This window comes from Rhizobium sp. NFR07, from assembly GCF_900111905.1.
Lineage (GTDB): Bacteria > Pseudomonadota > Alphaproteobacteria > Rhizobiales > Rhizobiaceae > Neorhizobium.
Genome location: NZ_FOKM01000015.1, coordinates 1 through 168,703 on the forward strand (window position 1 = coordinate 1; position 168,703 = coordinate 168,703).

The following is a 168,703-nucleotide window of genomic DNA, read 5'->3' on the forward strand; positions in this document are numbered from 1 at the left end:
GTTGACCCACTTACCTGGCTGCGCCACGTGCTCACCGAGTTGCCTCAACGCCACGAAGCCGACGACATCGACGACCTGCTTCCGTTCAGCTTCTCCAAAACCTCAGCCAATTGATAGACCCGGATATCGCTTCGCAAACGAGGCCGCTCCGGTGCTGCCGCCTACGTCAATGTGCATGGAAAATCGCGCTTACGTTCGTGCAGGCATTCGAGAGCGTTGTTCCTCTGCTCACGCGTGCGCAGGGTTACCGTGGTCACGTTCTGGCTCGGGGGATCGAAACACCGAAGGTCTTCAACCTGATCGTGCTATGGCGCTCGCTTGCGGACCACACTCCAGCTTTCGAAGCGAGCGAGGACCATGAGGAGTTCATGAGAGGCATACAGGCATATCTCTCGGAGGAACCGACGGTCTATCATCTCGAAGGCGGCGACCTAGCCGCAAACGATTAAGACAAAGGCGAGGTCGCTGCCTGACACGAGCGACCTCTGCCATTTCAAAGTACAGAGCGGGTGCCAGATAACCTATGCGTCTCTGGCTTGATATCGCTCTGCGCGAATATCGCTGCCGGGATCCGCCCTACCTTCGAGTTTTCACGTATCAGTAGGGTGAATAGCATTGCTGGCGAGGCCCATTGAATGGTTGGAAGGTATTGTCGAAGCTGCGGTAAGAGCGGTATCGCGCGAAACACCAGCTGACGTGCCGATCTCCCTGTAAGTCACGCTGAGGCAACGCGTAACGGGGTTGCTGGGACTGAGCGATAGCGCCACCAATTATGGCGCCAGCTGCAAGACCTCCGAGAACCGCTGCGGCATTGGAACTGTTGTGACGCCGGTGATGATGCCAAGGGCGATGTTGATGGCGCCAAGGGCGATGATAGCTTGGCCGTTGATGCCCATGATGGCCATTCCAATTGTGCCTGTTGGGTCGCCACCTGCGGTCGCCATTCCATTGAACGTTCTCGACAGTGTAGCGAGTGTCCGGGTTCGAGGGGACAAAAACCGGGGCCGCCTGACCGGGGATTGCAGCGGAGAACGCAGTCATCACTGCGATCAAAAATGTCGCTATCTTCTTCATCTTCTAATCCTTTAGTGAGGAGGAATATTAGTTCGAAACGGAGGCATACTCGGGAGAGGATGCGGTCGTCCGATATGCGAACTCCGCGCGTCAATCGGCAAAGAACCCGGGGTCGAGCTTTCCGAGTATGGAATAAGCAGTTGCGATGCGAGCGGAGTTTGGCCAGAACCGATTCGCAAGGATTACAATTCCGGTCCCGCGCTCAGGCTGAAAGAGAACATAAGCTCCGAACCCGCCCGTCGAGCCTGTTTTTGATACGGTGGCAACCATCTCCGCCGGCACATGCAAGCTGGGAGGATCAATCTGATTGGCCTTCAAGACGAAATCGGGATCGACCCCCTGAAGTAGGTCACCGCGTCGAGCTGGAGCGCGATAGAGTTCCCAACCCAAGCCCTGATACATTCGACGGGCTTGGTAGACCGGCGAGCGAGCCGCGATCAGAGCGGCTTTTAACGAGCCGTCGAATCGGTTGGGATTGGCCGACGCTTCAACAAAATCTAGGAGGTCGGCTGCGGTTGTCTTGATGCCGTAAGCCTCATCGTCGAATAAGCCAGGATTGACCCGTACCGGTGCATTGGAGCTTGTGTAGCCTTGCGCATACGAGCTAACGCGATCTTTAGGGACCGAAAGGAAGGTATGCGCCAGGTTCAGCGGCTTGATCACCTTTTCATCAAGGAGCGAAGCAAAGGGAGCGTCGACGCTCTTCGCCGCAAGATAGCCAGACAGTCCGATGGACGTATTCGAATAAAGGCGACTGGTGCCGATTTTGGTGGTGGGAATGAAGCTCTTATAGAAGCTTATAAAATTTTGCTCGTTGACTTCGGCAGGGAACTGGAGTGGCAGCCCTCCCGCCACGTAAGTGTGAAGTTCGAGGAGTGAAGCGGCTCCGATTGGGCTTTGCGATAGTTCCGGGAGGAGCTCTTTGACTTGGGTTGAGAGAGAAACCGAACCCTCAGCTTGAAGGCGTGCGAGCAATGTGCCGGTGAAGGGTTTGGACAAAGAGCCGATCTCGAACAGTGTCGCACCGTCCACGGGGGATGCCGTTTCTCGAGACGAGACCCCGTAATGGGAAACATGGTGCTGGCCAGCGAGCAGGATGCCGACTGACAAGCCAGGGATCTGATATTCAGCCATCAGCGGCTTGACGATTGTATCGACGGTCGAGCGGATATCATCCTCTGATGCCGCCGGCACGACCGGCAGCACGATCCCGAACAGGACAGCCACTGTACTTAGAAAAATGCGCATTCAGACTCCGTTTGCGAGAGTGTAGGGAGCGCTCCAGACAGATACTCAAAAACTCGACAAAGCGCCTTTCCTGCAGTCATGAACTCTCAAAATTACGGGAACGTTACACCCGCCGAACGGCTTGAGTTGGCGAGCGGATGGCAACTGCGCATTGCCGACTGCAATTGCTACGCGGAAGTCGAAGCGACCTACAGCCGGTCCGAGGATGTTGCGCAGTTCCAGTGTTCCTAACCACGCCCGGCAATCTTCAATGCGTTTCGCCAGCGGATGGCAAATATGCTCCCATGGTCCGGTGAGGATTTGAGCTCGATAACCCCGCCATGCTTTTCAATAATCTCGTTGACCATACTCAAGCCGAGACCCGCTCCAGATCCATGAGGATTAACGCGGTAAAATGGCTCGAAGATCCGTGAATGAAGGTCTACGGGGATGCCAATGCCTTGATCGGAGATAAGGACGGAACCATCGGTCTCCACCTTGACCACGATGTCGCCGCGCCTTCCTCCATATTGAATGGCATTGCGCACCAGATTTGAAAAAGCGCGGTCCAAGGCTTCGTCATCACCTTCCATGGACACTTTGGAAACGTCGGTTTCGAAAGAAATTTCGTAGCCTTCGGAAATCGCGAACGGCGCAAGGTCGGCAACGACCTTTGAAAGGAGGTGCGTCAGTTCGATTTTCTTCGAAATCGGCGGGTTCTGTCGATATCGCTCTATATCCAGAAGCTGGTTTGTGATGGCGGTAAGCCGTTTGATGCTCTTCTGAATGTGAAGCTTCTCCTCGCTTTGCGGCAAGGTGTCTGCACGGACCTGAACTATGGCGAGGGGCGTACGCAGTTCGTGAGCTGCGTTAACGAAAAAGCGTTCTGTTTTTTCGAAACCGGCGTCGAGCCGACTGAGGGCGAGATTGATCTCCCTGACGACCCGCAACAGCTCTTTGGACAGTCCGGCCTCGTTTACTACACCGCCCCGGGCTTCAAAATCGACTTTGTTCAAACGGTCAGTGAGCTTCCCGAGGGAGCGAAGCGACCATTTTGTCACCCACGGGACACCGACGAGGGTGACTAAAAGAAGTATGAGGGCAGGCACGCCGATCGTTATCTGACCTACGACAAAGACGAGTTGGTAAAGGGACATCGAAACGCCACCGGCCATAATAGTCGCTTCACCTGCTTCTGTCTGAATTTTATCAATGGTGGCCTGTCGATCGGGGACATCGACGTAACCGCGCAGTTCGACGCTGCGAAAATTGTCAAAAAAGGCAAAGTTTTCACCGATGTCCTTCGGGATCACCCCATGGGTGAGTGTTGTGCCATCAGCAAGACGAACCGCAAACCATGAAGTAGGCCGCTCAGCCATCACAGTTCGGAGTGCCTGCGTAGGGCGGACCGCCACGACGCCATTTTGGTCAATTGTGACGGATCTTGCTATCTCCTGCGGGTACCACGTGGATGGGACCGCGCCACGGGGAGCACTCAGCGTCGCGATGTATAGAACGAGCCCGAACGAGGCGACGATGGTGAGGAGCTGGAATGTAATGAAGCCGAGTGTAAAGCGCCAGCGGAGCGAATAATGGGACATGCTATTTTTGCTCATGGAGGAAATATCCGACGCCGCGAATGTTACGGATGACGATATCCGCACCAGCATCTGCCAGTTTGCGCCGCAGGCGCGACATGTTGGCTTCCAGAGAATTTGACTGAATCTCGTCGTCGAAGGAGTACACGCTTTCCTCCAGGGAAGACCGCAGGACCGTTCGTCCGAGATTCTTGAGAAGTGACTCGATGATCAAAAGCTCTCGTCTAGCGAGCTCTTGCCGGATGCCGTTGACATACAGGTCTCGTGTCACTCGATCATAGCGGATATTGCCGATCGTGATGATGTCTGCCTTGGCTTCAGGCGTTCGGCGTGCCACTGCGTTAAGTCGGGCGATCAGTTCATCGACCTCGAACGGTTTTGGCAGATAGTCGTCCGCGCCTCCGTTAAGGCCGGCGATCCTGTCTTTCGTGGATCCCATGGCGGAGATGATTATCGAGCGCGGTGGATTGTCTGTTTGCCGGATCTCAGCGAGCAAAGTGCTGCCGTCGCCGTCCGGAAGCTGGCGGTCGATGAGAACAACATCGTATCGTTCGATGGCGATCGCTTCTCGCGCCATGGCGATATCCGCCACCGCCGCCAGGACGAAGTCGTGCCTCGACAGCGCCGTCCGAAGCGCATCGGCCATTTCGGGATCGTCTTCGACCAGCAAGATTTTCATGACGCTAAATGAAGTACCTTACGAGATAGATGATTTCAAAGGCTTCGTAGACCGCGCCGAAGAAAAGGAGCGGGACGACAATCGCGTGAAGCGTGAGAATGTGCACAGCTGCCGCCCCGTATCTTTGTCCGACAGACCGCTTTTCTCCCGCCACAGGTAAAAAGATGGTTCGACCGGTCAAATAGGCGCCGAAGGCCGCGACAATATAGGCCTGGATCTCTATCAGGACCGGATGGAGTGTGGGATCATCGCAGCCGCATGAGGACCAATCGGAGCCAGCGTGACACCATAAGCCGCCGCAAACACCATCGCGAACACGACGCCGAAAAATGGTACAACGAATGATGGGATCGTAATGAGCGTCACTGCAATCCCGAGATTGACCGCCAAGGCTGCTGATGCTGCATAGACGACGTTTCCGCTGAGATAGACCTGCATGGCAAGGTCGGTGCGCACTATCCCCGATATCGCATCCAAAACGGCTGGCTGGATTTCCGGGTTCAGCAACGTCACCGTCATCGTCGTTGCAAACAGGCCAAAAAAAGCTGCATTCACAACAATAAACTCAGTTCTGTGGCGTTGGATGAGGCGTACTTCCATCCGCAAGAGAGTTAACATGAGCAGTTGGTTCCCGATTCTTGGGGGATGCGGTTGCCGTAGAGGGGGCGCATCATTGGTGAGAGGCTCGAGGGTGAACGTCCCCAGACCGGCATTCATCAGCCGGCAGCCATTCCCGTAGATCGGTTTCGATCAGCTCAGCCTCCCACCGAACTCGAAACTAGTCCCGCCGTCTCTCTCTTTTCATGCGCTCATGCTGCCGACGGGCATCTTCTGCCATGATCTGGCTTAGCCTGGCTGCCTCGAGGGTCCGCAATTGCGCGTCGTCACGACGCTGCTGCTGCTGTAACATGCACCCGGTATGAGATGATGATCCGTATTGTGCGCCCATTCCAGAGCAGGTGTCGAGGTCGGCGTAGCGTTCCTGTTCCGGTGTCTGGCAGCCGGTCAGGATAAGGAGGCCTGCGAACACTGTCCCGACAGACAAGCGTCGCATGAAAACATGATCCAGGGAGGCTTTGCTCATTTGATGTACCTTCTTTCTCGGTAAATTCATTCGATTGCGAGAGCGAAGCGCGTTCCCGCCGGACGCTTATGGGATTTCACAGTTACGCAGAAATTACGTGATTGCCGGATCAAGCTCGCCCTCACCGTTGACTCCGACGTCACGTCATAGTTTAGGCAGTGTGTCGATATTGTCTTAGTGTGGGCGGCTCGTTAGGCATCGCGGTCCGCCGACGATGCGAGGTTCGACATGACTGCTCCTGATCTCATCCCGATTGAAACGCTGTTCAGCACGCCGGAATTTTCGCGGGCTCAGATTTCTCCCGATGGCCGGCTCGTGGCTTATCTTGCGCCCTGGCGGGGAAGGTTGAACATCTGGGTGCAGCCAACCGGACAGGGCGCGGCGCGGCGACTGACGGGCGATGACACGCGCAATATCGACGGCTTTAGTTGGACGCGCGATGCTCGCTACATTCTCTTCGTGCAGGACAGCAGGGGCGACGAGAACTGGCACCTTCATCGCGTAGAGGTGGACGGGGCAGAAACGGTTTGCGGGAAGGCGCTAACTGTCGACTTGACGCCCTTTGCCGGCGTGCGGGTGATGGGTCTGGACTTTTCCGCCGCGCTTCCGGGCAAGGCTTTCGTGCAGATGAACCTCAGAAGTCCGGGCCTGATTGATTTGTACGAGGTCGATATCGAAAATGGTGAAACGAGGATCGCTGCAGAAAGTCCCGATCGCTTCGTCCGCTGGATCGTTACACCGAACGGTCCGATGCATGCTTTTATCATCGACGACGCTGGTGACCACGAACTGGCTCGCTACGAAAACGGAACTTTCACCACTTTGGCCAAGCTGAAGGGGCGCGACCAGCCGATCGGGCCGATGCCGCTGATGGTTGCGGCGGATGGAAAGAGCATCTTCGTCGGCTGCAATACGGGCAGCGACCACACCTATCTTGCTGCCATCGACCTTGCGACGGGCAGACAAAGAGTGATCGACAGCCTACCCGATTGCAGCCTCGATACGCCGCGGCCAGAGGCCGATACGCGCTTCCCCTCCAGCCTGATCACCAATCCTGTGACGGGTGAGTTGCTAGGACTACGCTACCTTGGCATACAACAGAAGATTCGGTCGCTGAGCCCGCATTTTGCCGCCGTGCTCGATAGCTTGCAGCGGCTATCAGACGGGGAAATAGGTCACATTTCCTGCGATGCCGGTGGCGAAAAATGGGTGGTCGAATTCTGGGATGACCGCCATCCCGGCACGACGTGGCTTTACGATCATGTGAGCGGCGATGCACGGGTGCTAGGTGAGCGATTTGCCGAAATCTCGGCTGAGCGGCTGGCGAGCGTGCACCCGGTCGATGTGACGTCGCGTGACGGATTGACGTTGCCTTGCCATGTCACGCTGCCCGTTGGGTACGATGCCGAGGATGAGCCCCGCGCTTTGCCGACCGTGCTTCTGGTGCATGGCGGGCCGTGGTATCGCGACGCCTGCGTCTATGATGCGGAAGTGCAGTTCCTCGCCAACCGTGGCTATGCCGTGCTGCAGGTGAATTTTCGCGGCTCGACCGGCTACGGCAAGGCTTTTATGCAGGCCGCGATCGGAGAGTTCTCTGGGCGTATGCATGACGACCTGATCGACGGGCTCGACTGGCTAATCGGGCAGGGTATTGCCGACCCGGCGCGGGTGGCGATCTATGGTTGCTCCTATGGCGGTTATGCCGCACTGGTGGGCGCCAGCTTCACGCCGGAGCGCTTCGCTGCCGCCATCGACTATTCCGGCATGTCCGATCTCCGCGTGCTTGTGGATGGCGCCGTCCCGTTCGTTCGGCCCGCCCTGATCAATACCTACCTTGCTTACATGGGCGATCCGGACATCGAGATGCAGAACCGGGACATGCTTGCGCGCTCGCCGGTCAGCCGGCTTGATTGCATCTCTAAACCTCTTTTGGTGATCCATGGCGCTAATGACGTACGTGTCGCACAGGCACAGGCGGATGTGGTGGTGGAAACAGTGCGCGCCAGTGGTGTGGAGGTTGACTATCTCCTCAACGAGCGCGAAGGGCACTGGTTCATCAACGAGGATAGCAATATCGAGCTTTATCAGAGGATCGAGCGCTTTCTGGCACGGCATTTAAGGGGCGAGCACTGAGGAGGGCTCATGCGCAGCAAGGAGATTGCAGCACTGGCGGGCGTGAGCATCCGCACGCTGCGGCACTACCACCAGATCGGACTTTTGCCGGAGCCGCCGAGGCAAGACAATGGGTATCGCGTTTACGGCCTGCCGCAACTGATCAGACTGCTGCGTATCGGTCAATTGACGGAGCTCGGTGTTTCCCTCTCGCAAATCCCAGCGCTTCTCGACAATCATGCCTGGATGACCGGGGACAGTTTAGATGCTCTTCATGACGGGCTGACGCGGCAGATCGAACTTCTCGAGCGTCGACGCCGGACAGTGGCTGCCCTGCGCGACGGCAAAGGACCGCCCGACATGGCACCGGAATTCGCAACATCGCTGATGGCGCTGGAGGCGGGACGAGAGCCTACAGCCGTACGAGCGGGTCGAGAGCAATCTGTACTCCTGTCAAACCTTCTGGATAAAGAGCAGCGCGCAGAACTGGCTCGGCTCTACGACCAACTGGCAGATGGCGAGCACGGTGCTACCGCAAGCGAGCTGGGGAATCGTTTCGATGCATTGGGGCCTGGTAGTGGCGACGCCGAGATTTCAGCACTTGCCGATGATTACATCGCACATCTCGGGTCATGGATGAGAGACTTCGACAATGCTTTAAGCGGTAGCGGGAGAGACCAAGCAGCAGGGCTGCTCTGGCTTCATGCCCTCGAGAATACGAACAATCAGCAGAAACGATTACTGACCGAAATCAGAAGCCGACTGGTATCCAGCCGGTGATCGCCACTTTGCGCCATCCACGATTGTAGGGGGCAGGCGAACCAAAATTTGGCGGTCTGCCGTTCCCAAACATCATCACGCCACATTCAAACTCTTGGTTATGGCTGGAGCCAGCTATAACTGCGAGCAATATCATGGATATCAACGTCGCTTTGAAAGCTTTCATACGCACCGTCGAGAAAGGTTCGATTACGGCGGCGGCACGGGACCTCGGGGTAACGCAGCCGGCTGTAACGAAGCATATTTCGAACCTCGAACGGCACGTTCAAGCCAGGCTTCTGGAGCGATCGTCGAAAATCGTTCGCCCGACGGCGCATGGGCTAGAATTATACGAGGCCAGCCGCATGCCGATCGCATCGATCGACGCTGCACTGGAGGGCGTTCGCATCAACACAGGTGAGATTGAAGGAAATCTGAGAATTCACGCTCCATCTTGCATTGGTGTTGGCCATCTCGAACGGATTGTCGGCGAATTTCAGGATGAGCATTGCGGGATTTCCGTCGAACTTGCTCTCGACGAGCGCACAATCGACTTGGTCTATGATAACTTCGATTTGTCGCTTCACTACGGGAAAATCGAGGATCAGGAGGTCATCGCACGCCGCATTGGATGGGTGGAGCGATTTCTCGTCGCGTCCCCTCGTTACGTTAAACAGGTGGGGGAGATCGAAGACACACAACGGCTTTCGGAGCTTGATGTAATCGGTACCCCGAAGATGCTCGCTCAGCGCAGCACCATTTCCTTGTTGGGACCAGGCGGGCGCGCTGAGGATGTTGTAGTGAGGCCGATACTCACAACGAATAATGCACACGTGATGATTGCGGCACTCTTGCGTGGTCGGGGCGTCGGACTGGTGCAAAAGAACCTCGTATCGGATTTGTTGGCCAGCGGCGAACTTGTAAGGGTGCTGCCCGAATATTGGCTCCGACCTACCGAAGCTTTCCTTGCTTATCCGTCCACGAAGTTCATGCGACCGGTCGTTCGGGCATTTACGGACTTCGTCATGCCGCGGCTCAGAAAGATTGACGGGATCTCCTCGGAGCAGCGCTAGCCATTAGAGCATAGCCAACGGTTATGAGGGCTATCACTCATGCAGATATGGAATATTCGGTCGAAGGGAGAATACTGTGCGATTCAAGCAATGTTTGCAGGCGCAACCCCAAGGTCACTTTCCAGAATGCAGAACACAAGCAGTCTCATATCTCGCCGTAACTTCGTACTCGGCTCCCTGGCGGCGCCGGCCATACTCGGTGGATGTACGACAGTGCAAGAAAGATCGGCTTTGAACACCCCCCAGCCAGTTGCCGATCCAATGCCTTCACCGATCGACCCGGAACTCGCTTCCCGTTATGAGGCGTTTGAAGATGGCGGACATTTCGTTCCCGCAGTTCCTATTGAACGAATGAACCCAGAATATCTCAGGCAGCGTGTTCCCAATCCTACCGGCGAGGCGCCGGGGACTGTTGTCGTCGACACGCCAAAGCGATTTCTCTATCTGGTGGAAAACGACGGAAGTGCGTTACGATACGGGGTTGGTATCGGGCGAGACGGATTTTCCTGGGAGGGCAAGGGATATATCCACTGGCGCCAGCATTGGCCGCGATGGAAGCCGCCGAGCGAGATGATCGCGCGGCAACCCGAACTGGAAAAGTACTCTGTTGCCAACGGAGGAATGGATCCCGGTCTACTCAACCCCCTCGGCGCTCGCGCTCTTTACATTTTCCAGAACAGGCAGGATACGCTTTATCGACTCCACGGCAATCCCGAGTGGCAATCCATCGGCAAGGCCGTGTCATCGGGCTGCGTGCGCCTCCTGAACCACGATATCGTGGACCTCTATGAGCGCGTTCCCTTCCACGCGCCGATCGTCGTGCATCAGGGGCCGATGACCGTGTGATATCGAGCCTCTCTTTCGGCAGCCGGTGCTACTTTGCCGCGCTATGGATGCCGCAAAAGCATTTTCAGCGGAGCGCAGTCACTTCTGCGTCGGATAATGCGCTAAAAACAAACGATGCGGTCAAGCTGTGGATACCCCTTGTCCGCGAGCGCTAATCAAGCGTAAAGCTTGGACCGAGCCGGGGATTCCATACCGAATGCCCGGCATTGTTTCCACCTGCTCCCAAACATTCTCGTATTTCATAGACAATTTGCATCTTCGGTGCAGCGCTTGCACCGACGGCGCGCTAACGCCCGGCCGACGTTCGATCGCCGATTGTTGGGCTCTATGCCTACGCCTCGCCGCAGCCCTGTTGACAGATCGCCCGGCGACGGACGACACATCCTTCTCGACGCAACGCCTCCAGCCGCACAGGAGCCGCCGATGGCCGACCTCTTCGCCCGCAGCATTCTCCCCGGCATCGCCGCCGGGCAGGTCATCGCCGCGGGCGAGGCGCTGAGCTTCTGGGGCGGCGTCGATCCCGCGACCGGCAAGGTCATCGACGTGCACCACCCGCTGCACGGCGTCACGATCACCGGCGGCGTGCTTATGATGCCGTCGAGCCGCGGCTCCTGCACCGGCTCCGGCGTGCTGCTCGACCTCGCGCTGACGGGCCGCGCACCCGCCGCCCTCATCTTCAGCGAGGCCGAGGACGTGTTGACGCTCGGCGCGCTGATCGCTGCAGAAATGTTCGAGACGTCGCTGCCCGTGCTGCGCGTCTCGCGCGACGCCTTCGCCGCACTCTGTCGTGAAAAAACTGCCCGGATCAGCGAGACGGCCATCGAGACGGACGCGTTGACGATCCCGGTCACGCCGCCCGCGACCGCCGCGCTCGACCTCACCGACGACGACCGCGCCATGCTCGACGGCCGCGACGGCATCGCCGTGCAGCTCGCCATGCGCATCACGACGGCCATGGCCGCGCAGCAGGGCGCGCTAAAGCTCGTCGACGTCGTGCAGGGCCACATCGACGGCTGCATCTATGCCAGCTCCGCCAACCTGACCTTCGCCGAAAAGATGGCCGGGATGGGCGCCATGGTGCGCATTCCCACCACGATGAACGCCATCTCCGTCGATCGCGCAAACTGGCGGGCCCAGGGCGTGCCGGCGGATTTCGGCGATCCCGCCGCCCGCCTCGCCGACGCCTATGTGCGCATGGGCTGCCGTGCGACCTTTACCTGTTCCCCCTATCTCCTCGACAGCGCGCCGAAGATGGGCGAGGCCATCGCCTGGGCCGAATCCAACGCTGTGATCTTCGCCAATAGCGTGCTGGGCGCCCGCACGGCGAAGCATCCCGATTTCCTGGACCTCTGCATTGCGCTGACTGGCCGCGCCCCGCTCTCCGGGGTGTATCTCGACGAGCACCGCAAGGCGGCCCGCATCATCGACGTCGACGTGCCGGAAAATGTCGACGATGCCTTCTGGCCCCTCATCGGCTATCTTGCCGGCCGCGCCGCACCCGACCGCATTCCGCTCCTGCGCGGCCTCGCCGCCGCGCAACCGACGCAGGACGACCTGAAGGCGCTGTGCGCCGCCTTCGGCACCACCTCCGCCGCCCCGATGCTGCACATCGAGGGCATCACGCCCGAAGCGAAAGACGCAGCCGCCGCCAATGCCGATCACACAGCCATCACCCCCGCCGACATGATCGACACCTGGAGGATGTTCAACGACGGTCCGGCTGAGGTCGAACTCGTCGCCATCGGCAGCCCGCACGCCTCGCTTTCAGAATGCGGCGCCCTGGCGGATGCGCTGGGAGGCCGCAAGCGGCACAAGGACGTCGCCGTCTTCGTCACCGCCGGCCGAGACGTCATGGCGGAAGCCGGCGACACTCTTATCCGGCTAAGGGAAAGTGGCATCCAGGTCATCCCGGATCTGTGCTGGTGCTCGATTTCCGAACCGGTCTTCCCGCCGAAGACCCGCACCCTCATCACCAATTCCGGGAAATACGCCCATTACGGCCCCGGCCTGTCCGGCCGCACCGTCCGCTTCGGCAGCCTCGCCGACTGCATCGAAGCAGCCCTCACCGGCCGTGTCCCTCCACGCCTGCCGGCCTGGCTGGCTTGACGGATAACAAGAACAGGGCGACCATTTTCTATGAAGCGCACCGTGCGGGAAGGCCGGCGTTTCGGTGGGACGAGATGGCGGACGGAACGGCAATCCGCAGTCGCCGTATCTACCCCGCAAGCTCCGACAGAGCCACCTCGTTTCAGCGCAAGCTCAAACGGGCGGATCAAGCTGACAATCAGCTCGTCCAAAGAACCTCCAGCTGGCAGCCTTGAATCAAAATCGGTTTCCGCTGCCAGTCTTTATCCACGAGCGCTAGTAGTACTGGCGGGCAAGATCGGCGCAGATGTTCTCCGAGGGAAGCCATACATGGGGGAACGCGGCCATGATACCATTTCTCAGCCACTGCTGCGCCGGATGTCCGTCGTTGCGACGATGCCAGGACAACACGAACGGGATCGGGTTCAGGGGCAGAGGGAAGTCGAACATTGCGAGGCGTTCGGCAAAACCTGAATGGGCCACGACGCTTTCTATCACGGTCGCAACCATATCCGACGATGCTATCAATGCCGGCGCCGCATGCATATGGGGAATGGTCAGAGCGGATCGCCTCTTAAAATTCTTCGAAGCCAGTGCGGCATCGGCAACATCCAGGCCCTCATTGTCGGGCGCGACCAGGATATGTGTCAGAGACAGGAATGTCTCGGCATCGAACCGGCGGTCCAGTATCGGGTGATCCTTCCGCAAGATACAGACGAACCGCTCCTGGAAAAGACGTGCGGTCAGGATCCTGCTTGTAGGTGTTGGTGGAATTCCGACCGTCAGATCGACGCCGCCGCTGTCGAGCATGGCAATTGCGTCATCGCGACTGCCGTAGTCTCTGACCTTGATATCAATGCCTGGGGCTTTTTCGTCAAGCAGTGACAGGAGGCGCGGCAATATGACTGAACCTGCATGCGCCGAAACGGCAATGGAAAAAGACATGGTTGATTTGCCGGGATCAAAACCTTGCGTGAATTGCAAGGTCCGCTGAATATCCCGCAGAGCAAGCGAAATAGGTTCGGCGAGTTCTACGGCTCGCGGTGTGGGTTGAAGGCCGCTCGGTCCGCGAACGAATAATTCGTCACGCAGTAGAAACCGCAACCTCGACAAAGCCGCGCTCATAGCCGGCTGGGTCCGGCCAATACGGCTTCCGGCTCGTGTCACATTGCGCTCGGAATTGAGGGCATCAAAGGCAACAAGAAGATTGAGATCGATACCGTGTAAATTCATGGAATGGATCATTATGCCCATCCTTCATCAATCTCAAGCATCTTTTCCGTGTCACCGCGAGTGTCCATTTCCGTCGTTCAGCAACCAGCCCGGATATTCGACTGGCAGACGACTGACCGCATCGAGCTTCGCCATGTCGCTATCGTCCAGCTCAATCGATGCGGACCGAATGTTTTCCTGCAATTGCTCGACGCGCTTTGCACCGACGATGACCGTCGAGACAATGCTTTGCTTCAGCAACCAGGCGATCGCGATCTGCGCCGGGCTAGCGCCGTGTTTCTCCGCGACGGCTTTAAGGATCGCGATCAGGGGCTCTCCCCGGATGCGATCGATGGGTGGAAAATCCAATTGCGTCTGTCGGCCGCCTGCTGCGTTACCACCGGCGGAGTACTTTCCGGTGAGATAGCCGCCGGCAAGTGGACTCCACACCATGAGGCCAACACGTTCCGATGAGAGCAGCGGGCCAATCTCGCGTTCCAGATCGCGCCCGACAAGCGTATAATATGCCTGCAGTGACGTTACGGGCGCGAGGGCTCTGGCGCGTGTTATCCCGATCGCCTTCATGATCTGCCATGCGGCCCAGTTCGACAGGCCGATGTAGCGGACGTCCCCGGCTCGGACGAGTGTGTCGAGCGCTTCCAGCGTCTCCTCGATCGGTGTAGCGGAATCGAATGCGTGGATCTGATATAGGTCGATGTGGTCCAGACCAAGCCGGCCGAGGCTTGCCTTGCATTCGGAGATAATGTGTCCCCGCGAAGCGCCGCGATGGTTTGGTCCGTCACCCATGGCAGACGCGACTTTCGTGGCAATCACGACATCCCTGCGCGACACACCAAGGTTCTTCAGCGAGCGCCCCAGTATTTCTTCACTGCGTCCGTGCGCATATACATTTGCGGTATCGAAGAGGTTGATGCCAGCGTCGAGAGCGGCCTTGACCAGTACATCGGCATCCTCCTGACCCAGTCTTCCCACCTTGCCCCATAATCCGTCCGTTCCGCCGAACGTCATGGCGCCGAAGCACAATTCCGACACGAACAACCCGCTCTCACCGAGCTTGCGCATTTGCATGATGTGGTCCTTTTTCTGATGTTCGCCGATGTGGGGCGCGGTCTCGTTGAGGGCATTTCCGTACGGCTTGCGCTTACGGACGGCTCGACACTCGTTGCGAATGCCGGGCCGTCTGGGACATCTCAACCAATGAGCTGCCGCTCACCCGTTCTTGCCGCAAGCTCGACGGCCGCAATCAGACGGCTATTATGGCGGGCATGGTCGAACCCGGGAGTGGTGTATGTACCGTTCGTCAGATCGCGCCCCAGGGACGCATACACCTCTCCGACATTGATAGCGGCGCCCGCCCAGAAATCGGCCGCGGTCGGGCCGACGCCAGTCGCTACAGGCGTATCGGGCGCAATGAACTCGAGGTTCGAAGAGAGTTTGATGTCTCCGACCTGTACACCTGCCAGATGATTGCCGGTCAGCTTCAGCCAGCCTTTGGAACCACGGATCTCGAAATTAAAACTCGCTTCATCTGCAGGTACGCCAGCCAGAATCTGAACGGACACAGGCGCACCGCTTGCCGTCTTAGCGATCAGATCGAGATGATCCGGAATCTCTCGCTTTGAAGTCTCGCCTTTATCGACGATCTCGATCTCCGGCCAGAGCAACTCCGTGCGCGCATCGACCTCCACAATGTTGCCGAGCACAGCCTCGATGACGTCGAGCACGTGCCCCGCCGTGATCGTCATGAAGCTGGCGCCAGAAGCGGCCTTGTTGAAATAGTCGTACATACTCGGAGATTGCGGACCGTAGCCGAACGTGGTTGCGCCGACACGGGCCGACATCAAGCGACCGAGCTTTCCTGACGCGACCAGTTCCGCCGCACGTCGGACGGCAGGATTATGCCGGCCTTGCAGGCCGATCGCGGTATGCAAAGACCCGACTGCTACGGCCATCTCGTTTGTTTCCGCCAGCGTTGCGCCCAGAGGCGCTTCGCAATAGACGGCCTTACCCGCGTGCAAGGCGGCCATCACGAGATCCTTGTGCGCCGGCACCTTCACGGCGACCGTGATGACGTCAATGGTTTTGTCGCTAATCATCGCGTAGGGATCGGCAAACCAGAGTTCTGCGCCGAATGCTTCGGCCGCCGCCTTGGCGCTTTCCTCGCGTCGGGTCGCCACCGCCGCTAGCGTTAGGTGAGGTTGTGACGCTAGGGCGGGCACGTGCGATGCGCCCGCCCAGCTTGCGTGAGTGTCTGCTCCGATAATACCCACACGAAATTTTTTATCCGCCATCTGCGATGCTCCAAATCACGTTGCTGGACGCGAACCCGCGCCTTGGGTCAGAGGTATCCGACCCTCGGCACTGCGGTGAAATCGATAAATGGTATGCGTAAGCATCCACACCATGGATATCGCCTACCGCGCGGGCAGCCATACCGCTGACAAAAGCAAGACCGCTCCGACTGCCGCTGTTGCGCTCAAGAGCAATCGGTCAGGCGACGACACAGACGGAGGATGCCAGCGTGTTCCTGTTGGCCGCTTGATGCCGGCAGGCGGATCGACCGTGTCTGCACCTGCGCTCGGCGCTGCTTTCTGCCGGTGAATTTCCGCCAGCTTATGGCGCACACGAATTGTAAGGAGCACAGCCAGATAGAGTGCCGTTATGAGAGACAACACCGCTGCCAAGCGCAAGGCGTTCTGATGGGCAAGGACCCAATCTTTGGAATTAGTCACGGTGGTGTCGATATATGTCCCGAACAAAGCATGGCCGGAGAGAGCGCCTATTGAATTGACTGCTCCAAACAGGACGATGAAACTCAAGAGTTCTCGGGTCCCTTTCTGCAGCGCGCTGGTGATGCCGAACACCAGTGCCGGCCCGAGAAAGAACATGGCTGAGAATGAAATCGCCGCCTGGGACAGATAAAGTCGCGGCAGATGATCAAGGCCCGTAGCAGAGCTGTCGACAAATGCCGCGGCAGCGATTGCGGTGACGGCCAGCATCATAGGCATCACCAATTTTTCGACATTCACCGTGACTGCGCTCACGATCACGCCAGAAATCGAACTGGCAAGGATGACAAGAGAAAGAGCTCTGAGGTCTTCGCCGCTGCCTCCCAGCGCCTTCAGGAACCCGGTTGCAACATTTTGTTCCGCAAGGACTATCCGCGCCATGAAAATTGCGAGAGCAAACCGGGCTATATCACCGCTCCCAAGCCAGCGCAGGTTAAGGAGAGGTACGGTTCGACCGTCCTCCAGCATCAGCGCCGTGACGAGCATCGGAAGTGCGAGTGACAGAAACACGAGGATCCATCGGGTCTCGAACCATCCTTCCAGCCGCCCAAGCCCCAACACTGCTGCAATCAGGGCGAGGCTCCCGCCCACAAGCAGGAAGGTGAGGAAATCCAGAGGCTCGAACACTCGCTGTTGCTCGGCGGGTGGCAGTCGGAATGCCCCGACGGCGGCGAAAGATAAAACGGCAAGACCCGCTTCGACCAGAAATATCGACTGCCAATGCGAGCCCGCAGACAGCCATGGCGAGATGACGCTTGCGAGCGGCAACGCGCATTGCGAGATACCAAGTCCAAGTATCGCCCCCCTGACGCGCCAACGGCCCGGAAGGACCTGCGTCACGTAGAAAAGGCACAACGGGGTCAACGCCGCCGCGACAAAGCCGCTTGCAGCCCTGACGGCGAGTGTGAGCCAGTGATCTGCGGTCAACAGATAGGTGAGCGAGAGGAGAGCATAGAGGCCAAGGGCAATCAGCGTGAATACACGCAGGCCATATTGCTGGCGGAACTTGATCAGCAGCAGATTGGCGGAAATATTGGTCATGACATAGGCCGTTGGCAGCCATGCCGCCTGAACGGCGCTCAACTCCAAGCCCGTTCGCAGCTCCGCGATGTTGACTATAACCAGCGCGTTGCCCAGCCCGCCCGTTAGACCCACAAGAATTGCGACGAAGGTATAGGCAATCCGCAGCGACAGGGCATGTTCCGGTGTCGCTGGCGACCCCGCGACCATTGGTCTTTCATGCTCGGGAAAGTCCCATGCCTCCTCACGGAAAAAGCTGCCAACTCGTCGCGTCAGTTTCATCATCGTGCTCTCTTGTTGGATTGACGGCATCAATCCGCCGCAGTCTAACCCAACTCCGGTCGCCTGGGGCGTTGCTGGTTTGGCAACATAAGGTTCGAACTATCGCGACTTGTTGCGAGCCGTCATTCGCTCAAAATCAGTGACATCATTCGAGGCGCCCTTCATTCGTAATAGAGCGGATGGGCGTAATCCTTAACTTCAGGAGGCAAAGATGCTTCACAGGTCCATCAACAGGATTACGACGACACCGCCTCTCGGGCCCGGTTTCGCAGGCGAGCGGCACAAGGCGGCCCTCGTCGTCGCGCCGGGAGATTTTTCCGCAACCGATCCGTTCTTCTTGATGGCGGATGACCATGTGACGGGAGAGGGGCAGTTCGGCGAGGCCCACCCTCATGCCGGCCTGGAAACTGTCACGTTCATGCTTCACGGCACCATGGGGGATGCCGGCGGATGCTTGGCCGAAGGCGACGTGGAATGGATGACTGCCGGAAGCGGCATCGTCCATTCGGAAGATGCACGGGTCTCTGCGGGTATGCGTCTGTTTCAGCTATGGCTAGTTCTTCCCGACCGGAAGCGCAATATGGCGCCGAGGGTGCAGATCCTGAGACGTGACGAAATGCCGGTCCATCGCGGCGACGGCTTCGAAGCGACCGTTTACAGTGGTCGTTCCGCAGGGATCATCGCATCGACGAAGAATGCCGTGCCTGTAACCTTGGTCGAAATTCGGCTTGAGGCAGGCGCCGCGTTTGAGCAGGTTCTGCCGTCATCATATAATGGCTTCTTCGTGGTCATCGCAGGCGAAATCGAGGCAGGCACCGGGGCAACGGCTCTAACTACGGATAAGGTCGGTTGGACCAATCCGCTGGCAACTGACGGTGAAAGCGCCATGAGGCTGAAGGCGGGTGAGAATGGCGCGCGCGTGCTTGTGTATGCAGGCCAACCGCAAAAAATCCATGTCGTGGCACAAGGCCCATTTATCGCAGGCTCCAAAGAGGAGCTTGCCGGCTACTATGCCGCATACCGCCAAGGCAAATTTCCGAATGCCGGCACGATGCGACCTGTCTGATCTGACTGTCCAGCTGCCATGAAACCACAAAGGGTTTCGTTATCAGCAACCCGGCGTTCCGCCATTGCTGTCTTTAGCCGTTCGACAGCACGGATATGTTTGCGAACAGCAGGCCCGCAAACGGGTTGAGAAACAAGCCGCTTCACCACCGCTCGTCCAAAACTCAAGCGGATCGGATCAAGCCTTCCGAACATGGATCGCCGCCGGTCCGTGAGCGGGATCACTCGTCCCAGTATCCGAAATCAGCCCAGGAGGAACAGATGATCCAATCAGCGACCGCAGCCGTACTGGAAGAAAAAAATGGGCCCTTCATTCTTCGTGAAGTAAAACTTGAGGCCCCGCGCCCCGACGAAGTGCTCATTCGCATGGTTGCTACGGGCATTTGCGCAACCGATGCGCATGTCAGGCAACAGCTCATGCCGACGCCGCTCCCCGCTATCCTCGGCCATGAGGGCGCCGGCATCGTCGAACGTGTCGGATCGACCGTATCGCATCTCAAGCCTGGCGATCATGTCGTTCTTTCCTATCACTCCTGTGGCCACTGCAAACCCTGCATGTCTTCCCATGCAGCCTATTGCGATCATGTCTGGGAAACAAATTTCGCCGGCACCAGGCTCGATGGAACGATCGGCGTGGCAGCGCCCGACGGAAACAGGCTCCATGCGCATTTCTTTGGTCAGTCCTCATTCTCCACCTATGCGCTCGCTCATCAGCGCAATGCCGTCAAGGTCCCGGACGATGTTCCGCTCGAACTGCTCGGGCCGCTCGGTTGCGGGTTTCAGACCGGAGCCGGCTCGGTCTTGAAGGCGCTCAAAGTGCCGGTCGGTGCTTCGATCGCGATCTTCGGAGTAGGGGCGGTGGGACTGGCTGCAATCATGGCTGCCAAGGTCGCCGATGCGGCAATCATCATCGCCATCGATGTCAATACCGAACGGCTGAAGCTCGCTAACGAACTCGGCGCGACACATTGCGTCAACCCGCTTGAGCAAACCGATGTAGCTGCGGCGATCAGGGATATCACCTCTCGCGGCGTCGAATACGTTCTCGACACGAGCGGGCGGAAGGAGAACCTCGATGCCGGCATCGGCGCTCTTGCTCCGATGGGGCAGTTCGGTTTCGTCGCCTTCAATGACCATTCGGGCGCGGTCGTCGATGCCTCCCGGCTCACGGTAGGGCAAAGCCTCATCGGGATTATCCAGGGCGATGCAATTTCCGGGCTGATGATTCCGGAACTGATCGGTCTTTATCGAAGCGGCCGTTTCCCGTTCGATAGGCTGCTCGCCTTCTACGACTTCGCCGATATCAATGAGGCATTTGAAGATGTCGCGGCAGGGCGCGCGATCAAGGCCGTCCTGCGCTTTCCCCCTCAAGCCGCTTAATAACCCACTTTCTTTCGATATCGCAAACATCATGGAGGATTGATCACATGTGCGACCGACACCAGAAGCTGATCAGAGCGACCGACGAGCCCAACTTTTTCGGGATCGACCATTACGGCTTTCCGGAGGCCGGGGAACACCCCGCTGATCCGCCGGGATATTATCCCGAGTATTTCTCTTCTGAACGCTTCCAGCGGCTCGGCTACCATGTCGAAGAGCTTCGCGGCGGTTTCTACTGGGTCACCAGCGGCGGCTACGACGCGGCCTTCGTCGTGACCAGCGACGGTGTCGTCGCCATCGACGCACCGCCAACGATCGGCGAAAACATGCTGGCCGCGATCGAGGACGTCACGGACAAACCGGTAACGCATCTGATCTACAGCCACTGGCACACCGATCACATCGGCGCCGCCTCTGTTTTCGGCCCGAATGTCGAGATCATCGCGCACGACATCACCAAGGAGTTGCTGGAGCGGTTCCCCGACCCGAACCGACCGGTGCCAACCGTGACATTCGACAAGGATCATCTGCTTGTCGTCGGCGGGGTGACGCTCGAACTGTCCTACAAAGGCGAGAACCACTGCCCCGGCAACATCTTCATTTATGCGCCGGCGCAAAAGGTACTGACCGTCATCGACATCGTCAGCCCCGGCAGCGCCACCTTCATGCATTGCGACGCATCGCAGAATATTACCGGCTGGTACGAAGCCCAGAAGCAACTGATGGAATACGAGTTCGATTTCCTCGTGGCCGGCCATCACATGAAATACGGGACGCCGGAAACGGTCGCAGCTTCAATCGAGTATTTCCAGGACGTCCTCGACGGAGCACAGGCAGCCGTGGATCGATTCAGCCGGTCGGATGCGCTCGTCAGCATCCTGGAGGGCGCCGGCTGGGACCAGGTGTTTTCCGGGACCGAGAACTGGATCAATTCGATGGCCAATTTTGCCACGAAATATGTCCTGGAAAGGAAGAGCAGCAATGGCCAGCTCTGGTCGGAGCGGCTTGCGGGCGTGACGACCCAGACGAAATATCACGCCTATACCGTGCTGGAGTCGATCCGCCTGGAAAGGCCGCGGCCGAACTACCGCCTGCGCGGCGAAAATCCGCCGCCGTTCCTAACCTGAACCGGGATCGTCCTCCGGCACACCTCGAAATCGAGTGGGCACGGCATTACCCCGTTGTGTCCGGAGGCCGCCCATGAGCGCGGGACGGATCTCGCGCGCCCTTGCAACATCAGAAAGGCAAGTCAATGACGACGTTTTCCGCAAACAACTGGATCGACGGCATCTTTGTCTCGTCTTCCAAACGCGGCCGCTCCATCGATCCGGCGACATATGAGACGATCGGAGATTATCCGGACGATGGCGGAGCGGCTACGCACTCTGCCATCGAAGCCGCGAAACGCGCGTTCCGCGAAACCGCCTGGCGCGACGATGCCGAGCTTCGTGCAAGGGTGCTCGATCAGATGGCATCGGCAATCGAGCGAAATCGCGAACGCCTGATCGAAATCCTCTCGCTTGAGAACGGCAAACTGCTCGGCGAGGCGGCGCTGGAGATCGACGGTGGTCCGAGCAAGCTTCGATACTGGGCTGCCATGGCGCGTACGGAGGCAGGGCGGGCGACATTGCCCAAGCCCGGCAGTCTCTCCGTGATACTGCGCCAGCCGATGGGAGTGGCGGGGATCATCGTCCCTTGGAATTCTCCCGTCATATTGTCGGTTCGTTCATTCGCTCCAGCGCTCGCCGCCGGCTGCACGGTCGTCGTCAAAATGCCTGGTCAAACGGCGCAGGTCGCCAGTGTTCTAACCGAGGTCCTTGCGGAAGCGGCAGACCTGCCGGAAGGCGTCGTGAACATGTTCGTTGAGAGCGGTTCGGACGGCGCTGCGCTTCTGGTTGAAAGTCCCGACGTGCCGACGATCAGCTTCACTGGAAGCACACAGACCGGGCGAACCATCGGAGCCATCGGTGCGAAGAGAATGAAGCGGTTCGGGCTGGAACTCGGCGGCAAGGCTCCGATGATCGTATTCGATGACGCTGATATCGCAGCCATACTGCCTGTTCTTGAAAAGGCTCTCACCATCTTTGCTGGTCAGTTCTGCATGACCGGCTCGCGGCTGCTCGTGCAGAGTTCAATCTATGAACGGGTCCGCCACGGCCTCGCCGAAAGGCTGCGTGCTGTCAAAGTCGGACCGGCATCCGACCCGGCGAGCGATATGGGGCCACTCATCGACAAGGAGAACGTGGCCCGTGTCGACAACGTGGTGAAAAATGCGCTGTCGCAGGGTGCAACTGTGGTCGTTCGAGGAGGTCCAGTGACAGAAGGCCCGTTGGCGAAAGGTGCTTTTTTCCGTCCTTCGATGCTGGAGGTATCCGACAACAGCCTGCCAGTCGTGCAGCAGGAAACATTCGGTCCTGTGATAACCATACAGCGGTTCTCAGATGAGCGGGAAGCCGTCGTGCTGGCAAACGATAACGATTATGGCCTGTCCGCCTCGATCTGGACGCGGGACGTGGATCGCTCGTTGCGGGTCGCACAGGCGCTTGAAGCGGGAAGCGTGTTCGTCAACGACTGGGCCAAGGTGTATAACGGGACGGAGGAGGGTGGCTTCAAGCAATCCGGTCTCGGGAGGCTGAACGGCGTTGCCGCAATCGAGGACTTTATCGAGTACAAGCACATCGCTCTTAAGCCGGGTTTGTTGCGATAAAAGGAGCCAGTTGGTCAGAAGGTGTGCTTCCTTTAAGGCAGCGCATCGATTGCTGGAGCTTCAATTGAAATTCGCATTCGGTCTTCCGGCGTAATCTCCACTTAATGTTACCAATCCAGTTTGGCTGACCGATGCAGACATCTGACAAAATTGGTCGGCATCTCCTCTGATTGTATACAGCAACTTCCGAGAGGATAATGATTTGCAAGACAAGGTCGACGCTTTGATGCAGGCGGAAAGAACGATGATGGATGCGATACATGCAGCCATCATCCAGGCGGCAAAGGAATCGGAGGCTGCATTTCAGCCACTTGGACCACCAACCACCGCCCAAGCCTACTTCGTGGATGCCGCCATGCGTCAGCTGTTTTTGCACCTGTGTGGTGCGAATGCGGACACGGCCAAGGGTGGTGATCCAGACCACGCCTGGGAAATACTCTATTTGGGGCGCGGCACGGCGCGCTATTGGGAAAAAGAACGCGGAATTCGGTCGAGACGCCGAAAGGCAGAGAGCCATGCGGAGCTCGAAATAGAGAGACGCGAGAAATCTGCCCTTGCGCAAAGCGCTCGGGAGTTCGCAACCGACACTGTTATCCGCGCACTGGTCGAACATGCCAGCATTTCCGACCCCGATCTGCGCGATCGTATAGCGGCCTCCGTCAAGCCGCGTGTCAGCGTCACCGATCCACTTTCGCAAGTCGGGCAGGAATTCCGCGATTTGGCTAAGGTTTCGCTCGCCCGCCTTATCGGAAAAGTCACTTGAAAACCTTCTGCAATAGGTTGCAGTTGCCCCCGCTCTCCAATGACCGCATCTGGCCTTGCGGTTTCCATCGCAGGTCGTGTCGTTGAAAGAACGGCGAGAGGATCGCCGCCGGTCGCCTTCCGGGCAAATGACCGTAAAGGCGGACCATCGTGGCCACTATCAGCAGCGAAACGCTCGGATCCATGGCAGCGCCAACCGCTTTCTAAGGCTCAGGCTCGTCGCTCGAGAGGGTGCCTCGTCTTTAGCATCCCGTCGTCATATCGACCTTGAAGGACCGCGAACGCATCAGATTTCACGTTCGAACTTCTCATACAAGAAGTTCACCAGCGCGCGCACGCGAGCAATACCCGCGCGGGCGGGCGGCATCAGTATGTGCAGATCTGCTCCCGCGTGATTATAGCCAGGAACCACCTCCTCGAGGTCGCCGCTGGCGAGCGACTCTTGCACCATGAAGACGGGCAGAACCACGATACCAAGTCCGCCGCGCGCGGCGGCAAGCATCATTTGACCATTGTCTGTGCGAAACTGTGAGTTCACGCGGACTTGTTCCCACCCATCCGGGCCATGAAAACGCCAGCCGAGCGTATCAAAGGAGTAGAGGATCGCGTTATGCGCCGCCAGTTCAGCAGGCTTTGAGGGGCGCCCTCTTGCTTTCAGGTAGGAAGGACTAGCGACGACAGCCCAGCGGACCTTTGCAAGCTTGCGCGTAATTAGCACGGAATCAGTGATACTTCCGATCCTTACCGCCAAGTCATACGCCTCGGCTACAAGATCCGGCTGACGATCTTCAAAGCGTACATCAAAGTGAATCCGCGGATGGAGCAGGGCGAACTCTGCCAGCAGTGGAGCGAGACAGAACTCTCCGAAAGCTACGGGAACGGAAACTCTGACCTGACCGGATGCTTCGGTCGTTGACCTCACGACCATTTCCTGCGCGGACTCTAACTCGGCCAGCCCAGAAGCTGCTCGCACATGATACTCGCGGCCAACATCTGTGAGAGCTGTTCCCTTCTGGGAACGTGTGAGGAGTGTTGCCCCTAGAAAATTTTCTAGACGACTGATGCGGCGACTGACGATCGATTTGGCAATCCCCAAACGGCTGGCCGCACCCGCGATACTACCTGTTTCGACCACCCGAATGAAAGAGATTAGGTCCAAGATCTCAACGGACTCGGGTTCCGCCATCAACAACACACCGCCCCAGTAATTGCAGCCACTGCAACACGAGGCATGAAATATTGTCAAGTTCCCAATTCGCTCCGCGGTCGTACCAATGAACTTCAGCAACACGAAAGGGCCGAGCCGAATTAAAGGACCGAGCGAGTTACAGTATTGGTGAAGATCACTCTCAACCGCCGCGATAGGAGACGAGGTTGAGCCGGCATTATGGGCGACTTTGGGAGGGGAGGGTGCCACCCGCCTCGGAACTCTGCCGCATTAGCCACCCGAACTTTATCCACGCGATAAGGTCGTGCCGAGGTCGTTCGTAATTCCGCAACGACGGGTTTCGCCTTGACGGGCTATTGCGTCGGCGATCCAGGCCTCATGCTTGTTTCCACAGAAAACCAGGAGATTAAATTGGAGCTGCCAAACGAAAAATCCGCCAGCAGCAGTATGGTGGCGCAACTTCTTGCAAAACGTCGGACGCAGTATTCACTTGGCAAAAACATCGTGCTTCCCGACGAGGAGATCGATGCACTTATTCGCGAGGCGGTTCGCCTATCACCCTCGGCGTTCAACTCGCAGAGTTCACGGGTTGTGATCCTGCATCGCGACGAAAATCAAAAACTTTGGGATATTGTGAAGTCGGAGTTAAGTCATATCGTCGAAGGCGAAGCTAAGAAGCATTCCTTTAGAAAGATCGACAGCTTCGCAGCTGGAGCAGGCGCTGTTCTTTTCTTCGAGGATCGGAATGTGATCAGGATCTTACAAGATCAGTGGCCGCTATACGCTGATCATTTCCCAGATTGGTCAGAGCAAGCATCTGGGATGGCTCAATTTTCGGTCTGGATCGCGCTCGCGTGCATCGGAATTGGGGCTAGTCTTCAGCACTATAACCCGCTGGTTGACGCAAAGATCAAAAGGCATTGGAACATACCTGAGACCTGGAGATTACGCGCGCAGATGCCGTTCGGCTCCAACGAGGCGCCTTTTCCCGCAAAGACAGTCATCTCCGATAGTGACCGTTTTCGAAGCTTCTTTCGCTAGAGCTACGGAAGAAAGACGGATGCCTCTAGTGTATCCATTGGGTTAGGTGAATTGAAACGTAGATCCAAGGTTCAAATCCCTTCAAAAATAATGATTTTTCACAATGACCAGCGTACCCGCCGTTCATCTTCATTCTCTGAGATGCATCAGCGCTACTTTGGCCGAATTGACTTTTACGTTCGAGCTTGGACGTTGCATAGCGCAGTTCCATAAAAACAATTATGCAATCTTAGATTGATATATGATATAGATGCACTCCTAGGAGGAGATCCGTATGATCTGTCCCACCTGACCTTTACGGAGTAAAATATGCAACATTGGCTCGACAAGCTGACAGATCTCGCAGCACTTCGCGGCGATGAAACCATCCTGAAGGACGCCCTGAGCCACCTTGCCGAGCAGGCGGGCTTTGGCGGTTACGCGTATTTATACATTCGACCAGGTCACACCGTCGCCGCATCCAATTATCACCCCGAATGGCGGGCTCTTTATTTCAAACGGAAGTTCGAGGCGGTCGACCCCATCGTTAACCGCGCCAAGTCGCTAAAGCAGGCGTTCTCATGGAGCGGCGAATTGGAGCGAAAGCGTCTTTCAAAGAAAGAGCGCGACTTCTTCGATCGCGCTGCCGATTTTGGCATTCGCTCTGGAATTACCATTCCGATCAGGGCGGCGAATGGCTCCACCTCCATGTTCACGCTCGCTTCAGGCATGACGGAAATCCAACTTGAGCGCGAGATCAATCCGGTGGCAGCAGCGGCGGCGGTGGGCCAACTTCATACCCGAATGTCGTTGTTGCCACTGACGCCGACGGAGCAACACCCGGGATGGCTTGACCCCAAAGAGGCTGCCTATCTGAACTGGATCGCCGTCGGCAAGACCATGGACGAAGCCGCCGACCTGGAGGGGGTCAAGTACAATTCCGTGAAAAGCAAAATCGAAGAAACCCGCAAGCGGCTTCAAGTCCATACCATGCCGCATCTTGTGGCGCTGGCTATCCGCGCCGGCCTGATTTAGCCGCCAGGATCAGTTAGTCGACACCTTCGGAATATAACCGAGAAGCTCAACCAGCGTGTTCAACGCGCTCATCTGCGCGTGCATCTCAATCATGGCTTCAATGTATTCCAGGTGCTGTGCGCCACCCGCAGCCTTACCGATCTTATAGTCCTGCGGGAGAGCCTGAAACAGTTGATCCGCCTTCTCCAAGAGCTGCCTGTGAAGCCGGATGGCATTCACTGCTAAAAGCTCCATATCCGGGGCCGGCAGTCCGCGCGTCAGCCCGATCACCGGGCGTAGTTCGCTTGACGCGGACGCGCTAAAATCATTCGAAGTCATCGGCGATCCAACCCTGGAAATTTGTCCGCGGTGCGCCCCCGCAAACGTTAATCCCTGAACCCAAGCCGGGGGTTGGAAACTGTGTGCACAGTCCTGCGACCTTTAGCACCGAGGCACCTGGACATACGTCACAGGCCCCCGGCCAAATGGTCAGAGGATTCCGATGTTGTTTCGGCCAACATCAACCTTTGCACAGAGGTTTCCACACCCCGGGGCAGCGCGTACTGCCCTGCCCCGTCTTATAAAAGCTTAAGACTGTTTCCGCTAGGGCATTGGAAAGACAATCGGTCTGCAGATCTGCAGATCGCTTGTCTCATGGTCTCGCACCTATCCCCGAGAGATCAATCCTGATGCCCGCCTTGTTGGGATCGGACATTACAGTGTCGGTTGCCGCGGCCGGCGGCCCACTAACTTCATCGGGATCGGAGTTATCTTCAGGTTTTTCGGGATCGGTCGTGGCAGTGTGAGTATTTTTCTCCTGCCCCGGATCCTCGGCATGGAAAACACCGACCCCTTCGAAATACCCCGTCTGCCAGGCGATGACCGCATCGTCCATGACCTGTGGCAGGACTTCCTTCGCCATCGGATTCCCATACCATTTCGCTACGATCCGGTAGACCTTGGCAAATAGCGCTGTCCCCATGCGGATATTCTCACATGGCTCGACCATCTCCGGCTTCAACTGCCCGGCCTCGAAGATGCCGACGCCCGCCGGATATTGGGTGATACCCACGCGAACGGCGTTACGGCCGAGATTGTCGCGGATCAGAACCAGAGCCTCTTCCGGCGTCGTCGGCTTCGGCACGAGCACCACCCGGTTACCGGAGCGCACGGTGACCGCCAGCGGATCCTGCGATCCGGCTTGCGCGATGAACTGCTCGACGATCGCAGGCTTCAGGGAAGGATCGGCGCATTGCTGGATAAGGGCGGCATCGAACATCCTGAATACTCCCTATGTGTTGAAGGCCATGACGACGGGTAGATTGAAGAGCCGAGCCCAGGCTGTGACGCCGGCTTTCTGGATGCCAATGATCGAGGTGTTTTCCGTCCACCAGCCATTGCCGACCGCAACAATCAGTTCGGGCGAGTACAGCATCGATTGCAGCACGGGCCAGAGAATAAGCTGCTCGTAGCAGATCAGCGGCGCGACCTTGAAACCGTCAGCCTCGACCACCGGATTGCCGAAGAAGTCGGCCCGCGCGCCGCCGCCCTTCCCGGTCCATCGCAACCAGGGCTGCCACATCGAACCCGGGACCGGCATGCGCTCGCGATAGAGGACCTTTGCCGCATCGGCTGAGATCGCTACCATCACGTTGTCATAGCCCCTCGCGTCGATGACAGCAGCACCTGCGACGACGATGAGGTCCGAGCCACGGAGAGCTTCCTGCCAGACCCGCGCTGTAGCCGGCGTCCAGAACCCGAGCGCACTTTCAGGCAGCACCGCGACACGAACATCGTTGCCTGACTCCGCGGCTTTGCGCACCCTTGTGATCAGGTCACGGTGATACTGAAGCGAGCCATTGCGCCCGAGTTCTGCCCCCTGTTTCAGATCGACGGAGATCCAGCCGGGTGTTAGTTTCAGGGGCGTCCAGTTCGTGGCGGACCAGACGTAAAGTCCTCCAAGGACTGCGACCGCGATTTGCCATCTTCGACCGGTCATGACGACCAACAGGATCGCGGTCGCGCCAACTCCCCACCATCTCCAGCTGGGAAACAAGACGCCAGCGGCTGTCAGGGGATGTGCCCAACCGGTAATGCCGAAAGGCGGCAGTGCCATCAGCATCATGACCGCGAGATAGCGTAGCCCTCTCGCCGCGTCCGTTCCTTCCTTCCCGGGAGTGTTTCCGCAACGAGGTTTCGTCCAGAACACTGCATGCACGATGACGAAGGATGCGGAAGCCATCACCCAAAGTGCCAGACCGGGCCAGAGATTGGCGGCATAGAAGTTCGCCACGCCCTGCGGCAACCCTCGGGAGGCCGCCAGGAAATACCCGGCCGCCACAAGCGCAGCATAGTAGCGTGACGGTGCCATTGCCCAGAGCAACGGAAAGATCATGGCGGCTGGAAGGAGAAGCACCTCGCCGGTCCAGGCGATCCACCCACAGGCAATGGACGCGATGATCAGGAGGATGAATTTCCGGCTATTCAGCGGATGATTTTCACCGCGATCATAGCTCAAAGGTGAAAACCGGCCGCGCCAGGCCGAGAAGACCGGAATCCGGAACCGGGCCAAAATATCGACTATCATACGAGCTCGCAAAAGGTGAGTGAATGAACAGATGATGCGGCGGTACGACACCGCCGGGATCTGGCAGGAGCACTCTGCCCTCGCCGTCCCTCCCCCACACCAACGATGAGGGAACCGGACGACCATCGATGAGCACATGATCGGTGATGTCGACATGCTGTCCGGGAAGTGCCGCGACGGTCTTGATCAGCGGCGCGAACCCGCCGGCGCAAAGCCCGCGGCGCAGATAGCCGCGCCGCCACGCCTCTGCGAATACAGCCGCCGGCGGTGGGCACAGAAACACCAGATCGCCGATGGCGACCGGACGTTGAAGCTTCTCGATACGCCAGAGGCCGAGCGGCTCGCTTGGGGTCAGGTTCAGCCGATAGCCACCTGAGAACGCTGTCGCCGCCAGCGCGGACGTGACGACGGCGACCCTCGCCAGAAACAGAAGAACCCGCCTCCGCCTCATTGCTTCAGCACCGGCGCCTGATGCTGGGATAGACGCTGTTCCTCGGCTTGTCTCAGCGACTGGACGGTGCGCTCGTGAGCCGCAAGTTGCTGAGCCGTGCGCATCAACGGCCAAGCGTGTTTCAGTTGCTCCTTCTGCTCCGGCTTCATACCCTCGGAAAGCTTTTCGTACAGCGTTCCCGAAGGCTCTTGCGCCGCGTTGCTCAGCAGCGTCCGTTCCCCGAACCGCTCGGTCACCGCCCGGTTGAAGCCGTCGATTTCAAGCTTGGTCTCGCGATTGCTCAGCGCATAGGCCATCGCGGCTGGCAGGTCGTTGCGATCGATCGCATCACGCACCCGCTCCAGCACCACGCGCGCCGACGGCGACAGCGCCGGAATGTCGATCGAGACCCGCTGGCGCAGCGCCTGCTCGTCTGCCTGGTGCCTCAATGCGGCGGTCTCGCGCATCCGAAGGTATTGCTCAAGATCCCGCTTCAAGGCCGGAACATTCAGCTCTGCGACGCGGCGCGCCTCTCGCTCCGCCTTGCTGGCAAGAATACCGGACTTGCCCTTGAGCGGGCCGATCGATGCGGCGTTCGTCTCCAGCGTTTCGAGCGTTTGACGGGCAGCGTCCTTGTCGGCGATCACGACATCGAAATTTATAGCCCGGAAGGCTGTTTCGGGATCGGCGAAGACGTAACGAAAACGCGCCGAGACTTCCTCCCATTGCCGTTTCAGGCTGGGATCCTCGCCAAGCTTGTCACCGACCGTATCGGCAACAGAGCCGGAAAATGCCTTGATGCCCGCGACCATGGGTGCCGCCTCCCTCATCGTGTGAGTGTTCGAGGATTGAGTGAAGCCAAGGCGCGCGGCGAAACCGCTAAGGCGCCGGCCGAGATCGGTCAGTTTGACCTTCTGGCGCAATGTCCAGTCGAGCCGGTCGCGTACCAGCGTGCGAGCGACCTGGACGATGTGCAGGCCACGGTTTTCGGCAAAGCGTAGCGCCTCGCGATAGAGCTGACCGCGCTCGTAATCGAGTGTCGTCTCCTTGGCTTGTCTTCGGGATAGAACCTTGGCCAGGCCACCATTGAAGGAGAAGGACCTCGTCCCGTAGTAGAGCTGCAGATCCTCGCGATGGCGGGTCATCGCCACATAGGTCAGGTGACGATCCAGAGATAGCGAGGCAAGTACCTTCACGCGATCAACCGTCGCGCCCTGGCTCTTATGGATCGTCGTGGCATAGCCATGATCGAGATTGTTGTAGAACCGCTGTTCAACGATCACCTGGCGCCGATGATCCCCCTCGCCGACCACGGCCACGATGCGGTTCGGTTGGGCCTCAACGACCTGGCCGATCATGCCATTCTTGACGCCGAGCGATCCCTCATTCTTCAGGAAGACGATCTGGTCGGCGGCATCGAAACGGCGCTCGCCATCGGCCGTCTTGAAGATCTTGCCCTCACCGACAACGCCGCGCTCGACGAGTTTCTCGCGAGCCATGACATTGAGCATCCGGACGTCGCGGCGCAGATGGGCGAGGATCAGCGTCGTCTTTGACTGGTCGTAATCCTGGTTCCAGTCGGCGATCAGCCTCTCGACGGCTTCGGCCTTCAGACGCTCGCCCGTAATCTTGACATTGGCACCATAGGCGCTCAACGCCTTTTCGACATTGCCGCGCGCGAGATCGAGCGAAGCCTTGCGCATCCAATCCTTGCGCTGGCGATAGATGGTTTCGAGTTCGGCATAACCGACGCGATCGACAATGGCGCGAAAGGCAGCGCCCGCCTCAATCGGCTGGAGCTGTTCGGGATCGCCGACCAGCACGATCTTCGCGCCGGCCCGAACCACCGTATCGACGAACCCAGCCATCTGTTTCGAGGCGACCATGCCGGCCTCGTCCATAACGAAGATCGTCTTGTCGTCCAGGACGTCACGGCCGCGGCTCCAGCGCAGCTCCCATGACGCAAGCGTCCGGCTCTGGATCCCCGCTTCCTTCTCCAATCCTTCGGCCGCCTTGCCCGCGAGTGCGCCGCCAACGACACGATATCCAGCGAGTTCCCAGGCTTCACGGGCTGCCTTCATCATCGTTGTCTTGCCGGCGCCCGCGCGCCCGACGACGGCTGCGATGCGGGCAGGCGCTGCAATGCGCTCGATCGCTGCTTTCTGCTCGTCGGACAGCCGCTCGTGCCGCCGGAACGTGGCACCCAGTACATCCTCGGGAACGGCATGCGTCTCCTTTGCCGACAGCCACATGGCTTGCCGTGCCATCGTCGCTTCCAGCCGGATCATCGCTCGCGTCGAATAACGCGCCGGCTGCTTATTGCCCGTCGCAAAATCGATGGAGTCACGCTGCAGCCGCAGCACGTCCGGGTTCAGGATGATCCTGATCATCAGCTGCTTGAACACAGCGGGATCGTCGATGTAGCGATGCACGACCTTGGCGATGTCTCGCTCGTCGAAGACGCTCTTTTCCCGCGTGATAAAGTCGAGCACGATGGCGGGATTCTTGAAGATGCGGCGGGCATTTTCCCAGCGTCGCTGCTCGTTCAACTCAATCCGCTCTAACTCCGGGCGGACACCTTGTTGCTCCGCCTTGCGCTCAATCGCCTTGGCTCCCACGCCGAGATGGATGGTGGGTTCGAGATCGATCCCCTGCTTCTCGTAGGAACGACCATCTACCCTCAGATCGATGCTGCCGAGCGCCAGATGATGGTTCAGCCGTTCGAACCAGCCGTCTCGCAGCACATTGAAGTCATCGGTCGAACCGGCCCAGAGTTCGTAGAGTATTTTGCCGGACTTCGTACGGACCGGCTGGCCGTCGTCGCCAATGATTGCGACCTTCTTCGAGCCGAAGCCGTCGTCCGTCAGCGGCCGCAGCGTGGTCATCAGATGGATATGCGGATTGCCGGGATTGTCGTGATAGACCCAGTCAGCCACCATGCCCTTGGCCAGGATGTGTTTCTCGACAAAATCCCGGACCAGGGCGATGTTCTGCTCCGCCGACAGTTCCAGCGGGAGTGCGATCGTCAGGTCGCGGGCAAGCTGCGCATCCGCACGCTTCTCGAAAGCTTCGACCTTGTTCCAGAAGGCTTCCGACGCTCCGGAGACAGAACGATCAGCGGTCAGGGACCGAACCCATCTCGGGGCGCCGGCGGGAAGGACAAGCTCCTCGTGCAGCAGGCCGTGCTTGCGAGTGTAATCAATGGTGCGGGCCTCGCGCACATATTCCATCTTCGCGCAGTGCCGGTAGGCGGCAGACAGCACGACACTGCGGCCGGAGCCCCGGCTGACGATGCTGGCTGAGAAATGGGCAACAGCCACGGCGAAGGAAACTCCTGGTTCGAGCGTTGTTCGTCGGGAGCGGCCGGGAGGCTACTGGCTCAGCCGGGCATGAAAAGCAACACGTCGCGCCGCGACGTATAATTGCGCCCTTGGAGCCATTCCTTCGGAACGGCCGGGATCATTCACCAAAGCATCGCCATTGGCGATCTGCAGATCTGCAGATGTCTTTTTCCGCGCATCCGGAAGAATCTGGGCGTCGCAAGTGCAACGCCCAGACTTCTAAGGAGCGACCGGAATGAAGAAGCCATCATCGAAGATCAGAGAAGAAATCGCCAGGCTGCAGGACCAGTTGAAGCAGGCCGAGACACGTGAGGCCGAGCGCATCGGACGCATCGCCCTGAAGGCCGGCCTCGGGGAGATCGAGATCGACGAAGCCGAGCTCCAGGCGGCCTTCGAGGAGGTCGCCAAACGGTTTCGCGGAGGCAAAGGTGCTGCGACCGGAAGAAAGAATGCCGGCGAGAGCAGGAGCGGCAGTGACCCGTCCGCGACGCAGCCGGCTGGCGCGGATGCGGGCGGGTCTGGTGAGGCTTGAGCGGATGACGAAATCGACGACGACAGAGGCGCGCAAAAAGGACACGCGCGAAAAGATTGAACTCGGCGGCCTGATCGTCAAGGCAGGACTGCGGTACGAGAAGCGCTCTTTGCTGCTCGGCCTGCTGATCGACGCAAGCAAGCGGATCAGGGGCGACGAGACGGAAAAGGCCCGACTGGCAGCAATCGGCGCGGAGGCCTTTGGTGATGACGGCAAATAGGCTGCTTCTGGCAATTCTGCCCGCGGCAATCATGCTCGTGGCGATGGTCCTCGTGTCAGGATTTGAACATCGGCTGTCGGCACTCGGCACAGCGGCGCAGGCGAAGCTAATGCTGGGCCGCGTCGGGCTCGCCCTGCCCTATATCGTTGCCGCCGCGATCGGCGTCGTCGCGCTGTTCGCGGCCAATGGTTCGGCCAATATCAAAGCTGCCGGTCTTAGCGTGCTGGCTGGGGGCGCTTTGGTCGTCATCACCGCGATTTCACGCGAAACGATCCGCCTCGCCGGTATCGCCAGCGAGGTGCCAGCTGGACAATCGGTTCTCGCCTATGCCGATCCTGCGACCGTGGTCGGCGCGGGCCTCGCCTTCCTGGGTGGCGTCTTCGCGCTTCGCGTCGCCATCAAGGGCAATGCGGCCTTTGCAAGCGGCGGCCCTCGCCGGATTGGCGGCAAACGCGCCGTGCATGGCGAAGCCGACTGGATGAGGATCCAGGAGGCGGCAAAGCTGTTTCCCGAGCCCGGCGGCATCGTTATCGGTGAGCGCTATCGCGTCGATCGCGACAGCGTTGCCGCCATGCCGTTCCGGGCCGATGCCAAACAAAGCTGGGGTGCTGGCGGCAAGTCGCCACTCCTTTGCTTCGACGGTTCCTTCGGCTCGTCGCATGGCATCGTCTTCGCCGGCTCCGGCGGTTTCAAGACGACCTCGGTAACAATCCCGACCGCACTCAAATGGGGTAGCGGTCTCGTTGTGCTGGATCCGTCGAGCGAAGTTGCTCCCATGGTCAGTGAACACAGGCGCCAGGCTGGCCGCAAGGTGATCGTGCTCGATCCGACGGCAGGCGGTGTCGGGTTCAACGCGTTGGACTGGATCGGTCGTCACGGCAATACCAAGGAAGAGGACATCGTCGCCGTCGCCACATGGATCATGACCGACAATGCACGCACGGCGTCCGCCCGCGACGACTTCTTCAGGGCCTCGGCGATGCAGCTCCTTACAGCGCTGATCGCCGACGTCTGCCTGTCCGGCCACACCGACGAAAAAGACCAGACTTTGCGCCGTGTCCGCGCCAACCTTTCCGAACCCGAGCCGCAACTTCGGGCACGTCTGACGAAAATCTACGAGGGGTCGGAGTCCACCTTCGTGAAGGAAAATGTCGCCGTCTTCGTCAACATGACGCCGGAGACGTTTTCCGGTGTCTATGCCAATGCGGTGAAGGAAACCCACTGGCTGTCCTACCCTAACTATGCCGCTCTCGTCTCCGGCGACAGTTTCTCGACGGACGATCTCGCAAACGGCGAGACTGACATTTTCATCGCGCTCGATCTGAAAGTGCTAGAAGCCCATCCGGGCCTCGCGCGCGTCGTCATCGGTTCACTGCTGAACGCGATCTATAATCGCAACGGCGACGTGAAAGGTCGCACCCTTTTCCTGCTCGACGAGGTGGCGCGTCTCGGCTATCTGCGGATCCTTGAGACCGCCCGCGACGCGGGCCGTAAATACGGCATCACGCTGACGATGATCTTCCAGTCGCTCGGACAAATGCGCGAGGCTTATGGCGGGCGTGATGCGACGAGCAAATGGTTCGAATCCGCATCCTGGATTTCTTTTGCGGCGATCAACGACCCCGATACCGCCGACTACATCTCCAAGCGCTGCGGCGACACGACAGTCGAGGTCGACCAGACCAATCGCTCGTCCGGGATGAAGGGATCGTCGAGATCGCGGTCGAAGCAGCTCATCCGTCGACCGTTGATCCTTCCGCATGAGGTTCTGCGCATGCGCGCCGACGAACAGATCGTCTTCACCTCGGGCAACGCGCCGCTTCGATGCGGGCGCGCCATCTGGTTCCGCCGCGAGGACATGAGGGCCTGTGTCGGCGAGAACAGGTTTCACAGGAACTTCTCCGGCACCAGCAGACCGTGATGAGGTCAATCGAGGACGGACGATGAGATATTGGGAAGCATGCGAAGCTCAGGTGACGGCGGCTGAAGCAATCGAAGAATGTCGGAAGCACGGCGTCGGTGCGGTGGTCCGCGACCGCGACGGTGCGCTGGTTGACACAGAAAGTGGAGAGGTCATTGGTCTCCCCGACGACTACGGAAATTTCTTTGGTGGCGATATCCTCTGCTTCCTCGGATATTGATCGATGTCAGCTCCACAGACGGCGTCTGGTCTGGTGTTTGCGGGAAGATCGTCACCCGAATGGGGCGGAGACCTAGGGCTCCGTTCGCCTCGGCGAATAGAGCTGTACGCCGCAGGTGGACCGCCCATCTTTCAGCGGAACTTCACGAAAATGAATCGGTCAGACCCAATCGATTCATATCTCTCGTTGGACGAGCTTTGGCGGCCGAGCGATTATGTCGACATGCTCATTCAGCCCTATCAGCTCTATGTCGAACGCACGGACGAAGCCCGCAACACGGCTCGCTTCTATGCCATGACGATCGAGCCGAATCTGTTCGGCGAGGTATGCCTGACACGCCGCTGGGGCCGGATCGGAGCGCATGGCCAGATGAAGGTCCAGCATTTTGTCCGAGAGCGAGACGCCGTCGCTGCCTTCCTCGATCTTCTCCGACAGAAGCGAAGCCGCGGATATCGTGTCACCCCCTCCGCAGCCCGTCACTGACGGCCGGCGATCTCTTGCGGTCTCTGGCTCAAGTCCACACATCGACGATCATGAACAGGAGCATTTGACGTTTGGCATATTCGCATGATCTCCGGCTTTCCTTCCGGAAAAAGAGAAGGCAACGCAATCTCGCGATCCTCGCGATGATCTCTGGCCTCACAAGCGCCGCTGCCATGGCGATCAGTGCCTCAACGGTCACACTGGCCGCATCGAATGTGGCTTCTATAAAGTTTGGAAAATGCACCGGCGGCCATCGAACCGCCTGCGTTATCGATGGCGATACGCTGTGGATCGGCGGCACGAAAATCCGGATCGCCGACATCGACGCACCCGAAATCAGCGAGCCTAAATGCGCCTCAGAACTTGCTCTGGGCAATCGCGCGACCGAACGGCTGATCGAACTCGTCAACCAGGGTCCGTTCCAATTGCAGGCGTGGCCGGGTCGTGACAATGATCGCTACGGTCGCGCCCTCCGGGTTCTTGTTCGCCATGGCCATAGCCTCGGCGATATTCTTGTCTCCGAAGGATTGGCGCGCACCTGGACAGGTCGTCGTGAACCATGGTGCTAGGGCGGCTCGGCCGGTGAAGGCCGAGCCAGCGGCGCTCATTGGCGCCGTTCCCATTCGGTTTCGATGTTGAGCTCAACGTCCGCGAAGAAGGGAATCTTGATCGCGATCTTCAGACCGAGCTTGCCCTTGCGGAAGAGGTGACTGACGACCTTGCCAAGGGTGCGAAGACGGCGGCCGGTGGCGCTGAGGAATTTCGCGAGCTGGTGCATCATGGATCTCCTGTTGATTGCAGTTCATTGCGGGGATGAAGAGCGGACAGGGAAGGAGGGCTGCACCCGCAGGGCCGAAGCGGAGCGGAGGACCTGATGACGACTGAATTTTGATGCGCGAGGAGCGATAGGCGGGGAAAATTCTGGCGTCATCAGGTTGCAGCCAGACGCCCGGGACGCACCATCCCTGATGTCAATGAAATCGGATCGACAGGAGATCTTCAGGTAACTCGCGACGCACACGACGCGACTTGAGGCCTCCCCCTCAGAATGGTGGCTCCGCATCGACGTGGCCGTCCATCTCGGCAATCGCCAGCGTCAGTTCCGCCTGCGCGAGATCCAACTCGGCTGCGATCTGGCGGCGCTCCCAAGGATCGACAGCGTTCCGCAGTTCGGCACGAAGTTCTTCAATTTGGCGTTCGAGTTCGTAGGTCATCGTCTGATCTCCTATGTGAAAGACGATCAGCGGCGCCGGATAGGGAATGACGATGTCAGGGATCGCTGAAGCGACCGGCAGCGCCGGGGAGTGGGGGAGCCGATTTCGTGTTGGCGGCTCTGCTGCCAGTTCGAAATTGATGATGTGGACGGCCCTCCGAACCCGTCGCGCAAGATGCTAAGATCATTCTGCGCAACTCAGAGAAGGAACCGTGTCATGACTTTCGAGAAGATCACTGTCGTCGGCCTGGATCTGGCCAAGAACGTGTTTCAAGTTCATGCTATCGATGAAGTCGGCAATGTTATTGTCCGGCGGCAGCTTCGCCGAAACCAGCTCCTGCACTTCTTCGAGCAGTTGCCACGCTGTCTTGTCGGCATGGAAGCTTGTTCGACTTCACATTACTGGGCGAGGGAACTCGGTGCCCTGGGCTTCGATGTGAAGCTTATGCCTCCCGTATATGTAAAGCCGTATGTGAAGCGTGGGAAAAACGATGCAGCAGATGCCGAAGCGATTTGCGAGGCAGTCACCCGTCCCACCATGCGCTTCGTACCGGTGAAAACTTGCGAGCGTCAGGCTCTTCTTATGCAGCACAAGACTCGAGATCTTTTCGTGCGGCAGAGAACAGCTATAATCAACGCACTCCGAGGCCACTTGGCCGAATTCGGTATCATCACACCTCAAGGAAAGTTCGGGCTGAAAGGTGCCCTCGAAGCCTTACACGTCGTGAAAGACCATCTTCCTGAACCGTCGTGGCAACCCTTCAAGCACATTCAGATGCAGCTAGAAGAGCTGAGCAATAAAATCGCCGAGCTCGATCGCACCATAATGCAGTGGTGCCGGGGCCAGGCTGCCGCTCGAAGGCTGATGACCATCCCAGGCATCGGCTTTCTCACCGCGGCAGCAATCGCGGCTTCGGTTGGGAATGCCGACGAATTCAAATCAGCGCGACAGTTCGCGGCTTGGCTTGGCTTGACGCCGCGACAAAATAGTAGTGGTGGAAAGGAGAGGCTTGGGCGGATCAGCAAGCAGGGCGATCGGACAATCCGACGCTTGCTGGTAGTCGGCGCCACTGCTGTCATACGACGGGCGCGCATTGATGCCCCCTCATTCCCATGGATCGCGAAGCTCTTGCAGCGCAAACCGGCACGCATGGTGTCGATAGCGATCGCAAACAAGACCGCGCGCGTCGCATGGGCTCTTCTGAGAAGAGAGGAGACCTACCGGCACGCAACCGGTTGAAGGAATCCGGCTCGGCAATAGTCGACCGGAGGAATGAAGGACTGAGTAATGATGGCGAACCGGTTGGACCGGGGATGGAGCAAAGCCTAGGTGCCCCCAGAGCCTTGAGCCCGACAAATTGATTGGCTCTCCATCCGCGGACTTCATCAGGGCCAGTGGCTACATGCCACGATAGAAGGCCGGACACATGACTGAACCTGACCGATCCTAACGATACAAAAGTCTTGCATTCCACGGGCCGTGCACACATGGGGGCACCGCTCATCCTTGACGAAGGCAGTCCCGTCGGCATCATCACCGGATACTGAGCAGGTTTTCCTCCTCTCCGTAGCTACCCAAAAAAGCCGGACCTGGCTCGATGCCGGGTCCGGCTTCCATTAAGCGTTGACGAAGGCTCCGCTAACGGCGGCCAGCAACGCCTAGCGCATGCAAAAACAGGCTTTCCGCATTGACTTTAAGTAACGGCGAATCAAAAGCTTGGTCGCCTGACAGAGGAGAACACTGATGGCCGACGAAACCACGATTGAGACCACTGCGACCACCGAAGCGCCGGCCGCAGCTCCCACTGAAAAGAAAACCCGCACGCCTAGAACACCGAAAGCTGCTGCCAAAGCCAGCTCCGTCGATGCAGTCGCTGCACCTGTCGAAACTCCAGCCAAGAAGACGCGGGCGAAGCGTGGCTCCAAGACCGCTCCGGTGAAGGTCGCAAAATCGGCTCCAGCACCCAAGGCCGCCGCCGCTCGCGCACCTCGCGTTGACGCTGCTGCGTCCGCTCCCGCCGCCACCTCCGGTGACGCCATTGACGATATCGCCGACCTCATCAAGCTTGAGGAAGAGAACAAGCAGCTTCGCAAGGAGCTCTCCGAGAAGCTGCGTGCCGAAAACGCGGATCTGCGCAAGCGCCTTGGCAAGGCCTGAGTCTCGGCTTCTGAGCGGCGCCGCGCATTTACATGCGACGGCGCCGTCGATCTTTCGCCTGATTGAGCCGAGACCAATGCGGTCCTGGTGACAATGAATGACCGCGGCTATTTCCCTGCCGCCATGCTTTGAAGGTAATGTGATGAGAACACCATGGAGATTTGTGGCTGACCTGGTGTCGCGTAAACCGAAGCCAGAGAGCGCTGCAGTCGCAGCGAAAACCATTGCGCTCGAGTACAAGCCGGTTCCTGAACAGGAACTCCCGGATACCGAACGAGTGGCAGTCGATCGCTCCGCTGCAGCTGCCGCCGATGTGCAAACCGAGGTGAGCCTGCACGATCAAGATACTTGGTCGACTGACATTGAAGCAGCGGCGCCCGTTGCAGCGGAGGCTCCTGCGGCCTCGCTTGATGAGGAAGAGCCTGCTGCTCTCCTTACCCCGCAACAGCCTGAGGAGAAGTCGCCTGCTCCCGCACTGACTGAAGTTGCCGAAACACTGGTGAAGCGAGCGCCGGCACGTCGAAAGAAAATTAATCCGATCGTGGAGCCTGTGGTCTCCCCCGCCCAAATCGCCGAGGTTGCTCCTGCCGTCGCCGCCGGCCCAAAATCATTCATAGATGAGATGGCCGACCTCGACGCTGAGGTTGACGCGTTGCGGCGTCAGCTTGCAAAGAAGCTCATCGAGCAGAACGCGCAATTGCGCAAGATGCTCGCAAGGTTTGACGGGCGCTGATTGCGCGCGGCCATTCCGATAAGGAAAAAGGCTCCGCCGGTGGCGGAGCCTCATGTTGCCCATCAGTCCCGGTTCGGCCGGGACCAGATGAGCTGGAGGCCGTCCTCGCCTTCGACCTCGGCGAGCGTTGCGTAGATCGGGGCGGGGAAACTCGGATCGTCGAGCTTGACCGAGAGGTAGTCGCGGCCTTGCTCGGAGGTCTTCTGCCAGGCGGCGCCCAGTTCTACGCTGCCGGCATAGACGCGGAACTGCGGGCCCTTGTCGGAGGGATTCTCGACCCGGGCGATGCGGGCCTTGACGTTGAGGGCGAGAGTGCGAATGGAGCCGGTGAAGCCGTTTTCGGTGGAGGTGAAGGTGCCGATGGTTGCCATTGTCGTATTCCTTTCTGGTATTCGGGCCGCGCCCATCGCGGTCTCGATGGCTGTCGCAAAGACTGGGGACGATCGGACCGCACCTGATAAGGCCGGAACGAAGTGGAGGGCGGCAACTGCCACTTTTGTTAGTCGGAGAGGAATGACGGCGCAGCCGGCAGGGGTAAGAAAAGTGGTTGTGGCCGTTGCGGTAAGACGATCGAGGCGCAGCCGGTCTCCGGTCAGACATGCCTCATCGAGCCCGCATATGGGTTGCCGGAAACTCTGACGGGAAGGGATATGGCAATGGCCCTCCGGTGCGCTTGCCTTGGCTACGACGGCATCCCGCGCCACGCACGCCGGGACCGCTCTCATCGTCTGCTTCATCAGGGGACAAGCGTTCCAGCTAACATTGGCCTGCTTGCTGACTGCGCTCGGTGCGATATCGTTGCCCTCGCGAATCGCAGCCAGGAGGATCAATGCGTCAGCAGACCAAGCCGTCCATCGTCGAACGCAAACCGTCCCGCAAACCCAAGGCCGACACTGCAAAACCGTCGATCTGGGGCAGGCTGGATGCTGACATTGCGCAAGGTCTTAGCGATCAGCGTGATATAGACCACGCGGCCGCCACCGGTGGCGACGACCGTGCTTGAGCGTCAGGCCGCAGCCTTCGTATCCGTTTCCGGCTGCAGCGAATGCAGAAAGCTCACAGCGCGTTGCGCATGGGCCGCCGCCTGAAAGATCGCCCGCTTGTCGTTGGCCAGCACCGATAGTTATCCGCAGGAGCCCATAATGCGGAGGAACGGCGTCAGATCGGCCGGCGTCCGGGGTTTCTGAGCCGCATTCCTCCGCATTACCTCAGAGCGTGTCGAGCCAAGCGAGAACACTCTTATCGCGTTTCCATGACGGCGGGCTGCTAGCTACTTCGTGAGTGCCGAGCTGCTCTAATGCCTTGCGCTTCGTTTCTAGGTTAGCTCTGGCGTAATGGTTTGTCGTATCGAGGCTTACATGACCGAGCCAGCTACGGATTACCGTAACGTCCACGCCTGCAGATATGAGATGGACGGCGGTTGCGTGCCGGAAGGCGTGGGGGGTCACATGCTTTCCACGCAAGGTTGGTGTCGTTTCGGTCGCCGCCTTTACATAGGCAGCAAGTTTGAACCGAACCCCGGACGCGCTGAGCGGCTGGCCATAGCGATTGACGAATAACCGTTGGTCTAGCGCTCGCGGTTGCCGTTCTAGAAGCTTTCTCAACAGGATAACAGTCTCCGGCCAGAGCGGGCAGATACGTTCTTTTCTACCTTTACCAGTCAGACGCACGCAGCTTGGGCTTTCGAAGCGGATGGCATTGGGGCACAGATCAAGCGCTTCCTGTATTCTCGCACCGCTGTTGTAGAGGAACGAGAGCAAGGCGTGATCGCGCATACCTTCCAGAGTCGAACGATCAGGCTGAGCGAGGATCGCTGAGACTTCCGCTGTGTCCAGATAGGATGGTTCTGATACCGGTCCGCGCTTCCCTGGAATGTTGAGGATTTCGACGCATTGGGCAATCAATGCGGGGTCTTTGGTCGCAACGAAGTTGAAGAAGCTGCGTATCGCAGCAAGCCGGCAGTTGCGCGTGCCTATCGTGCCGCCGCGTTCATGTTCCGCGTGACCGAGGAACGCGATGACCTCCCCAGCCGTAAGATCGGCCAAAGTGATCATTGCCACTTTCTTTTCGGCGCGTTGTGCGGCGAACCGAAGGAAGAGGCGCCAGGCGTCGCGATATGATCGCACTGTGTTGATGGACGCATTGCGCTGCTCGACCAACCATTCGTAGAAGAACGCGTGCAGCAACGATGGGAACTGATTGTTATTGCTCATGCCCCCACCTCCAGTCTCGACTGGAGGCACGGCGCGCCTAGAACGCGGAACCTCTCATTGGCTTGATGCAGAAGGTCCTGCGTGACGGTTATGTAGACCAGGGTTGAGTTGATGTCCCGATGCCCAAGATAGGTCGCGAGGAACGGCAGTCGCTCCTGTGGGTTGATGCCCGCTTTGTACCATTCGAGAATCCGGTTCACGACCATCGAATGCCGCAGGTCGTGCAGGCGAGGTCCTGTTCGCCCTTTCGGCGGCTTCAGCGCGGCACGGCGTATGACGTCAACAAGAAGCCCCGCAACAGCCTCTTTCGAATAACGGTCACCACGCTGTTCGTGCCAGAACAATCCAGAGCGCGGATCGAGAGATCCACCGGCGCGGTGTCGAGCTTCGATATAAAATCGGAGTTCGGCCATCACACTATCAGGAAGTGGCAGAATCCTGGTCTTGTAGAACTTGGTTTGGCGGATCGTGATCGTGCCAACCAGGAAGTCGACGTCACCAATGTCGAGACAAGCCAGTTCGCTTCGCCGTAGCCCCGCGCAATAGCCAAGTAGGAGCATGGTATAGACGCTCAGTGGTCGAAGCGGTGACCGTGGCGAAGGATATGAGCGAGCGATATCGAGCATATGCCGGACGTCGCCCGGGGTGTAAATGTGCGGCTTGCGCCATTGCTTCACTACTTCCTTGGCTGGCCATGGGTCGGGGCGGCGTGGCGGGATTGATGGATCCCTGTGGCGAAGGATTTTTGCTAGCACCCGTTTGAGCTTTTCGCACTCGTTCGGATGATCGCGCGTTGTTTTCGCTCTGGCCCAATGATTGAGCATCACCTCGAGTGGCTGTTCCTGAAGCGCCGGGTTTAACTGCAAAAAGCGGTCAAACCGCGAGAGCCAGACCGCTTGTGTAATGTATTTGTAACCTCGGTTGCGCATCAGCGTGATGTGTCCGGACATCATTTCGCCCAGCACGCTTGCGAATGGCTGGGGCTGGTATAGTTCGGTAAGGGCGTTGTCCGGATCGCGGGAGTCCAGCGCCCGCCACACCGGCATGCATTGTTTGATATGACATGCTCCACGCAGCACGGTCACCGGATTACGTTCGATCGCTCCAGTTTCCACAAGGTGATCGAGGAACCGGTCGATAATTCGGGTACGGTGCAGCCGTGTCGTCGATGCCCTGCCAGGGGCTACACGCAACCAAGCCACCAGCATATCCTTGTCGAGCGTGGTATGTCGCTCGGCGATATCCTGGAAAGTGTTGAGTGCCTGCCTGTAATAAATCGGGCTATTCTGAGTGCGCAGGTTCAGGCCAGCAATGTACCGCGCGATCAGCTTGCGCTCAGGGTCGGGCCAGATCGTCATGACCGCACCTCCCGTCCGGGAACGTCGAGCGCGATGGCCCGGAGATCCTCGGTGGCAAGCTTGAGATAGGGGGCTGTGGATTCGGCAGAACGATGCCCGAGCAGGTCGCCGATAACTTTTTGAGGTACAGCGGCGCGCAGCATTTCCACGGCTCTTGCATGGCGGAAGATATGGGAACCGTTTTTGCCGGATGGCCTCACCCCGGCGGATGTAAGTCGTCGTCGCACTATGTTGGCAAGCACGCCGAGCTTGCGATAGGGTGCACGCGTGCGGACGAAGATTTCTCGGGCATCGGTCACAGGCCGCCCCGCCTGAAGATAGGCGAGTACCGCTTCGCCGACAGGCGCCATCAATGGCAGATATGAGGTGGCCCGGGTCTTGGTGTGCCTGATGCGGATCGATTCTGCCCGCCAGTCGATATCCTTGATCCTAAGGTTACAGATCTCACCGGACCTAAGGCCATAGGTCGCAAGCAATTGCAGGATCGCGTGGTCCCGCAAACCCGCGGGCGTCGTGTCCTGCTCCGAGCTTTGCAGAACCGCGGCTACCTGATCTGGTGTAAGGATCGACGGCACGCCTTCATAGGCATAAAGTAAAGGAGCGATGACGTGGGGCGAGAGGTCTATGGCTACGCGCCGAGTTCGATGGAGATAGCGCAATATCGAGCGAAGACGCTCCGCTACATCCTTTACAGACCTGCGCGTCTGGTGGGGACGGCGCATATCCATGGAAGCATCAATGTCGCTCACGATCAGCGACATCAGACCATCGTGACCATGCCTATTGAGCCGCCAAACTAGGAAGTTCCGGCCCTCCCACATCAACGCGTCGATGCTGGCCGGGGCAAGACCTCGCTCCTCGCGCAGCCAGGTCTCGTATTCGTCGCAGATGGCAAGGCGTAGCGCGTCGACCGCGCACGTCGCTATCGGCGCGGGTGGCCATTGACCCTGTGCGAGCCGCAGCAACGCATGGATTCCGGAGCGAGGGATCGAGTGCCAGTAAGGCCTTGGAGGTCGACCATGGCGTTCTTGGAACAGCGCGATTGCATGGCGCAGATATTCCGTCACTTCCGCTTCGCTTACATTCATGACCGGAATGCTTCGCTGTAGAAGGTGGTCAAGGAAACCACACGCATAGGCACAATAATTCCCGACAACCGTCGGGCTGTAATGCTGGCGGGATAGAACGGTTCTGAGCTCTGTGATCAGGTCGTCATTGCTATTCGACATCGATGGCTCCTCTGCTGCTCAAAATGACTGCAGAAGTTTGCCATCGGAGTGCCGAGACTTCACTTCTCGATTTGATCTGGTCCTTTGTCCTCGGCTTCATCGATGACCGCAGCTAGCCCCCTACGGACATTGAGGTGTTGGAGAGCTAGCGGAAGAGCGCACTGGTATTGTCGCCCGAACTGACCGAAGCTATCGTAAACGGAATTTGGTGACGGAACGGATCGTTCGATGATCATGCATACATTCGGGCTAAAGAACTTTGTGGCCCTTCAATTCTTGATGCATCTCATCATTGGTTCGATGATGCTTGTGGATTACTATTTCGGCCAACACACCACGATCACACCGTACGTACCGTACGTACTGTACGGGCTATTCCTCATGAGCAGCATCCATTCCGGGACGCATCTTCATAAAAACCGCGCCACCTACGCGAACATGATCGACGAAAAATTCTTCAGCCTTAAAGGCAGCATCTATGAGAAGTTTGCTTACACTTTCGTCATCATGTCGACGGTATGGGTTCCAGTTCATTTTCTGTTTTGGCCGACAGAGCGTTTCGATGTTTTCATGGGTTTTGTTGCGTTCTGCGTGTCTTACGCCATGATCATCGACCTGATGGCGATCCGATGGCTGCGATGACCGCTTGTGGCGCTTCTGACAATGATGCTTGTCAGCCCTGAGCGGTTATCCCGCAAACTATTGAAGATCGCGGCATCAGCTTCACCTTCCGTCAACCAGCTGCAGATACGGTAGCTATGGTGGTGGAGGAAATGGCGTGAGAGATTGGTGTCAGAGGTGGGCAGCCGTTCTGGGCATTTCTCTTATGGGGCCCGTACTTCTGGTTCTCTTCGTCGGTTGTCTCATTCAAGGGGAACTGCCTAGCCCAAGAGGAAAGATCATCTATGCGAATGTTGCGCCGTTCCTCTTCTACCCGCTCGTTCTCTTACTGATTTGCGGTTCAGCAGGTTTGACATACCTGAGTATCATGTTCGTTATCGGATACAGTCGGGGTCGATCCAAGCGATAGGACGGTAGCTCGCTGTTGGTGCATAGCCTTCGCGACTCTAGCATTCGGACCGGCACGCTCCGAAATAATGCTGAGGAATGCGGTCAGAAACCCTAGGCACAAGCCCATCTATCGCGTTCCTTCACATTATACAGCCCTGCGGATAACTGAAGTTATGACGAGGTGTGCATAAGGAAAGCCACGACTGCAGATAGGAAGCGTGATCCGCTCGTGGTTCGAGCTCCGGCGCGATGCCAAGGTCGGCGCAGAGGAAGCAACTGCCGAGTTCGGCAATAAGTTCTTCCCGGGCCCGCTCGGTCCGGTCCTTGGCATAATGCGACAGGTCGCGTCCCACGCGATGCTCCGCCGCCGTCCAGTGGGTCGCCTCATGGCTGAGGACAGCCGCGTATCCGGCGGCATCGCGAAACGCGTCGAAAGGCGGCATCTGGATATAGTCCATGACCGGGGAATAGTAGGCTTGGTTGCCGCCGTGCCGAATGACCGCGCCGGTATTGCGGAAGAAGCGATCAGCGCTTTCGATCCCCTCGATCGGATCAAGGACCTCGGCGGGCGGCGCATAATAGCTGTCGGGCAGGCCGTCGATTTGCTCGACGTTGAACACCGAATAGGCCTTCAGAAACGGGATCTCCCGATCGACCTCGTTACCGTTCCCATCCGCTTCGGACTTGGTGAAGCGGCTGGCGAAGACGACGGTTGAACCGGTCTCGCCCTTGCGCACGGCCCCGCCCAGTTCGAGGGACTGCTTGAACGTCATCCACATTGACGAGGTGAAACCACGCGATATCTGTTCCGACCATAGGAGAAGCACGTTCATGCCCGAATAAGGCAGGCCGTTGTGGCGCAGCGGCCGCGAGATGCGGCCATTCGTGTTGGCTACGCTCCACGGTTTCATCCAGGGACGGACGCCCTTTTGTAGATCCTCGACGATCCGATCAGTGATCCGCGCGTAGATATTAGCACGGTCCAATTCTGATTTCTTTGTCATGACTTCTCTTTCTCCATTTCAAGGACCGCGCCCATCGCGGTCCGTCACGGAGGTCCGAAGTCAGGGGTCTATGGCGTGACCAGGCACCGAAGGCCGCAACAGCGTGGAGGACGGCGAAGCCGTTGCATGGGCACCCGGCTCCTGCAGGACCGCCGAACGGGACGGGCCGCGATCGGGCGTCGCCAGTTTTCCTTTTCGACATAAGAAGAGCCGGCGCTGCAGACGCCGGCCCTCGGTCAGAAAGAGAAGGCGGGGTGCGACCCGCCGAATGTGTCATCCGAATGCAGCCATCTGAACTTCGGCCGCCTTGCGGTCGAGCGATGCGCCCGGGTTTTCGACCGGCCGGTCGAAGGGCTTCCAGCTCTCACCGACGACCTGTTCGTAGGCTGCCACCGCGCCCTCGGCTGCCATCCGGAGCGCATGGGACTGGATGCCCATGTCGGCCGCGAATTCCCGCTTGCGCTGGGCGGCGCTGTCATAGCCGACCGGGCCATCGAGATCCTCGTCGCGGGCATCGTTCGATGCCTTGGCGGTTGCGTCGCGTGCTTCGGTAACGGCGCGGGAGTAGAACTGACCGGCGCCGTGGGCCGAGCCGACGAAGGCCCCGACGATGCGCTGCAGATGGATCTGCATGGCTCTCTCGCCCAAACCTTCGGAGAGGCTGTCGGCGGTCTCGACGATCAGCCGCTCATGCAGGCTGCGGATGCCATCGCTGTCGACGACCGTGGTGCCGAAGCTTTCAGCGATCTTGAGCGCCTGGGCGGCATCGGGGCACGAGAGGCGGACCATTTCGAGGGTCGCGCCTTTGCGGAGCTGCGAGACCCGTGCGTTGGAGCGGTTAGGAGTTGCGGGCTTGGCCATAAACTGTTCCTTCCTTGGCTGCCGAAGCGGTTCCGGCCTGTGCCGGTCTGCCCTTCGATGCGGGCACTTAAGAACCGGCAATGGACGGGCGGCTTCAAAGGTCCGAGCCGGCTGAACAAGCAGGGCAGGTTTGCGGGCCAGCAGGTTTCGACCTGCTTGGGACCGCGAGCCTGCTCTCGCGCAGAGAGGTTCGATCGGCCGCTCCGCGGCGCGACAGCGGCCTTGAAACGACCGGCCGCCGGTTTAGACCGCAGCGAAGAAGAAGGGCAGTCAGGCACGGGCACGAGTTCTGCCTCGAGGGGCAAGGAACAGTTTATGGCCAAGCTCGCCATCCCGCCGACATCGAAGTCAGGCAAGTCCGCATCGGCGCCTTCGTTTTGGCCCCGCCCCTTATGTCGCCCGACGATGCACAGGCACATCGTCCCGACGTTGGAGTGCACCGATGATCTGCTCTTGCACCGCCAGCCTGCATGCAATCATGTCGAGCTCGACCCAGCGCTCGAAGGTGAGACGGTCAATGAGTTCCCGATAGTAAGTACGAGTGCCGGATCTTCGACTCGTCCGGCTCTGGACGTTCACTGTCGTCGCCTGCCTTCCCGCGCGCGCCATAATCTGCCGGGTCAGACATTCCAGATGCCGCTGGGTTTCTCGCGGGGCGCGGATCGTTTTAGCCCGCTGTTTCGGAGCGCGGATGTCGATCATGTCACGTCCCCGGGCGTCGGCAGTCGATGAAGAAGGATGGCAATCATTTTCAGCATTGTGCGCGAGATTGACGACGAAGCCGTCCGCACTGGTGTTGAACGCCACCCCCGAACATCGGGGGTGGGTGCTGCCATGTTCGACTGGCAGGCGGCGGTCATGCTGCCGCTCGCTGATCGAAGTCATCGTCCTGCTCTCCGTCGTCAGACAAATCCGAATCCTGTAGATCGTCCTGATCCGCCGCCTCATCAATCTGCCCTTCCGGATCCTCAGCGGGGCCGTCACCATGATCGCCTTCGTCATCATGCGGGGCCGTGCCGATGGTATCGGTGGGAGAGCTTGCCCGGAGCCAGTCGAGCAACTCGTCAGCAGGTGGGGTGAAGCGGGCCGATGCATGGACGAAGCGCTCGTTCTGGAAATGCTCGACCAGCGCTGCGCGGGTCTCGCGAACCTTCTGACGCGGCTGGACAGACGCTTCAGTGCAAGTCGCCTCCAACGCCTGGCGAGAAAGGCACAGGAGGAACTCCACCGAACCCATGTTCGGCAGGTATTCGTCGGCGCCGATCGCCTCACCGGCGATGCGCGAAACCATGCCGCTGTTCGACATGCCGCGGCGGCACGAGAGAACATCCATCAGCACCGAGCGAACGGCGACCCGAAGCGTGTCCTGATCAAAGGCGAGCTCGCCATGCTCGTCGAATAGGGTAACGGCATGGCGCGAAAAGCGCTTGCCGCCGTAGAACGTCCCTCCTGCACCGGAATCGACACGGACGTTCTGCCCAGCAAAAGCTAGCACCATCAGCGCCATCAGCATGTCGTCTTCGATCGGCGCGCGATCTAGAGCCTCGTGCAGGGCGTCGGTGCGAAAATCGCCGATCATGTCATGGCCCTTCTGGGTCACGTCAGGCCGAGCCTTCTGCGTCGTGAATGCACCGGCATCATCGCTTCCTTCCGCAGTTCCCTCAGCGCTGCTTCCCTTCAGCTTGGCCGTTTCGGGCAGCCGGTAATGCACCGTCTGCACCTTGCCATCGCGGTCAAGGTAAAGCGCGGTGTGATCGGACTTGGACGGCTTGCCATAGACTTGCGCCGCCTTCTTCGGCAGTTCCGGCTGACCCCAGCTGTTGACCTCGACGATGGCGCCGCGCTTCGGCAAGTTGCTCGTCATCCATTCATGCTGGGCGCCGAGGAAGCCCTCGACATTCGTCGTGTAGCGACCGTCCTGGTCGGCCGGTGCGAAGCGGTCCTCGACCCACTCGATACCATAGGCCTGGGCGAGATCGTCGCCAAAGCTCGCGTCCCTGGCATACATGCGCTTCTTGGTGAGAGCGTTGGCGATCTGCCACCACGGAGCAGTATCGCCTTTCTTCGGCTTATGCGCCTTCCAGACTTCCTTCTGGTCCACCTGGCCAGCGGCGGCGATGATCCGCAACTGCTGCTCAGACGGCATGTCACCGAGCGCCATCTGTTCGAGCATCGCCGGCAGGACGTTGGCGAGCAGCCGCAGCTTGCGGATCTGACGGACCGGAAGAGCGAGGGCTACGGCAATGGCTTCCTCGGTCCAACCCAGAGCAACGAGACGTTCGATGCCACGCCATTGATCCACGGGGTTGAGCGCCTCGCGGACGCTGTTTTCGACCATCGAGCGCATGGCGCCGTTGTCGTTGGCAGCATCGACGACGAGGATTTCGATTTCTTCCAGTCCGGCGGCGATGGCCAATCGAACCCGGCGATGCCCGGCGTCGATGATATAGCCGTTTCCACCATCCGTTTCCGGGGCGACCACCGGCGGCTGGACGATGCCGACGGCCTTGATTGTCGCCAGCATCAGTGCATCCGCCTGCGGCGACGACTTCGTCTGGCGCATCCGGTCAGGGTTTTCCTTCAGCGCGCGCGGGTCAACCTTCATGATCTGCATGGGATTTATCCTTTCGGGAGGTTCCGGACCGGCGCCTTGCCGGCCCTTCTTGTCTTCATCTTTTCCTGAAGACACCTCCCGGACCGCGGGGCGGCCGGGCTGCCGCAACTGCGGCCGAGCATCCCTGCTGGGAAGGGCAAGCGGGGCTTCCAGCCCTGCGTAGGACAATCAGCCGGGATGGCGCAGGCGGCGGTTGAGCGCTAGCGCCGGCAGGAGGACCGATCTGCGACCCGTTCTTGCCTTCTGCTTTCCTCTTTCTCAAATCCTCATTTCTCAGTTCGGGCCAACCGCTCGACGACCGGAGAATGCTGGCGGCGGTTACTCCGAGGATGGGACTAGGTTCGCCGTCCAAGAAGGGACAAACCATCGGCGAGCATGCGCTTCAAGCTCAGTTTCCTGCTCTCCGGTCTGGCAGAGGCAATTTCGGGCATAGCAATGGCAGCGGGTGATGGATCGGCGGCCTCGGATTGCACGACGGGGAGAGGCTCTTCGGCTAATGCGGCAACAACGACGTGCGTAATCGTCGTTTCATCCGATTTGACCGAAACGGCGACCTGTCCACCGGAACGGAGGCGGTCGACACCAATTTGAGCGGCCTCGTGCTCATCTTGAGCTTCGACCAGCGATGTCTGCGTTACCAGAAAAAATGGCATGTGTTCCCACAGAATGTTTTACCGCAGATCTCATTCGCAAAGGTGGCGCGGTCAAGGTGCAGCACCGTATTTGCAGTCGGATCGGAGACAAAAAAGGCGCTCGACCCGTGAGGGGAGCGCCTTCTTCTGTATCCCGGGACACTGTCAAACGCCGCGGCGATTGCAGCGAGCAGGACATCGTCTCATCGGGAAGTGATGGTCAGATATTATCGGCGAAGAGCAATTTCAAGTCGAGATCAGGGATCGGGGCTGATTGATTGAGCCAGACGCGCGTTCAGCGTTCAAAAGCCGATCGGCAAAGTAGCGCGATGGCGTGGTCCCAAGTGCCTTCCTAAACATGATGATGAAGGCCGTCGTGGATTCATACCCTAGGTCACCTGCTACCTGCTGGACTGTTGCGCCACCCGCCAGTTCCCGCAGCGCGATGACGAGATGAAGCTGACGCCGCCAACGGCCGAAGCTCAATCCCGTCTCCTGGACCATAAGCCTCTTTAACGTTCGCTCACTGAGGGCGACATGCTCCGCCCATTGATCAAGGGTTCGGCGGTCGCTCGGGTTTGCCAAGAGCGCCGCAGCTATCGAGGCGATCTTTGGATGAGCGGATATAGGCAGCTCCAACCTTTCGCGCGGCATCAGCGCGAGCTCATCGAGCATGACCCGCATGAGGCGCTCGACATGAGCGTCGCGAGCATCCCGTTCTGGTAGGTCCGCCAACCTATGGATCATCTCCCGAAGCATCGGCGATACCGAAAGCGTACAGCATTCGTATGGAAGCGTGGCCGCGCCGGGCTCGACGAACAGGTATGTCAGACGGGCATTGGACGTGACCTGATTGCTGTGAGAAACACCGCCAGGGACCCAGAGCCCACAGTCGGGTGGCACGATCCAGACCCCGCTTTCCGCGGTGCATGTCACCGCACCATGGAGCGCCAGGATCAGCTGACCCTGCGGGTGCTGGTGCTGCACCCCCTCGGCTTCATAATCGGCGAAGTCCACTCTGAACGCCATCGCCGGCCCATGCGAGGAGCTGAGATCTATCGCGGTGCTGCAGGACGGCTTCATCAAAGGTTGGCCTGATTTCGAGATCATATGGCATTATCTCGACTTTCGCCCATCAAGCAATCCTTTAAAAATCGGCTCAGCAAACTATAGGAGAAGAGCCATGCGTGTTGCCGTGGTTGGCGCGACCGGCAGGATCGGTGCCAGACTGACCGAGAACCTCTTGGCCAAAGGCCATTCCGTCAAAGCTCTGTCGAGAGGAGGACCTGCCCTCGATGGCCTTGTGGCAAAAGGCGCAGAACCGTTCCTTGGCAGCTTCGACACCGGGGACGGTGACCTCGGCAGGTTCTTCGAAGACGCCGACGCTGCGTTCTTGATGGTCAAAACCCTTTGGGCGGCGGAAGATTTTCACGGGCACTACCCCGCGGTAGCGCTTCGGTTTTTCGACTCGCTTCGGGATTCCCCAGTAAAGTTTGCCGTGAGCCTGACCGCAATGGGATCCGAGCTCAGCGGCGACACCGGCCATTTCCAGGGCTTCCATATCCTGGATCAGATCCTCAACCGGTTACACGACATCAAGCTGGTGCATCTGCAGGGTGGGTGGTTCATGGAGGACCTGTCCAGATGGGCGGACGCGATCGCGCAGCACGACAGGATCGGCTTTACGCTCGCCCCCGACGTCAAAGCGCCCTGGGTTTCTATTGAGGACCTCGCGGATTTCGCCGCGAAGGAATTCGACACGCCGACTCGGCAGCACCGGTTGGTGAAGCAATTGGGCATCGATTGCACGATGCACGAGATCGCCGCGATCATCGGCCGAGCACTCGGCAGAGAAGTGGACTATCGCTTCGTCGATCCGATCAATCGTGAGATCGAAACGACATTCCGGGAGAGGTTTGGGACGCTTGATCGGTGGGTCTATGACAAGAACACCGCGGCGGCTCTGAACGATGGGCGGGTCAAGTTCCGCGATGATCGGCAGGCACTGCCCACGACAATGGAAGACTTTGTGAAACGTACCCTCGTCCCGCTGATCGAGAAGGCACGGACGGAAGGCGTCAAACCGGAGACCTTCCTGACGTGGAGCTCACAAAGATAATGCTGGGTTAGATCTCGACGAAGAACAAAAAAAGGGCCGCCGGCAAAAGCCGCGGCCCATGAAATGTGGAGATCTGTAACCTCCAGAGGGGAACAGCTGCTGCGACGGAACTGGGAGGTGACCGTCATGTGCATCAGCTGGAGGCGTTATGCCCGAATTTTGACCAACTGGAAAACATTTATTGTGCAACGCAGCTATGCAGCTGCCGCGACGGTCTCGTTGTCCAGGTCTGCCGCCAGGTGAGCTTCGATTGCCCGCAGCGTCAGCCTCTTTACCTTCAGGTCGTCTGCGAAGGCGAAAGCGCCCCCGTCTCGGAAACGATAGGAAACCAGACGGCGCTCGACCTCCCCCAGTCGCCGGCCGTCTCGACGCCCATTACCCGCAGTCCATGGATTGTGTCTGCTGGAAGACGCAGACAGTGGATCGGCAGGCCAGTCACCGCTTTCGCAACGCCGCCGACCGGAACAACTGTCGTTTCAGCCGACGTCACGCGGGTGATCGCATGCGCGGCTCCCCATGTATCGGCGACGGCGGCACGTGCGGTCAGGCCCCGTGCTCTCAGCCCGTTGACCAAACCAGAGATCAGCAGATCTTCGCCGCCCTGCAAATGATCGGCGCCTTCCGTGTCCATGACGATCCCGTCCATGCCATCGACGGCTACGACCGGGCTGTACTGGCGGAGCGCCCATAGCGCGAGGCGCTCAAGGGCAGCGGCGTCGGCGCTGGGATCGGCATCGATCATCGTCAGATTGGGGACGATGGCCTGGGCTTTGCTCGCCGGCATGCCGATCTTGAGGCCCAGTTTACGCGCGGCGGTATCGGCCGCCGAGATCCAGCGTTTCGACCCCGATTTCGAAATGACGACAAGCGGCTGGTCAACTGGCACGGTTCCCTCTCCATGCCGACGTATCCGATCTGTTGGCAGAGTGGGGAAGTAAACACAAACGACCCTCGGCATCACAGGCTCCTAGTTCGAACTCAGCACACTCGCCTGCTTTCACGCGCATCAATTCCGCCAGCCATCGGGCCCGGCCGACCCCTGCCACTGGCAGTTCCTCCGACGGAAGCACGCTGACCCTCCAGCGTGTTGTCGAGGCCGTCGGATTGCCGAAGTCCGACGCTTCCGTCTGCCGCCGCCATCGCCGGACGACGAGGCCCATTGTTCCTGTCTTTTCGGCAGCCAGCTGCAGCCGCCGGGATGCCACCATCGGCAATCGAACCAGCTCTCCGACCACGGCTGCCAAACCACCGAAAGAGAGCCCTTCTTCCATGGACGCCAGGACATCCTCCTCCTTGTCACCTTCGCAGAAGATCACTCGGTCGGGATGCAGGCCGGCCTGGGCAATAGCGGGGAAGAAGAGGTCAGGCCTCGTCAGGCACCAGAGCACTTTGCCTTTCGAGCGCGCGGCAATGCCGGCGGCGAACAACGCTGCCGCCGCGCCGTCGACCGTGCCAGAGCCGCCACCGGCAATTTCATGCACGGCACCATAGGCCAGTCCGCCGCCCGGTAGCCGTTCGTCCATTTGGCGAACGCCGAAGGGAAGCACGACGGCTTTTCTTGACGCACTCCCCTCCAGGTGCGCGATCCGGTCTCTAAGTTCCTCGATCATCCGAGGATTGTAGGCGCGCGACATCGTTCACGGACCTCCTCGGTTCGCGTTGCATGGACCTCATGTCCCCGAAAATTGTTGACGTTCCTCTTTTGTTCCGTGTTCTTGAAGGAGTCAAGCCGGTCTTAATGAGCTTATTTAGGCTCCGCTAAACCGCTGAAGGCGAAATGATGAAACGAATCATCAGCCTAGGCTGTGGGAGCCAAGTGACTCCACCGCCTCATTTTATTCGCGTTTTGCACAAGGACCTGAAAGATGCGGCGGCGTGATAGCGGCCGAAACGAAAAAGCCTGCCGCGGGAGGAGGTGCGGCAGGCTTTCCGAAAATATCCGAACAGCAACTGGGAGGAGGAGTGTTGCTGTTCCCGCAAACGCCCTTGGGAGGAGGAGAGGACGTCTGCCAATCGAACCGACGCGGGAGGAGGTGCATCGCTTCGATAGACACATCATACGGGTTCTCCCCGCCTATTAAATAGACTTTACTGCAGCGCAGTTATGCCGAGAGCGCACACCAATTCCGGCTGGGCAAGGTCGATCATTCAGAAGGGATGGCGCTCCTGTCCAACTCCCCTTGCTCAGCTCCATGGAACAAAACGATTATCTCTTGCCTTTTGCTTGTTGAGGTCGCGTGCTGTGTCAACCGGACGTGACAGGGATGACGAACGCGATGATTTTTCCGGTTTCTCATCGCGGCCAACGAAACGGCAGCCGAGCGTCTTACCTGTCCGGCCCGCGCCTCGTCCCCGTCTTCATCCGAGACGGGAGGCGGATTTTTACCGGGGACTGCCATGGCCAGCGACAAGCTCTCGACCTACAAGCAGAAGCGCGATTTTCAAAAGACGCAAGAGCCGAGCGGCGCAGCGAAGCTGAAGGCCTCGAATCGCAGGCGCTTCGTCATCCAGAAGCACGACGCAACCCGGCTACATTATGATCTCCGGCTTGAGCTCGATGGGGTGTTCAAATCCTGGGCAGTGACCAAGGGACCGTCGCTCGATCCGCACGACAAGCGTCTGGCGGTCGAGGTTGAGGACCATCCGCTTGACTACGGCGACTTTGAAGGCACGATTCCGAAAGGCCAATATGGCGGCGGCACGGTGATGCTCTGGGATCGCGGCTATTGGGAGCCGGAAGGCAGCAAGAGCCCCGAGCAGGCTCTGGCTAAGGGCGACTTCAAATTCACCCTCGAAGGCGAGCGACTGCATGGCAGCTTCGTTCTGGTGCGGATGCGTAATGACCGTGACGGCGGCAAACGCACCAACTGGCTGCTGATCAAACACCACGATGATTTCTCCGTCGAGGAAAACGGCGCGGCAGTCCTGGAAGAGAACGCAACCTCTGTTGCCTCCGGCCGGACGATGGAAGCGATCGCTGCCGGCAAGGGCAAGAAGCCAAAACCGTTCATGATCGAAAGTGGCGACGTGCAGGCGGATGCCGTGTGGGACAGCAACCACGGCCTTGCAGCGGAAGAGCGCAAAGCCGAAACCAAAGCCAAGAAGAAAGCGCCGGCCAAAGCTGCCAAAGCAGCGAATGCCGCAATGCCGGACTTCATCGCGCCGCAGCTCTGCGAGACGCGCGAGCGTCCGCCTGCCGCCGATGGCTGGATCCACGAGATCAAGTTCGACGGATACCGCATCCAGATGCGCATCGAAAACGGCGAGGTCACGCTCAAAACCCGCAAGGGCCTCGACTGGACGGCAAAGTACCCGGCAATCGCCGAATCCGGCGCCGCGCTTCCGGACGCTATCATCGACGGCGAGATTTGCGCGCTCGATGAAAACGGCGCGCCGGACTTCGCAGCACTTCAGGCGGCACTGTCAGAAGGCAAGACCGATACACTGGTGTATTTCGCGTTCGACCTCTTGTTCGAGGGCAATGAGGATCTCCGACAACTGCCGCTGACCGAGCGGAAGGATCGGCTGCAGAAACTGCTCGATGACGCTGGCGAGGATCCCCGCTTGCGCTTCGTCGAGCATTTCGACACCGGCGGCGACGCCGTTTTGAAGTCGGCCTGCAAGCTGTCGCTCGAAGGCATCGTCTCCAAACAGGCGGATGCTCCCTATCAATCCGGCCGCACCGAGACCTGGGCCAAATCCAAATGCCGGGCCGGCCATGAAGTCGTCATCGGCGCCTACGCCACGACCAACGGCAAGTTCCGCTCGCTGCTGGTCGGCGTCAACCGCGGCAGCCATTTCGTCTATGTCGGCCGTGTCGGCACGGGCTACGGCGCTGGCAAGGTCGATGTCCTGCTGCCCAAGCTGCGCGCGCTGGAAACAGCCAAGTCACCGTTCACCGGTATCGGGGCGCCGAAGAAGGATCCCAACGTCGTCTGGGTGAAGCCGGATCTGGTGGCGGAGATCGAGTTCGCCGGCTGGACTGCCGACGGGCTCGTCCGCCAGGCGGCCTTCAAGGGACTGCGGGAAGACAAACCAGCAGGGGAAGTCGTCGCCGAGAAGCCGGTCGAACCAGCTGAGGTGAAAACGCCCGATCCGGAGACAGAGGCCATACCCAAACGGCCCGCGAAGCCGCCGCGCAAAGGCGGCAAGGAAGATGTCATGGGTGTGTTGATCTCCAACCCGGACAAGCCGCTTTGGCCGGACGCCAACGATGGCGAACCGGTCACGAAGGTGGAACTGGCTCGTTACTACGAGGCCGTCGGCCCTTGGCTGATCGATCATATCAGGGGCCGGCCGTGCTCGATCATCCGGACGCCTGACGGAATCGGCGGCGAACAGTTCTTCCAGCGCCATGCGATGCCGGGGACATCCAATCTTCTGGAACTGGTGCAGGTCTTCGGCGACAAGAAGCCTTATCTGCAGATCGATCGCATCGAGGGCTTGGCCGCCATCGCCCAGATCGGTGGTGTCGAGCTTCATCCCTGGAATTGCGAGCCGAAACTCCCTGAAGTGCCGGGCCGCCTCGTTTTCGACCTCGATCCGGGTCCGGACGTCCCCTTCTCCACCGTCGTCGAAGCCGCCCGCGAGATGCGCGATCGGCTGGAGGAGCTTGGCCTCGTCAGTTTCTGCAAGACGACGGGCGGCAAAGGGCTGCACGTCGTCACGCCGCTCGCCGCGGCCAAGGGTAAGAAACTGGCCTGGCCGGAGGCCAAGGGCTTTGCGCATGATGTTTGCTTGCAAATGGCTCGTGAAAACCCAGAACTCTATCTGATCAAAATGGCCAAGAACCAGCGCAATGGCCGCATCTTCCTCGACTATCTGCGCAACGATCGCATGGCGACCGCTGTTGCGCCTTTATCTCCGCGTGCCCGTCCCGGCGCCACCGTATCAATGCCGCTGACATGGGCCCAGGTGAAGACGGATCTCGATCCGAAGCGGTTTACGATCCGCACCGTGCCGGCTCTTATTGAGAAGACGAGCGCCTGGCAGGATTATTACGACGGACAGCGCTCGCTGGAGCAGGCAATCAAGCGGCTCGCCAAGTCGATGAAGCAGGCCGCCTGAACGCGCCAGCGATCAAAAACCGTAGCGCCGATCAAGTTCTTCCAGCGCAGCCTGCACCTCATCGATCGAGACTGGAGCTGTTCCCGGTAGCTGACGAAGGGCGGGCTTGGAATCGACGGCGTAAAAGTCCGACGCCCACGCTGCGAGGATCGCGCGCCTGTCATCGACGGAAAGGGTCGGCGCTCTCACCACGTCGATCGGTCGCCGAAGCTGCATGCCCTGAAGCAAGACCGTTGGTCCCATCGCCATCGCATTATTGGTGGCCTGCTGAAGCAAATCGTGCATCATCGGACTACCTCACTGCACATGAGGATCCTTGTCTCGCCACAAGCGCGAGGCGGCGATCACATTGGTTTCCGGCGCCAGCAGATCGTGTTTCTCGGCAAAGGCAGCAAACAGGCCGCGCGCTGTCTCGGCTTCAATTTCACCACGCAGCGCGGCGCTGCATGCCTTGAGCGCGATCGAATGCGCGGTGTCCCGGTTTGAGGCCGGCCACTCGGAAAGATGCCGGTAGGCGTCCATTACGCTACGAACCTCTGCCGGAAAGCCGAGGCCGACTAGAATGGAAACAGGCTGTCTGAACATATCGGGTTTCATCGTTCTCTCCTTCCCACCCGGAATGTTGATGGGCGCCGTCGCGACGGCGCCCTTGTTGAGGGACAGTGTCGATTAAGCCGCCTTCTGCGCTTCGATCTGTGCCGGAGCTGCAGATGCCAAAGCTGGGGCGCTTTCGATGGTAATTTTTCGCGGCTTCAGTGCCTCGGGGATCTCACGCACCAGATCGATCGACAGGAGACCATTTTGCAGATCGGCGCCGTTCACCCGCACATGGTCGGCAAGTTCGAAGCGGTGTTCGAACGGCCTCCCGGCAATGCCGCGATGCAGGTAGCCATCTGAGGAAGCTTCCTGCTTCTTGCCGGTGACTGTCAGAAGGTTGGACTGGAAGGTGATGTCGAGATCGTCCAGGGCGAAGCCTGCCACAGCAATCGAGATCCGGTAGCTGTCATCACCGGTCTTGACGATGTCATAGGGCGGCCAGTCGCTGATCGAGCGAGCGCGCTGGGCGTTTTCTAGAAGATTGAAAACCCGGTCGAATCCGACGCTCGAACGGTAGAGCGGTGCATAGTCGTAAGATGTTGCCATAGCCATATCCTCCTTGAAGCAACATGGGTACGGAAGCGCCGAAAGACGGCGCCTCCAGCAAGGCCAACCCTTTCATCAGCGGCTGGCAGCAATCGATTTGGTTTCTGAGATTTTCGGATTCAAGACTACGGTCAGAAAAAAATTTTGACCTTTTTTGGGGCTGCGGAAGGCACTCAATCGAGCGCGTAAACAGCAGCATTATCCTGGACTTCGCGAAGCCCTTTGTAGGAGGCGTGACGGAGGTTTCCGTCGTCCGTCCAGCCGCGAAACTCGATCTCGGCGATCAGCGTCGGCTGCGCAAAAACATAGTTCTTGCCCTTGAGTGGAACGACCGGCGTTCGAGTTTTCAGCATGTCGAGCGTCTTCTTCAGATAGGTCGCATCCTTTTCCTTGAAGCCCGTGCCGACGGCGCCGACATAGATCCAATCATGGCCGCGCCGGGCAGCCAGCAACAGACTACCGATCCCGCCTCGCGCGGCGGCTGACTGTTCGTAGCCGACGATCATGAAGCTTTCACTCTGAATACATTTGATCTTCAGCCAGTCGCCTGTTCGCCCGGATCGATATGGGCTGTCCCGATGCTTGGCGATAATGCCTTCCAATCCAAGCGAACGAGCGTTTTCTAGGAGCTCGGCGCCGTCACCCTGCACCTCCTCGGAAAGCTGTATCGCGCCAACGGCTCCGTCGAGAAGATCTGTCAGGAGATGCCGGCGGACCGAGAGTTCGGTCTTCGTCAGATCATGTCCGTCGAAATACAGGAGATCGAAAGCAAAGAGAACGGACTCGGTAGAGGTTCGTTTACCGCCGCGTCCGCCGAGCGATCGCTGAAGGGCGCCGAAGTCGGAGCGGCCTTGCGCATTGAGCACGACGGCTTCTCCATCGAGAATCGCGGTTCCAACCCCCAGCTCTTTGGCAGCTGCCGCAATCGCGGGAAAGCGATGTGTCCAGTCATGGCCGCCCCGCGTGATGATCCGCACGCCCTTCGGCTCGATGTGGATCGCCAGACGGTACCCGTCCCACTTTATCTCGTAGGCCCAATCCGGTCCGACCGGCGGCGCCGCCTTCAGCAAGGCCAGACATGGCTCGATCCGATCGGGCATCGGATCGAAGGGAAGATTCGGCTGTGCGGGGTCACGCTTGCGTCGCGGCTGGGATTTCGCGGTGAAGCTATCGTCCCGCAGGAGCGGTTTCGCGGGTCTTTTCATTTGCCGATCCGGGTTTCAGCGGCGACCGACTTCTTCAAGGCATCCATGATGTTGATGACGTTACTCGGGGCGGGCGCCGAGGCCGGTGCTTTCGCCTTGGCCTTTGAAGGCTTCTTCAGCGCCTTCTTCTTGGCCGCGATGATGTCGAGCAGCCGATCCTGGACCGGATCAATGACCATCTTCGGATTCCAGTGCTGGGTCTGCTTTTTGATCAGTTGCTGCACCAGGGGCATCATGTCACTATCCGCCCTCTCATCGCCGATCCCGGCGAAGTAGGTATCCTCGTCACGGACTTCATCCCCGTAGCGCAATGTCCAGAGCACGATACCCTTGCCACGCGGTTCCAGCATGACGGCGCGCTCGCGGCGGGTAATGACCAGTCGCGAGATGCCGACCATGTCCTGGGATTCCATTGCATCGCGAATCACCGAAAAGGCCTCTTGGCCAACCGGATCGTTCGGAGACAAATAATAGGGGGTGTCCAGCCAGATCCATTCGATGCTGTCGCGGGGTGTAAACGTCGAGATATCGATCGTCTTGGTACTGTCGAGCGCGACGTTTTCAAGCTCCTCGTCTTCCAGCATGACATAGTCGTTCTCGCCACGCTGGTAGCCTTTGACCTCGTCTTCGTCTTTCACCTCCTTGCCGGTGACGGAATCCACATAGTGGCTGACGACGCGGTTCTGGGTCTCGCGGTTGAGGGTATGGAAGCGAACCTTCTCGTTTTCGGAGGTCGCCGGCATCATCTGCACCGGTCAGGTCACCAGCGACAGCTTGAGATAGCCTTTCCAGTAGGGACGAAGAGCCATGGTATCCTCCAATCAACCGGCGCGGCGGGTTGGCGCAGTGACTTGTTTCGCCTTGGCCGCGGCGGCAGGCTTTGCTGCCTTTTGTCGGGCAGCACCCTTGTGGGCGTTGGCGGCAGTGGGCTTCGATCCCGCTTTGCCGCCGATACCGGCGCTCTCGCGCAGGGCCTGGAGCAGATCGCTCTGTTTGGAAACCGCCGGCGCCTTCTTCTTTGGAAGCGACCGACCCTCGATCTTGGCCTTCACTAATTCCGCGACGGCGGCCTCATAGCGGTCATCGACGGTGCTGGCATCGAAGCTTCCCTTCTTGGTGCCAATGATATGCTGGGCAAGCTCCAGCATTTCGCCTTCGATCTTGAGGTCGGGCAGTTCCTCGAAGGCCTCCTGAGAGGAGCGAACTTCATAATCGAAGTTGAGCGTCGTGGCGATCAGACCTTTGCCGTGCGGCCTGATCAACACTGTGCGCATGCGGCGGAAAAGGACCGTGCGCGCGATCGCCGCGACCTTGGCCTTCTTCATGCCGTCGCGCAAAAGCACGAAGGCATCGGTGCCCATCTTGTCCGGCGCCAGGTAATACGGCTTGTCGAAATAGACGTCGTCGATTTCGTTGCAGGGGATAAAGGCGTCGATCTTGAGGGTCTTGTCGCTATCAGGAACGGCGGCCGCCACCTCGTCCGGCTCGAGGATGATATACTGGCCGTTTTCGATCTCGTAGCCTTTAACCTGGTCGTCTCGCTCGACGGGATCGCCGGTCTCGCTATCGACGAACTCGCGCTTGACGCGGTTTCCGGTTTTGCGATTGAGCGTATTGAACGCAATGCGTTCCGACGAAGAAGCCGCGGTGTAGAGGGCCACCGGACAGGCAACCTCTCCGAATTTGATGAAGCCTTTCCAATTCGCTCTTGGGGCGACCATGACGCAAAACTCCTGACACAACCAATGCGATTCAAGCGAATCGACATGTAATTGTTCCGAGTCGAAACGAATCATTTTTCAATGACTTAGGCCGATTGGGGCGCTCGTTTTGCGAGTCTGCGCTAGGCTGTTGATTCCGGTGCATCTTTTCGCGATCACGCGCGTTTCCCTGTACAGCACCCTGGAGGAGTCCTGCCATGAGCAAACGCGAACTGATCGATACCGGAACCGACAAGCGCTATGTCCGCCGTGACAAGGAAGGCAAGTTCAAGGAGAGCGTCGACGTCTCGCGATCGCTGTCCGCCGATGCCCGTCGCGACGCGAAGCATGATGCGAAGCCCGGCCAGGGCGACAGGGGCGATCGCAAACACTGACGGCAACGCCGGTGAAGCTCGCCACCTATAACGTCAACGGCATCAACGGTCGCCTCGACGTCCTGCTGCGGTGGCTGGCCGAAGCGCAGCCTGATGTCGTCTGTCTGCAGGAACTCAAGGCGCCGGATGAAAAGTTTCCGCGCCGCGAGATCGAGCGGGCAGGCTATGGCGCCATCTGGCATGGTCAAAAATCCTGGAATGGTGTGGCGATCCTAGCCCGGGACCAGGAGCCGCACGAGACGCGCCGCGGCTTACCGGGCGATCCCGACGATAGCCATAGCCGCTATATCGAGGCGGCCATCGATGGTATGATCGTCGGCTGCCTCTATCTTCCAAATGGCAATCCGGCACCTGGGCCGAAGTTCGACTACAAACTCCGCTGGTTCGGGCGGCTGCATTCCTACGCGGCGGAACTGTTTGAGCTCGATGTGCCGGTCGCCCTTGTCGGAGACTTCAACGTCATGCCGACCGACCTCGACGTCTACAAGCCGGAGCGCTGGCGAGACGATGCCCTGTTTCGGCCGGAAGTACGGGCCGCCTATGCCGAGCTCATTGCCATGGGCTGGACGGACGCCGTCAGGCTGCTGCATCCGGAAGAGCGGATCTATACGTTCTGGAAGTATTTCCGCAACGCCTTCGCCCGCGATGCCGGGCTGCGCATCGACCATTTTCTTCTCAGTCCGTTACTCCGGGAGCGACTGCAGACCTGTGGTGTCGACAAATATGTGCGTGCCTGGGAGCACACCAGCGACCATGCCCCGGTCTGGATTGAACTGGATGATGATTAGTCCGTTATCGCCAAACCCATCGATGACAGAGGAGCAGACAGACAATGGCAGAGGGACAAGACGTTGATGCTGCGGAGTTCGCAGACCAACTTTCGGCGATGACCGACGAAGAACTGTTTGCGCTGATGCAAAAGCTTGAAGACGAAAGCGAAAATATCCCCTCCGAAGACCGTGATAGCAGCGAGGTCTTTGTCAGGATCGCCATGGTTGAGACCGCGATCGAAGAGCGATTTCCCGGACAGCTATTGGCGCCATATAAGGACTGGCAGCAGCGGCGGATAGATATCTGAGGAGCGAAGATCGTGACAAATGGACCCGACAAAGCCGAACGACTGTCAAGCGTCTGGATGATCTTGTCGCCGAAATTATCGACCGGTTTGCGAATGAGGGCCATGGAACGGTCACAGTGATCGAAACGCTTCAAGACGTCATTGCAAAACATCGCTTGGCTTACGACCGTGACCCCGATCCGGCTGAAGACGTTGAGGAACCTGCGAACGATTGGCCCGCCGCGGCGACCCCATCAACAGAGGTGAAAAAGTAACGCTTATGCTGCCCTCCCCCGAGCACCCCGGTCCAGCCGAGACGGCGAAGACCCTCACCCGGAGCCAACGGGACGCGTTACGAGCGATCGCGTTTTTCCGGCGCCAGCGCAAGGCGGGGAAAGGGTGGCTGGTTGGCGACAGGCGGCTGTCCGAAAAGCTGGTCGAGCGCCTTGAAATGATGGAGCTGGTGGAAGAGAGCTTCATCGGCGGTCAGCCGACACTTCAGTTGACCATCGTCGGGCGCGCCATCGAGGCAAAACTGCAATAGTCGTGGCACGAGTCCTGTAGTTTTTTCAACAGTATCGGCTACAAGCAGACACTCAACGAAATCGGGATCGTAACCCACGTTTAGAAGGTTATAGATGTGTCCTACCAATGCAGTAAGTGCGACGCAGAGTTGGAAGAGGGTTTTTTGCTTGAAAAGGGGGACGGACCCCTTGTCATCAGAGACATGGATTGCAGGCAAGCCCGTGAAAGGCATCTTTTCTGGTTTGAGCCTCAAGGGCAAAGTAGTTTATGACGTGGTGACTTTTCGTTGCACCGCATGCGGTTACCTCCACTCTTATGCATTGAGCAAGCAATAGGCGGACAAGGGCATTCCCGGAATTGCGTAACATTCGATGATTCTGCGGTCCGGTCGTCATTCTGCAGATTTCCCATTGGACAATAGCGACAACACACGGTGGGCCGCGGCATCCTCCTACCATGCTAACTCCATGACCGTTCGCAACACTTCGCGGTCGGCCAGCTTTCGCAGCGCGCCTGAATGACCGAGCGCGCCAGCCCACTCGGCGATCAGTTCATACTTACCAACCGCAAGGCCACTTCGGGGTACGCTCATCTGTATTCACCTTCATTCTGTTCGATGAGCTCGTTTTAGAGGGCTTGCGCATACCGTCTGTTAGACCGTGAGAGGTCGCTTTACAAATCCGATGAAAGTCGCCTGTGCCTACCCGGCCTGGGACTGAAATCCGTCCTCCCGCCAAGGTACGAAGCTTCGTCGAAGCGCTATTGGACGAATTCGGGAAGGCTTATGCCGGCTAGACAAGGCAGGAGTTCTGGCAACAGGTGAGTTCCGCAGATAGCGAGCGACAAAACAACTCTTTACCGGGGCAGAGGGTCGATATGGTTCGAAACCTAAATCTGGCTGGAATTGTTTGCGAACACTCCGACTTCCGGCGAGTGAACAGCAACGGGATCGAAGATAGACGATGGCCGACTTCTTTGAAGGTTTCACTGAACAGTATGTAACCACATCGCATGGCGAGATTCGTGTGCGGCATGGCGGGTCTGGCTTCCCAATCCTCCTTCTTCACGGGCACCCGAGAACGCATACGACCTGGTTCAGGGTGGCTCCCCAACTTGCGCGTCATTTCTCCGTTGTTTGTGCAGACATGCCCGGATTCGGGCGGAGCTATCAGCCGAAAACACTCGCGGATAGTTCGGGAAAAGCGAAGGCCGCGGCATTACATGAGTGTATGGCAATTCTCGGTCACTGCAGATTCGGGATCGCGGGCCACGATCGTGGATCGTATCGCGCATTTCGGCTGGCAATGGACTTTCCTGAAAGTGTGTCAGGCCTTGTCGTCATGGACGGCATTCCGATTTACGAGGTCTTGAGCCGCGCAGAGTGGCGCTTTGCAAAGAGCTGGTGGCATTGGTTCTTTTTTGCGCAAAGTGAAAAGGCTGAAGCTGCAATCCGCAGCAATCCCGAACTTTGGTATCCCGCGGAAGCAGCCATTGGGTCAGGAAATAATCGGGATTACCTCACCGCCACCCGAGACCCTGAGGTGGTGCGTGGCATGCTTGCTGATTATCGCGCAGGACTTGAGTTTGATTACGACGATGACAAACGCGACAAGGAGGCTGAGCGACACCTCCAATGCCCCCTGGGAGTTCTCTGGTCACGGCAGGACGATATGGAAAGGCTGTACGGAGACCCAGCAGACCCCTGGTCGGACTGGAGCGACCGGATCGTGCTGCGGCATGGTATCGAAAGTGGACATCACATGGCAGAAGAGTCCCCTGATGAGGTTGCTAACCAGATTGAGGCATTCTTCGCACAAATACGATGAGCGTTCGCTGAGAAAAAGACCCGACCAACTCGGGCGGTGGCTTGGCCGCATCAGCAGGCCTATCCCCTCCGATGGCATGCACGGCAGGCTTCTGGTAGTGTAGGACATCCCAGTATCGTGAGGGGCAGCCATGTCTTTGCTTGCGTTGCATCATGTATCGATCATCACCGCCGACCTTGGTAAATCATTGCCGTTTTATCGCGACGCGTTCGGCCTCACCGAGATCGCGCGGCCGAGTTTTTCCGTTAGCGGTGCCTGGCTGGCGTGTGGCGACCTACAAGTGCATCTTGTCGAATATCCGGAAGGCACGTTCCGACAGAACCCTGCTGTCGATCGTAACGACTGGCATTTCGCTTTCCGCACGGAGAATTTCGACGACGCCGTCGATCGACTGATGCGACTTGGTTTCCGCGAAGACCTGCCTCACGGCGATCCACATTGTCTGCTGATCTTTCGTACCGGCCTTGCCGGCTTTCCGCAGCTCTACCTCCGTGACCCCGACTTGAATGTCGTCGAGATCAACGGAGCGCCGTAGTTATGAAGGATGCACCAATTCTAGTCTTGGACGAGGCAACCTTGGCGCTCGACAGCGAATCCGAAGCCGCCATCCAGGAGCGGCTTAATGTCGTGATGCAGGGAAAGACGGTGATCGCAATCGCCCATCGTCTGTCGACCATATCGAAAATGGACCGGATCGTGGTCCTCGACCACGGCCGCATTATAGAGGAAGGCAGCCCGGAGGAGTTGATCAAGGGCGACGGACTGTTCGCAAGCCTTTGGCAGCGTCAGACGGGTGGCTTTATTCCAGAAGACATTGCTTGACCGATACCTCCGATTAGAAGGGAGCACCCATGACTGAAATTCCGATCCGATGCTCCGCGGTATCAGTCGTCGTTCTACGGATCGTGCCCGCCGGATGCGAGGTTTTGCTTCTGCGCCGGAATAATACGCTGGTTGGCGAATGGTGCCAGATCGCCGGCGCGATCGAGAAGGGCGAAAAAGCATGGGAAGCGGCGCTACGCGAAGTCAACGAGGAGACAAATCTCACCTGCAAGCGTCTGTATTCCGCAGACATTTGTGAGCGGTTCTACGAGGCCGATCGTGATGCAATCAGCATCTTGCCGGTCTTTGTCGGCTTCGTGGATGCTGTTGCGACCGTCGTTATTAATCACGAGCACAGCGAGTTTCGATGGGTGTCTTTCGAGACCGCCTTGGGAATGGTGCCATTTGCTGGGCAACGTCATGTACTGAGGCATGTGGAGGCGGAATTTGTAAGGCGTGAGCCGGTTCGGCATCTGCTAATCCAAGCAGCTTCTCCAACGGCCTGAACGGCAAGGAGACGTTGCAATGCCTCGATACGTGGCTTTACCCGCAAAGCTTAATGCCACGCTGACGAGTTCAGATGCGTTACCATGGCATGGGATTGATCATCCTCGGGACACTTGACGTGCAACTCAGATGGCATTTTCCCGTGCGAAGACATCGGAATAGGGGTCAGAACAAGACTAGTGCGAAATCGTAAGTTTAGCCGAGGAAGTGATGTTCGAGATCGATTTTCGTTCCCAAACAGGATCCTAAAAGCATTTCACCCTAACACTTCATATTCAGTACAGGCGACAAACTACGGGAAATATAGACGAATGTGATTGGCGTACGATTTCGCACTAATCTTGTTCTGCCCCGGGTAAGCGTGCAACTTTGCGCAAGGCCTCAAGTGCGGTCCATTCCCACTCACTCAATAGACTTCCGACCAGGGACGAAGGTCGGTCTCCTGTGTCCAGGCGGAGCGCTTCTGCTGGTGCACAAGGAAGGCGGTGTCGGCGATATCGTCTGGCAGGAGTAGGCCGTCCTCCCCCCGCTCCCCGCGCAAATTCGGCATTGACCGCAGCAGCCGGTCGCCATTGATCCCGCCATCGATGATCAGGTGCGCCACATGGATGCCTTTCGGGCCGACCTCGCGTGCCAGGCTCTGGGAGAGCGCTCGCTCCCCTGCCTTAGCGGCGGCGAACGCGGCGAACAGTGCTTTGCCACGCAACGAGCCGGTTGCGCCCGTGAACAAGATGGTTCCTTGGCCACGGGGGACCATCCGTCGCGCAGCTTCGCGCCCGGTCAAGAAGGCGCCGAGTGTATGTTCACGCCAAAGTTGCTCAAGATTTGCAACCTCAAGCTCAAGGAACGAATCACGCCGGTTCGTTCCGGCGTTGTGCACAGCCACTTCCAAGGGCGCCCAATCCTCGGCGGCAGATGCGAATTTAATCGCATCTGCCTCGATACTGGCATCGCCGATGATCGAACGAGCCTGTCCACCGCGGCTGCGAATGTCTTCCGCTGCCGTTTCGACCTTGTCAGGAGATCGGCCGGCGAGAAGGACACGATATCCAGCCATGGCAAAGCGTCTCCCATAGGCGGCTCCGAGCCCAGCAACCGCTCCGACACCGACCACTAATGCACTTCTCTGCAGGTCAATCACCTAAGCCTCCATCGATAGAGTTACATGGCTGGAAGGTTGCCAGCCGGCTTAGGCTGTGTCGATAGCGAGGATGTCGATCGCGACAGCGACGCGGCCCAGAATCGGTCGATTGTCCGGCCCAGCGGTGTAGACGCGCCGCTTTGTCGGAAAGACGAGGCCATCGAACGCCTGGTAATCACTTGCGTAGTTGGCGCTGGTCGTCCCCCCCATGATCTCGACACTGTAATCCTGACGACGCAGCAGCCCACTGTTGTCAAAATAGAAAGTTTGCTCGGTGGAATGGCTGGGTACGTTCGCTGGGAACGTCACCTTTAACCGGCGCCAGGTCTCGCCATCCTCGTCCCAAGGCTCGACTTCTTCCGTCTTGAAACCCGGGAGTTCAAAGAGAAAAGGCGTCGTCAAATAGGTCCACATCGCATAGCCAGTGAAGTAGATCAGATGCTGCTGATCCCATGGCGTCGGTATCGTATGCCCCCCGAAGAACGACCTGGGCGACAGGCGCTCTTCGACCACCTCTCCGCTGTCAACGACGATCACAGTGCGGTTCGGCTCCCATACGCATCGTTGACCAGCCTTTAAGAAGGGGCTGAATTCCGTATGCGGTCGACGCGTCGACGCGGAGGCATGAATGTCGGCGTAGACGTCCGGCCACCCCTTCACGTGCCAGATAGCACCACCCACCTGGATATGGGCGTTCAACTCGCTGATCTGCTCCCAACGCTCCCAGCCGCCGTGCGCCGCGATTGCCTGGTCCAATAAATCACTCATTCAATGTCTCCCAACCTAGCCGGCAAGGCCTGCCGAACGGTTTAACTTTGCAACCTATCGACTCATAAACCGTTTTGGTTTAACTTTGCAACTGATATTCAAGCCTTCGGAGATTTTAAGTGAGAGGCAAGCGGACAGACCTGAGAAATGCGAATTGCGGAATTGCGCGGTCGCTGGGCGTAATCGGCGACTGGTGGTCGCTTCTGATCGTGCGCGACGCCTTTCACGGCCTCGAACGGTTCGGCGAGTTTCAGAAGAACCTGGGCCTGGCGAAGAATATCCTGTCGACTCGTCTCAAGAAGCTCACGGAAGACGGTATATTCACGATCGAGCCGGACCCCGCCTCGACCCTCAGCCACCGCTATGTCTTGACGCCAAAAGGCGAACGGCTGGCGACGATTGTTGTAGCTCTGTGGCAGTGGGGGGAGGAAAACTGCTTCGAAGCCGGCGAGTTGAAGTTCGACATGGTGGACAGAGAAAATGGCCACACTCTGGCCCGCTTACAGCTTACCGCACAGGACGGGCGCACTCTTGGGCCGCGTGACTTCCAGGTGAGGAGCATCCATGACTGAGTCGATCTGCCAGCGCGTCGTTCTGGCCGCGCGGCCGCAAGGTCGACCGAAGCTCAGCGATCTTCGCCTCGAGAAGGTGGAGCTTCGTGCGATCCAGGAAGGGGAGATCGGGCGGGGCGGAGCTCCGCGCTAGCCGCAGCGTCAAGTCGAGTGGAGGATGCTCTCAGTCCTGAGCACTCCAATGCGCCGCCTTATCGGTTGAGGCTCGCTGGGGTCAGAACAAGATTAGTGCGAAATCGTACGTTTCGCCGAGAAAGTGATGATCGAGATCGATATTCGTTCCCAAAACTGCGTCCTAAATAGCGTTTCACCCTAAAACTTCATATTTCAGCACAGGCGGCAAAACTACGTAAAATATGCACGAATTCGGTTAGCGTACTATTTCGCACTAATCTTGTTCTGACCCCTATGAGGACGCGTCTGTTAGAGGACGGGTCGTCGTCGGCCGAAGCCAACCGGATCGTCGCGGATGTGGACAACCGCATGGGCGATTGTATCCTGCGGCTCTACCGCTCGGCGCTGAATGTCGGGCGAGAATGGCAGCCAGGCCTCGCCAACATTACCGCACCGACACTGGTGCTTCACGGCTTAAAGGATCGGCCGGTTCCGCCGGAATTGGCGGACGTATTGGCAGGCGACATCCGGGCGCGCGAGGTGGTTCTGCTCGACGCGGGGCACTGGTATCCGCTCCAGCGACCCGATGAGATGGCGATAGCGTTGAACACCTTCTGGATCAAGTAATCGATTAGCCGCCATGGAAGGTATGAGAGTGGATCTCCCGCTCCGATCCTATGTTATCGGCAATCACGGCGCCAACGACAGTGGTATTCCAAGAGTGTCCGGGAACGTCCTAAGGCGTATTGGAAACATCGCAGACGGTCGTATCGGCAAAGAAGTGGAGCCGCTCGACAGCGGCTTCCACCGATAGCTGTTCAGCCTGGGTACATCACCCCCTTCACCTCCAGGAAGTCGTGGAAGGCGAACTCACCCTGCTTGCGACCATTGCCGCTTTTCTTGTATCCGCCCCATGGGTTACGTAGGTCGTAATTGCCTTCGTTGAGATAGATCATGCCTGCCCGGACGCGGTCGGCGATACGCCTTAGCCGATCAAGGTCCGCACCCCAGACGAAGGCTGACAAGCCATAATCGCAGCAATCCACGCCGAGATAAACCACAACTGGACCCTGGCCCGTCTGGCCGGCGTCGCAGGAATGTCGCGGTCGGCCTTCGCCCGCCGGTTCCAGGAAACGATCGGGATCGCTCCCATGGCCTACATTCTTCGATGGCGTATGGCTGTCGCAAAGTCGGCGCTGATCAACGAGCGGCTGACGCTCGACGAAGTGGCGGAGCGGACAGGCTATGGGTCCGCCGGCGCGCTCAGCCACGCATTCTTGCGTGCTGTTGGATGCACGCCAAGTGCGTTCAGGCGGCAAAGGGAGGAGACATTACGGCACCATGATGACCCGACCTAGCGGCTTCGCCCTCTCCGCAAAATCATGGGCGTCCCTGGCTTGGGAGAGAGGAAACGCTTTTTCGATCTTTACCTCGATCTCCCGGTTCTTTAGCGCTAACAACAACTCGTCGACCGTCGAGCGTATCTGCGGCCTTTCGAAAAGCGCGCCCATAAAAACGCCGAGCAAAGTCTGATTTGACTGCATGGCTGGCCATAGATCCACCGAAAGGTTGCCGCCGCCAGCGTTCCCGACAAACACCAGACGGCTCTCGGGCGCCATCATAGCAAGCGAAGCGGATATGGTCGCACCAACAGGGTCGACCACCAGATCGACGCCCCTCCCTTTCGTGATCTCCCGCACAGCCTCGATATGGTCTTGGGAGGACCGATCGATAACGTGATCGGCGCCAAGCAACGATATTTTTTCAAATCGCCCTGCCCCGCTTGAAACGGCGATCACGGTTGCTCCGGCTCGAGCGGCGAGTTGCACTGCTGCAAGGCCAACTCCGCCGGCTGCTCCCTGTACAAGGACAGTCTCGCCGCGACGCAGGCCGCCTCTGGCAAAAAGGCAATGATGGGCTGTGCCAAACGATATTGGCAACGCTGCCGCTGCCGTTGCATCAACGCTTGATGGAAGACGCCACGTCCGGGTCGCGGGTACAGCCCAGAGTTCGGCGTGAGACCCATGCATGTCGAAGGCAGTCACTCTGTCTCCAACTTTGCGGTCCATCACATCTGCACCGACCTCCAAGATTCGTCCCGAGGCTGCATATCCTACGATCCACGATCCGTGGGCGGGTGGCGTGGATCGGCGATTGATGAGGTCACCGCCCTCGATCGAAATCGCGTCCACAGCGATAAGCACATCGCCCGGACCTACCGTCGGATCGGGAACATCTCTATAGACGAGCACATCAGGAGGTCCTGGGTGATCGTAAACGGCCGCCTTCATCTCTCTTCTCCTGCCTCATCGCTCGAACACCGTACTGCTGCCATCCCGGACATCCATCATCAGGCCGAATGGCCTGCTGGCTTCAGCAGTGACTGAGGTGCACGCCAGGCAAATCCGCTTCTGCACTGACCCTTGAGAGGGTAGACGCCCCGGCACATGTTGATAAGCTACCGAATTTCGAATGGGCTTATAGAGGACGTCAATGAATGGACAGGCTGATCCTTCGCGATCTGGCGGTATTGGAGGCCGTTGCGCGCCGGCGCAGCTTCACCGAAGCGGCCTCCGAACTTGGTGTCAAGCAATCCACTCTCAGCTATACGATTGGCCAGCTCGAGAAAAAGCTTGGCGTTCCTCTTCTGGCAAGAACGACCCGGAGCGTGGCAGCGACCGAGTCGGGGCGGCGTCTTTTGGAAATCCTTGGTCCCGCCATGCGCGACCTCAGAGAGGAACTGCAGAGAATGCAGGGCGCGAGGGAGACCGTGGCAGGCATCGTCCGGTTGACAATGATCCCGGCCGCATTCGAAAGTGTTGTCCGGCCGGCGCTACCAGGTTTTTGTGAGCGCTACCCCGGTGTTAAAGTTGAAATTTCAACAAATGAAGGCTTGGACGATGTTGTGGCGGAAGGCTTCGATGGCGGCATCCGCTTTGGAACGCTCATCGATAAAGACATGGCCGCGCTCCCATTGACCAAGTCGACTCCAGTGGTGATCGCAGGGTCTGCATCCTATTTTGAGAAATACCCGATCCCCCTTGCACCAGAAGATCTGGTTGATCATCGGATCGTGTCATACCGCTACAAGAGCTCAGCGCGGCTGCTCGATTGGCCAATGCAGATGGGCCGCCGGAAGTTCGAGTACAAAATCAATGCAACGTTGATTTTCGATGACGGAGCGGCAATTCGATCAGCCGTCGTTGACGGCTTGGGCCTAGGGTTCCTGCTCCGATCTCAAGTTGTTGGCGATCTCGAGGCAGGCAGACTGGTGGAGGTTCTGACGGATTGGACGACCGACCTGCCGGGCTTCAGTCTGTACTACCCGAGCAGACGGAGAACCTCCCCGGCTTTCCGTGCGCTAATCGAGCATTTCAAGGAGGCCAGTAAAGCGAAGAACTCTGCAGTTATGCCTTGAAGGTGACAAGAGGTCCTCGATCGAAAATAAGACAAGAGTCGTCCCAGCCGCGTCACCGATATTGAGCGCACCATTGCCTTGCGGAGGCACCGACGGACACATCGATCTCGTAGTAACACCCGCTTCCCTGCAGGCATGGCCGAAGACGTGTGGTACGCCGTGCACGATGCAAACAGTCAGCTTCGGCTTCCTGCGGGCCCCGATGCTGTAGCACTCGCTGAAGCGTGCTGACGGCCGACCAATCCCGCGTCTCCGAACAGCACGGGACTTTTGTTCCCGTGCAAGTCACGATGGTGAGCCGCATCTCGCCTTCGTCAGCATCCTCCCAGCAATGCTTCGGATACCCGCCTTACGACGAGGACGAGCCGGCGAGCTGCGCGACGGGTAGCGCGACCGATAATGTGAGGCCTGCCGGGTCCCAGGTTCTTGTAATGGTCGCACCGAGGCCACTGAGCGCGGCCTTCTCCAGCCGACTTCCGAAGCCGATGTGCGTAGGGGCGATCTCGACAGCAGGACCGCCGCGCTCGATCCACTGCATGACCAGCATTTCGCCCTCTCGCCGCAGGTGGATCGTCAGCCGGCCCTCCAGCGATGACAGCGCTCCGTACTTGGCAGCGTTGGTCGCAAATTCATGAAGCACCAGCGCCAGCGAGGTTAGCGCCGAACCACGAACCTGGATGTCCTCACCCGTGATGGCTAGCGCATCGGCGTGCCCGGTTTCATAGGGCGACAAGATCGCCCGCAGCAACTCAACCAGGCCGGCTGAGGCTTCGCCGCCGTCGAGATCGTCTTGCATCGTTAACGCGTGCGCACGCGCAAGTGCCCCGACGCGGTCGCGAAGCGTGCTGGCCAATTGCTCTACGGATCCTGCAGACCGCGCGCTCAGCGATATCAGCCCGCCCGTTAGCGTGAAGAGATTCTTGATCCGGTGGTTCATTTCCCGCATCAGAAGGGCTTGTCGTTCCTGCGCTTCGACGCGCTCGCTGATGTCGCGTGCGATCTTGGAGGCGCCCACGATGTTGCCGTGCTCGTCACGGATGGGAGACACCGTTAGCGAGACATGGACCAGCGTACCGTCCTTGCGTCTCCGAAGCGTTTCAAGATGCTCGGTGCGACGGCCTTCGCGAACGCCGCCGATGATCATGTCCTCTTCGTGCAGCCGATCTTCCGGAATGAGCAGCGTGATGTGGCGGCCAATGGCCTCCTCGGCGGCGTAGCCGAACAGGCGTTCGGCACTTGCATTCCAGCTCGTAATCGTCCCATCGAGGGACTTGCTGAGGATGGCATCGTCCGAATGCTCGACGATTGCAGCAAGCTTGGCGCTCGTCTCGTGGGCGATGCGCCGCGCCTCGGACTCCCGACGTGCTTCGCGCAAGAGCGCTGCGTTGTCGATGGCAATCGCCGCGTGCGCAGCGATCGTCTTGACGATCTCCTCAGCATCTTCGCCAAAGCGCCCAGGCTCATCATGAGCGATAAAAAGGCCGCCATGGACGGCGCCCGTACGTGAGATCACCGGTACGGCGAGATAGCTGACAACCGGCAAATGCCCTGCGGGCATTCCAAAATGGGGCTCGCTCCGGCCGTATCGGGGGTCCTTCCGGATATCATCCGAACGCACCACGCCAGTGCCGTCGAACGTCGGAGCGAAAACTGCCGTCTTTCGCGGCATCTCAAAGTTGGCGAACGCCGATCGCGGAACGCCGGACAAGGTGTAGAGGCTATAGATCTCGCCCTTGTCGTCGACCTGATTGTAAAAGAATGCACCGAATTTGCCGCCCGACCACTGGGTCGCGGCGTCAGTTACGATCGCAACCAGCTCGCCAAGATCGAAATCGCCTGCCACCGCCCGCGCGATCCGGCTGAACATGCGAAGACGCTCGATTTCGGTGACTCGCAAGTCGCCCCTATCCGGAGAAGGAACACCGGGCTCAGCATCATCCCGTTCATCAAATGCATCTTCACTGCCGTTCACGCACGCCCACCGAGGTTAAGTCCTTCGCACCTCGCAAGGAGTCAGACACAAAAAGGAAACGTTGTTTCGAGAACAATAGCACGCCATCGATGTTACGGCCACACCCGGCATCCGCCAGACCTGAATACGTTCGCAGTTCAAAGTTCGGCTATTCGTTGGGACACTTCCCACGGTCGGTTACCGGCGACAAGACCGAGGGCCTGTGTCGGGACGCGTGCCGGTTGCGGATGTCCGGATGTTTCACCAAGGCGGTCGGGACCATAATGGCCGCCTGACGGCGGCCTCCCTGACGTTGCACCGAACAGCCGCGGCAACGAGCCTTGTGCGACAGGCTGAAACGGCGCGGGCTCAAGCCACGCTCCCAGAACCCTCTTCGGAAGGAACCGTGTCACCCTGACGGAGTTTTGCTTTTCGACGGAGGCGGAAAATGGATCATGATGAGTACAACTGGATAAGTCGCCGGGCGCATGAGATCTGGCAGAGCGAGGCATGCCCGAACGGGCGGGATCAAGAGCACTGGTCACAGGCGGTCGCCGACTGGCAAGCGAGAGGCGATACCGATCCGCCGCACCTCGGGCTCGACGCGACGGCACCTCCCATCCGCAGGGTACTCGTTGTAGACGATGAGCCACTCATCAGGTTTGCAACGGTGGACGCGCTGGAGGCGGCAGGTTTTGAGGTCGTCGAAGCAGGCAACGCCGACGAGGCTTTTATTCTGTTCGAAGGCACGCAGATTGACGCCGTCTTCACCGATGTGAACATGCCGGGTTCAACTGACGGCCTCGGGCTAATGAACCGTATTCGCTCGCGTTCGCCAGGCACGCGTGTGATCGTAACTTCCGGTCATGTCCGTCTGGGGGCATTCGACCTTGCGAGCGGCGTCTCGTTTATCCCGAAGCCCTACAATCACGACGAGATCATCGACATGCTGAAGGTATCGTTCGATCCGTCCCCCGGTCCGGCTTAGGGGTCGTACCGATGAGGTTTTTCTTTCACCTCCGCGACGTAGACACCTACGAAGAGGACCTTGAGGGGATCGAACTGCCTTCGCTTGCGCAGGCTATCGTCGAAGCGCGACGGTCCGCCCGTGAAATGGTCGCTGAACTTGTCTTGAACGACGACGTCGTGGATGGCCGGGCCTTCGAGATCGCGGGAGGCGACGGGTCTACCCTTGCGACTGTTGCGTTCAAGGACGTTGTTCGCATGGAATGATATCGGCTTCGGACGACCGGAAAAGGAATACGAGCGGATCGTCGCAAGAAATACCTCCGAGCAGCTTCGCGCGACAGGATAATCCGCGCCGTAAACTCTGACAGAATAAGGTGCACCGTCGGAGCGACACCGACGGAATCGCCTCAATTCATTTCCCTCTGAGTATGGCTTTCGCTTGCTGGGGCGGCTGATGCAGCACGATCGGTTCCGCCGGATAGACCTTTAGGAACCGGCAGTGCGCCTGGCCCCAGGCCGCGGCGGCCGGGGACAGCCAGCCCGTCATTTCCACCATGCTTTCGTAGCGTTTCGGCAGGTTCCACATGATGACAGGCTCGTGATGGGCAATGCGATTGCGCAGGCTGCGGATTTGCGCCAGCGGTCCGGAGAAATCCTTTCTTCGCAGCCCCTTTCCGTCCGGCTTACGGCCGATCTTGTGCAGCGTCGTCTGCCACAATGTTTCATAGTCCTTGCCGAACATCGCGGTCCAGAAGCTGAAGGTCAGGGCCGCGACGATCCGGCCGGGGGTCGGTTCTTTTTTGTCTGCCTCAATGTCCTGGATGGCCTTGGCGAGTTGTTCGGGCTGCCATTCGCCGAGCAGCAACCCCGGTTCATGAAACCAGCTTTCATTAACCGCTTCGGTCATGACTACATGGATTCGGTTGCGCAGTGCCACTTCAAGCATCTGCAGCGGCGTATAGAGGCTTTCCGAAATCAGCGTGTTGAGCGTATATAGCTCAATAGCGCGGCTACGGTCGCCGTTCGCCCAATCGAGGTAACGGCCAAACCGCTCTAGGGAAAGCGCCATTTCCAGCGCTTCATAGGAAACTGGCCTCCCTACTTCCCCTTGCATTTTTTCCCCACCCCTTCTATATAGATAATCGTACACCCCGGTACCGTCTCTGCCCTAGGCATGCGGCCGGGGTAATTTTTTGCCCTAATCACTTGACGTGCTTCGGAACTTGCAAAGCCGCCTTGGCTTCCTTCCGCTGCTTCTTTTCAGCCGCGAATTCCGGCTCAAGCGCCTGAATCTTTGTCACCAGGCCGTCGAGGTGGTAGATATTGCTGTTCCAGTCTCCGGCAGCCGTCTTGCGCATTTCGCGCTTGATATAGCCGGCCTTCTCCAGGGCGCGCATATTATTCTGGATGGTTTTCTCCGTGACATCCATGCGTTTCGCCAGTTCCTTTTTGGCAGGAAACGGCTTGCGCGTCGGCTCGTGCCAGTAATCCAGGAGCTGGATGATAATGTTCATCTGCATCGCGTTGATGCCGAGGCGCCGCTGCGCCTGGATCAAGATGGAGGGGATGCCCGCATAGCCGTGACTATAAACAGCCTTGCCCCAGATGCGCTCCGTAGAGGACGGCTTCTTGGCTGCGGGCTTTGGAAAATTGATGACTTCTGCGTCGGAAGGGGTTGCGCTCATGGTTTAAATCTCCTTCGGTTGCAAAGAAGATACGCAGGCGCATACCAGCTTTCAATGAGGCGGGCTGTCGGGGGTATGGAAAACGCAGGGGCCACCCCTATCTGCGTTAATTGTGCTGTCTCCACCACTAAAGCTATATGGTTCGCGCTGCTTTACTGGTCGGATTTCGCCCCTACCTTGGGAAGCCCCGTTCCTGACGGGTGGGATTCCTAATTTCCATACCTAAGCGACATTTTTTCTACCACAAAGCGGTCGTAACATGCCGAAACACCAATCGGAACGGAAAATACGCCCTGTTCCAATCCTAATTCGACCGATTCGAAGCGATGCACTCGCGCCGCTTCACGCTGCAGTGGTTCTCATCTTCTGAAGACGCTCGTGTTCCTCGATGAGATAGGTGATGTAGCTCCGGATCAGATTGCAATACAGCCGCGCCTCATTCTGCTGGATGGCGACCCCGGCCTTGAGATCCATACCGTGACGTACGCCGCCGCCGGTTGGCGAGGACAGATAGCCGTGCAATTTCGTCATCCAGTCAAGGATCTGCTCTTGAGCCGTTCCGCGATTGCCGGATCTCATTTCGCCAATGATCTTGTTGAAATATTTCCCCTGAACCGTTCCATCACTCGTACCGGTGCCCCGGAACACGGTCGCGACCGACTCAAGAAGCCAGAGGATTTCAGAAACCGCCTGGCGGCTTTTCCCTTCTCCGAGGAGCCGGTTCGACTCCTCGAGCGATGCTTCAATCAGCTCCCGCGCCTGCGCGTCGAGGGAAGGTGCGGCGTCGGGCACGGAAATCGGTGGGGCCAGCGGGTTTGTGGCGACCAGATGGGGCGGTTCGATCCGATAGCCCGCGCCGTGTTCCGCAAGTACGCGATTGATCATCGCCACGTCGGGCACGCCCAGGCCGTCATCAGCGCACTCCATGCAGACCGTATAAAACGCCTCGATGAACAGTGGCGCGTTCTCTTCCGCCCGGCGCATTGCGCTATCCATATCGGACCACGCCCAGCTAAGGCTGCTGCTGTTCCCCGAACCGCCGAACGCTTCCTTAAAGCGTTCGACGATCCCCCAGGTATTTCCCTGAAAGCCGATTTTTTCGATGAAATCATAGAATGCGCGCGACAGGGTCGCCGGCGCCGGTCCAGGGCTGGAAAACCGCCATGCAGGGTCAAATTTAAGCATCAAACGCTCCTAGTCTTCCGCCAGCCAGCGAGCATAAGCCCGCACGTCGATCATCGGTACGGTTCCGATCTCCTGCAGCTGGGCGATCAGCTCCAACAGAAAGCCGGTGACGGACTTGCCGTTGAGCGTCACCGCGGTAACGCCGTCGGCGTTGCGGCCGAACCAGCCGTGCGCCGCCACGCAGCCGATATCGAGCAGACTTTCATCCGGTGCGCTGTCGAGCAGGTCCGTCATGGTTTTGCCCATCGGCGGGCTCCACTCGCTTTCGAACGTCAGGATGCCACCGAGAATCCAGTGCGGCTTCTTCGGTTCCGACTTCCCGCCGAGCCACGTCACCGCCAGGCTGGTGCGGTCGAGCTTACGGACGCTCGCCGCCTTGTCGCGGGCATATCCCACATAAGTCGCGTTCAGCGCCTGCTTGGCCTCAAATACGGCATAGACGCTTTCGGCCGGAATGATTTTGATGCCGTGCATCTCGAAAATCAGCGGCGTGTATTGCCGGTCGTAAATGACGACGTCGATCTGCTGACTGAACGTGCCGTGATTGTCCACGATATGGGCGGTGTCTACCTGATACCGCTTCGGCAAATAGGTATTCAGCAAATCGACCCAAACGGCTTCGCTGGCGTCGCCTTTCGTGCCCGAATGGGCGAACGACTTGCGCGCCCGGTTCAGGTCCTCCTGCACCTTGTCGTGCAGCCCGGCCAGTAATTCCTGCAGCGACCACCCACTCATGTGACAAACTGCTCCCAACTACCATTAAGCGCCTGCCCCGCGGCAGCGCTGATCCTCTGTTTTTCCGCAGCCGTCAGAGCGTCCGAAATCACGTTGTTGGTGTTGGCCGGATCGACAAACCGCGCATTCGCAAATGTGTCGCGCAGATAGGTGAGGCACGCGACGATCCGATCGCTCAAGGTCGGGTAATTCGTATTGCTCAGCGCCACGATGACGGCCAGCTCAATGTAGAATGACGGAAAATCCAGCCCTTTCTGGTCTCGCCACAGCTTGATGAGGCGCGACTCCTGCTGCCGGGCGCCCGCCCAGACAGTCGTGATATGCGTCTGGACGTTGGTTTTGGTCCAGGTGCTGGCCTTGCGCCGATAAAGGCTGTGATCATTCGACAAGGCGTTCTGCCGCTTGGCCGGGACCAGGTCCACGTCGTAGCCGCCGACCCTGATGTTTATGGAAACGTTCTGTCGTTTTCGGCGCGTATCCCGCCCCTGCGAGCTTGGCGAACAGCTTGTCGTATATCTCCTGGAGCGTATCAGGCGTGTTCTCCGACAGCGAGATGAACAGGTCGATATCCGTGCCGCTGTGGTTGGCTGTTCCCTTGGAAAATGATCCACTCGGGCTAATCGAAATCAGGTTGCCTTTCGCCCACTCGCCAACCAGCGGCGCCAGAATCCCCTGAACACCCCGCACCGGCGAATATGGCCCGGTATCGACGGCCTCGCGGGCCAATATTCCCTGCAAATAGGCGTCGCTCATGCGTGTGGGTCAGTTCCTTGAAGAATGGGCGAGTGTAACGTCACATTTTACACACTATCTCGCAAGAAGCCTTTTCGTGGCCGATTTCAGATCAGGACAGGCAGTGAGAAACGTGGACCGTTCCACGCCCGTCGTCCAAAATTAGGCGGTATGAGCTGTATTACTGCGTTTGGGACATCGCAGAACTTGACGCACGGCCGAAATGGACGACGCGAAGTCATTGGACAGATCCATTGCAAATTTCGGGACATTTCCGAAGACCATAGCTTTCAAAGGTCTTGATGGCGAAAAGACGAGCCCTCGTTTGCCAGCCCCAAAAGCCGCCTGCGATCGATGAATGCGCCGAATACACCGCCCAGCGTTGCCGGATAAATTCTTACGCCGCCGATATTACGGATGGTATGCAGGCCCACGATTCAGGTCCGTCCGTGGCGCCAGGGCGGGAGCTTCCCACGCTCGCCCGTCCAGATCGGCGTTGGTGCGTGTCAGCTAAAACTTTGCTAGAATAAGTCGCATGAGTCACGATGAATATTTGGACGTTTTTATAGGCGACCCAATCGCGCACCGCTCAGAAGTAAAGCTTCTCAGAGCTTTGAGTAAATTCTCCAACGAACACAAACAGCCACTTCTGGTGTTCGCCAATTTCGAGCTTTCAGGCCGGCAGTTCGACTTCGTTGTCGTCACAGCTGCCCGCGTTGTCGTTACCGAGGTCAAATCAAGTGCCTTTCCTGTGCGTGGAAATATGGAGGGCATGTGGGAGTACGCGACGGCCGATGGCGGCTGGGCAACCGTCACCAATGGCTACAAGCAGGCTCTCCAGCGGAAGAACATCCTTCGTGATGCCATGGGGCGCTTGCCGGAAAGATTTCATCCAGAAGCACATGTCGTTTTCAGCGACGACATTCCTGAGAGGTCCGATCTCACGCCTGGAAACTTCAAGGTGCATGTTGGCGGTTTGGCGGACTTTCTTGCAGCTCTTTCTCGGGAGGAGGGCAATCCCTGGTCTCTTGAGGAGTGGAGGCAATGGGCTGAACGTCAGCGCCTCAGGCGAGTGCCTTTGATCGAGGCATTGGACAATGCGCCGGCCGAACTCATGGGGCGGTATAGAGAAGCTCTCGTCAGGGACTATCAGCCGCAGGCCGATGGCTGGATCGCCGCCAGCGATCAGCAACGTGATGCCATTGCGTCTGCATTGGTTGGGGGAAGTGCGGGAGCATTCGTCACAGGCCCTTCAGGATGCGGCAAGACCCTGATGGCGAAGGCGGCCGCGGTACATCTCTCGCGGGATGGTGCGGTGGTCCTGTTTGTGCAGGCAAAAGACATTTCGGAATCGCTTGCCGATGCCCTAAAAACCGAAATTGCACTCGTGGCGGATATCCCCCTGACCTCGTTGCTGAAAGCTGTCCGGCAGACGTCTGCGCGCGCGTGCATCTTCCTTGACGGCATAAACGAGCTACCCGGCGCCATCTTCGAAAAAACGCTTCGCGGATTGAAAATCCTCGCCAGAAGATACGGAGCGCAACTGGTCGTTACCAGCCAGGGCAAAAGGCCGGCTATTCTCGAAGGGCTGGCACTGATCGCGGTGGGTGAACCGGATGACGACCTGAAGAATAAGATCGCGACGTCCGTAGTAGCATCCTCTCTGTCTGCTGAGGCGCTGAAGGTTCTCGCAGGGGTGCGAAGCGGCCTTGAGGCGAGAATGGTAGCCGAACTTCAAGGAGAGCTTGGCGCTGACGCGACAAGAAGCAGTCTTGTTGATCAGATCATCCGCAAACGCTTGGGAGAGAAAGCGAGAACCTGCTATGCCGGTCTGAGATCCTTTGCCCTTCAGCTCTTTGGGCAGTTCTCTTATTCGATGACCGAGACGGTTTTCGACGATATTATGATCGCGAATGGTCTTGGCGATGAACAGTGCGAGACAATGCTCTCATCCGGCCTGCTTGAACGCCGCGCCGGCCGCATTTCTTTCTTTCACGAGATGTTCCTGTTTGGCTGCGCCGCGCAGGTCTACGCGCAGCTTGCTCGTTCGGGAACAGGTGGAGTGTCGCAAACACTGAATACCGCCTTTGCCGAAGCCCTGGCATCGGATGTTTTGGCGGCAGTCGACGACGAGACAACAGCCTGTGAAATCCTGGGCTCCCTGACGAACGCTGATATTTTAGCAAAGTGCGCTATGGGCGAATCCGGCCCGATAGCCAGGTCGGCATCCCGAAGAATTCTAGCGCAAGCGGCATCCCAGATACTTTTTGACATCGAAAACCTGCGTTTGGCGCTTCGCGTGAGCGAGGACAAGGTCAGTGTCGAGTGGGAGCAACTGCCGGACTACAGCAAAGAAGAGATCGCACGGTTCTGCGGTTTGGGCGTTGCTGCGAAATACGGCGTTATGGTCGAGGAGTATCTGAAGCTATGCCGCGCTATGGATGCTCGGCTTCTCTCTGAGCGCAGACGGTTGGACGAAGATGCCCGACGGTACAATGTCGGGCTTCGAAGCGCGAGCTTCGGACTTGCGTATCTCGGCCTATATTCCGGTTGGAAATCGAGTTTTCGGCTGATGGTTGGAGCTGCACAATCGTTTTGGGAGGACGTTGGACAAAGCGACATTATGCGCTCCAAACATTTGATCGATTTGACATCAGGCGAACTGCATTTCGTCGTTGAACATAGGCACTCCTTATATGCCGGACATGAATCGTCGTTCTGCGAGGAACTCGCTGAGGTGATTACGGCAAGGTTCCGGCGCGAGCCATATCATGTGCAGCTTGTCATTCTGCACGCGGCAGGGTTTGTGCGCCGCGCCTCGGACGCGGCGCTTGCCACACTGACCGAAGCGCTCCAGCAACTCGAGCCGAATGATTTTCACTTATTTATAAGCACCAGCATCATTGAGGCGCTGAAGCTTTTGGGCGCTCTTGACGAGGAGGCGGAGGAGGCGCGGGAAGGGATAAGAGACCAGCTTTGCGCCGCGCTGAACGGCGAAGACGATGAAGATACTTTCGAGCAGGCGTTGTCGATCTACGTTGCCCAGTTCGACCACCCCTTCGACGGCATATATTGCGAGGAGGTCAACGGCCTTTCGGATATTGAGAAGAAGCGGTTGGTAACCCGTGCTTTTCGGGCTGATAGCGTTCGTCACTCCCTGTCGCTCAAATGGCTGGCGACCGCGGTGGCAGATGAAGATGACCCTTCGGATGCGCCACTGTTCGTTCGCTATGCGCGCTATCCGGAAATAAACCCGCACTGGCAGGACGAAATCGCGGTTTTTGTTCTAGCGACGAGGTTTCTAGCGAGACACGGAGTCGAATTGCCTGAAACGCCCACGGATGACGATCGCCAGCGATGTTTCGTACACCTCCGTGACATCGTAAGGTATGCTGAAATTCGTTCGGAGACTGCCTTATCTGCTGCAGCTGCTGCCTGGGAAGCGTTGCTACTTAAACCTGCTCCGATCGTTATTAGTTGTCTGCATGACGTCATCCTGGAGGGGCTTGAGCAGCGCTCGCCGATGTCTGAGTCAAAAAGCTATGGATCGGTAGAAATTTCCCGACTCTTTCATGGGGAATTACTGAAAATTGCGCGGCAGTTCCTGCTTCTGGGCACGCCCGCATTAGACAGTCACGGTCACAAAAATGAGCGCGCCACAGCATGGGCAGTCAGCCTCGTCGGGGAGTTTGGCGACAGGAGCGATTTGGGAATGCTGCGAATTCTCCTCAATCAACCAGACTTCGCGCGATCGGCGACTGCTGCCATTCGCCAGATCGAAATGCGCTGCTAGGTTTGACCCATGCTATACACGACACGGCCCACATCGTGCATCAACACCAAGGGCGTTTCCTACCGCAGGCTAAGGCGCCACTGGCTGCGCGGACACTCGCCCGGGTTTGAACCCCTATAAGCAGTTCAGGCCTACAAGATCCCCCACGCCCGAAACCTCCCCCTGCCCGTCATCTCCCGAAGGCCGAGTTCCAAAACGATCCGCCGCGCCGCCTGCGGCGTCACATCGAGCGTCTTCGCCACCATCCCGGCCGACACCAAAGGTTTTGCCATCACCAGCTCGACCAGCTCCGGCAATTTTGAAGACGTCCGGCGCCCCTCCAGTTTTCGGTCCATCATCGTTTTCGCCAGTGTTAGCCGGTCGTGTTCTTTCATGCCGATCTCGGCGGCCGCCAAAAATCCGTGGGCGATAGCCAGCAACCGGGTCTCCCGGTCACGATGCCGGCGCCGATCGACGGGAATAGTTTTCAGGCCGAGATTGATGGCGGTCAGATGTGCGCCTGACGTGATGCCGGCGTGGCGCAGGATCGAGGCGCAAAACAGCCGGCCGAGCCAGGGCGCGTGCTGCAGCACCGATAGCTCGTTCCAGGCATCGAGGGCGACGATCGCCTGCAGCACCGCCGGCAGGTGTTCGGCCCGACGCAAGACGCCGCGCCATTCGTCCAGTCTGGAATCCTCGTCCCAATCGAGATCATAGACGAGAGGGTCTCGTTCCCGAGTATCTGCCGCAGTCCGTCCGGGCTTCCTGGCTTGTTCGATCGCCGCATCTGAGCGCGCTAGCAGAGCATCGATGGCGGCGTAATCAACGCCTGGCAGATCTTTGCCGTCGCCACCATCGTTCCCCTCCCCTTCCGGATCGATGGCCGCCGCAAGTCGGACGACGCCCGCTGGCTCCGCCGCCTCGGCGCCGACCGTATGGATGTCCGACGGCTGTCGCAAAGTTCGGATATCCTCTGCGGACAACGCCCAATCCGGCGACTGCCCAGATATGCGCCGACGGGTGCGGAGCACGTCACGAGCGATGGTGAGTTCATGGGTGGGTGTGCGGATATCGCGGGTCGCGTCATGGAGGACGAGGTCCTCGAGATGGACCAGTTCGCCATCGATCCACAGCGAGGCACAGGCGTCGGCGAAATTCTGGCGCTCAAGGAAGCCGGCGCCGACCGGCGAACGGGCGCTGCGCTCGTCCAGACGCGCAAGTTCGACACCGGCCCGAAATGCCGGCTCCAACAAGGCTGTCATGCTGATTTTCGCGACATCGTAACCCATTGAAATCATGGTATATGATTTGTTAAAGGAACTCTATCTAAATATTGAAGTTCCTCACATGGTATGATTGTGGGTTGGGCATCTAACCATCGATAACAATCCCTTATCGGAAGTGAAGGGCGCCGTCTCTCAATGGGTGCATTCTCGTCCGCCCCGGTCCTCGCTGTTATTGCCCTGGCCCCGACTATCTATTCGCTGCAGTGGTACTCGCGCTGTTTGAATTCCGCGGGGTGGTCTGGAATACGGTCTCGACGCGGCAAAAAATAATCCCTGACGAACTAAGGGGGCGGGTCAACAGCCTCTATCGGCTGCTGGCCTGGGGATTGCCAATGGGCTACTACTGCCGGGGCTCATCGTGAGGAGTGCCGAGCTGCTTGTAAGCAGAACAGATGCTTTGACTGCCTTTGCAATGCTGCAAAAGCGCGGCTAGCACATCGAGCAAATCCCGGTTGCGCGACAATTGAAGTAGATTGTGCGAAGTTGTTTCCTCTTCGTTGTCCTTCCGGAACGGACAAAGCCAACATTCTGATCTTGCAGGACAGGCTAAACTTGGATGATGCTGTGGACTGTGACAATGATTATGGGAAACTTCCAGATGCTCGGACACAGAATAAACAGCATTGAAGGCGTATGGAGTGACGACAACTTTCCGATGAGCCAAGCGGTGGTTGAGCCCGATGGAAGGCGCGTGCATCTTACGGGTCAAGTGGCTTGGACAAAAGACTGCGAAATCGTCGGGCAAGGCAATGCGGAAAAACAGACGTGCGCTGCAATCAATAATATAGAGAAAGTCCTCGCAGGACTGGGTGGGACAATCGCAGACGTTGTTTCGACTACGATGTATTACGTGCGAGACAATGACCTTGATGCCATACAAGAAGTAAGGCGAGCGCGCTTTGCGACCGATGCTGGACCTGCTGTGACAGGAGTCAGAGTTTCTTCGCTTGTCGATCCGGGATTGCTGGTCGAACTAACCGTTATCGCTGTTATCCCATACGACAGGTTCCAAGTACCTCTGTCTTGATGACAGCAATTGCTTGACGCGGGTCCTCCGAGCGTCCCAATGCAACGTTGCGCTGAGCTCGGGCCCGTCTCCAAGCTCTCGCAAGAAATCCATTCTGCAGCGCTTCATTGTCGAAAGTTTCACGACATGAACCGGGGCGGCGTGCATAACGGCAATCCAATAATCAGGGAACATTTCTAGTAAGGTAATGCCGCGTCTCATCCAGATTGTCGCGCTATAGCGGCGGGCGTTACCCCATGCTGCTGACATTGAGATGACCACTCTGTAACTACTCACCTTGAACCGCGCGGTCGTCACAGTGTCAGCCTAGCTATAGACTACCGAAGGAGTAGGCAGTGGGATCAGCACATGGGCCGTCTGGATTGCTTGCCGGTCTACCACAAGAGAAACAATTCGAAGTACAGGTCGCCGTGATCGAAGTCATAGACCAACTCGTTGAGAATGGTTGGACGCGCATGCAAGCCGCTACAGCGGTTGCGGATGCGGCAGATGACTACATCATGCAGATCGCGATGAAGCCGCATGCCGAGTCCGGCCGAAGCTAGGGGCAATCACGTTTTGGCCCCAGCTCCGCCGGAGCCTGGCGATTGCTTGCAAACAGGGTCCGGGCTTCAAACTTCCGCTAGATAGCGTTTACGGCAGGCCCCATATTCGGCAGCATGACAGAAGAGGAATTCGCACGCCACTTCACCAAAGCCATTATTATGACGGCGTTCAAAACTAGGAGGCTTCCGTTCGGCCGCGACCCGGGAAGATACGCCGCCGACGTAGTTCGGGCATACTGGCGCGAATATCAGAATTACGGTGGGACGCCGGAGCAATACGCTCGCGAGGACGCGAGCCATTGGACGTAGCATCCCGACGCACAAGACACTATCCAGAGCATGAGCGACATCAATGCGCGGCCGATCGCACCCCTCGAAGGTAGCGCTTCGGGATCTTCGAAGGCAGCAGCAACACTGCGATCGACAAGACAAGTTGGTCGGATCCGGAGACGACAGAATAAGCCAAATCCACATGCCGCACATTCTCCGACAATGACCGTGCCTGTGACAAGGAGCCTGAGACGGTGACGTCGCCCCATTTCCTTCCCTCTCACCGCTATCACTGAAAGGGCACAGTCACGAGATTTTCGTCGCCGCCCTCTTTTCCTGCCATCGCAAAAAGCTACCTCTAACGGGCCCGATGATCATGTGCGGACTATAAGGAGCCCGAATTGAACGAAGCCCCAGACACCCTGACCGAGCCTGACAGCGCGGCTGGACTCGATTTTTTGTCTGGTGGCGGGGAAATGGGTGCGTTGTTGCGCGCGCACGACTGGGCGGCAACCGCGCTCGGTCCACCGCAAGATTGGCCGCAGAGCCTGAAGACGGCGGTTCGCATCATGTTGCTCTCCCGCCAACCGATCTGGATCGGGTGGGGCGAGGAGCTGACCTACTTCTATAATGACTCTTACAAGTCGATCATCGGCGGCAAGCATCCTTGGGCCCTCGGAAAACCGACGGCAGAGGTCTGGCGCGAGATTTGGGACGATATCGGACCGATGCTCGCGACGGCAATGGGTGGCCATGAGGGGACTTACGTCGAAGAGCAGTTACTGATCATGGAGCGCAACGGCTACCCGGAGGAGACCTACTACACATTTTCCTACACACCGATCCCTGACGACGACGGCACACCAGGTGGCATTATTTGCGCCAACACCGACGATACCCAGCGCGTCGTCAGCGAACGGCAGCTTGCCCTTCTCCGGGAGCTGGCGACGACCGCGTCCGATGCCCGCAGCTGGCGCATTGCCTGCGAGCGCGGAGCGGCGGCACTTTCCGTCAACGCCTATGATGTGCCCTTCGCCCTCCTCTACATGACCGATGCGGATACACATGTCGCCGAACTGGTCGCGTCCTGCGGCATCGAAATTGAGGCTTCGGGCTTTCCGGCAGCCATCCGTATTGGCGGAGCCTCGATCATTCCGATTGCGGAGGCACTTTATAGCCAGCGACCGGTGCTTGTCGAAGACCTCCCCACAATATCAAAACACCAACTTCCGACCGGAGGATGGCGAATCCCGCCGCAATCTGCAGCGGTGGTTCCCATTATGCCGACCGGCGAAACGGGCCGATCGGGCGCATTGGTCGTCGGCCTGAACCCCTACCGGCTGTTCGACGACGACTATCGCAGCTTCCTGCAACTCGTCGCGGGACAGATCGCCGGGTCGATCGCCAATGCGCAGGCCTATGAAGAAGAGCGCCGGCGCGCCGAGGCTTTGGCTGAACTCGACAGGGCGAAGACGACGTTCTTCTCCAATGTCAGCCACGAGTTTCGCACGCCGCTCACCTTGATGCTCGGACCCCTTGAAGAGGAACTGGCGGACGTGCGCGCTCGCGAGCCGGAGGCTCAGACGCGACTGGAAGTCGTGCATCGCAACGGGATGCGGCTGCTGAAACTCGTCAACTCGCTTCTGGACTTTGCCCGGATCGAGGCGGGACGTGCACAGGCAAGCTTCGAGCCCCTTGATCTGAGCGCCGTCACAGGGGATCTTGCGAGCAACTTCCGGTCGCTGACCGAAAAGGCCGGCCTAAGACTCGTGGTCGATTGCGCTCCCTCGCAGGATCGCGTCTTCGTCGACCGCGACATGTGGGAGAAGATCGTCCTCAACCTGCTCTCCAATGCGTTCAAGTTCACGTTCGATGGCGAGATCCGCGTCGGATTGATCTATGACGCCGACGAGGCTGTGTTGTCCGTCGAGGACACGGGAACCGGTATCCCTGCCGGGGAGTTGCCGCGTCTCTTCGAGCGCTTCCACCGCGTCGACGGCGCCAAGGGACGCAGCTTCGAGGGCAGCGGGATTGGCCTCGCACTCGTGCAGGAACTAGTCAAGCTGCACGGCGGAGCCATCGAAGTCGAAAGTGAAGAGGGTCGAGGAACCAAGTTCACGGTCAGGATGCCAAAGGGCGCCGAGCATCTTCCCCAGGATCGGATTCCGGCGGGCCGCGCATTAGCATCGACGGCGGTCCAGGCAGGTGCATTCTTTGACGAGGCCATGCGCTGGCTTCCCGACGATCCGCAAGAGCAATCGGTGGCGGTGGCGCTAGAGTCTGCGCCGTTCTTGGGGCCGAGTGCCGGTGGTCGGCTCCGTATCGTTCTTGCTGATGACAATGCGGACATGCGGGAATACGTCAGCCGCTTGCTGAGCCCTGAATATGACGTGGAAACCGTGAGCGACGGACTTGCGGCACTGGAGGCGATCCGGAGCCGTCGGCCAGATCTCGTCCTCTCGGATGTCATGATGCCGCGGCTCGACGGTTTTGGGCTGATCCAGGCGATCCGACAGGATCCCGGACTGGCCGAGCTGCCGGTCATTATTCTTTCGGCACGCGCCGGTGAAGAAGCAAGCGTGGAAGGTCTAAATGCGGGCGCTGAGGATTATTTAGTCAAGCCGTTTTCGGCGCGTGAGTTGACGGCGCGGGTGGCAGCGACCCTTGCAATGGCGCGAGTCAGGCGTGAGATGGGCGAGCGTCTGCGCGAAGAGGCCCGCTCGCTCGAAACGTTGAACCGGGTTGGCAGCGTCATTGCCGGTGAGCTTGATCTTGATCGGGCCGTCCAGGCGGTTACCGACGCTGCGACCGAACTAACCGGGGCTGAGTTCGGATCGTTTTTCTACAACGTCTTCGACGAGAAGGGCGAAAGCTACATGCTTTACACGCTGTCGGGCGTGCCGCGCGAAGCGTTTTCCTCTTTTCCCATGCCGCGAAACACTGCCGTGTTTGGCCCGACCTTCGCCGGCGAGGGCATCGTGCGGGTCGACGATATCACGAAGGATCCCCGTTACGGCAAGAGCGCGCCCCACCACGGCATGCCCAAGGGGCACTTGCCGGTGTGCAGCTATCTGGCGGCTCCGGTGATCTCACGGACCGGCGAAGTGCTTGGCGGCCTGTTCTTCGGGCACTCACAGCCCGGTATTTTCACGGACCGCGCCGAAAGGCTTTTGTCAGGCATCGCTGCCCAAGCGGCGATTGCCATCGACAATGCCCGCCTCTATCGGGCCGCCCAACGGGAAATTGCCGAGCGCACCAAAACCGAAGAAGCGCTGCGACGAAGCGAGGCACGGCTTTCGCATCTGAACGAAAACCTCGAAGCGACCGTCGCCGAGCGCACGCAGGAACGTGACCGGACGTGGAACCTCAGTCATGATTTACTGGGTGTCGCCGACCGAAACGGCGTATGGCTCAGCATCAACCCGGCCTGGACGACGACCCTCGGCTGGCCGCAGGAGGAAATCGTCGGAAAGACGTCTGAATGGCTCGAGCACCCGGACGACCAAGAAAAGACGCGGCTCGAAATCGAGCATCTCGCCGGAGGCGGCGTGACGCCTTACTTCGAAAACCGTTTCCGCTGTAAAGACGGGACCTATAGATGGCTGTCCTGGACAGCGGTCCCCGAGGGCAACTTGCTCTATTGTGTCGCGCGGGATGTTACGGTCGCCAAACAACAGGCCGAAACGTTGCGGAACGCCGAAGAGCAACTTCGCCAATCACAGAAGCTTGAGGCGGTAGGAAATCTGACCGGCGGTGTCGCTCACGACTTCAACAACCTGCTGCAGGTGATCGGCGGAAACCTTCAGCTGCTCTCAAAGGATTTGCTTGGCCACGAGAAAGCACAGCGGCGCCTGGAAAATGCCCTCGCAGGCGTGAGCCGAGGGTCGAAACTCGCCTCTCAACTTCTCGCCTTTGGACGCCGGCAGCCGTTGGAGCCGAAGGTCGTCAACCTTGGACGCCTGATCCGTGGCCTTGATGACATGTTGCGCCGGGCGCTTGGCGAAGCCATCGAAATCGAGACGATCGTCTCTGGCGGTCTCTGGAACACGCTGATCGATCCGGGCCAAGCCGAAAATGCTCTGCTCAACCTCGCCATTAACGCCCGGGATGCAATGGAAGGGCACGGCAAACTGACCATCGAAGCCGGTAATGCCTCGCTGGACGACGCTTACGCCGCGCGCCACTCCGACGTCACGCCAGGCCAGTATGTCATGTTGGCGGTTACGGACACCGGGTCAGGGATGAGCCCTGAGGTCATGGAACAAGCTTTCGAGCCCTTCTTCACGACCAAACCGACGGGCAAGGGTACGGGCCTTGGTTTGAGCATGGTCTGGGGGCTTGTCAAGCAATCGGGCGGTCACATCAAGATCTACAGCGAGCCCGGTGAAGGGACGACCATCCGCATCTACCTTCCCCGCTCGAAGCAGGTGGAGGATCTGGCGGTGGAGATTGATAACGGGCCGGTGGTCGGCGGGACAGAGACAATCCTGGTCGTCGAGGACGACGAGGCCGTTCGCACGACGGTGATCGAAATGCTGACGGACCTCGGATACCGCGTTCTGCGCGCAGTCGACGCACAGACCGGGCTGGCGGTCATCGAAAGCGGCGTCCCGATCGATCTTCTCTTCACCGACGTGGTGATGCCCGGGCCGCTGCGCAGCCCCGAACTCGCGCGAAAAGCGCGAGAGCGGCTGCCGCAAATCGCGATCCTGTTTACCTCTGGCTACACCGAAAACGCGATCGTCCACGGCGGGCGTTTGGATGAAGACATTGAGCTGTTGAGCAAACCGTATACCCGTGAGGCCATGGCCAGCAAGATCCGACATGTCCTCGGTAAGCGTCAGCCAGATCCGTCGCGCCGTGTCGAGGAGGATGCGACGCCTTCCAGGCAGGACGGTCCGGCGACCGGGCAGGAGACGGGTCCGTTGCGCATACTGGTGGTCGAGGATGAGCCGCTGATCCTGATGAGCACCACGGATATGTTGGAGACGATGGGACATATAGTCCTTGAAGCAGCCAGCGCGGAAGAAGCACTGTCGATCTTGGAACGAGAGGCCGTCGATGTGCTTCTAACCGACCAAGGGCTTCCCGGCATGTCCGGAGCGGAGCTGGCCGTGGAATGCCGAAGACGGCGGCCGAAACTGGGCGTTATTTTCGCGTCAGGCGCGGCCGGCGTTCCGAGCGTGGAGGGCGGAGACCTGACCGCCGATGCAATCGTGTTGCCAAAGCCCTACGATGACGGTGCCTTGGCAACCGCAATCGAGCAAGTCCAATCGGGGCCTCGGACGTAGCACCAACCGAGCCCAAGTGGGATTAAAGCGCTTCATCCATGCGTGACCACCGGAAATAGATGTCTCGGCTGATTTCACCAATTTGTCGAGCATCATGTGGAGGCGATAACATGAAGACAGCGACGACCCCGGTATTGGAAATCGCCTACCGAGAGTTCGGCCATCCGGGGGTGGCCTGTGGTTTTGAGCCATGGGTTTCCTTACGATCCTCACGCTTACGACGAGGTGGCGCCTCGCCTTGTGGAGGCTGGAGCGCGTGCCATCGTCCCCTATTTTGCGCGGGTTCGGCCCGACCCGGTTCCTTGCGGATTCGACCATGCGTAGCGGACAACAGGCGGCGCTCGGAAAGGACATCATCGATCTGCTGGACGCTCTTGGTATAGAAGAGGCGGTGCTCGCCGGATACGACTGGGGCGGTCTGGCCTCGTGTGTCGCTTCGGCATTGTGGCCCGGTCGAGTGTCCGGTTTGGTTTCCTATGCCGGCTACGACATCATCGACGTCGACCGTCTTCGCCATGCCTATCAGCCAAGCCTCGAACACGCTGTGTGGTATCAGCACTTGTTTCAGCACGAGCGTGGTCGGGAATGTCTGTCTCTCCACCGGCGCGAGTTGTGCAAGATGCTCTGGCGACAGTGGTCACCAACCTGGACTTTCGATGACGAGACGTGGAATACACGGAGCGTGGAGAGCTGACGCCAGCCGAGCTGGTCACCCATCGTTTCTCGCTGGAGGATAGCCCGAAGGGATATGACATGTTCAAGCACAAGGAGGATGGCTGTCTCAGGTCGGTGTTTATCTCATGAGACGGCAAATCGATCTCCCGGCAGGTGCGCGTCGACTGCGCCGAGCAGGCCGCGAGGGTCGTGAACGACCTCGGTGGAGGGTCACACAGCTCCAGCGGTGTGGCATGATCTGGTCCATGTCGTCGCGCCATTGAATTCGATGTAGCACTTGAGGCGCCAGACGACGTCCCATAGCCAACGGAGGGGCCGCGCGCCGGCGCAACGCCGAGGGTCACTGCTCCTCGCCGGGGTACTGAGCATGCTTCAGCAGGCCGGCAAGATGAGCTGTGTTGCGCGCCAGCATCGAGATCATCGTCTCGACCTCCTCCGGTGTCTCGTCAAGATCAACAAAATTGGTCGATCCCATCGCTTCACCGACCCAATAGGCCACAGCATTGGCGGGGATGGTGAAACCGACATCGTTCAGCGCCTGATACACCTCGGCTGACACATGGTGAGCGCCGTCCTCGTTACCGACGACGCCGACGGCGGCGACCTTCCCATACGACACCATACGCCCCTGATCGTCCGTCTCCTCCAGGAACGCGTCCATGCGCTCCAAAGCACGCTTGCAGACACTCGACGGCTGGCCGAGCCAGATCGGCGTGCCGACCAAGAGGATATCGGCCTCGAGTACCTTCTCCCTGATCGTTGGCCAAGCATCCCCCTCCCCTTCATCAGACGTCACGCCCGGTTTTATGTCATGATCGGCAAGGCGGACGACCTCAGTTTCTACATTGTGCTTCTCGAACTCTTCGGCGATCAGCTCAAGCAGTTTTCCTGTTGACGACGCCTCGGAGGAAGAAGAGGATTTCAGGGTACTGTTGAAGGCGATGGCTTTGAGTGGCACGAGGGCTTCCTTTCGTGGATTGAGCAGGCTTTGGTCTCGCCGGCGCCAAGCACGAGTCGAAACCGCGGGCATTGAGACCGCTCGGGGATAAGACCAAAATCTTCCGTATGTTCCTCAGACGGCGATGACCGATAGGAATTCTTCCGTTTTCGTCAGCTCGAGCTGCACCGAGAAGCGGTCGCCGAGCAGGTCGACAGCAGCGTCATGCGTTTCATCAGCGCCGCTGCAGACGGCGTCGCTGAGGACAACCACATGGAAACCGAGGTCAATCGCCCCGAGTACGGTCGCCAGTACGCAGACGTCCGTCTCGCCGCCCGTAACGACGACCGTCTCCACACCCTCATGCCGTAGAAGCGTGGCAAGCCTGCCATCCACCCAGGGTGCGTAGGTCATCTTGTCGAAGATCCGGGCCGGAGGCACAAGAGCCTGCAACGATGGTGTCAGCTGAAGCAGTTCCCAAGGGAGATGCTCGCCGGTCATCATCCACCATTTTCGATAATAGTCTTTCCAGCTACCAACGCCGTCGTCGGCGCTTTCAGGCGGAATGAAACGGGTGAAGATGGTGCGCTCGGCGTGGCGTCGCGATAGCTCTTCAAGCTGGGGGAGGACGCGGGCCATCCACGGCACATACCAGGGCGTATCTTCCGCAAACATCCGCTGAGCATCGACACAGATGTGCCGCCAGTTCCCGATATCTTTCATTGTTCACCTCCGTCGAGGTCAACGAACCCTGGTGCAACCAAGAAGTTCCTAGTCGGGGACGTTCTCCTTCAACTCCTTCAGCCACACCCTGGCATTACCATCCGAAGGCGCGCGCCAGTCACCGCGGGGAGAGAGCGATCCACCAGAGGTGACCTTCGGACCGTTGGGCGATGCCGATCGCTTGAACTGACTGATAGTGAAGAAGCGATAGAGGAACACTTCCAGCCAATGCTTGATCGCCGGCAGATCGTATTGGCGCTTCTTCGCTTCCGGAAAGTGGCTCGGCCATGAGCCAGCGTCGCGCGAGTGCCAGGCGGCGTGCGCGAGGTAGGCCACCTTTGACGGCTTTAGGCCGAAACGGGTGATGTAGTAGAGGAAGAAGTCGTGCAGATCGTAGGGACCGATCTTGTCTTCGGTGCTCTGAATCTGCCCCTGTTCGTTGGCGGGAACGAGTTCGGGGGATATCACCGTGTCGAGAATGCTAGCGAGCGTCACGCCGGTTTCGACATCGAAGATTTCCGACTTGATGACCCAACGGACGAGATGCTGGATCAGCGTTTTCGAAACCGAGGCGTTGACGTTGTAATGGCTCATCTGGTCGCCAACGCCATAGGTCGACCAGCCAAGAGCGATCTCCGACAGATCGCCTGTTCCCAGAACCAGCGCTCCGCGTTGGTTGGCGGCCCGGAACAGAAAATCGGTGCGAAGCCCGGCCTGGACGTTCTCGAAGGTGACGTCGTAGACGGGCTGGCCTTCGCCATAGGGATGTTTGAGATCCTTGAGGAGCTGGAGAGCGAGTGGCTTGATGTCGATCTCTTCCGCGCTTACGCCCAAGCTCCGCATGAGAGCCCAGGCATTCGACTTCGTTCCCTCGCCCGTTGCGAACCCCGGCATGGTGAAGCCGAGTATGTCGGCGCGCGGCCAGCCTAACTGATCGAATGCCCGCGCCGCGACAAGGAGAGCGTGAGTCGAGTCCAAGCCACCCGAAACACCAATGCACAAACGCTTGATGCCGGTCGTCTTCAACCGCTTCATCAGGCCCTGGACCTGGATATTGAACGTCTCGTAGCAATCCTGGTCGAGCCGCCTCGGATCGGCGGGGACAAAAGGGTAGCGGGCAACCGGGCGCGTGAGGTCGATGGATCCGGCCGGCGGCTCGAAGTCAAACGCTACCCGACGAAAGCTCTTGTTCGCCAGATTTAGCGTCGCCGCATCGTTGAACGTTCCTGTTCGCATTCGTTCCAGGCGAAGTCGCTCAAGATCGATGTCCGCGATGCACATCTGCGAGCCAGTCGGAAAGCGCTCGGTCTCGGAAAGCAGCTCGCTGAGCTCGTAGATGCAAGCTTGTCCGTCCCAGGCGAGATCGGTGGTCGATTCACCGGGACCGGCCGCCGAGTAAAGGTAGGCCGACCAAGTGCGCGCCGACTGCGCCGAGCACAGCAGCTTGCGGACATCGGCCTTGCCGACGGTTATGTTGCTTGCGGACAGGTTGGCGAGAATAAGCGCGCCCGCCAATGACCCAAAGTCGCTCGGCGGCGCCGGCGCCCACAGATCCTCGCAAATCTCCACATGGAAGATGAAGTCCGGGATGTCGCGCGCTGCAAACTGCAGGTCGATACCGAACGGCGCGACCCGACCAGATACGGAAATTTCGGCATCCCGAACGGTCCGCCCGGATGCGAACCAACGCTTCTCGTAGAATTCACGATAGTTCGGCAGATGCGTTTTCGGGATCACACCGAGGATTTGACCGGCATGGATGACAACGGCGCAGTTGAACAGGCGGCCCTCATGACGAAGCGGAGCGCCAATGAGCAAGACAGGATTGAGGTCCTTGCTAGCCGCAACGATCGTGGCGACAGATTTTTCGACAGCGTCAAGGAGAACGTCCTGGCCGAGAAAGTCATCGATCGCATAACCGGAGACACAGAGTTCCGGAAAGACCATGAGCCCCACGTGTTGGTCGTGTCCCTTGCGGGCAAGCTCCAGGATCGCTCCCGCATTGAATTCGGGATCGGCGACTTCGCATTCCGGCGTACAGGCGGCGCAACGGACAAAGCCATGGCTGTAGGGGGAATGGAACTCCATGGAATTTCCTCTCGCGGTCATCTCTACTGGGCGCCGATCCAACACAAATGGCAGGAGCGAAACACCTGGATCTGCCACCAGTTCCGCGGAACCGGCCCTCACGAACGAAGTTAGCTGGTTCAACGAAACCGGGGCCACTCCATGACTCACCTCATCGAGATCCTTCTGCCTGTCACCGAAACCTTCGGACAAGCCGTGCTTGGGGACATCAGGTCGGAGCTCACGCATCGTTTCGGCGGGGTCACGCTGCATGTGAATGCGCCTGCCGAAGGACTATGGAAGGACGGTCGAGAGGTCGAAACAGACAGCATCGTGGTCGTCGAGGTTATGACGGACGAGATAGACCGCGGATGGTGGGCGAACTACCGCAAGGCGCTTGAGCAACGATTTTCCCAGGAGGAAATCGTCATCCGAGCCTCGCAGGTCGAACGCTTATAAACGTGACCGTGTCACGAGTTTTCCTGGATCGAAAAGATGGCGTGCAGCAGCGCGAGGTGACTCAGCCCCTGCGGCAGGTTGCCGAGCCCGCCGCCCGTTTCGGGGTCAATCTGCTCATTGAGGATACCAAAGTTGTTTCCGAGGACATCCAGCAGAGTGCGCAACATGTCTTCCGCCCGGTCGACCTCGCCCAGAAAAGCGTAGGCTTCAACGAGCCAGCAGGAGCAGGCGACGAAGGCGCCCTCTTCGCTCGCCGCTCCGGTGTAGCGATAGACCAGCGGGCCTGTGGCCAATTCTTTCTCGATCGCCGATCGCGTCCTTCGGAGCCGACCCTCGTGCTCGAACCCGAAACGGGTGGTGAGGAGAAGGGCGGCGTCGAGCTTCTCGGTCCCGGCAAAGAAGGTGTAGGCCTGTTTCTCCTCGGACCAGCAGTTCTCGTCAATCCAGACCCGGATGCGCTCGCTCTCTTCCCGCCATCGGCTGGAATCACCTTCGATATGGCCTTCTTCGGCGAGATTTGCTGCTTGCGAAAGGGCAAGCCAGCAGCCGATCTTCGAAAAGGTATAGTGCTGCAGATCCTCAAGCTCCCAGATGCTGGAATCTTTTTCCTGCCAACGCACCACGCATTGATCGGCGAGCCTCGTCAGCAGTCGAGCGGTCACTGGGTCGAGAACATGCCCGCTGCGGGCAAACAAGACGGCAGTTTCCAGGATGTCACCATAGCAGCTCAGCTGAACCTGCGATCGCGCGCGGTTGCCAACGCGGGCAGGCGAGGAACCCCTGTAGCCGGGCACTTCGATAATTTCCTCTTCGGGAACCTCGTCGCCTCGCAGGGTGTAGACAACCTTAGGTTCAGGGCCATCTCCGCTGATCGTTTGGACCAGCCAACCAAACGCACCGATAGGCTCGGACAGGGCACCCGCTCTCAGTAAGGCCTTGATCGTATAGGCTGCGTCGCGGACCCAGGCAAAGCGATAGTCGTAGTTTTTGTCGCCGCCGATCCGCTCCGGCAAGCCGGACGTGGCGGCTGCGGCGATCGCGCCGGTTTTGGAAAACAGGAGAAACTTCAATGACAGAGCGCAGCGAATGAGATCGTCGGCGAATGGCCCGTCGTAGGTCAGCTGTTCTGCCCAGCGCCGCCACTCGCCATCGCTGAGGTCGATGCGCTCGTCGATGGAGGTCAGATCCGGAAGGGCAAGCGGCGCCTGATCGGCAACGAGCAGCGCGATACAGGTCGAAGCGCCATCCGCGGCGGTCCATCGAGCAATCGTGCGCTCGTCCTCATCGACCTCAATGACGACATCATCAGAGTGGCAGAACGTGGTAGCCACCCCGCCGATGTAGCGAACCGTCGCGTTTGGATGGTCGACCTTGCGCAGCGCGCCTTGAGCGCAGATAGGCGCCACGACAATTTCGAACTCCACTGATCCCGACAGGCTTTCGATCCGACGGGCAAGTTCACACCAGGGCAATCGGCCACCAGCGCCACTGTTCAATTACTCGGTCACCCGAGCACGCCCGCTATCCGTCACGAAGACGGTTTCGAGCACGTTGCTGTTTTGCCGGTATCGGCGCTCGATCCTAAATGGTTCGACCGGCGTGACCGAAAAACGACCACCTTCTGCATCATGCAGACGATTGAACAGCGGCGGCGAGTCTAGATCGGGCGCACACCACCAGTCGATGGAACCGTCGGCTCCGATGAGGGCGACCGAACGGCCGTTCCCGATGGCAGCATAATGCTCCAGCGGGAGAAAGCCGTCGGTCCGTTCCGGTTTCAGCGAATGCAGCATCAGGGAAGCGTGTTGCCGCCGGTAACCCCGAAGACTTCGCCTGTGATGTAACTTGATTCCTGGGAGGCAAGAAAGACGTAGATCGGGGCGCATTCGGCGGGCTGCCCCGGCCGCTGCATCGGGACCTCGCTGCCGAATTTCTGCACGACGTCCTGGGTCTGTCCTCCCGACGTCTGCAGCGGCGTCCAGAACGGCCCCGGTGCGACGACGTTGACACGGATACCTTTCGGCAGAACTTGCTTCGACAAGGCCTTGCTGAAGGCAACGATTGCCGACTTCGTCGGAGCATAGTCAAGCAGTGTTGCAGAGGGCTGGTAGGCCTGGATCGACGCCGTGTTGATGATCGCAGACCCTTCCGGCAGCAGCGGGAGGGCCGCCTTGCTGATCCAGAACAGCGCGTAGACATTGGTCTTGAAAGTCTCGTCGAACTGTTCGGTCGTCAGCTCCGCAATGCTTTCAATCGACTTTTGACGTCCAGCGACATTGACCAGAAGGTCGATCCCACCGAGTTCCGCCGCAGCTTTCGAAACCAGTTCCTGGCAGAACGCCTCGCTTTTCAGATCGCCAGGAATGGCGACCGCTTTGCGACCTTCCGCCTCGATCAGCTTGATGACTTCATCGGCATCCGACTGTTCTTCGGGAAGATAGTTGATGGCAATATCCGCTCCTTCGCGGGCAAATGCGATTGCCGCCGCTCGTCCAATGCCTGAATCGCCGCCCGTGACCAGCGCCTTGCGCTCGGTCAGCCTGCCCGTGCCTTTGTAGCTCGTCTCGCCGTGATCAGGGACGGGCTGCATCTTGCTTGTAAGGCCCGGAACGGGTTGGGGCTGCTTGGGGAACTCCGGCTGAGGGTATTGGGTCAGCGGATTCTGCATTTCGAACTGGTTCGAAGTCATTGTCGCTCCTTTGAGATTCGCGACAATCGAAACTTATGGAGGCGTCTGTTGTTCCAAAACGCCCAACCGTAACCCATTCGCACGGCACGAATGGCAGACCTCATTCGATAGAAAAAGGTTCTTCGTCTATGTCAATTGCGCTGCCCTCCGACACAGCGATCTCATCCTGGATCACATGTCGGCTGAGCAGGCCGGCGTCCTCGAGGGCTTCGAGGTTCGGCAGGCACGCAACGTCTCCGTGCCGAAGACGAAAAAAGCGGTGTCGCCACATACGTGTGCGGCGCGCCGGACGTCTGGCTGCGCGGGAACCGATGAAAACCTGCACCCCGCAAATTACCGATGACTTCCCGGCTGACCTCCTTCCCAAAGATCTTTGGTAGTTCGCCGCGGGTTACAGGCCGGCAATATCCCACTGCCATCTGCACCATTGCCTCGAACTCTGACAGCGCCGCCGCCCGCACCCTATGGGCGCCGACGAGACGCAGATCGTCTCGGGAAAGGCCCGGCCCGGTGCTGCCAGCCTCCGGCAACCGACACCAACTCATAGGGGCGCGATCTCGTCAAAATGTCGCGTGCTTGAGGTGGCACTTGGCCTGTTATTTCGGTAATGAGGGATTTCAGGACCATCTTCACCCTCAAGGCAAAAGCTGGCTCTTCTTCCAGTCTTGATAGGGGGCAAGACGCTAGCCGGGAAAGCGACGCTCGATCTCGTCCTGGATCAGCGCGATGCGCGCAAGCACCTCGTCTTGTGTGGCTCCGTTGGTTTGCCCGCTCTGTTTCTCCAAGCCATCCATCGCCGCGAAAACCTCATCGATGGTCATTGGCCCTAGACGTTACGCCAAATCGCCAACCGGTTCTTGCGTGAGATCGGCTTCGCTCATCGTGACACTCCCTTTTGTCGCTTTCGAACATGCTGTCTCAAACGAAGTTCCAAAAGGCGGGAACTTGTCTGGAGGACGATGGTTCGTGCTGCGGTCGACAAGGAGGACCTTCAATGAAGACTTTGATCTACGTTTCACTCATTCTTGCAGCCGCGACCTCGGCGGTGTTTGCGCAGTCAACAGCCGAGAAGACCGGCGCTAACTCGCTTATGGGCGTTTCGCCGAAGACCGAAGACTTCGTGACGGAGGCCGCCAGCAGCGACATGTTCGAAATCGAGTCCAGCAAGCTTGCGCTGGAACGGTCGGACGCACAGACGAAGACGTTCGCGCAGCAAATGCTGACCGATCACCAAAAGACATCGGACGAGCTCAAGGACCTCATTTCCGCGGGCAAGGTCAAGGCGACCGTCCCAACTGCGATGTCATCGTCGCACCAGAGCATGCTCGACGACCTGAAGAAGCTCAACGGTGACGATTTCACCAAACAGTACCATTCCGATCAGGAAGATGTGCACGAAAATGCTGTCGACCTCTTCAAGCGTTATGGCGATGAAGGCGAAAATGCCGAGCTCAAGGCTTGGGCCGCCACGACCCGGCCGGCGCTCGAGCACCATCTGAAGATGGCGACTGATCTGAACAAGTAAAAGGCGTTTGGGACGCGCCACCGGTCAATTTGGCACCGGAGGCTCACCTGCCTCCGTGACGCCGACCGGTGAGGTGCCAATGATAACATACCCGCCACTCAACGTTCTCAAGCCGGTTGGAGATCGCATCTGGAGTGTCGATAGCGGACCACTTCATGCCGGTGGTGTCATTCCCCTGCCAGTGCGCATGACGGTCATGCAGTTAGCTGACGGCGATCTTCTCTTGCACTCGCCGACATGTTGCGACGCGCGCCTCCGCAATGAACTTGTAAAACTCGGGTCAGTTCGGCATCTCGTCGCTCCTAACAGCGCTCACTGGAGTTTTATCAAAGACTGGAAGGCTCATTTTCCTGATGCCCTGGCATGGTCGGCGCCTGGCTTGCGGAAGCGACGACAGGTGAAACGTGCGGCAATTGCATGGCACGATGATCTCGGCGCCTCATCCCAGGCTCTGTGGGCGCCGGAGATCGAGCAGATCGAAGTGCCTGGCATCGGCGGGTTTCGAGAGATCTGCTTTTTTCACCGACCGAGCGGTAGTCTGATCCTGACCGACCTCGTCCAGAACCTGGATCGAGAGCACACGTCGGCCCCGATGCGGGTCTTCTCTGGACTTGTCGGCGCTCAGGAGAAGGCTCCGGTTTATCTGAGGCTGGTCGTTAAGCTGAAAGGGAAAGATGCCAGGGATGCGGCCGGCCGCCTGGTGTCGCTTCAGCCCGAGCGGGTGATTTTCAGTCACGGCGCCTGGTTCGAAGACGATGCCGCCGCACGGTTGCGAAAATCCCTCAATTGGTTGATCTAGCTGGCAGCCAGTTTCACCGTAGCGCCTGCCCATCGAGCGGCCAAGTCTTCGACTGCTTGGAAGGCGACAGGCTGCGGCAGTGCTTCACCGGTTTCCACCAGCCGCTCCATCGCAGTTCCGGTCTCGTCACCTGCTAGGCAAATGAATATGGCCCGGCTTTGCGGAGTGACTCCTGGTATGCGGGCCGTGCGTGCATGCGATCGAGCCACCTCAGGATGGCTGGGCGAGAGGCACCCAGTCCGGCACGCGCTCTCGCCGCTTCCAGCGGGAAACTCATCATGATGTCGGCGCCGGTTAGCGCCTCGCCTGCGAAATACGGTCTCGACGCAAGCTCGGCTTCCACGTAGTCGAGATGGACATCCAACATCGGCCGTATGCGGCGCACTGCCAGACGCCCCAGCAGAGGCACTTTCGACGCCACCAAGATGGCGAACAGCACTGGCATAACAGAGCCCTCCGCATAGTGAAGGAACTGTCGGTAGCGGAGCCGTTCATCGAACGTGACCGGGCCGAGGCGGCCGCCGGATCGTTCGACCAAGTACTCGCAGATCGCGCCGGTCTCGACCAGCACGATGTTCCGCCCTTCGTGGTCGTCTTCAAGGATCGGAGACTTGCCGAGCGGATGAACCTGTTTGAGCTGTGATGGCGCCGTCATGTCAGCACGACGCTCATAGAACCTGATCTGATACTCAAGGCCAAGTTCTTCCAGCATCCAAAGGATGCGCTGGGAACGGCTGTTATTGAGATGGTGAACTGTCAGCATGCCGTTCCCGCGCCCCGCCTTACATTTCGACCTTGGCGGTATCGCCCATGTCAGGCCTGCCATGTCCAAGAGCGGCTGCAGCCATCTTGATGTAGCTGATGACGGTGCCTGGGCTGTCCCAATATTCTGCGAAGGCGGGCGTCACCTTGAGAATGCGTATCGACGGATCGTCAGGGTTGTCCCACCACGCCTTTGCGGGCGTCGCCCACAGCTCGCGAATTTTCTCGCGATCATTCTGCACCTCTGCCGTTCCCGAGACCGACACGTACTTCTGGCCTTTCGAATCTGCGAAAGCGAGGCAGACATGCGGTTGCTTTGCCACCTCGTCGTCCTTGTGGCTCGCGACATCGGTCAGAAAATAGAATGCATCCTCGTTCCGCTCGGCGTAGGCCGACATCGGCCGGGCGCGTAGGTCGCTGCCATTCACGGTGGTCAGCATGCAAAATCCGATTTTCTCGGCAAGGTCCCATACTTTCGTGGTGTCGTCTGCGGCATCAGCCATGATTATCTCCTTTTTATTGGCGCTGAGAAACGTCTGAGAAACTGGCTCGTTCCTGCCTTACGCGCCGTAAATGCTGGTATAGCCATGGCTCGCGCTTCTCATGTCTCGATGAACAAAAAGGATCGATCCGCGGTCTCGAGCAATGTGTCGGCGACCGTTCCGTAAGAGACGATCGACCCAGCACGTCTACTCACGCCAAGTACGATCAGGTTAAAGCGCCCCCTTCTCGCATGCCTGAGGATGGCAAGTTCTAGAGACGATCCCTGCGAGACGACTTTTTCGATCAACCTCCGCGGTGGATCCCGCACGCAAAACTTTTGTGCGCTGCAACACTCGTTGATCATCAACCGCGAAAGGACGCGACCATGTCAGACCTGAAGCTTGGTGAACCGATCCCGATGGGCATTCCGGGTATTGAACCCGTCAGCACAGAAGTACAAGACGCCGCCAGAGCGGTCGTCCGGCCGTTCGAGCGGACAATTTACAGCGCGGCAGGCGCCTATCCAGATACAGCATTGCTCGACCAGTTACTGCTCCCCCCAATGAAGCTCGGCCCATCGATGGTACTTGCTTCCACGGCGATGCTCGTCAGCCCGGCGCTGATGGTCAAGCGGCTGCAGACGGCCAACGTCACTCCATAAAGGACGCTTCTTCGTCCGTCCCGCCGTCATCGCCCTCCGAGGCGGCGATTTCGTTGTGAACCACCTGTCGGCTCAGCAGGCCCGCATCCTCGAGCGCTTCGATGTTCGGCAGGTCGCGCAACGTCTCCATGCCAAAGGCCGAAAGAAAATGCTGCGTCGTCACATAGGTATATGGCGCCCCGGGTGTTGGGCTGCGCGGCCCGGAGCCGATGAAACCCGCGCCGCGCAGATCGCCGATGGTGTCGCGGCTGACTTCCTTGCCAAAAATCTTCGACAGCTCGCCGCGGGTGATGGGCTGGAAATAGCCCACCGCCATCAGCACCATCGCCTCAAACTCGGAGAGGGCTGGTGCCCCTCCCCGGGTTGGCGCCGAAGAAGCCCGGATCGTTTCGGCGAAACGGGGCCGGGTCCGGTGCTGCCAGCCGCCGGCAACCGACACCAATTCATAGGGTCGATCCCGAAGCTCCTCGATGAGATCGTCGAGCAGCAGATCAATGCTGCAATCTTTTCCCACCACCCGCGCCAAAAACTCTCGGCTGACCGGCTCGCCCGAGGCAAAGATGACAGCCTCGACCCGCATCATCCATTCCCGCCAGCGCATCTCCGCCGGCAGATCCTCCAGCTCCCGATCAAACAGACGGTCGTCTGCGGCGTACGCTTTCCTGCGGGATGGTTTCGCAGCAGGAGATCCGGCCATCGTCACAATCCGAAGATTCGAAAGGAGGCGCGGCCGGAGAGCTCGCGCGCAGCATCGAGACTTTCCAGACGCTCGAACAGCCGGTTGGCCGCCCAGCGCGACAGGGTGCTGCCTGGCGCCGAAGCTGCGACCGCATCCTCGTTTAGCAGCTTGCGGATCACCGGCTCGGCGCCCTTGGTTCGCAGTTTCGGCGCCACCGCCAGCAACCGCGCCGCCCGATGGTCGATTTCACCGCCAGATCGTAACGCGGCGTCGACGCCGTCCACCAATGCCAGGCAGATCGCTTTCGGATAGGCTGGCTCACCCGGCCGGACGCGACCGCGACCACCGATGGTGCGGAAGGCGGGTCCAAACCGGTCGGGGAGCAGCAGTGGCACGGGTTTCGGCCAGTTCAGCTTTTGCGCCAGCACGACTTCAGCGAGGCCAAGTGCCAGCACCTCGGCGTCCGGGCGAACGGCAGAGATCGCCGTTACCAGGTCCGCCACCGCGAAGGGTGCTGCTCGCCCGGACTGATTTGCAGAATCGACCATCTCAGGGATTGAGGCAAGCCGTTCGTCCCAGCTCATCCCCAGCAGTGCGGCAAGCTCCTTAACGAACGGTGTGGTGACCGTCCCAGCTTGGCGCGCAAGCATTCGTGTGGCCAGAAACAGCTTGCCGGCCGGACCGGGATCGTCGCCTGCAGACGTCAACAAAACCGCGTCGCGGATGCCGGCTTCTTCCTCGCCTGGCCCGAGCATTCGGGCAGCGACAGCTGCTGATTTGAGGGCAAGGCGATCGCGCCAGCAGCCGAGCCATAGTGGGTTGGCTCGGATGAGATCGTCGAGTGATTTCAGGGCGATACCGGCGACGAAGGCTGCATCGGATTCGGTGAAGTCGGGTGCTCGTGGCTGGGTCCACCTTGGCAAGTGAGATGACCAGACCGACGCGTTCGGAGTGTTGGGCGCAAGCGAATCCATGCGGCAGAGCATAAACCGCCTGTGCAGTTTGTACCAGCAATATTGCGCTTAACCGCACGGCCTGTCGGCGATATAAAACGTCCGATAACGTTGACTTATCGGACGTTCTTCTCATTATAGAGACATGGCCCAGATCATCGAGCAGAACAGCGAAAATCACGTCGAGGAGACCTCAGCGCCGTCCCTCAGCACGGCGCCCGGGTATGATGTTTCCGCGCCGGGGGTGTCGGGCGAAAGCCCCCTCCCCTCCCTCGCCGGCGACGATCATCCAGCAGCCCATCTTGTCAGCCTCGCCGATCGGGCTCGGACCTACGTTGAAGCCGCCAGTTCCGCCAACACCCGCAAAGCCTATGCTTCCGACTGGAAGCACTTTTCCGCCTGGTGCCGCCGGTCCGGCCTTACCCCTCTTCCCCCGCATCCACAGACTGTCGGGCTCTACATCACGGCTTGCGCGTCGGGTGCGGCCGAGCGGGGGATGAAGGCGAATTCAGTTTCAACTATCGAAAGACGTCTCTCGTCGCTGTCGTGGAACTATGCCCAGCGCGGATTGGCCCTCGATCGCAAGGATCGCCACATCGCCACGGTCCTGTCCGGCATTCGCAAAACGCATGCCCGGCCGCCGGTGCAGAAAGAGGCGGTGCTGGCCGAAGATATCATCGCCATGATCGAAACGCTCGATCGCGGCACGCTCCGGGGCCTGCGGGATCGGGCCATGCTGCTCGTGGGCTATGCCGGCGGCCTGCGGCGCTCCGAGATTGTCGGTCTTGATGTCAAAGCCGACCAGACGGAGGACGGCCGCGGCTGGATCGAGATCCTCGACAAAGGCATGCTTGTCACTCTGCGCGGCAAAACCGGATGGCGGGAAGTCGAGGTCGGCCGCGGTTCCTCCGACGCCACCTGCCCGGTCGCGGCCGTCGAGACCTGGATCAAGTTCGCCAGACTGGCGCATGGCCCCCTCTTTCGCCGTGTCACAGGACAGGGCAAAGCGGTCGGATCCGATCGGCTAAACGATAAGGAAGTGGCGCGGCTGGTAAAACGGGCGGCGATGACTGCTGGCGTTCGGGGCGATCTCAGTGAGGTCGAGCGGGCTTTCAAGTTTTCCGGCCACTCGTTGCGTGCTGGCCTTGCCTCATCGGCGGAGGTCGATGAGCGTTACGTACAGAAGCAACTGGGGCATGTATCAGCCGAGATGACCCGCCGGTATCAGCGCCGGCGTGATCGCTTCCGGATCAACTTGACAAAGGCTGCAGGGTTATAGGGTCCACCAGGAAACGCCGCAAAAATTGGGAGTTTTGCGACAAGATTTTTCTCTTGAGCCGGACCCTGCGTCATACCGTAAGGAAGATTCCCGAAGGAGTTTTCAATGCACGGATGCGGTCAAGAGGTATTGCTGACAGCCCATGAATGCGCCAGCCGGATCGGCTTGAGCATACGGGCACTTCGGCTCTACGAAAAACATGGTCTGATCTCGCCTCGCCGCACCTCCAAACAGTGGCGGCTCTACGGAAGTGGCGAGGTTGCTCGGCTGAATGAGATAATGGCCCTAAAATCCATTGGGCTTAGCCTTCGAGATATTTCAAAGCTTTTGCGCGGTCAGTCTACCGATCTTGTCCAGATTCTTGCCCTACAGCGTGATGCGCTAGCGGACACTAGAAACCGGGCTGAGCGAGGGCTGACTGTGATTGAAGCTTTGCAAACAAAAATCCGTTCTGGAACGCCTGCGTCGGTTGACGACCTTATGACTCTCGCAAAGGAAACAAACATGACTGAGCCGTTAAAGAATACTGTGGCCTGGCGTCGCTACGAACAGATGCGCCCGCGAACTGAAGTTGTCATCGATGCCGCCTTGTACGATGAATATGCCGGAGCCTACGAAACTACTGACGGGATACTCTCTATCGTGTCCCATCGCGATGGGCGGATTTTCTCCCGGATTGTTGGACAGTCGGATATCGAGATTTTCCCGGAGAGCGAGACCGAATTCTTTATGAAGGCCCTGCCCGTGCAAATTACATTTGAGCGCGGTGAGGATCACCAGGTGCGACGCCTGAGCCACCATCAAAACGGTTTCGAGGATCACGCATTTAGAGTTGACTTGGATCAGGTGCGGAATATCGAAGACGCTGTACAGCAACGCATTCGAGACCAAAAGCCAGTGCCCGAAGGCGAGATCGTCCTACGTAATGTGATTGAGGAGCATGCTCGGGGGGAGCCTGACCTTGATAAAATGTCGCCCGCTTTAGCTGTGCTCGCGGAGGAGCAAAAGGGCTTCATTCAGACTGAATTGGAAAAGGCAGGCAAGCTGAAGCACCTTTCATTCAAAGGTGTTTCGCAAGTCGGCCTAGACATTTACGACGCTGATTTTGAGCATGCAAAGATCGAATGGGGTTTTGCCCTCACTCATAGAGGTCGAATAAGCCATCTCTATCTTCGACAAACGCCCTAGTTTAAGCTTTGTCGCTCAAGTCCTGATTTTGCAGCGCTGCAAAAGTCCGGCTGACATATCGAGCAAAATCCGGGAAATTTGCGAAAACGCGGTTTGGCGAACTTGATGGGCGAGCAGCTAGAAACAAGGAGGGCTTCATGTTTCTAATTCTCCCTCCTGCTCCCAAGCTTGCCACGCTGGTACACGCCTATTGGTTTATTGAAGACCTGCCGGGAGAGTATGCAGGGCACCTGACCCGGACAAGCCCTATCCCCCTGGCGGTGCTATCCGTCAACATGGGACGTCCGAATGCAGCAGAGGACGGAGGTCTGGTCCCGAGCGTGTCCTTTCTCGGTTTGCAGTCACGAAGCCGCGCCTGGCGTTCGTGGTCAGAGACCTATTTCGTTATGGTGATGCTTACAATTCCTGGGCTTGTCCGACTGTTTCCTCATACCGGATCGGGTACTGCCGACATGCTGCTTGATCTTGCTGCTCTCACCGGCGACGCTCCCGCACAAACTTTGAAAAATGGCGTCGGGCTGGAACAGGAACCGAGACGGATCGCAGCCTTGCTGGATCATTGGCTGATTTCCAGGATGAGCAACACGCGCCCTATTTCGGAGGGCAAGCAGATCGCTATAGCGCATTCAATCCTGAAAGGTGGTGGAACCGTCGAAACAGCCGCAGAGACTGCCCAGGTCAGTCGCCGGCAACTCCATCGTCTTTTTCTCCGACACCTTGGCAAGGGGCCAAAGTCACTCGCAGATTTGGAACGTTTGCATTCCAGCCTGAAGAGCGTTCAGTCCGACAGCGGAGAGCCCGTGCTTGGGTTCAGCGACCAAGCACATCAGATAAGAAGCTGGCAACGGCGGCTGGGCGTAACGCCGGGAGCATACGCCCGTGAGGCTCGGACGCCGCTGGCCGATCAACTCGGCGCACAGGGTGGCTCGTCGGGGATCGCCTATTATTTGTGAGGCCGCTTGTCCCATTCATTCAATACTAGCAGCGCCTTTCGAAGAATATCAGATTTTTTCGAAGGGAGACCAAAATAGCCATGCGCCTTCATCTGCTTCACCTGGGCATGATGCAGCCCGGCGATGTGCCTGTTCCTGGTTACCTTGTCCAGACAACGGACGGCATTAACATCCTGATTGATACAGGCTGGCCACGGTCTTTCGTCGAAAACCCTCGTAACCCGCCGGGACTTTCAATCGAAATGAGGCCGGAGGATACGGTGGTTGCTCGCCTCGCGGCCATTGGACTCAAACCTTCAGATATTGATTATCTCGTATGCACTCACCTTGATGACGACCATTCCGGCAACCACGATCTGTTCACCAGCGCCGAATTCGTCATCCAGCGGCAGCACTATGAAATGGCTAAAGGTGGCTATCCCCGGTTTTCGGCCACTCGGGCGGTGTGGGATCATCCGTCGCTTCGGTATCGTCTTATCGAAGGCGACATCGAGCTTGTACCGGGCGTGGAATTGCTGGAAACCAGCGGTCATGTCCCCGGCCATCAGTCTGTACTAGTTTATCTTCCAAAGACGGGAGGCATACTGCTTGCTGCCGACGCCGTTATGCACCAGTCGATGGCGGACGCGACAACGCGTCAAATGTTCATAACCGATATGGATGATGAACCGGCTGTTAGAAGAAGCACGCAGAAGGTTTCAGACATCGCAGAACGCGAAGGCGTGGCATTTGTCGTCTACGGGCATGATGCCCAGCAATGGAGATCTTTACGTCATTCCCCGGCGTTCTACGAATGATCGACCTGCCGATCTCCTGCGAGGCCTCCATGCCGGCCATGCTGACGCAAAAATCCTAAAGCCTGTTACGTCACAGGTTTTAGTCGCGTAATACGTCGCAGGTTTTGGGATTTTTGCGACAGGCGTAAAGCGCGACCGTGCTCAAAAGGCTGAGAACAGTTCGTGCCGTTCTCGCCATTTCGTTCGCAGCAGATCACTTTCGCCCTTGAACACGCTGTCGATGAGCTGGCAGGCGGTCATTCGATCGACGCGGAAGTGCCGAAAGTCATCCCGCATCTCGCACCACGCGGCCAGAAGAACATTGTCCACATAATAGACAAGAGCAATTGGACGAACGGTTCGCTCCGTGCTCCGCGCTTCGGCATCCTGATAGTGTAGATGAAGCTTGCGTTCTTCCCTTATGGCCTGACGAATGACGCGATACTCCACCATAGCGGGAGGAACCTCATTCCAGTGTGATACATGCAAAGGCGATCCCTCGATGCGGCTGTCCGCTGCGTCTGGAAGAACGTCAGCGATCTTTCGGCTGACACGAGATGCGGCCGCCAGTAGGTCAGCATCGCCAGTGCGCCCGAGCAGGGACAGACCGACCACGATGGCCTCAATCTCATCGGCTGTGAACATGAGCGGTGGAAGATCGAAGCCCGCCTGCATCACATAGCCCACGCCAGCCTCACCCTCTATCGGAACCCGCATGGCCTGTAGCGTGATAACATCGCGATAGATGGTCCTCTTGCTGACCTCCAGAGCGTCGGCAATTGCGCGCGCGGTGACCGGTGCAGTCGCACGCCTTAGAATCTGGATGATATCGAACAGTCGGCTTGAGCGGCCCATAATCGCATTTCCTGCAAGCGATCGAACTCTATCAACTTGTTGCTGACATCCGTTGTCAGCAGGGAGGCGAGTATGCTGGCAAGCATCCATATCACAAGGGGGTTACCGATGGCTGATCAGGAGTTTGAAACAACGTCCGTGCGGATGGAGCGCATGTGCCTGCTAATCATACAGGCTCCGACCGAGGACGTGGACCGCATCATGAGTGAGGTGGTCAAGGTCGTGCCATTGGCAATGGGGAGCTATGACAGCAACGCTTATCAGTCGGGGCCAGGTGTCGAACGCTATCGGCCGCTCGAAGGGGCGGCCGCTGGACCGGAAACCGAGGTCCGAAAGCGGCCTGGCACCGTCGAGGTATCGTTTGAGCTTCCTGATGACCGGCAGCTTATCGAACAGGTGGTCGAGACGATATTTCAGGCACACAGCTATCAGGAGCCGGTCATCAGGATTCAGACAATCCTCACCAGCCGCTCCAAAGGACTTGACGACAGCGCGAACCCTAACCGCTGGTGGAATACGACAGGCGACTGGAAAAAGAAGGACGACCGACTGGCAACGGGTGCCGTGCAGGAATGAGCGCGGCCGAATATCGCCTCGGTCTGGTGCTTGTGACGGCATCAGCGGTCGCCTGGAGCACGGCGGGTTTCTTCACGCGGCTCGTTCCACTGGATAGCTGGACGCTGCTCGCTTGGCGCGGCATTTTTGGCGCGCTCGGCATCGCCGTAGTGATCCTGATCATGGGTCGCCGTGGGGCATGGCGGAGCGTCCGCGACATGGATTGGCCCGGCTGGTTGTTCGCCGTCGTCTCCGCCGTCGGCATGATTTTCTTCATCACGTCGCTCAGACGCACCACAGTCGCCCATGTCGCAGTGATCTATGCGACGGTACCGTTCATCGCAGCCGTGCTTGGCTGGCTGGTGATGCGGGAACGACCGGCAGCGAGCGCCGTCATCGCTAGCCTCGCCGCGTTCGCAGGGGTTGCTTTAATGGTCGGCTTCGGCATCGAGGGTAGCTTGATTGGCGACATTCTCGCATTGGGCATGACGCTTTGCATGGCGGCAATGATGGTGATCGCACGGCGGTTCCGCAACATCCCGGTCATGCCGGCCGCCTGCCTATCGGCACTGCTAAGCGGACTGGTCTGTTGGCCGTTTGGGGACCCGCTTGCCGTTTCCGGTTATGAGCTGTTTCTCTTGGCATTGTTCGGTTTCGTGAACTCGGCAGTCGGGCTTGCGCTGTTTACGCTTGGCGCAAGGCTCCTGCCTGCGATCGAGACGGCGCTGATAGGGGCCTTGGATGCACCGCTGGCCCCGCTCTGGGTCTGGCTCGCCTTCAGGGAGACACCCGGCATTGGTACGGTTGCCGGTGGGCTGATCGTGTTCGTGGCAGTTGCTGCTCACATTGTGGTCGAGACCCGACGAGCCTCCCGGACGCTCTGAAATCACTGCCGTAGGTTCCGAGAGTTTTGTGACGCGATTAAGATAGGGAGAGATAATGAATCCGCATATTCGAACAGCGGCCGATAGCGATAACGCGGCTATATTGCGTATCTTGCGGCAGGTTTTGTTGTCAATTTCTCCGGATGGAGCTGCCGTCCCAAAGCCATCGGACGAATACCTTCAAAGCATTGTGAAAGGTTGCGAGATATTCGTCATTGAGCAGGGCGACGAGGTTGTCGGGCTAAACGCTATCCGCGTCATCGACCTGTCAGACCGCGAAAATGCAGCTTACAGCAAAATCGCGCTTGTCATGGCAATCGGTGTCGATGAAACGAAACGCCGGCGGGGACTGGGAACTGCGCTAGTAAATCATATGCGGGGCTGGCTGGCGACTGAGGGCGTCGAAATGGTTAGCCTGAATGTCGCGGCCCATAATACGCCCGCAGTAGCGTTCTACAAGCATATGGGCTTTGGAACTTTGTCTATGCAGATGGGATGTAAGCTGCCTTTGTCGCAAGAGTCCTAATTTTGCGAAGTTGAAGAAGCCTTTTATGCAGGGGCTGTCAAAGATGGAGGATTGGGTGGATCAGCCACCAATCGAGCTATGGAATGTTACAGCGCCGTTAGAACGACTTGGAGGGGGCTTCCGGAATATTGTGTTCCATACTGTTGGGCTGCCCCAGGACCTCGTCTTTAAATCAACGCGTAGGTCTACGGCCGCTTTGGAATGGCTAAGCGTCGTCCAAGACTTTGCCCGTGCAAGCGGCTTCATCGTTCCATCGTTTGTGCGCAGCCGGAACGGGCTGTTGATTGAAAGTGGTTGGACTTGTGAGGAGTTCCTCGTCGGTGAACCGTTTGCAAAGGAGGATTTGCCGTCGATCTTGCCGGAAATATCAAGATTTCACCAATTGGCGGCGACGATAACGCAGAGGCCGGGATTTGCTTCATCGGAAGAGCTGACCAGTCTATTAGCTGGCGGCGATATCGACCTTTCCACGATGCCTCCCGAGTTAGCTGAATTATGTCGTCACGCATGGCGCGAAGTGTCAGGCCTTCCGGCCACCGCTGTCCACGCCGATCTCAATGCTGGTAATCTGCTGCGCTGTCATGACGGACGCCCAGCCTTGTTAGACTGGGACGAATGCCGTCGCGATCTAGCAATTTTCGATCTCGGACAACTAATAGCAGTCCGCAATTTGGAACAGCGCGCAATCTTGGCTTGGGAGGTGGCATGTTCTTGGAACATCGAGCCGGACCATGCGCGCGAGGTCGAAAAACGTTTGCACAGCAAGGATCGAGAAATTACTGCGAAGTCGCGAAAATCCTGACTTCTTGGGCAAACTATGCTGATATCTCAGCGTCTCAGCAATATGAGAGGGTCAATCAGTATGGAACGGCAGAGCACCTACAGCGATCTTTTGAAAATGCCGGGACTATCGCCTCTGATCCTTGCGGCGACGTTTTCCCGGCTGGCGGGGCGAATGTTTATTCTCACATTGGTCCTGTTCGTGCTGGCGCGGTTTTCTTCACCGGCACTGGCCGGCTGGCTCACGTTCGCAGCGATCGTTCCGGGTCTACTTGTGAGCCCGGTTGCAGGCGTCCTGCTTGACCGTGTTGGCCCGACGATAGCCGTCCGGATCGACATGATTGCAAGCGCCTCTTTCATTGCCGCGATCAGCATTGCTGCATGGGCTGGCTGGGCCGATCCGATAGCCCTGTTCATTCTGGTGATACTGTTTTCTCTTGCTGGCCCTTTGGGCGCAGCCGGGACACGCACGCTGCTGCCTCGCCTCGTTCCACATCACGCTCTCGACCGAGCCAATGCGCTCGATACGGCTGTGTACGCGGTCGTCGATGTTGTTGGACCGGCGATGGCGGGCATAATAGTGGCATGGCTCGGGCCCGAAACTGCGATGTCTATCATCGCCATAGCCTATGCTTGCGCCGCCCTTTGCATGTCTTTCGTCCCGCGCCTTCGCGGTTTGGCCTCCAGAGACACTTCATTCCTGCGGCAGACAATTGAAGGCATTCAGATCGTCGCCAGGCAACCGACATTGCGCGGGCTCGCCATCTCCTATTCGATGTATCAGATCACCTGGGGTGTCCTTTACGTCGTGGTGCCGGTTTTCGTCGCCAATCATTACGATATGGCTGTCGGCAGCTCCGTAACCGGCTTCCTATGGGGTGCAATGGGTATCGCTGGCGGGGTCGGGGCGCTTTTCGCGGGTCACCTGCGCACGAGTGGACGCGAACGTCATATCATGGCTATCGGTATGGTCATTACCGCTTTGGCGGCCTGGCCGGTCGCTGCAGAATTCGGTTTTGGTGGTCTGGCGATCGGACTCATGCTCGCGGGCGTGATGTCCGGCCCGATCGACGTTGCTCTGCTAACTTTGCGTCAGCGGCGCACGGACCCGCGACAGCTTGGCCGTGTCATGTCTATCTCGATGAGCCTGAACATGGCTGGCTTCCCTCTCGGTTCGGCTCTTGCCGGCATGGTCATCACCTCGTCGCTCTCAACAACATTCGTTTTGGCCGGCATCGCGTCTGTGATAGCCGCCATCGCTACCATATCGATACCAGCCGACCGAACTACCGCGACGTGAAAGCCTAATATGCTGTAGCGTTGCAATTATCCTGATTTCCGCGAGAGATTACGGCGACTACCTTTCAGTCAGGCCAGATTCATTCAGGTCCAGTTCCCTCGGCTAGTTTTAGAAGCGAAGCGGTCGCAGCGCTTGCATACGCTGGAACAGCGAGAACGAAGTTGCTTGTCAGGAATTGATCGGCTGCTCCGAATTCTGGCAATTGACGCAACTCTTCGTCCTCAATCGAAGAGCGAAGTGAGGCGAAAACTGCTAGAGAATCCACAAATTGGTACGGCCTGCTGTGGATGGAGCTGATCGACGGGGCGCTTGCGCCAGGAATGCCTTTGGCAATTTGTAGTTCAGCCACAAAGCGGCAGGCGTAGATCAGTCCTGCCTCTCGCGCTTTCCAATCCTCAGCCCGCATTACCTGATCGAGCATAGGCTTGAGTTCGGATGCGCAATCCAATCTGGAAAAAGCTGTTCCAAACCACTTGGGATAGGGCGCATAGCGGCGCTCGATCAGCATGGCAAGCCGCATGATATTCCCAACCATTCTTGCTGCGATGACACGCGACCCAATGTCATCGCCAGCATCGCCGGCTCGGCCGACAAAAGCACGTTCCTCGGCAATGCGCCCCCATTGCGCCGCGAGCTTGTACAGCCAAACATCGCGGGGGAAGTAGGCCATCCGTTTTCGAAGCGATGTTAATTCGCCGAAATCATCGCGGAAAACCGCGCCACCTGTGACGGTCAGAAATGTTTGCTCCGAATAGGATAGCCAGTCCTGTGTCGTTAGCTCATTCGGGAATTGGCGACCCCAGAAGCGGTCGCACCAAGCCGCAACTGTATAGAGTTCCGCGCCATGATCTGACCCCAACATGCCCGCCCCAGCATCTCCAGAAGGTGGCCGGACGTTGGTCGAGTAACGAACCGGCCAGCCTTCGAATGATAGCGGTAAACTGCTATCCAGTGCTTTCATGACGGCTGGCGCAATCGTGGGGAAGCTAGCAGCGGGAAGGAAAAGCTGCACACACGGGCCGTAATCGTGGTCTGCCGATACCTCGGAATCGAACCTGAGGATCTCCGAACCAAGTCCGACACGAGCTGCAGCATGGGACATATATGGAAAGTTATCGTGCAGGATCGGGCCGACAACCTTCTCATAGAAACGCTGCGATAGGTCGATTCCAATTCCTTGAGCCATCGTCCTTCACCTGCTTTCTCTCGCAATTATTAGATCGGTTGAACCTCCACGGCCAACGCGCTACCATTCTCGCGGGTGTGCAGCCCACCGCTCGCCCCTTCAGGGATGGTGAAATGCACAAACTTCTCGGTTGAACCCTTATGGGCAGCCGTCGGCAACGCGAGCACCGGCATTGATTATGCCTGGAAAGGGACAAAACCATGAGTGCTCGCGCTCACCCTAAATCTATGGCCAAAGCTTTGCGAAAAGCTCTTGCCGAGCAGAACCTCGACCTATCGCATAGCGCCTGCCTGGAAATTGTCGCTAGGCAGTTGGGTGCTTCCAACTGGAATACCTTGAAGGCATCGAGTGACAAGTCTGCATCGCTCAGTTTCACGCTTTTCGTTGAGCATGGTCGTCAGGAAGAAGCCGCCATTTTCTACAGGACCGTTTTTGGTGCTGTTCCAACGAAGACGCATTACCTACAACAACGAGAGCCAATGGCAGTTGAGTTGGAGCTTGGTGGATGGCTGGTCTCAATATGCGGATCGAATCCACGTCGAGAAGCCGAGCCTTGGCGTGGAGGCCCCTTTCATCCAAAAGAGAAGGGGTCCGTGAGCGCGGTTTACCGTTTGGACGTGGACAACGTGGCGGCTATGCTGAAGACAGCGGTTGCAGCTGGTGCCAGTGTTCGGGACAGCCTACAAGTTGCCGACAATGGTCACCGTGTTGCGACCATCTTTGACCCCTTTGGGCACATCTGGGCCTTGCATGAAAAGGCCGTAGCAACGACGATCCAGGCGGCGTAAGCCGACGACAGTTCTTGTCGCAAATGTCTGTCGCGAAAACCAGACTTTTGCGTCTGAGTTTTGCGACAGGCTTTTCCCTGCAAATTCAGCGCCGGCGATTTTGTCGCGAAACTTAGCCATATCGCAAGCTAGATGCTCGCGCGTCTGAAGAGCGGGAGAGAACGCGCAATCGTCCGTCCTGATCTCAAAGGCATCCTGCCGAAAGCATTATCGGACGTATTTAATATGGCTTGTGAGAACGCGGAAACTGGCTGGCCCTCCCCTGTCGCAAGGGCCTTTTAATTACGGGTAGTTGAGACTATATGTAGCTAGACAGCCTAGCCAGATTGGAGCGGACGAATGGATTGGCAGCTACAGGACGCTAAGAATCAGTTCTCGAAAGTGGTCCAGAAGGCTCGTCATGAGGGGCCGCAGGAGATCACTGTTCGCGGCGAACGGACTGCCGTCGTTCTGTCCGCGCGCGATTACGATGCCCTGCGTGCCGGCCTACCCACACTTGTCGACGCACTACTCGCCGGCCCGGTCTGGGATGATGAACTCGTCGAGGCAGTTGAAAGGCGCAGCCAGACCCCCAGCCGAGATTTGGCTTTCTGATGTACCTTGTCGATACCAATATTGTTTCAGAAGCCAGGCGTGGCACTCCAGAGGCCGTGTCCTGGTTGCGATCCGTCAATCCCCTGAGCGTTCACATGAGCGCCCTGACGTTGGGTGAGATCATGCGCGGCATCGCCCTGAAGCAGAAAGCAGACCCGCGCGCGGCAGCTCACCTGACTGAATGGTTACGCAAACTGCGCCATGATCACCTCGACCGCATCCTGCCGGTGACCGACGAAATCTCTGTCGAATGGGGGCGTATCGCCGCGATCCGTCCACGTGGCGATATAGACGGCCTGATCGCGGCTACCGCGATCGTTCACGACCTGATCCTTGTCACGCGCAACGTCAAGGATTTCCAAGACACGGATGCTACGGTGATCAGTCCATGGGAGATGTAGGAGGCGTGAACGACGCGATACCGACGCGCCAGGCGCCCGGACCTATGGTATCGTTCACCACTGACCTCCCTTCCTCTGCCGCGCAATCGACAGACGACGTGCCTGCTCATCTACAGGGTCTTGCCGATCGAGCGCGCGGATATGTGGAGGCAGCCAGTTCCGCGAACACCAGAAAGGCATATGCCTCTGACTGGAGGCACTTTTCCGCATGGTGCCAGCGATCCAATCTTACCCCTCTCCCCCCGCATCCACAGACGGTAGGCCTCTATGTGACCGCCTGCGCATCAGGCGCAGCCGAGCGACGTGGTAAAGCAAACTCTGTGTCGACGATCGAAAGGCGGTTGTCGTCCCTATCCTGGAATTATGCCCAGCGCGGCCTCACCCTTGATCGTAAAGACAGACACATTGCGACGGTGATGGCAGGGATCCGCAACAGCCATGCGAGACCGCCCGTCCAGAAGGAGGCGGTCATGGTCGAGGACATCATCGCCATGATCGAAAGCCTCGACCGCGGCACTCTGCGTGGTCTGCGCGATCGCGGAATGCTGCTGATCGGTTACGCGGGCGGACTTCGCCGCTCGGAGATCGTCGGCCTGGATCTCAAGGCTGACCAGACTGAAGATGGGCGTGGTTGGATCGAAATTCTCGATAAAGGGATGCTCATTACCCTGCGGGGCAAGACAGGATGGCGAGAGGTGGAGATCGGCCGCGGTTCATCTGATGCCACCTGCCCCGTCGCCGCAATCGATACCTGGATCAAGTTCGCTAAGCTCGCGCATGGTCCCCTCTTTCGCCGGGTGACCGGCAATGGAACGGCGGTCGGGCCGGATCGACTGAACGACAGGGAAGTCGCGCGATTGGTGAAACGAGCCGCGATGGCCGCCGGCGTTCGTGGCGATCTCAGCGAAGCCGATAGGGCCTCTAAGTTTTCTGGCCATTCACTGCGTGCCGGTCTCGCCTCTTCCGCAGAGGTCGACGAGCGCTACGTCCAGAAACAGCTCGGTCATGCTTCAGCGGAGATGACGCGGCGGTATCAGCGGCGGCGAGACCGGTTCCGGGTGAACCTTACTAAGGCTGCAGGATTGTGATGCTTCAGAGCTCAGTCAGCAACAGCTCTAAAAACACTGACGGCGCCCCTGACCGGGAACATGTCCTCACCGTAATGATGAAGCCGCGTGTGGTGGCGACGGCACAACCATCGCACAAGTAACGGCTCGTCGTATTGATCATGATGGGCATCGACAGCTTCGACGCCGCATACCTCGCAGCTCTCTTTGTCGAGGTCACCCGCCTGTGATTGACGGCGAGCTGGTCATCGAACTCAATGGCAAATTGTCGTTCGACGGTCTGCAGGCGAGACTGCAAAAACGTTCGACCGGGAGCCGAGAGAGGTAATGGACCACCTCCGGGAAGTACTGGGAAAGCGCCTTCCCCGATTTTGCCCGCAGATCGACATGAATGCCGTGTTTGAACGCCAGGCAACGAAAACCATCCCATTTCGGCTCGTATTGCCAACCGTGGCCCGCCGGCAGGCTGTCCGCGGACCGTGCTTCCATTGGTTCGACCTTAAGCGAGAGGCCGAAACTGAAAACCTCGGTTGCTGCCTTTGTCACCTTCGCCGCCTTTTGCTGAACGCCCCGCCGCAAGGCACTACTCTGGCGACGGTTCGGCCGCTTCAGAGCCCGCGTCATTCTCGCTTCTCGGCTCTTTACTGCTATTCGGACGTACCTGCTCTTGCCGCTTCAAATCCCTCTCAACTATCTCCCTGCTGCCTTCCGCCGGATCCTGCTCTGGGTGCTTGTCATCGTTCATCATTGCTGCTCTCCTTCATAAAGCAAACCTCAACCGGAACCGAAAGTTCCTCCTCGCTACCGTTGCGGACAAGGCGACACCGTGACCGCATTGCTCCCGGTGCTCCTGCGGCCGGCGTCGTAAACCTCGGTTTCGACACTTGGTTGCTCTGACATTGGGTCCTCCTGTCCGACGACAGCTAACCGCACAAACCGCTTGCATTTATGTTTCACCAGGAGGGCACGGTGAAGGACAAGAAGGGGAGGACGGGCTATACAGTCGGTGCGCTCGTCCGGACGAAACCAAATATGCGGCCATCTTTTTCGGGGGATTGGCTTATCTTGTCGCTGATCGACTGTTTAGTGTGACTTCCGTCTGCTCGGCGCTACCTCCTATGCATGGCTCAGTGGCCGCGCGGCCCGAACCGAAGGAGAAAGCATCGTGAAGTTCGGCCAATTTTGCGGCTTCCTCGCGGACGAAATGGATTTCCAACACAGCGACTTCGTATTGGGAGCAGAGTTACTCTTTACGATGGGTTCGAGTGGTGAGGCCGAAGAACTTGCCGTGTCCTTTCCGGACCGCAACGTCACCGCAACGGACGCTGCTATGTTTCTCTGCCTAAGCGTCGCGATCGACCTTGGAGCCTCCGATCCCTCTCAGGCCGCCGAGACAGCGCAAGAGATCGCCATCTGCGGTCAGAACATGCCGATCTTGCTTGCGGCCCTGGGTGAAGGCCACGATGCGACGATCGACATCAGTGGCAGGTTCGCAGCCACTGTGACAGTACCGGGGTCTCTCATCTCAAAAATCACGCCTCTGATCCGAGGTGGAAACATATCTCACCTGAGATCCATCTAAGCCAACAAGGGATTTGAACAACATGCAGACAATCAGCGACTGGTTAGATGACAGAGTCCAAGAGATCATCGGGCCGCCGGGGATCCATGATCGAAAGGCGGATTTCCAGGAGCAGGCAAAACTGCTTTGGCTGCAGGCTGAGGTTGCCGGTTTCACTGTTGCTCAGTTGAAGGAGGCCTGCGGTGGGGATGTTGAACAATATCTGCTCGAGCAGCAGAACGCGATGACCGACGTGGGAAGGCAACGTGCGTTGGAAGAGGTTTTCGACCCGGCCCAACCTCGAAGTTCCTAAGCGGTGACGGTGACCTGCGCCATCCAGCCTTGCGCCCCAAGCTTTGGCCGTCATTTCGGCCCTGACAGATGAGATGAGCGTGCTGATTACATCTGAGCTAAAGGTTGCTCCCAGTATCTCGCGAATTCTGCTTTCGCTCGCTGTGGTCAAGAACTTCTTCAGGTGCCACGTCCTGCTTCAGTTCCTCCAGGGCCCCGCCAGCGTTGGCCGCCACCCCGCCCTTCTCCGCCAGGGAGGCCACCATCGTCAGGATCTTTGTTCCCTCTGCTCGACGAGCAAGGAGATCTGGAGGTTGAGATCGGCGCGCTTGTCGTCGGCCGGGCGAAAACCTCTCTCATGACCTACCACGTTGGACGCGTAATCATCAGCCACACGATCGCGAGTACCGCGCCAAAGGCTGGAAAGCCGAAGAAAAACCAGCGCCTGAACAGGTCGTGGTACCGCTGCGGCAGGGCGCTGCCCGTCCTCTCCGCTTTGATGGCGAGATTACGCATCTCCATTTGCATCTAGACGACCGGCAGCCAGAAGATCCCGGTGAGGATGTAGAGCAGGATCGAGACAACGATCCAGCCGTCCGTCAGCGAGTAGCCCGCATTCCAGGCAGTGCCACGCCGGTGATGGGCTGTACGACCACCGCAGTGGCGGTGAAGAGGAAGTCCGCCAAAACCACGATGCGAGCGACCGGTGCAATCGTCGATGCTTTTCCGGTTTGGTGGGCAATCAGCATGAAGAACGCTATGCCAGCACCGGTTCCAAGCAAAACACATGCGCCAATCATGTGGAGAAATTTCAGGAGGAAATAGAGCATCAACGCTCCTCCAGTATCGCCAGGGCGACCAGATGAAGAACAAGGATTGGTCCGACCTTCAGAAGCGGGCCTAGCGGTTCATGCCAGAGCGCAGGAATAAGAATGGTGCCGGCGATAGTGTAAAAGATCGACACCAGGATTGCGGCCCACAAGCCGAGACGACTGGTACGCCGCAACGCGATCATTGTTCCGATAACGATGTCTGCCATTGCTCCGGCGACGACGGAAAGCACCGCCAGCACGCCGGCGTCGCCTTGGTTCATCAGCGCCAGGCCCTCGTCAAAGCCGACGGTGAGCGAGATAATTCCGGTGAGGATCCAGAACAGCGGCAGAACCACGAAAATCAGTGGCTTGAGGAAGAAGAGGTTGGAAAACCACCGCTCTTGAATGCTCGCGGGCGCTGACTTCAGCGTCTCAGTGAGGGATCGAGGTCGGATCCCGACTGTCGCGGCCCAAGGCTGAAGGTCTCCCGTCGCACCCCGGGCAATTTCCTTTTTGGCTGTCGTTCGAAGTGCAGGCCTCCAGCCGAGCACGCCCGCGAGGTCGCCGAGGGAATAAAGCAGCGCCGCGATGCTCGACGGCACTGTTAATTGGAGGGCCGGCCGTCTCCCAAGCCAACGTCGATAGATCCCGACCACCTCTTCAAAGGTCAGCCGCTGCGGTCCAGCTAATTCGAGGGCGACCTGTCTTGCGGCGTTCGGTTCAAGCAACTTCATCACCGTATCGACAACATCCTCAAGCTGTACGACTTGTAGTGCGCCGCCCCCTGGCATCACCGGAACGACAGGTAGGGCTGCCAAACCACGTATGAGTGCACTTGCGCCGAACGCCGGGCGCCCGAGCACGACAGACGGGCGCAGGATGACCCAATCGAGATCGCGCGCCATCAGAACGTCGTCGCCCCGGAATTTTGTTTCCGAGAACGGGCTCGGCTGCTGTCGATCGACACCGATCGCCGAAAAGTGCACGACGCGCCTCACCCCGAGTTGCTCGCATGCCTGAAACAATGCTGCCGGCCCGGCGACATGAATCCCGGCCACGTTCTCTCTCGGGCTGTCCTGCAAGGCGCCGACGCAGTTGACGACCGCATGGACATTGTCCAGAACCGGAACCCATGCCTGAACATCGACGGCGGATGCAACGTCCAGGTAAACGGTTTTGGTGGCGCCGAAGGGTGCACGACCTCCCGGCCTGACGACCGCCACAACCTGATGACCTTCCTGAAGTAACAGCCCGCATATCGAAGAGCCGATGAGGCCGTTGGCGCCGGTCACGAGGATGTTCATCGCCTCTCCTGTCATATGTCGGTCGCTCGGGCACTTTCCCGGCGGCCTTTGCAGTTTCCTGCATGAGCGTCGGTGGCGAACTTCTCTTCGACGCCTAAGTTCCGGCTCATCGAGCCAACTATGCTGCGGGTCGCCGCACTGGCCCTCTTCTTCTGTGGTTCGTTCAGCCGCAGTTCACGGGCGTTGCGATAAGTGTACGATGATGGAGATGCCGAAGATGAACCAGCGGCTTTGGTGGCTGCTGTCTGCGTTGGACCGACGCGCATGGCGACAATCACCCAAAGGAACCGGGCTGAAGACCGCCAACATCGCGGTGGAACATGGACTGATCCTCGCGCGCGGTGACTGGAGTGAAAGACGCTATCGCCTCACTGCGCTCGGAGGTGAGGCGGTCAGCCTGCACGCCAACAAGCAAGGGAAGGGATAAAACGCGCCGGCGATCCGCATTGCGCCTGCTTCAAGTCAACCGCGGAAGCATCCTCCCGCTCCCTCGACCGATGACCCCTTTCTTGGAACTATTGTGCCTGAACGATGTTAACCGGCAGTTGCGGCACCCCCCCGCCAGTCTGCCGATCCGGCACCTTTTCCTTTTACGGAGTTCAGTAATGGCCACGAAGACCTTGGAAGACCTCTTTATCGACGGCGTGAAGGACATCTATTACACCGAACGGAAGATCGTTGCAGCGCTGAAGAAGATGATCCGCGGTGCGCAATCGCAGGACCTGAAGACTGCATTTGAAACCCACCTGCAGGAAACCGAAGGCCAGGTCGAACGCCTGGTTCAGGTGTTTGAGATCCTCGGCAAGCCGGCGCGCGGAAAGACCTGCCCGGCGATCGACGGGATCGTCGAAGAAGGACAGGAAATCCTGGAGGAATTTAAGGATTCCCCCGCACTCGACGCTGGCCTGCTTGCTGCTGCCCAGGCCGTCGAGCACTATGAGATTGCCCGCTACGGCACGCTTCGCAACTGGGCTCGCGAACTTGGCAAGAATGATGTCGCGCAGCTTCTCGAGCAGACCCTGGCTGAGGAGGAAAAGACGGACGAACTGCTGACGCAGCTCGCCGATGCGAAGGTCAACAGCAAGGGCAAGGCAAAAGCCGCCTGATATCAACGGGAGCGGCCCGTCCGCCGCTCCCGCCCAACCGGGTGTTGCGTCCGGCTGCTTAATTTTGAGTTGTTTAGGGTAATATCTTGCGTTTCCTCCGCGATAACGGCCTCACCATAGCCCTCCTCGGATTTTCTGTTCTGACCGTAGGCGGCATGCTGCTGACCGGCTGGGGCGTTTACAATGAAGAGCTCGCAGAGCATGGCGCGGGGCAGCTTGATCTTTGGAATTATGCGCTCTCAGGCCATTTCCTATCGGCCCTGTTCGAAAATTGGGAGAGCGAGTTCCTGCAGATGTCCGCGTATGTCATGCTGACGGCGATACTTTTCCAACGCGGCTCCGCTGAATCGAAGGATCCCGACCAACCTGCTTCCCAAGACGAGGATCCAGCAGAGAAACAGAATGATGCCAACGCACCGTGGGCGGTTCGAGCTGGTGGGATGGCGCGCTCCCTCTATTCCTATTCCCTTGGCATAGGCTTGGCGATCCTGTTCATTCTCAGCTTTGTGCTGCATGTGCGCTACAGCGCCGAGGACGCGAACGCCGAAGCGCTGATGCATGGCCAGTCGCCAGTGTCGCTCCTCGAGCACTTGACCAGCACCCAGTTCTGGTTCGAGTCTCTCCAGAACTGGCAGTCGGAATTCCTGTCAACCGCCGTGCTCGTGGTGCTGTCGATCTTCCTGAGGTTCAGGGGGTCGCCCGAATCGAAACCCGTCGCGGCGCCTCATTCAGAAACGGGGAGCTAAACCATCGCCGCAAGTCGGCCTTCCCGGCACAACTGAATACCGCCCGCGATGGTGACATCATCGTGACGAACTACAGGAAATGTAGCGCGATCTCCCCGTCGCGAAGGGTCGCTCCAATCTGTCGAGACTGAATGGTCGATCGCGGATGGACCTGAGGCTTGGATGAAGCTCTTGGGGCACAGCCTAACGCTCCCATGGGGGCACGAACCGTCTGTCCTGATAATCAGACAAATAGCCGGAGTGAAGCGGGTCAAGCCACTTCTCCGTCTTCATAAATCCGATCGCCATCGTAGATATCCCTCCCCCGACCGATGCGACTTCAATGCTGCTGCGAAAGCTGGTTTTGTCGTCGACGTCCTCAAGCTCGTCGAGAACGTGTAGACGATCCTCCTCGACTTCGAACAGCTCTCCACGAACACGCACCCCCTCCCCCGGGAGGTCAAGCATCATCGGACCGTAGAACGACCCTGCGATGTATAGAGGATAGGGTTCAATTGTCTCAACGTCACCGACGTACCGAGCCCCGACGAGGCCCTTCTTGAAGAGCGGAAAGCCGCGTTTGAGTGTGCCGTAGATGAACACCTTCATCAATGCAGAGCCGGGCCGAGGGGATAGTGGGGGTGTCTGCAATGGAACGAGGTCATCAGACTGAGCGCGCGGATCGCTACATCTTCGGCAAGGAGGATATCTTCGCTGGACGAGATGTCGTTCGCGACAGACAGCAGAGCCCGACCCACCGAAGCCATGACCATTTCCAGTGCCTCGTCTCCTTCGTCCGCCGCCCATTGCGCGGTTCGCTTCAGCGTGACGGCAAGGCGTTCGAGAACAGCCTGTCGTTCGGGTTCACCGAGTTCTCGTAGTTTCGGGACTTCCATGTCCAATATCGTCCTCCACACTCGAATGAGTTACTTCATTTCACGGTTTGGATCTGAGGCTGGCGCCGACACGGTTCAGTGACGGCAGCTCGACCGCGACGCGAAGTCCGTGGTCCGTCCACTCCCGGCTTATTTTGCCGCCAAGTTGCTTCTCCAGCACGGCGCCAAGCAGAACAGTACCGAAGCCCTTCGTCGGCACAGCGTCCCTCGCCTTGATGCCCTGCTCGCGCCACTCGATGACCAGGCCGTTGTCTTCCGCCTGTCGCCAGGTGATCGTCAGGCTGCCCTCGGGATGTGAAAGCGCCCCATGAACTGCCGCGTTTGCGGCAAGCTCATGCATGGCCAGTCCGAGTGGCTGCACCGACGGCGCGGGGACCATGACCGACGGACCGCTGATCTCGACGTGCTTATCCCCGTAAACGCTGACCTGCAGGGAAATGATGTCGTGGAGTGAGGCCTCCTGCCAGCCGTTCTCCGCCAGCAGCATATGCGTTCTGGCAAGAGCCTGCACCCGCTGCTGCACCGACGCGGCATAGGTGGCGGCATTGTCCGAACGCGTCAGGCGCACGATGCTGTCGACGATCGCCAGAACGTTCTTCGTCCTGTGGTCCACCTCCATGAGCAACCGGTGCTCCGCCTCTTCGAGCGTCTGGACCTTCCGATATTCGGTGACGTCGATCTGGGACGCGAAATAATAGGCAAGATGGCCATCGTCGTCGCGGATGGGGCTGAGATGAAGCTGGTTCCAGAAGGCGCTCCTGTCCTTCCGGTAGTTGAGGATCTCGACGGTGCCCTCGCGCTCCGCACCGATGATGGCGCGTATCTCCGCGACAGCCTCTCTCGATGTGTCTTCTCCCTGCAGAAGCCGGCAGTTCCGTCCGACGAGTTCTTCGGCAGAATACCCGGTCAGGTGAAGGAAAGCGTCGTTTGCGAGGACGATCGGGTAGTCGGGCTGGCGGGCATCGGCGACCACGATCGGCATCCGGGTACGCTGAAACGCGAAGGCGGCGAGTTCCTTGTGATCGGCCATCCCTTGTGTCGACGCTGCGGCCGGCTTGTCCCCATGAATGTCTGACGGCTTGGCTTCAATCACGGCTCACCTTGTTTGCTGACTGGATAGCCCGAACTTCGAAACCGGGGAAATGTTTCTCCGAAAGCGACATGTTCTTCATTTGGATACCCAGACGGGCTGAGCAGCGAGCGTTGTCATTCTCACGCCGTGGCGATATCCGCCACTGCCATTGCGAGCTGTTGCATGTCGGTCGGCTTGCCAAGGTTGCGGACGCCCGCCAAGGCGGCATTCTGGGCAAGTGCGGCCGGGTCAGCGGCACTTGCAAGCACAAACGGAGTGCCGAGGGTCGTCAGCTGCATTGCGACTGGTGTGACCCGCTCACCACCCAGATCGACATCGAGCACCGCCGCATCAGGCTTGGTGTCATGCATTAGTTCAAGCGCATGATCGACGGAGGCGGCCGGTCCCAGCACGTTGAACCCCGCCGATATCAGCGCGGTCTTGATTTCCAAAGCAATGAAGAATTCGTCCTCGACGACGAGAATGGTGCGGGGGCTTGCTGACGGAACGTCGGATTGGTTCATGAAGCTCACAACGGGATCCTGATGGTCGCGGTCAAACCTTCCGCCGGATAGGAAAGTTCCACGCCTCCGCCAAGATGTGCCGCGGTGCCCTCGATCATCTCCGTTCCGTAGCCTTTGCGCCTGGGTGGCTGAACGGCAGGCCCGTTTTGCTCGGACCAACGGCAATTCAGATAGGTCTTACCCGTCAGCCCTTCTTCCACTGTCCAGTAAATCAGAACGCGTCCTTCACTTGCTGACAGTGCACCGTATTTGACGGCGTTGGTCGCAAGCTCGTGGAAAATCATGCTCGCCGCCAGGATCTTCGAAGGTCCGAGTTGGACGGCGGGGCCATTGTAGCTGATCCGGTCGTTCCATGCCTCGCCAATCGCCTTCGCCACCAGTTCCTGCAGGTCGGTCTTCTCGTTACGAGCAGCAATTTCCTGGGCGCGCAATGTCACGTCGAGGCGGCCGAGGAACGTTTGACGGTAATCAGCAGCCGTCTGGCCCTCGACCTCGGTCTGCAAGGCAAGTGCTCGTACGACGGCAAACAGGTTCTTCATCCGATGGCGGGTCTCAGACAGAATGAAATCCATTTCCGCATCGTGCCGCTGGCGCTCGGTGACGTCATCGAACATGACGAGGATATTGGTGCTGCTGTCATCGGGATGGACAAGGCGCCGCGCGTCAATCAGGAAGGTGCGCTGGCCAATGCCTGGGAAATCGTGTTTCACCTCGAAGCCGATGACGGCCGCAGCTTTGGGAATGACACCGGCGATCAGTTCACGCAGCTCAGGAATATCCCACTGTCCATTGCCCAGATCGAACAGGCTCTGACCGAGGAGATCGTCGCGTTCGACCTGGAAGGTCTTGATGAAGGCGTTGTTGGCCGTCGTGACATAAAACCGCTGGTCTAGGACGACAACGGCCTGGGTCATGGTGTCGACGACACCTTGCGCCTGGACATGCCCGCTCCTCAGCAGGCGATAAAGGTCCTCCAACATCATCGGCCGTCTTCTTCCTCAATCTCCAACGTTTCGACTCTCAGCATTGCCGTATTGTAGCTGTATTACCAGCTGGGACGGGAGCATCCGAGATCCCTTGCTGCCGGGCAGACAACGGATCAGCAAAGCTTCGCGTTCCCTTCCAGAAAGGTCCCGACTTATGATGGGAGGGCAAAAGCGTCACGCGGGACCGTGATCCTGATCACAAGCCCATCAGGCTGCCAATCCCTCGATACCTGCCCATTCAATGTCCGCACCACCGTCTGCTCAAGCCTTGTTCCGAAGCCCGTTTCGCTGCTTCCGGCATCTGCGACGGGTCTCGCGTTGGATTCCTGCCAGACGATTTCAAAACTCTCGGGTCTGGAGCACAAAGTTATGTCCAGCCGGCCATCCGGCACGGAAAGCGCGCCATACTTCACCGCGTTGGTGGCGTACTCGTGAAACAGCAGTGCGAGGCTCGTGACCCTGTCAGGGCTGATCGGCGCGTCTTCGCCATGCAACCGCCATCGCCCGCCTTCCTCGTCTTCAAACGGAGAGAGAAGGCTGGACAGGAGGGCGAAGAGGGTTGTTGACTGTTCGGCGAAGGCTTCTCCGCCGGTGAAGCTTGGCAAGGTCATCTCATGAGCCCTCGACAGGGCGACAAGGCGGTCCTTCATGCCGGTGGCGAGCTCTGCCGGTGTCTGCGCCGTTCGCGCCGCCAGGGTGATGATGCTGCCGGTAATCGCAAACAGGTTCTTCACCCGGTGGTGCATCTCGCGCAGCAGGAGATCCTGACGTTCTGCCGCCCGTTTCCGCTCCGAGATGTCACGGGCGATCTTGGATGCGCCGATGATCTTGCCGTCGGCGTTGCGGATCGGCGAGATCGTAAGTGAGATGTCGATGAAGGTGCCATCCTTGCGACGGCGGACCGTCTCGAAATGGTCGACCCGCTCACCGGCATTGATACGAGCGAGGATCGCCGGCTCCTCGTCCAGACGATCTTCCGGGATCAGCATGGTGATCGGTTGTCCTACGGCTTGCTCTGCAGTGTAGCCGAAAACGCGCTCCGCGCTCTTGTTCCAGGTGGTGATGATCCCGTGGAGCGACTTGCTGATGATGACGTCATCAGAGGATTCGACGATCGCCGCGAGGAAGGCCGCTGCGTCATGCCCTGGTTGCGCAGCCCGAACACCCGCTTCGAGCTGCTCAAGACGGTGTTCGGTCCCACGGCCATCACCGTCGTATTCTCTGTCTGCCATTGCCGTCCACGTACCCCGGATGTGACTCTTAAAGAACTTGAACGAGAGGGTTCGCACCCTTCGCGCGGAGAATAGCGCCCAGGCGCGGGAAATAAAGCATTTTATGCAGCCAACATGTTGCAATATCGCCTGCTGGACCTACGGTGCGACCACCTTCTCCTCTCGGATGACCATTTCCATGCACGAGCTTCCAAGACTGTCCACTGGTATCCCCCGCCTCGACACCATTCTTGGCGGCGGCCTTGTCGAAGGGGCGTCCTATATCGTTCAGGGTCATCCCGGCGCTGGCAAGACGATCTTCTCCAATCAGGTCGCTTTCGCCAACCTCGCCCGGGGCGGCAAGGTGCTGTACATAACGCTGCTGGCGGAGACCCATGACCGACTGTTTCAGGCGCTCGGCACCCTCGACTTCTTCGACCGTTCGCAGCTTGGGGTAAATATCTCCTACGTCAGCGTGTTTCAGACACTGCGCTATGAAGGGCTCTCTGCGGTCGTCAGCCTCATCCGGCAGGAGATTGCCAGGCAGAGCGCAACACTGCTCGTCTTCGACGGGCTGCTCAACGCAAGCGACCGCGCCGATACTAACCTTGATGTGAAGACCTTCGTGGCCGAGGTCCAGAGCCAGGCTGCGTTCGCCGGCTGCACCGTTCTTTTCCTGACCAGCACCCGCATCGCCGAAGACAGCCCCGAGCACACGATGGTCGATGGGGTCATCGAATTGCACAACGAGCTTGTCGGTGTTCGCACCGTCCGTCGTCTGCAGGTCAAGAAGTCGAGGGGAAGCGCCGGGCTCGGCGGCTACCACCAGTTCGAGATCACCTCCGCAGGTCTGGTCGCGTATCCCCGCCTGGAAGCCATTCTCTCGTCTGCAACAGTTGAGGACCGTCCTGGATCGGCGCTGATTGCATCAGGAACCGCCGGATTTGACGCGATGCTCGGCGGCGGCTTGCCGGAAAGCTCCGTCACACTTGTGTTCGGACCTTCGGGATGCGGCAAAACCTCATTGGGCCTGAATTTCCTCAGCCGGGCGAGCGCGGAGGAGCCGGCGCTTCATTTCGGGTTCTATGAAACCCCTGGCCGCCTGCTGAAAAAGGCCGGATCCCTTGGAGTTGACTTGGAAACACCGATGAAGTCAGGCGCCTTGGAGGTGATCTGGAACCCGATGACAGAAAACCTGCTCGATAAGCTCGGACACCGGCTTATCGACGCCGTCCGGTCGCGTGGCGTCAAACGCCTTCTGATCGACGGGCTCGGCGGGTTTGAGCGGGCAGCGGTTCATCCATCGCGTCTGGTTGAATTTTTCGCAGCGCTGACGAACGAAATCCGGGCACTGGGGGTTACTACATTTGCGACCTGGGAATTGCGCGATCTGTTTGGACCGACTGTGACGGCCCCCGGATCGGAAATCTCTAGCCTACTGGATAATCTGGTCATGCTGCGCCATGTAGAACTCGGATCCCGCTACAAACGTACCCTCTCTGTGTTGAAGGTAAGAGACAGGGAGTACGAGCCCGTCATCCATGAACTCGGTTTCGGGTCCAAAGGGTTGAAGGTCATCTCTGCCCTTGAGCCGGTGACAGGAGCGACAACCGGTGTGGCTACCGCCGTCGGCCAGGAACCACACGCTTGAGAGAAAGCATGAGCCAAACCAGATGCCGCTGATCGTTATCGCCGAGGATGAGTTTCTGATCGCTGACGTCCTCACCATCATGCTGGAAGATGCTGGCTATGAAGTCGCGGCAGCACCGCACGGTCGGGCGGCGCTTGCTCTTGTACGCGAGAAGCGCCCGTCCCTCGTCATCACTGATTTCATGATGCCGCTGATGACCGGACTGGAATTGGCGCAGGCCATGCGCGCCGACGTCGAGCTCTCCCATATCCCCGTCATCCTCGTGAGTGGCGCTCAGGGCAGCATTGGCCGCGCGCATCCAGAAGTCTTCGACGCTGTTCTCGACAAGCCGTACAACGAGAAAAAACTGCTCGATACTGTGTCCGGACTTCTCTCATGAAGACCAACATGGCCAAGGGCCGCGATCGAGCATCTTTGTAAGCCGAGGCCGACGGCGATAACCCGAATGCGGTCAGAATTTCCCGTTCAAAACGAGTAACATTCTGTATCGCAACGAGAAATCACGAAAAAAAACGGCTGACAAGTGATCTTTCCTCCGGCGGATGAGGGCCAATTTCCTGCTTGCGGGCCGCGGCGCCTTGCCAACATCACGCAGTCCTTCGATTTCCCTGGTCGATTGCCTTCATGAGAGCCATCAGCATTGGCCCAAGCGAAAATACCCCGCGCTCAGAGCGCTTGGTCAGGTCCCGCAGATAGCCGCCCGCCGACGTTATGAAATTCGACCGCTCGAGAATGCAGGCCATAGCCACCGCGGCATTTTCCGGCCCCATGGCGTTGCACGCCTCCTCGTAGGCGGAGGGGCTAACGCCGAGCATTGAGCGCACGACCACGGCCGCCTTCATGAGCTCGCGCCAGTGTTCGATGCGCCCGCCCGGTCCGTAATCGGAGATCTGGGGGCAGGCACGAAGGACCATTCCGAGCGGGAACGCCTTGATCCGCTCGCGTTTCGTCTTTCGTGGTTCATTTGGCTCATCCCTGGTCAGAGGTTTGTCCGCCAAGTTTTCGCCCTGCTCCTTTCCAGAGCGAGGTTCAAGTTCATTTATAGATTCGGTATTTGAATTCTGTATGTGGCGGTCATCGTGAATGGCATTGCCATCCGCTTCTTCCGTTTTAAGCTGCATTTCCAGGATGTTGAGCACCTCTTCCCGCAGGAGCTCCATTTCATCGAGCGTAACCTCGACCTGGGAGCGGTTCGGGTGGCGAGGGAGACGAGCGAGAATGCTGACATACTCAGACCCCACCTGGTCCCAGTTGCCGGCTGCGCCCTCTTCCACCGCGGCCGAGATCAACTTGCGCACATCGCGACGGCAGATCGTCAGCGCTTCCTTTGCACGGCGGAAGCGCGCGCGCTCGGCGGCGACATCCTGCGCCATCAAGGCTAGTTCCGTGGCACGAGCCAGCAGCGGAGTCAGGTCAAACCCGTAGGCCTGTTCGACCTCGCCATCCCGGTTGCGGTGCGCATAGCGTTTGCCGTTCGGGCTGTCACGCCGGAGAATAAGGCCCGCGTCAACCAACGCGGCGAGTTGCCGGCGCAGGGTCGTCTCGGTGATCCCGTGGGCTCGAACAGACAGCTGGGCATTGGATGGGAAGACGACCAGACCATGGCTCGAATCGAGCTGCGCCTGAGGGTGAAACGTCAAGAGGGCATCAAGGACGGCAAGTGCCCGGTCCTGGATGCCCAGGCGTTCCCGTGCCTCGCATACGTCTCGAAAGACTTTCCACTTCTCGATGCGCGTTTCCGGTCGCGGATTCTCGATCGCCATCTGGCTTCGTACCAGGGCGAGCGACATCGGCCGCCGCCCAAAGGGCGTCGTCACATGTCCCGTCTGCATTTTTCTTTCACCTTGCTTCAGGCAAAGGAAATCCGCTCACCAAATCGGCGCCAAGACTCTTGACTGTGATTCCGGGAAATGCGATTCTCGATCCTGCTAGAGATGACGAGAGAGGCTTCCACGGTTCGCCGTTTGGGGGCCTTTTTCTTTTGCGGTTCAGTCTCCGTTCGTTTCAGTTTTCGATCCTTTGTACTCCTCATACAAACGACCCATGTGTGAAGACAGCCATTCGCTGAACGGCCTGGCTTCAGCGTTGGTTAGCTCGATGGCAACCTTCCTTGCCTTCGCATTCATCACCATGTTCAACGCGCGATCGGTTGAGGTCCAATCCCGGACAGGGGACTCAGCCTTTGGCTTCTTGGCGGCTGACTTGGCCTTGTATCGCTTCAGGTGGTCATGGAGTTTGTCGAAGCGGTCGCCTTCAGGGAGCGCTTGAAAGTCGGCGGACTCCACGTGATCGGTCGCAACCTTGGACAGGGCAGGGGCAAGGACAAGCTGGCGGAGGCTCAGCCAACGGTCGCGCCCGATTTTCTTGGACGCTCCCAACGCCGTGATAACTGGTGTCGGCACTACCTCGACGACCGCGAGCATCTTCGAGAGCATAGCCTCGTCAATGGCAAGCGAAGAACGAACTGTCTCCTTGGTCATTCCCGACGTAATCAGGTTCTGGGCGAAATAGGCGCGCTCTATGAAGGACAGATTTGACCGCGCCGCGTTCTCCTGACCCTGAACAATGGCGGAGGTGGTGTCGTCCAGCTGCTTTACTATTGCCTTGACTGGAACTCCAAGCTCGCGCGCGACCCTGAGGCGACGATGGCCAAACACCACCATATATCGCTTGGCGTCCGTCGAACTGGGGCGAACCAGAATTGGCGTCGTCTGACCTGATTCCCTAATCGCCTGGAGCAATTCCTGAAACTCCTCCCCATTGTCGGACAGACGGTCGGCAACGAAAGAGGCATCGATCAGCCGCGGATCTAGATCCACGATCACCTCGCCTTCCATCAGCTTCTTGGTGTTCTCGGCCATATCCTCGATCGAGCGGACAACCGTCTTTGCGGCTCCTGTCATGCCGTAACCGGGCTTGGTTGGCGTCTGGCTCGCCGAGATGGCAGCCATGTCCAACTTGGCGAATGGATTTTCACGTGACATGGCTGGCCTCCGGACGAACGTTCAATTGCGACAAGCCATTCATCGCGCTTACAAAAACAGCAAAATAAACGGCTGACAAGTCTCTCATTTTCTCCCCCAGACACCATGGATGAGATCGACGATTTCCGCGTTGGCGGCATTGAGACTTTCCATTGCCCGGTCGTAGGTCGCGCGGACGAACTCGCTCCGCTCGACCTCGTACAGGGTCTGCTTCTTGATCGACGCATCTGAGATGGCCGTGGATTTCAGGACGTGATTTCGCAACATCTGCTGCGCAAACATCGACTGCATGAACCCGACCATCTGGGCCTGAGGGATATCCGTCGGCTCGAAGCGCGTGATCAGATAGCGGAACCACTGCACCCGCATCTCCGCCCCTGCCTCGGCGACTGGCCCCATGATCCCGCCCAGCATCATCAGAAACTGACTCATCGACATGATGTCCAGCATCTGGGGATGGATGGTGATGAGGATACCTGTTGACGCCATGAGTGCGGTGATTGTCAGGTATCCTAGCTGTGGAGGGCAGTCGATGACGACCACGTCATACTTGTCATCGACCTGCTTTAGAGCACTGGCGATCCGCATGTAGAAGAGCCGGCCGTCCTCTCCGTTCCTGGACGAGATCGCTAGCGGCACGTCATATTCGTATTCCTGGAGAACCAGGTTCGCCGGGACCACATCCAGTCCCGGAATGTTGGTCGGCTGGATGACGTCCGCGATCGACTTTCGCTCATCGTCGAAGCGAAGAGCCTCATAGAGTGAGGCGGTATCATCAAGCTCCGGTTGGATCCCGAACAGCGAGGTGAGTGAAGCCTGCGGATCGAGATCGACGGCCAATACTCGATGGCCGGTGAGAGCAAGATACTGGGCAAGGTGCGCAGCCGTGGTGGTCTTGCCGCTGCCGCCCTTGAAGTTTACGACCGAGACAACCTGCATCAATTCGCCTTCCCGGCGCCTGGGCACGTAGTACCGCTTGTCGGACTTCTTGTTTGTCTCGAGATAGTCCCGGAGCTCGAGCATCTGGTCCGCTGTATAATACCGACGTCCGCTGACCGACTCGATCTCCGGCCCCTTGCCATCAGAATGGAGTTGCCTCAAATGCGTCTGCGTCACCCCCATGAAATCGGCGACTTCCGCAAGCTGGAACTTGCGCAAGCCCTTGCGAGCGTCCGGCGGGTATTGCTGGCTGCGCAACATATGCAACGCGCTTGAGATCTTCGACCCCTGCTGGGCGATCTCGATATCAAACCTGTTCTGCAACTCAGTGCTCATTTTGCGAACTATTTCCCGGAGGTCTTCACTTTCGAAAAAATGGCTCGGCGGCCATCACTTTCGAAACTATCATCCGATTCCCATCGCGCCGCAAGACATTTAAGGTTAACAACAAGTTAACGCGCTAGCCGGGAATCGGCATGGCTCAACGAATCCGTGATATCTTTCCGCCAGTTAGGCAGATTCCATCCATTGCGTATAGTCAGTGGAAACTGCAGATCTGCAGTTGCACCAGGCCTTCGCACGGGTTCAGGCGATGTCGGTCGATGGCTGATCCGTCATTAAACAGGTAAAATCACCGACTGCAGATCTGCAGATAGCCACGCCGGTTTTCAGGTGATCTTTCTCCGTATGTCCGAAACAACCGGAGAAAGACATGCGGATTCTGACCGTCCCACCTAATCAGTACGCCCATCATTCAGATGAACTGGCACAGATGCATCGACTTCGCGCGATGGTCTTCCGCGGCCGCCTCGAATGGGATGTCACGGTCACCGAATCGGGCGAGTTCGACGAGTACGACAGGTTCGATCCTACCTACATCCTTGCGATCACCGACGACGCCCGCGTGGTCGGATGCGCACGCCTTCTCCCTACGCAAGGGCCAACCATGCTGGAGGGAACTTTCTCCCAGCTCCTTGTGCGTGGTGAACTATATGCCTCGCCAACGATGGTCGAGAGTTCGCGATTTTGCGTTGACACGTCACTGGCTGAGCCGAGGGGAGGGGGGCGGCTTCATCTCGCCACGCTCACCATGTTCGCCGGTATCATCGAGTGGTCGATGGCCAACGGCTACAACGAGATCGTTACGGCGACCGATCTCCGCTTCGAGCGGATCCTCAACCGCGCCGGCTGGCCGATGAAGCGCCTCGGGGAGCCAACTGAAATTGGCAACACGGTTGCGATTGCTGGTTCGCTGCCGGCCGATCCTGAGAGCCTCGGCCGAGTCCGGCCGATGGGCTATCAGTCCGCCATCTCGGACATTCAACCTCCAAAGATCCGGAGCGCTGCGTGACCCAGCTCCGCTCCCATCCGCGCCTGGTCCGCAAGCTGCAGGATGCGCTTGGCGACCAGCTCTGCGTCGCGCTTGAAGATGCGACGGTGGTCGAGATCATGCTCAACCCTGACGGCAAGCTCTTTATCGAGAGGCTGGGGCACGGCGTGGCCCCAGCCGGTGCGATGTCCGCTGCTGCTGCAGAGGTGGTGATTGGCAGCGTCGCCCACGCCTTGCAGTCCGAAGCCGACACGGATCGACCGATCATTTCCGGAGAGCTGCCGATAGGCGGGCACCGTTTCGAGGGGCTGCTGCCGCCCGTGGTGTCCGGACCGGCTTTCACCATTCGCCGTAGGGCGTCACGTCTTGTTCCCTTGGAGGAGTACGTAAAGACCAAGATCATGACGGAGGCGCAGGCCTCCGCAATACGCAGCGCGATCGACGCTCGCATGAACATCGTCATTTCCGGGGGTACGGGTTCGGGAAAGACAACGCTTGCGAACGCCATCATCGCTGAAGTGGTTATCGCCGCTCCCGACGATCGCATGGTGATCCTCGAAGATACCGTCGAAATCCAGTGTGCGGCCGAGAACGCAGTCTGCCTGCATACCAGCGATACAATCGATATGGCGCGATTGCTGAAGAGCACCATGAGACTGCGCCCGGACCGCATCATCGTCGGTGAGGTCCGCGACGGTGCGGCTCTGACGCTCCTGAAAGCCTGGAATACCGGTCATCCCGGCGGCGTCACCACGATCCATTCCAACACCGCGATGTCGGCACTGCGCCGGCTTGAGCAACTGACTGCCGAGGCCAGCCAGCAGCCAATGCAGGAGGTGATCGGCGAGGCGGTCGATCTCGTCGTCTCGATCGAGCGGACGGGGAAGGGGAGGCGTGTCCGCGAAGTGATCCACATCGAAGGATACCGCAACAATCAGTACCAGACCGAACACTATGCCCAGATCGACGAGGAAAGCCATGTCGCGTAAGACCTATCCCATTCTCGCAGCGATCATGTTTGCTGCCGTTTCCCTTAGCATTTCAGAGCCCGCATTCGCGGGCTCTGGCGGAGGCGGTCTTCCGTGGGAATCGCCCCTGCAGCAGATCCAGCAGTCGATCACCGGTCCCGTCGCCGGGTTCATTGCGCTTGCCGCGGTCGCGATCGCCGGCGCCATGCTGATCTTCGGCGGCGAACTCAACGATTTTGCCCGTCGCCTTTGCTATGTCGCCCTGGTCGGCGGCGTTCTGCTCGGCGCCACCCAGATCGTCGCTCTTTTCGGCGCAACCGGCGCGTCGATTGGCGAGCACCGTGCCGATTCAGGCGTTGATCCGGTGGACTTTGTGCCAGTGACGGAGCCGTCCGTGGCAGGGGAGGGGGATCGTGGCTGAAGCCGGCTCCAACCTCATCCGCTCTCGGGTGCATCGGGCGCTATCACGTCCTAACCTGTTGATGGGCGCCGATCGCGAGCTTGTCCTGCTGACGGCGCTCGCCGCCGTCATCCTGATCTTCGTTGTGCTCACCTGGTATGCAGCGCTTTTCGGCATCGCGGTCTGGCTAGTCGCGTTAGCTGCCCTTCGCATGATGGCCAAGGCCGATCCGCTTATGCGAAGGGTTTATATCCGGCATATCTCCTACAAGACCTTCTACCGCGCGACGTCGTCGCCGTGGCGCCGGTATTGAGGGGTACGACATGGTTGCCCTCAAATCCTTCCGCCATTCCGGACCGTCCTTTGCCGATCTCGTTCCATACGCGGGCTTGGTCGACAACGGCGTCATTCTTCTGAAGGACGGCTCGCTGATGGCCGGCTGGTATTTTGCCGGACCGGACAGCGAAAGTTCGACCGACGCCGAGCGCAATGAGGTGTCGCGACAGATCAATGCCATCCTGTCACGGCTCGGCTCCGGCTGGATGATCCAGGTCGAGGCTGTCCGAGTACCCACGGGCGATTATCCAACCGAGGAAGCCAGTCATTTCCCTGATCCAGTGACCCGCGCCATCGATGCGGAGCGGCGGGCGCATTTCCAGAAGGAGAGGGGACACTATGAGAGCCGCCACGCCCTGATCCTGACCTGGCGTCCGCCGGAGCCCAGGCGGACCGGACTGACGCGCTATGTCTATTCCGACGTTGGCAGCCGATCCGCAACCTATGCCGACAAGGCGCTTGAGACCTTCCTGACGTCGATCCGCGAGGTCGAACAATATCTCGCCAATGTCTTGTCGATCCGACGGATGACGACACGCGAAACGTCAGAGCGCGGTGGTCACCGTGTCGCCCGCTACGACGAACTCTTCCAGTTCATCCGCTTTTGCATCACCGGGGAAAATCATCCGGTACGTCTGCCCGAGATCGCCATGTATCTCGATTGGCTGGTGACGGCCGAGCTGCAGCACGGTCTGACGCCACTCGTCGAGAACCGGTTCCTCGGCGTGGTGGCGATCGATGGCCTGCCTGCAGAAAGTTGGCCGGGAATTCTCAACAGTCTCGACCTGATGCCGCTCACCTATCGCTGGTCGTCCCGCTTCATCTTCCTTGATTCCGAGGAGGCGAGGGGCAAGCTCGAGCGTACGCGCAAGAAATGGCAGCAGAAGGTCAGGCCATTCTTCGATCAGCTTTTCCAGACGCAGTCGCGGTCGCTCGACCGGGATGCGATGCTGATGGTGGCAGAAACCGAGGACGCGATCGCAGAAGCCTCATCGCAGCTCGTGGCCTATGGCTACTATACGCCGGTCATCGTTCTCTTCGACGAGGACCAACAGAGCCTGCAGGAGAAATGTGAGGGCGTCCGCCGCCTGATCCAGGCCGAAGGTTTTGGCGCACGCATCGAGACGATCAACGCGACCGATGCGTTTCTCGGCAGCCTGCCCGGCGTCTCCTATGCCAATATTCGTGAGCCGCTGGTCAACACGCGCAATCTCGCCGACCTTATCCCGCTCAACTCGATCTGGTCGGGAAGCCCGATAGCACCTTGCCCGTTCTATCCGGCCGGATCGCCTCCGCTGATGCAGGTCGCAAGCGGGTCGACGCCGTTCCGGCTCAACCTGCATGTCGACGATGTCGGCCACACGTTGATCTTCGGACCGACGGGCTCCGGCAAATCAACGCTGCTCTCATTGATCGCAGCGCAGTTCCGACGCTACGCCGATGCGCAGATCTTCGCCTTCGACAAGGGGGGCTCAATGCTGCCGCTGACGCTGGGGATCAACGGCGATCATTATCAGATCGGAGGTGATGCACCGGAGGAAGGGGAGGGAAGGGCACTCTCTTTCTGCCCGCTGGCCGATCTTTCCTCCGACGCTGATCGTGCCTGGGCGTTCGAGTGGATCGAGATGCTGGTCGCCCTGCAGGGTGTGACGATCACACCGGACTACCGCAATGCTATCTCCCGGCAGATCGGGCTTATGGCGGAGTCACGCGGCCGCTCGCTCTCGGACTTCATCTCCGGCGTCCAGATGCGTGAGATCAAGGATGCCCTGCATCACTACACCGTCGATGGTCCGATGGGGCAACTTCTCGACGCCGAGGAGGACGGTCTGGCGCTTGGCGCCTTCCAGTGCTTCGAAATCGAGGAACTGATGAACATGGGCGAGCGCAATCTCGTGCCCGTGCTCACCTATCTCTTCCGACGCATCGAAAAGCGCCTCAGCGGTGCGCCAAGCCTCATCATCCTCGACGAGGCCTGGCTGATGCTCGGCCACCCGGTGTTCCGGGACAAGATCCGGGAATGGCTGAAGGTGCTGCGCAAGGCCAACTGTGCCGTGGTGCTCGCCACGCAGTCAATCTCTGATGCCGAGCGGTCCGGGATTATCGACGTGCTGAAGGAATCCTGCCCGACCAAGATCTGCCTGCCGAACGGTGCTGCACGGGAGCCGGGCACGCGCGAATTCTACGAGCGCATCGGCTTCAACGAGCGGCAGATCGAGATCGTCGCGACCGCGATCCCCAAGCGAGACTATTACGTCGTGTCGCCAGAGGGCCGCCGCCTGTTCGACATGGCCCTCGGTCCCGTCGCTCTGTCCTTTGTCGGGGCATCCGGAAAGGAAGACCTGAAGCGCATCCGCGCCCTGCATCTCGAACATGGGGCCAGCTGGCCTCTCCATTGGCTCCAGCAAAGGGGGATCGCCCATGCCGACACGCTCTTCCCAACCCAATAGGACATTGCACACCGCGCTTGGTGCGGTCCTCATGCTCTCGTCCGCTCTCCCGCTTCCAGTGCAGGCCGGTGGCGTCACCGGACAGGCGACAGAATGGACGCAGCTTGCCAACAATACCGAACTCATCAGCCTCGTCGGCAAGTCCGCCGAGCAGGTGAACAACCAGATCACCCAGATTTCGCAGCTGGCCGAGCAGATCCAGAACCAGCTTAACATCTACAAAAACATGCTGCAGAACACCGCTCAGCTGCCGAACCATATCTGGGGCCAGGTCGAAAATGACCTGAAGAACCTCCAGAGTATCGTCAACCAGGGCCAGGGCGTCGCCTTCTCCATGGGCAATGTCGACGATGTGCTCAAGCAACGCTTCCAGAGTTTCGCCGACATGAAGAGCAACCTTCCTGAGGGTGCGAGCTTCTCCACGACCTACCAGAGCTGGTCCGACACCAATCGCGACACGATCGCCGGCACGCTAAAGGCCGCCAATCTGACGGCAGAGCAATTCTCCAGCGAGGAAAGCACGATGTCGCAGCTCAGGTCGATGTCGGAATCGGCCGACGGCCAGATGAAGGCGCTGCAGGTCGGGCACGAGATTGCAGCCCAGCAGGTCGCGCAGATGCAGAAGCTGCGGGGTCTCGTTTCCCAGCAGATGACGATGATGGGGACCTGGTACCAGTCCGAACAGGCGCAAAAGGATCTGGCGCAAGCGCGGCGCGAACAATTCTTCAGCGGAACCGAGCGTGACATCCGCGGCGGCCAGACGATGGAGCCCCGCTGGTGAGCCCGCGTCTGATCCTCATTCTCGCCTTCGTCGCGGTAGTTTCTGCGGCCGGCGCGAGCGTCATCACCTGGCTCGCTGTCCAGCCGCAGGCCACCCCAATCTCCGGATCGGGCACAGCCGCAATCAATTCGTCCGCCGATGAAGAACAGCGCCGACATCGTGAAGAGTTCTTTGGCGGAAATTCCGACCGTAACATCCGCGGCGGTCAGGAGATGAAACCGCGATGGTAGCCGTTCCTTCTTCCCGTGTGGCCGACCGCATGTTCATCGCGATCGCCATCGTCCTGCTGGCGACCACGCCGGCACTGGCCCAACAGGGCCAGGTCCTGACCACACTCGAGAATTCCGTCGTCACCGCTGCCAAGAGCTGGGAGACGACCGTGATGAACGCGGCGCGGTCACTCTTCTGGATCCTCGCAGGTATCGAGGTCGGCATTGCCGCCGTTTGGCTGGCAATCAATGCCGCCTCGCTCGACAGCTGGTTCGCTGAACTCGTCAAGCGGATCATGTTTATCGGCCTGTTCGCCTTCATTCTCGATCAGGGCCCGGCATTCGCAAAAGCCGTCGTCGACAGCCTCTACCAGATCGGCGCCGGCGGCGGCTCGGCTTCTCCCGCCAACATCTTCGATGCCGGCATTCGTGTCGCGACCAAAATGTCGGAACAGGCGAAGTTTGGCCTCTGGGAAGATAATGCGCTGGCGATCGCCGCCGTCTTCGCCATGGTCGTGGTGGTGGTGTCGTTTTCGCTGGTGGCTGCGATCTTCGTTGCCGTCATGGTCGAGATGTATGTCGGACTGCTCGCGGGCATGATCATGCTGGGCCTGGGTGGATCCTCGTACACCAAGGACTTCGCCATCAAATATCTGGTCTATGCCTTCTCCGTCGGCATGAAGCTGATGGCGCTGGTGATGATCGCCAAGATCGGCTCGGATATCCTCCTCGGTCTGGCAGAGGCGCCAACCGCATTGTCGGAACAGTTTATCACCACGCTCGCGATTGCGGGGATCTCCGTCGTCGTCTTCGTCATCGCCATGTATGTGCCGCCCATCCTGCAGGGCGTGGTCCAGGGCGCGTCTGTCGGCGGCGGTATGGAAGCCATCCGTCACGGCGGGCAGGCGGCATCCGCGGCGCTTGGGGCCGGTTTCCTGACGATCGGTGCGGCCAACAGAGGATTCGGGGCCGCCAGTGCCGCAAGAGCAGGGGGAGCATCTCTCGGAAGTGCCGCGCTGCGCGGCATGCAGGCGGGGATTGGCGGAGCGGCCGGAGCAGTCGGCTCGGCTGCAAAGGAAAAAGCGATCGGTTCGCCGGGAGCCTATGCCGGATCGATGCTCGGCCTTGCCAACGCCAAACTCGATCAACCATCCGCACGGCCCGGCACACCGTCTCCACCACCGCCGATCAACGACAGCAAGTGACGGGACCCTGACAGAATGGCCGGACAGAATGTTCCAGATAATCCCTACATCGCCGCGCGCAACGAATGGAACGAGCGTTATGGCTCGTACGTCAAAGCGGCAGCCGCCTGGCGCGTCGTCGGCATTGCCGGCATGACCATGGCGGTGATTGGCTTTGGCTACGCGCTCTTCCAGAGCACGCAGGTCAAGCTGATCCCTTATATCGTTGAAGTCGACAAGCTTGGCACATCAGTCAACGCCGGCTTCCCGCAGCAGATCGAATATGCCGATCCCCGGGTGGTGCGCGCGACACTCGGCAGCTTCGTTTCGAACTTCCGGTCCGTCACGCCGGACGCGGTCGTGCAGAAGCAATATATCGATCGGACCTATGGGCTGCTGCGCACCTCCGATCCCGCGACGGAAAAGGTGAATGCTTGGTTTCGCTCGAATTCGCCCTTCGAGAAGGCGAAGACCGCAACGGTGGCGATTGAGGTCAACAACATCGTCGCGTTGTCGAACCAGAGCTACCAGATCGACTGGACGGAGTTCGAGCGGGACCGCCGCGGCAAGGAGACCGCCACGCGCCGCTTCCGCGGGATCGCCACTGTGACACTGACGCCGCCCCAGGATGAGGGTGTCATCCGCCTTAATCCCATCGGTCTCTATCTCCGCGACTTTGATTGGACTGCGCAGCTTTGAAAGGCATGGCCCGGAACATGAACAGATCATACGAACTATCTCGGGTCACGATGAGCGCCGGCATCATTGCTATCGCCGTTGCTGCCTCCTCCGCCTTCCCGTCTCATTCTTTCGCCGCTGATGGTGTCACCGCCAATGAGGCGAAAGGCATGGGGATTTCGACACAATGGCGTGGAAGTCGCGGGCTCGTGACGAAAGGCGCGGATGGGAAGGTGGTCTTCCTTTATGGCGAGGTGCAGCCGTCCGTCGTCTGCTCGCCGTTGCAGGTCTGTGACATCGAGCTCCAGGGTGGCGAGGTCGTTCGCGACGTGCTGGTTGGCGACACTGTGCGGTGGAAGGTCGAGCCCGCGACATCCGGTGCGGCCGGGGGGCAGGCGATTCACCTGATCGTCAAGCCGTCGGAGCCGGGTCTAGTGACCTCGATGGTCGTGACGACGTCGCGACGGACCTATCATATCCAGCTCAAGTCTCATCCAACCCAGTATATGGCGCGTGTCGGCTTTGAATATCCAGAGGACGTCTCGGCCAAACTTGCCGACGTCAACGCCCGGCTGGAAGCCAGCACCATTCCCGGCGCCGGGGTTCCGGCCGAGCAATTGAGCTTTGCCTACTCCGTCTCGGGCAGTGCCGGCTGGCGGCCGACGCGGGTCTATTCCGACGGGCAGAAGACCTACATCCAGTTTCCGCGGTCGATCTCGGGGCAGGATGCGCCGGTTCTCTTCGTCGTCTCCGGCGGTCAGAACCGCATCGTCAACTATCGCATGAAGAGCAACATGATGGTGGTCGACTACAACATCGATCGTGCTGTCCTCGTCTCCGGCGTTGGCTGGAAACAACAGAGGGTGACAATCAGCAGGGGAGGGCGGTGATGCCAGGCCTCCTTCGCCATACCCGTGATCGTTTCGGCCCAATCCGGTGCCTCGCCACAACCGGTGCCCTCGCCATCCTCCTTTCCGGTTGCCAGTCGATGGACAACGGTGGTCTCGGATCGAGTGCCGCACCTCCAGAAATCTCGGGACCAGCGGCGGGCGCCATCGCCGGCGACATGGTCAGCCGTCTTGCCGAACAGATCGGACAGGGGAAGGCAACCGTTGTGCTCAAACAAGACGGTTCCCCATTCGGACAGGCGCTTGAAGCGGCATTGAAGGGTTGGGGTTATGCCGTTGTCACCGACCAGAAGACGGATAGCGGCGCCGTCGTCATTACGCTCGCCTATGTCATCATGCCCTATGACGGCCAGGTGCTCGCAAGGCTCTCGACCAGCAGTGTCGAACTCGGACGGGCCTATACCGTGACGACATCGGGTGCGACACCGGCGAGCGCAGTGTCGCTGATGCGGCGAGGGTGAGGGAGGACATCATGGTGCAATCCCTCAAACTCGGCGGTGCGCAAAACAGTCAGGCCACGGCCGGTGTCAAGCGGGTGAACCGTCTGCCGGTCATCGTCGTGATTGTGCTGTTGGTCGCCTTTCTCGGCATCATCTTCTTTGGGTTCGCCTCGCGCGGGCTCTACTTCGGCAAGGATAGCGGCCCGGACACCAGCTCGGGCAATCCGGCCTCGACCTATGCCGACCAGATCAAGCGGGGCGTCACCGACGGCATCATTGGCGAGCCACAGCAGCAGGAAACGTTTCAGCCGACGCCGGTCGAGACGAAACAGGCCGAGGAGAAGGCGGCAAATCCCTTTACGCAGCAGCCGGAACAGAGACAGGAGCAACGGCGCGGGCAGGAACTGGAACCGGAGGAAGTTTGGCGGGCGCGTCTTGCTCGTGAGCAACAGGAACAGATTCTTCGCGAGCAGCAGCGCCAGCGGATGGCCCGAATGCAGGCGCGAGACACCGCCTACGACGCGCCGCTTGCCATCGATCGCGGCAAGCTGGAAGCGCGGTCGGAAAGAGATGAGGGCGCGGGGGGCCGGACGACGACAGCCGCCGCGAGCGCAAACGCCTCCGACCTTTATGCCGCGGCCCTACGCGCTGGTCTCGGCGGCCAGAATGTCGATCCGAATGGACAGAGCTCCAAGGAAGACTTCTTCAATGCCGACCTCAAGGATCTTGGCTATCTGCCAAACCGCGTCGTACCACAGCAGTCCCTGTACGAACTGAAACGCGGCTCGGTCATTCCGGCGACATTGATAACGGGCATCAATTCCGACCTTCCGGGTCGGATCACCGCGCAGGTCAGCCAGAATGTCTATGACAGCGCAACTGGTCATCGCCTGCTGATCCCGCAGGGCACGAAACTGTTAGGACGCTACGACAGCAAGGTCTCGTTCGGCCAGAGCCGGGTTCTCGTCGTTTGGTCCGATATCATCTTCCCGAACGGATCGACATTGCAGATCGGCGGCATGGCCGGCACGGATGCGGAAGGCTACGGCGGCTTCAAGGACAAGGTGAACAACCACTATCTCAAAACCTTCGGCTCGGCGGTCATGATCGCGCTGATCGGGACCGGCATCGACATGGCTGTTCCCCAGAGCTCGACGCTTGCCACCCAGGATACGGCATCTGATGCGGCACGGCGCAACTTCGCCGAAACGTTCGGGCGAGTGGCTGACAGGACAATTCAGCGCAACATGGACGTGCAGCCGGCGCTGCAAATCCGGCCCGGTTACAAATTCAATGTGCTAGTAGATCAGGACATTGTCTTTCCAAGCCAATATCGATGAACCGCTGACAGTCAGATCGGTAATGTCCCCCTTTACATCCACCCCCACTACATGTCTCAACCATAATGTACCGGATGACGATGCAAACTAGACCTGGCTCATCAAGTGCGAGGCCGCCATGAAAATGGATCTGCACGGCGCTTTTGCTGAGGGACAAACCGCGCGACCACGTCGGCCGGCTCGCTAGCTTCATGGGCTGGCGTCAAGGCCAAGAATTCCACGTAACTTTCACGTAATTTTCGGCGGCCATACGTTTTCCGCGTTAGTGCTTTGCAACGATTGACAGACGGCCCTTGTAGCCTTGGATCGGGAGGATAGCCAGGCCATCCATATTTTCGGCGGTGAAACGTCAGAAATGATCGCGTCTCATGCTCTATCCATGTCAGTTTTATTAGGCGTGCGCTCAACTATGGGGAGCTGCGCTCTATGGAAACGTTTTGCGAAACCGTGGTCTTACCGTGTTGCGCTCATCCCTTGAGGATCAGATCTATTCCGTTGACGACGAAATCCAATCGAACTCACTTTAACTCAGAATGTCCCGCCTGCGCCGAAAGCTTGGCGAAGCGGAGGCCGAGATTGTTATCAAAATTCGTGGAATAGACTGCTGTCATCATGAGCACAAATAAAGCGGCCGGATCATCCCTTCGCTGGCGTTTCACTTTTGGTTTTATTGTCCTGCAGCTCTGCGCGGTTATCACCTCGCTGGGCCTGGTTTTTTATCTCCTTTCCGGCCTCAAGCCCGATGTCGCTATCACATCCATCTGGCTGTCTCAGGAAATCGCAGACTCGGTCCGTCTTGAGCCGAATGGCCGGACCCATCTGGCGCCGACGGCCAGACTGCAGGAGTTTATAGAGGACGCTCCTGACCTGTGGTTTGTGGCAGACCTGGGCAAAGATATTGTTTTGGCGCACGGCGCGCCGCCTGAGAAAATTGCCGACAACATGCCATTCTTGCGGACGTTCACGAGTGTCGAACTCCACGGTGATCTGAATGACCCGTTGAGTGTAGCTCGGATGCAGCGCTTTGATACCCAGGCAGGGGAGGCGACAATTTTTGCCGGCGGCGTTTCGATGTCGCAATATGGTGTGACCGTACTGTTGGGAAACCTTGCGGTCGGCGTGCCGGCGCTGATCCTCGTCGCCATTTCCCTGATTGGCGTCCCGTTTGTCACGCGCTGGGCTTTGCGGTCCTTTGGCGATCTTACGGCGCGTCTTGACAGGATTGATCTCGACACACGCGGCGCCCTGGTGGAAGAGCGTGGCTTGCCCAATGAGGTGCTTCGCCTGGTGCGCGACATCAACAGGGCGTTGCGCCGTCTTGATAGTGGCTTTGAGGCGACGGAGCGCTTCTTTGTCAACGCGGCCCATGAACTTCGAACGCCGATCGCCGTCCTGCAGGTGAGAATCGATACGCTTTCACCAAGTGAGGACAAAACACACCTGCAGACGGCCATCAAGCGACTAACAGCGATCGCGAACCAGCTTCTGGACACCGAGAAATACCGGCAGAAGCCCCAGCAGAATGCACCTGTCCATCTCAACAGCGTTGTGTCCAAGGTGGTTGCCGACCTCGCTCCCCTGGCGATCTCCGAAGGCTACGAAATTTCGTTCGACAGCGACGCGGAAGATGTGTTTGTCCCTGGCGATGCCGAAGCTCTGGAGCGGGCGTTCGTCAATCTGGTACGGAACGCAGTCCAGTACGGAGGTGGAAGAGGACAGATATCGGTCGGTATTGAGGCTGACGGCAGCGTGACTGTCGCCGATCAGGGTTGTGGAATTGCGAGCGATAAGCATTCGCGCATATTTGAGCCTTTCTTCCGCGTCAACCCTCACGGCTCAGGTGCAGGACTGGGGCTCAGCATGGTCAACGAGATCGTGACCCGCCATGGCGGCTACGTCGAGCTTTCTTCCGCGCCAGGTAAGGGCAGCACCTTTGTAGTGCGCTGGCGCGAGAGGCGCGTTCTTCAGCAGCGGTAGAGTCGTCTTCATCCGTCGATGTTGGCTGGGCACGGCCGCGAGTGCCCGACGTCTGACGGGCAATCTCTGGCGCGTCATCCACACTGCAAGCACTCTTGTCGGTCGGTTGATTTTCTAGCGCGTGCCTGACGGGAGAGGCGCGACGACAGCTCCACGTAATTTTGCGGTAACTCTCGTGACAGAGAAAGCCCGCAGATTTGAATAGCGCGGACCAAGACTTGATGACACGACACATTACCCGCAAGCGTATGATCCTGGCGGCAGTGACCCTTGTCGGGCTGTTGGTTGTCTGGCTCGTGTTTCTGCGTCCACCAGCGAAACCTGAACTGGTGACGGCGCAGGCGCGAACGGGTGACATTGAAGAGGTCGTGTTGGCGACAGGGGTTCTCGAACCGCTCGAGCTAGTGCGCGTGGGCGCCCAGGCCTCGGGACGCATTGAGCATCTGGCTGTCAAGATCGGTGATATCGTCGAGGCTGGCCAGTTGGTGGCCGAAATCGATTCCCAGACACGGCGCAACACCTTGAGGGACCGGGAAGCGGCTTTGGCCAACATCCGCGCCGTTCACGCCGCGCGTAGGGCCGGTCTGGTGAAAGCCGAGAAGGATTTCGAACGCGAGCGTGACCTGCTGGCTGGCGGCTCGACGCCGCGCGCCCAGTATGACGCCGCGGTCGCCACGCGAGACAATGCGCGTGCGGAGGTCCAGGCACTGGAGGCTCAGATCACCCAGGCGCAAGTCGCGCTCGAATCCGCAGGTGTAGAGCTGGGCTATACCCGTATCACCGCCCCAATTGCCGGCACCGTGGTGGCGATCGTCACTGACGAAGGCCAAACCGTGAATGCTCTGCAGACCGCGCCGACCATAGTCATGATCGCACGATTGGACACAATGACGGTGCGCGCGGACATCTCCGAGGCTGACGTCGTGCGTGTAAGCCGTGGCTTGCCGGTCTGGTTCAGCATTCTTGGTGATCCGAAGCGCCGTTTCGATGGAGAGTTGCGGCAGGTCGAACCGGCCCCAGCCTCCATCGCCAACGATGGCAACGCCGCCGCGAGCGGAGTTGGCTCAACCAACGGGGCTGTTTATTACACCGGGCTGATCGACGTGCCGAACACGGACGGGGTCCTGAGGCCTTCGATGACGGCGCAGGTGTCCATCGTCTTGAGCCACGTCAGCGGCGCCGTGCTGGTTCCACTCAGCGCAGTGGAAGGGGCACCCCGGGCCGGTGATACGGCGCGTGTGCGGATACTGGACGCAATGGGCGAGGTCCAGATCCGGCAGGTACAGGTCGGTATCGACAACGGCGCGGACATCCAGATCCTTGGCGGTCTTCAGGCGGGCGAGACCATCGTCCTGGGAGCATCCACGGACGAACGCGCGGATGGCCAGGCTCAATTGGCCGCGACGAAGCGATAGGGCGCGCTATGAAAGAACCACTGATGCGCGTCCGCGGGGTATCTCGCGCTTTCCCCGCAGGCGACGAGATGGTGCGGGTGCTGAAAGACGTCGACCTCGACATCGAGGCCGGCGAGATGATGGCGATCATTGGTGCTTCAGGCTCCGGCAAGTCGACGCTGATGAACATCCTTGGCTGCCTCGATCGTCCGACGGACGGCAGCTACTGGATCGAAGGACGCGAGACCTCGAAGATGTCCGTGGACGAACTCGCCGCGCTACGCCGTGAGCGTTTTGGTTTCATCTTTCAGCGTTATCATCTGCTTGGCGATCTCAGCGCGGCCAGCAACGTCGAGGTGCCAGCCATCTATGCCGGACGCAGCCGGTCCGACCGGCACAAGCGAGCCATCTCCCTGTTGACGCGATTGGGCTTGGCCGAGCGGACGGGCAATATCCCGGGCAAGCTTTCGGGCGGCCAGCAGCAGCGGGTGTCGATCGCCCGCGCCTTGATGAATGGCGGCGAGATAATTCTAGCCGACGAACCGACCGGAGCACTGGATACAAATAGTGGCGCAGAAGTCATGAAGATCCTGCGCGAGCTTCACGCCGAAGGGCACACCATCATCCTCGTCACGCACGACAAGAAGATCGCCGAACACGCGGATCGGGTTGTAGAGATCAGCGACGGCGTTATTATTTCCGACGAGCGAAATGTATCCAGGTCCACGACGGCCCGTCCCGTCCGCGAGCACGCCCCGGGCGCTGGCTGGCGTGGTGCAATTGACCGGATGACTGAGGCTTTTCGTATGGCGGGTGCGGCAATATGGGCGCACAAAATGCGCTCGCTTCTGACCATGCTCGGCATCATCATCGGTATCGCCTCGGTAGCGGCTATCTCGGCGCTGGGCGCCGGCTCGCAGCGGCAAATCCTGAACAGTATCAGCTCGCTCGGCACCAACACGATCGAGGTGCGGGCCGGGAAAGGCATTGGCGATCTGGAGGCGGGCAAGATCCGGACACTCGTTCCTGCTGACGCCGAAGCACTGATGAACCAGCCCTATGTCGACAGCGTGACGCCAACCGTCGCAACGACCGTAACGGTTAAGCGCGCTGCCGTGGCCGTCACCGCGACAGTTACCGGAGTCGGCGCGGACTTCTTTCGTGTGCGGGGCCTTGAGCTGGCGAATGGACAACTATTCAACGCCCAGGACGTCACCGCTTACAGCCAGAAAGTGGTGATCGATGCTAACGCCGCGCGAGACCTGTTTCCAGACCGGGTAAACCCGGTGGGACAGGTCATCCTTCTGGGAACAATGCCCGCGAGGGTTGTAGGTGTAACGAAACGGGAAAACTCCTTCGGCCCGGCGGTTGATACATTGACCGTTTATGCGCCTTACACAACCGTCATGGGCCGCATGCTGGGTCGTCCGAACGTTGACGGCATAACGGTCCGTATCAGAGACGATGTCGATCCAGGCAATGTCGAGGCTGCGGTTTCGCGCCTCATCGAGCGTCGGCATGGCGCAAAAGACTTCTTCCTTACCAACTCAGCGACCATTCGCGAGACGATTGAGGCCACCACGCAGACCCTGACGTTGCTGATTTCGTCGGTCGCCGTGATCTCGCTGGTTGTCGGCGGTATTGGCGTGATGAATATAATGCTGGTGTCCGTGACTGAACGCACAAAGGAGATCGGGGTTCGGGTGGCCGTTGGCGCTCGCCGCAGCGATATCCTTTCCCAGTTCCTGATCGAGGCCATAATGGTCTGCCTTGTCGGCGGCTTTATGGGAGTGATGCTCGCCCTCGGGATCAGCGCTCTTTTTAATTTGCTGAGCCCCGACTTCAAAATGATCTTCTCTTTGGGCTCTATCATTGTGGCCTTTGCCTGCTCCACCCTGATCGGAATTGTCTTCGGCTTCCTTCCCGCCCGCAACGCGGCGAAACTTGACCCGATTGAAGCCTTGGCGCGTGACTGATGACTCGCAAACGTCTGCTCACTAGGTGCAATGATATCCGTGTCCAACATCGATATGATCGCAAAGGGCAGACTGGACGGCAGATCAACTCTAAGCGTGCAATCCGGCAGTGAGCGCTTCAGTAGCCGATACAGCAGCGCGAGGCTTTGATACCGATGTGGTGGCCAGGATGGAATCCCGAGCATCGACGTTTGATGCCGTCGCCAGCGAGGCACTCGCGCAAGTGTCTTTGATTAAATCGTGCGGAATGTTGAGAGAAATTGCATAGCCGCCATCCTTAACGTCGGGTGGAATGAGGTCTGGTTTAAAACGGGATAATGCTCTCGCGTGAGCCTCTCACGTCGAAGTTGCCTCAAAAGCCGACCACTGCCACACGAGGAGACCGCGATGAGTGGTGATATGCGAGAGAAAACTGCACTGCCAGCCACTGGCCGAAGGCGGTTCCTGATTGGCTCGGCTTTGACCGGTGCCGCCCCTTTGATCGCGCGAGGTGGGTCGGCCGGCGCCGCTGAAACTTCCTTGGCTAATGATGTTCGAAACCCGGTTGGCATCGAGTTGGAAATCAACGAGCGTACCTATCGGCTGAACGTCGATACCCGAGTTACGCTGCTCGACGCTTTGCGTGAGGAGATCGGCCTGACGGGCGCAAAAAAAGGATGCGACCATGGACAATGCGGTGCGTGCACCGTCCTGATAGACGGACGTCGACAGCTATCCTGTTTGACGTTGGCGGTAACCGCTGAAGGGCGCAACATCGTGACAATCGAGGGATTGGACGGCGCGGGCGCAGACCTGCATCCGATGAAACAGGCATTCATCGACCATGATGCTTTCCAGTGTGGTTACTGTACGCCCGGCCAGATCCTGTCGGCAGTCAGTTGCGTTCATGAAGGTCATGCCGGCAGCCCCGACGAAATCCGCGAATATATGAGCGGCAACATCTGTCGATGCGCGGCCTATCCCAACATCGTTGCCGCGGTTTCACAGGCGAGCGAGCAGATGGGAGACTGACGAGATGCAGCCATTTCACTATTCCCGACCGCCCTCGCTTGCCGAGGCAATCGTTGCGAGCGCAAGAGACCAGAACCGAACTCCGGATGTGACATCGGCCTTCCTAGCCGGCGGCACGACGCTGGTCGACTTGATGAAGCTGAATGTCATGCAACCAAGTCGCGTCGTGGACCTAAATCCGTCCGCCCGCGAATTCTCATCAATCCGGTTCGACGGCTCGGTGCTGCGCCTCGGTGCCTTCGCCAAGATGGCAACCGCGGCAGATCACCCCGATGTGGTCAACCACTTCCCTGTCATCGCGCAAAGTCTGGCGCTCGCAGCGAGCGCGCAACTGCGCAACATGGCGACCCTGGGCGGGAACGTACTACAGCGGACACGCTGCGCCTATTTTCGTGACCCATCATGGACGGCCTGCAACAAGCGGTCGCCAGGCAGCGGATGCGCGGCGATCGGCGGCGCCAATCGCCAGCATGCGGTCCTGGGTTCAAGCGAGCATTGCATCGCAACTTATCATGGCGATTTCGGCCAGGCTCTCATGGCGCTGGATGCAGTAGTAGCGCTTGTCGGTCCCGACGGTGCCAGGAGCATACCTTTCGCCTCGCTCCATCTTTTGCCCGGCCGCACACCACACCTTGAGACAAATCTGCGCAAGGGCGAGATCATCACGGAAATACTGGTGCCCGCAGGTCCCTGGACCCGCCGCTCGCGCTACGTAAAGGTGCGCGATCGCCAGTCGTACGAGTTTTCTGTCGCCTCGGTGGCCGTCGCGTTGGATCTGGAGGGTGACATTGTCAATGATGTCCGGATCGCGCTGGGCGGGCTGGCAACCGTACCCTGGCGCGCGTTTGATGCAGAACAGCGACTGCAAGGAAAGGAGTTGAACGAAACATCCGCGACAGAAGCTGCGAGAGCAGCCTTCGCAGGTGCCGTCGCGCATTCACACAACGCTTTCAAGACGAAAGTCGGGCAGGCTGCGATCGTGCGGGCATTACTTGAAACGGCAGCATTGGAGGTGCGTCGTGGCTGATACTTTGTTCCCGAAGGCGACCGGTACCATGGGACAGCCTTATCGCCGTTACGAGGCTATCGAGAAAGTTAACGGATCCGCCACCTATGCCAGCGACGTGAAACTGGCGAAAACAGCTCATGCCTACCTATTGACCAGCAAAATCGGCCGCGGCGTTATCAGATCGCTCGATCTGATCAAAGCAAGCATGATCCCCGGTGTCATAGACATATTAACCCACCAGACTGTCGGAGACGAAATCAAGCAGACACAGGCTCTTTACTCGGGTGGATATGTGGCGGATTCGGTTCGTCCGCTCGGTTCCGCGGAGATTGCCTACTGGGGCCAACCGGTTGCGATGGTTGTGGCGGAGAGTTTCGAGATAGCACGTGAAGCAGCGGGCAAGATCGATATATCCTACGATATCCTCGAACCGGCATCCAGCTTCGATTCAGCAGCGGCCGAGATGGAGGCATTGGAGCCGATGAACATGGCCGTCGGCGATTTCTCTGCGGCATTTGCAGGCGCTCCGGTCAAGATCGATGCCCGTTACTCGACACCGGTGCAGCACCATAATGCCATGGAGCTGTTTGCAACCCAATGCGTCTGGGACGGAGATCATCTGACGGTCTATGAGCCGGGGCAATATCTCAACAACATCAAGTACGGGCTGGCGGAACAGCTAGGCATAGATGCCGAGCGAATTCGAATCATCAACCGCTATGTCGGCGGTGCGTTCGGAGCAAAGGGGTTTCTGACGCAGCGTACGGCGCTTGTCGCAATCGCCGCCCGGCGGCTAGGCAGACCCGTTAAGCTCGTAGCAACACGCGAACAGGGGTTCTTTCTTTCAGCATACCGGGCTGAAACCCGGCATCACGTACAGTTGGCTGCCGATCCGACCGGCCGGCTGATCGCCACAAGGCATGAAGGCTGGGAGATCACGTCGCGCGCGGATACGTTGGCGCTCGGAGGCAATGCTATTACGCTGAGGCTTTACGCCTGCCCCAACATCGAAGGCCGGGTCAACGTCGCAAAGACGGATCGCTCCACGCCGGGCTTTATGCGCGGTCCGGGCGAAGTCCCCTACGGGTTCGCTTTCGAGAGCGCTCTCGACGAGCTAGCCTATGCCCTTGATTTGGATCCCATCGAACTGAGGCGGGTGAATGACACTCAGGTCGAACCGATTGCCGGCCTGCCTTATACAAGCAGATCGTTGATGCAATGTTTCGATGCCGCAGGAACCGCATTCGGTTGGGAGAAGAGAACGGCCGCGCCAGGATCGATGCGCGATGGCGACTGGCTAGTCGGCTGGGGTTGTGCGGCGGCATTCTATCCGACGCAGGTCGGCAATTCTGCGGCGCGCGTGCGGCTGAGTTCCGATGGCCGTGTTCACGTTTCCAGTGCCGGTCATGAACTTGGACAGGGCATGTACACGATGATGGCGCAGGTCGCAGCCGAGCAACTGGGCGTGCCGATCGAACAGGTTACCGTCTCGCTTGGAGACACCGATCTTCCGCCTGCGATCGTTGCGGGCGGTTCGGCAGGTACTGCCAGCGTTGCCACTGCCATCATGGCAGCTTGCGACGCGATCCGGCGGCGTCTGGGACTTGATGGCGCTGGCAACGGGAACGCGGTTGCAGCGATGCAGAAATCCGGACTTGGCACGATCGAAGAATTTGCCGAGACGCGTGCCCATGGGCTGCCGCCTGAAAGCGTTCAGGGTATGTATCGAGGCCGGGTTGCGATGAGCGGTGGGGTCCATTTGCCCGACCGTGCCCAGCTGACGTTCGGCGCGCAATTCGCGGAAGTGCGGATCCATGCACGAACTCGCGAGCTGCGTGTGTCGCGAGCGGTCGGGGCCTTTGCCGCTGGACGCATCATCAACCCGCGCACCGCCCATGGACAGCTGGTTGGTGGCATGATCTGGGGTATAAGCTCTGCACTTCACGAACAGACCGAAATCGACCCTCGCAACGCCAGTTACATTAACGCAAATCTCGCCGATTACCTTCTACCCGTGAACGCCGACATAGCCGATGTCCAGGCTATCATGGTTCCGGAGGAGGACAACTTGGTCAACGCTGCGGGCGTCAAGGGGGTGGGCGAGGTCGGGACGGTTGGGATGGCTGCGGCGATCGCAAACGCGGTCTATCATGCGACCGGAAAGCGGCTGCGCGATCTGCCGCTGCGTATCGAGCATGTTTTGGAGGAAGCTTGATGGCCGTGTCGCAGCCTACATTCTCAGACCTGCTCGCGGTGATCGAGCACCACGCGCGCTACGATTACGTCACGCCTATCCCGGGCCTGAAGGTCGGCCGCACGGACTCGCCCTCCGAGGTGGGCCATTCGATCTATCAACCGTCATTCGGGCTGGTGGGGCGTGGGGTCAAGGAGATGATGGTCGGCGAAACGCCCTTTCACTATGCAGCGGGAGAATCGCTGCTGTGTGCTGCGGACGTTCCGGTGACGTCGCAGGTCACCAAAGCGCATCCCTCATCTCCGTATCTCGCCATCCATCTGGAGATCGATCCGGCGGTTGTTGCCGATCTCGTTCGCGAGCAATCCGGTCATCGGGCGAAGCCACCCGAAAACCAAGTCGCGGGCAAGTACACCCTGGACCCGGACCTTATCGATCCGCTCATTCGGCTGGTATCACTCATTGAGCGGCCGCGTGACATTCCGGTCATGGCGCCATTGATCCAGCGCGAAATCGTCTGGCGTTTACTTCACACCGAGCACGGCCCTCTTCTGAGCCAGCTCGCATTCGCCAATGGACACGCAGCTCGCATCGGCAGAACCACAGCCTGGATCCGGGAAAACATTGCCGATACACTCAGCATTGCCGATCTTGCGGCGCAGGCGAACATGAGCATTCCGAGCTTTCATCGACACTTCAAGGCGGTGACATCACTGTCGCCGGTTCAGTTCCAGAAGCGCGTACGGCTGCAGGAAGCTCGACGAGTTCTATCCGGTGCTAATACGATCTCCGCTGTCGCCTATGACGTCGGCTACGAGAGCATCTCTCAATTCAATCGTGACTATCGTCGCTTGTTCAATCTGACGCCAAGCGACGATGCCGCAAACCTCAGAGCAACGCTAAAGCCCGAGGCACGCCGATCTACTCAGCAGTAGGAGTGTGGTGAAGTAGTCACGCTAGTCCCCGAAGTTCAGTCTCCGCCGGATGAAGTGTGGCTCGTTGTCTAATGCAAACTTTAGAGGAGATTGGCCAATGCGCATGCGATCGACAATCCGCTTCGGGCGGATTGGTTTTTTCCTCTTCGCCTTAAGTCTGGCCTCGATAGACGCCATGGTGGCTCCGCTGGCGGTTGAGGGCCACGGTCGGGGGCCCTCCAGAGGTTTCAGAGATTGATGTTAACTAGGCGGGATAGGATAGACGCTGGCGATGACCAGTTTCAGCGGCCTGTGTGATCGCCTCGAGCACGCGATGACGATCGACCGCGACCGCGAAGTCCGGGGCATCTGAGGTTCCGTCGCGGAGGTCGGCGGCGAGCTGGGCGTAGAGGCGGGCGACGCCTGCCGCGGGCGCTGCGAGTTGCAATTCGGGAGCCGTATATGCTGTTGGGACCTGTAGCTGCTGGACAGGCTCACTACCGCGGCGCAACGTGATGGTCACATCGCCGAAGTGGATGTAGCCCGACGCCGTCTCCACGTGCAGACTGCCTTCCGTTCCCTGAATTTCCCACACCAATCCGGCGGACTGCCCGGCACTATAGTGCAGCGAAGTGACGATCCCGCCTTCGAGAACACCCGCGACGATGATCTCGTCCGGCGCGTTCTTCAGGAGGGACGTACCATCCGACAGGCGGACGCCGTCGCCGCGCTGGTTGGCCACGACGGCGGAAACGCTCTCAAATGCGCCGAGTACGTGCGCAAGCGGTTGTAGCGCGTGGCCGAGCATGATGCTTTGAAGCGTAGCGCCATTCTCCGCACGAGCCATGTATTCGAACGGCCGGTCATATCTGCCAACCCACATTTCGTCGTTCAGATGCGCCCGAACGCTCGTGCTGAGCGGCATGCCGATCACGCCCTGCCGGACGAGGTCGCGGAGATAGCGGATCGGCGGGTGCAGCCCCCCCTGCAACCCAATGACCGTGCGCAGCCGCCGTTCGCGGGCAATCCCCTCCAGCGCTTCGGCTTCCGATAGGTTTCGCGCGAGCGGCCATTCGCAGTAGACCATCTTGCCCGCGGCGAGCGCGTCGGAAACGATCTGCTTGTGATCTGGCACCTTGACCGCAACCACCACCAAGTCGACCTCCGGCCGCAGGACCAGCGCCTGATGTGTGTCAAAGGCAAGATCGGCGCCCAGTCGGCTTGCGGTCGCGTTCGCACTTTCCATACGGGTCGTGCTGACGGCGCGGATCTGGAATGCATTGAGCGCCTGCAGCGCGGGGACGTGGGCAATTCCGCCCCAGCCTCGATCGGCACTGGCGCCGATGATGCCGACGCCAATCCGGGTGTTTGCTGAGTTCGTCATGTAGGCGTGCTCCTGTCTGGTGCAGCCCGGGCTATGCTCGCCGTGCTGCTTCACCGTGGTTTCGTTTTCGGACAAATGCTGTGCTTAGCGAGTGACCAAGCGTTGCCGTTCGCGTTGCGGCTGCTTGGGTTTGAGTCCACGTGATGCAAGCGCAGGGAGTTAAACGTGAGTCCAATGGGCCTCGAGTTCGCGCGCGACATCGGCCGGGCGCTCTATCATCGGCCAATGCGAGGCGCGCAGCTTCACGACGGCGCGTGCGTGTGTGGCATTGCCGAGCTCGTCAGCGAAGCGGTGCGGCAGAAACGGATCGTCCAGGCCCCAGATCACCAGCGCTGGCGCGGTTATGCTACTCAAAGCCGGTTTCCACTCCGCCCCGACCTCGATTGCGGAACGGTAAAGTGCGAGAATGCTTGCCCGCATAGTGGCATCGAGATGCCGCACCGATTCATCCGCCGCATCTTTTGGCATCTGCGCCTCGACGAGTTTCGCCGCAAATTCCTCGAGGTCGAGATCTTTCATCCATTGCTCGCCCTCACCTGGGGTCTGCCAGATCTTGGCGAGATAGTGCCACGGATATTCCGGATCAATCGGCCCGCTGATGCCGGTCCAGGTCCGCACCAGATCCGGTCGGATCGACGTGAGACGGCCTGTCAGCAGGCAGCCCCAGTCATGACCGACCAGATCTACGGGCTCGCCGATCTCAGCGATCCGATGGATAAGCCAGTCGAGATACTCTTCCTTTGTTGATCTGAAGTCCCGCGGCAACGGATTGCCAAAGCCGGGGAGATCGATCGTAACGATATCCTTGCGTTGAAGATGAGAGCGGACGGTGTTCCAGAGTCGGTGGGTGTCAGGTACGCCATGGACGAGTACTGCAGGCATGTCGGGATCTCCAAATGATCGATGTCAGGATGATACTGATACCCGGGTGTCGCAGAAGCCGACATTTGAGGAACCTTACGTTGCTATTTCAGGAACCTACCCAACATGCGTCCGACCACCCCATTTGATCCAATGCTCCAAAGCCACCTCGTGGAGTGAGAGTGGAAAACTAGTAGTTGATGATACCGGGCTAGCCCCCACTCTGAGACCTCCTACGTTACAAGCCATGGATCCGTCGGCATGTCTTAGGTCAGCGTGCCGCCATCCACTGTCAGGATGGTTCCGGTGATTTGCCGGGCTGCACCAGATGCGAGGAACGCCACTGCAGCCGCGACATCCTCCGGCTCGCCGTACCGGCCGAGCGGAATCAGAGCACGCTGGAAATCTCCGAACTCGCCCTCGGCGGGGTTCATTTCCGTGTTGGTTGATCCCGGCTGAATGAGGTTGACAGTGATGTCACGGGGGCCAAGTTCCCGCGCCAGACCGCGGGTAAATGATTGGAGTGCCGATTTGGTCATCGAATAAACCGTCGATGGTCCGACAATGCGTTCTGCGCCTGCGGAACCGATTGTGACGATCCGGCCGCCTTGGCCGAGATACGGCATCGCGGCCTGCGATGCCAGGATCGGGGAGCGAGCGTTGACGGCGAAGAGGGCGTCGATCTCGGCGACCGTGAAATCCGCCACATCCTTGTAGATCGCGATCGCGGCATTGTTCACCAATATGTCGAGGCCGCCCAACGCCTGCGCCGCCTCATCAACCGACCGCTTGACCGCATTGGGGTCCATGCTGTCAGCCTGGATAGCCAACGCCTTGCGCCCTTTGCCTTCGATCGTTGCGACAACTTGCGCTGCCCGATCAGCGGCGCGTTCGTATGTGATCGCTACGTCGGCGCCTTTTTCGGCCAGTGCGATTGCGATCGCGGCTCCGATGCCGCGAGACGCACCAGTCACAAGCGCACGTTTACCTGCTAGTTCACTCATCGATTTATTCCTTTCGTTATCGACAGGGGAAATGTTCGCCCGGCCGCCTTGCGGCGGGCGTCCGTGCGGCCTGCTGCCGCACAATTATTTTTTGGATTACGCGATCAGGACGGGCAGACCGCTCAAGCGGCGGTTGTCCATGTCGTCATGCGCACGGGCTATCTCGTCGAACGGATAGCGGACGGTTTCGAGATCACTGAAAATGCCTGAGCGCAGCGCATCCCAGAGCTGAGAGGTCGCGATCTCGACTGTCGGTCCCCGGACGTATTGCGGGGTGCCGCCACTGCGGACATCAACGCCTCGCCGCACAAGATCGGGGGCGGGCGCCGGCTGACCCGTCGCGGCTCCGATCGCGGCGATTACACCACCATCTCGGACACTTGACACGCCCAACGAGAAGGTCGCCCGGCCGACGAAATCATAAACGACGTCGACACCGTCTGGTGCGATCGCACGGATCTTGGCGGCGATATCTGGCTCGCCAGCGTGGAAGGCATGAGTAGCACCGGCCGCGACCTTGTCGAGCTTATCCGGCGATCCGGCGACACCAATCACTGTAGCACCCAGCGACTTCGCCCAGCGAGACAGGATAGCACCCACGCTTCCCGATGCCCCAAGTACCAGCACTGTGTCGGTGGATTTGAGATTGTGGAGACCACGCATCCCCATCCAAGCCGTCGCGCCCTTTGCCAGGTAGGTCGCCGCGATCTCGTTCGAGATATCGGCGGGCAGGCGAATTAGCGACCCGATCGGAATGATCCTCTCGGTGGCATACGCGCCTTCCGAAAAGAAGTAAGCGACCCGATCGCCGACCGACAGCCCCTCGACGCCCGATCCGACCTCGGTGATCGTCCCGGCCGCTTCAAAACCGGGGACCGCTGGCAATGCCATCGGATACTGACCTTTTCGTACCATCGTATCGACGAAGTTGAGGCCGATCGCATCTTGATTGAGTCTGACCTCGCCGGCACGGGGCGCGCGCAGGTCTTTCTCGATGACTTCCAAGACCGACGGTCCGCCGGCCGACTGCATTTGAACGATTCTTGTCATGATCTTGTCTCCGTATTTCAGATGCGCGGCGTACTGATTGCAGAAGGAAGGCGCGCAGCGATGTTCAATCGAACTTGACGAGGTTGAGAGCGGGCAGCGGGCCGCCGGGGAACTGAACCAGCTGGCTGCCGACCGCGAGCCCGCCGAGATCGATCCCGAAGAAGCCGAGGCGATCAATGATGGCGGCGACCTCGGCCTTCGCCCTCATATCGTTGCCCGAGTAAAACAGGACGCGCCTGCCTCCTTCAGAGCGGGGGTCGCCCGAAAGTTGCTTTGGCGTCAAGTGGTTGAACGCTTTGACGACGCGCGCGCCTGGTACAAGGGCGGTAAAAATATCCGTAGAGGTCCGGCCGCCGAGGTCCGCTGGTCTGTAAAGGGGCGCTTCGATAGAGTTGTTGGCATCGATTACGATCCTGCCGTCGAAGTTCAAGCCGGCGAGCGCACCAGGTATCTTTGACCACGGGACCGCCACGAGAACGATGTCTTGCGCCGCGGCCTCTTGCAGGCTTCCAGCCCGGATCGTGCTGCCTAGCTTCGAAACAAGCGTCGTGAGGCTTTCCGGTCCTCGGCTGTTTGCGATCACGGCTTCGATTCCTGCCTTGCCGAGCGCAGTGGCAAATGCGCCCCCGATATTGCCGGCTCCGATAATTCCAATGGTCATCACCCACTCCTTTACGGTTCGTGAGAATTCTGTCTGCGACGGTCGGTTTTCCCGCTACATCCTGGGCCTGATGCCGGTGGCGTTGCAGAAATCCGCTTTTGCTGTTGACTGGAATATGGCTGGCAAATACACGCAGCATAAGTCATAGATGGATTGTTTTAGTTTCAATCAATGCTTGAAGGTTACGTTTTATGGAGACACTGGCAAACCTCGAAGCCTTCGTTCGAAGTGCAGAAGCGAGCAGTTTTTCTGGGGCTGCACGGCGTCTCTCGATCACACCGGCCGCAGTCAGCCGGAATGTTGCAATGCTGGAAAGGAACCTCGGTATACGGCTGTTTCACCGCTCAACGCGGAAGCTCACCCTGACCGAGGCGGGGGAGTCCTTTCTGGTAAGCATAGGAGATAGCCTGAACCACCTTCAGGGAGCAATCGATGGGGCATCACAAACAAAGGGCGAGCCCGTCGGGGTTTTGAAGCTCAGCATGAGTTTGTCGTTCGCGATGGGATACGTTCTCCCCGCATTGCCCGATTTTCTGGCTCGTTATCCAGGCATCCGACCTGACTGGCATTTTGACAGCCGCAAGGTCGACCTTATAGCCGAGGGCTTTGACGCTGCTATCGGCGGTGGTTTTGAGCTCAATCCGGGCATCGTTTCCACGACGCTCGCACCGGTTCACGTTATCGCGGTCGCATCGCCCGCCTATTTTGCTGCACGTCGCCGGCCAATTAGCCCTGCTGATATGGCCGATCATGCAGGAATCTTGATGCGGTCCTCGAATTCGGGCCGGATACGGCAATGGATGATGCGTGACGCCCAAGGGCGCGAAGAGCGCGCGCTACTCAACGAGACGATCGTGATGAGCGACGCGGCGGCCATGGCGCAGGCGGCGATCGCGGGGTTAGGCATCGCACTGTTGGCGGTACCCGACGTGCTGCCGCAAATGGAAAGTGGAGCGCTCGAACGTGTCCTTCCGAAGTGGTATGCCGATGCCGGGTCTATATCGCTTTACTATTCGGGCCGCGTGCTTCAACCGTTGAAGACGCGCGCATTCATCGATTTCTACACAGAGTATTTTCGTCGCGAGCGCCTAAGTGCTCGGCTTGCCGGAAGTCTTACGTAACGCTCACCGTCTTTGCCACTCACGAAAAAAGGTGGCACCGGAACCGCATCAATTACTCCATATTCAACAGACGCTTGAATGTGATCCAACCGACTCTCCACTAGTGGTCTAGAGAGGGACTGCGCAAATATCACTCCACCAAATACATGAACTGGCCGGAGTGAATCATGACCAAAGAATCTTTCTCTCAAAACTTGCCATTAAGTGGCAGGATCGCACTCGTTACCGGTGGCTCACGGTCGATTGGGGCATCAATCGTCCATCGTTTGGCAGCCGACGGCGCTCAGGTCGCCTTCACCTACCGCGGATCACCTGCGAAGGCTGAGGAAGTCTCCCTCGCCATCGAGAAAGCGGGGGGACGCGCCCTAGCTATTGCAGCCGATGCTGCTAATCCGGATGCAATACGAGCCGCCGTCGCAGAGACTGTCGACAGGTTTGGAGGCCTCGACATTCTTGTAAACAATGCCGGTATTGCCTTTGCCGGTCCGATCGACGAAATCGCTTTCGATGACTATCAGGCAATGCTCGCAATCAATGTAACCGGCGTTTTCGTTGCCACGCAGGAAGCCGTGCGTCATATGAAGGATGGCGGCCGGATCATACATATTGGCAGTTCGATCACGAAATATGCCGGGGTTCCTGGGCTGTCAGCATACGGCCTTACAAAAGGGGCCGTCGCCGGTTTCAACCGGAGTTTGGCTCATGACCTGGGGCCACGCGGCATCACAGTCAACACAGTACATCCGGGCCCAACCGACACTGATATGAATCCTGCCGATGGCGAGTTTGCCGCTATGCAGATATCGCGCATCGCGGCGGGCCGCTATGGAAAGCCTCAGGAAATTGCGAGCGTTGTCGCATTCCTTGCAAGTCCAGAGGCTTCATTTGTAACGGGTGCCGACATCCGGGCTGATGGTGGTTTCACATCCTGAAATATCCCGGAGTAACGCGCAAACCGCGCTCCAACGACCCTTTTCAGTTCCAACACCTCACCAATCTACCGATTTTCAGTATGGACAATGACGGAGCGGGCGCGAGGTGACGCTGCAGGGATCACAGTTCGGCGCGCCCCGAAAACAACCACCTTTGGGCCTTAATCCGGAGAAATTCCTTTGTCTGAGACAGCATATTCAAATGAGCGCGATGATTTGCCTACAGCGCCACCTGCTTCGTGGCTAGCCGTAGTATCGCTTGCGTTTGGGGCATTTGGTCTCGTCACCGCGGAATTTTTGCCGATCAGTCTGCTGACGCCGATAGCGGGCGAACTGGGAGTTTCGATGGGTGTGGTTGGCCAGGCTATCACAGCTACAGCCGCGGTTGCTGCGATCGCCGGGCCATTTCTCATTCTGGTGTCAGGCGAGCTGGACCGCCAGAAGATTGTTTTTGGCCTGACGGCGATGCTCATCATCTCCAACGTCCTTTCGGCCTACGCCCCCAGCATCACAATACTCCTGGCCGCTCGCGCGATTCTGGGCTTCGCTCTCGGTAGTTTTTGGGCCATGATGGCCGCGCTTGCTTTGCGTTTGGTCCCTGCCGACAAGGTGCCGCGGGCTATTTCGATCATCATCATGGGTATCTCCCTCGCTACAGTCTTTGCTGCACCGCTTGGCACTTTCCTTGGAGGACTGTGGGGATGGCGCGCCGCCTTCATTGCCGGGTCCGGCATTGGCTTGGTTGCGCTTGTGACCCAGATACTGACCCTTCCCAAGCTCCCCCCCACCGCCGCGCCCGGCCTGAGCTCCTTCAAAGCGGCGCTGTCGCGCCGCTCGGTAGCCATCGGTTTTGGGACGGCATTCCTCGTCGTATCAGGCCACTTCGCCGGTTTCACGTTCGTCCGCCCATTTCTGGAAGAGGTTACGCGCCTCGACATTTCAACCGTCTCACTTGCTCTCCTGGTTTTCGGCCTTGCCGGCTTCCTGGGCAATTTCGCAGGGGGCTTCATCGCCGAGCGCAATCCTGGTTGGGCTGTCGCCTTGTCCGCATTCCTGATAGCGAGTGCCGCATTTGCGCTCACCCTTCTCGGCGCCGTCGCGGGTGTTGCGTTCACGGCGACGGCTCTGTGGGGATTTGCTTTCGGCAGTTTCCCCGTTGCGATCTCGATCTGGAATGCCCGCGCGGCACCTGATCACGCCGAAAGTGCCGGGGCACTTCTGGCGTCGATTTTCCAGGTCGCGATTGCGACAGGATCAGGTCTTGGCGGCCTCATCATCGACGGCTTCGGCTCTACTGGTGTAACACTTTACGCGGCCTCGGCGGCCCTTATTGGCGCGATGGTCATCCTCGGGTTCAAGAGGCAGTGATTGACGAGGGTCGATCTACGGGTCGACAATTGCCAGCTAAATATAGAAGGCTCTTGAAAGCGAGAGCGCATGGAGAAGCCGGTTCGCCTTCAGTCACCTGCAGCACTTCGTTGCGATCCTGCTCCGATCTCACTCCCTCGCCTTCCGTTAGACCGAACTGTTTACATCCCAAGGTGTTTTTCTAATTCGTCAATGATCCATCAGATCGTGACATCACGTCGTTCAAGCAACAACCGCGTTGCTCCGCTAAGAACCCGTGTTCGCGCGCGCACCGGAACCGGACAGTAATCACGTATCATCGACGGTGATCGAGGATGTCTTCTAGCCCTTTATCCCAGTAGGGTCGATTGCCGAACCGATTGACAAGCCAGTCGATGAACACTCTCACTTTCGGTGCCAGTTCGCGAGAACTTGGATACAACGCCCAAAGTGTCTGTGTAGAGATTAGCGGATATTCTGAAACGACTGGAACGAGTGCGCCAGATCGCAGCTCGTTCGACGCGCACCACGTTGCCATGAGAGCGATGCCAAGCCCGGCAGAAGCCGCGTCCCGCACTGCAATGCCGTCATTGATGCGAAGGCTCGGCGTGACACGCCGCTCGATCACCTCCGAACCTTTTCCTCGAAACGTCCAGAGGTCGAGCGTGCCGACGACGAGGCAGGTATGTTCCGCTAGGTCGTCGGGAGTATTGGGTTGGCCGTGTTTCTCGAGATATTTGGGCGACGCGACCAGTACCCGATTGTCCGGAGCAAGCCGCCGCGCGACAAAGGATGAGTCGCTGAGTTCGGTATAACGAACCGCCACATCGAAGGCACCCTCGACCAGATCGACGATGCTGTCCGAGATGCGCAAATCAAGTGACAGTTCGGGATATTGCCTGCAGAATTCATCCAGACCCGGCACAATATGCATTCGCGCGAACGAGGCGGGAGCGGCTACTCGCAAGGTGCCGCGAGGCGCAGCCTGCTCTCGACCAAGCGCCGCTCGAGCAGCTTCCGCTGCGAGCACAACATTTTCCGCATGTGGCAGGAAGGCGAGCCCGTCCTCGGTCAATGTCGCTTGCCGCGTGGTGCGATGGAGAAGCCTGGCGCTGAGTTTCCGCTCAAGAGCGGCGAGTTTGGCGCTCGCGCCAGCAGGCGTCAGACCCAAGTCGCGGGCTGCGGCACTGATGCTGTGCAGCTGGGCGATACGCACAAAGAGACTCAAATCGTCTACGTCCATGAGATGGCTTTCAAATTTTTGTTGAAACTCATCCTAAAACCGAGGCGCTACCGAAAGCAATCGTGAGAGATCAAATAGCACCCACAAAGACGGCGCCATGTATGGCGAGCCAGTCAAAGCCACCATCAAAGGGATCACCATGACCAAAACCATGAAAGCAGCCATCCTCACTCGCTTCGGTGGCCCGGAATCGTTCGAACTTTCCGACGTGCCGAAACCAGGTCCCCAGGCGGGACAAGTCCTGGTTCGCGTCCATGCCACATCCGTCAACCCCTTGGATTATCAGGTTCGGCGCGGCGACTATCGCGACCTGGTGCCGTTGCCGGCGATTACCGGTCATGACGTTTCCGGAGTAGTCGAAGCCGTGGGAACGGGCGTGACGACGTTCTCGGTTGGAGACGAAGTTTGGTACACGCCGCAGATATTCGATGGTCCGGGAAGCTACGCCGAGTACCACGTTGCAAACGAAAATATCATTGGAAGGAAGCCCGGCGCGCTCAGCCATCTGGAAGCCGCCAGCCTCAGCCTGGTCGGCGGAACAGCCTGGGAAGCTCTTGTCTCGCGTGCTGCCCTCAGGGTGGGAGAAAGCATCCTTATTCATGGTGGCGCGGGAGGGGTAGGGCACGTGGCCATCCAGGTCGCGAAAGCCATCGGCGCGAAGGTCTTCACGACCGTGCGCGAAGAAAACTTCGAGTTTGCGCGAAGTGTCGGGGCAGATGTCGTTATTGACTACAGGAAAGAGGATTATGTCGACGCCATCATGCGGGAAACCGAAGGTCTCGGGGTAGACGTGGTGTTTGACACCCTCGGCGGCGACACATTGTCTCGCAGCCCCAAGGTGCTTGCGCAACTTGGTCGCGTTATATCGATCGTGGATATTGCACAGCCGCAGAACCTCATAGAGGCATGGGGTAAAAACGCAAGCTACCACTTCGTCTTCACGAGGCAGAACCAAGGCAAGCTTGACGAGCTGAGCGCACTGGTGGAACGCGGTCAGCTGCGGCCGCACGTAGGCGCCGTTTATTCGCTCGCCGACCTTCCGCTTGCCCATGCGCTGCTTGAGAAACCCAATAACGGTTTGCGGGGCAAGATCGCCATCGCCATTGGCCCGTCGGCCGAAGCAAAGTGCAACCATGATTTATGAGATCGCCGTGCTGCCCGTCTATGAGGACAAAATCAGAGAGTTCGTGCGTAAGCGCGAATTTCTGCGCACCTTCTGAAGCGCTGTACTCTCAGGCATGAGGTGTCCACCAAAATAAGTGGACACCAAAACATGGATGAAGATGCTCCTAAACTGAAGGTACGGCTTGTTGGTCGCGACGGCCGCCGTCGATATGATCCTGCTTCGCGTGATCGGCTCGTTGCAGCGTGTTTAGAACCCGGCGTTTCGGTCTCTCGACTTGCGCGGGAACAGGGCGTGAATGCCAATCT

At 58.9% G+C, this 168,703-nt stretch carries 170 protein-coding genes and 6 pseudogenes; 94 read left to right on the forward strand and 82 right to left on the reverse strand.

Annotated features, from left to right (window positions below; all coding sequences use genetic code 11):
* Together BM216_RS25565 and BM216_RS35210 are read left to right on the forward strand one after the other, a co-directional pair.
* A partial coding sequence (locus BM216_RS25565) for a transposase domain-containing protein (RefSeq protein WP_143102828.1) occupies positions 1-114 on the forward strand: 114 nt, incomplete at its 5' end.
* Between the two features lie 83 nt (positions 115-197).
* Positions 198-449: an antibiotic biosynthesis monooxygenase family protein gene (locus BM216_RS35210; protein WP_348272016.1), complete on the forward strand. Its 252-nt coding sequence runs from the start codon at positions 198-200 to the stop codon at positions 447-449.
* Positions 450-597: 148 nt separating this feature from the next.
* Here BM216_RS35210 and BM216_RS34730 read toward each other — a convergent pair whose 3' ends face one another.
* The 6 genes from BM216_RS34730 to BM216_RS25595 form a co-directional block, all read right to left on the reverse strand.
* Complete coding sequence (locus tag BM216_RS34730; RefSeq protein WP_244530346.1) at positions 598-729, reverse strand: BA14K family protein; 132 nt, start codon at positions 727-729, stop codon at positions 598-600.
* Positions 730-770: 41 nt separating this feature from the next.
* The gene (locus BM216_RS35100) at positions 771-905 is read right to left on the reverse strand and encodes a hypothetical protein (protein ID WP_280141709.1); all 135 of its coding nucleotides are present in this window, start codon (positions 903-905) and stop codon (positions 771-773) included.
* Between the two features lie 259 nt (positions 906-1,164).
* Positions 1,165-2,322 (reverse strand): class C beta-lactamase, encoded by a 1,158-nt coding sequence (gene ampC, locus BM216_RS25580; RefSeq protein ID WP_093002054.1) that lies wholly within the window; start codon positions 2,320-2,322, stop codon positions 1,165-1,167.
* A 227-nt stretch (positions 2,323-2,549) separates the two neighbouring features.
* Entirely contained in the window at positions 2,550-3,917 is a 1,368-nt protein-coding gene (locus tag BM216_RS25585) for a sensor histidine kinase (protein ID WP_244530327.1), read from the reverse strand.
* Positions 3,904-4,578, reverse strand: a complete 675-nt coding sequence (locus tag BM216_RS25590) for a response regulator transcription factor (RefSeq protein ID WP_046801778.1) — start codon at positions 4,576-4,578, stop codon at positions 3,904-3,906. The genes BM216_RS25585 and BM216_RS25590 overlap by 14 nt, the downstream gene beginning before the upstream one ends.
* A 222-nt stretch (positions 4,579-4,800) precedes the next feature.
* Complete coding sequence (locus tag BM216_RS25595; RefSeq protein ID WP_143102862.1) at positions 4,801-5,196, reverse strand: hypothetical protein; 396 nt, start codon at positions 5,194-5,196, stop codon at positions 4,801-4,803.
* A gap of 694 nt (positions 5,197-5,890) precedes the next feature.
* Here BM216_RS25595 and BM216_RS25605 point away from each other — a divergent pair.
* From BM216_RS25605 to BM216_RS25625, 5 genes are all read left to right on the forward strand, one after another.
* Positions 5,891-7,795 carry a S9 family peptidase gene (locus tag BM216_RS25605; RefSeq protein WP_093002057.1) on the forward strand — a complete coding sequence of 635 codons (1,905 nt, stop codon included), beginning with the start codon at positions 5,891-5,893 and terminating at the stop codon, positions 7,793-7,795.
* 9 nt (positions 7,796-7,804) lie between these two features.
* Positions 7,805-8,554: a MerR family transcriptional regulator gene (locus tag BM216_RS25610; RefSeq protein ID WP_046801782.1), complete on the forward strand. Its 750-nt coding sequence runs from the start codon at positions 7,805-7,807 to the stop codon at positions 8,552-8,554.
* Between the two features lie 134 nt (positions 8,555-8,688).
* Positions 8,689-9,606 carry a LysR family transcriptional regulator gene (locus BM216_RS25615; RefSeq protein WP_093002058.1) on the forward strand — a complete coding sequence of 306 codons (918 nt, stop codon included), beginning with the start codon at positions 8,689-8,691 and terminating at the stop codon, positions 9,604-9,606.
* Positions 9,607-9,732: 126 nt separating this feature from the next.
* Entirely contained in the window at positions 9,733-10,452 is a 720-nt protein-coding gene (locus BM216_RS25620; RefSeq protein ID WP_093002203.1) for a L,D-transpeptidase, read from the forward strand.
* Positions 10,453-10,875: 423 nt separating this feature from the next.
* Positions 10,876-12,558, forward strand: coding sequence for a cis-3-hydroxy-L-proline dehydratase (locus BM216_RS25625; RefSeq protein WP_046801784.1), 1,683 nt, complete (start codon positions 10,876-10,878; stop codon positions 12,556-12,558).
* Between the two features lie 255 nt (positions 12,559-12,813).
* Here BM216_RS25625 and BM216_RS25630 read toward each other — a convergent pair whose 3' ends face one another.
* The 4 genes from BM216_RS25630 to BM216_RS25650 form a co-directional block, all read right to left on the reverse strand.
* Complete coding sequence (locus tag BM216_RS25630) at positions 12,814-13,791, reverse strand: LysR family transcriptional regulator (protein ID WP_093002059.1); 978 nt, start codon at positions 13,789-13,791, stop codon at positions 12,814-12,816.
* A gap of 30 nt (positions 13,792-13,821) precedes the next feature.
* Positions 13,822-14,838: an aldo/keto reductase gene (locus BM216_RS25635; protein WP_093002060.1), complete on the reverse strand. Its 1,017-nt coding sequence runs from the start codon at positions 14,836-14,838 to the stop codon at positions 13,822-13,824.
* A 122-nt stretch (positions 14,839-14,960) separates the two neighbouring features.
* Positions 14,961-16,061 (reverse strand): Gfo/Idh/MocA family protein, encoded by a 1,101-nt coding sequence (locus BM216_RS25640; protein ID WP_093002061.1) that lies wholly within the window; start codon positions 16,059-16,061, stop codon positions 14,961-14,963.
* 123 nt (positions 16,062-16,184) lie between these two features.
* Positions 16,185-17,864 carry an MFS transporter gene (locus BM216_RS25650; RefSeq protein ID WP_244530328.1) on the reverse strand — a complete coding sequence of 560 codons (1,680 nt, stop codon included), beginning with the start codon at positions 17,862-17,864 and terminating at the stop codon, positions 16,185-16,187.
* A 208-nt stretch (positions 17,865-18,072) separates the two neighbouring features.
* Here BM216_RS25650 and BM216_RS25655 point away from each other — a divergent pair, with 208 nt between their 5' ends.
* The 5 genes from BM216_RS25655 to BM216_RS25675 all read left to right on the forward strand — a co-directional run bounded on the left by BM216_RS25655 (position 18,073) and on the right by BM216_RS25675 (position 23,776).
* Positions 18,073-18,927 carry a pirin family protein gene (locus tag BM216_RS25655; RefSeq protein ID WP_093002063.1) on the forward strand — a complete coding sequence of 285 codons (855 nt, stop codon included), beginning with the start codon at positions 18,073-18,075 and terminating at the stop codon, positions 18,925-18,927.
* A 260-nt stretch (positions 18,928-19,187) separates the two neighbouring features.
* Positions 19,188-20,306 (forward strand): NAD(P)-dependent alcohol dehydrogenase, encoded by a 1,119-nt coding sequence (locus tag BM216_RS25660; RefSeq protein WP_093002064.1) that lies wholly within the window; start codon positions 19,188-19,190, stop codon positions 20,304-20,306.
* A 47-nt stretch (positions 20,307-20,353) separates the two neighbouring features.
* Positions 20,354-21,433, forward strand: a complete 1,080-nt coding sequence (locus tag BM216_RS25665) for an MBL fold metallo-hydrolase (protein ID WP_093002065.1) — start codon at positions 20,354-20,356, stop codon at positions 21,431-21,433.
* Positions 21,434-21,558: 125 nt separating this feature from the next.
* Positions 21,559-23,013 carry an aldehyde dehydrogenase family protein gene (locus tag BM216_RS25670; protein ID WP_093002066.1) on the forward strand — a complete coding sequence of 485 codons (1,455 nt, stop codon included), beginning with the start codon at positions 21,559-21,561 and terminating at the stop codon, positions 23,011-23,013.
* Positions 23,014-23,215: 202 nt separating this feature from the next.
* Positions 23,216-23,776 carry a hypothetical protein gene (locus BM216_RS25675; protein WP_244530329.1) on the forward strand — a complete coding sequence of 187 codons (561 nt, stop codon included), beginning with the start codon at positions 23,216-23,218 and terminating at the stop codon, positions 23,774-23,776.
* Between the two features lie 285 nt (positions 23,777-24,061).
* On the opposite strand, the gene BM216_RS25680 is transcribed toward BM216_RS25675, so the two are convergent.
* Positions 24,062-24,961: a LysR family transcriptional regulator gene (locus BM216_RS25680; RefSeq protein ID WP_093002067.1), complete on the reverse strand. Its 900-nt coding sequence runs from the start codon at positions 24,959-24,961 to the stop codon at positions 24,062-24,064.
* 429 nt (positions 24,962-25,390) lie between these two features.
* On the opposite strand from BM216_RS25680, the gene BM216_RS25685 reads away from it, so the two are divergent.
* Together BM216_RS25685 and traR are read left to right on the forward strand one after the other, a co-directional pair.
* Positions 25,391-25,984 carry a nitroreductase family protein gene (locus BM216_RS25685; RefSeq protein ID WP_093002207.1) on the forward strand — a complete coding sequence of 198 codons (594 nt, stop codon included), beginning with the start codon at positions 25,391-25,393 and terminating at the stop codon, positions 25,982-25,984.
* A 309-nt stretch (positions 25,985-26,293) separates the two neighbouring features.
* The gene (gene traR, locus BM216_RS25690) at positions 26,294-26,998 is read left to right on the forward strand and encodes an autoinducer-binding transcriptional regulator TraR (protein WP_093002068.1); all 705 of its coding nucleotides are present in this window, start codon (positions 26,294-26,296) and stop codon (positions 26,996-26,998) included.
* 9 nt (positions 26,999-27,007) lie between these two features.
* On the opposite strand, the gene BM216_RS25695 is transcribed toward traR, so the two are convergent.
* The 5 genes from BM216_RS25695 to traA form a co-directional block, all read right to left on the reverse strand.
* A complete protein-coding gene (locus BM216_RS25695) occupies positions 27,008-27,316 on the reverse strand; it encodes a transcriptional repressor TraM (protein WP_093002069.1) in 309 nt (102 codons plus the stop codon).
* 313 nt (positions 27,317-27,629) lie between these two features.
* Positions 27,630-28,256: a TraH family protein gene (locus BM216_RS25700; protein ID WP_093002070.1), complete on the reverse strand. Its 627-nt coding sequence runs from the start codon at positions 28,254-28,256 to the stop codon at positions 27,630-27,632.
* Between the two features lie 12 nt (positions 28,257-28,268).
* On the reverse strand, positions 28,269-29,495 hold the full coding sequence (locus tag BM216_RS25705) for a conjugal transfer protein TraB (RefSeq protein ID WP_244530330.1): 1,227 nt from the start codon (positions 29,493-29,495) through the stop codon (positions 28,269-28,271).
* Entirely contained in the window at positions 29,485-30,015 is a 531-nt protein-coding gene (traF, locus tag BM216_RS25710; protein WP_093002072.1) for a conjugative transfer signal peptidase TraF, read from the reverse strand. The genes BM216_RS25705 and traF overlap by 11 nt, the downstream gene beginning before the upstream one ends.
* On the reverse strand, positions 30,012-33,314 hold the full coding sequence (gene traA / locus BM216_RS25715) for a Ti-type conjugative transfer relaxase TraA (RefSeq protein WP_093002073.1): 3,303 nt from the start codon (positions 33,312-33,314) through the stop codon (positions 30,012-30,014). Before traA ends, traF begins: the two co-directional genes overlap by 4 nt.
* A gap of 256 nt (positions 33,315-33,570) precedes the next feature.
* Here traA and traC point away from each other — a divergent pair, with 256 nt between their 5' ends.
* From traC to BM216_RS25745, 6 genes are all read left to right on the forward strand, one after another.
* Positions 33,571-33,867: a conjugal transfer protein TraC gene (gene traC, locus BM216_RS25720; RefSeq protein ID WP_093002074.1), complete on the forward strand. Its 297-nt coding sequence runs from the start codon at positions 33,571-33,573 to the stop codon at positions 33,865-33,867.
* A 4-nt stretch (positions 33,868-33,871) separates the two neighbouring features.
* The gene (locus BM216_RS25725; protein ID WP_177230910.1) at positions 33,872-34,087 is read left to right on the forward strand and encodes a type IV conjugative transfer system coupling protein TraD; all 216 of its coding nucleotides are present in this window, start codon (positions 33,872-33,874) and stop codon (positions 34,085-34,087) included.
* Complete coding sequence (gene traG / locus BM216_RS25730; RefSeq protein WP_093002076.1) at positions 34,074-36,008, forward strand: Ti-type conjugative transfer system protein TraG; 1,935 nt, start codon at positions 34,074-34,076, stop codon at positions 36,006-36,008. Before BM216_RS25725 ends, traG begins: the two co-directional genes overlap by 14 nt.
* A gap of 22 nt (positions 36,009-36,030) precedes the next feature.
* Positions 36,031-36,228: a hypothetical protein gene (locus tag BM216_RS25735; RefSeq protein WP_093002077.1), complete on the forward strand. Its 198-nt coding sequence runs from the start codon at positions 36,031-36,033 to the stop codon at positions 36,226-36,228.
* Between the two features lie 150 nt (positions 36,229-36,378).
* Positions 36,379-36,711: a WGR domain-containing protein gene (locus tag BM216_RS25740; protein WP_244530331.1), complete on the forward strand. Its 333-nt coding sequence runs from the start codon at positions 36,379-36,381 to the stop codon at positions 36,709-36,711.
* A 173-nt stretch (positions 36,712-36,884) separates the two neighbouring features.
* Positions 36,885-37,280 (forward strand): thermonuclease family protein, encoded by a 396-nt coding sequence (locus BM216_RS25745; protein WP_348272017.1) that lies wholly within the window; start codon positions 36,885-36,887, stop codon positions 37,278-37,280.
* Positions 37,281-37,315: 35 nt separating this feature from the next.
* On the opposite strand, the gene BM216_RS34170 is transcribed toward BM216_RS25745, so the two are convergent.
* Together BM216_RS34170 and BM216_RS34175 are read right to left on the reverse strand one after the other, a co-directional pair.
* Positions 37,316-37,489: a hypothetical protein gene (locus tag BM216_RS34170; RefSeq protein ID WP_167507779.1), complete on the reverse strand. Its 174-nt coding sequence runs from the start codon at positions 37,487-37,489 to the stop codon at positions 37,316-37,318.
* 265 nt (positions 37,490-37,754) lie between these two features.
* Positions 37,755-37,925: a hypothetical protein gene (locus BM216_RS34175; protein WP_177230911.1), complete on the reverse strand. Its 171-nt coding sequence runs from the start codon at positions 37,923-37,925 to the stop codon at positions 37,755-37,757.
* Positions 37,926-38,141: 216 nt separating this feature from the next.
* Between BM216_RS34175 and BM216_RS25750 the strand changes: the two genes are divergently transcribed.
* The 3 genes from BM216_RS25750 (at position 38,142) to BM216_RS25760 (ending at position 40,815) form a co-directional block, all read left to right on the forward strand.
* A complete protein-coding gene (locus tag BM216_RS25750; protein ID WP_093002078.1) occupies positions 38,142-39,164 on the forward strand; it encodes an IS110 family RNA-guided transposase in 1,023 nt (340 codons plus the stop codon).
* A 504-nt stretch (positions 39,165-39,668) separates the two neighbouring features.
* Positions 39,669-40,082 carry a hypothetical protein gene (locus BM216_RS25755; protein WP_093002079.1) on the forward strand — a complete coding sequence of 138 codons (414 nt, stop codon included), beginning with the start codon at positions 39,669-39,671 and terminating at the stop codon, positions 40,080-40,082.
* A 97-nt stretch (positions 40,083-40,179) separates the two neighbouring features.
* Positions 40,180-40,815 carry a hypothetical protein gene (locus BM216_RS25760; protein WP_143102863.1) on the forward strand — a complete coding sequence of 212 codons (636 nt, stop codon included), beginning with the start codon at positions 40,180-40,182 and terminating at the stop codon, positions 40,813-40,815.
* 62 nt (positions 40,816-40,877) lie between these two features.
* Here BM216_RS25760 and BM216_RS25765 read toward each other — a convergent pair whose 3' ends face one another.
* Positions 40,878-41,186, reverse strand: coding sequence for a DUF736 domain-containing protein (locus BM216_RS25765; RefSeq protein WP_018326263.1), 309 nt, complete (start codon positions 41,184-41,186; stop codon positions 40,878-40,880).
* 458 nt (positions 41,187-41,644) lie between these two features.
* On the opposite strand from BM216_RS25765, the gene BM216_RS34180 reads away from it, so the two are divergent.
* Positions 41,645-41,818, forward strand: coding sequence for a hypothetical protein (locus tag BM216_RS34180; protein ID WP_177230912.1), 174 nt, complete (start codon positions 41,645-41,647; stop codon positions 41,816-41,818).
* A gap of 3 nt (positions 41,819-41,821) precedes the next feature.
* Here the strand turns inward: BM216_RS34180 and BM216_RS34735 are convergent.
* From BM216_RS34735 to BM216_RS25785, 4 genes and pseudogenes are all read right to left on the reverse strand, one after another.
* Positions 41,822-41,938 (reverse strand): annotated as a pseudogene (locus tag BM216_RS34735) (antirestriction protein ArdC); the annotation flags it as partial.
* An 85-nt stretch (positions 41,939-42,023) separates the two neighbouring features.
* Complete coding sequence (locus BM216_RS25775) at positions 42,024-43,028, reverse strand: site-specific integrase (RefSeq protein ID WP_093002081.1); 1,005 nt, start codon at positions 43,026-43,028, stop codon at positions 42,024-42,026.
* Positions 43,025-44,386, reverse strand: a complete 1,362-nt coding sequence (locus BM216_RS25780; protein WP_093002082.1) for a tyrosine-type recombinase/integrase — start codon at positions 44,384-44,386, stop codon at positions 43,025-43,027. The genes BM216_RS25775 and BM216_RS25780 overlap by 4 nt, the downstream gene beginning before the upstream one ends.
* Positions 44,383-45,615 (reverse strand): site-specific integrase, encoded by a 1,233-nt coding sequence (locus BM216_RS25785; protein ID WP_093002083.1) that lies wholly within the window; start codon positions 45,613-45,615, stop codon positions 44,383-44,385. Before BM216_RS25785 ends, BM216_RS25780 begins: the two co-directional genes overlap by 4 nt.
* Positions 45,616-45,843: 228 nt before the next feature.
* Here BM216_RS25785 and BM216_RS25790 point away from each other — a divergent pair, with 228 nt between their 5' ends.
* On the forward strand, positions 45,844-46,257 hold the full coding sequence (locus BM216_RS25790) for a hypothetical protein (protein ID WP_093002084.1): 414 nt from the start codon (positions 45,844-45,846) through the stop codon (positions 46,255-46,257).
* Positions 46,258-46,766: 509 nt separating this feature from the next.
* Here the strand turns inward: BM216_RS25790 and BM216_RS25795 are convergent.
* The 6 genes from BM216_RS25795 to BM216_RS25820 form a co-directional block, all read right to left on the reverse strand.
* The gene (locus tag BM216_RS25795; protein ID WP_093002085.1) at positions 46,767-47,630 is read right to left on the reverse strand and encodes an ArdC family protein; all 864 of its coding nucleotides are present in this window, start codon (positions 47,628-47,630) and stop codon (positions 46,767-46,769) included.
* A gap of 273 nt (positions 47,631-47,903) precedes the next feature.
* Entirely contained in the window at positions 47,904-48,491 is a 588-nt protein-coding gene (locus tag BM216_RS25800) for a hypothetical protein (RefSeq protein ID WP_093002086.1), read from the reverse strand.
* A gap of 390 nt (positions 48,492-48,881) precedes the next feature.
* The gene (locus BM216_RS34740; RefSeq protein WP_244530332.1) at positions 48,882-49,376 is read right to left on the reverse strand and encodes a hypothetical protein; all 495 of its coding nucleotides are present in this window, start codon (positions 49,374-49,376) and stop codon (positions 48,882-48,884) included.
* Complete coding sequence (locus BM216_RS25810; RefSeq protein WP_093002087.1) at positions 49,348-51,105, reverse strand: ParB N-terminal domain-containing protein; 1,758 nt, start codon at positions 51,103-51,105, stop codon at positions 49,348-49,350. Before BM216_RS25810 ends, BM216_RS34740 begins: the two co-directional genes overlap by 29 nt.
* A gap of 335 nt (positions 51,106-51,440) precedes the next feature.
* The gene (locus BM216_RS25815; RefSeq protein WP_093002088.1) at positions 51,441-51,758 is read right to left on the reverse strand and encodes a hypothetical protein; all 318 of its coding nucleotides are present in this window, start codon (positions 51,756-51,758) and stop codon (positions 51,441-51,443) included.
* A gap of 225 nt (positions 51,759-51,983) precedes the next feature.
* Positions 51,984-52,847 (reverse strand): AraC family transcriptional regulator, encoded by an 864-nt coding sequence (locus BM216_RS25820; RefSeq protein WP_093002089.1) that lies wholly within the window; start codon positions 52,845-52,847, stop codon positions 51,984-51,986.
* Between the two features lie 73 nt (positions 52,848-52,920).
* On the opposite strand from BM216_RS25820, the gene BM216_RS25825 reads away from it, so the two are divergent.
* On the forward strand, positions 52,921-53,856 hold the full coding sequence (locus tag BM216_RS25825) for an NmrA family NAD(P)-binding protein (protein ID WP_093002090.1): 936 nt from the start codon (positions 52,921-52,923) through the stop codon (positions 53,854-53,856).
* Positions 53,857-54,217: 361 nt separating this feature from the next.
* Here BM216_RS25825 and BM216_RS25830 read toward each other — a convergent pair.
* Positions 54,218-54,814 (reverse strand): annotated as a pseudogene (locus BM216_RS25830) (DNA polymerase Y family protein); the annotation flags it as partial.
* Positions 54,732-55,490, reverse strand: a complete 759-nt coding sequence (locus tag BM216_RS25835) for an ImuA family protein (RefSeq protein WP_093002091.1) — start codon at positions 55,488-55,490, stop codon at positions 54,732-54,734. The gene BM216_RS25835 and the pseudogene BM216_RS25830, both read right to left, overlap by 83 nt.
* Positions 55,491-56,253: 763 nt before the next feature.
* Between BM216_RS25835 and ligD (BM216_RS25840) the strand changes: the two genes are divergently transcribed.
* The gene (gene ligD, locus BM216_RS25840; RefSeq protein WP_093002092.1) at positions 56,254-58,923 is read left to right on the forward strand and encodes a DNA ligase D; all 2,670 of its coding nucleotides are present in this window, start codon (positions 56,254-56,256) and stop codon (positions 58,921-58,923) included.
* Positions 58,924-58,935: 12 nt separating this feature from the next.
* Here ligD (BM216_RS25840) and BM216_RS25845 read toward each other — a convergent pair whose 3' ends face one another.
* The 6 genes from BM216_RS25845 to BM216_RS25870 form a co-directional block, all read right to left on the reverse strand.
* A complete protein-coding gene (locus BM216_RS25845) occupies positions 58,936-59,211 on the reverse strand; it encodes a hypothetical protein (protein ID WP_093002093.1) in 276 nt (91 codons plus the stop codon).
* A gap of 9 nt (positions 59,212-59,220) precedes the next feature.
* Positions 59,221-59,520, reverse strand: a complete 300-nt coding sequence (locus tag BM216_RS25850) for a DUF982 domain-containing protein (protein WP_093002094.1) — start codon at positions 59,518-59,520, stop codon at positions 59,221-59,223.
* Between the two features lie 72 nt (positions 59,521-59,592).
* The gene (locus BM216_RS25855; protein ID WP_093002095.1) at positions 59,593-60,066 is read right to left on the reverse strand and encodes an Hsp20 family protein; all 474 of its coding nucleotides are present in this window, start codon (positions 60,064-60,066) and stop codon (positions 59,593-59,595) included.
* A gap of 173 nt (positions 60,067-60,239) precedes the next feature.
* Positions 60,240-61,271, reverse strand: a complete 1,032-nt coding sequence (gene ligD / locus BM216_RS25860; RefSeq protein WP_093002096.1) for a non-homologous end-joining DNA ligase — start codon at positions 61,269-61,271, stop codon at positions 60,240-60,242.
* Positions 61,268-62,023 (reverse strand): non-homologous end joining protein Ku, encoded by a 756-nt coding sequence (locus tag BM216_RS25865; protein WP_244530333.1) that lies wholly within the window; start codon positions 62,021-62,023, stop codon positions 61,268-61,270. The genes ligD (BM216_RS25860) and BM216_RS25865 overlap by 4 nt, the downstream gene beginning before the upstream one ends.
* A gap of 69 nt (positions 62,024-62,092) precedes the next feature.
* Positions 62,093-62,992 (reverse strand): non-homologous end joining protein Ku, encoded by a 900-nt coding sequence (locus tag BM216_RS25870; RefSeq protein ID WP_093002097.1) that lies wholly within the window; start codon positions 62,990-62,992, stop codon positions 62,093-62,095.
* Positions 62,993-63,189: 197 nt separating this feature from the next.
* Here BM216_RS25870 and BM216_RS25875 point away from each other — a divergent pair, with 197 nt between their 5' ends.
* The 4 genes from BM216_RS25875 to BM216_RS25895 all read left to right on the forward strand — a co-directional run bounded on the left by BM216_RS25875 (position 63,190) and on the right by BM216_RS25895 (position 64,967).
* Entirely contained in the window at positions 63,190-63,366 is a 177-nt protein-coding gene (locus BM216_RS25875) for a hypothetical protein (protein WP_080573236.1), read from the forward strand.
* A gap of 11 nt (positions 63,367-63,377) precedes the next feature.
* Positions 63,378-64,154: an exodeoxyribonuclease III gene (xth, locus tag BM216_RS25880; RefSeq protein ID WP_093002098.1), complete on the forward strand. Its 777-nt coding sequence runs from the start codon at positions 63,378-63,380 to the stop codon at positions 64,152-64,154.
* A 44-nt stretch (positions 64,155-64,198) separates the two neighbouring features.
* A complete protein-coding gene (locus BM216_RS25885) occupies positions 64,199-64,444 on the forward strand; it encodes a hypothetical protein (RefSeq protein ID WP_093002099.1) in 246 nt (81 codons plus the stop codon).
* A gap of 211 nt (positions 64,445-64,655) precedes the next feature.
* A complete protein-coding gene (locus BM216_RS25895; protein WP_244530334.1) occupies positions 64,656-64,967 on the forward strand; it encodes a hypothetical protein in 312 nt (103 codons plus the stop codon).
* A 432-nt stretch (positions 64,968-65,399) separates the two neighbouring features.
* On the opposite strand, the gene BM216_RS34185 is transcribed toward BM216_RS25895, so the two are convergent.
* Positions 65,400-65,540, reverse strand: coding sequence for a hypothetical protein (locus BM216_RS34185; protein ID WP_177230913.1), 141 nt, complete (start codon positions 65,538-65,540; stop codon positions 65,400-65,402).
* A 370-nt stretch (positions 65,541-65,910) separates the two neighbouring features.
* Here BM216_RS34185 and BM216_RS25900 point away from each other — a divergent pair, with 370 nt between their 5' ends.
* From BM216_RS25900 to BM216_RS25915, 4 genes and pseudogenes are all read left to right on the forward strand, one after another.
* Complete coding sequence (locus BM216_RS25900) at positions 65,911-66,774, forward strand: alpha/beta fold hydrolase (RefSeq protein WP_093002102.1); 864 nt, start codon at positions 65,911-65,913, stop codon at positions 66,772-66,774.
* Positions 66,775-66,904: 130 nt separating this feature from the next.
* A complete protein-coding gene (locus tag BM216_RS25905) occupies positions 66,905-67,309 on the forward strand; it encodes a VOC family protein (RefSeq protein WP_093002103.1) in 405 nt (134 codons plus the stop codon).
* Positions 67,306-67,596, forward strand: a pseudogene (locus BM216_RS25910) (ABC transporter ATP-binding protein); the annotation flags it as partial. The gene BM216_RS25905 and the pseudogene BM216_RS25910, both read left to right, overlap by 4 nt.
* Before the next feature lie 29 nt (positions 67,597-67,625).
* The gene (locus BM216_RS25915) at positions 67,626-68,102 is read left to right on the forward strand and encodes an NUDIX hydrolase (protein WP_093002104.1); all 477 of its coding nucleotides are present in this window, start codon (positions 67,626-67,628) and stop codon (positions 68,100-68,102) included.
* Between the two features lie 407 nt (positions 68,103-68,509).
* Here the strand turns inward: BM216_RS25915 and BM216_RS25920 are convergent, their stop codons facing one another.
* Both BM216_RS25920 and BM216_RS25925 read right to left on the reverse strand, forming a co-directional pair.
* Entirely contained in the window at positions 68,510-69,244 is a 735-nt protein-coding gene (locus tag BM216_RS25920; RefSeq protein ID WP_093002105.1) for an SDR family NAD(P)-dependent oxidoreductase, read from the reverse strand.
* Positions 69,245-69,292: 48 nt separating this feature from the next.
* Positions 69,293-70,012 (reverse strand): hypothetical protein, encoded by a 720-nt coding sequence (locus BM216_RS25925; protein WP_093002106.1) that lies wholly within the window; start codon positions 70,010-70,012, stop codon positions 69,293-69,295.
* Positions 70,013-70,131: 119 nt separating this feature from the next.
* Between BM216_RS25925 and BM216_RS25930 the strand changes: the two genes are divergently transcribed.
* The 3 genes from BM216_RS25930 to BM216_RS25935 all read left to right on the forward strand — a co-directional run bounded on the left by BM216_RS25930 (position 70,132) and on the right by BM216_RS25935 (position 71,325).
* Positions 70,132-70,584, forward strand: a complete 453-nt coding sequence (locus BM216_RS25930; RefSeq protein WP_093002107.1) for a winged helix-turn-helix transcriptional regulator — start codon at positions 70,132-70,134, stop codon at positions 70,582-70,584.
* Positions 70,577-70,717 carry a hypothetical protein gene (locus BM216_RS34190; RefSeq protein ID WP_177230914.1) on the forward strand — a complete coding sequence of 47 codons (141 nt, stop codon included), beginning with the start codon at positions 70,577-70,579 and terminating at the stop codon, positions 70,715-70,717. The genes BM216_RS25930 and BM216_RS34190 overlap by 8 nt, the downstream gene beginning before the upstream one ends.
* A gap of 350 nt (positions 70,718-71,067) precedes the next feature.
* The gene (locus BM216_RS25935) at positions 71,068-71,325 is read left to right on the forward strand and encodes an alpha/beta fold hydrolase (protein WP_348272018.1); all 258 of its coding nucleotides are present in this window, start codon (positions 71,068-71,070) and stop codon (positions 71,323-71,325) included.
* 191 nt (positions 71,326-71,516) lie between these two features.
* Here BM216_RS25935 and BM216_RS34745 read toward each other — a convergent pair whose 3' ends face one another.
* On the reverse strand, positions 71,517-71,969 hold the full coding sequence (locus BM216_RS34745) for an aldehyde dehydrogenase family protein (RefSeq protein ID WP_093002109.1): 453 nt from the start codon (positions 71,967-71,969) through the stop codon (positions 71,517-71,519).
* Between the two features lie 60 nt (positions 71,970-72,029).
* Entirely contained in the window at positions 72,030-72,989 is a 960-nt protein-coding gene (locus BM216_RS25950) for a quinone oxidoreductase family protein (protein WP_093002110.1), read from the reverse strand.
* 206 nt (positions 72,990-73,195) lie between these two features.
* On the opposite strand from BM216_RS25950, the gene BM216_RS25955 reads away from it, so the two are divergent.
* Positions 73,196-74,116, forward strand: a complete 921-nt coding sequence (locus BM216_RS25955; RefSeq protein WP_093002111.1) for a LysR family transcriptional regulator — start codon at positions 73,196-73,198, stop codon at positions 74,114-74,116.
* Positions 74,117-74,465: 349 nt separating this feature from the next.
* On the opposite strand, the gene BM216_RS25960 is transcribed toward BM216_RS25955, so the two are convergent.
* A complete protein-coding gene (locus BM216_RS25960) occupies positions 74,466-76,088 on the reverse strand; it encodes a PAS domain S-box protein (protein WP_143102864.1) in 1,623 nt (540 codons plus the stop codon).
* Between the two features lie 427 nt (positions 76,089-76,515).
* Here BM216_RS25960 and BM216_RS25965 point away from each other — a divergent pair, with 427 nt between their 5' ends.
* Both BM216_RS25965 and BM216_RS25970 read left to right on the forward strand, forming a co-directional pair.
* Positions 76,516-77,055: a response regulator gene (locus BM216_RS25965; protein WP_093002113.1), complete on the forward strand. Its 540-nt coding sequence runs from the start codon at positions 76,516-76,518 to the stop codon at positions 77,053-77,055.
* Positions 77,056-77,066: 11 nt separating this feature from the next.
* Positions 77,067-77,300 (forward strand): DUF6894 family protein, encoded by a 234-nt coding sequence (locus BM216_RS25970; protein ID WP_093002114.1) that lies wholly within the window; start codon positions 77,067-77,069, stop codon positions 77,298-77,300.
* A gap of 148 nt (positions 77,301-77,448) precedes the next feature.
* On the opposite strand, the gene BM216_RS25975 is transcribed toward BM216_RS25970, so the two are convergent.
* From BM216_RS25975 to BM216_RS34485, 6 genes are all read right to left on the reverse strand, one after another.
* Positions 77,449-78,150: an Abi family protein gene (locus BM216_RS25975; protein ID WP_093002115.1), complete on the reverse strand. Its 702-nt coding sequence runs from the start codon at positions 78,148-78,150 to the stop codon at positions 77,449-77,451.
* A gap of 88 nt (positions 78,151-78,238) precedes the next feature.
* Positions 78,239-78,721, reverse strand: a complete 483-nt coding sequence (locus BM216_RS25980) for a helix-turn-helix domain-containing protein (RefSeq protein WP_093002116.1) — start codon at positions 78,719-78,721, stop codon at positions 78,239-78,241.
* A 342-nt stretch (positions 78,722-79,063) separates the two neighbouring features.
* Positions 79,064-79,906, reverse strand: a complete 843-nt coding sequence (locus BM216_RS25985) for a hypothetical protein (RefSeq protein ID WP_093002117.1) — start codon at positions 79,904-79,906, stop codon at positions 79,064-79,066.
* A gap of 9 nt (positions 79,907-79,915) precedes the next feature.
* Positions 79,916-80,641 (reverse strand): DUF6602 domain-containing protein, encoded by a 726-nt coding sequence (locus BM216_RS25990; RefSeq protein WP_093002118.1) that lies wholly within the window; start codon positions 80,639-80,641, stop codon positions 79,916-79,918.
* Positions 80,638-81,030: a hypothetical protein gene (locus tag BM216_RS34480; RefSeq protein WP_210217071.1), complete on the reverse strand. Its 393-nt coding sequence runs from the start codon at positions 81,028-81,030 to the stop codon at positions 80,638-80,640. Before BM216_RS34480 ends, BM216_RS25990 begins: the two co-directional genes overlap by 4 nt.
* A complete protein-coding gene (locus BM216_RS34485) occupies positions 81,020-81,394 on the reverse strand; it encodes a nucleotidyltransferase family protein (protein ID WP_210217072.1) in 375 nt (124 codons plus the stop codon). Before BM216_RS34485 ends, BM216_RS34480 begins: the two co-directional genes overlap by 11 nt.
* 514 nt (positions 81,395-81,908) lie before the next feature.
* Here BM216_RS34485 and BM216_RS26000 point away from each other — a divergent pair.
* The gene (locus BM216_RS26000) at positions 81,909-85,166 is read left to right on the forward strand and encodes an NERD domain-containing protein (RefSeq protein WP_093002119.1); all 3,258 of its coding nucleotides are present in this window, start codon (positions 81,909-81,911) and stop codon (positions 85,164-85,166) included.
* A 131-nt stretch (positions 85,167-85,297) separates the two neighbouring features.
* On the opposite strand, the gene BM216_RS26005 is transcribed toward BM216_RS26000, so the two are convergent.
* Positions 85,298-86,443, reverse strand: coding sequence for an RHE_PE00001 family protein (locus BM216_RS26005; protein WP_177230917.1), 1,146 nt, complete (start codon positions 86,441-86,443; stop codon positions 85,298-85,300).
* Positions 86,444-87,008: 565 nt separating this feature from the next.
* Here BM216_RS26005 and BM216_RS26010 point away from each other — a divergent pair.
* The 4 genes from BM216_RS26010 to BM216_RS34755 all read left to right on the forward strand — a co-directional run bounded on the left by BM216_RS26010 (position 87,009) and on the right by BM216_RS34755 (position 94,258).
* Positions 87,009-87,458: a RidA family protein gene (locus BM216_RS26010; protein ID WP_177230918.1), complete on the forward strand. Its 450-nt coding sequence runs from the start codon at positions 87,009-87,011 to the stop codon at positions 87,456-87,458.
* A 335-nt stretch (positions 87,459-87,793) separates the two neighbouring features.
* Positions 87,794-88,003 carry a hypothetical protein gene (locus BM216_RS26015; RefSeq protein WP_143102865.1) on the forward strand — a complete coding sequence of 70 codons (210 nt, stop codon included), beginning with the start codon at positions 87,794-87,796 and terminating at the stop codon, positions 88,001-88,003.
* Between the two features lie 671 nt (positions 88,004-88,674).
* Positions 88,675-93,564: a response regulator gene (locus BM216_RS34750; RefSeq protein ID WP_244530335.1), complete on the forward strand. Its 4,890-nt coding sequence runs from the start codon at positions 88,675-88,677 to the stop codon at positions 93,562-93,564.
* Positions 93,565-93,880: 316 nt separating this feature from the next.
* The gene (locus tag BM216_RS34755) at positions 93,881-94,258 is read left to right on the forward strand and encodes an alpha/beta fold hydrolase (protein WP_244530336.1); all 378 of its coding nucleotides are present in this window, start codon (positions 93,881-93,883) and stop codon (positions 94,256-94,258) included.
* Between the two features lie 321 nt (positions 94,259-94,579).
* On the opposite strand, the gene BM216_RS26035 is transcribed toward BM216_RS34755, so the two are convergent.
* The 3 genes from BM216_RS26035 to BM216_RS26045 all read right to left on the reverse strand — a co-directional run bounded on the left by BM216_RS26035 (position 94,580) and on the right by BM216_RS26045 (position 97,987).
* The gene (locus tag BM216_RS26035) at positions 94,580-95,197 is read right to left on the reverse strand and encodes a flavodoxin family protein (RefSeq protein WP_093002216.1); all 618 of its coding nucleotides are present in this window, start codon (positions 95,195-95,197) and stop codon (positions 94,580-94,582) included.
* A 114-nt stretch (positions 95,198-95,311) separates the two neighbouring features.
* Positions 95,312-95,899: a cysteine hydrolase family protein gene (locus BM216_RS26040; protein WP_093002125.1), complete on the reverse strand. Its 588-nt coding sequence runs from the start codon at positions 95,897-95,899 to the stop codon at positions 95,312-95,314.
* Between the two features lie 48 nt (positions 95,900-95,947).
* Positions 95,948-97,987, reverse strand: a complete 2,040-nt coding sequence (locus BM216_RS26045; protein ID WP_093002126.1) for an NAD(+) synthase — start codon at positions 97,985-97,987, stop codon at positions 95,948-95,950.
* 141 nt (positions 97,988-98,128) lie between these two features.
* On the opposite strand from BM216_RS26045, the gene BM216_RS26050 reads away from it, so the two are divergent.
* Positions 98,129-98,425 (forward strand): hypothetical protein, encoded by a 297-nt coding sequence (locus BM216_RS26050; protein ID WP_093002127.1) that lies wholly within the window; start codon positions 98,129-98,131, stop codon positions 98,423-98,425.
* Between the two features lie 11 nt (positions 98,426-98,436).
* Here BM216_RS26050 and BM216_RS26055 read toward each other — a convergent pair whose 3' ends face one another.
* The 4 genes from BM216_RS26055 to BM216_RS26070 form a co-directional block, all read right to left on the reverse strand.
* On the reverse strand, positions 98,437-99,921 hold the full coding sequence (locus BM216_RS26055) for a glycoside hydrolase family 15 protein (protein ID WP_244530337.1): 1,485 nt from the start codon (positions 99,919-99,921) through the stop codon (positions 98,437-98,439).
* A complete protein-coding gene (locus BM216_RS34760; protein WP_244530338.1) occupies positions 99,922-100,218 on the reverse strand; it encodes a trehalase-like domain-containing protein in 297 nt (98 codons plus the stop codon). It lies immediately after the preceding gene.
* On the reverse strand, positions 100,218-101,114 hold the full coding sequence (locus tag BM216_RS26060; protein WP_093002128.1) for an SDR family oxidoreductase: 897 nt from the start codon (positions 101,112-101,114) through the stop codon (positions 100,218-100,220). Before BM216_RS26060 ends, BM216_RS34760 begins: the two co-directional genes overlap by 1 nt.
* Positions 101,115-101,797: 683 nt before the next feature.
* Positions 101,798-101,935, reverse strand: a complete 138-nt coding sequence (locus BM216_RS26070) for a hypothetical protein (protein ID WP_244530339.1) — start codon at positions 101,933-101,935, stop codon at positions 101,798-101,800.
* A gap of 173 nt (positions 101,936-102,108) precedes the next feature.
* On the opposite strand from BM216_RS26070, the gene BM216_RS26075 reads away from it, so the two are divergent.
* Positions 102,109-102,639 carry a DUF4142 domain-containing protein gene (locus BM216_RS26075; RefSeq protein ID WP_093002129.1) on the forward strand — a complete coding sequence of 177 codons (531 nt, stop codon included), beginning with the start codon at positions 102,109-102,111 and terminating at the stop codon, positions 102,637-102,639.
* A gap of 79 nt (positions 102,640-102,718) precedes the next feature.
* Positions 102,719-103,438 (forward strand): DUF4336 domain-containing protein, encoded by a 720-nt coding sequence (locus BM216_RS26080; RefSeq protein WP_177230919.1) that lies wholly within the window; start codon positions 102,719-102,721, stop codon positions 103,436-103,438.
* 133 nt (positions 103,439-103,571) lie between these two features.
* Here BM216_RS26080 and BM216_RS26085 read toward each other — a convergent pair whose 3' ends face one another.
* Together BM216_RS26085 and BM216_RS26090 are read right to left on the reverse strand one after the other, a co-directional pair.
* Positions 103,572-104,201 (reverse strand): glutathione S-transferase family protein, encoded by a 630-nt coding sequence (locus BM216_RS26085; RefSeq protein ID WP_093002130.1) that lies wholly within the window; start codon positions 104,199-104,201, stop codon positions 103,572-103,574.
* Between the two features lie 19 nt (positions 104,202-104,220).
* Positions 104,221-104,703 carry a pyridoxamine 5'-phosphate oxidase family protein gene (locus BM216_RS26090; protein WP_093002131.1) on the reverse strand — a complete coding sequence of 161 codons (483 nt, stop codon included), beginning with the start codon at positions 104,701-104,703 and terminating at the stop codon, positions 104,221-104,223.
* A gap of 365 nt (positions 104,704-105,068) precedes the next feature.
* On the opposite strand from BM216_RS26090, the gene BM216_RS26100 reads away from it, so the two are divergent.
* Positions 105,069-105,344 (forward strand): hypothetical protein, encoded by a 276-nt coding sequence (locus tag BM216_RS26100; protein WP_244530340.1) that lies wholly within the window; start codon positions 105,069-105,071, stop codon positions 105,342-105,344.
* Here the strand turns inward: BM216_RS26100 and BM216_RS26105 are convergent.
* The gene (locus BM216_RS26105; protein ID WP_093002133.1) at positions 105,334-106,041 is read right to left on the reverse strand and encodes an SMC-Scp complex subunit ScpB; all 708 of its coding nucleotides are present in this window, start codon (positions 106,039-106,041) and stop codon (positions 105,334-105,336) included. The two genes, BM216_RS26100 and BM216_RS26105, sit on opposite strands and share 11 nt — an antisense overlap.
* 2 nt (positions 106,042-106,043) lie before the next feature.
* Positions 106,044-106,997, reverse strand: a complete 954-nt coding sequence (locus tag BM216_RS26110; RefSeq protein ID WP_244530341.1) for a DUF1403 family protein — start codon at positions 106,995-106,997, stop codon at positions 106,044-106,046.
* A 124-nt stretch (positions 106,998-107,121) separates the two neighbouring features.
* Here BM216_RS26110 and BM216_RS26115 point away from each other — a divergent pair, with 124 nt between their 5' ends.
* The 4 genes from BM216_RS26115 (at position 107,122) to BM216_RS26130 (ending at position 111,193) form a co-directional block, all read left to right on the forward strand.
* The gene (locus tag BM216_RS26115) at positions 107,122-108,255 is read left to right on the forward strand and encodes a site-specific integrase (RefSeq protein WP_093002135.1); all 1,134 of its coding nucleotides are present in this window, start codon (positions 107,122-107,124) and stop codon (positions 108,253-108,255) included.
* 105 nt (positions 108,256-108,360) lie between these two features.
* Positions 108,361-109,443, forward strand: a complete 1,083-nt coding sequence (locus BM216_RS26120; RefSeq protein ID WP_093002136.1) for a MerR family transcriptional regulator — start codon at positions 108,361-108,363, stop codon at positions 109,441-109,443.
* Positions 109,444-109,580: 137 nt separating this feature from the next.
* Positions 109,581-110,396: a helix-turn-helix domain-containing protein gene (locus BM216_RS26125; RefSeq protein WP_093002137.1), complete on the forward strand. Its 816-nt coding sequence runs from the start codon at positions 109,581-109,583 to the stop codon at positions 110,394-110,396.
* 80 nt (positions 110,397-110,476) lie between these two features.
* Positions 110,477-111,193, forward strand: coding sequence for an N-acyl homoserine lactonase family protein (locus BM216_RS26130; RefSeq protein ID WP_093002138.1), 717 nt, complete (start codon positions 110,477-110,479; stop codon positions 111,191-111,193).
* Positions 111,194-111,334: 141 nt separating this feature from the next.
* On the opposite strand, the gene BM216_RS26135 is transcribed toward BM216_RS26130, so the two are convergent.
* Positions 111,335-112,027: a helix-turn-helix transcriptional regulator gene (locus tag BM216_RS26135; RefSeq protein WP_177230920.1), complete on the reverse strand. Its 693-nt coding sequence runs from the start codon at positions 112,025-112,027 to the stop codon at positions 111,335-111,337.
* Between the two features lie 108 nt (positions 112,028-112,135).
* Between BM216_RS26135 and BM216_RS26140 the strand changes: the two genes are divergently transcribed.
* Genes BM216_RS26140 through BM216_RS26160 form a run of 5 tightly spaced genes read left to right on the forward strand, consistent with a single transcriptional unit; the run spans position 112,136 to position 116,072 of the window.
* Complete coding sequence (locus BM216_RS26140; RefSeq protein ID WP_093002140.1) at positions 112,136-112,603, forward strand: YqfO family protein; 468 nt, start codon at positions 112,136-112,138, stop codon at positions 112,601-112,603.
* Positions 112,600-113,466 carry a DMT family transporter gene (locus BM216_RS26145; protein WP_093002141.1) on the forward strand — a complete coding sequence of 289 codons (867 nt, stop codon included), beginning with the start codon at positions 112,600-112,602 and terminating at the stop codon, positions 113,464-113,466. Before BM216_RS26140 ends, BM216_RS26145 begins: the two co-directional genes overlap by 4 nt.
* 55 nt (positions 113,467-113,521) lie before the next feature.
* Positions 113,522-113,992 (forward strand): GNAT family N-acetyltransferase, encoded by a 471-nt coding sequence (locus BM216_RS26150; RefSeq protein WP_093002142.1) that lies wholly within the window; start codon positions 113,522-113,524, stop codon positions 113,990-113,992.
* Positions 113,993-114,017: 25 nt separating this feature from the next.
* On the forward strand, positions 114,018-114,794 hold the full coding sequence (locus BM216_RS26155) for a phosphotransferase (protein WP_093002143.1): 777 nt from the start codon (positions 114,018-114,020) through the stop codon (positions 114,792-114,794).
* A gap of 60 nt (positions 114,795-114,854) precedes the next feature.
* Entirely contained in the window at positions 114,855-116,072 is a 1,218-nt protein-coding gene (locus BM216_RS26160; RefSeq protein ID WP_093002220.1) for an MFS transporter, read from the forward strand.
* Between the two features lie 79 nt (positions 116,073-116,151).
* On the opposite strand, the gene BM216_RS26165 is transcribed toward BM216_RS26160, so the two are convergent.
* Complete coding sequence (locus BM216_RS26165; RefSeq protein ID WP_093002144.1) at positions 116,152-117,258, reverse strand: DUF4037 domain-containing protein; 1,107 nt, start codon at positions 117,256-117,258, stop codon at positions 116,152-116,154.
* Positions 117,259-117,458: 200 nt separating this feature from the next.
* Between BM216_RS26165 and BM216_RS26170 the strand changes: the two genes are divergently transcribed.
* The 4 genes from BM216_RS26170 to BM216_RS26185 all read left to right on the forward strand — a co-directional run bounded on the left by BM216_RS26170 (position 117,459) and on the right by BM216_RS26185 (position 120,129).
* The gene (locus tag BM216_RS26170; protein WP_143102866.1) at positions 117,459-118,046 is read left to right on the forward strand and encodes a glyoxalase superfamily protein; all 588 of its coding nucleotides are present in this window, start codon (positions 117,459-117,461) and stop codon (positions 118,044-118,046) included.
* A 339-nt stretch (positions 118,047-118,385) separates the two neighbouring features.
* The gene (locus BM216_RS26175; RefSeq protein WP_093002146.1) at positions 118,386-118,640 is read left to right on the forward strand and encodes a type II toxin-antitoxin system Phd/YefM family antitoxin; all 255 of its coding nucleotides are present in this window, start codon (positions 118,386-118,388) and stop codon (positions 118,638-118,640) included.
* A complete protein-coding gene (locus BM216_RS26180) occupies positions 118,640-119,041 on the forward strand; it encodes a type II toxin-antitoxin system VapC family toxin (protein ID WP_093002147.1) in 402 nt (133 codons plus the stop codon). Before BM216_RS26175 ends, BM216_RS26180 begins: the two co-directional genes overlap by 1 nt.
* A gap of 44 nt (positions 119,042-119,085) precedes the next feature.
* Positions 119,086-120,129 carry a site-specific integrase gene (locus BM216_RS26185; protein ID WP_093002222.1) on the forward strand — a complete coding sequence of 348 codons (1,044 nt, stop codon included), beginning with the start codon at positions 119,086-119,088 and terminating at the stop codon, positions 120,127-120,129.
* Between the two features lie 11 nt (positions 120,130-120,140).
* Here BM216_RS26185 and BM216_RS34765 read toward each other — a convergent pair.
* Together BM216_RS34765 and BM216_RS26195 are read right to left on the reverse strand one after the other, a co-directional pair.
* Positions 120,141-120,335, reverse strand: a pseudogene (locus BM216_RS34765) (hypothetical protein); the annotation flags it as partial.
* Positions 120,336-120,420: 85 nt separating this feature from the next.
* Positions 120,421-120,597 (reverse strand): annotated as a pseudogene (locus tag BM216_RS26195) (ATP-dependent DNA ligase); the annotation flags it as partial.
* A gap of 676 nt (positions 120,598-121,273) precedes the next feature.
* Between BM216_RS26195 and BM216_RS26200 the strand changes: the two are divergent.
* Entirely contained in the window at positions 121,274-121,690 is a 417-nt protein-coding gene (locus BM216_RS26200) for a hypothetical protein (RefSeq protein ID WP_093002148.1), read from the forward strand.
* 22 nt (positions 121,691-121,712) lie between these two features.
* A complete protein-coding gene (locus BM216_RS26205) occupies positions 121,713-121,982 on the forward strand; it encodes a hypothetical protein (RefSeq protein ID WP_093002149.1) in 270 nt (89 codons plus the stop codon).
* A 341-nt stretch (positions 121,983-122,323) separates the two neighbouring features.
* On the opposite strand, the pseudogene BM216_RS26210 reads toward BM216_RS26205, so the two are convergent.
* Positions 122,324-122,790 (reverse strand): annotated as a pseudogene (locus BM216_RS26210) (DUF2269 family protein).
* On the reverse strand, positions 122,790-124,076 hold the full coding sequence (locus tag BM216_RS26215; RefSeq protein ID WP_093002150.1) for an SDR family oxidoreductase: 1,287 nt from the start codon (positions 124,074-124,076) through the stop codon (positions 122,790-122,792). The pseudogene BM216_RS26210 and the gene BM216_RS26215 overlap by 1 nt, the downstream one beginning before the upstream one ends.
* A 217-nt stretch (positions 124,077-124,293) precedes the next feature.
* Here BM216_RS26215 and BM216_RS26220 point away from each other — a divergent pair, with 217 nt between their 5' ends.
* The 3 genes from BM216_RS26220 to BM216_RS26230 all read left to right on the forward strand — a co-directional run bounded on the left by BM216_RS26220 (position 124,294) and on the right by BM216_RS26230 (position 125,928).
* Complete coding sequence (locus BM216_RS26220; RefSeq protein ID WP_093002224.1) at positions 124,294-124,503, forward strand: hypothetical protein; 210 nt, start codon at positions 124,294-124,296, stop codon at positions 124,501-124,503.
* A gap of 178 nt (positions 124,504-124,681) precedes the next feature.
* Positions 124,682-125,182, forward strand: a complete 501-nt coding sequence (locus BM216_RS26225) for a YciE/YciF ferroxidase family protein (protein WP_093002151.1) — start codon at positions 124,682-124,684, stop codon at positions 125,180-125,182.
* An 86-nt stretch (positions 125,183-125,268) separates the two neighbouring features.
* Complete coding sequence (locus BM216_RS26230; protein ID WP_093002152.1) at positions 125,269-125,928, forward strand: DUF6766 family protein; 660 nt, start codon at positions 125,269-125,271, stop codon at positions 125,926-125,928.
* Positions 125,929-126,111: 183 nt separating this feature from the next.
* Here BM216_RS26230 and BM216_RS26235 read toward each other — a convergent pair whose 3' ends face one another.
* The 6 genes from BM216_RS26235 to BM216_RS26260 all read right to left on the reverse strand — a co-directional run bounded on the left by BM216_RS26235 (position 126,112) and on the right by BM216_RS26260 (position 130,617).
* The gene (locus BM216_RS26235) at positions 126,112-126,516 is read right to left on the reverse strand and encodes a gamma-glutamylcyclotransferase family protein (RefSeq protein ID WP_244530342.1); all 405 of its coding nucleotides are present in this window, start codon (positions 126,514-126,516) and stop codon (positions 126,112-126,114) included.
* The gene (locus BM216_RS26240) at positions 126,516-126,803 is read right to left on the reverse strand and encodes a hypothetical protein (RefSeq protein ID WP_093002154.1); all 288 of its coding nucleotides are present in this window, start codon (positions 126,801-126,803) and stop codon (positions 126,516-126,518) included. The genes BM216_RS26235 and BM216_RS26240 overlap by 1 nt, the downstream gene beginning before the upstream one ends.
* Before the next feature lie 40 nt (positions 126,804-126,843).
* Entirely contained in the window at positions 126,844-127,896 is a 1,053-nt protein-coding gene (locus BM216_RS26245) for a blue-light-activated histidine kinase (RefSeq protein WP_093002155.1), read from the reverse strand.
* Positions 127,897-128,015: 119 nt separating this feature from the next.
* On the reverse strand, positions 128,016-128,399 hold the full coding sequence (locus BM216_RS26250; RefSeq protein WP_093002226.1) for a response regulator: 384 nt from the start codon (positions 128,397-128,399) through the stop codon (positions 128,016-128,018).
* A 5-nt stretch (positions 128,400-128,404) separates the two neighbouring features.
* A complete protein-coding gene (locus BM216_RS26255; RefSeq protein WP_093002156.1) occupies positions 128,405-129,382 on the reverse strand; it encodes an HWE histidine kinase domain-containing protein in 978 nt (325 codons plus the stop codon).
* A gap of 155 nt (positions 129,383-129,537) precedes the next feature.
* Positions 129,538-130,617, reverse strand: coding sequence for a PAS domain S-box protein (locus BM216_RS26260; RefSeq protein WP_093002157.1), 1,080 nt, complete (start codon positions 130,615-130,617; stop codon positions 129,538-129,540).
* Positions 130,618-130,795: 178 nt separating this feature from the next.
* On the opposite strand from BM216_RS26260, the gene BM216_RS26265 reads away from it, so the two are divergent.
* Entirely contained in the window at positions 130,796-132,247 is a 1,452-nt protein-coding gene (locus BM216_RS26265) for a DUF7125 family protein (RefSeq protein WP_093002228.1), read from the forward strand.
* Between the two features lie 22 nt (positions 132,248-132,269).
* Positions 132,270-132,626: a response regulator gene (locus BM216_RS26270; RefSeq protein WP_093002158.1), complete on the forward strand. Its 357-nt coding sequence runs from the start codon at positions 132,270-132,272 to the stop codon at positions 132,624-132,626.
* 208 nt (positions 132,627-132,834) lie between these two features.
* On the opposite strand, the gene repC is transcribed toward BM216_RS26270, so the two are convergent.
* From repC to repA, 3 genes are all read right to left on the reverse strand, one after another.
* Entirely contained in the window at positions 132,835-134,079 is a 1,245-nt protein-coding gene (gene repC, locus BM216_RS26275) for a plasmid replication protein RepC (protein WP_093002159.1), read from the reverse strand.
* Positions 134,080-134,235: 156 nt separating this feature from the next.
* Positions 134,236-135,231 carry a plasmid partitioning protein RepB gene (gene repB / locus BM216_RS26280; protein ID WP_093002160.1) on the reverse strand — a complete coding sequence of 332 codons (996 nt, stop codon included), beginning with the start codon at positions 135,229-135,231 and terminating at the stop codon, positions 134,236-134,238.
* 84 nt (positions 135,232-135,315) lie between these two features.
* The gene (gene repA, locus BM216_RS26285) at positions 135,316-136,506 is read right to left on the reverse strand and encodes a plasmid partitioning protein RepA (protein WP_093002161.1); all 1,191 of its coding nucleotides are present in this window, start codon (positions 136,504-136,506) and stop codon (positions 135,316-135,318) included.
* 376 nt (positions 136,507-136,882) lie between these two features.
* Between repA and traI the strand changes: the two genes are divergently transcribed.
* The 19 genes from traI to BM216_RS26385 all read left to right on the forward strand — a co-directional run bounded on the left by traI (position 136,883) and on the right by BM216_RS26385 (position 157,690).
* Positions 136,883-137,521, forward strand: a complete 639-nt coding sequence (gene traI, locus BM216_RS26290) for an acyl-homoserine-lactone synthase (RefSeq protein ID WP_093002162.1) — start codon at positions 136,883-136,885, stop codon at positions 137,519-137,521.
* Complete coding sequence (gene trbB, locus BM216_RS26295; protein WP_093002163.1) at positions 137,518-138,489, forward strand: P-type conjugative transfer ATPase TrbB; 972 nt, start codon at positions 137,518-137,520, stop codon at positions 138,487-138,489. Before traI ends, trbB begins: the two co-directional genes overlap by 4 nt.
* A complete protein-coding gene (gene trbC, locus BM216_RS26300; protein ID WP_093002164.1) occupies positions 138,479-138,889 on the forward strand; it encodes a conjugal transfer pilin TrbC in 411 nt (136 codons plus the stop codon). Before trbB ends, trbC begins: the two co-directional genes overlap by 11 nt.
* On the forward strand, positions 138,882-139,181 hold the full coding sequence (locus BM216_RS26305) for a conjugal transfer protein TrbD (RefSeq protein ID WP_093002166.1): 300 nt from the start codon (positions 138,882-138,884) through the stop codon (positions 139,179-139,181). The genes trbC and BM216_RS26305 overlap by 8 nt, the downstream gene beginning before the upstream one ends.
* Before the next feature lie 10 nt (positions 139,182-139,191).
* Positions 139,192-141,654, forward strand: coding sequence for a conjugal transfer protein TrbE (locus tag BM216_RS26310; RefSeq protein ID WP_093002168.1), 2,463 nt, complete (start codon positions 139,192-139,194; stop codon positions 141,652-141,654).
* Positions 141,626-142,435, forward strand: a complete 810-nt coding sequence (trbJ, locus tag BM216_RS26315; RefSeq protein ID WP_093002170.1) for a P-type conjugative transfer protein TrbJ — start codon at positions 141,626-141,628, stop codon at positions 142,433-142,435. Before BM216_RS26310 ends, trbJ begins: the two co-directional genes overlap by 29 nt.
* Entirely contained in the window at positions 142,432-142,665 is a 234-nt protein-coding gene (gene trbK, locus BM216_RS26320; RefSeq protein ID WP_093002172.1) for an entry exclusion protein TrbK, read from the forward strand. Before trbJ ends, trbK begins: the two co-directional genes overlap by 4 nt.
* Complete coding sequence (gene trbL, locus BM216_RS26325; protein WP_093002174.1) at positions 142,659-143,849, forward strand: P-type conjugative transfer protein TrbL; 1,191 nt, start codon at positions 142,659-142,661, stop codon at positions 143,847-143,849. The genes trbK and trbL overlap by 7 nt, the downstream gene beginning before the upstream one ends.
* A 15-nt stretch (positions 143,850-143,864) precedes the next feature.
* Positions 143,865-144,527 (forward strand): conjugal transfer protein TrbF, encoded by a 663-nt coding sequence (locus BM216_RS26330; RefSeq protein ID WP_093002176.1) that lies wholly within the window; start codon positions 143,865-143,867, stop codon positions 144,525-144,527.
* A 50-nt stretch (positions 144,528-144,577) separates the two neighbouring features.
* Positions 144,578-145,396 (forward strand): P-type conjugative transfer protein TrbG, encoded by an 819-nt coding sequence (gene trbG / locus BM216_RS26335; protein ID WP_244530347.1) that lies wholly within the window; start codon positions 144,578-144,580, stop codon positions 145,394-145,396.
* Positions 145,396-145,875 (forward strand): conjugal transfer protein TrbH, encoded by a 480-nt coding sequence (trbH, locus tag BM216_RS26340; RefSeq protein WP_093002177.1) that lies wholly within the window; start codon positions 145,396-145,398, stop codon positions 145,873-145,875. Before trbG ends, trbH begins: the two co-directional genes overlap by 1 nt.
* An 11-nt stretch (positions 145,876-145,886) precedes the next feature.
* On the forward strand, positions 145,887-147,194 hold the full coding sequence (trbI, locus tag BM216_RS26345; protein WP_093002179.1) for an IncP-type conjugal transfer protein TrbI: 1,308 nt from the start codon (positions 145,887-145,889) through the stop codon (positions 147,192-147,194).
* Between the two features lie 612 nt (positions 147,195-147,806).
* Positions 147,807-149,171 carry a sensor histidine kinase gene (locus tag BM216_RS26355; RefSeq protein WP_046801764.1) on the forward strand — a complete coding sequence of 455 codons (1,365 nt, stop codon included), beginning with the start codon at positions 147,807-147,809 and terminating at the stop codon, positions 149,169-149,171.
* Positions 149,172-149,392: 221 nt separating this feature from the next.
* The gene (locus BM216_RS26360; RefSeq protein WP_046801765.1) at positions 149,393-150,586 is read left to right on the forward strand and encodes an efflux RND transporter periplasmic adaptor subunit; all 1,194 of its coding nucleotides are present in this window, start codon (positions 149,393-149,395) and stop codon (positions 150,584-150,586) included.
* An 8-nt stretch (positions 150,587-150,594) separates the two neighbouring features.
* Positions 150,595-152,541 carry a MacB family efflux pump subunit gene (locus BM216_RS26365; RefSeq protein WP_093002181.1) on the forward strand — a complete coding sequence of 649 codons (1,947 nt, stop codon included), beginning with the start codon at positions 150,595-150,597 and terminating at the stop codon, positions 152,539-152,541.
* Positions 152,542-152,928: 387 nt separating this feature from the next.
* Positions 152,929-153,552 carry a (2Fe-2S)-binding protein gene (locus tag BM216_RS26370; RefSeq protein WP_244530344.1) on the forward strand — a complete coding sequence of 208 codons (624 nt, stop codon included), beginning with the start codon at positions 152,929-152,931 and terminating at the stop codon, positions 153,550-153,552.
* Positions 153,553-153,556: 4 nt separating this feature from the next.
* Positions 153,557-154,579: an FAD binding domain-containing protein gene (locus BM216_RS26375; RefSeq protein WP_046801767.1), complete on the forward strand. Its 1,023-nt coding sequence runs from the start codon at positions 153,557-153,559 to the stop codon at positions 154,577-154,579.
* Positions 154,572-156,776 carry a xanthine dehydrogenase family protein molybdopterin-binding subunit gene (locus BM216_RS26380; protein ID WP_348272019.1) on the forward strand — a complete coding sequence of 735 codons (2,205 nt, stop codon included), beginning with the start codon at positions 154,572-154,574 and terminating at the stop codon, positions 156,774-156,776. Before BM216_RS26375 ends, BM216_RS26380 begins: the two co-directional genes overlap by 8 nt.
* Entirely contained in the window at positions 156,776-157,690 is a 915-nt protein-coding gene (locus BM216_RS26385) for an AraC family transcriptional regulator (protein WP_093002183.1), read from the forward strand. Before BM216_RS26380 ends, BM216_RS26385 begins: the two co-directional genes overlap by 1 nt.
* A 244-nt stretch (positions 157,691-157,934) precedes the next feature.
* Here BM216_RS26385 and BM216_RS26390 read toward each other — a convergent pair whose 3' ends face one another.
* The 5 genes from BM216_RS26390 to BM216_RS26410 all read right to left on the reverse strand — a co-directional run bounded on the left by BM216_RS26390 (position 157,935) and on the right by BM216_RS26410 (position 162,629).
* On the reverse strand, positions 157,935-159,053 hold the full coding sequence (locus BM216_RS26390; RefSeq protein ID WP_093002185.1) for a Gfo/Idh/MocA family protein: 1,119 nt from the start codon (positions 159,051-159,053) through the stop codon (positions 157,935-157,937).
* A 159-nt stretch (positions 159,054-159,212) separates the two neighbouring features.
* Complete coding sequence (locus BM216_RS26395; RefSeq protein ID WP_093002187.1) at positions 159,213-159,935, reverse strand: alpha/beta fold hydrolase; 723 nt, start codon at positions 159,933-159,935, stop codon at positions 159,213-159,215.
* A gap of 245 nt (positions 159,936-160,180) precedes the next feature.
* A complete protein-coding gene (locus BM216_RS26400; RefSeq protein ID WP_093002189.1) occupies positions 160,181-160,918 on the reverse strand; it encodes an SDR family NAD(P)-dependent oxidoreductase in 738 nt (245 codons plus the stop codon).
* Positions 160,919-161,014: 96 nt separating this feature from the next.
* Positions 161,015-161,923 carry a zinc-binding dehydrogenase gene (locus BM216_RS26405; RefSeq protein WP_244530345.1) on the reverse strand — a complete coding sequence of 303 codons (909 nt, stop codon included), beginning with the start codon at positions 161,921-161,923 and terminating at the stop codon, positions 161,015-161,017.
* 109 nt (positions 161,924-162,032) lie between these two features.
* Positions 162,033-162,629: an NADPH-dependent F420 reductase gene (locus tag BM216_RS26410; protein ID WP_093002193.1), complete on the reverse strand. Its 597-nt coding sequence runs from the start codon at positions 162,627-162,629 to the stop codon at positions 162,033-162,035.
* 191 nt (positions 162,630-162,820) lie between these two features.
* On the opposite strand from BM216_RS26410, the gene BM216_RS26415 reads away from it, so the two are divergent.
* From BM216_RS26415 to BM216_RS26425, 3 genes are all read left to right on the forward strand, one after another.
* A complete protein-coding gene (locus BM216_RS26415) occupies positions 162,821-163,750 on the forward strand; it encodes a LysR family transcriptional regulator (RefSeq protein ID WP_093002195.1) in 930 nt (309 codons plus the stop codon).
* Between the two features lie 167 nt (positions 163,751-163,917).
* Positions 163,918-164,682 (forward strand): 3-oxoacyl-ACP reductase family protein, encoded by a 765-nt coding sequence (locus tag BM216_RS26420; protein ID WP_093002197.1) that lies wholly within the window; start codon positions 163,918-163,920, stop codon positions 164,680-164,682.
* 180 nt (positions 164,683-164,862) lie between these two features.
* Positions 164,863-166,050, forward strand: coding sequence for an MFS transporter (locus tag BM216_RS26425; protein ID WP_177230922.1), 1,188 nt, complete (start codon positions 164,863-164,865; stop codon positions 166,048-166,050).
* Positions 166,051-166,345: 295 nt separating this feature from the next.
* Here the strand turns inward: BM216_RS26425 and BM216_RS26430 are convergent, their stop codons facing one another.
* The gene (locus BM216_RS26430; RefSeq protein WP_093002199.1) at positions 166,346-167,272 is read right to left on the reverse strand and encodes a LysR family transcriptional regulator; all 927 of its coding nucleotides are present in this window, start codon (positions 167,270-167,272) and stop codon (positions 166,346-166,348) included.
* 151 nt (positions 167,273-167,423) lie between these two features.
* Between BM216_RS26430 and BM216_RS26435 the strand changes: the two genes are divergently transcribed.
* Together BM216_RS26435 and BM216_RS26440 are read left to right on the forward strand one after the other, a co-directional pair.
* The gene (locus BM216_RS26435) at positions 167,424-168,416 is read left to right on the forward strand and encodes a zinc-dependent alcohol dehydrogenase family protein (RefSeq protein WP_093002238.1); all 993 of its coding nucleotides are present in this window, start codon (positions 167,424-167,426) and stop codon (positions 168,414-168,416) included.
* A gap of 129 nt (positions 168,417-168,545) precedes the next feature.
* Positions 168,546-168,703, forward strand: a 158-nt coding sequence (locus BM216_RS26440; RefSeq protein WP_143102867.1) for a transposase, incomplete at its 3' end; no start/stop codon positions are given.

Coding starts and splice junctions, on each gene's coding strand:
- BM216_RS35100 (WP_280141709.1), bottom strand. CDS start 905: ATGGCCATCATGGGCATCAACGGCCAAGCTATCATCGCCCTTGGCGCC.
- ampC (WP_093002054.1), bottom strand. CDS start 2,322: ATGCGCATTTTTCTAAGTACAGTGGCTGTCCTGTTCGGGATCGTGCTG.
- BM216_RS25585 (WP_244530327.1), bottom strand. CDS start 3,917: ATGAGCAAAAATAGCATGTCCCATTATTCGCTCCGCTGGCGCTTTACA.
- BM216_RS25590 (WP_046801778.1), bottom strand. CDS start 4,578: ATGAAAATCTTGCTGGTCGAAGACGATCCCGAAATGGCCGATGCGCTT.
- BM216_RS25595 (WP_143102862.1), bottom strand. CDS start 5,196: ATGTTAACTCTCTTGCGGATGGAAGTACGCCTCATCCAACGCCACAGA.
- BM216_RS25605 (WP_093002057.1), top strand. CDS start 5,891: ATGACTGCTCCTGATCTCATCCCGATTGAAACGCTGTTCAGCACGCCG.
- BM216_RS25610 (WP_046801782.1), top strand. CDS start 7,805: ATGCGCAGCAAGGAGATTGCAGCACTGGCGGGCGTGAGCATCCGCACG.
- BM216_RS25615 (WP_093002058.1), top strand. CDS start 8,689: ATGGATATCAACGTCGCTTTGAAAGCTTTCATACGCACCGTCGAGAAA.
- BM216_RS25620 (WP_093002203.1), top strand. CDS start 9,733: ATGCAGAACACAAGCAGTCTCATATCTCGCCGTAACTTCGTACTCGGC.
- BM216_RS25625 (WP_046801784.1), top strand. CDS start 10,876: ATGGCCGACCTCTTCGCCCGCAGCATTCTCCCCGGCATCGCCGCCGGG.
- BM216_RS25630 (WP_093002059.1), bottom strand. CDS start 13,791: ATGGGCATAATGATCCATTCCATGAATTTACACGGTATCGATCTCAAT.
- BM216_RS25635 (WP_093002060.1), bottom strand. CDS start 14,838: ATGCAAATGCGCAAGCTCGGTGAGAGCGGGTTGTTCGTGTCGGAATTG.
- BM216_RS25640 (WP_093002061.1), bottom strand. CDS start 16,061: ATGGCGGATAAAAAATTTCGTGTGGGTATTATCGGAGCAGACACTCAC.
- BM216_RS25650 (WP_244530328.1), bottom strand. CDS start 17,864: ATGATGAAACTGACGCGACGAGTTGGCAGCTTTTTCCGTGAGGAGGCA.
- BM216_RS25655 (WP_093002063.1), top strand. CDS start 18,073: ATGCTTCACAGGTCCATCAACAGGATTACGACGACACCGCCTCTCGGG.
- BM216_RS25660 (WP_093002064.1), top strand. CDS start 19,188: ATGATCCAATCAGCGACCGCAGCCGTACTGGAAGAAAAAAATGGGCCC.
- BM216_RS25665 (WP_093002065.1), top strand. CDS start 20,354: ATGTGCGACCGACACCAGAAGCTGATCAGAGCGACCGACGAGCCCAAC.
- BM216_RS25670 (WP_093002066.1), top strand. CDS start 21,559: ATGACGACGTTTTCCGCAAACAACTGGATCGACGGCATCTTTGTCTCG.
- BM216_RS25680 (WP_093002067.1), bottom strand. CDS start 24,961: ATGGCGGAACCCGAGTCCGTTGAGATCTTGGACCTAATCTCTTTCATT.
- BM216_RS25685 (WP_093002207.1), top strand. CDS start 25,391: ATGGTGGCGCAACTTCTTGCAAAACGTCGGACGCAGTATTCACTTGGC.
- traR (WP_093002068.1), top strand. CDS start 26,294: ATGCAACATTGGCTCGACAAGCTGACAGATCTCGCAGCACTTCGCGGC.
- BM216_RS25695 (WP_093002069.1), bottom strand. CDS start 27,316: ATGACTTCGAATGATTTTAGCGCGTCCGCGTCAAGCGAACTACGCCCG.
- BM216_RS25700 (WP_093002070.1), bottom strand. CDS start 28,256: ATGTTCGATGCCGCCCTTATCCAGCAATGCGCCGATCCTTCCCTGAAG.
- traF (WP_093002072.1), bottom strand. CDS start 30,015: ATGAGGCGGAGGCGGGTTCTTCTGTTTCTGGCGAGGGTCGCCGTCGTC.
- traC (WP_093002074.1), top strand. CDS start 33,571: ATGAAGAAGCCATCATCGAAGATCAGAGAAGAAATCGCCAGGCTGCAG.
- BM216_RS25725 (WP_177230910.1), top strand. CDS start 33,872: ATGACGAAATCGACGACGACAGAGGCGCGCAAAAAGGACACGCGCGAA.
- traG (WP_093002076.1), top strand. CDS start 34,074: ATGACGGCAAATAGGCTGCTTCTGGCAATTCTGCCCGCGGCAATCATG.
- BM216_RS25735 (WP_093002077.1), top strand. CDS start 36,031: ATGAGATATTGGGAAGCATGCGAAGCTCAGGTGACGGCGGCTGAAGCA.
- BM216_RS25740 (WP_244530331.1), top strand. CDS start 36,379: ATGAATCGGTCAGACCCAATCGATTCATATCTCTCGTTGGACGAGCTT.
- BM216_RS25745 (WP_348272017.1), top strand. CDS start 36,885: ATGGCGATCAGTGCCTCAACGGTCACACTGGCCGCATCGAATGTGGCT.
- BM216_RS34170 (WP_167507779.1), bottom strand. CDS start 37,489: ATGCACCAGCTCGCGAAATTCCTCAGCGCCACCGGCCGCCGTCTTCGC.
- BM216_RS34175 (WP_177230911.1), bottom strand. CDS start 37,925: ATGACCTACGAACTCGAACGCCAAATTGAAGAACTTCGTGCCGAACTG.
- BM216_RS25750 (WP_093002078.1), top strand. CDS start 38,142: ATGACTTTCGAGAAGATCACTGTCGTCGGCCTGGATCTGGCCAAGAAC.
- BM216_RS25755 (WP_093002079.1), top strand. CDS start 39,669: ATGGCCGACGAAACCACGATTGAGACCACTGCGACCACCGAAGCGCCG.
- BM216_RS25760 (WP_143102863.1), top strand. CDS start 40,180: ATGACCGCGGCTATTTCCCTGCCGCCATGCTTTGAAGGTAATGTGATG.
- BM216_RS25765 (WP_018326263.1), bottom strand. CDS start 41,186: ATGGCAACCATCGGCACCTTCACCTCCACCGAAAACGGCTTCACCGGC.
- BM216_RS34180 (WP_177230912.1), top strand. CDS start 41,645: ATGCGTCAGCAGACCAAGCCGTCCATCGTCGAACGCAAACCGTCCCGC.
- BM216_RS25775 (WP_093002081.1), bottom strand. CDS start 43,028: ATGAGCAATAACAATCAGTTCCCATCGTTGCTGCACGCGTTCTTCTAC.
- BM216_RS25780 (WP_093002082.1), bottom strand. CDS start 44,386: ATGACGATCTGGCCCGACCCTGAGCGCAAGCTGATCGCGCGGTACATT.
- BM216_RS25785 (WP_093002083.1), bottom strand. CDS start 45,615: ATGTCGAATAGCAATGACGACCTGATCACAGAGCTCAGAACCGTTCTA.
- BM216_RS25790 (WP_093002084.1), top strand. CDS start 45,844: ATGATCATGCATACATTCGGGCTAAAGAACTTTGTGGCCCTTCAATTC.
- BM216_RS25795 (WP_093002085.1), bottom strand. CDS start 47,630: ATGACAAAGAAATCAGAATTGGACCGTGCTAATATCTACGCGCGGATC.
- BM216_RS25800 (WP_093002086.1), bottom strand. CDS start 48,491: ATGGCCAAGCCCGCAACTCCTAACCGCTCCAACGCACGGGTCTCGCAG.
- BM216_RS34740 (WP_244530332.1), bottom strand. CDS start 49,376: ATGACTTCGATCAGCGAGCGGCAGCATGACCGCCGCCTGCCAGTCGAA.
- BM216_RS25810 (WP_093002087.1), bottom strand. CDS start 51,105: ATGCAGATCATGAAGGTTGACCCGCGCGCGCTGAAGGAAAACCCTGAC.
- BM216_RS25815 (WP_093002088.1), bottom strand. CDS start 51,758: ATGCCATTTTTTCTGGTAACGCAGACATCGCTGGTCGAAGCTCAAGAT.
- BM216_RS25820 (WP_093002089.1), bottom strand. CDS start 52,847: ATGATCTCGAAATCAGGCCAACCTTTGATGAAGCCGTCCTGCAGCACC.
- BM216_RS25825 (WP_093002090.1), top strand. CDS start 52,921: ATGCGTGTTGCCGTGGTTGGCGCGACCGGCAGGATCGGTGCCAGACTG.
- BM216_RS25835 (WP_093002091.1), bottom strand. CDS start 55,490: ATGTCGCGCGCCTACAATCCTCGGATGATCGAGGAACTTAGAGACCGG.
- ligD (WP_093002092.1), top strand. CDS start 56,254: ATGGCCAGCGACAAGCTCTCGACCTACAAGCAGAAGCGCGATTTTCAA.
- BM216_RS25845 (WP_093002093.1), bottom strand. CDS start 59,211: ATGATGCACGATTTGCTTCAGCAGGCCACCAATAATGCGATGGCGATG.
- BM216_RS25850 (WP_093002094.1), bottom strand. CDS start 59,520: ATGAAACCCGATATGTTCAGACAGCCTGTTTCCATTCTAGTCGGCCTC.
- BM216_RS25855 (WP_093002095.1), bottom strand. CDS start 60,066: ATGGCAACATCTTACGACTATGCACCGCTCTACCGTTCGAGCGTCGGA.
- ligD (WP_093002096.1), bottom strand. CDS start 61,271: ATGAAAAGACCCGCGAAACCGCTCCTGCGGGACGATAGCTTCACCGCG.
- BM216_RS25870 (WP_093002097.1), bottom strand. CDS start 62,992: ATGGTCGCCCCAAGAGCGAATTGGAAAGGCTTCATCAAATTCGGAGAG.
- BM216_RS25875 (WP_080573236.1), top strand. CDS start 63,190: ATGAGCAAACGCGAACTGATCGATACCGGAACCGACAAGCGCTATGTC.
- BM216_RS25885 (WP_093002099.1), top strand. CDS start 64,199: ATGGCAGAGGGACAAGACGTTGATGCTGCGGAGTTCGCAGACCAACTT.
- BM216_RS34185 (WP_177230913.1), bottom strand. CDS start 65,540: ATGAGCGTACCCCGAAGTGGCCTTGCGGTTGGTAAGTATGAACTGATC.
- BM216_RS25900 (WP_093002102.1), top strand. CDS start 65,911: ATGGCCGACTTCTTTGAAGGTTTCACTGAACAGTATGTAACCACATCG.
- BM216_RS25905 (WP_093002103.1), top strand. CDS start 66,905: ATGTCTTTGCTTGCGTTGCATCATGTATCGATCATCACCGCCGACCTT.
- BM216_RS25915 (WP_093002104.1), top strand. CDS start 67,626: ATGACTGAAATTCCGATCCGATGCTCCGCGGTATCAGTCGTCGTTCTA.
- BM216_RS25925 (WP_093002106.1), bottom strand. CDS start 70,012: ATGAGTGATTTATTGGACCAGGCAATCGCGGCGCACGGCGGCTGGGAG.
- BM216_RS34190 (WP_177230914.1), top strand. CDS start 70,577: ATGACTGAGTCGATCTGCCAGCGCGTCGTTCTGGCCGCGCGGCCGCAA.
- BM216_RS25935 (WP_348272018.1), top strand. CDS start 71,068: ATGGGCGATTGTATCCTGCGGCTCTACCGCTCGGCGCTGAATGTCGGG.
- BM216_RS25950 (WP_093002110.1), bottom strand. CDS start 72,989: ATGAAGGCGGCCGTTTACGATCACCCAGGACCTCCTGATGTGCTCGTC.
- BM216_RS25955 (WP_093002111.1), top strand. CDS start 73,196: ATGGACAGGCTGATCCTTCGCGATCTGGCGGTATTGGAGGCCGTTGCG.
- BM216_RS25965 (WP_093002113.1), top strand. CDS start 76,516: ATGGATCATGATGAGTACAACTGGATAAGTCGCCGGGCGCATGAGATC.
- BM216_RS25970 (WP_093002114.1), top strand. CDS start 77,067: ATGAGGTTTTTCTTTCACCTCCGCGACGTAGACACCTACGAAGAGGAC.
- BM216_RS25975 (WP_093002115.1), bottom strand. CDS start 78,150: ATGCAAGGGGAAGTAGGGAGGCCAGTTTCCTATGAAGCGCTGGAAATG.
- BM216_RS25980 (WP_093002116.1), bottom strand. CDS start 78,721: ATGAGCGCAACCCCTTCCGACGCAGAAGTCATCAATTTTCCAAAGCCC.
- BM216_RS25985 (WP_093002117.1), bottom strand. CDS start 79,906: ATGCTTAAATTTGACCCTGCATGGCGGTTTTCCAGCCCTGGACCGGCG.
- BM216_RS25990 (WP_093002118.1), bottom strand. CDS start 80,641: ATGAGTGGGTGGTCGCTGCAGGAATTACTGGCCGGGCTGCACGACAAG.
- BM216_RS34485 (WP_210217072.1), bottom strand. CDS start 81,394: ATGAGCGACGCCTATTTGCAGGGAATATTGGCCCGCGAGGCCGTCGAT.
- BM216_RS26000 (WP_093002119.1), top strand. CDS start 81,909: ATGAGTCACGATGAATATTTGGACGTTTTTATAGGCGACCCAATCGCG.
- BM216_RS26005 (WP_177230917.1), bottom strand. CDS start 86,443: ATGATTTCAATGGGTTACGATGTCGCGAAAATCAGCATGACAGCCTTG.
- BM216_RS26010 (WP_177230918.1), top strand. CDS start 87,009: ATGATTATGGGAAACTTCCAGATGCTCGGACACAGAATAAACAGCATT.
- BM216_RS34755 (WP_244530336.1), top strand. CDS start 93,881: ATGCGTAGCGGACAACAGGCGGCGCTCGGAAAGGACATCATCGATCTG.
- BM216_RS26040 (WP_093002125.1), bottom strand. CDS start 95,899: ATGAAAGATATCGGGAACTGGCGGCACATCTGTGTCGATGCTCAGCGG.
- BM216_RS26045 (WP_093002126.1), bottom strand. CDS start 97,987: ATGGAGTTCCATTCCCCCTACAGCCATGGCTTTGTCCGTTGCGCCGCC.
- BM216_RS26050 (WP_093002127.1), top strand. CDS start 98,129: ATGACTCACCTCATCGAGATCCTTCTGCCTGTCACCGAAACCTTCGGA.
- BM216_RS34760 (WP_244530338.1), bottom strand. CDS start 100,218: ATGCTGCATTCGCTGAAACCGGAACGGACCGACGGCTTTCTCCCGCTG.
- BM216_RS26060 (WP_093002128.1), bottom strand. CDS start 101,114: ATGACTTCGAACCAGTTCGAAATGCAGAATCCGCTGACCCAATACCCT.
- BM216_RS26070 (WP_244530339.1), bottom strand. CDS start 101,935: ATGACCATCGATGAGGTTTTCGCGGCGATGGATGGCTTGGAGAAACAG.
- BM216_RS26075 (WP_093002129.1), top strand. CDS start 102,109: ATGAAGACTTTGATCTACGTTTCACTCATTCTTGCAGCCGCGACCTCG.
- BM216_RS26080 (WP_177230919.1), top strand. CDS start 102,719: ATGATAACATACCCGCCACTCAACGTTCTCAAGCCGGTTGGAGATCGC.
- BM216_RS26085 (WP_093002130.1), bottom strand. CDS start 104,201: ATGCTGACAGTTCACCATCTCAATAACAGCCGTTCCCAGCGCATCCTT.
- BM216_RS26090 (WP_093002131.1), bottom strand. CDS start 104,703: ATGGCTGATGCCGCAGACGACACCACGAAAGTATGGGACCTTGCCGAG.
- BM216_RS26100 (WP_244530340.1), top strand. CDS start 105,069: ATGTCAGACCTGAAGCTTGGTGAACCGATCCCGATGGGCATTCCGGGT.
- BM216_RS26105 (WP_093002133.1), bottom strand. CDS start 106,041: ATGGCCGGATCTCCTGCTGCGAAACCATCCCGCAGGAAAGCGTACGCC.
- BM216_RS26110 (WP_244530341.1), bottom strand. CDS start 106,997: ATGGATTCGCTTGCGCCCAACACTCCGAACGCGTCGGTCTGGTCATCT.
- BM216_RS26115 (WP_093002135.1), top strand. CDS start 107,122: ATGGCCCAGATCATCGAGCAGAACAGCGAAAATCACGTCGAGGAGACC.
- BM216_RS26120 (WP_093002136.1), top strand. CDS start 108,361: ATGCACGGATGCGGTCAAGAGGTATTGCTGACAGCCCATGAATGCGCC.
- BM216_RS26125 (WP_093002137.1), top strand. CDS start 109,581: ATGTTTCTAATTCTCCCTCCTGCTCCCAAGCTTGCCACGCTGGTACAC.
- BM216_RS26130 (WP_093002138.1), top strand. CDS start 110,477: ATGCGCCTTCATCTGCTTCACCTGGGCATGATGCAGCCCGGCGATGTG.
- BM216_RS26135 (WP_177230920.1), bottom strand. CDS start 112,027: ATGGGCCGCTCAAGCCGACTGTTCGATATCATCCAGATTCTAAGGCGT.
- BM216_RS26140 (WP_093002140.1), top strand. CDS start 112,136: ATGGCTGATCAGGAGTTTGAAACAACGTCCGTGCGGATGGAGCGCATG.
- BM216_RS26145 (WP_093002141.1), top strand. CDS start 112,600: ATGAGCGCGGCCGAATATCGCCTCGGTCTGGTGCTTGTGACGGCATCA.
- BM216_RS26150 (WP_093002142.1), top strand. CDS start 113,522: ATGAATCCGCATATTCGAACAGCGGCCGATAGCGATAACGCGGCTATA.
- BM216_RS26155 (WP_093002143.1), top strand. CDS start 114,018: ATGCAGGGGCTGTCAAAGATGGAGGATTGGGTGGATCAGCCACCAATC.
- BM216_RS26160 (WP_093002220.1), top strand. CDS start 114,855: ATGGAACGGCAGAGCACCTACAGCGATCTTTTGAAAATGCCGGGACTA.
- BM216_RS26165 (WP_093002144.1), bottom strand. CDS start 117,258: ATGGCTCAAGGAATTGGAATCGACCTATCGCAGCGTTTCTATGAGAAG.
- BM216_RS26170 (WP_143102866.1), top strand. CDS start 117,459: ATGAGTGCTCGCGCTCACCCTAAATCTATGGCCAAAGCTTTGCGAAAA.
- BM216_RS26175 (WP_093002146.1), top strand. CDS start 118,386: ATGGATTGGCAGCTACAGGACGCTAAGAATCAGTTCTCGAAAGTGGTC.
- BM216_RS26180 (WP_093002147.1), top strand. CDS start 118,640: ATGTACCTTGTCGATACCAATATTGTTTCAGAAGCCAGGCGTGGCACT.
- BM216_RS26185 (WP_093002222.1), top strand. CDS start 119,086: ATGGTATCGTTCACCACTGACCTCCCTTCCTCTGCCGCGCAATCGACA.
- BM216_RS26205 (WP_093002149.1), top strand. CDS start 121,713: ATGCAGACAATCAGCGACTGGTTAGATGACAGAGTCCAAGAGATCATC.
- BM216_RS26215 (WP_093002150.1), bottom strand. CDS start 124,076: ATGAACATCCTCGTGACCGGCGCCAACGGCCTCATCGGCTCTTCGATA.
- BM216_RS26220 (WP_093002224.1), top strand. CDS start 124,294: ATGAACCAGCGGCTTTGGTGGCTGCTGTCTGCGTTGGACCGACGCGCA.
- BM216_RS26225 (WP_093002151.1), top strand. CDS start 124,682: ATGGCCACGAAGACCTTGGAAGACCTCTTTATCGACGGCGTGAAGGAC.
- BM216_RS26235 (WP_244530342.1), bottom strand. CDS start 126,516: ATGAAGGTGTTCATCTACGGCACACTCAAACGCGGCTTTCCGCTCTTC.
- BM216_RS26240 (WP_093002154.1), bottom strand. CDS start 126,803: ATGGAAGTCCCGAAACTACGAGAACTCGGTGAACCCGAACGACAGGCT.
- BM216_RS26250 (WP_093002226.1), bottom strand. CDS start 128,399: ATGAACCAATCCGACGTTCCGTCAGCAAGCCCCCGCACCATTCTCGTC.
- BM216_RS26255 (WP_093002156.1), bottom strand. CDS start 129,382: ATGATGTTGGAGGACCTTTATCGCCTGCTGAGGAGCGGGCATGTCCAG.
- BM216_RS26260 (WP_093002157.1), bottom strand. CDS start 130,617: ATGGCAGACAGAGAATACGACGGTGATGGCCGTGGGACCGAACACCGT.
- BM216_RS26265 (WP_093002228.1), top strand. CDS start 130,796: ATGCACGAGCTTCCAAGACTGTCCACTGGTATCCCCCGCCTCGACACC.
- BM216_RS26270 (WP_093002158.1), top strand. CDS start 132,270: ATGCCGCTGATCGTTATCGCCGAGGATGAGTTTCTGATCGCTGACGTC.
- repC (WP_093002159.1), bottom strand. CDS start 134,079: ATGCAGACGGGACATGTGACGACGCCCTTTGGGCGGCGGCCGATGTCG.
- repB (WP_093002160.1), bottom strand. CDS start 135,231: ATGTCACGTGAAAATCCATTCGCCAAGTTGGACATGGCTGCCATCTCG.
- repA (WP_093002161.1), bottom strand. CDS start 136,506: ATGAGCACTGAGTTGCAGAACAGGTTTGATATCGAGATCGCCCAGCAG.
- traI (WP_093002162.1), top strand. CDS start 136,883: ATGCGGATTCTGACCGTCCCACCTAATCAGTACGCCCATCATTCAGAT.
- trbC (WP_093002164.1), top strand. CDS start 138,479: ATGTCGCGTAAGACCTATCCCATTCTCGCAGCGATCATGTTTGCTGCC.
- BM216_RS26310 (WP_093002168.1), top strand. CDS start 139,192: ATGGTTGCCCTCAAATCCTTCCGCCATTCCGGACCGTCCTTTGCCGAT.
- trbJ (WP_093002170.1), top strand. CDS start 141,626: ATGCCGACACGCTCTTCCCAACCCAATAGGACATTGCACACCGCGCTT.
- trbL (WP_093002174.1), top strand. CDS start 142,659: ATGGTAGCCGTTCCTTCTTCCCGTGTGGCCGACCGCATGTTCATCGCG.
- BM216_RS26330 (WP_093002176.1), top strand. CDS start 143,865: ATGGCCGGACAGAATGTTCCAGATAATCCCTACATCGCCGCGCGCAAC.
- trbG (WP_244530347.1), top strand. CDS start 144,578: ATGAGCGCCGGCATCATTGCTATCGCCGTTGCTGCCTCCTCCGCCTTC.
- trbH (WP_093002177.1), top strand. CDS start 145,396: ATGCCAGGCCTCCTTCGCCATACCCGTGATCGTTTCGGCCCAATCCGG.
- trbI (WP_093002179.1), top strand. CDS start 145,887: ATGGTGCAATCCCTCAAACTCGGCGGTGCGCAAAACAGTCAGGCCACG.
- BM216_RS26355 (WP_046801764.1), top strand. CDS start 147,807: ATGAGCACAAATAAAGCGGCCGGATCATCCCTTCGCTGGCGTTTCACT.
- BM216_RS26360 (WP_046801765.1), top strand. CDS start 149,393: ATGACACGACACATTACCCGCAAGCGTATGATCCTGGCGGCAGTGACC.
- BM216_RS26365 (WP_093002181.1), top strand. CDS start 150,595: ATGAAAGAACCACTGATGCGCGTCCGCGGGGTATCTCGCGCTTTCCCC.
- BM216_RS26370 (WP_244530344.1), top strand. CDS start 152,929: ATGAGTGGTGATATGCGAGAGAAAACTGCACTGCCAGCCACTGGCCGA.
- BM216_RS26375 (WP_046801767.1), top strand. CDS start 153,557: ATGCAGCCATTTCACTATTCCCGACCGCCCTCGCTTGCCGAGGCAATC.
- BM216_RS26385 (WP_093002183.1), top strand. CDS start 156,776: ATGGCCGTGTCGCAGCCTACATTCTCAGACCTGCTCGCGGTGATCGAG.
- BM216_RS26390 (WP_093002185.1), bottom strand. CDS start 159,053: ATGACGAACTCAGCAAACACCCGGATTGGCGTCGGCATCATCGGCGCC.
- BM216_RS26395 (WP_093002187.1), bottom strand. CDS start 159,935: ATGCCTGCAGTACTCGTCCATGGCGTACCTGACACCCACCGACTCTGG.
- BM216_RS26400 (WP_093002189.1), bottom strand. CDS start 160,918: ATGAGTGAACTAGCAGGTAAACGTGCGCTTGTGACTGGTGCGTCTCGC.
- BM216_RS26410 (WP_093002193.1), bottom strand. CDS start 162,629: ATGACCATTGGAATTATCGGAGCCGGCAATATCGGGGGCGCATTTGCC.
- BM216_RS26415 (WP_093002195.1), top strand. CDS start 162,821: ATGGAGACACTGGCAAACCTCGAAGCCTTCGTTCGAAGTGCAGAAGCG.
- BM216_RS26420 (WP_093002197.1), top strand. CDS start 163,918: ATGACCAAAGAATCTTTCTCTCAAAACTTGCCATTAAGTGGCAGGATC.
- BM216_RS26430 (WP_093002199.1), bottom strand. CDS start 167,272: ATGGACGTAGACGATTTGAGTCTCTTTGTGCGTATCGCCCAGCTGCAC.
- BM216_RS26435 (WP_093002238.1), top strand. CDS start 167,424: ATGAAAGCAGCCATCCTCACTCGCTTCGGTGGCCCGGAATCGTTCGAA.